The organism is Treponema sp. Marseille-Q4130 (assembly GCF_014334325.1).
GTDB lineage: Bacteria > Spirochaetota > Spirochaetia > Treponematales > Treponemataceae > Treponema_D.
In genome coordinates, this window is the sequence record NZ_JACSET010000003.1 from 57,672 (window position 1) to 288,357 (window position 230,686).

195 protein-coding genes, 2 pseudogenes and 1 CRISPR repeat array (2 of these 198 only partly in view) are annotated in these 230,686 nt (G+C 48.3%); of the genes and pseudogenes, 112 read left to right on the top strand and 85 right to left on the bottom strand.

All coding sequences use genetic code 11. The annotated features are described in order from the left end of the window. The 13 genes from H9I36_RS04020 to H9I36_RS04080 all read right to left on the bottom strand — a co-directional run. Nucleotides 1-270, bottom strand: partial view of a TlpA family protein disulfide reductase gene (locus H9I36_RS04020; protein WP_187384096.1) — the 5' portion only. It extends 228 nt beyond the left edge of the window; the window shows 270 of its 498 coding nt (coding positions 1-270); its start codon is at nucleotides 268-270; its stop codon lies beyond the left edge, outside the window. Between the two features lie 76 nt (nucleotides 271-346). Continuing rightward, nucleotides 347-1,003, bottom strand: coding sequence for a GntR family transcriptional regulator (locus H9I36_RS04025; RefSeq protein ID WP_187384097.1), 657 nt, complete (start codon nucleotides 1,001-1,003; stop codon nucleotides 347-349). Between the two features lie 11 nt (nucleotides 1,004-1,014). Then, entirely contained in the window at nucleotides 1,015-2,298 is a 1,284-nt protein-coding gene (locus H9I36_RS04030) for an L-cysteine desulfidase family protein (RefSeq protein WP_187384098.1), read from the bottom strand. Between the two features lie 5 nt (nucleotides 2,299-2,303). After that, a complete protein-coding gene (locus tag H9I36_RS04035; protein ID WP_187384099.1) occupies nucleotides 2,304-2,927 on the bottom strand; it encodes a dihydroxyacetone kinase subunit L in 624 nt (207 codons plus the stop codon). A 96-nt stretch (nucleotides 2,928-3,023) separates the two neighbouring features. After that, nucleotides 3,024-4,031 carry a dihydroxyacetone kinase subunit DhaK gene (locus H9I36_RS04040; RefSeq protein ID WP_187384100.1) on the bottom strand — a complete coding sequence of 336 codons (1,008 nt, stop codon included), beginning with the start codon at nucleotides 4,029-4,031 and terminating at the stop codon, nucleotides 3,024-3,026. 62 nt (nucleotides 4,032-4,093) lie between these two features. Continuing rightward, nucleotides 4,094-4,159, bottom strand: coding sequence for an ABC transporter ATP-binding protein C-terminal domain-containing protein (locus H9I36_RS13030; RefSeq protein WP_187384315.1), 66 nt, complete (start codon nucleotides 4,157-4,159; stop codon nucleotides 4,094-4,096). A gap of 192 nt (nucleotides 4,160-4,351) precedes the next feature. Beyond that, entirely contained in the window at nucleotides 4,352-4,663 is a 312-nt protein-coding gene (locus H9I36_RS04050) for a PG0541 family transporter-associated protein (RefSeq protein WP_187384101.1), read from the bottom strand. Nucleotides 4,664-4,683: 20 nt separating this feature from the next. Continuing rightward, nucleotides 4,684-7,839: an efflux RND transporter permease subunit gene (locus H9I36_RS04055; RefSeq protein ID WP_187384102.1), complete on the bottom strand. Its 3,156-nt coding sequence runs from the start codon at nucleotides 7,837-7,839 to the stop codon at nucleotides 4,684-4,686. A gap of 97 nt (nucleotides 7,840-7,936) precedes the next feature. Next, nucleotides 7,937-8,866: an efflux RND transporter periplasmic adaptor subunit gene (locus tag H9I36_RS04060; RefSeq protein WP_187384103.1), complete on the bottom strand. Its 930-nt coding sequence runs from the start codon at nucleotides 8,864-8,866 to the stop codon at nucleotides 7,937-7,939. After that, the gene (locus H9I36_RS04065; RefSeq protein WP_187384104.1) at nucleotides 8,863-10,269 is read right to left on the bottom strand and encodes a TolC family protein; all 1,407 of its coding nucleotides are present in this window, start codon (nucleotides 10,267-10,269) and stop codon (nucleotides 8,863-8,865) included. Before H9I36_RS04065 ends, H9I36_RS04060 begins: the two co-directional genes overlap by 4 nt. 66 nt (nucleotides 10,270-10,335) lie before the next feature. Further along, entirely contained in the window at nucleotides 10,336-11,565 is a 1,230-nt protein-coding gene (locus H9I36_RS04070) for a TetR/AcrR family transcriptional regulator (RefSeq protein ID WP_187384105.1), read from the bottom strand. A 147-nt stretch (nucleotides 11,566-11,712) separates the two neighbouring features. Then, the gene (locus H9I36_RS04075; RefSeq protein ID WP_187384106.1) at nucleotides 11,713-12,888 is read right to left on the bottom strand and encodes a MalY/PatB family protein; all 1,176 of its coding nucleotides are present in this window, start codon (nucleotides 12,886-12,888) and stop codon (nucleotides 11,713-11,715) included. A 162-nt stretch (nucleotides 12,889-13,050) separates the two neighbouring features. Next, nucleotides 13,051-13,953, bottom strand: a complete 903-nt coding sequence (locus tag H9I36_RS04080) for a M15 family metallopeptidase (protein WP_187384107.1) — start codon at nucleotides 13,951-13,953, stop codon at nucleotides 13,051-13,053. Between the two features lie 324 nt (nucleotides 13,954-14,277). On the opposite strand from H9I36_RS04080, the gene H9I36_RS04085 reads away from it, so the two are divergent. Both H9I36_RS04085 and H9I36_RS04090 read left to right on the top strand, forming a co-directional pair. Beyond that, nucleotides 14,278-15,645: an MATE family efflux transporter gene (locus tag H9I36_RS04085; RefSeq protein ID WP_187384108.1), complete on the top strand. Its 1,368-nt coding sequence runs from the start codon at nucleotides 14,278-14,280 to the stop codon at nucleotides 15,643-15,645. Between the two features lie 19 nt (nucleotides 15,646-15,664). Further along, complete coding sequence (locus H9I36_RS04090; protein WP_187384109.1) at nucleotides 15,665-16,165, top strand: GNAT family N-acetyltransferase; 501 nt, start codon at nucleotides 15,665-15,667, stop codon at nucleotides 16,163-16,165. Nucleotides 16,166-16,212: 47 nt separating this feature from the next. Here the strand turns inward: H9I36_RS04090 and pheT are convergent, their stop codons facing one another. From pheT to dnaA, 9 genes are all read right to left on the bottom strand, one after another. Continuing rightward, nucleotides 16,213-17,958: a phenylalanine--tRNA ligase subunit beta gene (gene pheT, locus H9I36_RS04095; protein ID WP_187384110.1), complete on the bottom strand. Its 1,746-nt coding sequence runs from the start codon at nucleotides 17,956-17,958 to the stop codon at nucleotides 16,213-16,215. A gap of 173 nt (nucleotides 17,959-18,131) precedes the next feature. Continuing rightward, nucleotides 18,132-18,683, bottom strand: coding sequence for a hypothetical protein (locus H9I36_RS04100; protein WP_187384111.1), 552 nt, complete (start codon nucleotides 18,681-18,683; stop codon nucleotides 18,132-18,134). Nucleotides 18,684-18,759: 76 nt separating this feature from the next. Continuing rightward, nucleotides 18,760-19,851 (bottom strand): dTDP-glucose 4,6-dehydratase, encoded by a 1,092-nt coding sequence (rfbB, locus tag H9I36_RS04105; RefSeq protein ID WP_187384112.1) that lies wholly within the window; start codon nucleotides 19,849-19,851, stop codon nucleotides 18,760-18,762. Further along, complete coding sequence (gene rfbC, locus H9I36_RS04110) at nucleotides 19,836-20,435, bottom strand: dTDP-4-dehydrorhamnose 3,5-epimerase (RefSeq protein WP_187384113.1); 600 nt, start codon at nucleotides 20,433-20,435, stop codon at nucleotides 19,836-19,838. The genes rfbB and rfbC overlap by 16 nt, the downstream gene beginning before the upstream one ends. Before the next feature lie 105 nt (nucleotides 20,436-20,540). Then, the gene (gene rfbA / locus H9I36_RS04115) at nucleotides 20,541-21,413 is read right to left on the bottom strand and encodes a glucose-1-phosphate thymidylyltransferase RfbA (RefSeq protein WP_187384114.1); all 873 of its coding nucleotides are present in this window, start codon (nucleotides 21,411-21,413) and stop codon (nucleotides 20,541-20,543) included. A gap of 134 nt (nucleotides 21,414-21,547) precedes the next feature. Further along, on the bottom strand, nucleotides 21,548-22,081 hold the full coding sequence (locus H9I36_RS04120) for a DciA family protein (RefSeq protein ID WP_187384115.1): 534 nt from the start codon (nucleotides 22,079-22,081) through the stop codon (nucleotides 21,548-21,550). A 27-nt stretch (nucleotides 22,082-22,108) separates the two neighbouring features. Beyond that, a complete protein-coding gene (recF, locus tag H9I36_RS04125) occupies nucleotides 22,109-23,272 on the bottom strand; it encodes a DNA replication/repair protein RecF (RefSeq protein ID WP_187384116.1) in 1,164 nt (387 codons plus the stop codon). Beyond that, the gene (dnaN, locus tag H9I36_RS04130; RefSeq protein WP_187384117.1) at nucleotides 23,272-24,375 is read right to left on the bottom strand and encodes a DNA polymerase III subunit beta; all 1,104 of its coding nucleotides are present in this window, start codon (nucleotides 24,373-24,375) and stop codon (nucleotides 23,272-23,274) included. Before dnaN ends, recF begins: the two co-directional genes overlap by 1 nt. Nucleotides 24,376-24,647: 272 nt before the next feature. After that, nucleotides 24,648-26,048 (bottom strand): chromosomal replication initiator protein DnaA, encoded by a 1,401-nt coding sequence (dnaA, locus tag H9I36_RS04135; protein ID WP_187384118.1) that lies wholly within the window; start codon nucleotides 26,046-26,048, stop codon nucleotides 24,648-24,650. Nucleotides 26,049-26,146: 98 nt separating this feature from the next. Between dnaA and msrB the strand changes: the two genes are divergently transcribed. The 6 genes from msrB to H9I36_RS04165 all read left to right on the top strand — a co-directional run bounded on the left by msrB (nucleotide 26,147) and on the right by H9I36_RS04165 (nucleotide 36,148). Next, entirely contained in the window at nucleotides 26,147-27,220 is a 1,074-nt protein-coding gene (msrB, locus tag H9I36_RS04140) for a peptide-methionine (R)-S-oxide reductase MsrB (protein WP_187384119.1), read from the top strand. Between the two features lie 885 nt (nucleotides 27,221-28,105). Next, a complete protein-coding gene (gene gyrB / locus H9I36_RS04145; RefSeq protein ID WP_187384120.1) occupies nucleotides 28,106-30,025 on the top strand; it encodes a DNA topoisomerase (ATP-hydrolyzing) subunit B in 1,920 nt (639 codons plus the stop codon). Between the two features lie 102 nt (nucleotides 30,026-30,127). After that, nucleotides 30,128-32,599 carry a DNA topoisomerase (ATP-hydrolyzing) subunit A gene (gene gyrA, locus H9I36_RS04150; protein WP_187384121.1) on the top strand — a complete coding sequence of 824 codons (2,472 nt, stop codon included), beginning with the start codon at nucleotides 30,128-30,130 and terminating at the stop codon, nucleotides 32,597-32,599. Between the two features lie 1,061 nt (nucleotides 32,600-33,660). After that, nucleotides 33,661-34,446, top strand: coding sequence for a DNA methyltransferase (locus H9I36_RS04155; protein ID WP_187384122.1), 786 nt, complete (start codon nucleotides 33,661-33,663; stop codon nucleotides 34,444-34,446). Continuing rightward, on the top strand, nucleotides 34,447-35,136 hold the full coding sequence (locus H9I36_RS04160; RefSeq protein WP_187384123.1) for a restriction endonuclease: 690 nt from the start codon (nucleotides 34,447-34,449) through the stop codon (nucleotides 35,134-35,136). Continuing rightward, nucleotides 35,114-36,148 carry a DNA adenine methylase gene (locus H9I36_RS04165; protein ID WP_255422656.1) on the top strand — a complete coding sequence of 345 codons (1,035 nt, stop codon included), beginning with the start codon at nucleotides 35,114-35,116 and terminating at the stop codon, nucleotides 36,146-36,148. The genes H9I36_RS04160 and H9I36_RS04165 overlap by 23 nt, the downstream gene beginning before the upstream one ends. Before the next feature lie 72 nt (nucleotides 36,149-36,220). Here H9I36_RS04165 and H9I36_RS04170 read toward each other — a convergent pair whose 3' ends face one another. The 6 genes from H9I36_RS04170 to H9I36_RS04195 form a co-directional block, all read right to left on the bottom strand. After that, complete coding sequence (locus H9I36_RS04170) at nucleotides 36,221-36,529, bottom strand: MGMT family protein (RefSeq protein ID WP_187384124.1); 309 nt, start codon at nucleotides 36,527-36,529, stop codon at nucleotides 36,221-36,223. Nucleotides 36,530-36,543: 14 nt separating this feature from the next. Then, nucleotides 36,544-36,954, bottom strand: coding sequence for a type II toxin-antitoxin system VapC family toxin (locus H9I36_RS04175; RefSeq protein ID WP_187384125.1), 411 nt, complete (start codon nucleotides 36,952-36,954; stop codon nucleotides 36,544-36,546). Next, entirely contained in the window at nucleotides 36,938-37,189 is a 252-nt protein-coding gene (locus H9I36_RS04180) for a hypothetical protein (RefSeq protein ID WP_187384126.1), read from the bottom strand. The genes H9I36_RS04175 and H9I36_RS04180 overlap by 17 nt, the downstream gene beginning before the upstream one ends. A gap of 82 nt (nucleotides 37,190-37,271) precedes the next feature. Then, the gene (locus H9I36_RS04185) at nucleotides 37,272-38,339 is read right to left on the bottom strand and encodes a threonine aldolase family protein (protein ID WP_187384127.1); all 1,068 of its coding nucleotides are present in this window, start codon (nucleotides 38,337-38,339) and stop codon (nucleotides 37,272-37,274) included. A 15-nt stretch (nucleotides 38,340-38,354) separates the two neighbouring features. Then, entirely contained in the window at nucleotides 38,355-38,882 is a 528-nt protein-coding gene (locus H9I36_RS04190; RefSeq protein WP_187384128.1) for a DUF1697 domain-containing protein, read from the bottom strand. A gap of 209 nt (nucleotides 38,883-39,091) precedes the next feature. Further along, nucleotides 39,092-39,523, bottom strand: coding sequence for an Hsp20/alpha crystallin family protein (locus H9I36_RS04195; protein WP_187384129.1), 432 nt, complete (start codon nucleotides 39,521-39,523; stop codon nucleotides 39,092-39,094). A gap of 867 nt (nucleotides 39,524-40,390) precedes the next feature. Between H9I36_RS04195 and H9I36_RS04200 the strand changes: the two genes are divergently transcribed. The 14 genes and pseudogenes from H9I36_RS04200 (at nucleotide 40,391) to H9I36_RS04270 (ending at nucleotide 55,238) form a co-directional block, all read left to right on the top strand. Continuing rightward, the gene (locus tag H9I36_RS04200) at nucleotides 40,391-41,407 is read left to right on the top strand and encodes a helix-turn-helix transcriptional regulator (protein ID WP_187384130.1); all 1,017 of its coding nucleotides are present in this window, start codon (nucleotides 40,391-40,393) and stop codon (nucleotides 41,405-41,407) included. 285 nt (nucleotides 41,408-41,692) lie between these two features. Next, complete coding sequence (locus H9I36_RS04205; protein ID WP_187384131.1) at nucleotides 41,693-42,028, top strand: hypothetical protein; 336 nt, start codon at nucleotides 41,693-41,695, stop codon at nucleotides 42,026-42,028. 76 nt (nucleotides 42,029-42,104) lie between these two features. After that, nucleotides 42,105-43,133 carry a hypothetical protein gene (locus tag H9I36_RS04210; RefSeq protein ID WP_187384132.1) on the top strand — a complete coding sequence of 343 codons (1,029 nt, stop codon included), beginning with the start codon at nucleotides 42,105-42,107 and terminating at the stop codon, nucleotides 43,131-43,133. A gap of 138 nt (nucleotides 43,134-43,271) precedes the next feature. Continuing rightward, the gene (locus tag H9I36_RS04215; RefSeq protein ID WP_187384133.1) at nucleotides 43,272-44,162 is read left to right on the top strand and encodes a CRISPR-associated endonuclease Cas3''; all 891 of its coding nucleotides are present in this window, start codon (nucleotides 43,272-43,274) and stop codon (nucleotides 44,160-44,162) included. 41 nt (nucleotides 44,163-44,203) lie between these two features. Beyond that, entirely contained in the window at nucleotides 44,204-45,748 is a 1,545-nt protein-coding gene (locus H9I36_RS04220) for a CRISPR-associated helicase/endonuclease Cas3 (RefSeq protein ID WP_187384134.1), read from the top strand. Between the two features lie 73 nt (nucleotides 45,749-45,821). After that, nucleotides 45,822-46,505 carry a type I-C CRISPR-associated protein Cas5c gene (cas5c, locus tag H9I36_RS04225; RefSeq protein ID WP_187384135.1) on the top strand — a complete coding sequence of 228 codons (684 nt, stop codon included), beginning with the start codon at nucleotides 45,822-45,824 and terminating at the stop codon, nucleotides 46,503-46,505. Next, nucleotides 46,502-48,370 (top strand): annotated as a pseudogene (gene cas8c / locus H9I36_RS04230) (type I-C CRISPR-associated protein Cas8c/Csd1). The gene cas5c and the pseudogene cas8c overlap by 4 nt, the downstream one beginning before the upstream one ends. A 5-nt stretch (nucleotides 48,371-48,375) precedes the next feature. Beyond that, entirely contained in the window at nucleotides 48,376-49,236 is an 861-nt protein-coding gene (gene cas7c / locus H9I36_RS04240; protein WP_187384137.1) for a type I-C CRISPR-associated protein Cas7/Csd2, read from the top strand. An 8-nt stretch (nucleotides 49,237-49,244) separates the two neighbouring features. After that, nucleotides 49,245-49,883 carry a CRISPR-associated protein Cas4 gene (gene cas4 / locus H9I36_RS04245; protein WP_187384138.1) on the top strand — a complete coding sequence of 213 codons (639 nt, stop codon included), beginning with the start codon at nucleotides 49,245-49,247 and terminating at the stop codon, nucleotides 49,881-49,883. A 14-nt stretch (nucleotides 49,884-49,897) separates the two neighbouring features. Continuing rightward, nucleotides 49,898-50,929 carry a type I-C CRISPR-associated endonuclease Cas1c gene (gene cas1c, locus H9I36_RS04250; protein WP_187384139.1) on the top strand — a complete coding sequence of 344 codons (1,032 nt, stop codon included), beginning with the start codon at nucleotides 49,898-49,900 and terminating at the stop codon, nucleotides 50,927-50,929. 15 nt (nucleotides 50,930-50,944) lie between these two features. Next, a complete protein-coding gene (gene cas2, locus H9I36_RS04255; RefSeq protein WP_180487405.1) occupies nucleotides 50,945-51,232 on the top strand; it encodes a CRISPR-associated endonuclease Cas2 in 288 nt (95 codons plus the stop codon). A 167-nt stretch (nucleotides 51,233-51,399) separates the two neighbouring features. Next, a CRISPR array of direct repeats spans nucleotides 51,400-52,333; the repeat unit is 31 nt; unit sequence GTCGCTCCCTTACAGGAGCGTGAATTGAAAC. A gap of 217 nt (nucleotides 52,334-52,550) precedes the next feature. After that, the gene (locus H9I36_RS04260) at nucleotides 52,551-52,943 is read left to right on the top strand and encodes an FMN-binding protein (RefSeq protein ID WP_187384140.1); all 393 of its coding nucleotides are present in this window, start codon (nucleotides 52,551-52,553) and stop codon (nucleotides 52,941-52,943) included. Then, nucleotides 52,940-54,247 carry an FAD-dependent oxidoreductase gene (locus H9I36_RS04265; protein ID WP_187384141.1) on the top strand — a complete coding sequence of 436 codons (1,308 nt, stop codon included), beginning with the start codon at nucleotides 52,940-52,942 and terminating at the stop codon, nucleotides 54,245-54,247. The genes H9I36_RS04260 and H9I36_RS04265 overlap by 4 nt, the downstream gene beginning before the upstream one ends. A gap of 295 nt (nucleotides 54,248-54,542) precedes the next feature. After that, nucleotides 54,543-55,238, top strand: coding sequence for a YARHG domain-containing protein (locus H9I36_RS04270; RefSeq protein WP_187384142.1), 696 nt, complete (start codon nucleotides 54,543-54,545; stop codon nucleotides 55,236-55,238). A 38-nt stretch (nucleotides 55,239-55,276) separates the two neighbouring features. On the opposite strand, the gene H9I36_RS04275 is transcribed toward H9I36_RS04270, so the two are convergent. The 3 genes from H9I36_RS04275 to H9I36_RS04285 form a co-directional block, all read right to left on the bottom strand. Further along, nucleotides 55,277-58,378, bottom strand: coding sequence for a TOTE conflict system archaeo-eukaryotic primase domain-containing protein (locus tag H9I36_RS04275; protein WP_187384143.1), 3,102 nt, complete (start codon nucleotides 58,376-58,378; stop codon nucleotides 55,277-55,279). Between the two features lie 725 nt (nucleotides 58,379-59,103). After that, complete coding sequence (locus H9I36_RS04280) at nucleotides 59,104-59,676, bottom strand: uracil-DNA glycosylase family protein (RefSeq protein ID WP_187384144.1); 573 nt, start codon at nucleotides 59,674-59,676, stop codon at nucleotides 59,104-59,106. A 101-nt stretch (nucleotides 59,677-59,777) separates the two neighbouring features. Continuing rightward, nucleotides 59,778-60,893: a DNA adenine methylase gene (locus H9I36_RS04285; protein ID WP_187384145.1), complete on the bottom strand. Its 1,116-nt coding sequence runs from the start codon at nucleotides 60,891-60,893 to the stop codon at nucleotides 59,778-59,780. A gap of 133 nt (nucleotides 60,894-61,026) precedes the next feature. Between H9I36_RS04285 and H9I36_RS04290 the strand changes: the two genes are divergently transcribed. The 7 genes from H9I36_RS04290 (at nucleotide 61,027) to H9I36_RS04320 (ending at nucleotide 69,631) form a co-directional block, all read left to right on the top strand. Continuing rightward, nucleotides 61,027-61,656, top strand: a complete 630-nt coding sequence (locus tag H9I36_RS04290; protein ID WP_187384146.1) for an ECF transporter S component — start codon at nucleotides 61,027-61,029, stop codon at nucleotides 61,654-61,656. Between the two features lie 97 nt (nucleotides 61,657-61,753). Further along, the gene (locus H9I36_RS04295) at nucleotides 61,754-63,199 is read left to right on the top strand and encodes an NAD-binding protein (protein ID WP_187384147.1); all 1,446 of its coding nucleotides are present in this window, start codon (nucleotides 61,754-61,756) and stop codon (nucleotides 63,197-63,199) included. 12 nt (nucleotides 63,200-63,211) lie between these two features. After that, complete coding sequence (locus H9I36_RS04300; protein ID WP_187384148.1) at nucleotides 63,212-64,657, top strand: TrkH family potassium uptake protein; 1,446 nt, start codon at nucleotides 63,212-63,214, stop codon at nucleotides 64,655-64,657. A gap of 152 nt (nucleotides 64,658-64,809) precedes the next feature. Then, a complete protein-coding gene (locus tag H9I36_RS04305) occupies nucleotides 64,810-66,486 on the top strand; it encodes a DUF4153 domain-containing protein (protein ID WP_187384149.1) in 1,677 nt (558 codons plus the stop codon). A 105-nt stretch (nucleotides 66,487-66,591) separates the two neighbouring features. Further along, nucleotides 66,592-67,425: a hypothetical protein gene (locus H9I36_RS04310; RefSeq protein ID WP_187384150.1), complete on the top strand. Its 834-nt coding sequence runs from the start codon at nucleotides 66,592-66,594 to the stop codon at nucleotides 67,423-67,425. Between the two features lie 8 nt (nucleotides 67,426-67,433). Next, nucleotides 67,434-68,912 carry a xylulokinase gene (xylB, locus tag H9I36_RS04315; RefSeq protein ID WP_187384151.1) on the top strand — a complete coding sequence of 493 codons (1,479 nt, stop codon included), beginning with the start codon at nucleotides 67,434-67,436 and terminating at the stop codon, nucleotides 68,910-68,912. Between the two features lie 41 nt (nucleotides 68,913-68,953). Continuing rightward, nucleotides 68,954-69,631, top strand: coding sequence for a fructose-6-phosphate aldolase (locus H9I36_RS04320; RefSeq protein ID WP_187384152.1), 678 nt, complete (start codon nucleotides 68,954-68,956; stop codon nucleotides 69,629-69,631). A gap of 201 nt (nucleotides 69,632-69,832) precedes the next feature. Here H9I36_RS04320 and H9I36_RS04325 read toward each other — a convergent pair whose 3' ends face one another. After that, a complete protein-coding gene (locus H9I36_RS04325) occupies nucleotides 69,833-69,997 on the bottom strand; it encodes a hypothetical protein (protein WP_187384153.1) in 165 nt (54 codons plus the stop codon). A gap of 533 nt (nucleotides 69,998-70,530) precedes the next feature. After that, nucleotides 70,531-71,004 (bottom strand): hypothetical protein, encoded by a 474-nt coding sequence (locus tag H9I36_RS04330; RefSeq protein ID WP_187384154.1) that lies wholly within the window; start codon nucleotides 71,002-71,004, stop codon nucleotides 70,531-70,533. 1,151 nt (nucleotides 71,005-72,155) lie between these two features. On the opposite strand from H9I36_RS04330, the gene H9I36_RS04335 reads away from it, so the two are divergent. Both H9I36_RS04335 and H9I36_RS04340 read left to right on the top strand, forming a co-directional pair. Continuing rightward, nucleotides 72,156-73,292, top strand: a complete 1,137-nt coding sequence (locus H9I36_RS04335; protein ID WP_187384155.1) for a Gx transporter family protein — start codon at nucleotides 72,156-72,158, stop codon at nucleotides 73,290-73,292. 97 nt (nucleotides 73,293-73,389) lie between these two features. Next, a complete protein-coding gene (locus H9I36_RS04340) occupies nucleotides 73,390-74,721 on the top strand; it encodes a DNA recombination protein RmuC (protein WP_187384156.1) in 1,332 nt (443 codons plus the stop codon). 12 nt (nucleotides 74,722-74,733) lie between these two features. Here H9I36_RS04340 and H9I36_RS04345 read toward each other — a convergent pair whose 3' ends face one another. Continuing rightward, nucleotides 74,734-75,132, bottom strand: a complete 399-nt coding sequence (locus H9I36_RS04345) for a VanZ family protein (RefSeq protein ID WP_187384157.1) — start codon at nucleotides 75,130-75,132, stop codon at nucleotides 74,734-74,736. 212 nt (nucleotides 75,133-75,344) lie between these two features. Between H9I36_RS04345 and H9I36_RS12800 the strand changes: the two genes are divergently transcribed. Continuing rightward, nucleotides 75,345-76,559: a pyridoxamine 5'-phosphate oxidase family protein gene (locus H9I36_RS12800; RefSeq protein WP_222864639.1), complete on the top strand. Its 1,215-nt coding sequence runs from the start codon at nucleotides 75,345-75,347 to the stop codon at nucleotides 76,557-76,559. Nucleotides 76,560-76,722: 163 nt separating this feature from the next. Next, nucleotides 76,723-77,163, top strand: coding sequence for a Dps family protein (locus H9I36_RS04360; RefSeq protein WP_187384158.1), 441 nt, complete (start codon nucleotides 76,723-76,725; stop codon nucleotides 77,161-77,163). A 148-nt stretch (nucleotides 77,164-77,311) separates the two neighbouring features. Here H9I36_RS04360 and H9I36_RS04365 read toward each other — a convergent pair whose 3' ends face one another. Then, entirely contained in the window at nucleotides 77,312-77,770 is a 459-nt protein-coding gene (locus H9I36_RS04365) for a YbhB/YbcL family Raf kinase inhibitor-like protein (RefSeq protein WP_187384159.1), read from the bottom strand. A 195-nt stretch (nucleotides 77,771-77,965) separates the two neighbouring features. Between H9I36_RS04365 and H9I36_RS04370 the strand changes: the two genes are divergently transcribed. The 4 genes from H9I36_RS04370 to H9I36_RS04385 all read left to right on the top strand — a co-directional run bounded on the left by H9I36_RS04370 (nucleotide 77,966) and on the right by H9I36_RS04385 (nucleotide 81,581). Further along, a complete protein-coding gene (locus tag H9I36_RS04370; protein WP_187384160.1) occupies nucleotides 77,966-78,565 on the top strand; it encodes a flavodoxin in 600 nt (199 codons plus the stop codon). Nucleotides 78,566-78,927: 362 nt separating this feature from the next. Further along, nucleotides 78,928-79,611, top strand: a complete 684-nt coding sequence (gene alsE, locus H9I36_RS04375) for a D-allulose 6-phosphate 3-epimerase (protein ID WP_187384161.1) — start codon at nucleotides 78,928-78,930, stop codon at nucleotides 79,609-79,611. Further along, the gene (alsK, locus tag H9I36_RS04380; RefSeq protein WP_187384162.1) at nucleotides 79,612-80,526 is read left to right on the top strand and encodes an allose kinase; all 915 of its coding nucleotides are present in this window, start codon (nucleotides 79,612-79,614) and stop codon (nucleotides 80,524-80,526) included. It abuts the gene before it with no gap. 8 nt (nucleotides 80,527-80,534) lie between these two features. Further along, nucleotides 80,535-81,581, top strand: coding sequence for a TIGR02757 family protein (locus H9I36_RS04385; protein ID WP_187384163.1), 1,047 nt, complete (start codon nucleotides 80,535-80,537; stop codon nucleotides 81,579-81,581). A gap of 170 nt (nucleotides 81,582-81,751) precedes the next feature. Here the strand turns inward: H9I36_RS04385 and H9I36_RS04390 are convergent, their stop codons facing one another. The 6 genes from H9I36_RS04390 to H9I36_RS04415 form a co-directional block, all read right to left on the bottom strand. Continuing rightward, a complete protein-coding gene (locus H9I36_RS04390) occupies nucleotides 81,752-82,966 on the bottom strand; it encodes an SH3 domain-containing protein (protein ID WP_187384164.1) in 1,215 nt (404 codons plus the stop codon). Between the two features lie 142 nt (nucleotides 82,967-83,108). Further along, nucleotides 83,109-83,450 (bottom strand): type II toxin-antitoxin system HicB family antitoxin, encoded by a 342-nt coding sequence (locus H9I36_RS04395; RefSeq protein ID WP_255422657.1) that lies wholly within the window; start codon nucleotides 83,448-83,450, stop codon nucleotides 83,109-83,111. Then, nucleotides 83,440-83,703: a type II toxin-antitoxin system HicA family toxin gene (locus H9I36_RS04400; protein ID WP_187384166.1), complete on the bottom strand. Its 264-nt coding sequence runs from the start codon at nucleotides 83,701-83,703 to the stop codon at nucleotides 83,440-83,442. Before H9I36_RS04400 ends, H9I36_RS04395 begins: the two co-directional genes overlap by 11 nt. Nucleotides 83,704-83,847: 144 nt before the next feature. After that, complete coding sequence (locus H9I36_RS04405; RefSeq protein ID WP_187384167.1) at nucleotides 83,848-84,912, bottom strand: M42 family metallopeptidase; 1,065 nt, start codon at nucleotides 84,910-84,912, stop codon at nucleotides 83,848-83,850. 73 nt (nucleotides 84,913-84,985) lie between these two features. Further along, nucleotides 84,986-86,323 (bottom strand): Na+/H+ antiporter NhaC family protein, encoded by a 1,338-nt coding sequence (locus tag H9I36_RS04410; protein ID WP_187384168.1) that lies wholly within the window; start codon nucleotides 86,321-86,323, stop codon nucleotides 84,986-84,988. A 242-nt stretch (nucleotides 86,324-86,565) separates the two neighbouring features. Continuing rightward, the gene (locus H9I36_RS04415) at nucleotides 86,566-87,525 is read right to left on the bottom strand and encodes a DMT family transporter (RefSeq protein ID WP_187384169.1); all 960 of its coding nucleotides are present in this window, start codon (nucleotides 87,523-87,525) and stop codon (nucleotides 86,566-86,568) included. A gap of 117 nt (nucleotides 87,526-87,642) precedes the next feature. Here H9I36_RS04415 and H9I36_RS04420 point away from each other — a divergent pair, with 117 nt between their 5' ends. Further along, nucleotides 87,643-88,488 carry a phosphohydrolase gene (locus H9I36_RS04420; RefSeq protein ID WP_187384170.1) on the top strand — a complete coding sequence of 282 codons (846 nt, stop codon included), beginning with the start codon at nucleotides 87,643-87,645 and terminating at the stop codon, nucleotides 88,486-88,488. A 371-nt stretch (nucleotides 88,489-88,859) separates the two neighbouring features. Here H9I36_RS04420 and H9I36_RS04425 read toward each other — a convergent pair whose 3' ends face one another. Beyond that, a complete protein-coding gene (locus H9I36_RS04425) occupies nucleotides 88,860-89,648 on the bottom strand; it encodes a formylglycine-generating enzyme family protein (protein ID WP_187384171.1) in 789 nt (262 codons plus the stop codon). Nucleotides 89,649-90,044: 396 nt separating this feature from the next. On the opposite strand from H9I36_RS04425, the gene H9I36_RS04430 reads away from it, so the two are divergent. From H9I36_RS04430 to H9I36_RS04445, 4 genes are all read left to right on the top strand, one after another. Continuing rightward, on the top strand, nucleotides 90,045-91,817 hold the full coding sequence (locus tag H9I36_RS04430) for an Hsp70 family protein (RefSeq protein ID WP_187384172.1): 1,773 nt from the start codon (nucleotides 90,045-90,047) through the stop codon (nucleotides 91,815-91,817). A 33-nt stretch (nucleotides 91,818-91,850) separates the two neighbouring features. After that, nucleotides 91,851-93,932, top strand: a complete 2,082-nt coding sequence (locus tag H9I36_RS04435; protein WP_187384173.1) for a flagellar assembly lytic transglycosylase — start codon at nucleotides 91,851-91,853, stop codon at nucleotides 93,930-93,932. A 105-nt stretch (nucleotides 93,933-94,037) separates the two neighbouring features. Next, nucleotides 94,038-94,280: a NifU family protein gene (locus H9I36_RS04440; RefSeq protein ID WP_021329614.1), complete on the top strand. Its 243-nt coding sequence runs from the start codon at nucleotides 94,038-94,040 to the stop codon at nucleotides 94,278-94,280. Nucleotides 94,281-94,290: 10 nt separating this feature from the next. Next, entirely contained in the window at nucleotides 94,291-94,809 is a 519-nt protein-coding gene (locus H9I36_RS04445; protein WP_187384174.1) for an FKBP-type peptidyl-prolyl cis-trans isomerase, read from the top strand. Nucleotides 94,810-94,836: 27 nt separating this feature from the next. On the opposite strand, the gene H9I36_RS04450 is transcribed toward H9I36_RS04445, so the two are convergent. Continuing rightward, complete coding sequence (locus H9I36_RS04450) at nucleotides 94,837-95,418, bottom strand: shikimate kinase (protein ID WP_187384175.1); 582 nt, start codon at nucleotides 95,416-95,418, stop codon at nucleotides 94,837-94,839. Between the two features lie 57 nt (nucleotides 95,419-95,475). On the opposite strand from H9I36_RS04450, the gene H9I36_RS04455 reads away from it, so the two are divergent. The 4 genes from H9I36_RS04455 (at nucleotide 95,476) to H9I36_RS04470 (ending at nucleotide 100,325) form a co-directional block, all read left to right on the top strand. Further along, nucleotides 95,476-96,246 (top strand): PrsW family glutamic-type intramembrane protease, encoded by a 771-nt coding sequence (locus H9I36_RS04455; RefSeq protein WP_187384176.1) that lies wholly within the window; start codon nucleotides 95,476-95,478, stop codon nucleotides 96,244-96,246. A gap of 52 nt (nucleotides 96,247-96,298) precedes the next feature. Beyond that, nucleotides 96,299-97,327, top strand: a complete 1,029-nt coding sequence (locus tag H9I36_RS04460; RefSeq protein ID WP_222864640.1) for an ABC transporter substrate-binding protein — start codon at nucleotides 96,299-96,301, stop codon at nucleotides 97,325-97,327. A 184-nt stretch (nucleotides 97,328-97,511) separates the two neighbouring features. Beyond that, nucleotides 97,512-99,212 (top strand): ABC transporter permease, encoded by a 1,701-nt coding sequence (locus H9I36_RS04465; protein WP_187384177.1) that lies wholly within the window; start codon nucleotides 97,512-97,514, stop codon nucleotides 99,210-99,212. Nucleotides 99,213-99,233: 21 nt separating this feature from the next. Continuing rightward, nucleotides 99,234-100,325, top strand: a complete 1,092-nt coding sequence (locus H9I36_RS04470; RefSeq protein WP_187384178.1) for an ABC transporter ATP-binding protein — start codon at nucleotides 99,234-99,236, stop codon at nucleotides 100,323-100,325. Between the two features lie 124 nt (nucleotides 100,326-100,449). On the opposite strand, the gene H9I36_RS04475 is transcribed toward H9I36_RS04470, so the two are convergent. From H9I36_RS04475 to H9I36_RS04500, 6 genes are all read right to left on the bottom strand, one after another. After that, a complete protein-coding gene (locus tag H9I36_RS04475; RefSeq protein WP_187384179.1) occupies nucleotides 100,450-101,199 on the bottom strand; it encodes a TetR/AcrR family transcriptional regulator in 750 nt (249 codons plus the stop codon). Between the two features lie 181 nt (nucleotides 101,200-101,380). Next, on the bottom strand, nucleotides 101,381-102,904 hold the full coding sequence (locus tag H9I36_RS04480) for an energy-coupling factor ABC transporter ATP-binding protein (protein WP_255422658.1): 1,524 nt from the start codon (nucleotides 102,902-102,904) through the stop codon (nucleotides 101,381-101,383). After that, entirely contained in the window at nucleotides 102,841-103,500 is a 660-nt protein-coding gene (locus H9I36_RS04485) for an energy-coupling factor transporter transmembrane component T family protein (RefSeq protein ID WP_187384180.1), read from the bottom strand. The genes H9I36_RS04480 and H9I36_RS04485 overlap by 64 nt, the downstream gene beginning before the upstream one ends. 2 nt (nucleotides 103,501-103,502) lie before the next feature. Continuing rightward, a complete protein-coding gene (locus H9I36_RS04490; RefSeq protein WP_187384181.1) occupies nucleotides 103,503-104,090 on the bottom strand; it encodes an MptD family putative ECF transporter S component in 588 nt (195 codons plus the stop codon). A 91-nt stretch (nucleotides 104,091-104,181) separates the two neighbouring features. Then, nucleotides 104,182-105,153: a helix-turn-helix domain-containing protein gene (locus H9I36_RS04495; RefSeq protein WP_187384182.1), complete on the bottom strand. Its 972-nt coding sequence runs from the start codon at nucleotides 105,151-105,153 to the stop codon at nucleotides 104,182-104,184. A 296-nt stretch (nucleotides 105,154-105,449) separates the two neighbouring features. Then, on the bottom strand, nucleotides 105,450-106,199 hold the full coding sequence (locus H9I36_RS04500; RefSeq protein WP_187384183.1) for a hypothetical protein: 750 nt from the start codon (nucleotides 106,197-106,199) through the stop codon (nucleotides 105,450-105,452). Between the two features lie 231 nt (nucleotides 106,200-106,430). Here H9I36_RS04500 and H9I36_RS04505 point away from each other — a divergent pair, with 231 nt between their 5' ends. The 8 genes from H9I36_RS04505 to H9I36_RS04540 all read left to right on the top strand — a co-directional run bounded on the left by H9I36_RS04505 (nucleotide 106,431) and on the right by H9I36_RS04540 (nucleotide 112,841). Continuing rightward, nucleotides 106,431-107,660 carry a dicarboxylate/amino acid:cation symporter gene (locus tag H9I36_RS04505; protein WP_187384184.1) on the top strand — a complete coding sequence of 410 codons (1,230 nt, stop codon included), beginning with the start codon at nucleotides 106,431-106,433 and terminating at the stop codon, nucleotides 107,658-107,660. Nucleotides 107,661-107,831: 171 nt separating this feature from the next. Continuing rightward, nucleotides 107,832-108,269, top strand: coding sequence for a Fur family transcriptional regulator (locus H9I36_RS04510; protein WP_187384185.1), 438 nt, complete (start codon nucleotides 107,832-107,834; stop codon nucleotides 108,267-108,269). A gap of 4 nt (nucleotides 108,270-108,273) precedes the next feature. Beyond that, nucleotides 108,274-108,597, top strand: coding sequence for a hypothetical protein (locus tag H9I36_RS04515; RefSeq protein ID WP_187384186.1), 324 nt, complete (start codon nucleotides 108,274-108,276; stop codon nucleotides 108,595-108,597). A 90-nt stretch (nucleotides 108,598-108,687) separates the two neighbouring features. Beyond that, complete coding sequence (locus tag H9I36_RS04520) at nucleotides 108,688-109,743, top strand: metal ABC transporter substrate-binding protein (RefSeq protein ID WP_187384187.1); 1,056 nt, start codon at nucleotides 108,688-108,690, stop codon at nucleotides 109,741-109,743. A gap of 82 nt (nucleotides 109,744-109,825) precedes the next feature. After that, entirely contained in the window at nucleotides 109,826-110,536 is a 711-nt protein-coding gene (locus tag H9I36_RS04525; RefSeq protein ID WP_187384188.1) for a metal ABC transporter ATP-binding protein, read from the top strand. Further along, on the top strand, nucleotides 110,533-111,384 hold the full coding sequence (locus H9I36_RS04530; RefSeq protein ID WP_187384189.1) for a metal ABC transporter permease: 852 nt from the start codon (nucleotides 110,533-110,535) through the stop codon (nucleotides 111,382-111,384). The genes H9I36_RS04525 and H9I36_RS04530 overlap by 4 nt, the downstream gene beginning before the upstream one ends. Further along, nucleotides 111,384-111,893: a hypothetical protein gene (locus H9I36_RS04535; protein ID WP_187384190.1), complete on the top strand. Its 510-nt coding sequence runs from the start codon at nucleotides 111,384-111,386 to the stop codon at nucleotides 111,891-111,893. Before H9I36_RS04530 ends, H9I36_RS04535 begins: the two co-directional genes overlap by 1 nt. Nucleotides 111,894-112,004: 111 nt before the next feature. Beyond that, nucleotides 112,005-112,841 (top strand): NYN domain-containing protein, encoded by an 837-nt coding sequence (locus H9I36_RS04540; protein WP_187384191.1) that lies wholly within the window; start codon nucleotides 112,005-112,007, stop codon nucleotides 112,839-112,841. A 38-nt stretch (nucleotides 112,842-112,879) separates the two neighbouring features. On the opposite strand, the gene H9I36_RS04545 is transcribed toward H9I36_RS04540, so the two are convergent. Both H9I36_RS04545 and H9I36_RS04550 read right to left on the bottom strand, forming a co-directional pair. Next, nucleotides 112,880-113,746 carry an Rpn family recombination-promoting nuclease/putative transposase gene (locus tag H9I36_RS04545; RefSeq protein WP_187384192.1) on the bottom strand — a complete coding sequence of 289 codons (867 nt, stop codon included), beginning with the start codon at nucleotides 113,744-113,746 and terminating at the stop codon, nucleotides 112,880-112,882. 198 nt (nucleotides 113,747-113,944) lie between these two features. Beyond that, entirely contained in the window at nucleotides 113,945-114,274 is a 330-nt protein-coding gene (locus H9I36_RS04550; RefSeq protein WP_187384193.1) for a YhbY family RNA-binding protein, read from the bottom strand. Nucleotides 114,275-114,530: 256 nt separating this feature from the next. On the opposite strand from H9I36_RS04550, the gene H9I36_RS04555 reads away from it, so the two are divergent. The 3 genes from H9I36_RS04555 to H9I36_RS04565 are packed head-to-tail and all read left to right on the top strand — an operon-like array spanning nucleotide 114,531 to nucleotide 120,181. After that, a complete protein-coding gene (locus H9I36_RS04555; protein ID WP_187384194.1) occupies nucleotides 114,531-115,802 on the top strand; it encodes a TolC family protein in 1,272 nt (423 codons plus the stop codon). A gap of 36 nt (nucleotides 115,803-115,838) precedes the next feature. Next, nucleotides 115,839-116,762, top strand: coding sequence for an efflux RND transporter periplasmic adaptor subunit (locus H9I36_RS04560; protein WP_187384195.1), 924 nt, complete (start codon nucleotides 115,839-115,841; stop codon nucleotides 116,760-116,762). Then, nucleotides 116,759-120,181, top strand: coding sequence for a PG0541 family transporter-associated protein (locus H9I36_RS04565; protein ID WP_187384196.1), 3,423 nt, complete (start codon nucleotides 116,759-116,761; stop codon nucleotides 120,179-120,181). Before H9I36_RS04560 ends, H9I36_RS04565 begins: the two co-directional genes overlap by 4 nt. Nucleotides 120,182-120,213: 32 nt before the next feature. Here the strand turns inward: H9I36_RS04565 and H9I36_RS04570 are convergent, their stop codons facing one another. Next, nucleotides 120,214-121,284: an MraY family glycosyltransferase gene (locus H9I36_RS04570; RefSeq protein ID WP_187384197.1), complete on the bottom strand. Its 1,071-nt coding sequence runs from the start codon at nucleotides 121,282-121,284 to the stop codon at nucleotides 120,214-120,216. Nucleotides 121,285-121,419: 135 nt separating this feature from the next. Further along, nucleotides 121,420-123,018: a hypothetical protein gene (locus H9I36_RS04575; protein ID WP_187384198.1), complete on the bottom strand. Its 1,599-nt coding sequence runs from the start codon at nucleotides 123,016-123,018 to the stop codon at nucleotides 121,420-121,422. 80 nt (nucleotides 123,019-123,098) lie between these two features. Here H9I36_RS04575 and aroA point away from each other — a divergent pair, with 80 nt between their 5' ends. Next, nucleotides 123,099-124,493: a 3-phosphoshikimate 1-carboxyvinyltransferase gene (aroA, locus tag H9I36_RS04580; RefSeq protein ID WP_187384199.1), complete on the top strand. Its 1,395-nt coding sequence runs from the start codon at nucleotides 123,099-123,101 to the stop codon at nucleotides 124,491-124,493. 196 nt (nucleotides 124,494-124,689) lie between these two features. Here the strand turns inward: aroA and H9I36_RS04585 are convergent, their stop codons facing one another. After that, a complete protein-coding gene (locus H9I36_RS04585; RefSeq protein WP_187384200.1) occupies nucleotides 124,690-124,998 on the bottom strand; it encodes a helix-turn-helix domain-containing protein in 309 nt (102 codons plus the stop codon). A 133-nt stretch (nucleotides 124,999-125,131) separates the two neighbouring features. Here H9I36_RS04585 and H9I36_RS04590 point away from each other — a divergent pair, with 133 nt between their 5' ends. The 4 genes from H9I36_RS04590 (at nucleotide 125,132) to H9I36_RS04605 (ending at nucleotide 131,558) form a co-directional block, all read left to right on the top strand. After that, nucleotides 125,132-127,162: a site-specific DNA-methyltransferase gene (locus H9I36_RS04590; protein WP_187384201.1), complete on the top strand. Its 2,031-nt coding sequence runs from the start codon at nucleotides 125,132-125,134 to the stop codon at nucleotides 127,160-127,162. 1 nt (nucleotide 127,163) lies between these two features. Then, nucleotides 127,164-130,175: a type III restriction-modification system endonuclease gene (locus tag H9I36_RS04595; RefSeq protein ID WP_187384202.1), complete on the top strand. Its 3,012-nt coding sequence runs from the start codon at nucleotides 127,164-127,166 to the stop codon at nucleotides 130,173-130,175. 94 nt (nucleotides 130,176-130,269) lie between these two features. Continuing rightward, entirely contained in the window at nucleotides 130,270-130,542 is a 273-nt protein-coding gene (locus tag H9I36_RS04600) for a hypothetical protein (protein ID WP_187384203.1), read from the top strand. Between the two features lie 167 nt (nucleotides 130,543-130,709). Then, a complete protein-coding gene (locus H9I36_RS04605) occupies nucleotides 130,710-131,558 on the top strand; it encodes a DUF3737 family protein (protein ID WP_187384204.1) in 849 nt (282 codons plus the stop codon). A gap of 45 nt (nucleotides 131,559-131,603) precedes the next feature. Here H9I36_RS04605 and H9I36_RS04610 read toward each other — a convergent pair whose 3' ends face one another. The 5 genes and pseudogenes from H9I36_RS04610 to H9I36_RS04630 form a co-directional block, all read right to left on the bottom strand. Next, the gene (locus H9I36_RS04610) at nucleotides 131,604-132,017 is read right to left on the bottom strand and encodes an EamA family transporter (protein WP_187384205.1); all 414 of its coding nucleotides are present in this window, start codon (nucleotides 132,015-132,017) and stop codon (nucleotides 131,604-131,606) included. Between the two features lie 90 nt (nucleotides 132,018-132,107). After that, nucleotides 132,108-133,487 (bottom strand): annotated as a pseudogene (locus H9I36_RS04615) (aminopeptidase); the annotation flags it as partial. 30 nt (nucleotides 133,488-133,517) lie between these two features. After that, nucleotides 133,518-133,979: a chemotaxis protein CheX gene (locus H9I36_RS04620; RefSeq protein ID WP_187384207.1), complete on the bottom strand. Its 462-nt coding sequence runs from the start codon at nucleotides 133,977-133,979 to the stop codon at nucleotides 133,518-133,520. 217 nt (nucleotides 133,980-134,196) lie between these two features. Beyond that, complete coding sequence (carB, locus tag H9I36_RS04625) at nucleotides 134,197-138,405, bottom strand: carbamoyl-phosphate synthase large subunit (protein WP_187384208.1); 4,209 nt, start codon at nucleotides 138,403-138,405, stop codon at nucleotides 134,197-134,199. Beyond that, nucleotides 138,380-138,577 carry a hypothetical protein gene (locus H9I36_RS04630; RefSeq protein WP_187384209.1) on the bottom strand — a complete coding sequence of 66 codons (198 nt, stop codon included), beginning with the start codon at nucleotides 138,575-138,577 and terminating at the stop codon, nucleotides 138,380-138,382. Before H9I36_RS04630 ends, carB begins: the two co-directional genes overlap by 26 nt. Nucleotides 138,578-138,839: 262 nt before the next feature. Between H9I36_RS04630 and H9I36_RS04635 the strand changes: the two genes are divergently transcribed. From H9I36_RS04635 to H9I36_RS04665, 7 genes are all read left to right on the top strand, one after another. Then, nucleotides 138,840-139,841, top strand: a complete 1,002-nt coding sequence (locus H9I36_RS04635; protein ID WP_187384210.1) for a cytidylate kinase-like family protein — start codon at nucleotides 138,840-138,842, stop codon at nucleotides 139,839-139,841. Between the two features lie 196 nt (nucleotides 139,842-140,037). Beyond that, on the top strand, nucleotides 140,038-140,205 hold the full coding sequence (locus tag H9I36_RS04640; RefSeq protein WP_187384211.1) for a hypothetical protein: 168 nt from the start codon (nucleotides 140,038-140,040) through the stop codon (nucleotides 140,203-140,205). A 93-nt stretch (nucleotides 140,206-140,298) separates the two neighbouring features. After that, nucleotides 140,299-140,841: a methylated-DNA--[protein]-cysteine S-methyltransferase gene (locus H9I36_RS04645; RefSeq protein WP_187384212.1), complete on the top strand. Its 543-nt coding sequence runs from the start codon at nucleotides 140,299-140,301 to the stop codon at nucleotides 140,839-140,841. Between the two features lie 233 nt (nucleotides 140,842-141,074). Further along, nucleotides 141,075-142,148, top strand: a complete 1,074-nt coding sequence (locus H9I36_RS04650; RefSeq protein ID WP_187384213.1) for an endo alpha-1,4 polygalactosaminidase — start codon at nucleotides 141,075-141,077, stop codon at nucleotides 142,146-142,148. 18 nt (nucleotides 142,149-142,166) lie between these two features. Continuing rightward, a complete protein-coding gene (locus tag H9I36_RS04655) occupies nucleotides 142,167-142,382 on the top strand; it encodes a SlyX family protein (protein ID WP_187384214.1) in 216 nt (71 codons plus the stop codon). Between the two features lie 9 nt (nucleotides 142,383-142,391). After that, complete coding sequence (locus H9I36_RS04660; protein WP_187384215.1) at nucleotides 142,392-143,348, top strand: RluA family pseudouridine synthase; 957 nt, start codon at nucleotides 142,392-142,394, stop codon at nucleotides 143,346-143,348. Continuing rightward, on the top strand, nucleotides 143,329-146,346 hold the full coding sequence (locus H9I36_RS04665; RefSeq protein ID WP_187384216.1) for a hypothetical protein: 3,018 nt from the start codon (nucleotides 143,329-143,331) through the stop codon (nucleotides 146,344-146,346). Before H9I36_RS04660 ends, H9I36_RS04665 begins: the two co-directional genes overlap by 20 nt. A 205-nt stretch (nucleotides 146,347-146,551) precedes the next feature. On the opposite strand, the gene H9I36_RS04670 is transcribed toward H9I36_RS04665, so the two are convergent. From H9I36_RS04670 to H9I36_RS04705, 8 genes are all read right to left on the bottom strand, one after another. Next, entirely contained in the window at nucleotides 146,552-147,820 is a 1,269-nt protein-coding gene (locus tag H9I36_RS04670; RefSeq protein ID WP_187384217.1) for a beta-ketoacyl-ACP synthase, read from the bottom strand. A 365-nt stretch (nucleotides 147,821-148,185) separates the two neighbouring features. Then, entirely contained in the window at nucleotides 148,186-148,926 is a 741-nt protein-coding gene (gene fabG, locus H9I36_RS04675; RefSeq protein WP_187384218.1) for a 3-oxoacyl-ACP reductase FabG, read from the bottom strand. 54 nt (nucleotides 148,927-148,980) lie between these two features. Continuing rightward, nucleotides 148,981-149,484, bottom strand: coding sequence for a hotdog family protein (locus H9I36_RS04680; protein WP_187384219.1), 504 nt, complete (start codon nucleotides 149,482-149,484; stop codon nucleotides 148,981-148,983). A 61-nt stretch (nucleotides 149,485-149,545) separates the two neighbouring features. After that, on the bottom strand, nucleotides 149,546-150,754 hold the full coding sequence (locus H9I36_RS04685) for a beta-ketoacyl synthase N-terminal-like domain-containing protein (RefSeq protein WP_187384220.1): 1,209 nt from the start codon (nucleotides 150,752-150,754) through the stop codon (nucleotides 149,546-149,548). Beyond that, entirely contained in the window at nucleotides 150,751-151,407 is a 657-nt protein-coding gene (locus tag H9I36_RS04690; RefSeq protein WP_187384221.1) for a DUF3261 domain-containing protein, read from the bottom strand. The genes H9I36_RS04685 and H9I36_RS04690 overlap by 4 nt, the downstream gene beginning before the upstream one ends. Nucleotides 151,408-151,538: 131 nt before the next feature. Next, the gene (locus tag H9I36_RS04695) at nucleotides 151,539-152,219 is read right to left on the bottom strand and encodes an ABC transporter ATP-binding protein (RefSeq protein ID WP_187384222.1); all 681 of its coding nucleotides are present in this window, start codon (nucleotides 152,217-152,219) and stop codon (nucleotides 151,539-151,541) included. Continuing rightward, the gene (locus tag H9I36_RS04700; RefSeq protein WP_187384223.1) at nucleotides 152,197-152,955 is read right to left on the bottom strand and encodes an ABC transporter permease; all 759 of its coding nucleotides are present in this window, start codon (nucleotides 152,953-152,955) and stop codon (nucleotides 152,197-152,199) included. The genes H9I36_RS04695 and H9I36_RS04700 overlap by 23 nt, the downstream gene beginning before the upstream one ends. Then, nucleotides 152,930-153,880, bottom strand: coding sequence for an ABC transporter substrate-binding protein (locus H9I36_RS04705; protein WP_187384224.1), 951 nt, complete (start codon nucleotides 153,878-153,880; stop codon nucleotides 152,930-152,932). Before H9I36_RS04705 ends, H9I36_RS04700 begins: the two co-directional genes overlap by 26 nt. An 88-nt stretch (nucleotides 153,881-153,968) precedes the next feature. Between H9I36_RS04705 and H9I36_RS04710 the strand changes: the two genes are divergently transcribed. The 6 genes from H9I36_RS04710 (at nucleotide 153,969) to H9I36_RS04735 (ending at nucleotide 159,586) form a co-directional block, all read left to right on the top strand. Next, nucleotides 153,969-154,631, top strand: a complete 663-nt coding sequence (locus H9I36_RS04710; protein ID WP_187384225.1) for a Crp/Fnr family transcriptional regulator — start codon at nucleotides 153,969-153,971, stop codon at nucleotides 154,629-154,631. A gap of 140 nt (nucleotides 154,632-154,771) precedes the next feature. Further along, entirely contained in the window at nucleotides 154,772-155,425 is a 654-nt protein-coding gene (locus tag H9I36_RS04715; protein WP_187384226.1) for a cupin domain-containing protein, read from the top strand. Nucleotides 155,426-155,544: 119 nt separating this feature from the next. Beyond that, the gene (locus H9I36_RS04720) at nucleotides 155,545-156,312 is read left to right on the top strand and encodes an SAM-dependent methyltransferase (RefSeq protein WP_187384227.1); all 768 of its coding nucleotides are present in this window, start codon (nucleotides 155,545-155,547) and stop codon (nucleotides 156,310-156,312) included. Between the two features lie 210 nt (nucleotides 156,313-156,522). Then, entirely contained in the window at nucleotides 156,523-158,913 is a 2,391-nt protein-coding gene (locus H9I36_RS04725) for an efflux RND transporter permease subunit (RefSeq protein WP_187384228.1), read from the top strand. A gap of 104 nt (nucleotides 158,914-159,017) precedes the next feature. Further along, complete coding sequence (locus H9I36_RS04730) at nucleotides 159,018-159,296, top strand: type II toxin-antitoxin system RelE/ParE family toxin (protein ID WP_187384229.1); 279 nt, start codon at nucleotides 159,018-159,020, stop codon at nucleotides 159,294-159,296. Nucleotides 159,297-159,304: 8 nt separating this feature from the next. Then, the gene (locus H9I36_RS04735) at nucleotides 159,305-159,586 is read left to right on the top strand and encodes a HigA family addiction module antitoxin (RefSeq protein WP_187384230.1); all 282 of its coding nucleotides are present in this window, start codon (nucleotides 159,305-159,307) and stop codon (nucleotides 159,584-159,586) included. Nucleotides 159,587-159,606: 20 nt separating this feature from the next. On the opposite strand, the gene H9I36_RS04740 is transcribed toward H9I36_RS04735, so the two are convergent. From H9I36_RS04740 to H9I36_RS04785, 10 genes are all read right to left on the bottom strand, one after another. Then, on the bottom strand, nucleotides 159,607-159,900 hold the full coding sequence (locus H9I36_RS04740) for an addiction module antidote protein (protein ID WP_187384231.1): 294 nt from the start codon (nucleotides 159,898-159,900) through the stop codon (nucleotides 159,607-159,609). A 177-nt stretch (nucleotides 159,901-160,077) separates the two neighbouring features. Continuing rightward, on the bottom strand, nucleotides 160,078-162,435 hold the full coding sequence (locus H9I36_RS04745; RefSeq protein ID WP_187384232.1) for an MMPL family transporter: 2,358 nt from the start codon (nucleotides 162,433-162,435) through the stop codon (nucleotides 160,078-160,080). Further along, nucleotides 162,407-163,036, bottom strand: a complete 630-nt coding sequence (locus H9I36_RS04750) for a LolA family protein (protein WP_187384233.1) — start codon at nucleotides 163,034-163,036, stop codon at nucleotides 162,407-162,409. Before H9I36_RS04750 ends, H9I36_RS04745 begins: the two co-directional genes overlap by 29 nt. 31 nt (nucleotides 163,037-163,067) lie before the next feature. Beyond that, nucleotides 163,068-163,493 (bottom strand): acyl-CoA thioesterase, encoded by a 426-nt coding sequence (locus H9I36_RS04755; protein ID WP_187384234.1) that lies wholly within the window; start codon nucleotides 163,491-163,493, stop codon nucleotides 163,068-163,070. 1 nt (nucleotide 163,494) lies between these two features. After that, a complete protein-coding gene (locus H9I36_RS04760; protein ID WP_187384235.1) occupies nucleotides 163,495-164,493 on the bottom strand; it encodes a lysophospholipid acyltransferase family protein in 999 nt (332 codons plus the stop codon). Further along, the gene (locus H9I36_RS04765; protein WP_187384236.1) at nucleotides 164,486-165,289 is read right to left on the bottom strand and encodes a glycosyltransferase family 2 protein; all 804 of its coding nucleotides are present in this window, start codon (nucleotides 165,287-165,289) and stop codon (nucleotides 164,486-164,488) included. The genes H9I36_RS04760 and H9I36_RS04765 overlap by 8 nt, the downstream gene beginning before the upstream one ends. A gap of 3 nt (nucleotides 165,290-165,292) precedes the next feature. Further along, nucleotides 165,293-165,658, bottom strand: coding sequence for an ApeI family dehydratase (locus H9I36_RS04770; protein WP_021495773.1), 366 nt, complete (start codon nucleotides 165,656-165,658; stop codon nucleotides 165,293-165,295). A gap of 75 nt (nucleotides 165,659-165,733) precedes the next feature. Then, nucleotides 165,734-167,761 carry an AMP-binding protein gene (locus H9I36_RS04775; protein WP_187384237.1) on the bottom strand — a complete coding sequence of 676 codons (2,028 nt, stop codon included), beginning with the start codon at nucleotides 167,759-167,761 and terminating at the stop codon, nucleotides 165,734-165,736. Nucleotides 167,762-167,828: 67 nt separating this feature from the next. After that, complete coding sequence (locus H9I36_RS04780; RefSeq protein WP_187384238.1) at nucleotides 167,829-168,077, bottom strand: acyl carrier protein; 249 nt, start codon at nucleotides 168,075-168,077, stop codon at nucleotides 167,829-167,831. 12 nt (nucleotides 168,078-168,089) lie between these two features. Beyond that, entirely contained in the window at nucleotides 168,090-168,347 is a 258-nt protein-coding gene (locus tag H9I36_RS04785) for a phosphopantetheine-binding protein (RefSeq protein ID WP_187384239.1), read from the bottom strand. A 129-nt stretch (nucleotides 168,348-168,476) separates the two neighbouring features. Here H9I36_RS04785 and H9I36_RS04790 point away from each other — a divergent pair, with 129 nt between their 5' ends. Beyond that, on the top strand, nucleotides 168,477-170,495 hold the full coding sequence (locus tag H9I36_RS04790) for a S1 family peptidase (protein ID WP_187384240.1): 2,019 nt from the start codon (nucleotides 168,477-168,479) through the stop codon (nucleotides 170,493-170,495). A gap of 223 nt (nucleotides 170,496-170,718) precedes the next feature. Here the strand turns inward: H9I36_RS04790 and H9I36_RS04795 are convergent, their stop codons facing one another. The 4 genes from H9I36_RS04795 to H9I36_RS04810 form a co-directional block, all read right to left on the bottom strand. After that, nucleotides 170,719-171,039 carry a hypothetical protein gene (locus tag H9I36_RS04795; protein WP_187384241.1) on the bottom strand — a complete coding sequence of 107 codons (321 nt, stop codon included), beginning with the start codon at nucleotides 171,037-171,039 and terminating at the stop codon, nucleotides 170,719-170,721. Further along, nucleotides 171,036-173,132 (bottom strand): heavy metal translocating P-type ATPase, encoded by a 2,097-nt coding sequence (locus H9I36_RS04800; protein WP_187384242.1) that lies wholly within the window; start codon nucleotides 173,130-173,132, stop codon nucleotides 171,036-171,038. Before H9I36_RS04800 ends, H9I36_RS04795 begins: the two co-directional genes overlap by 4 nt. 9 nt (nucleotides 173,133-173,141) lie before the next feature. After that, nucleotides 173,142-173,363, bottom strand: coding sequence for a hypothetical protein (locus tag H9I36_RS04805; protein ID WP_255422660.1), 222 nt, complete (start codon nucleotides 173,361-173,363; stop codon nucleotides 173,142-173,144). 552 nt (nucleotides 173,364-173,915) lie between these two features. Further along, on the bottom strand, nucleotides 173,916-174,173 hold the full coding sequence (locus tag H9I36_RS04810) for a SemiSWEET family transporter (protein WP_187384243.1): 258 nt from the start codon (nucleotides 174,171-174,173) through the stop codon (nucleotides 173,916-173,918). A 356-nt stretch (nucleotides 174,174-174,529) separates the two neighbouring features. Here H9I36_RS04810 and H9I36_RS04815 point away from each other — a divergent pair, with 356 nt between their 5' ends. The 4 genes from H9I36_RS04815 to H9I36_RS04830 all read left to right on the top strand — a co-directional run bounded on the left by H9I36_RS04815 (nucleotide 174,530) and on the right by H9I36_RS04830 (nucleotide 179,587). Next, nucleotides 174,530-175,561, top strand: coding sequence for an ABC transporter substrate-binding protein (locus H9I36_RS04815; RefSeq protein WP_187384244.1), 1,032 nt, complete (start codon nucleotides 174,530-174,532; stop codon nucleotides 175,559-175,561). Nucleotides 175,562-175,639: 78 nt separating this feature from the next. Continuing rightward, the gene (locus tag H9I36_RS04820) at nucleotides 175,640-176,749 is read left to right on the top strand and encodes an ABC transporter ATP-binding protein (protein WP_187384245.1); all 1,110 of its coding nucleotides are present in this window, start codon (nucleotides 175,640-175,642) and stop codon (nucleotides 176,747-176,749) included. Then, nucleotides 176,746-178,473, top strand: coding sequence for an ABC transporter permease (locus H9I36_RS04825; protein WP_187384246.1), 1,728 nt, complete (start codon nucleotides 176,746-176,748; stop codon nucleotides 178,471-178,473). Before H9I36_RS04820 ends, H9I36_RS04825 begins: the two co-directional genes overlap by 4 nt. A gap of 4 nt (nucleotides 178,474-178,477) precedes the next feature. Further along, nucleotides 178,478-179,587, top strand: a complete 1,110-nt coding sequence (locus H9I36_RS04830; RefSeq protein WP_021331606.1) for an ABC transporter ATP-binding protein — start codon at nucleotides 178,478-178,480, stop codon at nucleotides 179,585-179,587. Nucleotides 179,588-179,657: 70 nt separating this feature from the next. Here the strand turns inward: H9I36_RS04830 and H9I36_RS04835 are convergent, their stop codons facing one another. Next, on the bottom strand, nucleotides 179,658-180,434 hold the full coding sequence (locus H9I36_RS04835; protein ID WP_187384247.1) for an Rpn family recombination-promoting nuclease/putative transposase: 777 nt from the start codon (nucleotides 180,432-180,434) through the stop codon (nucleotides 179,658-179,660). Nucleotides 180,435-180,687: 253 nt separating this feature from the next. Here H9I36_RS04835 and H9I36_RS04840 point away from each other — a divergent pair, with 253 nt between their 5' ends. From H9I36_RS04840 to H9I36_RS04875, 8 genes are all read left to right on the top strand, one after another. Beyond that, nucleotides 180,688-182,955, top strand: a complete 2,268-nt coding sequence (locus tag H9I36_RS04840) for a helix-turn-helix transcriptional regulator (RefSeq protein ID WP_187384248.1) — start codon at nucleotides 180,688-180,690, stop codon at nucleotides 182,953-182,955. Continuing rightward, the gene (locus H9I36_RS04845) at nucleotides 182,942-185,110 is read left to right on the top strand and encodes an extracellular solute-binding protein (RefSeq protein ID WP_187384249.1); all 2,169 of its coding nucleotides are present in this window, start codon (nucleotides 182,942-182,944) and stop codon (nucleotides 185,108-185,110) included. The genes H9I36_RS04840 and H9I36_RS04845 overlap by 14 nt, the downstream gene beginning before the upstream one ends. A gap of 255 nt (nucleotides 185,111-185,365) precedes the next feature. Beyond that, on the top strand, nucleotides 185,366-186,688 hold the full coding sequence (locus H9I36_RS04850; RefSeq protein ID WP_187384250.1) for an ABC transporter substrate-binding protein: 1,323 nt from the start codon (nucleotides 185,366-185,368) through the stop codon (nucleotides 186,686-186,688). 86 nt (nucleotides 186,689-186,774) lie between these two features. Then, a complete protein-coding gene (locus H9I36_RS04855; RefSeq protein WP_187384251.1) occupies nucleotides 186,775-187,674 on the top strand; it encodes a carbohydrate ABC transporter permease in 900 nt (299 codons plus the stop codon). 17 nt (nucleotides 187,675-187,691) lie between these two features. Continuing rightward, on the top strand, nucleotides 187,692-188,510 hold the full coding sequence (locus tag H9I36_RS04860; RefSeq protein ID WP_187384252.1) for a carbohydrate ABC transporter permease: 819 nt from the start codon (nucleotides 187,692-187,694) through the stop codon (nucleotides 188,508-188,510). Next, nucleotides 188,510-189,211 carry an MBL fold metallo-hydrolase gene (locus H9I36_RS04865; RefSeq protein WP_187384253.1) on the top strand — a complete coding sequence of 234 codons (702 nt, stop codon included), beginning with the start codon at nucleotides 188,510-188,512 and terminating at the stop codon, nucleotides 189,209-189,211. Before H9I36_RS04860 ends, H9I36_RS04865 begins: the two co-directional genes overlap by 1 nt. A gap of 503 nt (nucleotides 189,212-189,714) precedes the next feature. After that, entirely contained in the window at nucleotides 189,715-190,431 is a 717-nt protein-coding gene (locus H9I36_RS04870; RefSeq protein ID WP_187384254.1) for an MmcQ/YjbR family DNA-binding protein, read from the top strand. A 17-nt stretch (nucleotides 190,432-190,448) separates the two neighbouring features. Further along, nucleotides 190,449-191,315: an NAD(P)/FAD-dependent oxidoreductase gene (locus tag H9I36_RS04875; protein WP_187384255.1), complete on the top strand. Its 867-nt coding sequence runs from the start codon at nucleotides 190,449-190,451 to the stop codon at nucleotides 191,313-191,315. A gap of 102 nt (nucleotides 191,316-191,417) precedes the next feature. On the opposite strand, the gene H9I36_RS04880 is transcribed toward H9I36_RS04875, so the two are convergent. Beyond that, nucleotides 191,418-192,428 carry a LacI family DNA-binding transcriptional regulator gene (locus H9I36_RS04880; protein ID WP_187384256.1) on the bottom strand — a complete coding sequence of 337 codons (1,011 nt, stop codon included), beginning with the start codon at nucleotides 192,426-192,428 and terminating at the stop codon, nucleotides 191,418-191,420. Between the two features lie 112 nt (nucleotides 192,429-192,540). Between H9I36_RS04880 and H9I36_RS04885 the strand changes: the two genes are divergently transcribed. The 5 genes from H9I36_RS04885 to H9I36_RS04905 all read left to right on the top strand — a co-directional run bounded on the left by H9I36_RS04885 (nucleotide 192,541) and on the right by H9I36_RS04905 (nucleotide 199,312). Beyond that, nucleotides 192,541-194,427, top strand: a complete 1,887-nt coding sequence (locus H9I36_RS04885; RefSeq protein WP_187384257.1) for a PfkB family carbohydrate kinase — start codon at nucleotides 192,541-192,543, stop codon at nucleotides 194,425-194,427. 138 nt (nucleotides 194,428-194,565) lie between these two features. Next, entirely contained in the window at nucleotides 194,566-195,672 is a 1,107-nt protein-coding gene (locus tag H9I36_RS04890) for a GSU2086 family protein (protein ID WP_255422661.1), read from the top strand. 127 nt (nucleotides 195,673-195,799) lie between these two features. Beyond that, nucleotides 195,800-197,332 carry a sugar ABC transporter ATP-binding protein gene (locus tag H9I36_RS04895; RefSeq protein WP_187384258.1) on the top strand — a complete coding sequence of 511 codons (1,533 nt, stop codon included), beginning with the start codon at nucleotides 195,800-195,802 and terminating at the stop codon, nucleotides 197,330-197,332. A gap of 5 nt (nucleotides 197,333-197,337) precedes the next feature. After that, on the top strand, nucleotides 197,338-198,348 hold the full coding sequence (locus H9I36_RS04900) for an ABC transporter permease (RefSeq protein WP_370586948.1): 1,011 nt from the start codon (nucleotides 197,338-197,340) through the stop codon (nucleotides 198,346-198,348). 58 nt (nucleotides 198,349-198,406) lie between these two features. After that, nucleotides 198,407-199,312 carry a substrate-binding domain-containing protein gene (locus tag H9I36_RS04905; protein ID WP_187384260.1) on the top strand — a complete coding sequence of 302 codons (906 nt, stop codon included), beginning with the start codon at nucleotides 198,407-198,409 and terminating at the stop codon, nucleotides 199,310-199,312. 439 nt (nucleotides 199,313-199,751) lie between these two features. On the opposite strand, the gene H9I36_RS04910 is transcribed toward H9I36_RS04905, so the two are convergent. Then, nucleotides 199,752-200,714, bottom strand: a complete 963-nt coding sequence (locus H9I36_RS04910) for an ROK family protein (RefSeq protein WP_187384261.1) — start codon at nucleotides 200,712-200,714, stop codon at nucleotides 199,752-199,754. A 419-nt stretch (nucleotides 200,715-201,133) separates the two neighbouring features. On the opposite strand from H9I36_RS04910, the gene H9I36_RS04915 reads away from it, so the two are divergent. The 18 genes from H9I36_RS04915 to H9I36_RS05000 all read left to right on the top strand — a co-directional run bounded on the left by H9I36_RS04915 (nucleotide 201,134) and on the right by H9I36_RS05000 (nucleotide 227,259). Continuing rightward, nucleotides 201,134-202,477: an APC family permease gene (locus H9I36_RS04915; RefSeq protein ID WP_187384262.1), complete on the top strand. Its 1,344-nt coding sequence runs from the start codon at nucleotides 201,134-201,136 to the stop codon at nucleotides 202,475-202,477. A gap of 161 nt (nucleotides 202,478-202,638) precedes the next feature. After that, nucleotides 202,639-204,222 carry a peptide ABC transporter substrate-binding protein gene (locus H9I36_RS04920; RefSeq protein WP_187384263.1) on the top strand — a complete coding sequence of 528 codons (1,584 nt, stop codon included), beginning with the start codon at nucleotides 202,639-202,641 and terminating at the stop codon, nucleotides 204,220-204,222. Between the two features lie 94 nt (nucleotides 204,223-204,316). Then, entirely contained in the window at nucleotides 204,317-205,246 is a 930-nt protein-coding gene (gene oppB / locus H9I36_RS04925) for an oligopeptide ABC transporter permease OppB (protein ID WP_187384264.1), read from the top strand. An 18-nt stretch (nucleotides 205,247-205,264) separates the two neighbouring features. Beyond that, on the top strand, nucleotides 205,265-206,314 hold the full coding sequence (locus tag H9I36_RS04930) for an ABC transporter permease (RefSeq protein WP_187384265.1): 1,050 nt from the start codon (nucleotides 205,265-205,267) through the stop codon (nucleotides 206,312-206,314). Between the two features lie 7 nt (nucleotides 206,315-206,321). Then, entirely contained in the window at nucleotides 206,322-207,338 is a 1,017-nt protein-coding gene (locus H9I36_RS04935) for an ABC transporter ATP-binding protein (protein ID WP_187384266.1), read from the top strand. Continuing rightward, nucleotides 207,335-208,336: an ABC transporter ATP-binding protein gene (locus tag H9I36_RS04940; protein ID WP_187384267.1), complete on the top strand. Its 1,002-nt coding sequence runs from the start codon at nucleotides 207,335-207,337 to the stop codon at nucleotides 208,334-208,336. The genes H9I36_RS04935 and H9I36_RS04940 overlap by 4 nt, the downstream gene beginning before the upstream one ends. Nucleotides 208,337-208,513: 177 nt before the next feature. After that, entirely contained in the window at nucleotides 208,514-209,644 is a 1,131-nt protein-coding gene (locus H9I36_RS04945) for an ABC transporter ATP-binding protein (RefSeq protein ID WP_187384268.1), read from the top strand. Continuing rightward, complete coding sequence (locus H9I36_RS04950; protein WP_187384269.1) at nucleotides 209,637-211,283, top strand: ABC transporter permease; 1,647 nt, start codon at nucleotides 209,637-209,639, stop codon at nucleotides 211,281-211,283. The genes H9I36_RS04945 and H9I36_RS04950 overlap by 8 nt, the downstream gene beginning before the upstream one ends. Nucleotides 211,284-211,444: 161 nt before the next feature. Beyond that, nucleotides 211,445-212,509: an extracellular solute-binding protein gene (locus tag H9I36_RS04955; RefSeq protein WP_187384270.1), complete on the top strand. Its 1,065-nt coding sequence runs from the start codon at nucleotides 211,445-211,447 to the stop codon at nucleotides 212,507-212,509. Between the two features lie 444 nt (nucleotides 212,510-212,953). Further along, nucleotides 212,954-214,546 (top strand): sensor histidine kinase, encoded by a 1,593-nt coding sequence (locus H9I36_RS04960; RefSeq protein WP_187384271.1) that lies wholly within the window; start codon nucleotides 212,954-212,956, stop codon nucleotides 214,544-214,546. 25 nt (nucleotides 214,547-214,571) lie between these two features. Continuing rightward, entirely contained in the window at nucleotides 214,572-216,050 is a 1,479-nt protein-coding gene (locus tag H9I36_RS04965; protein ID WP_187384272.1) for a response regulator transcription factor, read from the top strand. A gap of 193 nt (nucleotides 216,051-216,243) precedes the next feature. After that, nucleotides 216,244-217,536, top strand: coding sequence for an extracellular solute-binding protein (locus H9I36_RS04970; RefSeq protein ID WP_187384273.1), 1,293 nt, complete (start codon nucleotides 216,244-216,246; stop codon nucleotides 217,534-217,536). Nucleotides 217,537-217,620: 84 nt separating this feature from the next. Then, a complete protein-coding gene (locus tag H9I36_RS04975; RefSeq protein ID WP_187384274.1) occupies nucleotides 217,621-219,225 on the top strand; it encodes a glycoside hydrolase family 32 protein in 1,605 nt (534 codons plus the stop codon). Then, nucleotides 219,212-220,102, top strand: coding sequence for a carbohydrate ABC transporter permease (locus H9I36_RS04980; RefSeq protein ID WP_187384275.1), 891 nt, complete (start codon nucleotides 219,212-219,214; stop codon nucleotides 220,100-220,102). Before H9I36_RS04975 ends, H9I36_RS04980 begins: the two co-directional genes overlap by 14 nt. A gap of 37 nt (nucleotides 220,103-220,139) precedes the next feature. Then, on the top strand, nucleotides 220,140-220,949 hold the full coding sequence (locus tag H9I36_RS04985; RefSeq protein WP_255422662.1) for a carbohydrate ABC transporter permease: 810 nt from the start codon (nucleotides 220,140-220,142) through the stop codon (nucleotides 220,947-220,949). 75 nt (nucleotides 220,950-221,024) lie between these two features. After that, nucleotides 221,025-221,867 carry a Cof-type HAD-IIB family hydrolase gene (locus H9I36_RS04990; protein ID WP_187384277.1) on the top strand — a complete coding sequence of 281 codons (843 nt, stop codon included), beginning with the start codon at nucleotides 221,025-221,027 and terminating at the stop codon, nucleotides 221,865-221,867. A 150-nt stretch (nucleotides 221,868-222,017) separates the two neighbouring features. Beyond that, complete coding sequence (locus tag H9I36_RS04995; RefSeq protein WP_187384278.1) at nucleotides 222,018-222,422, top strand: hypothetical protein; 405 nt, start codon at nucleotides 222,018-222,020, stop codon at nucleotides 222,420-222,422. A 160-nt stretch (nucleotides 222,423-222,582) separates the two neighbouring features. Next, nucleotides 222,583-227,259, top strand: coding sequence for an Ig-like domain-containing protein (locus H9I36_RS05000; protein ID WP_187384279.1), 4,677 nt, complete (start codon nucleotides 222,583-222,585; stop codon nucleotides 227,257-227,259). 4 nt (nucleotides 227,260-227,263) lie between these two features. Here H9I36_RS05000 and H9I36_RS05005 read toward each other — a convergent pair whose 3' ends face one another. Beyond that, nucleotides 227,264-228,550, bottom strand: coding sequence for a hypothetical protein (locus H9I36_RS05005; RefSeq protein ID WP_187384280.1), 1,287 nt, complete (start codon nucleotides 228,548-228,550; stop codon nucleotides 227,264-227,266). 263 nt (nucleotides 228,551-228,813) lie between these two features. On the opposite strand from H9I36_RS05005, the gene H9I36_RS05010 reads away from it, so the two are divergent. Beyond that, nucleotides 228,814-230,686 carry the 5' portion of an Ig-like domain-containing protein gene (locus H9I36_RS05010; protein WP_187384281.1) on the top strand. It continues 7,727 nt past the right edge of the window, so 1,873 of the gene's 9,600 nt are visible here — the first part of the coding sequence; it begins with the start codon at nucleotides 228,814-228,816; its stop codon lies beyond the right edge, outside the window.

The following is a 230,686-nucleotide window of genomic DNA, read 5'->3' on the forward strand; positions in this document are numbered from 1 at the left end:
AAGGAATGCGATGCGCGAAGACGAGTCGAGTTTTGAAGCGAATGCGTTCATTTCAGGCAATTCGACGCGGCAGGGACCGCACCACGTCGCCCAAAAATGGAGAAGCACCGCTTTTCCTTTGTAGTCGGAGAGCTTTACCTGTTGTCCCGTCGAAAGCGTAATCGAAAAATCGGGAGCCGCTTTGCCTTCTTTGACGCTTTGCGCAAAGAGCGGAGATGCCGCGGCGATCGCAATCGCCGATGCGATTAAAAAAGATTTTAAATATTTCATGTATGAAAAGATAACAAATGTGGAACGGAAAATCAAGTTTAAAACGCCGCTTCCGCGCCCCTCTCCCGACGGCACTTTAATTTCCGGGTGTAAAAAATTCCACGATGTCTTTCTGCAAACACTCGACCGCCGCTTGCCTGTTTCCCTCCGTTAAATAATTGATAAGCTGTTTGTGATAATTTGCGCCGCTTTGCACCCGTGTAAGATGCAGTGTTTTCCAATACGAACGCACGTACGCGATACCCAGCGCACGCATGACGGCGGCAAGCTGTTGATATGAAAACGCGCTGTCGGAAAATGAAAAAAGCATCAGGTGAAACGTACAATTTTTTTCCCAGTGTTCGAGCGCCTCCCGCTGTTCCGGCTTACTGTAATCTTTATATACCAACTTCTCCAGCTGTGCGATCCGATCCTCGGTTATCGCATTCCAATTACGATCGAGATATCCGCATTCCAATACGACACGGTAATCGAGCATTTCCGAAACCGTCTTATCCGAAATCGCCGTCACTTCATAGCCGAAGCGCGGAATACTTTTTAATAATTTTTCATTACACAGCGAAATAAGCGCTTCGCGGATCGGCGATTTACTTACAGCGAATTCGTCAACAAGAGATTTTTCCGTAATGATGTCACCGGATTTGTATTCATCGCGGATGATGCGTTGAAGGATGATATCGTAATACACATCTTTCAACGTATTGCTGGAATACTTTTTTCGTGTCGCTGCCATGATCGGAAACCTTATTTTTCCAACATGATATGCAATATTTCGGTGTCGGTGGAACGCATGCCTTCGCGACCCATGCGTCCGAAACTTCGTATCGTGTCTTCCGCCGATTCTTTTACGAGACCTTCACCGCTTTTAAATGCGACGCCTTCGTGCGAGCCGAGTTCAAATCCCAATATGGCGGCGTCTACAGCCGATGCGATCTTTGCCGCACACGACGGTTTTGCTCCGTCACACACGATACCGCCTACATCGGCAAGCGTATTCGTAATTGTACGCGCAACGGCATCTTCATCACCTCCGTGCAAATACGTGATACCGCATCCCGCTCCGGTCGCAGCGCACACCGCCCCGCAAAACGCGCTCAAACTGCCGATATACCGCTTTTGCAAAAGCGCAATCAAATTTGCCAAAACGAGGGCGCGGATCAATTTGTCGTGCGGGACATTCCATTCTTTCGCATATTCGATTACCGGCAGCGATACCGTCATCCCCTGATTGCCGCTGCCGCTGTTTATGACGACGGGCAGCGGACATCCGCTCATACGCGCATCGCTTCCCGCCGCGGCGGCAGCCCGCGCGCGCACGCGTACGTCGTTTTTATCGTATAATTTTTCGAGCGTGCGTCCGACCTTCGCTCCGTATTCGCGTGCAAGCCCTTCTTTCGATATGGCGGTATTGTATTCGATCTGCCGTTCGATAACGGCGCGCACATCGTCGATGTTCACTTCGTCCGCAAAGCGGATGATATCCCGTACCGAAAGCAGCGATTTGTTCGCTTCATTTCCCGCATCGTTTTTTACACCGGTCGATTTCACATCGATCAGTACCTTTCCGTTTTTTTCGACGTATGCGATATTCGTATGCTTTTCCGAAACGACGACAACAGCCGTATCTTCTCCTCTCTTTGCCGTCACGCGGATATACAGATTGTCTTTGCCGTCGACGAGACTGCACGTACAAAAACCGGAATCGACAAGCTCTTTTGTTTTTTTAATCTGCTCTTCGGTGATTTTGGAAAGCACTTCCAAACCGATTTCAGCATCTCCGCCGACGGCGCCGAGCGTCGCCGCGACATCGATCCCTTTCAAACCGCCGGAGTTCGGAACGGTTACGCCCTGTACGTTTTTGACGATGTTGCCGCTCGCTTCGACCCGTATCGTTTCGGGAAAACTCCCGAGCACGTCGCGCGCTTTCGCCGCCGCAAACGCGATGGCGATCGGCTCGGTACAGCCCAGCGCAGGAACAAGTTCGGTTTTGAGAATCGCTACGTATGCATCGTATACCTTTTTGTCCATGATAATTATTTTCCCTGACAATACGTATTTATCGCTTCAAACAAGAGTTTGCCGACGACCGATCCGCCGTCGAGCACTCCGATACTTTTTTCCGCATAATAGGCCGCACGTCCGTGTACCGCTTTCATATTTTTCGTATTTTCCGAACCCTTTGCGGCGGCGGCGGCAGCAGCTTCGAACGCTTTTTTTTCACCGTCGGCGCTGTGCTTTTCAAGTTCATCGACTGCGGGAATAAAGGCGTCCATGATCGTTTTTTCTCCGGCTTTCGATCCGCATTTTTCACTGATCGCTTCGATCCCCGCTTTGAATGCGGCACTCGTTTCCGCCAAATCGATATCCGTTTTGCCGCGCATCGCTTTCGCCATACCCATAATGCCGATCGACGTAATCGTTCCGAGCGATGACGGCGCCTTTTCGTTAAACGTCATCCCCATCTTCATAAATAATTTTCCCAAGTCAGTTTCATCGGCGGTATCGAGAAAATCGCTCACCGCTTTATAACCTTCGCTCATGGAAATACCCAAATCACCGTCGCCGTTTTGCTGGTCGAGCTGAATGAGATAATCTTTGTTTTTCGTCATCACATCGCTTATAATTTTACATGCACCTTTTACATCCTGTGCGTTCATCGGCAGCCTCCGAAAATTAATAATTTTAAACGGGCTGCCCAAAAGCTGAAAGTTTCGGGCAGTTTCTACATCTTTTGTATATTTTTTCAATAATAATTATTTATTTTCATTCGTATAGAACGGAGTCGACGCCGGAGCGCGGAGCAATTCTTCAAGCTGCGAATCGAGTTTGAATACGGTAATCGACAAACCGGCCATCTCCATAGACGTCGCGAATTCTCCGATGTGCGGCATAAAAATGCTCACATTTTTTGCGGCAAGCATCTTTGCGATCGAACGATAAACGATGAGCTGCTCTTCAAGCGGCGTCGCGCCGAGTCCGTTTACCATAACGGAAACTTTATCGCCGGAAGCGAGCGGCATATCGGCAAGGATTTTGTCGAGGATAACCTTTGCGACTTCATCGGCCGTCATCATTTTACGCACTTCGATCCCGGGTTCGCCGTGGATGCCCATTCCTACTTCGATTTCATCGTCGTTGATGGAGAACGTCGGCTTTCCGACTTCCGGAACGATGCACGGAGAAAGCGCGACACCCATCGTTCTGATATTTGCAAGCGCCTTTTCCGCAACGGAAGCGACTTCGTCAAGCGACATCATTTTATCGGCGGCCGCACCGGCAACTTTAAACGCATATACCATACCCGCAACACCGCGGCGCTTTGCCGCCGTTTCTTTTGCACTGGAAGCGACGTCGTCGCACACGAGTACGGTTTTCGTTTTTATATCGTCCATATCGACCATTTCACAAGCCATGTCGAAATTCATTTTATCGCCGCCGTAGTTTCCGTAGAGGCACAAAACGCCGCTGCCGCGGTCGCACGCTTTAATCATATTCGCCATCTTCTGAGATGACGGAGAAGCGAACACATTGCCGATCGCGCAGCCGTCGAGCATACCGCTTCCGACATAGCCCAAAAACACCGGCAAGTGCCCGCTGCCTCCTGCCGTCACGATGCCGACTTTGCCGTCTTTTACGGGATAACCCGAAACGAGCACGCGGCAGTCGCCGTCGAGAAAATGCACTCTGTCGCCGTACGCAAGTTCGATGCCTTCCATCATTTCGTTTACAAAATCTTCCGGTTTGTTAATAATCTTTTTCATACGCACCTCCATATTGATATTGATTTAATAATTTATATTGCGGACAATCGATTATGACGCTGTCATCCGCCCAAATACGCTTTGATCACCTGCGGATCGGAAAGCAATTCTTTTCCGGTGCCTTCCATGATTACTTTGATGGGTTCGCGGCAATCTATAAGATATCAGTAATATCTCACGGATTATCTATCAGTAGTATAAGGCCACTTTTCAAATAACGCAAGTTTTTTTTACAATTTTTTTGGAGAATTTTTAGCGCTCGAGCAGTCCGTATCATAACAAAGGCTCTCCGCGTTACGCCGATAAAATCTCGCGCGGCGCTAAAACTCTTCCGCTTCGCTTATAAAACAGCCGACACATTCGGTCGGGTATTTTTCACGCAGCTTTTTAATAATCGATTTCAATTCAGCTTCTTCGTCGCGGTCGCAGTAGATGATGTACATCGCATTGAGCTGCGGCCACACCGAGTCTCCGAGCCGCGGATTACCGTAACCGGCGCCCATCACCGAAGGAATTTTCGTAAAGTGCAATCCGACTTTGCGTTCGGCAAATTCCTGCTGAAAATCTTCTTCGAGCGCCTGCGAAAATATGATCTCCATTCGAACGCGCCGTATTCCGTTTATTTCGTCCATAGAAACTCCTTTTAACTCCGTTACGCTTCGCGAGCGCGAAGCAGTTTTCGCTCAAGCTTCCGCTGCCGTCTCGAATTGACGATATAATACACGGTCGGCATTACAAAGAGCGTCATCAAAGAACCGAAGGTCATACCGCCGAACACCGTCAAACTTATCGGCTGCATACTTGCCGAGCCCTCGCCGGGGAAAAATGCCATCGGCATGAGCGAAATGACGGTCGTAAGCGTACTCATCAAAATGGGGCGCAGGCGGTTTCGCGCGGCTTCGATGCACGCGTCTTCGAGTGCAAGGCCGCGCTTACGCAGCAGATTCGTGTAGTCGACGAGGACGATACCGTTGTTGACGATCGTACCGACGAGAACGAGTACGCCCATAACGGTGACGACGCTTAAACGCGAACCGTTGAGCGCGTAGATCGCAATGACGCCGATAAAGGACAGCGGTATCGTAAACAAAACGATAAACGGATCCATAAACGATTCGAATTGACTCGCCATGACGATAAACACGAGGATCGATGCCATTATGATAATCAAACCGAAATTTCTAACGGCTTCCATCATATCTTCATAGTCGCCGGAAAATCCGATGCGCACGTTTTCGTCTTTCGGGATATTCTCGTTTATAAGTTTTTGTATTTTATCCTGCACTTTATCAAGCGAAAGCCCCGCCACGGGCTTAGCCGTGATGTGAATAACGCGCGCCTGATTTTCGCGTAAAATCGTCACGGGAGAAGTCGTCTCTTTATAGTGCGCGAAATTCGAAAGCGGGATGCGTTCTCCCGACGCGTTTACGATCGAAAGCAAATCCAAATCGGCAAGCTTCGTTTTATCTTTTTTCGAAAGCCGCACGATGACGTCGATGTCGTCGCCGTTGTCGGTATAACGGCTTGCAGTCGTACCGTTGATGAGCGCCGCCACTTCGCTTCCGACCGTATATACGTTTACTCCCAACTCGTACATACGCTCGCGTTCGAATACCAATTCTACCTGCGGCAGTCCGTCTTCCAAATCGCTTGAAACTTCGGTGACGACATCCTGCGCCTGCTCTCTTAAAAGCTCTTCAAGCTGAGCGCCGGTAGCGCGGAGTTTGTTCAGATCGTCGCATTTGACGTTGATGCTCATACCGCCGGTGGACATACCGTTTTGATTTTGCGCGAAGCTCACTTTGACACCGGGTATTTTATTAAAATATTTCCGAAGCTTCGCCTTTGCCGACTTTTCGTTGTCCCAGCCCTTTTCGCGCTCTTCTGCCGGATACAGCGTAAACGTCACGGTTCCGGTATTCGTTCCCGATGTCGATGAAAATATATCCGTTCCGCCGACCGTCGTCGATGAATATTTGACACCTTTTAATTCCTGCGTCGCCGTCGTTTCAAAGCCCCGAAGCGTATCGTCGGTAACTTCGAGCCGAGTTCCTTTCGGCAATTCGAATTTGACGGAAACGGTATTCGATGCGGGTTCCGGCATAAAAATAAAACCGATAAATTTGACGGCCGCTACGGACAACACCAACAAGCCTATGAGTGAAAAAATACACAGTTTACGACGGTGCAATACGAATTTCACGCCGCGTGCGTAGGCATCGTCGAGACGCGAAAAAAAGTGCGTAAACCGGCGGTTGATTTCGAACCGCACACCTTCTCCCCTGTCCGCAAGTTTATCGATGCGGAGATACTTCGAGCTCAGCACGGGTACGAGAACGATCGCGACGACGAGCGAACACAAAAGCGAAAAGATTATCGTCATTGCGAGATCGTTGAATATCTGTCCCATCATACCGAGCTGACCTTTGAACATGAGCATCGGAAGAAAAATACATACCGACGTAAACGTACTCGCGCTGATCGAAAGGATCATCTCCTGAGAACCGAGCACTGCGGCAACGCGCGGCTTCGCGTCTTTTTGCCGGTACGCGTAGATATTTTCGAGGACGACGATCGAGTTGTCGACGAGCATACCGATCCCGAGCAGCAAACCCGCCATAGAGATCATGTTGATCGAAATCTTCGTAAAGTACATGAGAAAGAGCGTGATGAAAACCGACACGGGGATCGCGAGTCCGATGATGACCGTACTCTTAATCGAACGCAAAAAGATAAACAGCACGATGACCGCGAGCAGTGCGCCTTGGATGACGGACTTTACGACTTCCGCAATCGTCTGCTCGATGATATCCGTATCGTTCGACGATTCGATGATATCGACGTCGGACGGCAATTCGACTTTTATAGCCTTGACCGCCTTGCGCACGGCGTGCGCCGCGTTTACGGAATTTTTTCCGCTCTGTTTTTGGATGTTCAGTATAACGCAGGGCGTTCCGTTCAAATAGGCAAGCGTGTTTTCGTCTTTGTAACCTTCGTACACGTCGGCGACGTCGCGCAGGCGGATCGTTGCAACGCGAGGCCTCGCCGAGCCCGGAGCGGCCGACGCTTTATACGAAATGACGGTATTTTTCAAATCTTCGACGCTCGTGTACTTACCGCTCGTTTTTATCGTGTAATTGATATCGCCGCTTGTGATCGTACCGCCGGAACTCTGTACGTTTTGCGAACCAATCATCTGCGCGACGGAAGTGATCGAAAGACCGTACGCTTCGAGCCGGTTGCGCGGTATGTCGACGTTGATCGATTTTTCACGACCGCCGACGATCTCGGCAGACGCGACGCCGTCGATCTGTTCGAGACGCGGCTGCACGATATCCTTCGCATATCGGCGGAGTTCTTCGGGCGTTCTGTTCCCCTGCAGCGCGAGCGCCATGATCGGCATGAGCGACGGATCGGCTCTGATCGTCGTAGGCGAAGATGCACCCGTCGGCAGATAACTCCGCACCAAATCGATTTTATCGCGTATTTCGGCGACGGCAGCATCGAGGTTCGTGTTAAAATTGAATTCCATAAAGATCAGGCTTAAACCGGACGACGACTGCGATTGCATTTTTTTCAAACCGGTCGCACCGGAAAGCCCGTTCTCCAATATGCGCGTCAAACTCTGCTCGACTTCTTCCGGGCCCGCATTTTTGTATTCGGTATAAACGAGCATATACGGCAGCTTCATATTGGGATACATATCGACAGGGAGCTGCGTCGTACAGTAAATACCGAGTCCGATGAGCGCGATAAACGTCAGCAATACGGTAACGGGCTTATTGACGGAGTATTCCGATAATGTCATTTACGACTTCCTTAATAATTAATAAATTGAATATCGATGCACAAAACGCTCGGAAAATTTCGAGTTTTAGAAAATTCGAAATTGACCTAATCTCACTTCAGTTTGCGGCACCGACTATATTTACCTTTGCGCCGTCGTTCAAGAGCGTCTGCCCTTTTACGACGATTTCATCGCCTGCCGAAAGCCCGCTCGTAATTTCCGTGCGGTTGTCGACGGAGATACCTTCCGTTACCGCCAGCATTTTTACGACGGCAGTTTTATCGTTTTGCGCCTGAGACGCAATTGCAAATATGTACGGCTTACCCGCCCGCGTGATGACAGCCCCCGACGGGACGACGATGGCGTTTTGTATACTGTCGGTGATAAGGCGGACGCTTCCGTACATACCGACTTTAATACGTTCATCGGGCGGAGAAAGATGCAGCTTTACCGCCATCGTCCGCGTCATCGTGTCGAGGACGGGAGACACTTCGACGACCTTTGCCGTAAAGTCGATGCCGGGATAAGCTGCAAACTGCGCGGTCGCCGACTGTCCGCGTTGAATGCGGCTCACAAAGCGTTCGGGAATATTGACGCGGATTTCCAAATCGTCCGTGCTGCCGATCTGCACGACGGGCATCGTCTGAGAAACCGTCGCACCGACCGACGGCATCGATGTGATGATCCTTCCGCTTACCGGAGCGCGCACGGGACTTTCGCTGTACGACATGCCGGGACGGCTCGCGTCGACGTATGCGATCACTTGATCTTTTGCAACCGTATCGCCGATGTTCGAAAGCACGCGCGAAATTTTTCCGCTCATGTCCGGCAGCACGTCGACCGCCGAAACCGATGCGACGTCTCCTCCGAATTCGAGATATTGATCGAGGTTGCCCTTTTCGATTTTATACGTATTGACGGCGTAAACGATATCGTCTCCTTCACCGCTGGCGGCAGCCGTATTTTTTTTGCAGCCCGCTATCGGAGCGATTATTAAAACGAGCGATAAGATGCGGGCGATTTGTATAAAGCGATTCGAATATTTCATCGAGTTCCTCCCTTTGTCGTTGCTGCAGTGCTCTTTACCGTCAAATCCGTATTCAAGGTTTCTTCGAGATTGAGCAATGCCGTAATATATTGATAGCGCTGATTCGCCAAACCGAGCCGCGCTTGATTGAGCTGACGTTCCGCATCGCGGAGGTCGAGCAGTTCGGTCGTACCGTTTTGATACGAACGCAGCGTCATCGCATACGAGCGCTGCGCGAGTTCGACGTTGCGCTGCATCGAAGCGATCTGGCGTTTTGCCTGATCGAGCGTATTGATCGCAGTGCGCACTTCGAGCTTTTGATTTTCAGTAAGCTGTTCACGCGAGATTTTAAGCTTTTCGAGATTCGCGCGAAGGTCTTTCGCTTTTTGGCGGTTCGAGGAAAACGGCAGCATATTCGTAATGTTCCACGCGAGCGTCGCACTGAACGCACCGTTATCGTTCCAATTATCCTTATCGAACCAATTCGAATCGAGGGCGTCGCGCAGCATCGGCTGATAATTCCAATTCAAAGACAGAGCCGGCGAAAAACTTGCAAAGTCGAGCGATGAAAGATTGTGCTCGAGCATTTCGATATTGTTGTCGAGGGAGCGCAGAGCGAGCGATGAGTTCCCGTACGTCGCAATCAAATCGTCGGCATCGACATCGATAAGAGCGGGATCGATCGAACCCGCAAGTTCGATCTTCGTGCCGGAAGGCATACCGAGCAAAAACACGAACATATCGAGCTGCTGCGCGAGAGAAGTTTCCGCCTGCTCCGTTTCGGGAATTTGATTTTCATACTGCACTTGCGCCTGCAAAAGCTGCAGTTCTGGGATCCTTCCGTTTCGATAATTCACCGCCGCCTGCACGCTCCGCCGCCGTGCGTTTTCGAGCGTTTCCCGCTGAATCGCGAGGTTGTCCCTCTGCAGCAAAAGACCGAAAAACAGCTTTTTAACATTGGTAATCGTTTTTCGCTCCGTTTGCTCCCGCGTTATTTTGCCGCCTTCGTAGCCCGCCTTTGCCGCACGTATTTGACCGATGTACGCAAGGCTCAAATTCAGTCCCGCGCTCAAGTTTCCGACAGCCGCCCAGTGCATACTTTCCGTTTCCGAAACGGGCGGTCGACCGAAAAATCGCAACAGAGTATTTTGCTGCTCGAGCGATGAACTGATATCCGTCGTACGGCTGAGCGTTCCCGTCGCCTGCACGTCGGGTAAAAATACGTTCCACGCATTGTCGGATGCTCGCTTGGCTATCTCCAAATCGATATCCGCACTTTTGAGCGCGCGGCTGTGGGCACGCGCATAGTCGACCGCTTCATCGATCGTCAACGTTACCGTCTCGCCGCTTTGAGCAAACGAGCGCAGCACGACGCTTAAAAAAATTAATAATATTGCTTTGTATTTTTTATTGCATATATTCATCTTAGCTCCTAAGTTCATACAAATTATTAAGTGCGCACGAAACACCGAACGGTATCACCGCGATCGTCAGCTTCCGCCCCTCTTACGAACGGCAGTGTTGCCGATCCCCGATTCCGTCATCGCGTATAATTTTTTCAATGCGGCAAACATACGCTTGTCCGAAAAACCGAGTCTGCGGCAATGGATAAACATCGTAACGACGATCGCGAAAAACCAGCCGAGAACGCGTTGAGAGGTCGGGGGTATACCGACATCGGGAAGCGAAGCGATAAAACGCTTCCAATAAACCGAATCGTATATCGTATCGACGAAATCCGGCGCTTCGGCACGATCGACAAAATCGTTGATGCCGATGAGACTCGAACAGATATCGACTGTCTCGGGATACTTTATAAAATACAGCAGTTCCGTTCGGAGGACGGCGTACGTACATTCTTCATCCGTCGTCAAACCGTCCATATTTTCGGCGATCATACCGTGCATTCGAATCACTTCGTTTTTTATAAGCGATTCGACCATTTCGTTTTTACTTTTATAGCGCGAATAGAGCGAGCTTTTAGCGAGGCGCAATTTTTTTGCCAAGCGTTCGATCGTAATGCCGGCCGCTCCGTATTCGGACACGACGGAAGCGAGTGCAAGAAGCTCGTCGGTAAGCGGCGCTTTCTTTTGCATTGCGGATTTAAAACGCGCATCGAGCTGTGCGAGCCGCTTTCTTTCGGGAATATTTTTTCCGATACCGTTTTCAATCAGGGCTGCAAGTTTATCCGCAAAGTCGGCGGAGTCCGCAATGTTCGGAGTATTCGTATCGAGCGCGTCGAAACGGATCAGCGTAAAAATAAAAATCGTCGTACCGACGTAGATGCTCGTCACATAAAGATCCGTATCTTTGATCGAACCGTCCTTTGCGAAAAGCGAATCGAATACCCGTATGCTGCGCTTCCGCAATTCCCGTACAAAGGCTCCTTCGTCTACTATACATTGCTGCGATTGAAAATACATGACGTATTCGCGGTGATTGACCAGAAAATCGACTGCCTCGGACATCGCTTCGATGCGCTTGCCGTTTTGATAGCATTCGAGCATCCGCCGCACGACTTCCGCGATGCCGTCGAACATGCGCACATTCATCGCTTGTCTGATCGAAGCTTTGCGCGGAAAATGCTTAAAGATAGCCGCTTTACTGATGCCGACTTTTTGCGCGATCTGCGACAGCGAAATATGCGTAAATACCGGCTTGCGGTAAAACGAAAATGCTGCGTCGATTATTTTGTCCCGCGTTGAAACGCCTTCCTTCATACAATTCCCAAACAGTTACGGATGAAAAAGGTTACCGATTGTTCGGTAACCTACGGAACTATAGCGAATTGTTAGAATTTTGTCCAGAGAGGGCTGTCTCAAAACTCGGTTATTTTTTCGACAGTCCCTGAGGGCGCACCGTTCGTATTATTTCCGCTTAGCGCAGTACGCGCGCACTCCCGCTTTCAACCGCGCAAGTCCGTCGCTCACCGTCGATCTCGGACAGGCGACGTTCATGCGGAGAAAAGAGCGACCGTTTCCGCCGTAAATCGCGCCTGCAGTAAGGTAAAGCCCCGTTTCGCTTCTGATAAAACGCGCAAGGTCGTTCGAGTCTTCGGTGATTTTCGAGCAGTCGAGCCACAAAAGATAAGTCGCGTTCGACGGAACGACAAAGATTTCGGGTATTTCATTTTTAACAAATTCACGCACCGATTTTTTATTTTCGAAGATGTATGCGCGAAGTTCGTCGAGCCACACCCCGCCTTTCGTAAATGCCGCAGCAGCAGCGATACATGCGAATACGTTCGGATCCGCGACTTCGTCGGTGTTGAGCTGCCGATCGATCTTCGCATGAAGCTTGGGATTTTTTGAAAATACGGCGGCAGTGTGCAGCCCTGCGATGTTGAACGCTTTCGAGGCTGCAACGCAGGAAACGCTGTTCATCGCGCAGGTTTCCGAAACCGATGCGAACGGAACGTAGGCGGCACCGGGATCGGTGAGATCACAGTGGATTTCGTCGCTTATGACGATAACGCCGTGCTTCGCACAGAGTTTTCCGATGCGTTCAAGCGTTTCAGCGTCCCAGATTTTTCCGACGGGATTGTGCGGGTTGCACAAAATAAAAAGAGACGTCTGCGGATCGGCGAGCTTTTTTTCGAAATCCGCAAAATCGATTTCGTACGCGCCGTCTTTATACGCAAGCGGGCTTTCGAGAATGCGCCTTCCGTTGTTGACGATCGAATTGAAAAAAACATTGTATACCGGCGTCAAAACAACGACGTATTCGGCAGGCGTCGAAAATTTCCGCACGGCGCTTGAAAGCGCGGGTACGACACCCGTACAAAACGAAAGCCATTCTTTTTCAATCGCAAAGTTATGCCGTGCTTTCCACCAGCCGATAAGGGCATCGTACCAATCCTCTTCGATGACCGGATAACCGAACACGCCGTGCTTTACGCGCTCCGAAATCGCATCGATTATTTCCGACGCGGCTTTAAAATCCATATCGGCGACCCACATCGGAAGTTCGCCGTCTTTTACATCCCATTTATACGATGCCGTATGTTTCCGATCGACGATCGTATCGAAATCATATACTGCCATTTTTATTGTCCTCCGTAAATAATTTTGCATTTTGCATATATGCAATTATATACGCTTTATTAATTTTTATACAAGTCGATTATTAATTTTGTGTATCCGGAAAGGGCGATTCCCGAAACGAAAGCCGTCGTTGAAATCGCTTTTTTCATATTTATTAATTTTTCAGCCGCTTCGATTGAACGCGATCAGTTCGGGATGATATTCGAAATGCATATTGTCCCAAATCGGCCACTTGCCGCCCCAGATAAATCCTTCCGATTCAAACGCTTCGATCACTCCGGCCGGCGGCATCCAGCGTTTTTCGAGCGGCAGCGTCATCCACCCGTCGGGATCGATATCGCGCCGCCATGCCCAGTAGATATTTTTTTGTCCCCAACCGCGCGGCAGGACATCGAGCGCGATGCCGTAGCTGTGAAACGAACGCGAAGCGCGGTCGCCGATTTCCCTCCAGTTGTAGCTGTCTACGCGCGCCAATTCGTCGATAAAGCGCTGCACGGCAACATCGGTTTTCGCGCGTTCGCGGATTTTGTTTTCGACGCGCGCAAGCGGTGCAAAAATCCGTTCGTGCGCATTTGTATATTTACCGAGAAACGACACGCGCTTTATGTGCGTTTCGGTCGATTGCCGTGTCGCGCAGTCGTAAACCGCATTGAAAAAATAGGGCGATGTGCCGGCTTGACGCGAACGGTTTTCCGCCGAAGAAAAATTGCGCAGGCGGCGTATGTCTTCTTCGGAAAACTTCGCAGGATCGGGAACTTCTTTTGCATAGGGATAAAGCAGCGGCCAATAAGATCCGCGCTCGGCAAGTTTGTCCGCAGGAAGCATTTTGCCGTCCGCCCAATATAATACCGCCGCTTTACGTCCCGATCTGCCGCTTTGCACGATATCGATTTTAAAATCGGCGAGCTCAGCGTCATAGACCGCGGTAAAAGAAATATCGGGGTAAGCATTGCGGAGAAGGCCGAGCTCTTTCGGCTCGGGCGGAGCGGCAAAAAGAGATACCGCAAAAAATACAAAGAGCGGCGATGAAAAAAAATATTTTAACCGGTGTTTCGCTATGTGCATCGACTACTCCAAAAAGGTGCCGAAAAAATGCCCTATAGGGAACCTCTAAAAACTGCAGTTTTTAGAGGTAACTTTGAAAATGCGATGTTGTAACTCGCGATAACACAGCGAGTTACAACTCGTCAGCATCTCGAAAAAATCGCTAAAGGTGAGTTTTTCGAGATGCCCTATATACGAAAAAAATATAAGAGCGGCAAGTTACGCGCCGAACATATTGTTTTGACAAACATTTTATTATATTGTAAAAAGACGTCGGGTTTCATTTGTCTTCGAATCGGATGCTAGACTTTATACGATGAGCGCGGTGAACGCGCGGGGTTGATTATGACTGCATTGCCGGGTTTTTACAGCACGCTTTTTACGATTGCCATTCCGATCGTCTTGCAGAATTTTTTGCAAACCTTCGTCAACATGCTCGACACGGTGATGGTCGGCAGGCTCGGCGCAACGGAAATTGCAGCGGTCGGTCTCGGCAATCAGATTTTTTTTATCCTCAATATGATGCTCTTCGGCATTTCAAGCGGCGGCGCCATCTTTGTCGCGCAGTATTGGGGTAAAAAAGATATCGCCGGGATCCACCGTACTCTCGGCATTACGCTTGCGCTTTCGTTCGTCCTTTCTCTTGCTTTTACCGCAGCGGCACTTTTTTTTCCTCACGAATTGATTTCGCTGTATTCTTCGGATGAGCGCGTCATCGCTCTCGGCGGCCGGTATCTGCGCTGCATCGCTCCGAGTTATCCGATGCTTGCGCTGAGCTTTGCGTTTCAGTTGGCTTTCCGCGCGACCGAACACGTACGGCTGCCGACGGTAAGCACGGCAATATCGTTTTTCGTAAACGCCGTTTTCAATTATCTTTTGATTTTCGGCGCCTCCGTTTCCGTTTTCGGAACCGCTCTAACCGTACCGGCGATGGGGGTACAAGGTGCCGCGATCGCGACGGTGATTTCCCGATTCGTGGAACTCGCGATCACGGTCGGTTGGTCGTATCGGAAAAAATACGAAGCGTGCGGTCGTTTTACCGAACTCTTTTCGTTCGATCGCGATTTCCTCGCGCGTTTTGTCAAAATCGCGCTTCCCGTCATCATAAACGAAACGCTGTGGGGCTTGGGGATCACGATGGAGCATTCGATTTTTTCGCACGCGAGTACCGACGCGCTTGCGGCGTTCAATATAACCGGAACGATTTCCCAGCTGACGTGGGTATTTTTTATCGGCGTCGGAAACGGCGCAGGGATCATCATCGGTAAAAAAATCGGCGAAGGTGCCGAAGCGGAAGCGCGCCGGTATGCAAACCGATTCGCATGGTTTATGCCCGCGATGGCCGTCCTTATCGGCTCTCTGCTCTTTCCGCTTTCGCTCGCGCTTCCCCTTCTGTTCAATGTCGGCCCGCATATCATCCGGCAGGCGCGGCTTATGCTGCGCGTCCTCATGTGCGTCTATCCGGTAAATGCGTTCAATATGTTTTTCATCGTCGGTATGTGCCGCTCAGGCGGCGACACGATTTACGCGGCAATCAACGACGGCGTATGGATGTGGTTCGTCGCGATCCCGATCGCATACATAGCCGCTTTTGTGCTGCACGCGGAACCCTACGTTATCTATGCGTGTTTGCAGATCGAACAAATTTTTAAATCCGGTGCGGGTCTGCTCCGTGTGCGCAACGGCAAATGGCTGCACAACGTTACGCACTAGATTAATAAATAGGGGCAATATGACGATTCGAAACGCTCTGCAAAAAGATTTCGACGATATCCTGCGTATCTATGCGCGCGCCCGCGAGTACATGAAGCGAAACGGAAATCCGACGCAGTGGGGAGAAAACTTTCCGCCGGAAGCGTTAATAAACGATGACATACGGGAAAAACGAAATTACGTCGTCGAAGCGGACGGCGGCATACACGGAGTGTTTGCATTTATCCTAGGCGACGATCCGACGTATGCGCGCATCGAAGGCGCGTGGAAAAGCGATGCACCCTACGGGACGATTCACCGTATCGCAAGCGACGGCGAAGTAAAAGGCGTTTTTGCCGCAGCGATCGCGTTTTGCAAAACACGCAATTCTCACCTCAGAATCGACACGCACGCCGACAACAAAACGATGCGATATGCGATCGAAAAAGCGGGTTTCAAAAAATGCGGTATCATCCGTGTAGCCGACGGTACTCCGCGCATCGCATACGAACTTATACCCGAGGAAGCGGAGTTTCGCTGATCTCGCGAGCAAACACCGAAAAAATCGCTGAAACCGGAAGCTCTCTTTCAGAGGCTTTCGAGCAAGGCTTCCAAATCGATTTCGCCCGCGACGCAGGGCACCGTCACTGCCCAGTTTTCGAGCACTTGCGGATCGACTTCGCCGAAGACACCGACTGCTTTGCCGCCTACGAGAACGGCGGCTTGTCGGCCGGCAATAAAGCGCGGATCGGCGCTCTCTTTTACTTCGTACGCATGGTCGAGAAAATACAGGAGAGCGGCGACTTCGCTTGCCCCGTCGTTGAAGTTCGCGTTTGTCGCCGCCGTTAAAAAGCCCAAGTGTTGGCGTGTACGCGTGCCGGTATTTTCTTCGTCGCAGAGATAGGCGACTTTGCCGATTTCGAAAATCTTGTGCGGGAACTGCGCGTTCGCCGATTTGCTTTCCGCGCGGAGCAGAGAAGATATCATCTCCGGTCTGATAAATTGATAATTTTCGCTCATCGGATTTGCGATTTCGATAACGCTCGATTCGTCGATGAGCATATTGTCGATATAATCGTGGCGGCTTCCGACGTAGTTGAAAATCATCTCCTGATAGCCGAGTCCGACCATAAGCGTTTTCGCTTTACGGCTGAACTGCGTTATCGGCAAAAGCCTGCCGATCGTAAAATCGCTCGGGCTTTGCGGCTCGAACGAAGCGATATCCCGCCCGATCATAACGTCTTCGATCACATCGACTTCGTGTAAAAAATCGTTGCGGTACGGCGGAGGAAAGAGCGTAAACTCTTCATCGTCTTTTCCGTCGATCGTCAATTTTTTTACCGTCGTTTCATCGCCCATACGATAGAGTGCGGCGCACACTTCGTCCGCCGTAAACGACGAGCCGAGCATTTTGTTGATATGCGAAAGATAGGCTTTTGTCGGAACTTGAAAATAATACGGACACACGACCGTTTTGCCGAATTTCGTTTCGTAAGGATAGTCGACGCGCATCGGAAGAATTTCGTAGCCGCTTTCGGCAAAATCGCATGCGACGATGTTCGCCGCGAGCATAAGGCTTTCCATATCGTCGCCGGTCAGTTCGACCATTAAGCCCGTGTCTCCGACTTGTACCGCACCGAGCGTCGCGCTGTTGATAATCGGCGCCATCGACATGATTTCGCCCTTGTCGTCGACGAGCAGCGGAAATTTATTAAAATCTTTTAAAATCCAACCGTATTCTTTTCCTTTCGGATGTTCGCTCAAAATTTGACGGCACGTCATGGGCTCTGTGCACTGCAGCGGCACAAAAGACGTTGCGTCGGGATCGACGGCTTTATAATGCACGGGAAATGCGATGTCCGAAACTCGGTACACGCCCATCGAAATCGTCTTCCGCTTGCGTCCGAAATTCCACGCAAGTTTTTCCTGCGTTTGAATGATATCTTTCAGCATCGCATCGTCGATCGCTTTTCCGGAAATCACGAAAGCGACGATGTACGGACGGATGTGCTGCAGTTCGGCGTCCACAGTGACGACGCGGTTTTCCGGATCTTTTACCGCATCGGGAGCAGACATGAATTTTTGATAATCGGCGTGCGCCGCTCCGTCGTGCAGGGAGAGCTGCCGCGCGATGCCGACCGTCGACCACAAGTCGGGGCGATTCGTGTCGTTAAGTTCGATTTTAATAACGCGCTCATCTTCAGGCTTGGACGCGTCGGGCTTTTCATCGAGTTCGGCTTTTGCGCACGGCAATTTTGTTTCAAGTGTATCGTAATTGTATTTTTTTCCGAGTAAAGTAAAAAAACTTTTTTCGTTGACTTCGATTTTGGGCATTTCTATCCTCTCAATTCTCGGCGATTATTATAAAACATCATATCGATTTGTTCAATTCGCGCATACAAAAAATGCAGGAGCGGCGTATATTCCGTACCGCTGCCGGAGTCTTCCGCATAAAAAATGAACGCATTCCGACAAAACGAAATCTCATTGTTTATGAATACGGAATCTTATCGTTTATGAATTTTAATACCGTCTTTTTGCAGTGCCGATTTTAAGGTTGCATCTTCTTCCAAATACCTATATCCGATGCCGCATACCCAATCCGGCAATTTTAAAATTTTTAATAATGATAAAAGAAAGTCATCTGCAAACGTGCATTCTTCGAATTTTTCCATACAGGTTTCCGTTTTCCAGCGGGTTTCGTCTATACCGAAAATCGAAGGAATATTTTCCTTTTCTTTTCGGATAAATTCTCCGTCGTTAAAATATTCTTCTTCGTTATCGATGACGAATATTTCTTTTCCGTTTTTGTATATGATAAAATACAAAACATCGCTGTCGTGTATCATATAAGAAATGACAGACTTGTCGGTTTTCGACGAAAGCTCTCTTGTAAACTTTTTGATTTCCGCCGGATTCTGCTCGTCCATCTTTTCTTCCGTAACGAGCCGATAGCCGTCATCCTTTGAGCAAAGATAAAAATTTTTCCCTTCCAATATATTTTTTACATCTTCCGTATTTTCTTTCGGATACAATGTTGCCGCGTAAAAACTTCCCATAAAACGCTTTTCCCTGCATAAAAAGTAAAATCGACAATACGAAAATATATCTTTTATTGAACAGTTTCACATTCCCTTATCGCTTCGCGTAATTTTCCGCGATCCACGTTTTGTATTCGCCGGAGAGGATGTGATCGATCCAATCCCGATGCGAAAGATACCACGATACCGTACGGCGAAGTCCTTCGTCGAACGAAATTTTACGCTGCCAGCCGAGTTCGGTTTTGATTTTCGTACAGTCGATCGCGTAGCGGAGATCGTGTCCGGGGCGGTCTTTTACATGGACGATCGTCTTTTCAACGTCGGCGACGTCTTTATGCAGTTCGCCTGCCGTAAGCTCGATGAGTTTTCGCAGCAGTTCGATATTTTGCAGTTCGTTTTCTCCGCCGATATTGTATTTTTGTCCGGCCTGGCCTTTTTGCAAAATGAGGTACACCGCGCGGTTGTGATCTTCGACGTAAATCCAATCGCGCACGTTCTTACCCTCGCCGTATACCGGAAGCTCCTTTCCGTCTCGGATATTTGCGATCATGAGGGGGATGAGTTTTTCGGGAAACTGATACGGCCCGTAATTGTTCGAACAGTTCGAAAGCGTAAGCGGCAAACCGTACGTGTGGCTGTATGCCGACGCGATGTGATCGCTCGACGCTTTACTCGCCGAATACGGAGAGCGCGGATCATAGGGCGTCGTTTCCGAAAAAGCCCCCGTCGCGCCGAGCGAACCGTACACTTCGTCGGTGCTTATGTGGTGAAAGAGCACGTCTTCGCGCATCGAACCGTCCGCTCTTTGCCAAAAATTGCGTGCGGCGTCGAGCAACGTAAAGGTTCCCATCACGTTCGTTTTGATAAAGGTTTCCGGCCCCAAAATAGAACGGTCGACGTGGCTTTCCGCCGCAAAGTGCACGATCGTATCGATGTCGTACTGTTTTAAAATGCGTTCGATTTCCGCCCTGTCGCAGATATCGGCTTTTTCAAAAAAATAGCGCGACGAACCGTAGTCGGCTTCGATGTCGGAAAGGCTTTCGAGATTGCCCGCATAGGTGAGGCAATCGACATTGACGACGCGCCCTGCAAAACCGCTTTCGTTCCCGAGCAAAAATCGAATGAAATTACAGCCGATAAAACCGGCGCCGCCGGTAACCATGATATTTGTTAATTTCCGAGCCATATACCGTCCTTTGAAAAATAGTGTGTATCTTTATCGAATGAGGGATGTTTTTTATCTTTTTCAGAAAGAAGCGGCATTATGCCGGGAGCCGCGCGTTCCCAATCGATTCCGATCGACACATCGTTCCACATGATGCCGCCTTCACCTGCGGGGTCGTAAAAGTCGGTGCACTTGTATGCAAAAACCGCTTCGTTGCTCAGCACATAAAATCCGTGTGCGAAGCCTTTCGGAATGTAAAATTGATTCTGCTTCTCTCCGTCGAGTACAACTCCGCAATATGTTCCGAAAGTCGGAGAATCGTTTCGTAAATCGACAGCGACATCATACACGCTGCCCGATATGACGCGCACGAGTTTTCCCTGCGGATGTTTCGTCTGAAAATGCAGCCCGCGCAAAACGCCTTTTGTCGAGCGCGACTGGTTGTCCTGCACAAAGCGCGCATCGATCCCTGCCGCGGCAAAGTCCCGCTCACTGTACGATTCGAAAAAATAACCGCGCGCATCTCCGAACACTTTCGGCACTATTTCAAACAGTCCCGCGATCGGGACTCCGTCAATCGAGCATTGATTAAACGTAAACGACACCGCATACTCCAAAATTAATAATTAATAATTCGTATCGCATGAGGCGCATGTCCTCAAAAAATGCGTATATATTTTTAATCTCCCGCACCGTTCGTAGAGACCTCATCACAAGCTTGCGATGTATTCGAGATACCGCCCGTAATCCGTTTTATAGCCGCCGGCAAGTTTTAATAAATCATCCCGCGAAATCCAACCGTTTCGATACGCAATCTCTTCGATGCACGACACGTACAAACCCTGTCGCTTTTCGATCGTCGCGATAAAGTTGCCCGCTTCGAGCAAATCGTTGTATGTGCCGGTGTCAAGCCACGCCATACCGCGTCCGAGCAGTTCGACCGATAAGGCAGAGCGTTCGAGATACGCATTGTTTACCGACGTAATTTCAATTTCCCCGCGCGCCGAAGGTTTTACATTCGACGCGATATCGACGACGTTGTTATCGTAAAAATACAAACCCGGCACCGCGTAATTGCTTTTCGGGTGAGCGGGCTTTTCTTCGATGCCGATCGCCTTACCGTCTTTATCGAATTCGACGACGCCGTACGCGCTCGGATCTTTTACATAGTAACCGAAAATGACAGCGCCTCCCTTTGTCTCGACGCGTTCAACCGCGTTTGAAAGGCTGCGCGAAAAACCCTGTCCGTAAAACACATTGTCGCCGAGTACCAGCGCAACCGTATCGTTTTTAATAAAATCCTTTCCGACGATAAACGCATCCGCGAGTCCGCGCGGTTTATCCTGCACCGCGTAGTCGAAGCACATACCGAGCCGCTCTCCGCTCCCGAACAGCTCTTCGAAAACCGGCAGATCGCGCGGCGTTGAAATTATTAAAACTTCGCGTATTTTCGAAAGCATGAGCGCCGACAGCGGGTAATAAATCATCGGTTTGTCATAAAGCGGTAAAATCTGTTTCGAAACCGCTTTCGTAATCGGATAGAGGCGCGTACCTGACCCGCCCGCAAGAATGATACCTTTCATAATAAAAATATATCACAAGAAAAGCAGATACGCAACGACGGTATTTTTGACTCGGCGGTATTTTTTGACAGTATCGATCGCGTGATAAATGAGCGAGTTTGCAATGCAAACGGTTTATGCGTTAAGTTTACGTGCTATGTTTGTGTTTTCGCGGCTTTTTCTATGCTCACCTTCAGCGCATCGAATTTTGCCTGCAATTCGGGAGAAAGAGGCTGACCTTTACGTGCGCCATTTTTATCCGGCTCGCCGTAATGCGTTTTATAACGCTTTTCCATTTTCCGCCGCTCTTCGGCAACCTGTTCGTCGTAGCTTTTACCGCAGAGTTCCGCGCCGCTCCCTTTCAATTTAAACGACAACGTCGTTATGCCGAGTTCCGGTACGGCGCGCTGTAAGCCGGTTAAAATAAATTTCGAATAGAGCTGTAAAATCTGAATCCAGCCCGGATGATCGGCTTCGACAAGTAAAACGCCTTTTTCAAACTGTACGGGATTCGTATGAGCGCAAAGCTGCTCGCCGTAATCGCGGCCGGAAGAACGCACTTTCGACACGACGCGCTTCCACGTGTCGATGAGTTTTCCGCTTTCTTCGAGCGTTTTTTTGTCGAGGTTCGAAAATACGCTCGTTATCATATCAGCTGCGGAAACGATATTTTGTTCACCGTTGTTCATATACGCTCCCGTATGCTCCCGCCGATTTTATTCGTGCGGCCGATTCGATACTTCATTGCTCTGCGGAGAGCTTGTTGATCCCTCTTCCCGCATCTCATGCCATTCCCCATTTTCGATACCGAAAATGTGCGTCTTCGAACGTTTATAGCGTTCGTACGGCTCGCCCGGCAAAAACGTACAAAAAAGCTGATCGTAATCTGGCAAAATTGCCGTCATTTTTTGCCGCTTGTCGGGATCGAGTTCGAGCATGACGTCGTCCATCAAAAAAACCGGCTTTATTCCGGTGACCCTCGTATAATAGACGGCTTGTGCTGCCCGAAGTAAAAGCGCCGTAAGCCGCTGCTGTCCCGTCGATGCCGTCGGTATAAATTGATTTCCTCCGCGCATAAAAAGAATTCGATCGCGGTGAGGTCCGCTCATCGTCGTTTCCATGATTTTGTCCCGATCGCGTTTTTCCGAAAGCCGCTCCCGTATTTCTTCCGGCAAGGGAAAACGCGTACCCGCTCCGTCCGGCATCTCTTTCCACGACGGCACGTAGACGATGTGTACACCGTCTATACCCGCGACGGCTTCGTATAATTTTTCGAAAATCTGATCGAATTGAAAGACCGCTGTTTTACGTTTTTTTTGTACTTCAAGTCCGCACTGTGCAAGCTGCATATCATAAACATCGAGCATTTCGTAGGAACGGTCTTTTAACAATTGATTGCGGTTTTTCAAAATCTTTTTATAATTTCGCAGATCGTCGATGTACAGCGTATCGAACATCGTCAGCGACTGATCGAGAAAAAAACGGCGATGCTCCGGGCCTCCGGTCGCAAAGCGCATATCGTCGTGACAAAAGAGCACGCACGGGATCGTGTTTATCAATTCCTTTCGATCCTGAACTCTCTTGCCGTTTTTTTCGATTCGTTTGATACCGTCCGCACAGCGTATATCGATCTTTTGAACATTGCCGCTTTCCTGTTTGTAGAGCGCGTGAAGCGCAAAGGCCTCTTCTCCCGTTTTTACGATTTGCGAATCGGTATACGTGCGGAACGAAGAACCGTACGCGGAATAGTACAGCGCTTCGAGGATATTCGTTTTCCCCTGCCCGTTCGTACCGACAAAATAGATTTCCTTTCCGGAAAAATCGATTCTGCCGTTTTTCAAATTGCGAAAATTGTCGACTGCGAGCGATAAAAACGGCATCAGTTGAGATTCATCGGCATGATGATGTGAAAATAATCGGATGCCGGTTCGGCTCTCATCGTGATCGCTTTCATCGGTTCGGTAAATTCGAAAACGATGTTTTCCGTGCCGATCGCTTTGATAGGCTCTGCAACATAGAGATAGTTGAGCGCAATCGTCACTTCTTCGCCGTCGTATCTGCACGGGATCTCTTCGACCGCCGTTCCCAAATCGGTTTCAGGTGAAATGAGCGTCAGCGTTCCCGGCGATACTTTGAACAAAAGGCGGCTCACCTTTTTATCGATGAGGATCGTCGTGCGCCTGAGAGCCGAATCCAAATCGGTTTTATTAACTTGGAAAGAAAACTTTTGTTTTTCGGGAATGACTTTTTGATAATTCGGAAACTGTCCTTCAAGAAGCGCAGAGGAAAATTCGTAATTACCGAACTTTACGTAAATCAATTTATCGACGACGGCGACGGAAACGTTTCCTTCATCGCTCGCATTTTTCAAAATACAGCTCAATATTTTTATCGGAACGATGGCCGACGGAAAATCTTTTATACCTTGTGCGATCGATTTTGCCGAATACGAAAGACGACGTCCGTCGGTCGAAACCATAACCAAATCGTCATCTTTTTTAGTAAAGAAAACGCCCGTCATAAAATAGCGATTCGCGTCTTCCGAAACGGCGAATATCGTCTGCGAAATCATCGCTTTCAAATCTTTTGCCGCGACGTCGAAAAAGGGCACGTCCTGTGCCTCATTGACCGAAGGAAATTTATCGCTTGCGATGCTCTTCAGTTGAAATTTTATTTTTTTGGCAACAGGCGTAATCGTTATTTTTACATCTTCCTGTTTGAACTCGATTTCACCCTGCGGAGAAGACGCGAGGATACTCATAAACTTATCGCAGTACACCGTCGTCGATCCTTCTTCCTGCACATCGACCGGAATTTTTGTTAAAAAACCGACCGACGAATCGGTCGCCTTTATCGTAAGTGTATTGTTTTCCGCGCTGAAAAAGATATTCGATAAAATCGAAATCGCGCTTTTATTCGTAATGATTTCCTGAGCGACGGCGATTTCTTTGATCATCGCATCTCTGTCAAAAGAAAATTTCATAGTAAGCTCCTGTATCGATTATCGCAAAATTATTTTTTTTTTTGCAATAAGTCGTTTTTATTAACACAATGTCGCTTCTTAAATTTATAATATATATATAAATTTAGTCATAATAATAGTAAGGTCGGGCAAATTGTGGAAATCTCACGTATTTAATTGTAGCATAGGGATTTACGTCGTATATAACTTGCTGCCCTCTGTCCACATGTTATACACTTTTCCACATTGTATACCTTTTTTTGTGTTTTTTCCACAACATTATAGCACATTATTCACTTTTTGTAATCTTTGATTTCCCTCATCAAAAGTTGAATTCTTGCTTCCAGTGACGAATCGATTTTTATCTCCGATGAAATTTTATCGTATGAATGCATGACCGTCGAATGATCACGCCCGCCGAATTCGCTGCCGACTTCCGTAAACGAATATTCGGTGAGCTCGCGTGCGATGTACATGGCTATTTGTCGCGGGATCACGTATTTTTGATCGCGCTTTTTGCTTTTCAAATCGGCAACCGAAATCGTATACAGATCGGCGACGACTTTTTGAATCGTTTCGATGGAAATCGTTCCGGCCGACGGACTCGAAAAGATATCGCGCAGCTGCTGTTGCGCCACTTCGATCGTAACCGGTTTTTGAATCAATTCCGCATAGCCCGTCATCTTCGTCAAAGCCGACTCCAAATCGCGCACGTTCGTTTCGATATTTTTTGCGATATAGTCGATGACGTCTTCGGGAATTTGCTTATCGAGCAATTTCAATTTATTTAATAAAATCGCACGCCGCGTTTCATACGACGGTAATTTCAAATCGATGCTGAATCCGTTCGACAAGCGGCTTTGCAGACGTTCGTTAAATACTTTCAGCTCTTTAACCGGACGGTCACATGTAAATACGAGCTGCGAATTTTTATCGCGAAGCGCATTGAACGTGTAAAACAATTCTTCCTGTACTTTTTCCTTTCCCTGCAAAAAGTGAATATCGTCTATGAGCAGCACGTCGAGGTTTCTGTATTTTGATTTGAATTTATCCATCGCTTTTGCTTTCAAGCTGATCGACCAGATGAATTCGTTCGCAAACGATTCCGCCGAAATATAGCAGATTTTCAATTTTTCATCTCGATGAAAAAGATAATTTCCGATTGACTGCATGAGATGCGTTTTTCCGAGCCCGACACCGCCGTAGAGCAAAAGCGGATTGAACTTTTTTCCCGGATATTTTGCCGCTGCAAGCGCCGCATTGTATGCAAAGCTGTTGTCTTCTCCGGGTATAAAGGTTTCAAATGTAAAAGCTTCGTTCAGCTGCGGGTGTTTTTTTTGAGAGGCCGGAAAAGCGGCTTTTTCGGCGTTCTTTTTTTGCGGAGCGGCGTTTTGTGCAGTTCCTTTTTCGGCAATATTTTCATTGCTTACGATATGCTGCAGCTTGATATTTTTTTGACCCGTCAGCGATTCTATTTTTTTTGCAATTTTATCGATATTGCCTTTTTTGAGCATCGTCTGCCACAAAAATTCGGACGGAACGGATACGGTTATCGTATTGTCCGTATCTTCAATATATTGCATATTGAACCAGAGCTTGAATTCCGTTTCCTGCTGAGGACCTGCATTTTTATATTCTTCGTGAATTTGATCCATCGCATAGAACCAAACTTCGCGATAGTTATTATTGGGCATAGAAATTAATTATAAACGAAAGTTCTCATATCTGTCAATTTTTAAAAAACGGTAATCGACTGTAACTATTATTCTATGTTATTATTTATAAAACAGATATGAAACGATTACAATATATTAAAACGGTTGTCGCGTTTTTATATGCCTTTGTATTGTGTGTGTCTTGTGCAAAATCGCAGGAACGAACTGTTTTGAAAAAAGCGCAAAATACTGTAAAATTGGGCGGAAAAATAATGGAAAAAGAAATCTACCTTGCAGGCGGTTGTTTTTGGGGCGTCGAAGCCTATTTCGAGCGTCTTCCCGGCGTCGCTCTCACCGAAACGGGATACGCAAACGGAAAAACCGACAAAACTTCGTACTACGAATTATCCGAAACCGATCACACGGAAACCGTCCGCATCGTCTACGATCCTACGACGATCACGACGGAAGAACTGCTTGCGCATTATTTCAGAATCATCGACCCTACTTCCGTCAATCGGCAGGGAAACGACAGAGGCCGTCAATATCGCACCGGCATTTACTATACCGATGCTGCGGACGAAAAAGACGTGCAGGCATTTTTGGATTTTATGCAAAAAAAATATTCCGAACCGCTCGCTGTTGAAACGGGTGCGTTAAAAAATTTTATCCGCGCCGAAGACTATCATCAAAAATACCTCGATAAAAATCCCGGCGGCTATTGCCACATCGATTTACGCCTCGCGGAAAAACCGCTGTACGATGAAAGCCGTTTTGCAGTACCGACAAAAGACGCGCTCAAAAAAAAGCTTTCTCCGCTGCAATACGACGTAACGCAGCGACAAGCGACCGAACGCCCCTATACGAGCGAATACGACGCTTTCGATGAAAAAGGCATCTACGTCGACGTCGTAACGGGAAAGCCGCTTTTTTCTTCAACCGACAAATACGACGCGGGCTGCGGCTGGCCGAGTTTTACGAAACCCATAACGACCGATGCCGTCGGCTACGAAAAAGACACGAGCATCGGCATGCTGCGCACCGAAGTGCATTCCCGAACGGGGGACTCTCATTTGGGACACGTGTTCGACGACGGGCCGGAAGATGCGGGCGGACTTCGTTACTGCATAAACGGAGCATCTCTCAAGTTTATCCCCTATGCCGACATGGAAAAAGAAGGCTACGGTGACTACATACCCTATGTAAAATAAAAACGCCGCAAGTTTTTAATCGGACGGAGCCGGTCGGAAGAACCCGCCCTTCGCGGCTCACTCACGCTCGGTCTCCTCGCTCGCTTGTGCTCGCTCCGGTGGCTGCCTACGGCACCGCTCCGGCCGGGCGTAGGCTTTTTGTGTATGCTCGGATTTGCCCGAATAAGTCTGGAGTCGAAAAACGCTCAACGCGTTTTTCTTTTATAGGAGACACACGAAAATCCTGCGCGGGAAATTTCGCACTTCGTGCTCGACGCACGGCACGGAGGTCGTGTCGTATTTTTGTAAAGCAGTCGCGTATTTTTGCTGCGCAAAGATACGGTAGTGAGCGGGCTGTCTCAAAAATCGGTTATTTTTTCGACAGCCTGTCGAGTTTAAAATTAAGTCTTTATATCACAATGACTTAATTTTAAACATCGCATTAAATCAAGGAAACTTTCCAAAAACTGAAGTTTTTGAAAACCGCGAACGACCACTGCTCGGATTTTCCTGTTCTTTATTTAGGTCAATCGTATCGGAAGTGTATACACGGTAAAGAAGCGTATAATAAAATAAAAAAGGCGGAACGCGAGGCAGCGGAACTGCCGCCGAGCCGCTCAGACCGATGGCAAGCAATCTTTTGCAAAAAAGATTGCTTAGTCCGATCCCAATTACGGTCTGCCGCGGCACTTGCAACGAGCGCGAAGCACGAAGTTCCCCGCGCAAACGGCAGGGCTGCTGCCGGGAGTGCAGCCGATTTTTTATATTACACGCTATTTTTTAGAGGATATAGCTTCCAGTACGGTTGATCTAGTTCCTTTACTTTTTTTCCTTTTTTTGCTATAGTAAAATATCAGTTTTTTCCATAATATATACAAACATATTGAAAATCATCAAAGGTAAAGCATGGGTCAATCACCGGAACAGTATTCAGCGGGCAGTATTCAGGTTTTAAAAGGTCTCGAAGCGGTACGCAAGCGGCCGGGTATGTATATCGGTTCGACCGGTCCGCAGGGGCTTCATCATCTCGTATATGAAGTCGTGGACAACAGTATCGATGAAGCGATGGCGGGATTTTGCGACCGTATCGTCGTTGCGCTCGAAAAAGACGATATCGTCCGCGTCGAAGACAACGGGCGCGGTATTCCCGTCGGTATGCATCCGACGGAGCACGTGAGCGCGCTGGAACTCGTTTTAACGCGCCTGCACGCCGGCGGCAAATTCGACAAAGGCGCGTACAAAGTTTCCGGCGGTCTGCACGGCGTCGGTGTCAGCTGCGTCAACGCGCTTTCTACATGGATGGAAGCGACGATCGATTCCGACGGCAAACGCTGGTTTCAGCGGTACGAAATCGGCGTACCCAAAACGAAAGTGCAGGAAATCGGACCGACCGATCGCCACGGCACGCAGATACGCTGGAAAGCCGACAAAACGATTTTTACCGAAACGACGACCTACGATTTCGATGTCCTCGCAAAGCGCCTACGCGAACTCGCGTTTTTGAACAGCGGCATTACGATCGTGTTCCGCGACGAGCGGCTCGAGACGCCGAAAGAGGTCGTCTTTAAATTCGACGGTGGCATCCGCCACTTCGTATCCTATCTCAACGAAGGGAAAAACGTCATTCCGGCGGAACCGGCGTTTATCGAAGGCGAAGACAACGGCGTTATGACCGAACTCGCGCTCCAATACAACGACGGCTATAACGAAACGGTTTACACTTATGTCAACGATATCAATACGGTCGAAGGCGGAACTCACCTCGACGGCTTTAAAATCGCGCTGACTTTCGTACTCAATAAATTTTTGGAAGCGAATCAAAAACTTTCTAAAAAAATGGACGAAAAGCTTACCGGCGAAGACGTCCGTGCCGGCATTACCGCCGTTTTATCGCTCAAAGTGCCTGAACCGCAGTTTGAAGGGCAGACGAAGACGAAGCTCGGCAACAGCGAAGTGCGCACGATCGTCGATTCCCTCATCAAAGAAAAATTGACGCTCTTTTTCGAACAGCATCCGCAGGATTTGGAAAAGATTCTCGAAAAAGCGGTCGGAGAAGCGAGTGCGCGGATCGCTGCTCGACGGGCAAAAGAAGCGACGAGGCGTAAAAGCGGTCTCGACAGTTTCGGTCTTCCGGGCAAACTTTCCGATTGTTCGTCGAAAGATCCCGCCGAATGCGAAGTGTACATCGTTGAGGGCGATTCCGCAGGCGGTTCGGCCAAAAAAGGCCGCGATTCGAAGAGGCAGGCCATCCTTCCGTTGTGGGGCAAAATGCTCAACGTCGAAAAGACGCGGATCGATAAAGTGATCAACAACGACAAACTCGAACCGGTTATCGCGTCTTTGGGCGCCGGGATCGGAAAAGATTTCGACATATCGAAGCTCCGCTATCACAAGATAATCATCATGGCCGATGCCGATGTCGACGGTTCGCACATCCGTACACTCCTGTTGACGTTCTTTTTCCGCTATATGCCGCAGATCATCGAAGACGGTTATGTGTATCTTGCGATGCCGCCGCTGTACAAAGTGAGCTGGAATAAAAAAGAGTGGTACGTATACGACGACAACGAAAAAGCCGAAGTTTTGAAGCAGCTCGGCGACAACGCGGCAAAAGCTTCCGTCCAGCGTTATAAAGGTCTCGGCGAAATGGACGGTACGCAGCTGTGGGAAACGACGATGGATCCCGCGAGACGTAAAATGAAGCGCGTAACGATTCCCGATGTCGTCGCCGCCGATAAAATGTTCAGCGTGTGCATGGGAGAAGCGGTTGAACCGCGCCGCAAGTTTATCGAAGAAAACGCCGTTTACGCCAATTTGGACGTTTGACGTTTTGCGCTTGTTATCCGCCGGCTCGATCGCTCGCAGCTCGTGTTTTCGGCGGCAAAACGCAAGCATAATGACCCGATAAAATCAATAAGGATTGCAATTATGGAAGAGATACAAACACCGGAAGGCGGTACGCTGATACCGATTCCTATCGATGCGGAAGTCAAACAGGCGTATATCGATTATTCGATGTCGGTCATCACGAGCCGCGCGCTCCCCGACGTCCGCGACGGATTAAAACCCGTTCACCGCCGCATATTGTACGCGATGGACGAACTCGGTCTTCGAAGCAGCGGTGCGACGAGAAAATGCGCGAAAATCGTCGGAGACGTGCTCGGTAAATTCCACCCGCACGGAGATGCTTCCGTCTACGATGCGATCGTTCACTTGGGTCAGGATTTTTATCTGCGCTATCCGGTGATCACGCCGCAGGGAAACTTCGGTACGATTGCCGGAGACCCCGCCGCCGCATACCGCTATACCGAAGCGAAGATGGCAAAGCTCGCCGAAGAGATGGTCGCCGACATCGATAAAGATACGGTCGATTTTGTTCCGAACTTCGACGAAACGGCAAAAGAGCCGACCGTGCTCCCGTCGAAACTGCCGTATCTGCTCGTAAACGGCGCGTCCGGCATTGCAGTCGGTATGGCAACGAATATGCCGCCGCACAATCTCCGTGAAATCGCGTCGGCCGTATCGGCCTATATCGACAATCCCGACATAACGATAGAAGAATTGAGCAAAATCGTGCGCGGCCCCGATTTTCCGACCGGCGGCATTATCTTCGGGAGAGGCGGCATCAAACAGGCGTACAAAACGGGTCGCGGCAAAATAATCGTGCGCGGCCGGTTCAATATCGAAACGGCGAAGGGCGGCCGAGAGTCGATTATCTTTACGGAAGTACCCTACGGTGTAAATACGAAAGTGCTGTGTGAACGCATCGGCGAACTTGCGCGCAACAAAGATATCGACGGTATAACCGGCATAAACGACGAAAGTTCCGACCGCACCGGTATGAGGATCGTTATCGATTTGAAGCGGGGCGCGATTACGAAAATCGTATTGAATCAGCTGTTTACGAAGACGGCGCTTCAATCGAATTTCGGCGTCATCAACCTCGCGCTCGTCGGCGGGCGGCCGCAGATACTCACGCTCAAACAGCTCGTACAGCACTTTGTCGAACACCGCGATCAGGTCGTCACGCGCCGTACGCAGTTCGAACTCAACAAAGCGCTCGCGCGCGAGCATATTTTGCAGGCGCTTATCGTTGCGATCAACAATATCGACGAAGTGATCAAAATAATCCGTGCGAGCCGCGATACCGAAGAAGCGAAAAACAATCTCAAAAAGCGTTTCGATTTCGATGACGTGCAGGCGCAGGCGATCGTCGATATGCAGTTGAAACGCCTTACACATCTCGAAATCGACGATTTGAAAAAAGAGCTTGCGGAACTTGAAGCGCTTATCGCTCACTTACGCGATCTCCTTGCGCATCACGAAAAGCTGCTCGCGCTTGTCAAAACCGAAACGAATGAACTTGCCGAAAAATACGGCGACGACCGCCGTACCGATATCGTTGCAGATGAAATCGAAGAGATCAACGTCGAAGACATGATCAAACAGGAAGACGTCGTTATCCTCGTTTCAAAGCTCGGCTATATCAAGCGGCTTGCCGCGACGCAGTACAAAAGTCAGGGGAGAGGCGGCAAGGGCAGCTTCAGCGCAAACCTCGTCGAAGACGATTACATCAATCAGATTTTTATCGCATCGACGCACGACTGCATCATGTTTATCACGAACGAGGGAAAAGCGTATTGGATAAAAGTCCATGAAATTCCCGAAGCGTCGAAGATGAGCCGCGGTTCGCACATCAAAAGCCTGCTCGCCGTTTCCGCCGATGAAGAGATTACGACGACGGTGACGGTAAAAGAATTTGCCGGAGATAATTACGTGCTTATGGCGACGACGAACGGCGTCGTCAAAAAAACAGCGCTCAGCGATTTTGCAAACGCAAAGACGAAGGGTGTTATTGCAATCAAACTCGACGGCGGCGACAAGCTCGTCAGCGCGATTTTGACCGCCGGCAAAAACGACGTATTTTTCGTTTCACGCAGAGGAAAAGCGCTCCGCATATCGGAAGACGACGTACGGCCGATGGGGCGGGCGAGCCGCGGAACGCGGGGTATGAAACTTGCTGAAGGAGACGAAATCGCGTCGGCCGTGCGGGCGGAAGCGGGTAAGAGCATCATGCTCGTCACCGAAAAAGGCTTCGGCAAGCGCATCAATCCGGAAGATTTCAAATCGCACGGACGGGGTACCGGCGGCCAGCGGTGCTACGGCAATACCGAAGAGCGCGGCGAAATAATCGGCGCCCTTGCCGTCGCCGACGGAGATGAAGTGCTGTGTATCACGAGCCAAGGGAAAACGCTCCGTGTTGCGGCGGGCGACATCAAAGAGCAGGGCACTGCTTCGACGGGGGTTTCCGTCGTCAAAGTCGATGCACCCGATTATTTGGTCGGCATCGACCGCGTAGCCGATGAAGAAGCGGATAAAGACGATACAAAAAACACGTAGTCGTATGTATTTTGTTATAATACAAAGAAATAGACGCTTTTGTCGGAATCGATTTTTTTAAGAAATTTCGTATTTTTTTTAAGAATATGCTGACAAAAACGCAACATTACCGTATAATGGGATAATACGGGACAACCGGTGTTGCGCATTTTATACGGTTGCGGGTGGTCATCAGGCAAGAGCCGGATCGCGGAAAGCGGTCCGGCTCTCTTTTTTTATCTAAGAGTTTTTGGTGTTACCGATACGGACGCCGCTTTCCGCGAATTTAAAACGCAGCGTAAACTTGTGAACTCGGAACGACTGTGATACTTGCGGGGTTTTCAACAATGGGCATAACTTGTGGAAAAACATTTCTTCCGCTTGATGTTTCACGTGAAACATTTTATATGTGCTTTATACAGGCAGCGGCAAGTGTGGCAATTGTTGCCGAATGTTTCACGTAAAACACTCGCTGCGCTCTGAGACTGCTGTGGGACGGGTAAAGCGCATTTGCAGTGATGCCTGTCGACCGTCGGAGATTCGAATCGGTATTCGGTCGATATGTTTCACGTGAAACAATTAAGAAAGTAAACGCGATAATACAAAGTTAGGGGTGAAAGTAAAGTCGAAGGTTAAAAAACACTGCGGGCGGAACAAAACTTTTGGCAGGTACAGGGCAGGGTAATTTTATAAAAAATATAGAAGAACTTTCAGTGTGCGGTAAAACTTTGCCGATGTTTTGATCGGGTGTGTCAAATGTTTCACGTGAAACAAAAAACTTATCCACAGCTTTTCAACAATGTGGATAACTAACGAACGGTTGTTTGTATGAAAGCTCCGAAAAACTTCAACTTTTGGAACCTTTTTTTAAAAATTCAACCGAGTATTTAGAAATGTCTGTATATCTCCAAACGATCGTTTGTTAGTTTCATTATCACCGATTTTGCGGAGTAAAGCGCAAGTCGGATAAATTTTTGACATAGATGCATTGTTTTTTTACTATTGTGACAATTAATACATGGGTATCGTTTCATATCGATTTTATACTATAAAAAAAATTAAATTAGCGATATAATATTGCTATGATAAATTCCGAAGAAAATTGGAAAACGACAGATTTGAATGTAGACAGTCTCTGGCTGATAGATAAACGCGATAACACAGGGAAACATGAAAACAATTATCATGGCAATTTTATTCCTCAAATTCCTAATCAATTAATTCGGCGATATACGAATAAAAATGATACGGTTTTGGAATTGTTTGCCGGCAGCGGAACAACGCTTTATGAATGTGAAAAATTGGGTCGAAACTATATCGGTTTTGATATAAATGAAAAAATGATTGATTATATAAATCAAAAAATGAAGGAAACGCAAAATATTTATTTTTTGGTAAAAGATTGTGATGTAACGGATACGGAGAAAATAAACGCCGTTATGAATCAAAATTACGAATGGTGTGAAACTCGGACTGTAGATTTTTTGATTGTACACCCGCCGTATATGGATATTATAAAATTTACTGAAAAAATGGCAGATTTATCTACTATTTCTGATCTGAAAATTTTTATCGAGAAATTTACACTCGCAATGAAAAATGGACTTAAGTATCTTAAAAAGAATAAATATTTTGCTGTTGTAATCGGAGATATTTATAAAAAAAGTGAAGTTATTCCATTGGGTTTTTATGTAATGGATGCTATAAAAAGAAATTTTAAAGTAAAAATGAAAGGCATAATTGTAAAAAATATCGAGGGTAATAGGGGGAAATTAGGTTCGCAAAGTATATGGAAATACAGAGCACTGAACAGTGATTACTTCCTGTTTAAGCATGAATATATTTTTGTTTTCAAAAAGGAATTTTAGATGACCAAAACAGAATTATTTTTAAAGCTTGCAAAACCGGATAAAAACGGAATTTCCCGTTGGGTGAAGACTGATGAATTTGTCGGTGAATATAAAGAACTTCAATTAGGAAACGGCGGAAGTTGGTGTCGTGTACGCTCTGCTTTAGCTAAAAAATATATTGTTGAATTTGATAAATCTATAACACATGGGAATTCTATCGATGCAATTCGTCTAAACGGTTTTAATACAAATAAAACATTTAGCCAAAATATTCGTTCCGATATAAAAGAATTTTATAAAAATCAAAATTGTGTAATGCTTGGGATTCAGGGAAATTCTGAAAACACAAAAATTGAAATAGACCATAAGGACGGTAGAAAAGACGATTGGAGAGTTTCTAATTCAAAAACCCAAAAAATTGAAGATTTCCAACCTCTATGCAAAGCGGCAAATGATGCCAAACGTCAGATTTGTAAACGTTGCAAGGAAACGAATAAACGGTGGAATGCCAAAAACCTTAAAGGAAATCCATATTCATTTTATGAGGGGAATGAAAATTATACAGAAGATCTGGGGTGTGTAGGTTGTTATCAATATGATCCGGTTGAATATCGGAAACGATCTGTGAAGAAGGTTGCAAAAGAGGCTTCGGAAAAAACGGCTGATTTTATAATGAAAAAGCTGTATGGAGAAGAAAAAAATAGGTAGACTATATAAAATGAATTATATCGGTTCTAAATTAAAACTTTGTCAAGATTTTCTACCTTCAACGATAAAATCCGTTTGCGGTGAAAATTTATCCCAAAAAATATTTTGTGATATTTTTGCGGGTACGGGGATTGTCGGGAGAACTTTTAAAGCATTGGTAAAGCAGGTTATCGCAAACGACATCGAATATTACAGTTATGTTTTAAACAAAAACTATATAGAAAATCATCGGGAGATTGTGCATAAAGAAGATTATATAGCGGAATTAAATTATCTTCCTCTTATTGAAGATGGATTTATTTATAAAAACTACTGTCGCGGCGGTAACGGTGAACGTCAATATTTTTCCGATAAAAACGGCAAGAAAATCGATACTTTTCGAACTAAAATCGAAGAATGGAAATATACCGGAATTATTTCGGAGAGTCTTTATTATTTTCTCTTATGCAGTCTTCTTGAATGTGCGGATAAAGTTGCAAATACGGCATCTGTTTACGGTGCCTATCTTAAAAGCTTAAAAAGAACTGCCCAAAAAGAAATGGTACTTGAACCTGCGGAATATGAATTAAATTTGAACGAACATAAAGTGTATAACAAAGATGCCAATACTCTTATTAAAGAAATTTCTGGAGATATTCTGTACCTTGATCCTCCGTATAATTCACGTCAATATGGCGCCAATTATCATATTTTAAATACAATTGCGGAATACAAACCTTTTGAGCCGAGCGGCAAAACAGGTTTAAGAAAATACACACGCTCAAAATATTGTTCGGCAAATTCCGTAAAAAAAGAATTTGAAAATTTAATAAAAAACGCTCAATTTAATTATATTTTTCTTTCATACAATAATGAAGGTTTGATGTCCGTAGAAGACGTAAAATCGATAATGTCAAAATACGGACGTTATGATTCAACGCAAATCGATTATCAAAGATTCAAGGCAGATTCAAATCGTTTTAATAAAGCGGATTCAACGGTAGAATATTTACATATTCTTGAGAAAAGATAAAAATATACGATTAATTTTTAAATCAGATCGGCGATTAAACTTTTTACTATAACAAACGTCCGTAAGCGTTTTTTATATTTCCCAGCGGTGTTTTTCCAGATCGACGCAGGTGTCGTTTTTGAACGCAACGCCTTCGGCAAGCAGGCGATCTTTTTGCTCCGGAAAATTCGGCGCAATGCGGCCGGAATGATTGACGACCCTATGGCAGGGATAGTCGCCGTAATCTTCGGCACGGCTCAGCACCTTTCCCACAAGACGCGCGTTTTTGTCCCTGCCGATGAGGCGTGCGATTTGCCCGTAGCTTGCGACCTTACCTTCGGGGATTTCTTCGATCGCCGAAAGAATTTCGTATACCAAATCTTCCGTTACGATTTTCCGCATGGCGAATGCTCCGTTTATATGATTTGCAAAAATTCAGCCGGCGTATAAACGGCAATTTTAGAAGCAAGAAAATCTTTTTTATTACGCGTAATAATAAAATCAACATTTTCTTCTAGGGCACACTGATATTGCAATGCGACTTCCAAGTCCGTAAATTCTTTATTTTCCAATGCACGCAGCACGGACCTTTTATCCGAACTGCCGATTTCAATTATTTGAAATAAATTATAGAGAATATCTTTTATTGTCTCAAACGAGATATGTTTTTTTAATAAATAAAATAAGGTGGAAACGGTATGAACGGCAACGATGCCGATCATTTCTTCGGTTTTACATTTGTCAATGATTTTTCGCGCGTCGTCAAAAAAAGCCGGTCGTTTTGCAAGAAAATCAACGATGATATTCGTATCAAGTAAGACTTTCATATTTTTTCAATATGGCGTTGCCGACCTCCCGTTTGTAATCGATATCGGCAGGCAAGCAACCCGTATAGTTTAATAATTTTTGAAATACATCGAATTTTGCTTTTTTAGAATACGGATCCGATACGCCGTTTTGAGATGTTTTTGCTTTGAAGAAAAGATATTCGACGTAATCCTGCACTTCTCTTTGCAGTTTTTTCGGAAGCGAATCGTATTGCTGTAAAAATACATCGTTCATGCATACCTCCTGCTACTTTCAATTATATCACAGCCTTTTGATTTTTATAAGGCTCTGTTTGCAAAACAGGCTGTAAATATTATTACGATTTTTCGCATGGCGAATGTTCCGAAAGCGCTTTCAATAATCGTTCGACCTGCTCGTCCGTCGTTGCCCAGCTTGTCGCAATGCGGACGACGGTATGCGCTTCGTCCGCTTTTTCCCAAAAAGAAAGACCGATTTTTTCAGAAAGCAGGACGTAATCTTCGTTTTTCAAAACGATAAAGATTTGATTTGTCGGGGAGGCGAAATATTGCCGGAAACCGTGGGTATCGAGGAATGAGCGAATTTTGTCTGCTGCGCGGATCGCGTTGCTCCCGATGCGGAAGTACAAATCGTCTTTAAAAAGCGTTTCAAATTGAATGCCCAAAAGTCTGCCTTTTGCAAGAAGTGCGCCGTGCTGTTTTATCGTCGTTATAAAATGAGGCAAACGGTTTTTATAGGGAATGACGATCGCTTCGCCGAAAAGAGCGCCGCACTTTGTCCCGCCTATGTAAAAAGCGTCCGAAACGGCCGCAAGGTCGGAAAGCGTTACGTCGTTTTTCGGAGATGAAAGCGCATAGGCAAGCCGCGCTCCGTCGATGTAAAACGCAAGCGCATATTCGCGGCATAGGGCGGCAATATCGGAAAGTTCCTTTTTCGAATAAAGCGTGCCGCATTCGGTCGGCAGGGAGATATAGACCATGCCGGGCTGAACCGCGTGCGCTCTATTTTCATCGGCATAAAAATCGTGCAGATACCGCTTGAGCGTTTCGGCCGAAAGCTTTCCCGCCTCTCCTGCGATCGTGAGCACTTTGTGGCCGCCCGATTCGATTGCGCCCGCTTCATGTACGGCGATGTGTCCCGTGTCAGCCGCGACGACTCCTTCGTACGGGCGCAAAAAAGCGTCGATGACCGCCGCGTTCGTCTGCGTTCCGCCGACAAAAAAATGAACGGCGGCATTCGGACAGTCTGCGGCCGTTCGAATAAGATTCCGTGCGCGTTCGCAGTGTTCGTCCGTTCCGTAGCCGGAAGTTTGCTCCGTATTCGTTTCCGCAAGGCGCTGCAAAATCGCCGGATGAGCACCTTCCAAATAGTCCGATGCGAAATTCGGTTTGTTTTCGGTTTGCATAGTGCGTGTATTATATCATAAAAACTTTGCAAGAGCGCGGGCGGTGTTGACGTTGCGTATCGTCATATCTTTGTACAGCTCACACGATATGATTTTATTAATTCGACTTTTGTTGTAATCTGCTCGTTTGAGGTTCCACATAATCGCGCCTTTTACGTAGCGTATGTCGATATATTCTTTTTTTATCGGAAGTTCGTCGATGATTTTCGCATCGTCGATTGCGTCGAGTAAATAGGCGATATCCGTTTTTTGTTCAGTATCATTTTTCCAGACGGAAGGAACGGCTGCCGCAATCGCATCGATTTCATCCTTTGTTTTAATCAATACTTTTATATCAGTGCCGGTCATTTTTAATAATTTTTTTTCGACGGTTTTACGGATAATAAGCCGATCGTCCGAGGACGTGAAAATCACGTTGCCGGAATTGATATAGGTCGATACGTTCGTGCAGCCCGTTTTTTCAAACAAAGCTTTGAGTTCTTTCATCGTAATGCGGACGGAATTTCCGACGTTGATACCGCGCAGGAGTGCAATGTAGTTCATAAAATCCCACCGTTAATTGCTTGTTTTCATACGACGATACGATATATCAGAATATCGAATGTATCAATACTATGCATCATATCATGCCGTCTGTCAATAAAACACCCGCCGCGCAACGCGCGGCGGGTGTTCTCCGAAAACTTTACTCGTGCGGCACGGTCTGTATACTCTGCGGTATGACCGTGCCGTATGCTTTTGTGCACCTTGCGTCAGTCGGCGGAGATCGCTATGCGTTTGGGTGCGGAAAGCGCTTTGCGCGGTATGGCTACCGTGAGCACTCCGTTTTTAAAAGATGCGGCAACCTGTTCGCCGTTGACATCGTCGGGGAGCGTAAAGCGGCGGCTGAACTCGCTGACGCGGCGTTCGCGGATGAGCCATTTGCTTTCATCCTTTTTCGCGTTTTTATTCTGCTCCTCTTTTTTCTCTTCGTGATGCGAAGAGATGGTCAAAACGTTGTGGTCGAGTTCGACGTTTACGTCCTTTTCGTTCATGCCGGGCAAATCCATTTCAAGTGTGTACGCGTCTTTCGTCTCTTTTACGTCGACTTTCGGCACGTTGAAAGAAGTACCGAAATTGAAATCGCCCATCGTGTCGTTCAGCGCATGATTAAAAAAGCTGTTGAAAAGTGCCAATTCGTTCATATCAAACCTCCATAAAAACTTTTGCAGAAAGTTGCAACTTTCGAAAAAGTTTTTAGCCGTGCGCAAATGCGCACACGTTCAATAATCGAGTTTGCAAATACGGTGTATTGTACTCGTACGATTTTTATCGGAACGATATATATACACGTCTTCTGCAAACATCCAGCAAACTCGAGATAAAAAGCGACGGCGATATTTCAGACGACGCTTTTTATCGTACCTCCAAATGTTTTTGTAATTCACGGAAGCCGCTTTGTAAAGCCGTTTCCGAGCGGGCTGCGATCCTTTCGATTTCGCAGCTCTCACCTATCTTTATAGCAATTTTTATGCCAACCATCTAAAAAAAAGTAAAAATACTGAAATTCGGCGATTTTGTCTCGGATGAGGCGGTAATAATCGATGAAAACGGCGTTTTTTTTGTCGGAAATTTCGCATCGAAACGGGCGCTTTACGTTTTGCGTGCGGTAAACGGCACCGATTTTTTTACGGATGAGGAAAAAATCTGTCAAAAATATACATATTGAATCGTTTTTGCGCACTTATATGTATCAAAAGTATACACTTCGATATGCCTGTTAGGAGCGATTGTGCGTATTCTTAATTGGCAATTTTCGTTTCCACTGCTGCGCGATACAGCCTACGCCGCCGTGGAGCCGTGCCGAAGGCAGCGACCGCAGCGGAGCGAGGACGCCGCGCGTGAGCAAGCGGCGGAAGGGCGGCCGGCAAAAAGGTTTCGTCCCGATAAAAAACAAAGAGCCGAAGGGGCACAGTAAAGCCTTGCTGCGGGAAAACTTAAAATACGGGAAAAACCGCCTGTGAAAAATATTTTCTGCGCGTTTTATAAAGCGGTGCTATACTGGTAATGTTATGGCAAAAAAGTTGAAAAAAGACCGTGAAGAAAAAGTAAAAGTTTTTCGCATTCTCAAAATCGACGAAATCATCCGTTGCGGGAAATTTCCGAATGCATCGTATCTGTGTAAAAAGTTTGAAGTGTCGCGCAGTACGATTATGCGCGATATCGATTTTTTGCGCGACCGGTACAACGCTCCGCTTGAATACGATGAGGCAAAGCGCGGTTATTATTATATCGATCCGACGTTTTTTATAAAGAGCGTCATGCTTTCCGAAGGCGATCTGTTTGCGGTGTCGGCGGTTATTCCGCTCTTGGAGCAATACCGAAATACGCCGCTCGAATCGTCCATGAAAAATATTTTCGATACGATTATAAATCTTATGCCCGAAGAAGTTTCCGTCGATTCGTTTTTTTTGTCGGGCGATTTAAGCTTTATAAGCGATCCGCTGCCGCAGATAGACAACGGCGTTTTTTATGCGGTTTTCGAAAGTCTGAAAATGCAGCGTACGCTCGAATTCGAATACAAATCGCTCGGAGATAAAACGTATTGCGTGCGGCTCGCCCAGCCCTATCACGTGATTTGCCAAAAAGGGAACTGGTATATGCTCGCTTATTGTTTGAAACACAAAAAGTGCAGGATATTCGCATTTTCGCGGATGAAAAATCCGAAAACGACGGAAGAGCATTTTGAGCGCCCGAAAGATTTTAATCCGAAAAAATATTTCGACAGCGAATTCGGCGTTTGGGATACTGCCGGCGCTCCGGTGAAGATAGAGCTTTTGTTCGATGAAAAGATAAACACGTATATTTTGGAACGCAGCTGGCACCCGACGCAGCGCCTTCGGCACAACAAAGACGGCAGCGTATATCTTTCATTTAAAACGAATCAACTGCCGGAAGCGCTTCATTGGGTTATGAGCTTCGGGAGCGCCGTTACCGTGCTCAATCCGCCTGAGCTTGTCGAAGCGGTAAAAGCGGAAGTTCGAAACATGGGTAAATTGTATTGGGCATCTCGAAAAACTCACCTTTAGCGACTTTTTCGAGATGCTGACGAGTTGTAACTCGCTGTATTATCGCGAGTTACAACATCGCATTTTCAAAGTTACCTCGAAAAACTGCAGTTTTTCGAGGTTCCCTATTGACGGAACGGAGCAAGTGCGTAAACGTGCCGCCCGCGATTTTTCAGTTTTTTACCGGTTTTGATCAAATCAAAAAAATAATAAAACGGCTCACCTGTATCACTTGTTGACACACCTCACATCGTATAATTTCTCCGTAAGATCGCTGCGGTAATAATTGCGCTATAGGAGGTTTGTATGACGGAACAGCAAATGAAAAATCGAAAGATGCTTCAGGACGGAGCGGCTTTCACGGCGCTGGAATGTCTGGATGAGTCGGGCGGAAATATGGACTATGCTTGGGAAAGTATTCAAGGCTATTGTCTTACTTATGCAGAAAACACGTATATCATTCACGAAGCGAAAAGAGCCTATAAACAGGTGCTTAGAATGCGGGAAGAGGAAGAACGGCTCAGAAGAGAAGCCGAAGCAGCTTCATGGGGAGGACTCATCGGTGAGTTGATTGCTTTGGGCAGTGTTATTCTGTTTTTTTCATGGGTTTGGAGATCTTGTACTTCCGCATTGGGCTTTTGAAAAGGCTGCGTATCATTGCCAACGGCAGGCGGAATCGAGTATTCATAGGGATTGTAATCAACGATCGGAGGTTTGTATGACGGAACTGAAAAATCGAAACGATGCGGATGTCATCGTTCTGGCGGCGGGAAAAACAGATCCCCTTTGTTGGGGCTTTAATCGGACGCGGACGGGGCAGCTTGATTTTTGCGGAAAACTTGAAGGCATAACGGAAGGATTGCTTGATGCGAGACAGATGCTCGACGGAAGCGCGTATTTTTCGAGTACCTGGTATACGTATGCGGACGAAGCGCTTTGCAGGGACATCCGCGTGTATCTTAAACCCGATTTTGAAATCGCGGATGCCGATACGTTTGCGTTTTTGACCCACATCGGCGCGCTTTTGCTTGCGGTCGAAAGCGGCGATTCTTTGCTTGTCGCGGAACTGCTTGCACGCCGGACGGCTTTGTTTATGAAGTTTCCGCAGCTTACGCTCTTTATCGTAAAACCTATTGCGGCGGAAGCGCTTTTTGCGTGGCTATACGGGCGCACGCACAGCGATACGGCCGCCTTTACCGCGCTGTACAAAACGAATGCGATGCCGGGTGCGGGTAAAACGGATACGGGGTTTTTGCTGTATTGCGCGGCAAAAGAGGTTTTAAAACCTGATACCGCAAACGAAACGCCCGAGCAGATGTTTATACGGTATTTTAAAAATCGCAATGCGGCGTTTACGATCGGCATTGTCGGGACGAACTTTTACGGTTGGAACGACGGATCGGATTTTCTCGATGATACGCTTTCCGAAAAAATCGGCGACGATATTTTAAACGGCACGCAAAAAGTACGCGACGCAAAGAAAAAGCTCTATGCTTCGCTCCGTGTGAGCGTTCAAGCCGAACCTTATAATCCGCACGATGCCAATGCGATTTCCGTTTCGGCGGAAGATGTTTGCGCGAAAGTCTTGGGCAATGCGGGTTTACAGCGTGCCGGGTACATCCGTGCGACCGGAGCCGCGATCCTTCGCGCCGCCAAGCCGAATACCTTTCGTTTTAACGCACGCCTTGCGCGCATCGGCGATACGCAAAACGGGCGCGGCGGTATCGTCGTGCGGGTGGAAGTGTGAGAGGGGATGGAAAAAACGAAGGAGCGGTAAAATCTGCCGCACATTCGTAATGCGGATACTTTTAAATAAGGGAGACGGTTGCATGATAAACATATTTTTCTTGCGTTTATATAAGAACGTATTATACCGGTGTTGTCTATGAATTTGCGGGCGCGATACCGTGAGTCGGACGGCGGCTATCAAAAATTATCCGACCATTTGCGGCAAACGGCGGAATTGTCAAAAAGTTTCGGAAAAAAAATCCATCTTGAATTCGCGACTCAGCTTGCAGGTTTGCTGCACGACTTGGGAAAAGCGTCTCCCGCTTGGCAGCTGTATTTGCAAAATTCGGTAGAGGGAAAAATCCGGCACAAAAAAGATCACGCTACGGCAGGCGCACAATATCTTGTGCATCGTTTGTCGGATGAGGTCGGGCTTGCGGAAACGGCGATTCAGGCAGCGGTTATGTTCCATCACGGTTCGGGGCTTCCCGATATGTTGGGCCTCGACGGAAGGTCGGAATTCCTTGAGCGGCTGAATAAAAAGGCAGACGATACCGACTTAAATGAAGCGGCGGCCGCGCTTCCGCAAGAGATCGAGCGGGAGATTGCCGAATGCATAAGTAAATTTGATTTGCAAGATGGCGGGAAAAAACAACTTGCGCTCCCGTGTAAGGCCGGCTGCACGGACGCCGACAAAAAAGTCGATCGAAAGAAATTCTTTTTTAACATGGGTTTGCATTTGCGGAACCTTTCCAGCTGCCTTATCGATGCCGACAGAACAAACAGTGCGGCTTTTGAAGAAAATAAAGCAATGTTACTTGATGATTGTAATGCAACTCCCGATTGGGGCGTTCTTTTACAAAAGATGGAACGGGAATTAAAAAAGTTTTCAAATACCGACGTGCTCGGCAAAATACGAAAAACCGTTTCCGATCGCTGCGCCGGATTGGGCGCGGGCGAAAAGGGTATATATACGTGTTCGGCTTTTACGGGAGCGGGTAAGACGCTTGCATCGCTGCGCTTCGCCCTCGTACAGGCTCAAAAATAGGGGCTGACCGTATTTTTATCGTTGCGCCGTACACTTCGATTTTGGACCAAAACGCCGATAAAATCAGAAGCATTCTTGAAGATGAGCGTACGAGGGGCGGCATCGTTTTGGAATGCCATTCAAACATATCTGCCGAGAAAAAACGAGATTTAAAAGAATCGGAAGACGAATATGATAAAGCGGAACAAACGTGGACTGCGCCCGTAGTCATTACGACTATGGTACAGTTTCTTGAAACGTTGTTCGGTTCGGGGACAAAGAAAATACGTAGAATGCATCGGCTGGCAAACAGTATTTTGGTATTTGATGAAGTACAAACGCTGCCTTTAAAAGCGACCTATCTTTTTAATTGGGGATTGGAATACCTTGTGAAATGCTGCGGATGCTCCGCTTTGCTTTGTACTGCAACGCAGCCGTGCTTGGATAAAATCGAAGAAAACCGATACAGGCTTCATATTGATGGCGAAGTAATAGTAGATTTAGCGGAACACTTTAACGCGCTTAAACGGGTACGCTTTATCGATAAAACCGCCGGCGGCACAAAAAAACACAGCGCAGGCGATATCGCCTCGTATATTCAACACGAAATGGAAACGCACAACAGTTTTCTTGCCGTTGTAAATACCAAACCGCAGGCAAAAGAATTGTTCGAACTTATTGACGAGTCCGGCTGTGCGGATTATGTGTATCACTTGAGTACGAATATGTGCCCTGCGCACAGAAAAAATATAATAAAAACCGTAACAGATAATCTTCCTTTACAAAAAAGAATTGTTTGCATAAGTACCCGTTTGATAGAAGCCGGTGTCGATGTAAGTTTTGAAAGTGCGCTCCGCTATATGGCGGGTTTGGATTCCGTTATTCAAACGGCGGGACGCTGTAACAGAAACAGCGAATTGCACGATACAAACGGAAACGCCGTATGCGGGAAACTCGCGCTATTTGCTCTCGAAGGAGAAAAGCTGCATTCGCTGGAGGAATTAAAAATAGGCCAAAAATGCATGGAACGGGTTTTGCGAGAATACGATTCGCGCGAATACGAGGCGTGTGAAAAAAATCTAGTACATCCGGAAATAATCGAACGGTTTTTTAAATACTATTACGCATCTTTTACCGAAAATATACTTCAATACAGTATAAAGGGTAAGGATTCAACTATCTTGGATATGCTTTCCGACAACAAGTCTGCTGTCAGCGAATACGAACGCATTCATAACGGAAAAACTTGGCAGCTGCCGTATATGCAGGCATTTAGAACCGCATGGGACAATTTTGAAGTAATTGCGGATGCAACGACCGGCGTTATCGTACCGTATAAAGACGGAGAGCGCTTAATCAATTCTTTGTGCGCGCTTGAAAAATCGGACAGCGATTACTATATGTCTTTAAAATCTCTATTAAACGAATGTCAGCAATACACGGTTAATATATATACGAATCAATTACAGCATTTGGGAAGCAAGGGCATGATATACGAGGTCATTCCCGAAACGGGTATCTACGCGCTGCATGCGGGATTTTACAGCGATGATTTAGGCATAACGGAAGAGATTACAAGCGATAATTTGTCGCCGTTAAATTATTAAAATAATACATGATAAAAAAATGCGATTACAATGGAGTTAAGCAATTTTATTAAATTATTAAAAGGAGGCTGCTTTGAAAGAAAACAGTATTGAATACCGGCTTACCGGGCGATATGCGCTTTTTACCGATCCGGTTACCAAAATCGGCGGGGAAAAAAGTACCTATCTTGTACCGACGTATGAAGCGTTAAAAGGGATAACACAAAGTATATATTGGAAGCCGACGATCGTTTGGGTTATCGATAAGGTACGGCTTATTAAAAAAATCGGTACGGAATCGAAAAATATAAAACCGCTGTGTTATAACGGCGGTAACGATTTATCAGTGTATACGTATTTAAGAGATATTGAATATCAAGTAAAGGCGCATTTCGAGTGGAATATGCAGCGCTCCGATTTGGAACAGGACCGAAATGAAAACAAACATTTCGATATGGCGCGCCGTTCCCTTGAAAAAGGCGGCAGAAGGGATATTTTCCTCGGCGCGCGCGAATGTCAAGGTTATGTCGAACCCTGTGAATTCGGCAGCGGGGAAAGTTTTTACGATGATGACGGATTGTTCGCTTTCGGTTTAATGTTTCACGGTTTTGATTATCCTTCGGAAGTCGATACGGATGTTCTTTCCGCGCGTTTTTGGCAGGCAAAGATGGATAAGGGAATAATAGAATTCCCTCGTCCGGAAATGTGCACGGTACGGCGTGAAATACGAAATTACAGCGTAAAGAATCCCAAAATTAAAGCGGAGGAAGATGCATGAGCTGGCTTACCGAATTGGAAAAAGTATATGACAATATGATAGATAAAAAAACGGACGATAAACCGGCTCCTATATATCATATTTCCAATAATGCCTCCGTGACGGTTGTTTTGGACGGAAAGGGCAACTTTATAAAAGCCGAACTTATTGACGTGAAATCGAAAGACCGGGTAACGGCGATGCCCTGTACCGATTCCTGTGCGTCGCGCTCCAGCGGTGCCGACGCGTACCCGCTGTGCGATAAATGGGAATACGTGTGCGACGACACTGAAAAACACGGTATGTATATAAATTTATTAAAAAGCTGGGCGTGTTCTGCATTTGCAAACGATAAAGTAAAAGCCGTATATGCATACGCTGCAAAAGGGACTTTGTCGGAAGATTTAAAACGTTCGGGTATAGCCTGCGATGACGTGTCCGATTTTATCCGCTGGAGCGTTGAGCTTCCCGGAGATACAAAACCGGAACTATGGAACGACGAAGCGACGCAAAACAGCTGGATACAATATTATAATTCCGATGCTTTTGATGAATATTGTAAAGTTCAGTTTACCGATAAAAAAGATCGGGAAAAGCGTATCAGAGAAACGGGATTAAACTATACGGACGGAAGCAGTACAAAAATTGCCGCATACCATCCGGCAAAAATACGGCACGGCGGAGATAAAGCAAAAATCATTTCGTCAAACGATACTCAAAATTATACATTCCGCGGCAGGTTTTTAACCGATAAGGAGGCGTGCCAAGTCGGAGCCGACGCGACGCAAAAAGCGCATTGTGCCTTACGTTGGCTAATAGGGCGGCAAGGGGAGAGCTTGGGAGACGGACTTTCCGTTGTAACGTGGAATGCGGCAGGCGATAAACTCCCGTCTATTGTCGAAGGAAGCGGAATCTTTGACTACAGTGTCGATTTTGCAGAAGAGGGTAAAACGCAAAAAAAAGAGTATAAGCCAGCGGAAGAATTCGCTTACGCGATGAATAAACGTCTGGTCGGGTACTACGGTGATATCGGTAATCCGCAAAATATTATGATACTGGTTATAAAAGAAGCGACACCGGGGCAGGGGCGTGTTTCAATCGCTTTGTATAGGGAGCTGCAAAATACCGATATCGTACGAGCTTTGAATAACTGGTATGACAGACTGTTGTGGTATAGAAGTTATTGGCAGTGGAACAAAGACAGTACCGTAAAAGATTATATTCATTCGATAGGGACGCCTTCTCCGAAAGAGATTGCCGAATGCGCATACGGGGAGCGGGTAAAGCCGAATCAAATTGAAAAAACCGTTCAACGGCTTTTACCCTGTATCCTTGACGGCAGCGCGATACCCTTTGATTTGGAACAGCAATGTGTGCTGTCGGCGTCAAAACTTTTAACGCTTGATACATCGTATAAGCGTGATTTTGTATTGGAAACAGCGTGCGCTGTTTATAAATATAATAGAAATAGAATAAAGGAGGAATATCAATTGGCTTTAGAAGAGAACAGAACAAGCCGCGATTATCTTTACGGCAGACTGTTAGCCGTCGCTCATCAAGAAGAAAGGGCTGCATTAAAAGAAATGGATCAAAATCGGGAAACGAATGCGCTTCGTTACATGCAGCAATTTGCTTTAAGGCCGGCTTCGACATAGAGACTTTTATATACAGACAAACTCAAACCTTATCGACGGCACCTTAAGCCGGGATTAGCGGAATGGTTTGAACAAAGATTGCAGGACATCAGTGCATTGTTTACTGCTGATGATTATAATAGCGACAGTCCGTTGTCCGGCGAATACTTACTCGGCTATATGTGCCAGTTAAAAGCGTTTAGAAAAACAACTGACGATACATCAAATACAAATAACAATACGGAGGAATAAACAGTATGGCGGCTTTAAAAAACAAAATCGATTTTGCGTTGGTGTTCAGCGTAAAAAATGCAAACCCGAATGGGGATCCCTTAAATGGAAATATCCCTCGGACAACCTTGGACGGATACGGTGAACTTTCAGACGTGTGTCTTAAAAGAAAAATCAGAAACCGTTTGCAGGATGCAGGCGAAAATATTTTTGTGCAGTCCGACGATTATCGAAAAGATGATTATCGTTCGCTGCGCAGCCGCGCGGAAGCGGTGCTCGGCAAAGCTATGAAAAACGAAGCGGAGCTTCAAGAACTTGCGAATAAAACATGGATCGATGTAAGGAGTTTCGGACAAGTATTTGCATTCAAAGGTGATAAAGATAAGGATAAGAAAAAAGGCGTTTCGGTCGGTATTCGCGGACCGGTAACCATCCAACCGGCATTCAGCATCGACCCGATCAACGTAACAAGTTTGCAGATTACAAAAAGCGTCAGCGGCGAAGGCGACGGAACTAAGCGCGGTTCGGATACGATGGGTATGAAACACAGTGTCGATTTCGGCATATATGCAACATACGGAAGTATCAATCCGCAGTTGGCCGAGCTCACGGGCTTCGATGATTCGGATGCCGATAAAATCAAACATGCGCTGCTTCACATATTCGACAACGATGCTTCATCCGCGCGCCCTGAAGGCAGTATGGAAGTGATAAAGCTTTTTTGGTGGAAGCACAATTCGAAAAGCGGTCAGTATTCCGCCGCTAAAGTTCACCGTACGTTAAAAATTACTAAAAAAGACGGTGTTTCACAAGCCAAATCGGCGGATGACTATACTATAACGACGGATAATTTACCGGACTTGACGCCGGAAGTTCTTTCGTTTTAGGCGCTCTAATGTACCCTGAATCCGACTACCTGGTGCTCAGCGGGCTTCAGCATTTACGCTTTTGTCCGCGGCAGTGCGCGCTTATACACATTGAACAGCAATGGAGCGAAAACTTTTTTACGGCGGCAGGCCGGGTTCAGCACGAAAAAGTTCACGGCAATACGGCGGAGTCGCGTAAAACCGTAAAGACCGAGCGCAATTTAAAAATCGCGTCAGCCCTTCTCGGCGTTACCGGCTGTACCGATGCTGTGGAATTTTATTCCGACGGAAAAATCATTCCGGTAGAATACAAGCACGGAAAACCGAAAGAAAACACAAGCGATGAGGTACAACTGTGCGCTCAAGTTATTTGCCTTGAAGAAATGCTCGACCGCACAATAGATGAAGGAGCGCTGTTTTATTTTAAAATCCGCCGGCGCATTCTTATACCCATCACCGATGAGCTGAGAAAAGAAACAATCGAGCTTGCCGAGCGCTTCCATCGTTTCGTTGCGGACGGAAAAACACCTGCGGCCGTCTATTCTAAAAAATGCGAAAGCTGTTCGTTTATCGACGAGTGCTTTCCCGAATCCGCCGGCAAAAACAAATCGGCAGTCGATTATATCAGGCGACGCTTGCGGCAGGATGTTGCTACGATTGACGAATAATATACGGAGGATGTATGCAGCGCTTTCTTAACACGCTTTATATTACCACGCAAAAAACATATCTGCATAAAAAAGGGGAAGCGGTGAAAGTCGTTGCTGACCGCAAGGTGCTCGCGCTGATTCCTTTTATAACGCTCGACAGTATTATTTGTTTCGGGAATATTTTCGTCAGTCCGTTTTTGTTGGGCGCTGCGCCGAAGTATAATATTACGATAAGTTTTTTAACGGAAACGGGAAAATTCCTTGCGCGCGTGCAAGGGCCTGTTGCGGGAAATGTTTTGCTTCGAAAGGAACAGTACAGAATTTCGGACGATAAAGGAAAGTCCGCTGCGCTTGCAAAATATTTTATTATCGGAAAACTGGCCAATCAAAAAACCGTGCTGCAGCGCTCACTGCGCGATCACGGTGAAAAAATCGATGCCAAGAGAATTCAAAATACAGTTGCGCTTTTGGATTCGAATATCGATAAGGCGGAAAAAGAATGCGACTTGGATGTCTTGCGAGGAATTGAGGGCGATGCGTCGAAAGCATATTTTTCCGTTTTCGATGAATTGATTATTTCTCAAAAAGACGGATTCAAATTTGAAGGACGTAACCGGCGGCCTCCGCTTGACGCGGTAAATGCAATGCTTTCGTATGTGTACACGCTTTTGTATCACGATATGATAAGCGCTCTGGAATGCGTCGGCCTTGACCCCGCCGTCGGCTTTATGCACCGCGACAGACCCGGCCGTTTAAGTCTTGCCCTTGATCTTGCTGAAGAGTTTCGTTCTTTTTTTGCCGACCGATTGGTTCTTTCGCTTATCAATCGAAATGAAGTTACACCCGAACAATTTGAAAAAACTGCAAGCGGCGCCGTCAGCATGGATGAAGCGGCTCGCAAAACCGTAATTACATCTTATCAAAAAAAGAAAGAAACCGTTATGCAGCACCCGTATGTGGAAAAAAGAATGCATCTTGCAATTTTGTTCCATACCCAAGCGCGGCTTTTGGCTCGGCACATACGCGGCGACATCGACGGCTATCCGGTATATCTTTGGAAATAAAAGAGGGCGCGCACGATGATGATGCTGGTAAGTTATGATGTGGCAAAAGATGAAAAAGGGGAAAAGCGGCTTCGGCATGTGGCGAAGATTCTTGAAAATTACGGGCAGCGCGTTCAGTATTCCGTCTTTGAATGCTTAGTCGACCCCGCGCAATGGGTTGCGCTGAAAAGTAAATTGCTCAATGAAATAAATCCGAATTACGACAGTATACGTTTTTACGCGCTCGGTGCAAATTGGGAGCGTAAGGTCGAACACGTAGGGCAAAAGAAACCCATCAATCCGCAAGGGATTTTGATTTTATAATCGGATTTCCTACCGCGAACGGGAAGCACACATTGGTTATTCATTCCGCTTGAATTTTATAACCTGTTATATTATAGTGAATTAGATATTGACACTGTAGTTTCGGAATGAAGTTCGCGGAAATTATAGTGTAAATATCGATATTACAAAAGAATAACTGCTATACTGTCGCTCCCTTACAGGAGCGTGAATTGAAACACGGTAAGGCACACGATCTTGCGGTCAGTCCGAGTCGCTCCCTTACAGGAGCGTGAATTGAAACGGTTTTTGCGCTGAAGCCGCAAGCGGAAATAACGTCGCTCCCTTACAGGAGCGTGAATTGAAACTGCCATGTATACACGGGCGTTATATTTGCTGTTTGTCGCTCCCTTACAGGAGCGTGAATTGAAACCCGATAACCGCGTCATCATCTACGCCAAAGGGAGTCGCTCCCTTACAGGAGCGTGAATTGAAACAAAGATAGTATAAAGGCTCTTGTAGACGGTAAGTTGTCGCTCCCTTACAGGAGCGTGAATTGAAACCATATCAGGCAAGAGGTCGACGGCAAGGAATCCGTCGCTCCCTTACAGGAGCGTGAATTGAAACGCAAGCTGATCAGTAACGCAGCAGATAAAGTTACGTCGCTCCCTTACAGGAGCGTGAATTGAAACTTACACGGATGCACGACTATCCTATAACAATAAGGTCGCTCCCTTACAGGAGCGTGAATTGAAACGACTTCAACCGCTTCTTTAAGCTCTGATAATACGTCGCTCCCTTACAGGAGCGTGAATTGAAACTTTCGGCAGTCGTGCGCACTTGCATCCGTGCGGTCGCTCCCTCACGGGAGCGTGAATTCAAACAAACAGTTTGATGCGTCCGATTTCATCCTTCCAACGTCGCTCCCTCACGGGAGCGTGAATTGAAACAACGAGCGTGTCGGCGGCGCCATCAAGATAGCGGGTCGCTCCCTCACGGGAGCGTGAATTGAAACCGTTTTGTACTTACGCGCGATCCGAAAAGTTACGTCGCTCCCTCACGGGAGCGTGAATTGAAACCGATCATAGCACGGAAAATCCCATTGAGTATACGTCGCTCCCTTACCGGAACGTGAATTGAAATACATTCGGCGTTTTCGAAAATTGATATTTTTTTGCAATATCATATTTTAATAAATCTTTTTTACGAAAATAAATCGTTAATAATTCCATAAGACATTACGAAAAATATAATCCGCTTTCGCTCTCCCGATCAATGAGACTATCGGCAGTATCATTGACGCGTCATCTCTTTTATCATATGGTGTTCTTAAGGAGACTTCACTTTTACGGAGGATTGCATGAAGATTACGTTGAAAAAAATACTTTTTACGGGCTATGCGGTTTTAGCGCTGTTGCTTGCCGTTTTTACGGCGGCAGGCTGTGCGGGAAAAAATGCCGTAAAAGACGGCGACTATGCGGTGAGCGTTACGGGGCACAACGGCCCGATCGAACTTACGGTGAGCTTTTCGACAAAAAAGATTTCCGCTGTAACGGTGACCAAAGAAAGCGAAACCGACGTGCTGTCGGATCCGGCGCTTGTCGATTTGCCGAAAAAGATAGTTGAAGCGAACAGCCTTGCCGTCGATTCGGTATCCGGCGCAACGGTTACATCAAGCGCCGTTAAATACGCGGTCAGACAGGCGATTGCACAAGCGGGCGGAAATCCTGCCGACTTTGAAAAACCGGCATGATCGGCGGCGCCCTCGTCGTCAGCGGCGGCAATCAGGTTGTTATGGGTTCCAAACTGCAAAAGGAAGCCGGTGTCGCAAACGATTCGGTGCAGAGCATGGTTTCGGACTTTATGAAAAACGGTGACCGCAAAAACAACGAAAGCGCCCTGACGCTTTTTGCGCGGAATGTCGGAGACGCGACCGATTGGCTCAACGAATACGCCGGCGTCCAGTTCGATATGAAAGGCGGTCTGCATAAACTCGCCGAATATTCGAACGACAGGGAATTGGCTTACTTCGGCGGCGGCAGCGCCTTTATGAAAAGTATTTTGCAAAAGCTTTCGTCGACGAACATCGACCTGCGCTTGAATACAAGGGCGACCGAATTAAAACGCGACGGAAGCACGGTCGTCGGTGTGATCGCCCAAGATTCTGACGGTAATACATACGATATAACGGCAAAGTCGGTCGTCATCGCGACGGGCGGCTACGGCGCAAACAAATCGCTTTTGTCCGAAGATCTGCAAAAATCGCTGTACTACGGCAGGTCGAATGCGACCGGCGACGGTTTACTGTTGAGCGATACTCTCGGTGCGCAGCGGCAGCTCATGCAATACGGCAAGCGCTATCCGAACGGCGTCGAAATTGCTCCCGGTATGGCGAAGTCGACGATCGCGGGAAACATTGTCGCGTTCAATTCGGGCAGCGCGATCCTTATCAATAAAGAAGGAAAGCGCGTCGTAAACGAAAAAGCGTCGAACCGCACGATCCTCGAAACCGAAGTCCGGCAAACCGACGGAATGCTCTTTTTATTCATGGATCAAAAGACTTTCGATATGTGGAAAGAGCGCCTCGCGCACGCGGGTATTTCTCAAGAAAATATCGACGCATGGCTTAAAAACAACGGTTCGCGCGCTCCGATTTTTATACGCGGAACGACGATCGAAGAGGCGGCCGGCGCTTTGAATATGGATGCGGCATCTCTTAAAGCTACGATCGATACGTACAATTCTTATGTCGCATCGGGAACCGATTCGGCTTTCGGACGTCCGGCAAACTTTATGAAAGCGAAAATCGAAGACGGTCCGTATTACCTTGTCGAACAAAAGCCGCGCTTTGCGACGACGATGGGCGGTTTGGTTTTGACAGATACTCTGCAGGTTGTCGGTACGGACGGCAAAGCGCTTTCCGGTCTTTATGCCGCAGGAGAAGTTGGCGGCGGCGTTATGGGCGACGATTCTCCTTCCGGTGCAAACAATGCATGGGCGATTACGTCGGGAAAACTTGCCGGCGAAAGCGCTGCAAAAAACGCATCGGAAAAATAGCGTTTGACGATTGACGCGGCGACAAACTGGCGATCAACGCGGCGAGCAATTAATGCGTGACGCGGCGGCGGACATTTTGCCGCCTGCCGCGGATACGCTGCCGCAAAACCGTACCGATTCGATAACCCCGCGGTCGTACGGTAAAGACAGGATAAAACCGATGAAAAAAACTATCATAATTTTTTTTGTATTGACTGTTATTTTTAACACTCAAACCGTTTTTTCGAGAGAATCTCGGCCATGGATTATGGGCATAAATTTTGAAAATGCGCCCGAACAGTATGATTTTAAGCCTATGACTGATTTACCCACTTCTCCGTATGCCGGAATACCCGGTTTTTATTACGAGGATAGGTACGTCAGAGAAAGCGACGGTATGTGGCTTTTAGACTGCTATTGGGGCCAGGATGAAGAGTTTTACGGCGACGACTATGTCGGTACCTATTACGACACTATTATAATAGGCTCGAAGCACTGGGAAGGCGATGAAGATTCGGGCGGCAAAAAAAACGCAGAGGATGCCTTTGAAAAATTGACCGTCCTGTTAAACGAGCAATACGGCCCGGAAACGGATGAGCCGACAGGTTCGATCAGCTCCGATCATCGTAAATATATAAAAGAGTGGAAAGTCAATGAAGAGTGGTCGTGTTCGCTTTCCTATGAATATGAAGAACGGGATAAAAATCGGAGATTTTATCAGACATTGGTCACATTCCGGAATATCCCTATAGGTATACTCGATTTTGATAAACTGAAAGATGAATTATCGGCCGAATACCTGCATACGCTGAATAAAACGCAGTTAAGGCTGCTTCGTAACGGGGTATATGCACAGCACGGGCGACCGTTCAAAGATAAAATTCTGCAAAAGTTTTTTTATAACAGTTATTATGCTTCTTATAAAGAAAATAAAAATTATTCGGATGCGATGCTTACGGAATTGGACAAAAGGAATATAGCGTTGATTAAAAACGAAAAACGTACGAGATAGGTTTTGCACGGTTGTACGTTGTGTACGGCGGCCTGCCGTCATTTAATAATTTCCGCTTCTACAGCCGACGCGATCTCCGCATTGCAGATACGGATGCTGCAGCTATCCGCTTCGGAATATCCGAGAAAGTCGATGCTGCCGTACCACAAAATTTTTTCATCGAAAACGGCAAGCCGCTGCGAAACATTTTCTTTCGCAAAAACGACAGCACCCGCAGCTTCGAGCATATCGATATACGGCTGCTGCTTTTTTTGCAGGTCTTTATCTTCATGCAACCTTGTCGTGATAAAGATTTTGCACCCGTTTGAAAGTATTTTCGGTTCAAGCGGTAAAAATTTTTGTACTTCGGTTTTGGAAAGATACGGCGAGCAAATGACGGCTGATTTTTTTGCACTCATGCAGTCTTTAATAAAATCGGTTTTACAGTTGTCGACGGAATACAGCCTTGACGGTACCGCTCCGTTTTGAGCCGAATAGGAATCGGGCTTTATCGTATAACCGAGCTGCTTATAGCCTTTGAGGCGATTCCGGTACATGTGATCGAAAACTTGAATACGGAAATCAACATAATCATAAATCAGCACTTCTTCTTTTCCTGCAAAATTTCTGTGCAGGCGTCCGCAGTATTGTGCAAGCGTGCCCTTCCAGCTGAACGGCATTGCAAGCATAAGCGTATCGAGCCGCGGATTATCAAAACCCTCTCCTGCGTATTTTCCCGTTGCAAGCACGACAAGCGATTCGGCTGCGGGAACTTTGTTGAGCGATTCCAGCTGCTCTTTCTTTTGCTTTTGCGTTCCGTTGCCTGTAATCACCATGACATTGTCCGCTGCGTCTTTGAGATAGTCTTTTAACAATTTCAAATGTTCGATCCTGTCGGAAAGGACGAGCGGTGTACGGCATTCTTTAACGGCGGATCGTACATCCGACACGATTAATAAATTTCTTGCCTCCGCTTGTACCATTTCGGAATAATAATTTTGAATTGAGGTTTTTGAATCTTTCGTGTTTTCAGAAGCGATATGAAAGTTCGTAAAACGCGGAATAAAATAATGCTCAAAGTTTTGTACACGGTTCATCTGTTTCGCAGTCGTCGCATAGAGGATCCGCCCGCACTGCATAAAGATAATCTTTTGCCTACCGTCGCGTCGTATCGGCGTTGCGGTCAATCCGTACACGTATTTTGCACGAAAGCTCTTTACGAGGTTTTCCGTCCCGAATGCCGACACGTGATGACACTCGTCGACGATGAGCATACCGTATGTATGCCGCCGCAGTTTTACCGCATCCGAATTTTTTTCCGTAAGCGATTTAATAATTGCGATGTCGATAATCCCCGACGACGTATCTTTGCCTGCGGCGATCGTTCCCGCTTCGTAATTTAAAAATCGCTTGACGGCCTTTTTCCACTGTTCCAAAAGTGCATGCGTCTGCACGAGGATCATCGTATTCGTTTTTCGTTCCGCAATGAGAGCGGCGGCGGTTACCGTTTTTCCGAAACCCGTTCCGGCGGATAAAATACCGATATCCGATTTAAGCATCGCCTGTAAAGCCGCTTTTTGTTCATCGTACGGTTTTCCGGTAAAATTGATTTCAATGCGTATTCCCTGTTCGCGTTTATCCGTGATTTCGTAAGGCGTATTGCAGTCTTTTAATAATTTTTCGATTTGAGCGAGGCTGCCGCGAGGCAAAAGCAAAGCGTTTTCCGTTTCACCGGAACAATCGATATAACGAGGGATATTATATAACGGAAGCCGCATGTGAAGGTTTTTAAAATATTCCGGATTTAAGAAAACCGCCGTCCGCCGAAAAACTCCCAGAGCTCGCTCTGATATTCCGGCTTTTGCAATTTCGATTTGGTTGGAGAATGTGATGTGCACAACTGAAGAAAAATCTTTTTGCGTAAGCTGCGGGCTTTTCGATGACGGAGCGTTTTGTGCCGGCTGATTGTTTGACTGCGCGTTCGGATCGCTTGAATAAACGTTCAATAATTTATTCCGCGCCGAATTATCGCTCGGCGAATTTTTAATAATTTTATATGCTCTTCCGAATTTAATAATATTGTCTGTTTTATCAATTTCGTCGGTATAGAGATCGTCCGGTTTATTGATACCGCCGATATCGAAATCGTTCGGCAAAAAATCGGACACGGTCTTTGCAATTTCGGTACAGCGCGCCTGCACGGCTTTTTCGGACAATTTTTTGACGGAATTTAAATATGCCCACTGGTCATCGAACGGAATAAAATCTTCGTCCACAAAAACCGAACACTTATTTTTTACCGCCTGTCCCTGCAGCGGCAGAGCGATCAAATTACCGTAGCCGCCCTTCGGTATCGCATCCTGATTGGGAAACATACGGTCGAATGATTCAAACGGAAGCGAATGCCGCTCGTTCATCGCAGCCTGTAAAATCAATGCCCCAAAATTACGAGCTCGTTTTGCGGCAACAGCGTCGCTGAAAAAAATCCAAAGGTGAGCGCCTTTTCCCGATCGCGATATTTCAAGTGAAACGGGAACCGAAAACGCAGCACAGATTTTACGTACGGCCGCCGCATCTTTTTTCCACGCATCGGAACTTCCCGTATGCGAGTCGAAGTCAAATGCGAGAAAGCGGCATACATCTCCTTCCATAAGCGGATATAAACCGACGACATCACGGAAAGCGGAATCTTTTCCCGCCAAGTGATTAAAAATATAGCCGTCGGAAAGCGGAACGGGGAGTTTAAACGGACAGGAGGCGCATGAATATTTTTTCATATCGCATTTTCCGCTTTGCCACTTGTTTTCGCAAACCGGCGAATAGCCGCTTTTGTTGGATCTTGCGTTGTACCAGCGCAGCGCAAAGACATCCTGTCGGCCGACAAAGAGCGATGTATATAAATCGATTTTTTGTTGCGGTGTACTGTTTCGAGTAACAAGGACTTGCGATGACGTTGTGGATATGTCCGCTGCCGGCAGTTCCGGTGGTGATTGTACGAATATATCGGCCGGTTCCGCTTTTGTGCTTACGGCGCCGGCTTTTTCTTCAAGGGTAAGCCGAATATCTTCATGTGTCGCGGCGAAATAATTTATTAATTCGATAAGTTTTTCGCGAGAAAGCGTTTCCAAATATGATAAAACGGCAGACGATATATCGGACATTGTGTACGAATTATGTATCGGTCGTATGATAGGAAAAGGTAAATAAAATATCGTTTGCTTTGTGTGGTATGACTTGAAAATCCTGTGCGCCGAAACGGGGAACACGAGGGAAATATATTGGTCGATCTTTCCAAACGCGCTCTTCGACCTATTACACGATCGGTTTGGTATGAAAGATGAGGTAATTTATCAATCCGCTTCTCTTTAAAGTTACGAGCAACAATCTCTTGTTCGTTTCATCGAGCCATACATAATTTGATCCGAACTGATCGACAAATTTATATGCACGATTTAACTCTTGTATCCATGAAACATTATCCGTAAACGGCAAAAACCCCATTGCACTGTTTGAGTGTATTTTAGCATAGCCGTACGGGAGTTTTAATAAAATACCGTCTGCGGCGAGAAAATCGTTTTTCGGAAGTACGCTTTTTAGAATATATACAGTACCGCTTGTGTCCTTCAGTAGTCCGTAATAATCGTGAGTATAAATCCACGATTCCGTAAAAATAAAAAATAATAAAATTATTGAAAACGAAATACCGATTGCGCAGGCGTATATAGTTTTTTTGTGTTTCAAGTTTTTATCGCCTCTTTTTTTTCGGAATATAACCGCTTTCTACCATAACTTCATTTTTATTATATCACCGGCTTGCGTTTCCGATTTAAACGATTCCGATGAATTATATATTTTATAAACTCCGCAATCAAGTTTCGCAAGTGTATCACATCGCTTTTTGTACGAGAGCTTGCAGCACCGGAATTACTTCTTTTTCGAACCACGAATTGCGCTTTCTCCAGCCGAAATTGAGAGGAGAGGGATGCACGATCGGAAAATACTCCGGCAGATAATTATTAAAATATTTTACCGTTTCGGTTAAGTTTCGCTTCGCCCGCATTCCCAAATAATATTTTTGCGCGTACGCTCCCACCAAAATCGTCAGGCGGACGTCCGGCATAAGCGCCGAAAGCTTCGGATGCCATGTTTTTGCAAATTCTTTCCGCGGAGGCAAATCTCCGTGCGCGCCTTTTCCCGGATAATAAAAATCCATAGGCATGATCGAAAACAGATCGGGGTTATAAAACTGTTCGTCCGTTACGCCGAGCCACTTTCGAAGCAGCCGTCCGCTTGCGTCGTTCCACGGTTTTCGCGTTTCCTGTGCGATCCGTCCGGGTGCCTGCCCGACAAGCACGATGCGCGACTTCGCCGATGCGGTGTAAACGGGAGCGAAACCTTTAGCGCGCAGGTGAGCGTTCATTTCATCGCGGTCTATTTTGTTGTAAAGAAGCGGAAGCATAAGCGTATAACTCCGATAATAAACAGCGCCGATTTTATGTTTTTTGGTTTATGTTGTTCAATGCGTTTTCGCAAACTGTCATGTCGGCGCATAACAATTCCTTATTTTTGTAAAATAAATAAATATTCACAAACGTGTATGTCTCTTTTTTTTAAATTTCTGCTTCCGCGAAAAACGTTGTATCGGATTTCCCGTGTTTTACATTTTCCGTATTTATGCAGCATATCTCGCATTTCATCAAAGGATATAAAACCTTCCGAATTATAAGAGATGATCACGAATTTGCTGTCCAAATTGACGATTATTTTTTCCAGTGCATTTAACGCGGCATGTCCTTTATTAAATACGGAGCGATTCCAACCCTGCGTTATACCGCTGACTTTACTGATTTCCGTATCAAGTTTATTTTTCAAAATGAGGTTCAGCATAAAATAATTCGATCCGTACGGATGTTGATTGTACGGCGGGTCGAGGTATGCTATATCCAAATCTTTCAACTCTTTGGAAATCTGCACCGCATCTTTTTGATAAACATGCAGCTTCGATGTATAATTACTGAAGACGGGCTCTTTCAATTCTATCTTTCCGAAAATTCTGGACAGGGCATTTTTACCGGCTCCGCCGAAGCAGCCGATCCCCGTATGTTTATCTTTGTAAAAGCCTTTGAAAACTCCGCTCGTGTTGACATGAACAGACGCTTCCGTGATCAAAGGCGCCAAAAAGAACTTTTTCAATCCGTCTTCTTCGACGATTTCGTCGATGAGTTTTCTGTACGTGTCGATCAACACGGCGTTCTCATGCGTATAAAAAACTCTTTCGCCCGGTAAAATATCATTATCGTTTTTCGGCGCATAATTTTGTGAAATGATGCCGCTGTATTTTTTGTGTATGCTTTGATTTTCGATTTCATTTCTGAGTGCGGAACATTTTTTTGCCGGATACTCTTTTTTATTTATTAAATAGCAGCTGTTTATTACGACGGAGTAATTTTCCAAATCATTTACGATCAATGTATCGGAATGTTTTTTCAGCATGCGCGCAACGATGCCCGATCCGGAAAAAATATCCGCGCAAATCATTTTTTCTTTTTGCAATTTTTGCGATATCGTATTTACTTCGTTTTCAATATTACTTATCAATAAACGTTTGTTTCCGAGATAGGTAATTATTTGCGTGGTGAGAAAATCGCTGTTTTCTTGATAATTTGCGCCGTTCACACAAACACCGTGTTTTTATCGTTCAGTATTATTACAACATAAATTTCAATGTTTTACAATCGAAATCGATGTTTTTTATATCGTGTTTCCGTTCTCGTTGCCAGACACATAATAATTCGCTATGATACAGCGTATGGAAAAAACGGTATCGCGAAACAGAAAAATCGCATTGACGGGCGCGCTCTGCGCGCTTGTCGTCGTCCTCGGTATGCCGCCGCTCCACCTCGGCATGATCCCGCTCGGCCCGAACGCATCGATTACGATCATGCACATCCCCGTTTTGCTCGCCGTCATGCTGTCGGGAGGCGCATCGGCTCTCGCTTCGGGGATCGCTGTCGGCACGGTGTTCGGTGTGTTCAGTTTGATCCTTGCGGCGATAACGCCGACCGGCGCACTCGATCCGCTTTTTATCAATCCCGCCGTTTCGGTTTTGCCTCGTGCGCTTCTTGCCGTAGCCGCTTGGCTTTTATGGCGGCTTTTGTCGCTCATTCCGCATTTGCCGAAAACGGTTTCCGCCGCGTTTGCCGCGTTTATTTCGACGCTTGTGCATACGTGTTTTGTCGTCGGCGCGCTGTATATCTTTACCGGCGGCAGGATGATGAGCGCGATGGGAGGCAAGGGCTTTATCGCCGTGCTGTTGTTGTTGCTGCCGAACGCGCTGCTCGAAGCTGCTGCCGCGGCGATCGTGTGTGCGGCGGTGATCGCATCGGCGACGATCGCTTCCGGGAAAAAATCGAAATTGTCTCAGGAAGATAAAGAGTAACAGGACGAATGGCAAGTTTTAGGAAATTCGAAGTTGAATCTAATACTATGAGTATTGTGATTAACAAAATTTCAAATTAATTAATAAGGAATATTTGATGCGGATCGTTATTATCGGTGCCGGTTTTACCGGCGTGCAGCTTGCAAAATTATTGATCAACGAAAAAAATACCGTCGCGATCATCGACAACGATGAAAACAACGTGCGTCACGTTTCGAATCAGCTCGACTGTACGGTGATGCTCGCCGACGGGAACGACTTGGAAACGCTCGAAGAAGCGGGTATCGCGAAAGCCGACGCGCTCGTATGCGTTACTGAAAACGACGAAGTGAATATGATAACCTGTTCGCTTGTCGATGCGGTTTATCCCGACATCGTGAAGATCGCGCGCGTACGCAACTACGCGTACTACGTCAACACGGCGGCCGCAAAAAAGAGTCACGCGGATTCGTTCGGCGGAAAACATCGGCCTCTGTACGGTATCGATTATATGATCCATCCCGACGTGGAAGCCGGCGAAGCTGTCGTCCAAGCGGTCGAAAGCGGTGCGGTGAGTGATGTGCAGGTTTTCGGAAACAATGCGTACGAGCTGACGCGTATGACGGTCGCAAAGGAAAGTAAGCTTGCGGGACAAAAGCTGCAGACCGTCCGCGCGCTTACCGACAAGCCCTTTCTCATCGCGTACGTGGAAGAAGAAGGCAAAACCTCTCTTCCGAGCGGCAATACGGTTCTCAATCCCGGCGACAGCATCGGCGTGATCGTCGCCAAAGAAGACGTTTCCGAACTGCTCGCGCTTTGCGGTTCCGAGCAAAAAGAATTGAAAAACATCGCGCTTATCGGAGCGGGAAGGATCGGCACGATCATCGCGGAACGATTGATTCAGCCGAAAGAAAAGCGCTCTCTTTTCAATTTGTTTTCGAAGCAGGTTATCAAACGGCCTCAAAAATTCGTCATCATCGACAGTGACGAAGAGCTGACGAAAACCGCATCCGAGCGCTTTCCGTCGGCAAAAGTTTTTTGCGCCGATGCGACGGACGAAGCTTTTTTGCAGGAAGAAGGGATCGCGTCGTTCGATTTGGCGATCTGCGCAACGCACAATCATGAAATGAATATGGTGCTTGCGGCCTACCTCGAATCGCTCGGTGTCGGCAAATCGATAAGCCTCGTTACGAGTTCGGCCTTTTCGTCGATTTCGCGGAAGCTCGGCGTCGACGTACCCGTTCCGATCCGCGATGCCGTCGTCGATTCGATTATGAGCCATCTGCGCGGAAAATCCGTTAAAGAAATTCACACCGTGACGACAGGCGATTTGGAAATCATCGAGTGCGTTCTTCCCGGCGATTCGAAGGCGGTTAATAAAACGCTCCGCGATATCGCAAATCCCGGCGTGTTTTTGATCCTCCTTGTCAAAAAATACGATTCGCAAGTTTACGAAATTCCCGTCGGCGATACGCGCCTCAACGCAGGCGATCACGTTATCCTTATCACCGTTGCGGAAGAAAACGGCAACGTCGTTTCATTTTTCGGCGGCAGCGTAAAATAGGGGAGCGGCGTCATGGCGGTTTTAACATTTTTAAAAATCATATCGATCATCGTCGCATTTATCGGTGTTTCGTTTTTAATTCCGATCGGCACGGCGCTCGCTCTCGGAGAGACTGCCGTCATCGCTTCGTTCGCCGTTCCGATGGTCGCAAGCTGGATCGCGGCGATCGTCATCTTTATCGCCGGGCGAAAAACGGAAATACGTCTTTCGACGCGCGGTACTTTCATCATCGTCGCGCTTGCGTGGATTTCCGGGAGCGTGTTCGGCGCGCTGCCGCTGTGGTGCAGTCGAGCGATCCCGCACTTTGCCGATGCGATCTTCGAAAGCGTCAGCGGCTTTTCGACTACGGGAGCGACGATTTTGAGCGAAGTCGAATCGCTGCCGCGAAGCATCAATCTGTGGCGGTGTGAAATGCACTGGCTCGGCGGTATGGGTATCGTCGCGCTCACCGTTGCGCTTTTGCCGCTGCTCGGCGTCGGCGGTTTTCAGCTCATCAAAGCGGAGACGACAGGTCCCGAAAAAGGCAAAGTGACACCGAAGATCACGACGACGGCAAAAATTTTGTGGATTTCCTATACCGCACTTACGGTCGTGCAAACGGTGCTGCTCTTGTTTGCCGGCATGGATTTTATCGATGCGCTTTCGCACGCGTTTGCGACGCTCGGCACAGGCGGCTTTTCGACGAAAAATTCAAGCGTCGGCACATACGGATCCGTTTCGATCGACGTCATCTGTACGGTGTTTATGTTTTTATCGGGGATCAACTTCAGTTTGTATTACTACGCCGTAACCGGAAAATTTTCGGAGATCCGCGATAACTCGGAATTAAAAGCGTATTTCGCCGTTTTTATTGCGGCTTCGCTCGGTATTGCGTTCGTTATCACAAAACAGTACGGTTCGTTTTTGCAGGCGCTCAGATACGGTTCGTTTCAAGTCGCTTCGATTTTGACGACGACGGGATTCGGCACCGCGGATTTTACAACGTGGGCGCCGACTGCACAATTATTAATTTTTATACTCTATTTTTTAGGCGGCTGTGCAGGCTCTACCGGAGGCGGCATAAAAGTCGTGCGCTGGGTCGTCCTTGCAAAACAGCTGCACAACGAAACCGAAAAAATGCTGCATCCCCACGGTATATTCAATATTCGATTAAACGGAAAAGTCGCCGGCAAAGATTTGGCGCCGAACGTCGCCGCTTTCGTTTCGCTGTATCTTTTGCTCGTGTTTATCACAACGGCGGTCGGCTGCCTTTTCGATTTGGATCTGTTCAGCGCTTTGACGGGTGCGCTGTCGATGGTCGGAAACGTCGGACCGGGCTTCGGAAAATTGGGGCCGGTGTGCAATTACGGCTTCCTTCCCGATGCGGTTAAATGGTGGTATTCGTTTGCAATGCTCGCCGGGCGGCTCGAACTTTATACGATGATTTTGTATTTCCTGCCCGCATTTTGGAAAAAATAAAACCGGAACGCAAAATCGCCGTTCGGCAGATCGTTTTCGTCTTCATGTCAGTCCAGAGTTTGCTTTGTAAACTCGCCGTGTAAATGCCGTGTTCTTCGCTTTTGTGTTCTTCGCTTTTTGACAAAAGTCGGGGCGGCGATTACAATAGCGTTATGAATATAAAAAATTATTTTCGCCGTCTTATAAATCAAACGCTTTCGGGCGTACGCCGCTTTCCGCTTCCGGCATTTTTCGGCTTTGCGGTTTTTGTAAGTTCGGCGATTTATTTGTTTGCGCCTCAACCGAAAAACGAAGCAGGAAAGGCCGTTTCCTCTTTGAACGATGCTGTGCTGCACGCAGCTTTCGCTTCGGCGTTCGCGTTTTTTACTTCTACGGCCGCAACACTTGCCGCGCTGCGCTTTTCGCTTTCGCGGAAAATCCGTGCCGCGCTCTATGTGTTTTCAGTCGCATTGTGGATTCCCGGTTTTTTTCTTGCCAAAAAAATGGATGAGTTCAATTATGCTTCGCTTGCGTATTGGGGCGGTATCTGTATTTGCATTCTCATTGTCTTGTATCTTTGCGTAACCGCTTTCAATGAAAAAACCGTTTTTTTGCACATACTCAAAGCTGTCGTTTTTGCCGAATGGATCGCCGGTATTGCTTCCGTCGGTCTTTGGATAAGCCTTTGGGCAGTCAACGAACTCATCGTCCCGATAAAAAATATCGATGAATATATGTTATTGATCTCCGTCTTTTCACAAGCCCTTATAACCGTAAACGTATTTTTATCGCAGCTGTCGTTTGAAAAAGCGGAATTCCCCGTTGCGCGCATGTATAAAGCGCTCGTATTCTATGCGGCTTTCCCCGTCTACGTGATTTACGTTGCCGTGCTGTACGTGTATTTGGCAAAAATCCTTGTTACGCGCAATATGCCGGGCGGGCAGATAAATATTTTTGTGTCGCTGGCAACGGCTTTTTATCTCTTTTTTTATTGTACGCTGAAAGCTTTTCCCGGCCGCGCGTCGGATATCTTTTATAAGATAGGAACCTTTGTGATGCTGCCCTGCATCGCAGCCCAGCTTATTGCGGTATGGATCCGCTTTGACGCGTACGGATTGACGGCGATGCGATGGGCGGGGTTATTGTACACCGTTTCGGTTTTGTATTTTATCGTCGTTGTATTGCTTAAAAAAAATGCGCCTCGCGCGTGGCTCCTTTTTGCCGCGTTTTTGTGCGCCGTATCGACCCTTACGCCTTTGAGCCTCACTCGTGTTCCTTCTTTAGAACAAAAAGCGCGGCTTGAAAAACTTTTGCACGAGTGCGGCTATTATACAGATGGGTATTTTGCGCTGCCCGCCGAATCCGTTATCTCTCAAATTCCGTATGAAAAACGCAGCGCGATGGTCAGTGCATACGACGAACTTTTGAGCGAACATAAGACCGCGTATGCCGGCGAAGATGCCCGTTCCGGCGATGAGGGTTTTCAGGATATTTTCGGATTTTCCATTAATGAAGAAGGTGCCTACATATACAAATACAAAGTATATACGCGGAGCCGTTCCAAACCCTTTGATATAGCCCCGTATGCGTTTTTGTTGCCGGTATCGGACTCCGGTTATAGAAACCGTGACAGCGGCAGGGTTTTTACAAGGATACCGCTGTCGGTGCAGAAAACCGAATACGATATTTTCGATGCGCTGCTTGCCCTGCCCGAACGCGGTGAAGATTTTACCGTTGCGCTCGACGATAAAACGACGCTGTTCATAACGAGCGCATCAAGTTATTATGATCGCGAACGAAAAGGTTTTACGCAGTATCAGTATGAAGGCTTTGTTCTCAAAAAACGCTAGGCCTTCTTTTTGCTTTTTGACAAAGGCCGCCGATTGCGTGTATAATAATTCGAAGTTTACATTGATAAAAAGCAATCTTAACGATTCGGTAATTACGGGGGCTGTATGAAAAAGATGTTCGCCGCGCTGATTGCGGCTGTCATGTGCGTTTCTGTGTTTGCATTCGATGTCATGGAGTATCTTCCGCTTAAGGGTACGGTAAAAAATTATACGCGTACCGATTACGGTATTACGTCGAAATTCGGCGAGTATTTCCGCACGCCGGAGATGAAAATCGTCCGTGCATTAGACAGGGCAGGACGGGAAATCGAATCGTCCGAGATGACGGGACGCGGAACCCTCGTCAATAAAATCAAAAATACCTACGACGCGTCGGGAAAACTTACCGCACAGGAAGGCTACAACGCGGACAACGGGCTTATCTGGAAAAGCGCCCTTACCTACGGCTCATCAGGAAATAAAGCCGACGAAACCGAATACGGAAAAGACGGCGGTTTAAAAAGCAAAACGATTTACACGTATACCGGTAATCTCCTTACCGACGAATCGTACTACGGCGCGGGCGGCGAGCTCGTATGGAAGATCGTATATGCGTACGACGATGCGGGCAGGCTTTCGGTCGAATGCCATTACTATGCGGACGGTTCGCTTGACGAAGAAATCGACTACGCGTATACGGACGGCGGCAAAATCGATGCGATTACGTTTATCGACGGGACGGGCGCGGTACAAAAACGCAGTTACTTCCGCTACGGCAGCGACGGCGTGCTCAACGAAATCACGACGAGCGATGCGGATAACAAAACGATTGCACGAGAAATCTACAAATACGATACCGCCGGCAATATCGCGCGGATTTCATCGTACGCGGTCGCAAAAAAATTCGGTACAACGGTTACCGAACTCGTCGGCATGTCGGAATTGACGTACGAGTATTAGGAGACTCGATGAGTTTTTACATCGGTGTCGACTGCGGTACGCAGGGTACAAAGGTAATCATTTACGATGCGGAAAAGAAACGGATCGTCGCCGTCGGCAACAGCGGTCATAAACTGATTTCGGACAACAGCGGACTTCGCGAACAGGATCCCCGGTGGTGGATCGATGCGTTGGACGCTGCGCTACGACAGGCGCTCGCTTCGTTTTCCGGAGACAGGCATGCAATCGCGGCGATCGGCGTTTCGGGGCAGCAGCACGGGCTTGTCGTTTTGGACAAAGATAAAAACGTTCTGTATAATGCGAAGCTGTGGAACGACACGGAAACGGCTGCCGACAACGATGACCTCGTCGAAAAAGCGGGCGGCACGGACGGCGTCATACAAAAAATCGGTACGGCGATTCCGGTCGGTTATACGGCGTCGAAGCTGGTGTGGCTTAAACGCTGCAAGCCCGATATCTTTTCAAAAATCGCATACGTCATAAATCCGAAAGACTATATCAATTATTACCTTACGGGCGTTATTTGTACGGACATCGGCAGCGCTTCCGGCCTCGGTTATTTCGATGTGCTGCATAAAGACTGGAATCGCGAAATGATCGATGCGATCGATTCTTCCGGTGTACTGTTATCGGCGCTCCCGCCTATCGTTTCTGACGATAAGGCTGTCGGAAGCCTCCTTTCCGATATCGCGGAAAAATACGGACTTTCGGCAGCGTGCAAAGTTGCCGTCGGAAGCGGCGATAATATGACGGCCGCCGTCGGCACGGGGATCGTCAAAAACGGTGTCGGTACGATCAATCTCGGAACGTCCGGCGTGCTGAGCGTATACACGGATGCGGTACCGTCACGCTATCCGTCGATCATTCAAATTCAAAATCTGATTTCGAATTCTTGGATCCCGACCGTGTGCACGATGAACGCGACATCGACGACGACGGCGATTCAAAATCTCTTTGCCCTCGACTTAAAAACCTTTGATGCAAAACTCGCTGCGTCGCAACCCGGCGCAGACGGGATAATAATGCTTCCGTTTTTTAACGGGGAACGCATGCCGCCGCTGCCGCACGCGAAAGGCTCGATCACGGGACTGACGATCGCAAATATCACGCAGGAAAATATCATACGCGCGGCTGCCGAATCGGTCGCATTCGGTTTGCGCTGGGGATACGATTTGTTAAAGGAAAAAGGAATACGATTGTATCAAATGGCTGTCGTCGGCGGCGGAAGCAACAGCGAGCCGTGGAGGCAGATCATCGCCGATGTTTTTCAAGTGGAACTCGTTTCGCCGGAAAATAAAGAAGCCGGTTCTTTGGGCGCCGTCATACTTGCGATGAGCGCGTGCGGCGAAGGCGATATACAATCGCTGTGTGAAGCGCACGTTTCTTTTTCCGATAAAAAAATCATTCCGAAAAAAGAAAACGCCGCGCGATACGAAGACGTTTACAATGCCTATCTTGCCGAGCTGAAGGCACACTACACGATATAATAAACCCGAGTTTCAACTACAGCGATGTATGGAGGTATGCAATGGAACTCATGCTCGACACGGCAAACATCGACGAAATTACGGAAGGGATCGGTTGGCTGCCGGTTTCGGGCATCACAACGAATCCGACGATCCTAAAACGCGAACGACCTGCGGATTTTTTTGCACATTTGAAAAAAATCAAAAGCGTATGCAAAAACATCTGTCCGCTGCATGTGCAGGTTTCCAGCGGTCGCTGCGACGAAATGCTCGACGACGCCGAAAGGATTATCCGCGAACTCGGTAGCGACACTTTCATTAAAATACCGGTTACGCAGGACGGACTCGCTGCGATAAAAGCGCTTTCGGCAACGGGACGGCACGTCACCGCGACGGCTGTGTATTCGACGGTGCAGGGCGCACTTGCAATGATGAGCGGCGCAAACTATATCGCGGTATACTACAACCGAATGATGAACATAGGCAGCGATCCCGATCGCGTCATCCGCGAACTTTCCGGTTTGACCGCGTCTTCGAACGGCGATTGTAAAATTCTCGGAGCAAGCTTTAAAAATACGGGACAGCTTGTCGCCGCGTTCGTAAACGGAGCTGAAAGCTGTACGGCAAGCTACGATATTTTAAAAGCAGGTGCGAACTTCGCTTCCGTCCGCGATGCCGTGGATGCGTTCAACGGGGATTGGAAATCCATGTACGGCGGCACGACGATCGCAAAATTATAAATTCGATTGAATAGTACAAAATCATTCTATGACAAATTTCTCTCTGTGTTGCTCGATTTTTGACTTTTTGTAAATCGCGATCCGGGTCTATATAGCGTACCGGGTTGTTTGCCCCGTAGGCATATAAATTGCAATATGGTTGCCGAACCTGCTTGTGTCGAGATGCCCCTATATAACAATCGCGATTTATAGTAAGCACTTTTATTTTGCCGGTTCCTCTGCTTGAATGACTATTCCGTTAGCGAAAAAATCTTTACTGCTGATTATCTGCGGTATATCCGAATATTTTATTGCATAAACAATATTTTTACCTTCAATATCGTCTGAGTGTATTACAAATTTATCAGTATCATTTTCATATTTCATCGCATAAGTATTGAAATCATTATCCCGAATGCTAATGGAACATATTTGCTCATTATTCGAAAGTATATTGTAATGATGATTTTTTATATCGGAAAAAGATAAGCCGCAAAGTTTGTTCCTATCATTATTAAAGATAAGAAAATTATCTTTTTCATTTTTTATCTCCCGTTTTAAATCGGCATACCCAAGAGTTCCGCTCCCGCTTGTAAAAATATTTACCGATCCCTAAAGAAGTAATTTGTACTCAATAATACTACAATTTCCGGAATAAATATAAATAAAAACATAAACGAAATTAAAGCATTGGCTTTATCTGGAAAATTTTTTATCAACCTATTCAATACATCCCTTAGAAAAGGAAACTTATAAAATAGAAAAATAAAAAGTATAGGATAAACCACAATTATCAAATTTCTTATAAATATTGCTTTTTTCATTGATCGTTTATCTCCGCTAGCACAGTAGGATACACTTTGTTCACCTACACTTATACTTGTATCTTTTCGGTGTTTTAAATCGAATAATTATTTATCCTATAGCGCTTTATTAAAACAAATATAAATAGATTCCTCTTCTGTTATTTTATCATATACAAATAATTTATTATTTATAATTCTGATAATAAAATAATTATTTTCGATATTACCGTCTTTATTTACCTCGTAAAAATACTCCCCTTCCACTCCAAGTAAGCTGCTATCAAATATATATTCCTCACTTCCGTCTAAATACGTTACACGCCACATAGTGTTGATTACAATAAATTTAAAACCGGAAAGAAATATAAATTCCTTATTTATTTCTATATTTGATTTAGTGTGTTCTAATTCGGTAAACGGATTTTCTTTAATCCAATAAGTTAAATCTAATGAATTTATATCATCAATTTTAATATCATTGACTTGGTATTTCTCAATAGGAAAAAACGAAAGACTTTGTATATTATCTGAGAACATTGGACAGAAAAATAATAATACGAAAAATAAAAAAATATTTCTTTTTATCATAATCCGTTTTCCTCCAAAATGTTATTTATGAAAATACATTTCGTTTACGGATACTTTATTATATCCGTATTCAATTTAAGCGAAGGTGCGTCAGTTGCGGTTTTGTTTTGTGAGACCGCATCAATTTTCCTGCAGCTCATGAAAAATATTGAGCTTATTGAAAGACACGATAAAAATATTTTTCGTAAAATTATAGAATCAATCATTTTCATTCTTTCTATCAGAATTTCTACCATAATTAAAGGTAGTCTTTGAATCAATAAAAAATATAGCATTTTTTGCCGTTATTTAAAACTCCTATAGTCGAATATCCAAGATGGAAATATCTTGCAGAAACTTCTTTCAAATCGTCTTATTATAATGTACCGATGTCGAGTTGTAAAATGTTTTTTGTGATTGTTACGGCGGTTATGATGTAATCCTAAAAAAAAGAAAGAATTTTTCGTTAGAACCGTATTATATTTATCGAAATCATTATAACATCATATCTTGTAGTAAACATTTTTCATCTCTATTTTTCTTTTGCTCAATAATCTACGGCTGTCCCGGAGAATACATATCATACAGATGTGAGATACCTGTACATTTGCTATATTTTACTCAAATAGAATTTTGTATTTTATTCCTTTGAACATATTCATCACCTTTTTTTTCATAAATTATAATAACAGCTTTCATTTTTTTATACCTTAAACCGAAAACGGACGCAGTACCCTTTTCATCAACGTCAATGAAAATCAATGATTTTCATAACGCCATTTAGCCTCATACGAGTTATAATAAAATTCAGAGAATACATCATATCTAAAAACGCATTATATTTTCCGGCATATAGTATTTTTTCATATTTTCCTCGTCTCACAAACTTTACTTTGGTTCGGTTGTTGTACACATACCGTTTCCTTCCTGTTATTATATCCGACCTTGTTTTACTGTCAACAAATTTTTCCCTTGAGTTAAATCGTGCTTTAAGCCCTATGATAAACTCGTATACTTTCTTTAAGAACGAAAAATCGTCCTCCGTCCTCTCGCTTTTCGCCTGCCTCGCACCATCCGCCGTCCTCTCGCGTCTCCTGCCCCATACCATCGGCTGTTCCTACATCCTCGTCCGCTCCGTTGTTGCTTTCCGCACGATACGCTATACTTGCGCTATGACGCATACAGACCGATCTTCGCGCGTTCCGTTTTTTGCGGCGCTCTGTCTTTTTCTTTCCGCAGTCGAATACGCGATCCCGAAACCGCTGCCGTTTATGCGGCTCGGACTGGCAAACCTTCCGATCCTCATTTCGCTCGCGATGATGTCCAAACGCGACGTCGCCTTTCTCATCGTGCTCAAAGTGCTCGGTCAGGCGCTCATCTCCGGCACGCTTTTTTCATACGTGTTCGTGTTTTCCGCAGCGGGTTCGTTCGCTTCCGGCTTTGCGATGCTCCTGCTCTACGCGCTCTTTCACAAAACGAAGCTCATGTCGAACATCGGCTTGAGTCTGGCAGGTGCGCTTGCGAACAATGCGGCACAGGTCGCCGTTGCCCGCATAATGATTTTCGGCACCCAAACGCGCTACATCGCCCCGCTTCTTTTTGTCACCGGACTCGTGACCGGACTCGTGCTCGGCGTTTTTGTCAATATTTTTTGCGCGAAGTCGTCGTGGTACAAGCGGCTGCTTTCCGAACAGCTTGATTCGAATACGGCAGGGGGGGAAGTCTCCCCCTCGCTCCAAAGTCCTCGCGCCGAAAGCGCTCCGGTCTTTTCCGCTGCCCCCTCTTCCGGCAGCCCGCTCGATGCCGACGCAAAAACTTCGCGCGTTCAGTTTATCGCCGCAATGATTTTGTTCCCGATCTTTTTACTGCACGGGCTGGTCGTTCCGAAAAGCGTATCCGGTATCGCGCGCGTGTGCATCGTGTGGATTTTCGCCGGAGCCTTTTTCACAATGGCCGCAATAAAAAAACGCGGCCGCATCAAAGTGCTGCCGTCAATTTTTATGACTATCGGCATTACGTTTTTTGCGCTCCTTGCGCCCTCGGGCAGAGTGCTCCTTTCGCTCGGTAAATTCCACATCACGCTCGACTCGCTCCTCGTCGGTCTGCATAAAAGCGGCATCCTCTCCGGCATGGTATTCCTTTCGCAATTTGCCATATCGCCGCACTTGCATTTGCCGGGCAAAGCGGGCGTATTTCTCGGACAGATGTTTACGACTTTCGACGCGCTTACGGCAAAGCGACTGCATTTTTCGCGCGGCCGCGTCATCGCCGCGCTCGACTCGCGCCTCAACGAATTATGGGAAGAGTGAGCGCTCAAGCATACCGATATACTGAAAAACAATAGACGCATCGACAGAGCCGCTTCGACGGATCGCAGAGCGAAGGGCGGCGAAGGAGTTTTCGATTATGGAATTGCAGTTTTTTATCGCGATCACGGGATTGCTTTTGCTTGCCGTCATTTTATTGATCGTGCTTATCATTAAAACCGGCGGAACCGATTCACGGACGATTATCAATCGGCTTGAAAATTACGAAAAAAATCTAAAAGACGAATTCGATCGGAGCAGAAAAGAAAATTCCGAAAGCGACAGAGAATCGCGAAAAGAAAACACCGAAACGCTCGTAAAATTCCAAGAATCGATAAACGGAAAACTTGATACGCTGACAAAAAACACGCACGAATCCCTGACTAATAATTTAACAAAATTTATGGCGCTCCTTTCTCAAAAGTTCGACAGCCTGTCGAGTGCGACGCAGGCAAACCTTTTTAAACAGCAGGAAACCATACAGGCCGGCCTTAAAAATATGCAGGACAACAACGAAAAAAAACTCGAACAGATGCGCATGACGGTAGACGAAAAACTGCAATCGACGCTTGAAAAGCGATTGTCGAGTTCGTTCGAAATCGTGAGCAAGCAGCTCGAAGCCGTGCAAAAAGGACTCGGCGAAATGCAAAATCTTGCAAGCGATGTCGGCGGGCTCAAACGCGCATTGACAAATGTAAAGTCCGCCGGAGGTATGGGCGAAGTGCAGCTCGAAGCCATCCTCAGCGATTTTTTGTCGGCCGAGCAATACGAAAAAAACGCACATCCGAATCCGTCCAATCCGAAAAAGGTCGTCGAGTTTGCCGTAAAGATTCCGTCGAAAAGCACGGAACGCGATTATATCTATCTGCCGCTCGATTCGAAATATCCCGTTGCGATTTGGGACAAGCTGACACTGGCGTATGAAAAAGCGGATAAGGTCGAAATCGAATCGCAAAAAAAAGCGCTTGTTTCCGAGATACGGAGCATGGCAAAAGATATTAAAGAAAAATATATCGAAGTTCCGTATACGACCGATTTCGGCATACTGTTCGTTCCGTACGAAAGTTTGTATGCGGAGCTGAACCGCATTCCGGGTTTTGTGCAGCAGCTGCAAAACGATTTTAAAGTTACGGTATCGGGACCGACGACGCTGACGGCGCTTTTGAACAGTTTGCAGATGGGTTTCCGCACGCTCGCGATCCAAAAAGAGACGAGCAAAGTGTGGGAATTGCTCGGTGCGGTAAAAACGGAATTCGGAAAATTCGGCACGGTTTTGGCAAAGACAAAAGAAAAGCTGCAGTCGGCAACGAATGAAATCGAAAAAGCGGAAACGCGCAGCCGCGCCATCGAAAGAAAATTGACGCGGGTCGAATCTCTTCCCCAATCGGATGGCGAAAAAATACTCATCGATACGGCTTTCGACGCGGAATGATTTTTCATATTGTCAAGCGGCTGCGTCCTTTTTTCGCCGTACGATTGTCGTGCGCAAAAGAGACGCGGCAAACGCGCCGGTACAGTCGGCAATCCAATCGTATACGGAAGCGTCACGGCCGGGAACGAATATTTGATGGATTTCATCGCTTGCCCCGTAACAGGCGGCGGCGATGCACACGATCAAAACGCATACGGCAAGCTTTGACTTCCACATATCTCTGCCGAGCCAATACGAAAAAGCGAACGCAAAGCACCCGAACGCGAGCGCATGCAAAACTTTATCCATGCCTGGAAACAATGCCGAATCGGGCAGCGGCAGTTTTGAGCGCGATGAAAGCATAAAAATAGCAAGTGCGACGACAATCGACATACAGCGCATACAATAAACGAAGCGTTTTTCGCTTGGCATTAGAGAACCTCCGTCGTACAACGGTTACAATAACCGCTGCGTTGTACGCGACAGTATAACGGAGGAAAGAGAATGATTACAATATGCCGTCTGAAGTTTAATAAAAGAGGCCGCTTTGCATATACTGCAAAACAGCCCTTGAGATGTTACATACATCGCTTGACGTAAATCGAACTTTGTTATACTAAAAAGCTGGGCGTACGGAGGTTCGCATGCGAAGAAAAGACAGAGAAGTGACCGATAGCCGGCAAATCGAAAGCATCATCGAAAAAGCGAAGGTCGTGCATGTCGGCATGATCGACGACGGCGTGCCCTACGTCGTACCGATGCAGTACGGTTATGTTTTTACCGACGGAGTGCTGATGCTCTATCTGCACAGCGCACAAGAGGGGCGCAAAATCGATTGTATTAAAAAAAATCCGAACGTTTTTATCGAACTCGAAACGGACATCGCTCTGATTTCCGGCGGAGACATTCCGTGCAAATACAGTTCCGCGTATGCGAGTGTTATGGGCGACGGTACGGCCGAAATCGTCGAAGATCCGAAGGAAAAAGTGTTCGGTTTGGAGTTGATTATGAAAACGCAAACCGGCAAAGCTTTTACCGTATCGGAGCGGATGGCGGCGGCGGTGAGCGTCATAAAGATTTCCGTTCCGCACGTGACGGCAAAGAGCCGGCCGAGCGAAGCGCCGAAAGACGTACGGCAGGAAACCGGTGCGATAAAAAGCGGCGATGCGAAAGCCCTCGTGTCCGGAAGCGGGGAAATCGAACGGGCTGCATCTGAAATCGAAAAGCCGGAAACGGAACGGCAAAACGACAAAAAGCCCGATCCGAAGCAAACGACGTATCTATTGGTTTTCAATCAAAACGGAAATGAAACGCCGTTCGCCCTGTTTGAAAACATCGACGAAGCGAAAAAGAGTCTTCGATCCGTTCCCGGTTATGCGATGACCGAAGAACGGGACGGCGATTTTTGCGACGTGCGCGAAACGCTGCGCCCCGAACTGCTTCCCGATTATACGGAAATCGAATACAACGGCAAGTGCATACCGCTCAGCCGTTTTATGTTTCCGGATACGGAAGATGTGGAAATCCTTTGGCGGGAAATTCCGAATATGGAAAAAGCAAATCGGGGACTTGCTGCCGGATATACGCGTGTGGACGCATACGTCATCGACAATGCGGAAGTGAAAGCGTATATCGAAAAGCGGGAGCGCGCATACGAACGCGCAAAAATTTTACTTGAACGGCAAGGCTGCGAAGTTGACAGGTCGTTTTTCGGTTCCGAAGACGGAGAGGCGATCGTGTATAAAAAAAAGGGAGAAAGCGATTGGCATTTTTTAATGCACATGGATCCCTCTTTCGTCGACGGCGCTCCCGACGATGAAAAGGATTTCGAACGCTGGCTGGAAGAAGATATGCAATAAACGGTACGGGATCGAAAGGTGCACGCGCTTGTATATCGTTTTTGAAATATCGGCACAACACTGTTGACGATTGCCGTTTTTTTTATTATTTTTAAATGAAGTTAGCGTAGTGCAATTTTTTGAAATTGCATAAAACTCAGACGCTTTCTAATACGAGGTTTATATGACAAAAGAATTGGAATCAAAATTAAATCTGTATCTTGCAAATCAGATGATTGATTATGTCAAAAAACATAATCTTCATTGGAACTTAAAGGGTACTCAGTTTTTTACCCTTCATGCAAAACTCGAAGAATTGTACGACGAAGCGAACGACATCCTCGATGAAGTTGCCGAACGCATTCTCGCACTCGGCGGCAATCCCGTTTCAAATATGAAAGAAGCGCTTGCAATGGCGACGATCAAAGAATTGGGCGACGGTCCGAAATCCGCCGACGAGACGATCCGCGCCCTCGTTTCCGACACCGACTATTGGATCAAAGATTCGAAAGAAATCGTCGAACTTGCGGAAAAAGAAGGCGACGGTGTGACGGCCGACATATTCAACGGTTTTACAAAAGGATATCAAAAATTGGCGTGGATGCTGAAAGCTTATAACAGCTGACAGCTTTCTCCGCTCCTATGCTGACAGTCATAAAAAAACGCGGCGTTTTGCTTTACCGAAAGCGATGCCGCGTTTTTTATTCGTACGGAGGATTTAATATCCCGTCGCTTTGCGTCGAAGTATGTCGATTCGTTCGCGCAAGATAACGTTATTTTTTGAAATTATCCAACGCGCCGAACATACCGGTGAGCGATGCGCTTTCGATTTCGTGTCCGGAGATCGCATCTTTGAGCGCTTTGACGTCGCTGCCCGGGCGAAGATCGATCGTCGCGTCAAGCGCATACAGGTAAAAGATATAACGATGCGTACCGAACGGCGGCTGCGGCCCGTTGTAGCCGCTCGTACCCCAGCTCGTCTTTCCTTCTACGGCGCCGCGAGGAACAGCTCCTTCCCCGATCTCCGTCGTCTCGGGCGGAATATTCCACAGCGTCCAATGATAAAATCCTCCCGCACACGGTGCATCGGGATCGTGCATGATAAGGGCAAGGCTTTTTGCTCCGTTCGGTACCCCTTTGATTTTCAGCGGCGGAATGCGGTTCGCACCCATTTTTGCAAATTCTTTCGGCAGTTTTTCGCCGTCGGCAAATGCCGTGCTTGTCAGTTTCATAATGAGATGCCTCCCGCTTCTCATTGTATCGCAAGAGCGCGGAAAGTCAACACGCGTACTGTGCTGCATTGCCGGATCGCATAAAGGACGCTGCCGAAAACGTACATGAAAATGCGCACGCTTGTATAAGGCGCCGATACGCGGTATCTTTTATACAACGGGTCGATGTATGTGCGTCGCATTCAGAGGTACGATATGAATAAAATAAAAATCATCACCGCTTTGGTTTTCGTTTTCGCGGCGGTCGGCGTACAAGCCAAGCCGAAAGAACGGAAATCGCTCGTCGTCTATTTTTCCCGCGCCGATGAAAATTCCAAAGTCGGTTATATCACCGAAGGCAATACCGCAATCGTCGCAAAGCTCATTGCGGAAAAGATGCACGCCGACATATTCGAGATCGTGCCGGAAAAACCGTACCCCGCCGATTACGAAAGCTGTGTTGCGTATGTGAAAGAAGAGCAGCGGAATAAAGCGCGTCCCGCATATACGGGCGATGTCGATATCGCGCCTTACGATACGATCTTTATCGGCTATCCGATTTGGTGGGGCGACTTGCCGCCGGTCGTGTATACGTTTATCGAAAAGCACGATATGGACGGCAAGACGATCATTCCGTTTTGCACGCACGAGGGGAGCGGTATGTCGGGAACCGCCCGCGTATTCCGCCGTATGTTCAAGCATGCGACGGTAAACACCGGCATTTCGGTGCTCGGCCATATCGCGCAAAACGACAGACATAAGGCGGATATCGCGGTGACGACGCAGCTCAAATTGATGCTGCGCTTTATTCAATAAATTGTTAATTTTTTATCTGCGGGGCGATTTAAAACCGGCAGCAGGCGCATCGCATTCCGTTAAGGTTTGTGCCGATACGGTACAGCAACTGACGAAACGATAACGGTACCTGTCGAACGGTATGCCGAATTCAAATTTGGAGGTATGATAAAAAGCGCCGTCTGAAATAGCGTCGTCGCTTTTTATTTCGAGTTTGCGCGGATGTTTGCGGAAGATATGTACGCATATCGTTTTTATGAATATCGAATGAATACGATACAGTAGATTTTCGCAAACTCGATTATTGAACGTGTGCGCTCGCGCGCACGGCTAAAAACTTTTCGGAAGTTGCAACTTCCTGCAAAGTTTTTATTGGAGGAAATATGAAAGTCTTATTCAATCCGTCGCTCATGTGTATGAATCTCATGGAATTGAAAGCGCAGCTTGAAATCATCAACGAAAAAGCTGATTTGGTTCATGTCGATATCATGGACGGACACTACGTAAAAAATATTACGCTCTCTCCCTTTTTCGTGGAATCGATCCGTGCAGCGTGCAAACTGCCGATCGACTGTCATCTCATGGTAACGAACCCCGAAGACTTCGTCGCCGCTCTTGCAAAAGCCGGAGCCGACTACATCGTGCCGCATGCGGAAACGATTAACGCTCAGGCGTTTCGAATCCTCGACATGATTCATTCGCATAAGTGCAAGGCGGGTGTTGCGATCAATCCCGCGACTCCCGTTTCCGTGCTGCTGCCCTACATTCACCGGCTCGATAAAATCACGGTGATGAGCGTCGATCCGGGATTTGCCGGACAGCCGTTTATTCCCGAAGTGCTTCCCAAAATAACGGAACTTAAAAATTTAAAAGCCGAAAAAGGATATTCGTATCTCATAGAAGTGGACGGTTCGTGCAATGCAAAAACTTTTAAACGGCTGTACGACGCGGGTGCGGAAGTGTACATCGTCGGCTCATCGGGGCTTTTCAACAACGATCCCGATTTGGCAAAAGCGTGGGATATCATGACGGATGCTTTTTATAAAGAGACGGGGTGCAAAGCGTAAATGGATACGGTCATCGGCATCGATATAGGCGGAACGAATTTACGGATCGGGTACGTCGATGAAGCGGGAACGATTTTCGGATTCGAAAAAAAATTCATCGGTGCGGTCGTAAAAGAAGATATCGTTTCCGATTTGGAACAAAAAATCGCCGCATATATACGGCAGCACGATTTGCAAAAAAGCTGCCGCGCCGTCGCGATCGGCGTACCGTCTTCGGTCAGCAAAAACAAAAGCTTTATCTATTCGACGCCGAATTTACCGGGCTTAAACAATATCGATTTGGGCGGGATTCTGCACGAGCGTTTACGGCTTCCCGTGTTTATCGACAGGGACGTAAATTACCTCTTGAACAACGACATCCGGGAATACAAGCTCGATGAAGCAAAAGAAAAAAATATTATCGGTATCTATGTCGGAACCGGCATCGGAAACGCGCTGTATATCAACGGCGGATTTTACACGGGGAAAAACGGCGTCGCGGGAGAATTGGGACATATTCCGATGCTCGGATCGCAGGCCGTTTGCGGCTGTGGAAATATCGGCTGTTCGGAAACGGTCGCGTCGGGACGATACCTTGAAAAAATGTGCAAAGAGAATTTTTCCGAAATCGATATAAAAGAAATTTTTGTTAAGAAGTGCGATCACCCTCTCGTGCAGGATTTTCTAAAAACACTTGCGTATGTCATCGCAACGGAAATCAATATCATCGATCCCGATTACGTGATCCTTTCGGGCGGTGTGCTTGCGATGCGGGGGTTTCCGACGGAAACGCTCATGACCTTTATGCGCCGGCACATACGCGCCCCGTATCCGCATGACAATATCGAATTTATTTACCCTGAGCATACGCAGGAAAGCGGCGTAAGAGGAGGCGCGCTGCTTGCGTTTGAAAAAATTGCGGAAAGAAAATTATAATCGCATCGATGGCTGACGTAAAAATCGTTCCTGAAGTAAAAAAACTTTTGTGCGAACTCGCGGACACATACGAAACCCGTGATTTTTCATCCGGCGATCCGAGCCTCATATTGCGGCGGTATCGTTCCGCGCGCGATACGGAAGTCGCCGCATTCATCACGGCGATGCTGTCGTTCGGAAAGCGCGAACAGTTTCTGCAAAAAGTGCAGACGATTTTCGCTTCGGCGGGAAAGCATCCCGCATCGTGGATACAAAGCGGGGTGTGGCAAAACGATTTTCCGCGCGGCAGTCGGAAATTTTATAGATTCTTTTCATACGATGATATGTGCGATCTCTTTGCCGCGCTGCAAAACATATTGGCGGAGCACGCGTCGTTCGGCGTTTACGTAAAAAAAGCATACAAAGCGGAATGTGCGGTATGGCGGGAAGTATACCGGTCGGAAGCTGTACCTGACGTGATCGCGGGCACAAAAGATATCGATCGCACAGAAAGCAAGCGTACCGTATTCGCTGTAGGCGGCATAAAAAGTGCAAATTGCACGGAAAGCGAACATAACGTATCCGCTGCCGGTATAAAACTTGCCTCTTGTAAACTTAACAAAAAAAGCGAAAGCGGTAAGCCGAGCGTTACCGGCATAAAAGCCGCAAATCGTAAAACCCGTCAAACCGAGTCCTTTGACGCGTCTTCCGCGATTTTGCACGTTATCGCGAGCGCGTTTCCGCAGTGCCGTGTCGTTCCGCAAAACGCGGGTTCGGCGAATAAGCGCATGAATATGTTTTTGCGCTGGATGGTGCGTACCGGCTCTCCCGTCGATATCGGTCTGTGGACGTGGTTTTCTCCTGCGGACTTAGTTATGCCGCTCGACACACACGTCCTCAAGCAAGCGAAAAAGCTCCGTCTCATATCCGAGCGAAGTGCGGGAACGGAAAAGACGGCGCGCGAACTGACCCGCGCGCTCAAGCAGATTTGGCCGGACGATCCGTGCCGCGGCGATTTTGCGCTGTTCGGACTCGGTGTTTTACCGGAATACGCGAGCACTACATTTTCCGAATAAGCGTCATTGCCTTTTTTATAAATTTCAATCGTGTTTCAAGTATGCCGGATATATCTTTGAACAATCACAGCAACCGCGCATCGTTCATGTTGCGAAGCGAGGCGGTCGGTTTTTATCTTCGGGATGCACGTTTATCGGGGAGCGATTTGCATTGAGGTGATTTCGTCTTTTTATGGTCTGAAAACGGAATATTCTTTTAACCCGACCAAAATAACATTATTCCCGTCAATCTTAAAAAACATTTCAATTTGTTCATACTCATTGAATAGATATTCAACCAAAACATTTGCATCTGTATATTCTTTTTCAAATTCTTCCGTTGTCGTTTCAACAAAGTCGTTTATCGTAGGTTGTATTGAGTCTATAACATTTGCGTGTGTTATTAAATCCGATTTCATAAAATCGAACGCCCTTTTTACATCTTCGGTTTCCGCCAGCAAGTTCTGATATGAAAAATTCGTATTTTCCATATAATCACCGATTTTTAAATTTACAGCGGATTTTTTATTTGCATATTTCGAATACGCTTTTACATCTCCGGTCGCAAGGGCTTTCAATATTTCATACGGAACGGTTTCGAGCTTTTCGGTAAGTTTTGAAACATCCCGTCTGTATTTAAAAACAGCGTCGTTATAATTTTTTATAAATTGCTTTAAAAATCGTTTATAGCAATCGGGGCCGGTAATTTTATAATACGGATTATTATTAATATATAAATATTCGCCGTCAATTTTCCAAGTCTGCGAGTAATAACGATTTTTCATCAAAAACACAGTCTTATCCGGAGATATCGATTCCAATTCAAATTCTTCCGCTTCTCCGTCTCCGCCGTGAATCCACGTTCCGTTTTCATATGAAACGGAATGACAACCCAAACCGAAACCGTAATCTTTTCCCCATGGAGTATCTATTTCTTTCGGTTCGGAAATTGTTTTATGCGGACTGCCTACAAAATAAAGCCCTGCTAATTTTTCCCATGCGGCGGCATCCGATTCATTTTTAAATTGAATCTTTTCAATCTTAAAATCTCGGTTGCTCGAATCGATATAATCAAACCTGCCGACATAATCGGACAAATAACCGCCGAAGCACCAACCTTTTGTCCCTTTTTTTATAACGTCTCCCGACTTTGATTTTCCGTTTAAAACTTCTATCTTCACCCAATTACTGCGAATTGAATCGATTATTTCTTCTTTTCCCAATTCCAGTATTTTTACTTTAGAGCCGACCCTCATAACGGCGACAACGGAACTTGCCGTTGATTCCTCCGAACGCAATCTAAGATTTTCTTTTACATACATTTCTTTATTTATTTGCATATTTGTTTCTGCAAATATAAATAGAGCGATAAAAAAGAATCCGGTGCTACAAAATATTTTTTTCATTTTTTCCTCCGGGAATCATATTGTCGGTGTGTGAGTATAGCAAATTTTCAGTCGCACGACATCGTCTTTGAACAATCACAGCAACCGCGCATCGTTCATGTTGCGAAGCGAAGCAGCAGGGTTTTATCTTCGAGCCGTGCGTTTATCGGGGGGCGATTTGCATTGCGGCAATTTCGTCTTTTAACGACTTCTCTACGAAGCTGTTAAGCGACATATCAAGCTTTTTTGCGGCGACGGCAACTTGACTGTGAAATAACGGCGTGAGGCGGACATTGAACTTACCGGAATAGGGTTTTTCGGGTTCGATACCGTCTTCTTTGCACCATTCAAGATAATCATCGACCGAAGCACGGAACTCTTTTTCGATCTCGTCCACTGTAGTACCTTGAAATGTAATAATCGTGCGGGTATTGATTACTTCTCCGGAAAAAATGTGTGCACTATCATCATATTCGACGGTACCTATAAAGCCTTTATAATTCATCATATTTTACTCCCGCATTATTTAAAAATTTCCGCATCGATTTTATGGCACCTTTGTCCGTAATTTTTTGCGGGTGCGGACGATGAAAAACAGCCCGTTCGCCGTTCAGCTCGATACGCACTCGTGAACCGTGTCCTTCCGATATTTTGGCTCCCAAAGCACGCAAAAGATTTTCTATTTCCCGCCATGCAATATCCGCCTGTACGGGATCCTTAAATATCGCGTCGTACAATTTTTTTTGCTTCGCGTTCACAGATAAACAGTACTATAAATCGGTACCATTGTAAATATGTGCGTTGTCCGTCCGCCGAATTTTAAATCCTGCCGAATATCGGGATGCGGCGACACGAATAAAAAAAACGGAAAAGCGAAAGCCTTTCCGTTTTCAATCACAGTTTCAGTCGATACTCTGTATGTATTTTAAGATAAGATCGACAGCACCTTCCAGGTCGTCGATATGCACCGTGCCGACGGCCGTATGCATATAGCGCTGCGGAACGGATATGATGCCGGTGAGCACGCCGCTTCCGCTCGTTGCGAGCGTCCATCCGTCGGTACCGCCGTTGATCAAAACTTCGCGCTGGAATTCGATGTTGTTTTTTTCGGCGACCGCTTCGAAAGCGCGCGTCATCTTTTTGGAAACGTTGTTTCCCATCGTGGAACCCATATCCCAATCGTAATATTTAATGGCAGGGCCTTTTCCGAGTTCGATGCAGCATTCGCTCAGTTCAAGTCCGGACGCTCCGCCTGCAATCGTTACGTCTACGACGATCGCGACATCGGGCTTGACCGAAAAACCCGCAACTCCCGCTCCGCGCGCGCCGACTTCTTCCTGCACCGTTCCGATGAGGGTCAATTCGTTTTTTATGCCGGCTTCTTTCGCGCGCCGCATCACTTCGCAGATGACCGTACAGCCTACACGGTTATCGACGGATTTGCCTGTATAGATTTTACCGCCGTTAATAAATTTTCCCGTTCTCTGATAGTGACCGTAATCGCCGATACGCACACCGAGCTTTTCGGTTTCCGCTCTCGTAAGCGTGCCGACATCGACATAGATACTGTCGAACGGGATCACTTTTTCTCCTTCATCGCCTTTGAGCATGTGCGCGGGTTTATAACCGGTGACGCCTTCGATCATGCCGTCTTTGGTTTTGATTTCGACGTCCTGATTTATGAGCATGCGGTCGTCGTGATATCCCACAGGCGCGATCAAAAGCTGACCGTTGTCGTCGATATAGCGTACGATAAAACCGATTTCATCCATGTGCGCGGCCAACGCAATTTTTTTATTGCCGCCCCGCGCGTTTTGCGTAAGGATAATATTGCCGAGCGCATCTTCTCTGCAGCTGTCGTAAAAACCTTCGAGTTCTTTTTTTATCTGCGCAGCAACCGCTTCTTCTTCACCCGAAACGCCGAACGTGTTGTCGAGCGCGCTCAATGTTTTTGCCAATCGTTCCATATATCATACTTCCTCAAACTGAATAAAATTATGATACCGCTAAAATTCCAATCGGATTTTTAGCGGTATCCCGTTATGCTATAAATCCGAATACCGTATATAAAATCGCCGACACGATTACGCCGATGATGCCGTAGGGGAGCGATGAAAAACTCGTTTCCGCAGGCGATATTTCACATGCGCCCGAATTGACGATAACCGCATCGCCGTACATACAGATTTGGCTTCCCCATGCGGAAGCGGAAAAGATCGCAGCCGAAACCAGATACGGGTTGGCTCCGATCTGCGTCGCAAGCGGAACGGCGATGGGAAGCATAACCGCAGCCATATCCCAAAACATTCCCGTAAAATATGCAAACGCCGTCGCCGTCAAAAACACGACGAGAGGGAGCATCTTACCGGACATAAACGGGCGAACCAAATCGATGATGTATTCCGCCAAACCGAGTTTTGTATTCGCATCGACGAGGACGAAAGCGATTGCCAAAATACACGCGATCGGCAGCATATTTTTCATGCCTTCCAATGCGATATCCATAAAATCTTTTATGTTTAATTTTTTCGTAACGGAATACAAAACGATCGCCGCAATGAGCGCACCGACGATCCCCTTCAAAACATCTATGCCGGTAATGATCGTCACCGCAATCAAAACCGCTACCGGTATGATAAAAAACCACACCGGCGAAGATGCGCCTTTATCGTCAGCCTGCGGGATATCCGTATCCGAAAAAACACCTTTTTCCGCGTTCGCTTCGTGTTTTTTCATCGGGCCGATGTTGGGTATGACCTGCAGCGCGACGAGCAGCGAAATAGTGATTGCAATCATCGGATAGAATTGAAACGGGATCGTTTTTATGTAGCCCGCCATCGCGTTTCCGTCGACCGAAAGATTTTGACTCGCGATAAGGCCGGAATAAAACACCGCCCACGTCGAAATCGGAATAAGCGATGAAAAGGTTCCTGCCGTCGAATTCGTAAGATAGGCGATTTTCGCGCGCGATATCTTGTGTTCGTCTCCGACTTTTTTCATCGATGCGCCGATGACCAAATTGTGCAGATAGTCGTCGATGAATATGGCGAGCGACGAAACCCACAACAGCAGCATTGCGCTTCGTTTCGTTTTTGCGTATCTGCCGATGGTTTTGCTGAAACCGCTGAGCGCTCCCGACTGTTCGATCAGTTGAAGCAAAATTCCGAAAAAGAGCGTTACCAGGATGACCCACAAAACGCTGTCGGTTTTCAAAACTTCGATCAGCGAATCCAGCCATGCGCCGATAAAATTCTGCTTTGCCAAAATGATAAATCCGATCAACGAACCTATCAAAAGCGAATCCAGCGTCTTTTTTGTCGTAATTGCGATAACAAATACGAATACAACGGGGATGAGCGCGATGATACCGTACTCCATACCAAATCCTCCTTGCGTTTAAAGATAAAAATCTTTAGTTGTTTTTGATGATCACATATCATTGTGTAGTACAAGACAGTTTCACCGATTTTACTTTTTTAATTTTGTTATATTAACACGAGTATTTTTATCTGTCAAATTTTTAGTTTTTAGTTTTTATTGTGTTTTGTTAATTTACACCGCAAGATGTTTATACATTTTTTCCGTCCGCGTGTCGTTTTCCGAAAAGCCTGCCGCGGCGCTTACATTTGACTGCGGGTTTTTTTATTTGACAGCATGAGTCCGCAGATCGTAAGCATAACGCCCGCTATACCGGGTACGGTGATCCGCTCTCCGAGTGCAAAATACGCGAAAACAATCGTCACGACGGGTATCAAATAGATGCCGACGGTCGCACGGACGGCGCCGAGCTTATCACATGCGGTGTTCCACGCGGCAAAGCAGAGCGCGGATGCGGCGACGCCGAGAAAAAGCAGGTTTACCCAGTTGAGCGGTTTTGCAAATCGAACCATGTTGACGGCCGTATCGAAGCTTACAAAAAAATTATTGTTGTTTTTTGCAAGCGGAGAGAATACGCCGAAGAGTACGAGCGGTGCCATAAAGATAAGCGCATAAAAAAATATGCGCCGTACCGCCGCCAATTTGTTGAGACGCAGCGCGTTGATCTTTGTGACGAAAAGCGTATAAAATCCCCACGAAACGGCCGAACCGAGCGCGAGCAGATCGCCTTTCGGTTTTAAGTGAAATTCCGCCGCACCGTTAAAGCTTACGAGCGCGACACCTGAAATCGCGATGATAAAACCTGTAATAAAAAAAGGTGTAACGTGTTTTTCATGTAAAAAAATCTGCGCGGTGATTGCGGCGAAAATCGGACAGATGGAAACGATGACGCTTACGTTGGATGCCGACGAAAACATGATCGCGATGTTTTCGAGAAATTGATATACGGCGACGCCGCTTAAACCGGCTGCTGCGAAAAGATATTCGTCTTTTTTGCGTTCGAGTCTGAGTCGATGCGGGCACAAAATCCACAGCATAGCGTATGCGAATAAAAATCGGATAATGAGAATTTCGAGCGCGGAAAAATCTTTTAAAAGCGATTTCGTGCACACAAAGGTTATGCCCCACACGAAGATCGAAAAAGCGGCAAAGAAAAAACCGGCAAACGATTTTGATTTTTGCCGCTGCGAATTTTCAAGCATGGCAAAAGTATAACACATTCGCCCGCTTTTTTCACGCGTATGTTTCCGTGCGCAGCCCGTGACGTTTTTACGCATTCCGTTTACAATAGAAGTCGCACTTATACATAGGAGCAAATCATGAAAACCGAACGATCGCCGAAAGAAATTTCGGTCGATAAAAAAATCATATCCGCGCTTGAAAAGCTCATTGCGCTTACTCCGGAAAAAGACGGCCTGCCGCTCTTCGTTGCAAAAGCGCTTATGCGCGATCAGGAAATCGAAGCGGTGCAAAATTACGCCAACAGCGTTTCCATCGTGCGGCTCGGCTACAACGATCACGGGCCGGTACACATGCGCACGGTGACGCACAACGCGATCAAAATGACGGAGATATTGTACAAAGCGGGCGTACAGTTGAGTCTGCAAAAAGAAAAAGCGGGCACCTTTGCCGACAGTTTGACCGCCGTCATATTCGCGTCGTTTTTGCACGACTTCGGCATGTCGATCGGCCGTCAGGATCACGAATTGTACAGCGTTTTTCTCGCGCTCCCCGTCATCGAACGGCTGCTCAACAAATTTATTCCCGGAGGCGAAAACCTCGTACGGCGCGTGACGATCCGCTCTCTTGCGATGGAAGGCATCGTCGGCCACATGGGTACGCGCAAAATCCATGCGCTCGAAGCGGGCATCATCCTCATCGCCGACGGCTGCGATATGACAAAGGGCAGAGCGCGCATTCCGCTCGGACTCGACAACGCTCCGTCAATTGGCGACATCCATAAATATTCGGCGAACTCGATCGAACGCGTCGAAATCGGAGCAGGCAGCGAAAAACCCCTGCGCATTCAAATATACATGTCGGGGGAAGTCGGCTTTTTCCAAATCGAAGAAGTGCTGCTGCAAAAAATCAACGCAAGCCCCGCAAAACCCTACATCGAACTGCTCGCCGGAGTCGAAGGCGAACCGATGAAACAATATTTATAGCAGTAAGATGTAATTTTATTAATTATTAACTTTCGTGGAGAAGAATCCGGGACGAACCCCTTTTTGCCATCCGCCCTTCCGCCGCTTGCTTTCGCGCGGCGTCCTCGCTCCGCTCCGGTCGCTGCCTCCGGCACGGCTCCACGGCGGCGTAGGCGGTATCGCAGTGCGAACGATTTGTTTGCAGGCGATGATGCCGATTAAGGGTTGTGTTTTTTCGATAAAGAAAATTTAAATTAATAAAACGGCATTCGCATAGTAAAATGTGTTAAGCGCAAATAAAATAATAAGTTACTTCTAAAAACTGCAGTTTTTAGAGGTTCCCAATTATTTGGTCGAATTTCGAGTTTTGGAAAATTCGATATTGAACCTATTTATTTTTTCGAGCGGACGACGCGCATACCGATAAAATTATAGCGGGAAGCGGGGCTGCCGCAGTTTCTGAAATACGGCGAGCAGTCGGACGCTTCGGCATTCCATGCGCCGCCGCGCCCCATGCGGTCGGTGTTATCGATCGTGCGGTCGGCGCCGCGCGGGTTTACGAATTCGCCGGGCATATAGCAATCGTACCAGTCCCAGCACCATTCCCACACATTTCCGAAAAGATCGTAAAAGCCGAGCACGGATGGCGATTTTAAGCACACGGCATGGGTCATGCAGTCGCTGTTGTTTTTGTTCCACGAGCGGTTTTCTTCGGCGTCTTTGGCGGCTTTTTTTTGTCCGTCGTGAATGCCGCCCCGCGCCGCATATTCCCATTCGGATTCTGTCGGCAGCCGGTAGCCGTTCGCATCCCAGCGGCATTCGGCGTTGTCCCATGCGTTGTTTTGTTCGTCGGGAACGGTGCCCCATTTTTTCGGATCGGACTCGCCTTTGATGATGTAGCACGGAGTCAATTTTTCAGCGATACTGCGTTTGTTGCAGTAGACAAATGCGTCGTATTGGCTGATGTGTTCGACGGGGCGCTTTGTCTGCGATTCGCCTTTTTTCGGACTGCTTGAAAAATATGCGGGATTTACGCCCATAATTTTTTTCCATTCGGCTTGGGTAACCAAGTGTTCGTCCATATAAAAATCGTCGACGGTGACGGTGTGTATCGGCCGTTCGTCAGCCATGCCGGTCGGAGAACCCATTTGAAATGTGCCGCCCTTAACTAAAATCATCATGTTTTAATATTATACCACACCTTTTGAAATTTATCAAAAAAAAGTGAGTTTTCGAAAAATTTCGCCTATCAGCTTGGATTTCAAGTTTTCTAAAATTCGAAATCTTCCTTACCATTTCGTTTACGAGGTGAAGGGCGAGTCCGGAAAGCACATCAATAACCCCGACGCAGAACATCGGGTATAGTGTTCAACGTTTCGCACTGCATGTTCTCGTAAGGCGGTTGATATTTTCCGAACTCGACTTTCCGCCTTTTATATTGCAACCGTTATGCCGACAATATAATAAGGTGAAATTTTATCGGCTTGAGAATTTCGGAAAGAATAACGGTACTCGGCGGACGCATTGCGTTATATTCGGTTTCACTGTATCATAACAGTGGCAGTTGAGGGTGTTTTATGAAAATGATCGGAATCAAACTTGCAGACGGTTCGTTTTATCCGCTGCTCGAAGAAGGCGTACCTGCAAAAAAAACGCTCGACTTGACAACGGCGCGCGACAATCAAACTTCCATTATGGTTGATTTATACCGCTCGGAAACCGATTCAATGGAAGATGCGGAGTATGCGGCGACCTTACGGATCGACAATCTCGTCGCGCATCCGAACGGAGAACCGGACATATCGTTTACCGTCGCTCTCGACGAACAGAATAAACTTTTTGCGGAAATCAACGACGGCGAATCGGGCGGACACAATACGGTTACGGTATCGCTTGTCGAAGGTACCGCGCAGGAGCATCCGAACGGCGACGGGTACGGGCCTGCAATCACGGCAGGAGCCGCGCTTGCCGCCGGGGGATTGATGCGCGCTGCGGCGGCGCAGCAGGATGCATCGATCGAACCGCCCGATTTCAGCGATCTCGATCTGCCGGAAGAATTGGATTTAACAAAACCGGTTTCCGAATCCGCTTCGAACGCTTCCGATACGGCAAACGATGCCGCCGATACTCCGCCGACAGACGATATATTTGCGCCGCCGGACGTTTATTCGACGAAAGCGCTTGATGAAAAAAAATCCGACACGGAATTTTTTGATAATGGAACGGGTGATGCGGACTCGGCTGACGATGTTCACTTTGATGATATCGATCTTTCGACCTTCGACGCTGCGCCGCAAGACGAGCATACGCTTGACGATATGACCGCGGAAAAGACCTCGCGCGAAAACGATCGTGATGCTTTTGCCACAACGGAAATTTCCTCAGCAGAGAAATCGCTTGCAGATACGGAATCATCCGCAGCCGACAGTATGGACGACTTCCATTTCGACGCGGCCGATCTTCCGTCGTTCGACGATACGCCGGCGGAAAAAACGCCGATCGAAAACGAAACGGCCGATTTTTCTACAGTCGATAATGCCGACGACTTCCATTTCGACGCGGCCGACCTTCCGTCGTTCGACGATACGCCGGCGGAAAAAACGTCGATCGAAAACGAAGCGACCGATTTTTCTACAGCCGATAATACCGACGACTTTCATTTCGATGAGGCGGATCTTCCGTCGTTCGACGAAGTCCCGCCTGTGCAAAGCGAAACTTCGGATATCGATAGGGCATCCGGCGACCATACCTTTTCGGATGATTTTTTTGACGATATCGATATGCCGTCAAACGAAACCGACACTGCGACGCGGAATATCGATTCGCTCGATGATCTGCAATTCGGCGAAACCGATGATACAAATATACAAGAGGGGACTACCGCTACGAAATACCAATCGAAAACCGTGATCAAAAAAAAGACGAAGGCGCCGGTACTCATTTGCCTGCTGTGCGCGTTAATCTGTGTTATCGCAACGATATTGATTTTGTTTGTGATACCGTCGAAATACAACGTACTCTTATCGCACGCTTCGCATACGGACGATACCGTCGTTCTGCCGCCGCGCGATACGGCCGCACCTTCACGCGAGGAGCCGGTTATGCCGGCAAAACCCGATGAAATCGTCGTTGCTCCGCGCGCGGAAACGGTTGCACCCGTGCGCCCTGCCGCCGCTTCGAAATCGACGGGAGACGTCGCATACCGCATCAAATGGGGCGACACGCTGTGGGATATAGCCGACGCGTATTATAAAAATCCGTGGCGCTATCCGCGGATCGCACGATATAACAATATCAAAAATCCCGATTACATCATTTCGGGAACGACGATACGCATCCCGGTAGAATGATCACCGTCTTGCCGAGCCGTGCGGAATTTACGTTTGTTAAAATTATTAATAAGTTTTGTTCTCTTCGCTTTTGCCGTCGGTTTTTCGGGATGCAACGAAAGCGGTTTTGATTCGCTTCGCAGACTGTACGGCGAAGATGCGAATTATTATATCGCGCTCAGAAAAAAGTCGGACGGTGACGAAAAAGCCGCACGGCAGCTTTTTTTGCGATGTGCGAAAAAAGGCTCGTATTATGCGGCCCGCCGAAGCGCGGAAGAGCTCGCCCGATTCGGCTCGGTGCAGGAGCGGCTTTCGGCGTGCGAAAAACTTTCAGCAAATTATACCGATGAAGACGCGTTTTTGATCGCATTGCACGAATACGAAAACGCCGGCGAATATTCGAAAATCCTTGTTTTGACGGAGCCGATCGATGTTACGTCGTGCGGCAGCGAAATCGCCCGTATTAAATTGAGCGCACTATTTAAAAGGAGCAGTCAGCGTTTTGAAGATGAAGCGTACAAGTGGTATACGTCGAGATCGATGACGCCTTCGATGTATCGACTGTATCAGGAAACGGTAACCGAAGGCTTTCAATCGGCGAAAAGTAAAATTATTAATTTCAGAATCGACGTCTACAACGCAAATTACAATTCCGCGTATGAGCGCTTTTCGGACATTGTCGATATCACGATAAAAAACAAGGCACTGCCGCTTACGGCGCAGATCGTTTCGGATATGGGAAAAGCCTGTCTCTACGGCAGTTCGAGCCGTATAAAAAACGCAAAGATTTTCAGCGACATTGCGGCAAACGAAAAAAACGATGCGGACATCGTCTACAACGCGTATTTTTATGCGGGCAGGCTCTACGATAAAGCCGATTCGGATTACGCGGTGACGGCGGATCGTTTTGCCCGTGCGATGGACTCTGCGCCGAGCGGAGCGCAATACGACAATGCACTGTGGTATCTCCTGAACGGCAGCCTGCGCGTTTCGATCGATACCGCGATAGACGTGTTTAAAACCCGCCGCGCAAAAATCGAGGATACTTCGTACTTCGACGATTTTTTCGAACTCTTTGCACCGCTGCTCCTTTCGCAATCGCGCTGGAACGATTTTAAAAAAGTATACGACGCTGTCGACGGCTATGCGTCGGATGTATCCGTCGGCCGTTTTGCGTATCTCTACGGGCGTCTCGTGCAGGAAGGTTTGGTCGCGTCCGAAGCTCCGAAAACGGAAGCCGAAAACGCATTCCGCCGCGTGCTTTCGCTCGATTGCGATCTTTACTATAAAGTGCTTGCTGCGGCAAAACTCGATCTCGACGTCGAAGAGGTGAAAGCCGCTCTGTATCGAACAAAAATTAATAAAAATTTTATAAAGGATGAAGCCGTCGAACGTCTGCTTGCAGGCTACGCACTTTTCGGATTGCCGGAAAAAATTTATCCGGAATGGCTTTCGTTTACCTCCGGAGGCAAGACGATAAGCGTCGAATGCGCCGCCGTCCTTTCGGATTTTTTAAATAAAGCGGCGTCGGGTACGGACGAATATTATACGCAGAGCCTCAGGATCATCGCAAAAGCCGCCGCGTACGGCGACGAAGCGCTCGGCGAGGATGCGTACCGGCTTTTATATCCGCGCAATTATGCGAAAGAAGTTTCTTCTTCGTGCGAAGCGTTCGGTATCGATGAAGCGATTTTGTACGCGCTTATCCGTACGGAAAGCTTTTTCAGCAATAACGTCATAAGCGCCGCCGGTGCGCGCGGTTTAACGCAGCTCATGGATTTGACCGCGGACGAAATCGCGATGCGTTTGAAACGAAGCGATTACGATCTGCTCGATCCTGCGACGAATATCGAATTCGGCGCGTATTATCTCGCGTACCTTACGAAGCGGCTCGGCGGTTCGCCGCTCACGGCATTTTTCGCATACAACGCCGGGATCGGGCGCGTACGCCGTTGGATAAACAATTCGCACTTGGAACTCGGCAGACATACCGCAAGCGATCTGTTTCTCGAAACGATCCCGTATTCGGAAACGCGCGATTACGGACGCAAACTCATCGCAGCTTCGGCGATGTACGGTATTTTGTACTACGATACGCCGCTTCAAACCGTTGTGAAAAAAATCACAAATCGATAAAATTACAGTATATTTATAGTATTAGGTTGAATGACGAAGTTTGAAAGTATCGGTTAATAAACTCATGCTTTCGGTGATAACCCGTCGGCACCGCTAGGAGATCGTATGGCAAACGAAAGACTTGAAGCTTCGATAAAAGAAGCGCTCGATATGTTCCGCCCGCAGCTGCAGGCTGACGGAGGCGATATGGAATATATTTCCTTGGATGAACAAAACCGCGTTCATTTAAAATTGGTAGGCGCATGCGGCAGCTGCCCCATGGCGATGATGACGCTTAAAATGGGTGTCGAACGCTATTTGAAAGATGCATGTCCCGAAGTGACGGAAGTCGTTCAGGATATGGATTGAGGAATCGAATATGTGCATTGCAAAAAACAGAATGGTAAAAATACACTATACGCTCAAAGATACCGACGGCGTGTTGATCGATTCGTCTTCGGGGCTTGCTCCCTTCGAATATCTGCACGGAAACGGCAATCTGATCCCGGGACTCGAAGCGGAACTTGAAGGCAAAAATCCCGGCGATGCGTTTACGGTAACCGTTTTGCCGAAAGACGGCTACGGCGAATACGATCCGAAGCTGCACATAGAAGTGCCGCGCGATCAGTTCGATACCGGCTCTCCGCTCGAAGTCGGCATGAAATTTCAAGCACAGACGGCAGGCGGTCCCATGACCGTAACGATCCGGAACATAACCGATAAAACCGTTATCGTCGACGGCAATCACGAATTGGCGGGAAAGACGCTCGTATTCGATATCAATGTCGTCGACGTGCGCGAAGCGACCGACGAAGAGCTCATGCCCGAGGTGTCCGGCTGCGGCGGAAGCTGCAACGGCGGATGCGGAGGCTGTAGCGGCGGGTGCGGCTGCAGTTGATCGCAGTGATCGGAGCGCGCGGCAGCGTTACACTATGCCGAGTGCGTTACACAACGTTTTAAAATTTTCTTCTTTGGAAACGTCTTCGAGCGGAACGATCGTATCGACAAAGGATCGATATCGTGCAGTCCGCTCGGTAAAGACGTCGTGAAAGACGGCTCTCACTTCTTCTTCGGTTTTCGGTTCTTTGCGAGCGATATATGCGGGTACATTTGCGACCGAGCCGTCGTCGTTGAACGTTATCTTTTCCAAAATCCTGTTGAATGCGATTTCTTCCGCAACTTCGAGAAAAACAAACATTCCCAAATCGCGCAAGCGCATCAGCGCAGGAGCGTTATCGCATATGCCGCCTCCGGTCGCGATGACGATTTTTTTGCCGGAGCATTTTTTTTCGAGCACGCGACAGATTTTCTCTTCCGCGCTCATAAATTTTTCCGGACCGTAATCGAAGTATATTTGACGCGGCGTAAAGCCCGTCTGCTTCGTGATGATTTCATCGATATCGACAAAGGGAAAGGAAATCTTTTTTGAAAGGAGACGGCCTTGCGTCGTTTTTCCCGAGTGTTTTATACCGAAGATAATGTATGCCGGATCAGGAGATACTGTCATACCGCCAGTATATTGCTTGTAATTGCAAAAGTCCATAACTTGCAGTATGCTTTTTGTATGAATATCTATGCGGCGCTCGCACTTTGCTTCGCCCCCCTCTTTATTATTTTTTTACCGATACGCCGCTTCGCTCATGTCGGAATCATCGCGATGCTGTATGCCGCACTGCTCGGTTTGCTGGCCGTAGCCCCGATTTCAATTTTACAATTTTACGTAGCCGATATTTCGTTTTTGCAATCGGATCATTGGATCACACAGCTTTTGCGCGCGATTTTATTTAACGGCCTCATCGAAGAAGGTGTTAAAATGGTCGTTATGCTGCTTTTGCCGTCAAAGCGGCTGTCGCTCGGAAAATTTTTTTTGTGCGCGTGTATCTGCGGCATGAGTTTGGGCTGTTTCGAATCGGCGATTTATTTTTTACAGCATCTCCAGCAGGCAAATACGATCGGTGCGCACCTCATATACGTCCAAATGTTTGAACGGATGTTTACAAGCGATGCGGTGCACGCTTTGTGCGCGGGATTGGGCGGTCTGTTTATCCGGTCGGTAAAGCGGATGCGGATCGACATCGCCGCACTTTTATTTACGCCGCTTTTGCACGGTCTGTACGATTTTTTCGCGCTTTACGACGACTTCAAACGATTTTCCGTCGCGGCGATTTTGTTTTTGGCTGTTCAGTGCAGAATCAGCTATAGAATGCAATCGGAGGAAAAAGAAAAAGCGGATATAAGACCGCAGTTGAAAAATACGGCGGAAAAAATATCGAAAAAACCGATAAAAGAAAGTGCCGAAAAAAAAACACAAAACAGAATACGAAAAAAAACTTGACAACTGCACAAAAATGCCTCACACTGAAATTATATCTTTCAGGAGGCTTATTTTGAATAAATTATTAAAAAAAGCGGCAATCGTATTTTTCGCCGTATGTATCGCATTCCCGATGTTCGCAAACGGTTCGTCGGACGGCAAAGCGGCTGAAACCGAACTCAACGCGTATTCCATCATGCCGGAAAAATACGCAACGCCGATTTTAGCGGAATTTACAAAAGATACCGGCATCAAAGTCAATTTCGTCCGCCTCTCTTCCGGCGAAGCGCTGTCGCGCATCATAGCTGAAAAAGGAAATCCGCAAGTGGACTGTCTGTGGGGCGGCCCGTCGGATACCTACGACGCGGGCGTTGCGGAAGGTGTTTTCGAACAGTATAAACCCGCTGAAGCCGATAAGATTCCCGCAAACTACCGTTCACCGGACAATTATTGGACGGGCATCGGCATCATTCCGCTGTGCTTCCTCACCAATACGAATTTTCTCAAAAAGAACAATCTTTCGGCTCCGACAAGCTGGTACGATTTATTGGATCCGGCATATAAAAACGGCTTGCAGATGGCGGATGCCCGTACGTCGGGAACCGCGACGGAGCGCATTTATTCGCTCGTAAAAGCGGTCGGTGAAAAAGAGGCGTTCGATTATCAAAAGAAGCTCAACGCGAACGTTCAGCTTTATACGAAAAGCGGCGCGGGCGGCGCGCTTCCGATCGCAAACGGTCAGGCGGCAAGCGGCGTATTCTATCTCGTCGATGCGCTCGATATCACACATCAGGGCTACCCGCTCGTCATCTCATTCCCGAAAGAAGGCATTACCTACGGCGTCGAAGGTTCGGGAATTCTCAAAGGATGCAAACATCCGAACGCTGCGCGGCGTCTTATGGATTGGGCATCGACAAAAAAACTCGGCGATTTTATGATGGCGAATAAAATCTGCTATATTCCGACGCGCCCCGATATAAAAGTTGACGATCCCGCACTCGATATGAAAAAGATGAATTTGATCAACGCGCCGTCTGCATGGAAAGGTGAAAATCGAAAAGCGTACGTCGAAAAGTGGATCAAGGAAGTTATCCAACAATAAAGCTTTCGTACGATGCGGCAATCGCTGCGCGTTCCTTGCAAAAAGACGTTCCTTTGCGTTTTTTAAGGTCGCGCACGATTCAGATAATTTCGTTCATACATAAAGCCGTACGGGGCACGCTTTCCGTGTCCCGTTGATATTTTAATCGCAAATTTTTATCAATTTTAATAACTAAAGGTCAGCCATGCAGAATAACAATCCGCTGCAAAACGGGCGGCGCGTACTTTTAATAAAAAAAGATCCCGCGCTTTTTTGTGCGCTCGTCGTCATCTGGACGTGTTTTGCGGTATTTATTTTTTATCCGGTCATAACGCTTTTATATACGGCGTTTTTTTCAAACGGACGCATTTCATCCGAACTGCTTAAAAAAAATTTCCTCAACGCATATACGCTGAAAGCGCTGTGGAACAGTCTTGCGCTCGCAGCGGCGGTAAGCGTATGCGGTACGTTTTTGGGTTATGTCTTTGCGCTTGTCGTAAACAGGACAAATCTGCCGAAAATTTTTAAAACACTCATCAGTGCAATAACGATTTTACCTCTCATCTCGCCGCCGTTTACGAGCAGCATATCGCTCACGCTTGCGCTCGGTCCGAACGGAACATTATTAAAATTATTCGGCATCCCCGATGCAAATATCTACGGATTTATAGGCACGTGGATTTCCGAAACGCTCACCTATTTTCCCGTAGCTTATATGGTCATCTCCGCGATTTTAAATACGATGAGTTCGAACCTCGACGACGCGGCGTCGAGCTTGGGCGCAAAAAGCGAACGGATATTCCGGACGATCACGGCTCCGCTTTCGATTCCCGCCGTTGCAAACTCCGTTCTTTTGCTTTTCGGCTCAAGCCTTGCGGACTTCGCGACGCCGCTCATTTTGGGCGGTCACAAATTTCCCATTCTGCCGACACAGGCATATCTGCAGATCACCGGTATGTTCGATTTGAACGGAGGTTCTTCCCTTTCGTTCTTATTAATAATTCCCGCGCTGCTCGTGTTCTTTTTCCAGCAAATGCTCGTCGGTCAAAAAAGCTATGTAACCGTTTCCGGAAAGAGCGCGGCGCAATCGAAATTCGTTCCGCTGCCGAAGTGGATGAAAGCGCTGTGCTGGTGTATCGCTTTTATCGTAATCGTTTTTGTCATCTATCTGTATTTCATCATCCTCGCAGGCTCATTCGTCAAAGTGTGGGGCATCGACAATACGCTGACGCTGCAAAACTATCGATATGTTTTTGCAAACGGGAAAAAAGCGGTTTCCGACACGCTGACGATCGCATTCGTTTCGACGCTGCTCGGCGCGCTTCTGTCGGTCGTCATCGGCTACATCATTCAACGGAAAGAATTCCCGGCAAAACGCCTGCTCGATTTTTCGTCGCTGCTCAATTACGCGCTGCCCGGCACGGTCGTCGGTATCGCATATATCGCGGCGTTCAACAAACGGCCGATTTTATTAACCGGTACGATGACGATCCTCGTAGCCGCGTATATTTTTCGTTATTATGCGACGGGCATCCGCTCCGTCATCGCATCGCTGCAGCAAATCGATCCGACACTCGAAGAAGCGTCCGCGAGTCTCGGCGCGGGAGCCGTACGCACATTTACGCACGTAACGATTCCGCTCATCATTCCGGCGATCCTTACGGGTATGCGGTATCTGTTCATCCACTGTATGACGGCTATCAGCGCAACGATATTCCTCGTTTCGGCACGGTGGACGCTTTTGACGACACGCATCCTCGAAAGCATGACGGAATTGCAGTTTCCGCAGGCATCCGCATTTTCGATCGTACTCATCATCATCGTCTTTGCCGCCGATGCGCTTATCGCGCTGTGCATGAAATTGTACTCGATGCAGTTTGCAAAAGAAGCAAAGCAAAAATCATAAACGGAATTTACGGAGAATACTATGGCAGATATATCACTTGTTTTAAAAGACGTTACAAAAACATTTCCCGAACGGAACGGCGGCATTTTCAATGCGGTCGACAAAGTCAACATCGAAGTGGCAAAGGGAGAGATGGTCACGTTTTTAGGACCGTCGGGCTGCGGCAAAACGACGACGCTCCGCATGATCGCGGGCTTTGTGATTCCGACGAGCGGCAGCATCACCATCGAAGGCAAAGATATGACGAGCGTGCCGGTAAACGAACGCGCCATCGGATTCGTGTTCCAAAACTACGCGCTTTTTCCGCACATGACGATTTACAAAAACGTCGGATACGGATTGAAAGCGCGCGGCGAAAAAGATGCGGACATCCACGATAAAATCATCAATGCGCTGAAACTCGTCGGATTGAGCGGAGATGAAAACCGATATCCGAATCAGCTGTCGGGAGGTGAACAGCAGCGCGTCGCCCTCGCGCGCGTTATCGTTATGGAACCGTCGCTCCTTTTGATGGACGAACCGCTTTCGAACCTCGACGCAAAGCTTCGGATCCACATGCGTACGGAGATCCGCAGAATTCAAAAAGCGCTCGGAACGACGTGCCTGTACGTCACGCACGATCAATCGGAAGCGCTCACCGTTTCCGACAGAATCGTTGTTATGAGTCGCGGTAAAGTCGAACAGATCGGCACTCCGCTTGAAATATACGGCAAACCCGCATCGACATTCGTCGCCGACTTTATCGGTCAAGCGAATATCGTTCCGGCAAAAGTACAAAAAATCGACGGCGATATGATTACCGCTTCTATCTCTTCCGTCAATGCGGTAACTGCGCGCCGGGGATTCACAGCAACTCCCGCAGTGAACGCAGATGTATTTTTTGTCGTACGCCCCGAAAATATTTCCGTGCATGATAAAGATTCAGGCGCCGTCAAAGCCGCGGTTCAGAGTTCCGTTTTCGTCGGCAGCCACGTCGAATACGATCTGCTGTTCAACGAAAAAACGGTCATCAAAGCGAGCGTCGATTTCAAGCCCGATATGAAGCTCTACAAAAGCGGAGACATCGTATCGCTCGATTTCGACGAAAAGACGACGCTCTTTTTGGATAAATAAATACGAGGAGAATCTCTAAGGGCAGAGATTTTTAGCGGTTTTCAAAAATTAAAAATCACTTCACAGAATTTAAACAACCGACGCTCAGCAAAGAGGCCGGTTGTTTTCTTTCAACGTGTTCTTATTATGTTTCGCACAGGATTTTACGCCAGCCGGCTTCGTAAAACTCGTCGAGCAGGGCGACGTACTTGAGCGCTTCTTCGTAGGGAACATCCAAGCGGACGGTTTCGAACAGGCAGCTCCAAAAGCTTTTGTCGATTGCCGAATACAGGCGCAGGTCTATGCCGGAGCGCAGTACGCCGCCGAACTCTTTGGGCGACGCCAAAACGCGCACGTCGGCTTTGTACGTATCTTCCATCATAAGTGAAAAAAAATCGGCATAGCGCGTACCGGCCGAACCGCACACGAGCAGCTTGACCGCGCGGTAATGTTCGTACACGAAGTCCACCGTTTTTTTGCGCCCTTCAAAACGGAAGGCGCGCCGCTTTTTTGTGTCCGGCGGCATATTGAAAAAGGTATCGTACATTGCGCGGTGGTTTGCTAAAAGAGAATCGTACACGTCTTTTACGAGCGCGTCGAAAAGCGCTTCCTTATTTTTAAAATGAAAATATAAAGAGCCGGTCGTAACGCCCGCAAGTTTTGCGACTTCGCGCATCGAACTTTTCGCCCAGCCGTTTTTCAAAAATTCGGAAGCGGCGCATTTCAGGATGCGCTCTTTGGAATTCGGCGATTTTGTTTTTGCGTGTTTTGCCGGGCGTTTTGATTGTACCGGTGATTTTGTCTTTGCTTGCTCCGATGATGGCTTCGATTGCGACGGGGATTTTGTATGCGCTTTCTTTTTTTCTCGTTCGGGTTTCGTATCGTTAGCTTTCATATCGATTGTAAGCAACGCTAATATGTTTTTATCGCTTTGTCAATGTTTTGCGTTTCAGCACGCAGACAATCGGCTTTCCATCATTCCGACCCATTCGCCGTCCGCTTTTATCAATCGGTTCTTTTTTAAATTTTCCTTTATAATCCATTTAATATGCTTGTTGTCATTTTGCTGCAAATCGTTATTCCTTTTGCAAAACATTCAGTATCTTTTCTTTATCGGTTGCAACGGTGTATTCCGTAAAGGATTTTCCTTTTAGGTGCAGCACGACACTGCAAACTTCCATTAAAAACTCATAGTCGTGAGAAATAACAATGACGATCCGGTCATGTTCTTGAAGTTCCCGCATTTTACCGGCTATAAGGCGCATATTCTTCCCGTCCAAACCGCTCGTCGGTTCGTCGAAAATATATACGTCTCTTTTTAATAATGAGGCGGCGGCAATCGCCAGCCGTTGCTTTTGTCCGCCGGAGAGGATTTGCGGATGTGTATTCGCAACGCTATCTAAGCAATAATCTTTTAAGATTTCGGCAGCGTCGGCGGCAGGATCGTTTAATCGCAGTTCTTCCGTAGCAGAGACTTCAAAAAGATTACTGTCAAGGTTATTTGACAAATAGTATATTGTTTTCCTCCGTGTACGGCAGTTGAGTTTTATGTCATTGCAGCTGTATTTTCCGCACGAAGAAATACTGCCGTGTTTTTCACGCAGCAGTCCGCTCAGTACTTTTGCGAAGGTGCTTTTACCTGCGCCGTTTCCGCCGATGATTCCGTATATTATACCGCTTGTAAAACAATAGTTTAAATTTTCCAGTAAAGACTGTCTGCTGTACGAAAAAGAGAGGTTGTCGATTTTTAAACACTGTGTTCCGGACATTGTTTTTCCGTGCGGTTCAATACGGTCAAGGGAACATAAGCGTAAGCCCTGTTGCCGAAAAAATTCAATCGGTGAATGTTCAAGCATTTCCTTTGTATAGCAGCGGATAATTTTTCCGTCTTCTATGTAATAATACCGATCGATGATATCTTTAAGATAGTAGATTCGATGTTCGGAAACGATAAGCGTTTTTCCTTTCTTTTTTAACAAAGCCATTAATCGTTTTAGCGCTTCCACACTCGCCATATCAAGATTTGCAGAAGGTTCATCAAATACATAGACCGGCGGATCAAGTGCATTGACCGACGCAATCGCGACTTTCTGTCTTTCGCCGCTTGAAAGCTGAAACAGATTTCTTGTTCGTAACGTTTCGCCGTTAATCATACGTAGAGAGTCGGTAATACGCTTGACAATTTCGGTACGTTCGAAGCCGTAATTCTCCAATCCGAATGCAATCTCATCTTCTACAACTTCTGCAAAAAACTGACTTTTTGGATTTTGAAAAATAGAACCGATCATCCGCCCTATTTCATGTAATTCCTTTTTGCTCGGGTCGATGCCGTTAATCGATATGCAGCCGTCCATTTTTCCCGAAAAAAATTTGTAGGCAAGTCCGTTGAGGATTCTCGTTATCGTTGTTTTTCCGCATCCGCTCAATCCGATTAAAGCAACGGCCTCTCCGTCTTGTATCTCCATCGTTATATCGTTAAGATTTTCTTTTGACGATTGCGGATATGCATAGCAGATATGATCTAATGTAATCATTTTTAATGAAGTTCCCAATAATATAATCCCGCGGATATAACAAGAGCGATCAGTGAGATAGCCCAATCGACGGCGGTAAATACGATTGCCCGCTTAGAGGTGTGTACTCCGGCAGCGGATATGCCTCGTACTTCCGCAGCGGCAGCCAATTCTTCCGCTGTCTTAGAAGCGGAAAACATCATCGGGATAAAGACATATTCCATGGTTTGCAGCGGTTTTATTAAGGTAAATAATCCGCGCAATTTTAAGGACTCGATAATCTCTTTAAATTCATTTCCGATAATCGGAAAAAAACGCATCATAAAAATAAAAGACAACGCAATATTTCTATTGATTTTCAATTTGTTTATAACAGCGGTCAGTTCTCCCGGCGGTGTTTTAATGATTGGAATAACCGATATAAGAACAGCTATCATTCGGGTGATAATAAATAAAAACATTTCCGGCAGCATTGTGCCTAACCCGTTGCCCTTTGAAATAATCTGTATTACTTCGACAATGAGCAAAACAAAAACGCAGCGGAATATACTGCGATAGTGCTTTTGCGAAATTCCATACGCGGTCAATAAACCGATTAAACAGAAAAATACGGTATTCTTGGAAATAACCGATACCAAAAATACCGTACAAAAGAATACTGTTAATTTAGTACGGAAATCCATACCTAATTTAACAACCCTGTTTTTATAAAATGTTTTTTTAGCATTTTATTGCCGATATAGCAACCGAGCATTGCAGCAATAACAGTAAGGATTAATGAGATTGCAACCCATTTAGGATCGGTATAGTATTGTGTTTGTATATCGATTTGTTCCTTCGAAACACCGGTCTTTACAAAAGCATTATAGAAAAACCAAATTTCGCTCATACCGTGTGTGGCTCGTGTAAGTGAAGTAATAATCCACGCTATGGTAATTCGCTTGCAGTTCCGGTAGCTGTCCTTACCCCACATAGAAAGTTCGCCGATAATTCCGCCGATAAAAAACCATGGGAACATAAACGGCCCCATAAAGACGGTTGTTAAAACGGCATGCAGCGTATTATAAATAAGAACTACGCCCGGCTTATTGACCTTCATTGCCATATACACAAAAAACGGTGCAAGTATAAACGCTGCAAACACGGCATTTAATACCATATTAAAAAATAAGGATACGCCGGTGATCATCGAGAATGCAATAAACACAACGATCATTATTGCCGAAAAAATGCCGATCGTTGCCAAATCCTTTACGGATAACCTATTTGACATAGTAGTACCTCCATGTAGGAAGATATTACCGTCGGTTTACATTATTATTCTTTCCGAATCGGACAAATTGTCCCGAATAAGGCGAACAGTTTTATTCGTGCCGGATTATTTTTTTATATTCGCTCGGACACAGATTATAGGCTTGCTTAAATGCTTCCGAAAATTTTGCGTGGCTTGAGTAGCCTATTTCCAAAGCGATTTCCGTAATACCGGCGGAAGAGTTTTTAAGCAGATCGATCGCTTTTTGAAGCCGCATTTGTTTGACCGTTTCATGGATGGTTGTTCCATACACCGATTTATAGCAGGTCTTCATCGTTGTCGTTTTAATGTGAAAGACGGCGGAAAGCTGCGCATAACTGTAGTTTTTATTTGAATTTTTTATGATAAATTGATGGAGGCGTTTGATAATTTCTTTATTGTTTTTTTGCGCATGTTCACGGTCGGCAAAATCGATGCCGTTTTTCAAGGTACTTAAATACAAAAACAATTCCTGTATTTTTACTTTTAAATACGGAACGGCAATTTCCTCCGGTACGTGATACATCTCGTGAAATATATGATCAAGTTCGGGTGTTGCTCTTTTTAAAAAAAGCGTCCCGTTTCCGCACAGGTGTTCTAAAATGTTTCCATAATCGATACAAAAATACTGCTGCAAGATGCGGGCTTCTTCTTCTAATTCCGACGGAATAATATAAACGGTAATACCGTGATAATGCCGTATCGGAAAATGCGAATGCTGCGAACAGTTTTCTAAAGGATTGATTGCAAAGTCGCCTGCAGCCATATTGACCTTTATACCGTCTTTTAATATCGATTCAAATGCGCCTTCTCTGCAATGGTTCAGTTCGTACTGTTTGATATTATTATTGGGTAGAGCCGATGTGACAGGTGAAGCCAATGTGTCGGTGTGGATATCGTTAAACATAACGTTTACACCGGGAAAGATACGGTACGATGTAACATAGCACATTCCGTTCGGCGTTTTGACGGTGTGCACTGTTCCGTGTTGTAATTTTTTTACGGCTTTTATGTCTCTGCCGTAGAGGTGGTTCAGATAATCCATAGCGTTCTATGTTCTTTGCTTACCTCTTTCGGAATAAGAGTTTCCTTTCCTCTATCGCCGATAATCATAATTTCAGTTCCTTGTACGTTTATTTTCCTGTTCGTCGCCATTTCATCCTCGCTTTCGTGTGTCCCGCATATTTATCCGCCCGGCTTTCACCGTTTTGATCAACAGACACATAAAGAAGACGGGTGTTTTATGGTTCCGACCGAAAACATATCCTACAAAGCGTTGAGCGCCGATAGGTCGTACCGGTATGACGGCTCGCGCATTTGTATGACAGAACTCCGCCTGCGTTATCGAAAGCGTGAAAGCAGATTTTGTCCCAGAGAACCCGGCGCCTTCGATCCGGCTTTTATCCAAGAAAGCGACTGTTTTGCACTGCGCTTTTTTATCCCGTCGAGGGAAGTGAGGTAATCGGCGAGCCACGATGCGAGAGAGCCGTCCTTTTCGGCCGTATCGTTTTGGGCGTCGCATGAAACGAGTATGACCGAAACGTTTTGCTTGTCTCCGGCATAAGCTGCGATATTTTCGGCAAAGGCGGTAAAGGCGGCTTCGGCGCCGGCGACAAAGGGGCCTGCGGCGGACGCGGTACTGCTTCGAAGCGCCGACGAGCGTATGACATCGGCCATGTTCGGATGATGACGCACGATATATATGAGTTTGCCGTTTGCTTTGCGCTGTTCGATGCGGTTTAAAATTTCCATCGTCACATAGCAATAGCCCGAAATCATCGTGTCGATCGCGCGCGTGCATTCTTCGGGTGAAAGCGCCGTAAACTGCTGCGCATACACGACGGCGTCGAAATAGAGCACCGTTTCGTCGATAACGGTAAATGCGTTTTCCGCCTGCAACACGAGGGAACGGGCGGACACGGACGAGGGTCTGTTCCATGACGCGATGACGATATCGCCTGCCGTGACGGAAGCGCTGTCGCTTTCGGGATTGCCCGTCACGACGACATTGTATCCTGCGAGCGCCATACCGTCGGCAAAGTCTCCGCCGTAGGGCAAATCTTTTCCCGCAATCAAAATTGTTTTTTCCATACACACTACTATAACATAGTCCCGTGCAAATAAAAAGTCGTCATTCGGGTTTCGGTTCGGACGGCACCGTTTTGCCATCCCGCCTTCCGCGCTTCGGTAACCCTCATTCCCGCCGCCGCTTCCGCTTGCGGCGGGAACGCTTCGCGGCGCTCCACGCGGGCGTAGGCCGGAACGAAACGTACGGCGTGCGTGCGATTGTACGAAGTGCGGGCGCTGTGCTATACTGGCACTATGAAACTTTGGCTCAAATATTTGATCGGAGCGCTGCTCGGCATCGCGCTTTCGTTTGCCGTGCCTGCGGCTTCGGAAGCCGCATCTTCCGCGCTCGCTTTTATTACGGAAGTGATCGTCCGCTTCGGCAGATATATCGTCGTACCGCTCGTTTTTTTTACCGCGATGACGGCAGTCAACAAACTGCGCGAATCGAAAATGATTTTAAAAACCGGCATGTGGACGGCCGGCGTAACGATCGCTTCGGTATTGCTTTTGACTTTTATCGGCCTCGTCGCGATTTTGGCGATCCGCCTACCGCGCATCCCCATCACTGCGGATAAAGCCGCCGCACCCGTTTCGCTCAACATAAACGATTTGATACGCGCGCTCTTTCCTTCATCCGCATTCGAAACGCTCATAAACGGTACGTTTTTATTTCCGGCTTTTTTATTCGCGTGTTTTTCAGGCGGGGCGTGTACCGGTGATCAGGCGGCGTTCCGTCCGATCATAACGATCACCGATGCACTTTCAAAACTCTGCTACAATATCGTAACCCTCTTTACCGAAATCCTTTCTATCGGCATGATAGCCGTCATGTGCAGCTGGGCGATACAATTCCGCACGATCGTCGCAGGCGGCACCTTCGTTCCGCTCATCCTCCTCCTGTTCGGCATATTCATACTCGTTGCGGGCGGCATCTACCCCGTGCTCTTGCATTATATTTGTCACGATCCGCATCCGTACCGCGTACTCTATGCAAGTCTGTGTTCGATCATCACCGCATTTTTCAGCGGCGATACGAACTTCGTGCTGCCGATCAATATGAGAGCGGGTAAAGAAAGCCTCGGCATCAGGCGCAGGATCAACGGCATCGCGTATCCGCTCTTTTCGATTTTTGCGCGCGGCGGAGCGGCGCTCATCGTGACGGTGGGCTTCGTTGTCATCTGGCGGTCGTACGCATATCAGAGAATTCCCGTAAGTAATATCCTGTGGATTTACTGCATGTCGATCGGCTTATCGTTTTTGCTCGGCGGGCTTCCTTCAGGCGGTCCCTTTATCGCGCTTACGGTGCTGTGTACGCTCTACGGACGCGGCTTTGAAACGGGCTATCTCCTTTTGCGCCCCGTTGCGCCGATTCTCTGTTCGTTTGCCGCAGCCTTCGACGTTTTGAGCGCGATGTTCGGAAGCTATATCGTCGGTGTAAAAACGCACATGATAGAGCACCATTCGGTACAGCATTTTATTTAACAAAATTTCGAGGCGGGTAAAAAATCTGTAGATTTAATTCGGCGATCATATCGCACTCCAATTTTTCATACGAAAATATCACGTGTCCCCGATAATTTTTTCCCGCTCCTTGACAGCATCTCGCGGAATTCGCTAAAATGAGAATCGTTCTCATTTTAGCGAATTCCGCGTATGAATACGAAAAGTCAGTACAAAACAAAACAACACGAAGAACTGCTCGCGTTTTTGGAATCGATGAAAGGTACGCACATTACGGTGCATGCGGTCTGTTCGTATTTCAAATCGCACGGCAAGGCGATCGGTACGGCGACGGTATACCGCCAGCTCGAACACATGGTAGCAGAAGGCATCGTCAACAAATACATCATCGACGCCAACAGTCCCGCCTGTTTCGAATATACCGGCGGCAAAAAAAAGCGCGGCACGGAACCGTATTTTCACTGCAAGTGTAAAGACTGCGGCAAACTCATCCATGTGCGCTGCTCGAAATTGTCGGCGATGCAAAGCCACCTGTTGAGCTCGCACGGATTTGAAATCGATTCGCACAGAACGGTGCTCTACGGAACCTGCGGCGAGTGTTCGGGGCGGAAGCGCGCGCGCTGCAGGTAAACGTATGCGAAAATCGAATTGTGTATATGCGCAGACTGCGGCGCAAAATAATCGGGCGGTATTCGCCTATGCGGTATTGTTTTTAATAACGATCGTTTCCGTCGGGTACATCGTTCACGAAAGCGTTCACGTTTGCAGCGGAGAGGATTGCCCCGTGTGCGCGTGTATCCGTTCGGTAAAAAACAATTTATTGCAGCTGAAAATTTATTTGGCCGAAACTGCATATGTCGCTGCTCCCTCGTATGAGCGGGTGGAAGCGGCAATATATTTTTATGTCTCGGCATTTTGTTTGACGCTCGTCTCGCAAAAGATTAAATTAAATAATTGACAAGGACTTTTAATCGATATGCCGCACTCGCTTGTCGATCGTGCGGTTTTGTAGAAAGAAAAACAATTTGAAAGAGGTTATAAAATTATTATGAAAAAAAATATTATTAAGATCGCGTCTGCATTGATTTTTGCGGCGCTCGTTGCAGGCGTCGCTGTTGGCGCGCCCGCTAAAAAAAATGCGTCGGACGGTACGGTAAAAATCGTTACCGATATTTTCCCCGTATACGATTGGGTCCGCGAAATAACGAAAAACAGCGCGGCGAAAATCGATCTCACACTGCTGCTCGACAACGGTGTCGATCTGCACAGCTATCAGCCGGCGGTTGCCGATGTCGCGAAGATCGCCGAATGCAATCTCTTCGTTTATGTCGGCGGCGAATCCGAAGGGTGGATGGATGATGCGTGCAAAGAGATCAAAAATAAAAACAGCGTCGTGCTGAAACTCCTCGATTCGCTCGGAGATGCGGCGAAGGAAGAGGAAGTGGTCGAAGGCATGGAAGGCGAACACGATCACGATCATGAAAGCGCGGGCGAGCATCATCACGAACACGAAAGTGCCGGCGAACACCATCACGAACACGGTGAACACGAAGATGAAGAGGGGCCGGAATACGACGAGCACATTTGGCTGTCCGTGAAAAATGCAAAAATTTTGTGCAATACGATAGCCGAAAAGATTGCGGAAATCGATCCGAAAAATGCGCAAACCTATCGTGCAAACGCCGCCGCTTACAATGCAAAACTTTCATCGCTCGATGCGCAGTATCAAAAGATCGTCGATGCGGCGTCGAAAAAAACGGTTCTCTTCGGCGACCGTTTTCCGTTCCGCTATCTCGTAGACGATTACGGTCTTTCGTATTATGCGGCCTTTGTCGGCTGTTCTGCGGAAACGGAAGCGAGTTTTAAAACGATTTTATTTCTCGCAAAAAAAGTCGATGAGCTGGGTATTCCCGCCGTGCTGACGATCGAAAAGTCGGACGGAAAAATTGCCAAGACGATTATTAAAAATACGAAAGCGAAAAATCAAAAGATTTTAACGCTCGATTCGATGCAGTCGACGACGTCGAATGATGTCAAAAAAGGCGTCACCTATCTTTCGATTATGACGAAAAACGCCGACGTGTTGAAATCGGCGCTGCAGTAAAGCGCTTCAGGCGGAATGCCCTGCGGGTGCGTTCCGTCTGCGGGGCGTTTTGCATTTGCAAACGCGCGTTTTTGGAGGCTGTATGGCATTGCTCGCTTGTCAAAACGTATCGCTGAAATACGATGCGAATGTGATCGTGCGCGATATCACTTTTTCCGTAAACTCAGGCGATTACCTCTGCGTTGTCGGGGAAAACGGTTCGGGCAAAACGACATTGATAAAAACGCTGCTCGGACTTCACGCTCCTTCAAGCGGTACGATTGTAACGGGCGACGGTTTGAAGCGAAATGAAATAGGCTACTTGCCGCAGCAGACGCTCGTGCAGCGGGACTTCCCCGCGTCCGTGTATGAGATCGTTCTTTCCGGCTGTCAGGGAAGGTGCGGTATGCGCCCGTTTTACAACAAAGCGGAAAAGCGCCTCGCATTAGAAAGTATGGAACGAATGGGCATCGCGCGTTTTGCAGGCCGCTCGTACCGCGATCTTTCGGGCGGGCAGCAGCAGCGCGTGTTGCTTGCGCGGGCATTTTGCGCTACCCAAAAACTTTTGCTTTTGGACGAACCGGTATCGGGACTCGATCCGAATGCGACGGAAGATATGTATCGATTGATACAGGAATTGCACGACGACGGCGTTACGATCATTATGATTTCGCATGATATCCCTTCTGCCTTGCGTTATGCGACGCATATCCTGCACATAGGGGGAGAGCGAGCGACGTTTCAAACGAAGGAAGCGTTCGTGCAAAACGGAGCGGGCGGTTTGCCGCCGGAATCAAGGAGCGAAATGCGATGAACGGCATCATAGAAGAGATTTCATTTTACGTAGGTTATCCTTTTGTACGCTATGCGTTTATCGTCGGCATTTTGATCGCACTGTGTTCGTCGCTGCTCGGCGTAACCCTCGTGCTCAAGCGCTTTTCGTTTATCGGAGACGGGCTTTCCCACGTCGCTTTCGGTGCGATGGCCGTTGCAACCGTTTTGCGCTTTTCAAATAATATGCTCCTTATGCTGCCGGTAACCGTCCTCTGCGCGATTCTTTTGCTGCGCACCGGACAAAACACGAAGATAAAAGGCGATGCCGCGATCGCTATGGTTTCCGTCGGCGCACTTGCGATCGGCTATCTCTTGATGAATATATTTTCGACGTCGGCAAATTTGACCGGCGACGTATGCAGCACGCTCTTCGGTTCGACATCGATTTTAACGCTGACAAAATCGGAAGTGATCGTATGCGTCGTGCTGTCGGTTATCGTCGTTGCGCTGTTCATGCTGTTTTATCAAAAGATTTTTGCCGTTACCTTCGACGAAAGTTTTGCGCGCGCGGTCGGCACTCGGGCGGGCGTATACAATTTGCTCATCGCAGTCGTTACCGCGATCGTTATCGTGCTCGCGATGAATCTCGTCGGTTCTTTGCTCATCTCCGCGCTCATCATCTTTCCCGCTCTGTCGGCTATGCGGGTTTTTAAAAGCTTTAAAGCCGTTACGATCTGTTCGGTGCTGCTGTCGGTCGGCTGTGCATTTTTCGGGCTTGCGATTTCGATCGTCGCCGGAACTCCCGTCGGCTCGACAATCGTCGCCGGTCACATTATAGTATTCATTGTTTTTTCCTGTATCGAAAATCTGAAGCGGAGATGTGCGTAATGAAAAAATTAATAAACAGACTCGCCGCGGTACGCCGGTATATTGAACCCTCCATACGAATAAAATTATGCGTTTTGCTTGCCGTCGGGATGCTCTCAGGCTGTGCAAAAGCTTTGCCGGCTCAGATTAAAAATGCGCTCTTTTCTCAAAAACGAAACACGGGAGTCGTCGATTTGACGCGCTTGAGCGCGACGATGGTGTATGCCGAAGTGTTCAATATGATGGTCGAGCCGGAAAATTACGTCGGCAAAACCGTAAAAATGAACGGTATGTTTTACGTGTATCCCGATGAAAAAAAAGGTACGTATACCTTTGCGTGTATCATTATGGATGCGACCGCGTGCTGCGCACAGGGAATCGAATTCCGATTGCGCGGAGAACATGCGTATCCCGCCGATTATCCCGAACCGAATACGAACATCACCGTGCAGGGGACATTTTACACGTATGAAGAAGACGGATTTACGCACACGCTTTTGATCGACGCCGATATGACCGTGCGGAAATAGGCCGAGTGCCGCAAACGAAGCGGCTGCAAAATACAGCTGTTTTTATCGTACATATTTTCCGTCAGCGCAGCCGTACTTACAATCGACGGAAAATATGCTATACTCGTTGTCATGGTAGATATAGACGAACAAAAAAAGATCGCAGTGCTCATAGACGCGGAAAATATTCCGCACAATAAATTGCCGGCCATCCTCGAAGAAATGGCGGTGCACGGACACGTCATCACCAAGCGCGCATACGGCGACTTTTCGAGCGACAAGCTGCGCGCCTGGAAAACCGTTTTAAATGAAAACGCCGTTTTGCCGATACAGCAGTTCAGCTATACGCAGGGAAAAAACTCGAGCGATTCGGCGATGATCATCGACGCGATGGATTTGCTTTATACCGAAAAATACGATACGTTTGTGCTCGTTTCCTCCGACAGCGATTTTACGAAACTCGCATCGCGCCTTCGTGAATCACAGGAGTATGTGTTCGGCGTCGGCGAAAAGAAAACGCCGGTGTCGTTCGTAAACGCGTGCGACGAATTTATCTATATAGAAAATTTGCACGGCGTCGAAGATTCGTCGCTGCCGGAAAAAGTCGATGCCGCACACAAGCGGCGTGCAAAAGTAAAGCGAGCGGCTCCCGCAGGGGGAACGGCTGCCGCCGGCGCTACGGTCGGCGTCAACGCGGACGGCGACACGATGACCGACAAGCAGTTTCGTCAGATTTACAAGCTGCTTACAAACGCGTACGAAAAGTACGCCGACGATACCGGCTGGGCGCCCGTCGCTGCGGCGGGTTCGCTGTTTAAGCGGCAAAACCCCGGTTTCGACACGCGCGATTTCGGATTTAAAAAGCTGTCGGATTTGATCGCTTACCTCGACGACGATTTTGAAATGAAAGGTTCTGGTTTAGGCGGCCGCGGCGGAAACAAAATATACCGCCCCGTCGAAAAAGAATAATTAATAAATCGAGCGGCGAGCTTGGAAAATAAATAATATTACAGTTTTTCGATTTCCGCTTCCGAGAGACCGGTCATAAGGAGAATCTCAGAGAGCGGGTACTTGCGTTCAGCCATCAGCTTTGCCGTTTCTCGTGCTTTTTGATACGACCCCGCGGCGATGCCGTCACGTCGACCTTGTAAAAGTCCGTCTCTTCTGCCTTTGCGTATTCCCCGTTCAAAACCGATCTTTTCACCCAGCTGTGAACCCTCTCTTAATAAATCATCTTTCCAAATATTCAACGACATATACCAGCTCCTGAACTTTTCGTTCCGTTTCGCTTTTTCGACAAGCGCATCGATGTGCTGCGTAAAACCGCTCGTCGCCCGCCTCTCGCAAAGATACTTCAATAAGGCGCTCAATTCAGGCTCATCTTCTTTACCGTAGGCACCCACATTATAAAACACTTTATACGATTTGTCATCAAGAAAAAGCGTGCCGTCGGCGGTACATACGTTGCGGAACTCGTAGACGGGTAAGCCTTTGCCGAAGGGATCCTGCGTACAGATAAAGATGACGTAGCTCTCTTTCAGTTCGGCATAGCTTTGTCCTCTCAAGAGGTTATCGACATCCATAAGGCTTTGGTAATAGCGAGTGCGTTTGGGAAGAGAAGGCGGGATCGATGTTTGTATTTCTATATCGAATACGCGCTCGGGATCTGAGACATAGACGTCGAGACGTATACCCTTACTTTCGTAAAAGGGAGCAATCGTTTTTTGTAGGGATGGATATTCGATTTTACCTACTTTGATATGCAGGAGCCGTTCGATGACGCCCTTACAAATCGCTTTGTTTTTCATGACCGTGCCGAACATAAAGTCGTCGGTAAAGGAGAGTTCGTCGACGGGTTTATGGGTATATTCCATAGCTGCACCTTCGGTTATTGAGATAGTGCGGCAAGGAAGCCGCTGATCTATATATCGCCGATAAAGTGATAAATTACGCGGTTTTTAAAGAAATGTATAAGAAATAGGCTCGTTTTTTTCGAAATTTTCCCGTCGTTTCGTATATCAACAGAATGATAAACCTTGAAAATGGGAGCGCCGTATCGCTTGACGATGTTTTCAGATGCTTTGCTTCGCTTTCGCTTTTTCGAGCGCTTTTTCGTATTTTCTTTCGTCCGCTTTTTCTGCAGGGCGGTACAAAATCGCTTTGTTGCCGATGACGCGCACGAGAACGGCGGAGCACGCTTTTGACAATGAAGCGGCGAGGTCCCGTTTTTCGTCTTTGAATTCGTTGAAGCTGATTTTAATAAGTTCGTGAGCGGCGAGCGCGGAGTCGGTCATTTTTTCGACCGCTTCGGTAACGCCGTTTTGTCCGACGATGACGACGCTTTGCAGGGGCTGTGCATATTTTTCAAGGATTTTTCTCTGCTTGCTTGAAAGTTCAATCATGTTTGAAATACTAGCGGTATTCGCCCGATTGCGCAACTGCATAAATACGATGTATAAACGCGATGCGGCTCTTATTAATTTTCAGTGAAAATCAACAACCCTGGCGCAGCCTCGCAGCGAAGCTTCAAGCGGCGTCGAGGTATTAAACCCTCCGCACGAATAACAATTTTTTATTTCAGAATAACGATTTGTTTTTGCAATCCGCTTGTAACCTTGTTATAGTTTAATTTATAATAAAGCTGTAGAGGATGGCGGTATGACTTTGAAAAAAACGGCAGCAGTGATTTTCTGTGCATCTCTTCTTGCCGGTGCTGTATCTGCCGAAGAGCTGACGGTGGACAGCGCGGTGCAATACGCGATCGAAAACAATATCTCCGTGAAAAAAGATAAAATCACGCTCGACGCACTCAAACGTGCAAAAAATCATTCGTGGAACGGCGTGAGTCCGAGCGCGTCCGTCAGCGCCAATATGCTTTTTCCCGCTGCGGGTGATGCGCGTCAATACGATTACAATTTATCGATTCAAGGCTCTCTCAACTTTGCGCTTTCCCCGTCCCTCTATTCGTCCGTAAAAACCGCCGCTCTCAATTACGAAAACGGACTGCTTACCTACGACGAAGCTCTGCGCTCGATCGAACTCAAAGTTCGCAGCGCGTTTTATCATCTCCTGTACGAGCTTGAATATATCGAACTGCAGAGGCGCAATCTCGAAACCGCCGGCCGGCAGTACGAGCAAAATATGAAAAAATACAAAAGCGGTCAGCTTTCGGAACTCGATATGCTGACGAGCCAAGTAAAATACGAACGGTTGAAGCCGGTACTCGAATCCGCCGAGATAACCTTTGCCAACGATTCGGCATCATTCAAACAGATGCTCGGTCTCGATCAGTCAGCCGAACTCGCGCTTTCCGGTTCTCTCGCCGCCGCTTGTTCTTTCGGCGATATAAGTGTCGAAGTCGATGCGGAAGATACGCCTGTGATTCGCACCGGAAAAAACAGCGTAAAGATTGCGCAAGCGGCATTGCTCGCGCGGAGATTTGCCGCGTGGGGGCCGACGCTGAGCGCGGGATGGACGTACGGCAAATCGAAGACGAATATCGCGGATGATTTTTCGACGACGAATGCGTTTTCGGTCGGCGTTTCGATTCCGCTCGACGGATACCTTCCGTGGTCGAAGGGAGCCGATTCCGTTGCTTCGGCAGCGGACAGTCTGAAGACGGCGGAACTTACACTCGAAAACAGCCGTACGACGCTTGCGGTGCAAATCGATAACAGCGTCAAACAGATACGGCAGATACAGTCGCAGATCGCATCGCTTCAGGCAAATGTCGGCTTGGCGCAAAAGTCGTACAATATGACGAAAGACGCATACACTCACGGTTCGCGAGATTTACTTACGCTGCAGACTGCGGCGGATTCGCTTTTGAACGCGCGTACGGATCTTGCGCAGCAGGAATATACGCTTATTACGAAGATGCTTGATCTGGAATACACGCTCGGCGTTCCGTTCGGCTCTTTGGGCAAATGATTAATAATTATTAATTATCGAAAGGAAAATGATGCTATGAAAAAATCGACGGTGATCGTAATCGTTGTACTTGCTGCGGCTTTGGGTGTCGGCGGCTATGCTTTCTACAGTACGCGGCATACGGCTGCGATGCGCGGCAGGGCGCCCTCTCAAACGGTTTTGACGGTACGTACGCAGGTTGCGGAAGTCGTAACGCTGCACGACTATATCAATACGAACGGCGACATAGAAGCGGTAAACTCGGTCACCGTGTATCCCGATATCGGCGGAAAAATCGTGAGCACGAACGTAACGCTCGGCTCTCCCGTCCGTCGCGGGGACGTGATTGCCCGAGTAGATCCGTCCGAGCCGGGCAGCAGTTATACGCTGAGTCCCGTGCTCGCTCCGATCAACGGCAGCATTATTAAAACGCCGCTCAAAGTCGGAACGAAGGTTACGACGTCGAGCGCAGTTACGACGATCGGCGATATTGCGAGTTTGCAGATCACCGCGAAGATCCCGGAGCGCTACGTCGCTTCTCTCCGCACGGGATTGAAAGCGGAGATATCGCTTGAAGCATATCCCGATGCCGTGTTCGCCGCAACCGTGACGCACGTGTCGCCGGTACTCGATGTCAACGCGCGCACGAAAGAGATCGTTTTGACATTCGACGAAAACGATATGCGGATCAACGCAGGCATGTTCGGCAAAGTGAAATTGTATACGCTCGACTACGAAGGAGCCGTCGCCCTGCCGTCGGATGCGGTCGTTACGAAAGGCGATAAGCCGTATCTCTACGTCGTCAAAAGCGACGATACCGTCGAACAGCGGGAAATAACGCTCGGACAATCGGTTGACGGCGTCGTGCAGGTTTTGTCGGGCATAGAAGAAGGAGAACGCGTCGTCGTCGAAGGCGGGCAAGTGCTTTCGAACGGTGTGAAAGTGCGCGACATATCGAGCGCGGTTCGAGGTAAAGAATGAGTTTATCGCGGAAAACGCTCGAACATCCCGTTCTCGTACTCATCGTATTTGTGCTGCTCGGCATCATCGGCATATCGAGTTTTAATAATATTGCAATCAGCCTCTTTCCCGATATCGACAGTCCCTATGTCATGGTGTTGACGACTTATTCGAACGCCGGCCCGGAGTCAGTGGAAAAATCGGTGACGAAAGTGCTCGAAAGCAGTCTCATCAGCGTCAACGGACTCAAAGAGCTCACGTCATCGTCATCGGAAGGTTCGAGCATGGTGTTTCTCGAATTCGATTACGGAACCGATTTGGAATCGGCTGTCAACGACGTGCGCGATAAACTCGACCGTGTCAAACGTTCATTGCCCGACGGTGCATCGACTCCGAGTATTTTTAAAATGGATGCGTCCGCCATGCCGATCATGCGTATTGCGATGCGGGGAAACCGTTCGACGGACGATCTTCGGCAGATAGCCGAAGACGACGTTATCGATATCCTCGAACAGACGGACGGCGTCGCCGAAGCGAGCGTTTCCGGCGGACGCGCGAAAATCGTCCGTGTCGAAATCTCAGAAAACAGGCTTGCCGCTTACGGTCTCAACATATCTGCCGTATCGTCCGCGCTCGCAAAGCAAAACTTCGAACTCGGCGGCGGAAAGATCACCGAAGGAAAAATGAATTACGTCGTGCGCACGACAGGCGAATATTCGTCCGTTGCTGAAATAGACGATACCGTTATCACAACGGTGAACGGATACGACGTAAAGCTCAGCGATATCGGAAACGCGTTTATGGGCTACGAAGACGCATCTTCGACGGTCTACATAAACGGGGAGCCGGGCGTTTACGTTTCGGTTACAAAGCAGTCCGGTACGAATTCGGTGACCGTTGCAAACGCGACGTATAAAAAAATCGAGCAAGTGCAGGCGCTCCTTCCGTCCGATATTACGCTTGAAATCATCTCGGACGATACGACTGCGATCCGCGATACGATCAGTACGCTCGTGACTTCCGCGTGGCAAGGCTTGCTGCTCGCGGTTATCATTCTGTTCTTTTTTTTGCAGAATTTTAAAAGCACGCTTATCATTTCCATATCGATTCCGCTTTCCCTTGTCATTACGATCATGTGTATGTCCTTTGCGGGGATCACGATCAATATCATGACGTTGACCGGTCTCATCCTCGGCGTCGGTATGATCGTCGATGCGTCCATCGTTATGATAGAAAACATCTATGCGTACCGATCGCGCGGTGCGAAGCCGAAAATCTCCGCGGCACTCGGTTCGCAGGAAATGCTCATGTCCGTCGTTTCCGGAAACCTCACGACGATCTGCGTATTCGTTCCGTTTTTGTTTTTTCTCAAAGACCTTGAAATGATGGGGCAGATGTTCAAGGGGATAATATTTACCGTTGTCATCGCGCTCGTGTCGAGCTTGTTCGTCGCGATTTTTCTCGTACCCGTACTGGCCGGCAAATTTTTACCGCTTTCAAATAGAGCGGAAAAGCCGGTACGAAACCGCGTTTTAAAAGCGATGTACGCTTCGTTTCAAAATGTCATAGATGCTCTTACGAAAGTGTACCGCAGGGGATTGAAGAGCGCTCTCGATCACCGGGCGGTGACGATCGTCGTGAGCGTGAGCGTTCTCTTTATGGCGCTCGCCCTTTTCCCGACGCTCAAAATCAATATTATGGGGCGCGGCGGCGGAGACGACAGCGTGACGCTCAACGTGACGATGCCGACAGGAACCTCGCTTGCGGAAACGACGAAAGTCGTGCAAGCCTTTGAAACGATCACAAAGAATGAAATACAGGGCTATACGACGCTGATCATGAGCGTCGGGACGGGCGGCAGACGGTCGAGCGCGTCGACGTATACGGGTTCGCTTTCGATCCGCCTTCCCGAAACGAGTAAACAGGTCGATACATCCGAAACGATTCAGAAAAAGCTTCGCGCGCACTTCGACGAATTTGCGGACGCGCAGCTTTCGTTCGGCGCGGGTTGGCGCGGTCAGATTTCGGGAAGCGATATCGTCATAAAGGTTCGTTCGGACGACCTTGAAACGGCGCTTTCGGTTTCCGACAAAATAAAAGACGTGATGGAAAAAATCGATGCCGTAGGGGAAGTGACGATCGACACGAAAAAAGGTTTGCCGCAAGTCGAAGTCGTCATCGATCGACAGCGGGCATACGCGTTCGGCGTCGACGTTACGACGGTTGCGCGCGAAATCAATTACGCGATGAACGGCGTTACATCGACGGTATACCGTTCGAACGGCAAAGAATACGATGTCGTTGTCATGTACCGGCCGGAAGACCGCGACAAAGTGTCCGACCTTGAATCGATTTATGTGAGAGGCACGAACGGCATGGTGAGCGTTGCGAATTTCGCTTCGCTTAAAAAAGGGCTCGGACCTGTCAGCATCAATCGGGAAAATCAAAGCCGCGTCATAGAAGTGTCGGCCGATATCATATCCGATGAAAATGCGAACGTCGTCGAAGATGAAATCAAGTCTCGTATCGCCGATACCTTTGTCATTCCCGAAAACGTCACCGTAAGCTACGAAGGTTCGTGGAGCGACGTGCAAAAACAGGGGCGCGTTTACGGTTTGATCGCTCTTATGGCGCTGCTTCTCGTGTTCGGCGTTATGGCCGCGACTTACGAATCGTTTAAAGCGCCGCTCATCAATATGATGACGATCCCGTTTTTAATAATCGGAGTCGTCTTTATCTACAAGCTTACCGGACAGACGCTGTTGATGACGTCGATGGTCGGCATCATCATGCTCGTAGGTATCGTCGTCAACAACGGTATCATCCTCGTCGACTATACGAACCTTCTCATCGACCGCGGCATGAAGATGAAAGAAGCGTGCCTCGAAGCGGGTGCGAGCAGGCTTCGTCCCGTGCTCATGACGACGCTTACGACGATCCTCGGTACGCTTCCGATGTGTTTCCAATTCGAAGGAACCGCTCAAATGGTACAGCCGATCGGCCTTTCGATCGTCGGCGGTTTGACGTCGAGCACTTTCGTCACGCTCTTTATCATTCCCGTGCTCTATTCTCTTGTCATGAAAGAAAAAAAATCGATCGATACCGGTGCCGCACAGGCTGTCACGGACTTCGTTCAAAGCGGAGAAGCTGTCGATATCGAAACCGATAACGTGCAGGCCGGCATCGTCGCAAATCAATCCGTCGAAGACGATATCGTCGAAACGCTCGAACAGCTTATACCGGATATCCGCTATACGATTATTCCGACGGTGAACGGTAGAGGCGGTGACAACTATAAGCTCGGAACTACGACGTGGCCCGAACAGAATTTTATGATGATCGCATATATGAAACGAAAAGATGTCGCGACGATTTCGGCGGCTGTTCGAATGCTGAAGAAAAAATTTCCGAAAGAGGGGATAAAGCTCTTTCTTATGTGATTGTCCGCGCGGATGTGCATGTATTCGAAGCGTCAGCGCACTTTGAAGAATATGCCGATCAGCGCTACCGTTATGAGCAGCTGCATGATGACGAATTTGATAAGCACTTGCGTCGGCGACCATCCGCGCTTTTTGCGCATTTCGTCGTGCAGCGGAAAACGGATGTCGTTGAATATGCGTATGTGAAAAAAACGGAGCAGCGCAACTTTTAATAATCCCATGCCGCCGTTTATAGACATGATCGTCGATGTCGCCAAAATCAAAAACGGATTGCCGCCGACCATAACGCATACGCCGATAAAAAAACCGAGCGCGCGGCTGCCGGCGTCTCCCATGAGCACTTTGCTCGGATACGCGTTGTGCCATAAGTAACCCATGAGGGAACCCGCGAGCGCAAAATTTATAACCGCCCAGTTTGCACCTTTCGGCAAATGCGGTACGAGCAGGTATTCGGCTATATCGACGTGTCCGAGCACAAAGTAAAAAATCGTTCCCATCGTGATGAGCGCGATGAGCACGAGCGTGCCCGAAAGCCCGTCCACTCCGTCGGTGCAGTTCGTCGTATTGATCGATGCCCACAGCATGACCGTACACACGATGATATATACGGCGACGTTTACCGCAACCGGATGCGTGACGAAGGGCAGCCAAAAATGGACGCACCCGTCGGGCGATACGCTTTTGAAACAATAAAAAAGCAAGAGCGCTTCGGCGAGGCTTACGATAAAGTCAAGCAGCGCTTTTCGGTATTCACCCCAGCTCGCCGTGCTTTTATCGTCGAAAAATCCCGTGAGCATCATGATCCACGTCAGCATAAGCGTGCCGCCCTGCAGGATCGTAAGCGGTGTACATAAAAATGCGATGACGATGAATACCGAAATAAAGACGATACCTGCACCCGTCGGCTTTCCTTTCGAAACTTCCGCGCTGAGCGTAAACTCTCTGCCTCTGTCGTGCGGCAAACGGTCGTAAAAACGCGGCAAAAGGCGCATCGAAGCGATAAAGCCCGTATAGAGCGCGAGCGTTATGAGCACCGTGTACGATTGGAGGAGCCTTGCCGGCCCGAAAAATTGCTGCAGGTATGCACCCAAATAATATATCATTTCAACCTCGATTTTATTAATTAATAAATCTACTCCCGAATTTTATGCGTGCGGAGGGTTTAATACCCCGACACCGCTTGAAACTTCGCTGCGAGACTGCGTCGGGGTTGTTGATTAAATTAAACCGCTTCACCGTCAACTGTCGATTTCAGCGCCCGTAAAAACCATCGCGATACCGTGTTCGTCGCAAAAGGCGATCGATTCGGCGTCGGTGTCGGTACCTCCGGGCTGCAGGATGAGGCGTATACCGCTCTTTGCGAAACGGTCGAAACCTCCGTCAAAGGGCAGCGCGCTGCCGCTTACCAAAATTTCGGCACGCCGAGAGCCGTTTGTTGACACGCTTTGCATATTGTTTGCCGCCCGATTGATTGCGGCAAAACACGCGTCCGCCGGTGCGAGCGCCGCGCAGCACATGCCGACCGTTGTCATGTTTCCGATGACGACCGCCGCATCGTGTTTTGCACCGAGCATGACGAGCTGCCCGAATGCCGCTTCGTCGGCTTGGATCTGTGTCGGGCGCGCCTTTGTGACGACGTTCCACGAGTCGAAGAGCGTAAGCTTGTCTTCTTCGACGATGAGGCCGCCGTTGAGCGAGCGGATAGTGTACGATATCGTCGCCGGAGTCGACATCGTGATCAGGCGGATATCTTTCCGTGCGGCCAGCAGCTCCTTTGCTCCCGCCGTAAAGTCCGGTGCGACGACCGCCGCCAAATTCGATTTTAATAATTCGTTTGCGGCGCTTTCGTCGACGACCGCGCTGAATCCTGCGACGGCGTTGTCGAAAAACGCTTTTCTGCAGCCGGACATCTTTTGAAAAGATTCGGCCGAGTTCGAGCCGAGGGCTGCGCTGATCGGAATGCCGTGCTTTGACGAACAGGTGAATACCGATTCTGCGGCGGGTGTAAAACGCATTTCCGTTTCGTTTCCGTTGTCACCGTGTTCGGTCACCGTCGGCGGCTTTTTTAACAACGCGGAAAAATTGCTGAGGCTTTCCCATACCGCATCGATGTTGACGTAGAGGCTGTACAAAAGTTCTCCGCCCTGATTTTTCCGCAAACTGTCGAGTGCGCCGCCGTGCAAAAGCGTATAAAGACATGCCGAACGGTGCGACTGCTCTTTGTTTATAAGCTCTTCGGATTTTTTATACGGCAGCATAAAATAGCGCGGATAGGATTTATCTCCCGCCTGTTGTAAAATCGCGTTTCCCGCTGCTGCGGTGCAGGCCGAAACCATATTGAACGCTTTTGCCGCAAGGTAGAGCCGGAACGCTTCGGAAATACTTTGTGTTTCTATTTTAACGATCGCTTCTTCATAATCGACGGGATCGGTAAGCACGATTATGTTTTTATAATTTTTGCACGCCGCCTGAACGAACGACAAGGCGCGCATATCGATTTTGTCCGCAACCGAATCGGATGCTTTATAATTTTTACGCGCATGGGATACGGGTTCCAAATTTATGCAGACCAAACGGATCGCGTCCGTTTCGTCGGAATGACCGTATTCGTTTTGCCGCCCGCTTGCGGCAAGCGATTGCAGCGTCGCCCCATAGTCGCCGAAAGTGCGGGGCGAATCGTCGAAAACGGATACCGCCGTGTACGCGATATCGGCGTCCGTGAGCAGCTTTCCGGTTTGTCCTGCCGACAGAATTTCCCAATCCCGTTTTACAAGGCATCGAGCAAGGGGCATGAGATTGTCGGTGTCGTCGGTATACAAAAGCGCCCGATTTTTCATATTCGAAATAATAACATAAAAAGTACCGGTGCACAACAACGGTATACAATTCGTCCGAACTTGTGTTAAAATAATAAACTATGGATATCGTATCGAGTAAACGAAATCTGCGCGGATCGATCACCGTTCCCGGTTCGAAAAGCCACACGATACGCGCGCTTTTGCTTGCAGCCCTTGCAGACGGTACGTCGCATATTTTCAATCCGCTTCCGAGTGCCGACTGCCTGTCGGCGAGCCGTGCGATTCCTCTTATCGGTGCGGATTTTCATTCTGCCGATTCGGTGTGGACGGTTTCCGGCGCGGGGTGCCGCGCTCATCTTCCCGACGATGTCGTCGATGTCGGGAACTCCGGATCGCTTTTGTATTTTTTATCGCCGATCGCGGCGACCTTTCCCGGCTGGAGCGTTTTTACCGGAGACGAGTCCATTCGGAAGCGCCCCGTTTCCCACGTTGTCGATGCGCTGCGGCAGCTCGGCTGCGAAGCCTACGTTTCGCGCCCCGATACCGATGCTCCTCCCCTTATCATCCGCGGCCCCCTTTCAAAGCGGAAGGTCATCACCGACGGAAGCCTTTCGCAGTATGTGAGCGGCATGATGATGGCGGCTTCTCGCCTCGAGGGTATGCTCGATATTACGCTTACAAATCCTAAAGAGACGCCCTATCTTTCGATGACGCGCTTGTGGCTCGAAGAGTTCGGTGTGGAAGTGAGCGTATCGGACGACTTCAAACGCATTTGCGTAAAGGGAGGCGTCACGCTTCCGCATTTCGACAAAACGATTCCGTCGGATTGGGAAGCGCTCGCATTTCCTCTCGTCGCTTCTCTCATATCCGACAGCGAAATAATAATTAACAATATAGACGATTCGGGCAGTCAGGGTGACGACGCGATCGTGGATGTGCTAGAATCCGTCGGTGCGGACATCGAACGCGACCGCATACGGCATACGCTTACCGTGCGCGGCGGAAAATGCGCGCGTTCCGTAAAAGGAGAAGTGCCCGGCAGGTTGTCGGCGGAAAAATTGCCGCGTGGAGAATTGCGCGTGAATATTTCCGGTTTTCCCGATGCGATCTGTGCGCTCGCCGTCGCCGCATCGTTTATCGAAGGGACGACGATTATAGAAGACGTCGGCGTGTGCCGTAAAAAAGAAACCGACCGAGTCGAAGTGATGAAAAGCGAATTGACGAAACTCGGCGTCGAAATCGAAGCCGAAGCTGATTGCCTCGTGATTCACGGACACGCACCGCTCAGCGCGTCCGGCGAAAAAAACGATGCGTTTGCGATTCACGGCGGTACGGTCGAAACATACGGCGATCACCGCGTTGCGATGGCGCTTTCGTGTTTCGGTTTCGGACTGCCCGAGGGCGAGGCGATTACCGTAAAAGACGCCGAGTGCTCGGCCGTTTCGTTCCCCGATTTTATCGATGCGATGAACGGCATCGGTGCGGGTTTCGGTATAAGCGCAGCTTCGTCATAGGCAAGGCGATTTTCCGCCGCGTCCGTTTTTTAATGTCCAAGTTGCGTAACGAACATTTTCTGCGGATGCAGGGTATTTGCAGAAAAAAATGTATTGAATCGCATGGAAGAAATTTGTACTGTGCAAAATTTTCTGAAAGATCGCATATTAAATCAAGAAGACTGTCCGAAAACGAAAGTTTTTGGGCAGGCGCTATTCAATCTGCAACAGGAAATTTATTTTCTATCATCTCTCGGACTTTAGGCAACAACTCTTCATCAAAGAATTTCCGCATATCTCTGCGGTTTTTGCTGGCGTTGCGTAGGAACAAGTCTGCCGGATGGATTTCAAGGGCCTCCGCCAGTCTGCGAATCAAGTCAAAAGAAGGTGTCGTTTTTCCCGCTTCAATTCCGCTTATTGTACTTTTGCCGCACTCGCAAATACCTGATAACTCCAACTGCGACAAAGAGTTCCGATTCCTATAGAAAATCAAATTTTCCGCAAATTCCGATTTTATGTTACTCACTGCTCGATAATAATCGACTTTTTATCTAAATAATTCTAAATAATAGACCGATTTTGTAATAAAGTCTAAAAAATAAACTTTATAGCATTAAAAGACGAAATTTTAGACTTTCAATTATAAAACGGAGTTTTCAATGCAGACCGACACACAAAAATACAACGAATCAATAAAACCGAACAGCAAAGAAATTGAAATCTTAAAAAAATATTTTCCGCAGTGTTTTTCAAAGCCGGCGACCGACGAAAACGGCACTGCCACAAAAGAACATTTTGACACGGAAAAACTTGCAGAACTTTTGAACAAAGACGAAGTAGATATAAAAAAAGAAGGTTTTACGCTGAACTTCCTCGGGAAAAGTTATGCCCGCTATCAGGCAAATCTTGACAGCGAAACGGTGATTGTGCCGGACGAACAGAATGCGCATATTCAAAGCGAAAATGTGTACATTGTCGGCGACAATCTGGACGCTCTGCAGCACCTTAAATATTCCTACGCCGAAAAAATTAAATGCATTTATATCGACCCTCCCTACAACACGGGCAAGGAAGATTTTGTTTACAACGACAAGTTCGGTTTTACGGCAAAAGACTTTGTCGAAAAGCTCGACGTAACGGAAGAGGAAGCGGAGCGTATCTGCAGCATGAACGGGAAATGCACCCATTCCGCATGGCTTACTTTTATGTATCCGCGCCTTGCCCTTGCACGTGAACTTTTGCGTGATGACGGCGTGATTTTTATCAGCATTGACGACAACGAGCAGGCGAACTTAAAGCGGCTTTGCGATGAAGTTTTCGGGGAAGGGAATTTTGTTGTTTGTTTTCCTAGAGTTACAAAGAAAGGTGGGAAGTCGTCTGATTCAACAGCAAAAAATCATGATTATGTTTTGATGTATGTAAAAAATTATCAAAAAGCTAATCTTGTCGGGGTTACACATACTGATGATAAATATTGTAATAAAGATGATTTTTTTGAAGAACGAGGTTTTTATAAATTAAACCAAACTTTAGATTATGATTCTTTAGGCTATGTTCAATCTCTTGATTATCCGATTGAAATTGCTGGAATGACATATTATGCAGGTGGAAGTGAAGACGAATACGAAAAAAGACAGAAAGGACTTCACGGACGTGCAGACTGGGGATGGAGATGGAGTAAGGACTTGTTTGAATTTGGATACAAAAATGGTTTCATTGTTAGTAAAAATAGCGGTGAACGCCCCAGAATATACACAAAAACTTATCAAGGTGTAAAAATTCAGAAAATTAACGGACAATATAAAGTTGTAAAAATTGAAAGAACAAAACCTCTTTCTACACTTGAATTGATAGAAAATGAATTTTCAAACGATAATGCTACAAAAGCTATTGTTGATGTAATAGGTAAAGGTGTCTTTGAATATACAAAACCTCCGGCATTAATTAAGAGGCTTCTTAATTTAGTTGGAAAAACAGATATTCCAGAAATATTATTAGAAAACTTAGCCTCATGTTCCACTTCCGACATCATCCTCGACTTTTTCTCCGGCAGTGCGACAACCGCCCACGCCGTAATGCAGCTCAATGCTCAAGACGGCGGTAGCCGCAAATTCATCATGGTTCAGCTTGATGAACACGTAAAAAAAGGCAGCGAGGCGGAAAAAGCCGGATACAAGACAATCGACGAAATCGGTCGCGCGCGTATCCGCCGCGCCGCTGAAAAAATCAAAGCGGAAAATCCGAAGACAAAAGCGGACTTAAGCTTTAAAACTTTCTACTTGAAATCAATGCCGCAAAACACGCTCGATAAAATCAAAACATTCAATCCGAACTCTCTTTTTACAAGCGACGGCGACATTGTAAAAACGCTCGGCGAAGATACGCTGTTTCAAACGTGGCAGATAAAAGACGGATTCGGTTTCAACTGTAACCGACAAAAAATCGATATTGCGGGCTGCGCCGCGTATGTTTCGGAAGATGAAAAAATCGGAAAATATCTGTATTTGCTTACGGGAATGGAAGAAGAATCCGTCAAAGAGCTTATTCGTAAAATCGAAAGTTTTGAACTGACCGTCGATAAAATTTTCGTCTACGGTTATTCTTTCGATTTTGACGCGCTTAATTCGCTTTCGACAAATCTAAAGACGCTCAAAAACCGCAACCCCATTGAGCCGATCATAAGGTACTGAAATGAAGCTTGAGCAAAACTTACCGCATCAGATAAACGCAATCAATGCCGTGCTCCGCGTCTTTGACAATATCGAGGGGCGGTTTTTCGCCGACCGCACAAAATGTCCTTTTATGACCGGCGATTTAGAAACAATAAAAACCAATATCGTGCAAATCCAAAAAGGTGAAAAGTTCGGCTGTTTTTCGGACGATTATTCCGTGCCGGAAACGCTCCGTCAAAATTACACGGATTCAAGTCCACACTATCTGAACATTGATATAAAAATGGAAACCGGAACCGGAAAAACCTACGTTTACACGCGGACGATGTTCGAGCTTCATCAAAAATACAGCGTAAACAAATTCATCGTGCTTGTGCCGACCGTTCCGATTAAGGAAGGCGCAAAATCTTTTTTGAAGTCCGCATATATGAAAAGCGATTTGCAGTCGCTCTACGGCGGAACGGAACTGCGCCTTCATGTGCTTGACGCTCAAAAGCAAAACACACGGGGACGCAAATCTTTTCCCGCCGCAATTCAGGCTTTTGCGGAAAACACCGATTTGAACGGCAACAAAATCGACGTGCTTTTGACGAACAGCGGAATGTTGAATTCCGCAAAAACGATGGATGCCGAATACGACCAGACCTTGCTCGGGACGTTTACCAATCCGTACAAGGTGTTGCGGAATATAAATCCGTTTGTGATTATCGACGAGCCGCACAAATTCAATCGCACAAAGGGAACGTTCAAAACGCTTGTTGAAAAAATTAAGCCGCAGGTGATTATCCGGTACGGTGCGACGTTTCCCGAAATGGGAAAAGATAAAATCGACTATGAAAATGTCGTGTATTCATTGAACTCATGCCGGGCGTTTAACGACAATCTTGTAAAAGGCGTGCAGGTTGAATACATCGCGGACGAGGACAAAATAAAAGACCGCGTAAAAATCAAAGTGCTTGAAATAAACGCTGCAAAAGGCGAAGCAAAATCCGTGCGTTTTCAAAACGAGCAGACAAAAAAGACGTTCGATTTACAGGAAAACGCTTCCCTTTCGGAAATCGATGCAAGTTTTCAGAATATTCACGTTGCCGCAATTTCAAAAGCGGAAGTGCAGCTGAGCAACGGTATGATTTTGCACAAAAGCGAATCTTTATATCCCGAAATTTTTTCCGACAGTTTTCAAACAACAATGCTGAACCTTGCCATTGATCGTCATTTTGAAAAAGAATACGACAACTTTTGCGGAGATGTAAAAAAAATAAAAACGCTTTCGCTTTTTTTCATTGATTCGATTCAATCTTTTAGGGATGACGGATTTTTACGGCAGGAGTTTGAGCGTCTTTTAAAGGAAAAACTGAACGCTCTAATTGAAAAATATCAAAAATCGGAACGACGGGAAGAAAGAGAATATGCGGATTATCTTTCATTTTCTCTTGCAAATTTAAAGAAAACGATTGCAGGTTATTTTTCCGAAGACAACAACACCGACAGCGACGAAGTTCGGGAAGAAGTTGATAAAGTCTTGCGGCAAAAAGATGAAGTTATCAAAATCAAAAAAGAAAACGGCGAATGGGAGCCGACGCGGTTTATTTTTTCAAAATGGACGCTCAAAGAAGGCTGGGACAATCCCAATATTTTTGTCATTGCAAAACTGCGTTCAAGCGGCAGCGAAACGAGCAAACTGCAGGAAGTCGGGCGAGGTTTGCGTCTGCCTGTTGACGAACTCGGCGAGCGACAGAGCGAAAGGCAATTTTATCTGCGGTATATAATCGACTATTCGGAAAAAGACTTTGCTGAAAAATTGCTTTCGGAAATCAACTTCGGAGCAGAGGTAGAATTTAAAATTACAAAATCATTCCTTGAAGAATACGCAAAGAAAAAGCAGATTGATATTAAGGCTTTTTTTAAGGATTTGATTGTAAAAGATTATATCGATCCGGAAACTCACGAGCCGATTTCGGACAATCTTTCCGCATTCAAGGAAAATTATCCTGATTTGTTCATCGCATTGAATGAAGGAAAAATCGTCAACGTAAATGCATCGGGCGGAAAATTCGGCGAAAAGGTGAAAATCCGCAAAGAAAACTACGACAAACTTGCCTCCCTTTGGCGCAGCATAAATCAAAAATTCTATCTTCATATAGATTCTACAAAAGAAGAAGACTTAAAAGCAATGCTCTTTGAGATGCTAAAAAAAGGAATCGACGCATCTTCAAATATTTCAACTTCAATACGACAAACGACAAAAAGCGATGACGGCAGCGTAAAGTTCACGAGCGAAATAGGTTCGGCATTTTCACTAAAAAAAGAGATGCCGTATTCGGATTTCTTAAAAAAAGCGCAAAACGAAACGAATATTCCGATCACGCTTTTGCATGAAGTTTTTTGTGAATATTTTAAGGAATATCCGCTGCCTGAAAAATTCTTCAGCAAGCAGACTTTGCGGTGTTTAATCGAAGGCTATCGAGACTGGTATATAAAGACCTTTGCCGAAAAATATTCTTATGAAAAAGTAAACGCGCCCGTAACGGATCTGCTGTGTGATGAAAATAATGCCGTAAAAGAATACGTTGTCCGCAATGACATAGGCGTTTTGAACTGCAAAGAAACTCCGCTTGAAAATTATCTTTATGATTCGTGCGTTTATGATTCCGATTTGGAACGAAGCAATATTACGCACGACATAAAATCAAATATTGCATCGGTTGAAGTGTACGGGAAGATTCCGCGCAGGACGGTACGAATTCCGACGTATGCGGACGGCACGTACAGTCCGGATTTTATGTACGTTATTAATAGGAAAAACGGCAAACAACAATTAAATCTTGTCGTTGAAACAAAGGATAAAACCAAAGATCATATTGATCCGGAAGAAAGACGAAAAATCACCGCGGCAAAAAAATTATTTGAAAAATTACATCAAGAAGTATCGGACGTATATTATCGCCCTCAAATTTCAAAACAGGACATGACGGAAATAATCGAAAGCGTTGTAAAAGGCGATGATATAAACAACGATTTGTATTTGTGAAAAAAGAAACTGGACACCCTTAAAAACATATTTGATTTCTTTTTTATACGTTGATATAATTTTCATACCGACATCAAAAAAGAAATACAAAAAAATGCGATTACGGGATCTGACGATATACGCAAAAGAAAAATATCACATTGTCGAACAGCGCGGATTTACGATCGTGCTCGCAAGCGATTTGCCGGCGGCACAGGCGGAATATCACGCATCGACGATTCCGTTTTCAAAGGCGTCTTCTTTGCAGCCCTCTTCAATGCCTAAAAAAATCTGCAAAAAGATGAAGCTCTACCAATACGGTGACGGTTCGTTCCGTCAAAAATGCCGAAATTTCTACTCGGCAAGCCGACGAGGGCAAACCGCATAATTCGGAAAATAAATAATCTTAATTTTTCGTTTTACAAACTCTAAATTCGGATAGGCTTATATTTTCGCTGTTCGATCTAAGAAGCATTTCCGTGCCGCAGTGATGTCGGGTTTGCTCTTTCATTTGTATTTCAGTATATTTTATACGTATTTACACAAGGAATTGGAATGAAAGAAATCAAGCAGGAGTTTTTGACTGGTGAACGCGCACTGTTCCAAGCGCAGGATATGAAAATCATCGATACGATTTTTGCCGACGGTGAATCGCCGCTGAAGCACGCGTCGGACATCGAACTTGACGGCTGTATGTTCAAATGGAAATATCCGCTGTGGTACAGTACAAACATTACAGTGAAAAACAGCACGTGGTTTGAAATGGGGCGCGCGGGTGTATGGTATACGGATAACGTCAGCGTCGAAAACAGCGTCATCGAAGCGCCGAAAAATTTCCGCAGGTGCCGGAACGTGCGCCTTGCAAACGTCGATATGCCGAACGCGGCCGAAACGTTTTGGTCGTGCGACGGCGCCGTATTTGAAAATGTCAGAGTAAGAGGCGACTACTTTGCGATGAACAGTCGAAACATGAAAATAAACAATTTTATTTTGGACGGCAACTATCCCTTCGACGGCGCGGAAAATATCGAAATCGATAATTCGAAACTCATTTCAAAAGACGCGTTATGGAATGCCGAAAATATAGTCGTTCGCAATTCGTTTATTTCGGGAGAATATCTCGGTTGGAATTCGAAAAATCTGACCTTTGAAAACTGCACGATCGAAAGTTTACAGGGTATGTGCTATATCGACAACCTCGTCATGAAAAATTGCAAGCTCATCAATACGACGCTCGCTTTCGAATATTCTTCAGTCGATGCCGACATAACGAACACGATAGACAGCGTGTTTAATCCTTCAAGCGGCACGATACGCGCCGAACGCATCGCAAAGCTCATCGTCGAAAAAGATAAAGTCGATCCCGCGAAAACGAAAATCGTGTGCAGGGATATTGTGAATTAAAAGCGTCGCTCAACCGGCGCGTCATTTTCGATCCCGCACACGATTTTACAGCACCATGACGAGAGTTCCCGCCGTGAGGAGGAGTGCGCCGACGAGCGATTTTACCGAAACCTTTTCGTGCAGGAAAATAAAAGCGAGAGCGAGCGTGATCACGACGCTCATCTTATCGACGGGAACGACCTTCGATGCGTCTCCCGTCTGCAGCGCGCGGTAATAGCAAAGCCACGATGCGCCGGTAGCGAGTCCCGACAGAATTAAAAAAATCCAGCTCTTTTTTGGAATCGCCGTGATGCCGCCCTGCTCGTGCGTAACGAAAACCATGAGCCACGCCATCGCGAGCACGACAAAGGTTCGGATTGCGGTTGCAAGATTCGAGTTCACTCCTTCGATTCCGATTTTCGCGAGGATCGAAGTGAGCGCGGCGAACACTGCGGAACAGACGGCAAAGGGCAGCCACATAGCACGCCTCCGTGCAACTATATTGATTGAACGGCGGGTTTTTAAAGCGGCTCGTGTTCCGCCGCTTAAAACTCGACATTCGACCTATTATTATTTTTCGAGCGATAAAAATATTTTATAGCAATTATACGCCGTACAGATGTCTTCTTTATTTGTCAATTCCCACGGCGCGTGCATGCTTAAAACCGAAACACCCGCGTCGAGTACGTCCATGCCGTACTTTGCCGCAAGATAGGCGATCGTACCGCCGCCGCCCTGATCGACTTTTCCGAGTTCGGCCATTTGAAACGGGATATTGTTTTTTTCCATAAGCGCGCGGACTTTTGCGATGAATTCGGGATTCGCGTCGCTTGCGGAATATTTGCCGCGGCTTCCGGTGTATTTATTAAAAACGATCCCACCGCCGAGGAACGACGAATTGTCTTTGTCGTAGAGATTGCCGTTCATCGGATCGAAAGCGGCGTTCACGTCGCTTGAAAGCATCGCGGAATTTGCAAGGCAGCGCCTGAGCGTCAGATCGCTGTAACCGCCGCTCATACGCGAAATGATTTCGGCGACCGCATTTTCGAGCAAGTGCGAGCCCATGCCCGTAGCTCCTACACTGCCGATCTCTTCTTTGTCGACGCAGAGGCAGCAGTTCGTGCGCGTCTTTGCCGTGCTGTCGAAGAGCGCCTGTACCGATGTGAATGCGCATGCGCGGTCGTCCTGTCCGTACGCGAGGATGAGCGATCGATCGATGCCGCAGTCGCGCGACAAGCCTGCCGGAACGATTTCAAGTTCGGCGGATGCGAAATCGTCTTCATCGATATCGTATTTCGATTTTAATAATTTTAAAACGGCTTTCTTATATTTTTCTTTATCCTTTGAAGATTTTTCATCGTCTTGTTTTTTTTGTTTGTCTTTTTTTTGCGGAATGCCGGAACTCAAAATGAGGTCGAGGTTTTCGCCGGGGATAAAGTCGGACGCTTTTTCTTTCATCTGCTCCTGCGCGAGGTGCGGCAAAATATCGGACACGCAAAATACCGGATCGTCTGCAGCTTCGCCGATCGTCACGTTGATAACGCTGCCGTCGGTTTTGCATACGACGCCGTGGATCGCAAGCGGCAGCGTTACCCACTGATATTTTTTTATACCGCCGTAATAGTGCGTATTCAAATATACGATACAGTCTTTTTCGTAAACGGGATTTTGCTTTACGTCGAGGCGCGGCGAATCGATATGCGCGCCGAGGATATTCATACCGTCTTCAAGACTGCCCGTTCCGATCTCGAACAGGGCGACGGTTTTGTGCATTTTTTGCACGTAAACCTTATCGCCCGCTTTCAGCGTTTTATATTTTGTGATATCTTTATAACCGCGCTTTTCCGCCGCTTGGATGATTTCGGCTGTACACTCGCGTTCGGTTTTTCCGGCGTCCAAAAATTTTTTGTAATCGTTAATAAATTTTTCGTTCATACTATGCTCCTCATTATATGCGTACTTATAAAAACCTGATCGATATTATTTAAAACATACGTCGACTTCAAAGGGACCGTATTGCGTCGCAAACGGAATACCGACGATCGGATAATTTTTCGGCCACGAAAGCGTGTGATCTTTCCCCGCTACGACAACGGGCGGCGATACTCGTATGTCTCTGTTTTTGATTTCCGAAATCGCGTTCCCGGCAATGATATTCGTAAATTCGCTTACGAGCTGCTTTGCGAGTTCTTCCCGCTCCGATGCCACAACGATCTCTATGCCCGAACGGTCGAGCATTTTATCCGCAAGGATTTTATGCAGACGAAACGCGACGACGCCGTTGCAGTCGCCGGTAAGACCGAGCAGCCCGGAAATTTCCCACGCATGGCCGGCATTCGGGTCGAGCAGGTACGGATCTTTATGCTGCGGCGGCATATCGAACATATTTTTAAATGCATTTTCACACGATACTAAAAACGGATTAATAATTTTTACGTCCATTTCGTATTCAGTATATCGCAATGTAAAATTTGGGGCAAGGCAAAAAAATCGATTGTAGAAATTCGTATCCGCGATAGTGTAGAGAACGTATGCTGCCTTTTCGAGAAAAATCCGTTGCAGAAAAAAAACCGCGAGGTTTAAACGCGCCGCGGTTTTTTATTGTGCGGCAATCACCTTTTTAGGACAACATATCCGATGCTTTTTTCAGGTATACCGATTAAATCTCGATTTCGCCTTCGTAAACCGTGTCGCTCTGTCCGGTCAAATAGACGGTATCGCCTGTGTACTTCACGATGAGCGTGCCGCCTTTCACTTGCACGGTGATGTTTTCATCCATCGGACAATAGCCGTTCAGCACGGCGGCTATCGCGGCCGCACATGCGCCGGTACCGCAGGCGGGCGTTTCTCCGTTGCCCCGCTCCCACGTCCGCATCTTCAATTCGTTCCGGCCGACAACGCGCACGAACTCCGTATTCGTCCGATTCGGAAAAGCGGCGTTGTTTTCAAAGAGCGGCCCGATTTTTTCGACATCGACTTTATCGACAAAGCCGCAAAATACGACGCAGTGCGGCGTGCCGACGGAAAGGCACGTAACATCGTATTTCGTACCGTCTACGGTAAGCGGCACATTGACGATCGCTTTTTGAGGAAGCCGAGCGGCAAGCGATTCGCTCGAAGTCGGAACGGGCGAAAGCGTCGTCGGAAGAGATGCTGCATCGAAAAGCGGGCGCCCCATGTCGACGGTAACGGAAGAAACTTTTCCGTCGAGTTTATACAGCACAAGCGACTTCGTACCGCTCGCCGTATCGATCGAAAGAGACGCAGTCGGAGATGCCGCATCTCCGCGGTCTTTTACGCCGTTGATATTGTTGTCGTACAGATATTTTGCGACGGCGCGGATCGCGTTTCCCGCCAAGCGTCCTTCGCTTCCGTCCTGATTGAAAAACTGCATATACGCGTCCGCTTTGTTCGAATCTTTGACGAGCACGAGCGAATCGGCGCCGATTTCCATGCGGCGGTTGCACAGGCGGACGGCAAGCCCCGCAGGATTCGATACCGCCTGCTTCCTCGCATCGATGAGGATAAAATCGTTTCCCGTACTCTGCATTTTACAAAAGCGCAGTTTTTCTTTCGATTCGCGCAGCGCATTGATATCGACGAGTTCGACGTTTTCCGCATTGTAATGGCTCATGAGACAGTTCGCGATCGCGTTCGCCGTATCGATCGCGGTAAGGCAGGGTATGTCGCGCTCTACGGCGTGCCGCCGCATACGTACGCTGTCGGCATGCGGATCGCGTCCCTTCGTGCTCGTCGAAATCACGTAGTCGATTTTACCGGTATCGAGGAGCGTCAAAAGATTGTCGTCGGGATTTTCGTGGATTTTGTTTACGACCGTCACTTCCATGCCGAAGTCTTTAATAACGCCCGCCGTACCTTCGGTCGCGTACAGCGTAAATCCCATATCGTAAAATTTCCGCGCGAGGTCGGGGATTTCAAACTGATCGGTTTTACGCACCGTAAACAAAACGCCGCCGCTTCTTTTCATACGGTAGCCCGCGCCGATGAGCCCCTTAAAAATCGCTTCTTCCATCGTCGAGGCAAGGCCGAGCACTTCACCGGTCGATTTCATTTCCGGTCCCAAATGCGTATCGACGTCCATGAGTTTTTCAAAACTGAACACCGGCACTTTTACGGCGAAGTACGGCGAAATACGGTAAAGCCCCGTACCGTAGCCGAAAGTTTTTACTTTTTCGCCGAGCATCGCTCGCACTGCAAGTTCGACCATCGGTACGCCCGTCACTTTGCTGATATAGGGCACCGTGCGGCTCGAACGCGGATTGACTTCAATCACATAGAGATCGTTGTTGTAGATGAGATATTGAATATTGACAAGCCCTTTCGTGCCGAGCGCAAGCGCGAGTTCGCGCGACTGCTTGATAATTTTTTGCCGGAGGATATCGTTGAGATTCCACGACGGGTACACGGCGATCGAATCGCCGGAATGAATGCCCGCACGTTCGATGTGCTCCATGATACCCGGAATCAAAATGTCTTTGCCGTCGCAGATCGCATCGACTTCAAGTTCGGTACCGCCCATGTATTTGTCGATGAGCACCGGATTTTCGATGCCCTGCGAAAGGATGATACCCATGTATTCGCGCACATCGGCGTCTCCCCACGCGATGATCATATTTTGTCCGCCGAGCACGTAAGAAGGCCTGAGCAAAATCGGATAGCCGATGCGCTGTGCGGACGCGATCGCTTCTTCCGTCGTCAAAACCGTTTCCCCTGCGGGTTTATTGATACCGAGTTTGACGCAAAGCGCTTCAAATTTTTCGCGGTCTTCCGCGATGTCGATCGATTCGGCGCTCGTGCCGAGAATTTTTATGCCCTGTTCATCGAGAAATTTTGTTAATTTTATCGCCGTCTGTCCTCCGAAAGCGACGACGACACCAATCGGTTTTTCCGTATTGATGACGCTCATCACGTCTTCCGGCGTAAGCGGTTCGAAGTACAGGCGGTCGGACGTATCGAAATCGGTTGAAACCGTTTCGGGATTGTTGTTGATCGTCACGACATCGTAGCCGAGTTTTTTCAGCGACCATACGCACTGCACCGACGCATAATCGAATTCGATTCCCTGACCGATGCGGATCGGACCCGAACCGAGCACGATGATCGTACCTTTTTTGCTTTTCGATTTTGCATGTTCGGCGAGAAAATCCGCCGCTTCGTTTTCCTCATAGTAGCCGCCGTAAAAATACGGCGTTTCCGCGCTGAACTCACCGGTGCAGGTATCGACCATTTTATACGTCGCGGGAATGTGCGCGAGCTTACCCTGCTTTACGAGCGCGGCGGCGTTTTTCGCTTCTTTAATAATTCCCGAGCCGCCCGGGATCGCAACTCCGCTCAACTCGGTGATCGTTTTATCGGGGAAGCCGTCTTTTTTCGCTTCAAGATACAAAAGAGGCGAAAGCTGTTGCTTGCCGGTTTTTATCGATGCGAGTTCGAGTTCACGGAACGCGATATGCTGCAGTTTTGCCAAAAACCATATATCGATTTTCGTAATTTTATTAATTTCGTCGATCGACATGATGCCGCGCACGAGCGCTTCGTAGATCGCAAAAATCCTGCGGTCGGTACATTCGCCGACGCGCTCTTTGATGCGTTCATCGCTTTCGTTCACAAACTGTTTTAAGCGCATCGAATCCGTTCCGATTTCAGCGCCGCGTACGGCTTTCATAATCGCTTCTTCAAACGTGCGCCCGATCGACATCACTTCGCCCGTCGCTTTCATCTGCGTGCCGAGCGTGCGCTTTGCGTATACGAATTTATCGAACGGAAATTTCGGCATCTTTACGACGACATAATCGACGACGGGTTCGAAATACGCCGACGTTTTTTTCGTCACGAAGTTCGGGATTTCGTCGAGGTTATAGCCGATCGCGATGAGCGTTGCGACGCGCGCAATCGGATAGCCCGTCGCTTTCGATGCGAGCGCCGACGAACGGGATACGCGCGGATTCACTTCGATGACCGCATATTCGGAAGTCGAAGGATGCAGAGCAAACTGGACGTTACAGCCGCCTTCCATGCCGAGCGAACCGACGATATTGAAAGAAGCCGAACGCAACATTTGATATTCTTTATCGGAAAGCGTCATCGTCGGAGCGACGACGATCGAGTCGCCGGTATGGATACCGACGGGATCGACGTTTTCCATAGAGCACACGGTGATCGCGTTACCGCTGTGATCGCGCACGACTTCGAATTCGATTTCCTTCCAGCCGGCGATACATTTTTCCACGAGGATCTGATGAATGGGCGAACGGTGCAGCCCGTTTTGCGCAATCTCTTCGAGCTCGCTCTTCGTTTCCGCAATGCCGCCGCCCGTGCCGCCGAGCGTAAATGCGGGGCGCACGATGACGGGATATCCGATTTCATGTTCGGCAAAATCGACGGCGTCCTCAAGCGTCGTTACGACTTTTGACGGAATGCACGGCTCGCCGATGGACAGCATCGTGTCTTTGAAAATCTGCCGGTCTTCCGCTTTATCGATCGTATCCGGCCGCGCACCTAAAAGCTGCACTCCGTGACTTTTCAAAAAGCCCGATTTGGCAAGCTCCATGCTCAGCGTGAGGCCTGTTTGCCCGCCGAGTGTCGAAAGCAAACTGTCGGGCTTTTCCTTTTCGATAATCCGCCGGATCGTTTCGGGAATAAGCGGTTCTATATACACCGCGTCCGCCATGGAGCGGTCGGTCATGAGAGTTGCGGGATTCGAATTGACGAGGACGACGCTCAAGCCCTGCTCTTTGAGCGCTTTGCACGCTTGCGTGCCCGCGTAATCGAATTCGGCGGCCTGCCCGATGACGATCGGCCCCGAACCGATAACCATAACTTTACGAATCGATGTATTTAACGGCATAGGGCATCCTCCCGATCATCGGCACATCTTCGTGCACTTTGAAATACTGCCTGAGAGGCACCGGTGATTTTAAATGATTTGATTTTTTGTAGGAACGCCGTTTTTGCACGGCCGTCTTTGAGCGCTTTTCGAACAGCGTCAGCGGTAGCCGCATCGCCTGAAAAGAATGCATCGTTATTCATCTTAAAATGTAATTATATATTTTTATAAAAAAAATGCATACCCCCCCCCGATGGATGGACGTGTGAACGTGATTGACAGCGATGAACTTAATGAACATGAATCAAAAGAACCGGTTGAAGAAACTGCGAATGATGAAACCGCTGTAGATGAGCCGAAGAATTTTCCCGTTATTTTTTCCGTACACAAAGCCGTCGAAATATGGTATACTGGTTTTACGGATCACATCCGTAATATTAAAGGGGCGTTGCAATATGGATATAAAAATCATCACTGTCAGCAGGCAGTTCGGTTCGGGCGGTCGCATCATCGCAAAAGATGTCGCGGATAAACTCGGCTGGAAATTTTACGATCGGGAAATCATAGAAAAGATTGCGGAAAAAAGCGGGCTCGCAAAGGAATTTATCGAAGAGCGCGGCGAATACGCGTCTGCAGGACAAAACCTCGTGTACAGCGCACCGGCGGGTTTCGGCGGATTTTCTACGGGGCAGTCGGTGTTCGATAAACTGTATGTGATGCAGTACAATATCATCCGTGAAATTTCGGAAGAAGGACCGTGTGTCATTGTCGGGCGTTGCGCCGATTACGTGCTGCGGGACAGAACGGACTGCTTCCATGTCTTCATCTACGCGGATATGGATTTTCGCATCGCGCGCGCAGGGGGCATCTATAAAGTCGATGCGCCGAATGTGGAACGCTATCTGCTCGACCGTGACAAAAAGCGGAAACTTTATTACAAATACAATACCGACCGCGTTTGGGGCGAAGTAAAGAATTACGACTTGTGTCTCAAAAGCAGTGCGATCGGACTGGACACGTGCGCTGCGATGATCTGTGATGCGGCGCAGCACAAAACCGTCGGCCCCGTGCGAAAGTCGATTGCGTCTGCGGAAAAGGCGATGACGGCAGCTGCAAAAAAAATCGCAACGGGTTTGAAAAAATCGCCGGCGGCAACCGCCACCAAAAATATCGCGGACGATATAAAAGCGGCGGCTCCGAAGGCGGCAAAAAAAATCGCGGAAGAAGTCAAAAAGACCGCTCCTGAAGCCGTGCATAAAATCACTGCGGAAGTAAAAAAATCGTCGGCGGTTGCCGGAAAGACGGTTGCCGCCGCTGCAAAAAAGATTGCGGCAAACGTAAAAAAATCCGCGCCGAAAGCGGAAAAAGAGGCAGCCGAAGCTGCGAAAAAAATCGCGTCGGGTGTAAAAAAAGCGGTATCGTCACGCACGGCAAAGGCGAAAAAAAAGACCGACTGAAAGCGCCGCTTGAACAGCGCAAGAATGCTGCAAACAATGCAGCAATATGAAAACGAGGAAATACCGCGGTGAACGAAAAAGGCGATGCGTTGCAAAAATTCGACGTTCCGAAATATATAAGATATTTGAGCGTGATTTACTTTTCGTTTTATATATCATCGGGCTTCCGAGCGGGATGCGCTCATATACGGCATATATGGGATCGGCACGCGGCACAACCGTATCGCCCGTGTTGTGTTTTATAGCGCACTTCATGGGCACTTTCCAATATTTTGTTAAACTGTTTGTCGTTACGCTGATCGCTTTTTTTATTTTTAATAATTTTAAAATCGTGTACGGAGCCGTAAAAAAGCTGTTGAGATAATCAACAACCCCGACGTGGTATGTGAGATAACCGTCCGCACGAATAACGAGGGCGGCAAAGGTACAATGTATTTTTCTCAAGTTTAGGAGCATTATGATATACACGGCATTTTATTCGTCGCCGCTCGGCGATATGCTCTTGGCGCAAAAGGACGGAGCGCTCGTCGGACTGTGGTTCGAAGGGCAAAAATATTACGGCGCGGCGATTTCGGAGGCGGTGCCGAAAGACGATGATAAAACATCGGTCAAAGTAAAACGTTGGCTCGATCGGTATTTTGCGGGGCAAAAACCGGATGCGGCGGAACTCGCGCTCGCTCCGGCAGGAAGCGATTTTCGGCAGGCGGTGTGGGCCGTTCTCCGAGAGATTCCGTACGGTAAAACCATTTCCTACGGCGACATCGCCCGAACGCTTGCAAAACGCAAAGGGTTTGAACAGGTATCGGCGCGCGCGGTCGGAGGAGCGGTTGCGCATAATCCCGTTTCCGTAATCATTCCGTGTCACAGAGTCGTCGGATCGGACGGAAAGCTGACCGGTTATGCCGGCGGTATCGATAAAAAAATAAAACTTCTTGAGCTGGAAGGTGTCGATATGGCGATGTTTAAAGATGTCCGACGCGCTTCCAAGGGAGCAGTATGAAACAAAGCGACAGAAGACGATATGCGTTTTTAAGAGGATCAATTTCGAGTTTTCTAAAACTCGAAATTTTCCATCCGTTTCGTTCACCTACTGAGTGGCGAGTTTTGAAGATAAATAAAATGATGCAGAGGCGAGGTTCCGGCCGTGTGCCGTTTCGAGCGTTAAGCTTACGGAAGCCAGCCTTAAAAGCTCGACCGCGGCTAAGCGGACGGGTTCTCGCCGAAAGCAGACCTTTGTTTCGACAGTATTTTCAAAACCCGACATTCGTTTTAATAATTATTAATTTCATGTTTGCCGCGGCCGCTTTTTGCAGCGACAATTCGCCCTGTACCGCACACGATGTGCCGCCGCGTTACCGCGAAGAAATGCGCGCGTTTATAAAAAAAATATCCGCCTATGCAAAGGCGCAGAACCCGCACTTTGTCGTCATTCCGCAAAACGGGCAGACGGTCGCGTGGGACAGCGATGTCCCAACCGACGAAAACGGCGTGCCGCTTACGGAAGCCGATACTTCGTACATGGATGCGATCGACGGATGCGGCCGCGAAGATACGTTTTACGGCGAAAGGGGAGCGGGCAAAGCGACATCTTCGAGGGCGTCCGCATATTTTGTCGGTACGTGCAAAAAATTTTCGGAAAAAGGTAAGACCGTCTTTTCGATCGATTACTGTTCTTCCCGAGCCGCGATCGCCGACTCGTACGCGAAAAACGCCGCGGCGGGCTTTATCGGTTTTGCCGCGCCCGACAGAAATCTCGCCCTTATCCCGGAACAAAGCGGATACGGGCGAGAGTATTATCCGTACCGTAAAAATCGAAACGACGTGACGAAACTTTCCGACGCGAAAAATTTTTTATTTTTGCTCGGCATGTCTTCAGGCGACGCGGACGGAAGTGCGCTCATCGAAAAAATACGGGCGACGGATTACGACGCCGTGATCATGGACGCCTTTGTAGACGGCGGCGATGTGCCGTTTTCCCGTGCGGCTGTCGAATCGATTAAGAAAAAAGCTTCCGGAGGAGCGCGCTTTGTCATCGCATATATGAGTATCGGCGAAGCGGAAGACTATCGCCGGTATTGGGATGAGCGCTGGGTACGTGGAAAAAAATTGACAAAAAATGCGCCCGCGTGGCTCGATAAATTGAATCCCGATTGGAAAGGAAATTATAAAGTGCGATACTGGAATGAAGATTGGCAAAATATCATCTGCGGCGGCAAGGATTCGTATATTCAAAAAATTATCGATGCGGGATTCGACGGCGTTTACCTCGACATCGTCGATGCATACGAATATTTCGAAGAGCGGTAAACCGCATCTTACAAGGAGTTGTCTACGGATATCGAAACCGAAAAGCGCATCGTTGCGCTCGAAACGAAACTTGCCTATCTCGAAGATTTTGTAAATCAGCTGCAGGGCGTTTCCGTCGTTCACACGAAATCGATCGACGGGATTACGGCGCAGTGCAAAGCGATGTCGGAAAAACTGCGCGAATTGGCCGATGCGGCGGAAGAAATTCCCAACCGCATACCGCCGCATTATTAATTAATAATTATGGAAAAGCCGAGCACACAATACAAGCGCAAACATAAAATCGATTTCGGACGCGAGAGAATCGATGTCCTCTATGAAGACGCGTACATCGCTGTCATACATAAACCGTCGGGCATGCTTTCCGTTCCGTATCCGGGCAGCAAAGCTCGGACGGCGCTCGACGTGCTCTGCCGCATCATGAGGAGCAGGGGCACGTATTCGCAGCGGCATCGTCCCTTCGTCGTACACCGCCTCGACCGCGACACGTCCGGCGTCATGCTCTTTGCGCTGAGCGAGCAGGTACAGCGCTCGCTTATGCGTTCTTGGCAAAAAGTCGTCAGTAAGCGGATATATCGCGCCGTTGCCGAAAATCCGAAAGGGCATGCGCTTCCCGATTTCGGCGTCATTGACGCGCCTCTTGCGTACAACGCGTACAATATCGGCTTCGTTCCGAAAGCGGACGATAAGCCTTCCGACAAAGCGTACCGGATAAAACGATTCGATAAAAATAAAACGACTTATACGAAGCATTTGGATTTTTCCGGCGGAAAGGCGAAGTTTAAAACGGTCGAAGCGCGTACACGCTATCGCATCGTAGAGCGAGGGCAAACGCATACGCTTTTCGAGCTCGACCTCGATACCGGCAAAAAAAATCAAATACGCGCGCACCTCGCGTCGAAAGGCTATCCGATTGCGGGAGATGAAACGCACCGCGCTCGTACCGATCCGTTTTGCCGCCTTGCGCTTCACGCGCGTACTATCGAATTCATCCATCCCGCAACGCACAAAACCGTACGCTTCGAAGTTCTCGAACCCGAAGCTTGGCTCGAATATGTCCGGCGCGGCGATAAAAAGCCTGAGCTTCCGGTATGGCGAAAGGAAAGAGAAATGCGCGGCAGACCGGCTCTGCCGCGCGATTTTGCCGCTTCGCAAGACGGCGGCAGGGGCGGTGCAGTACATGAAAAAAATAATAATTAATTTTTTTATCGTCTCGATTTTCGTATCGCTTTCGCTCAGCGCCGCAGACGGTGTCATGTGGGGCGAAAAAGATATCCGCGTCGTAAAGACGCAGTGGTTCGATATCATCTATGCTCCGGATTCCGCTGAAAGCGCCGAACATCTCGCGCGTCATGCGGATGCGATATACGAAGACGTGTGCGCGTATCTTGAAACCGAGCAATGGAAGCGCTTTCCCGTCGTCATAACGCCTGCGCAGGACGAATTCAACGCATACTATTCGCCTGCGTGCTACGATACGATCGTTATGTACGATACGCCGGTGACGAAAAAGATCGCCGTCGCATCGGACGATTTTTTGTCGACGTTCCGACACGAGCTCACGCACGCCGTTTCGTACAATATGAAAAATGCGTTTTGGCGCGGAGTCGGCGCGGTCTTCGGCGACATCGTGAATCCTGCATACCTGTTTATCACGCGGTCGCGGACTGAAGGCGTTGCCGTCGCATCGGAAAGTGCCGGCGGTGAAGGACGCTTGAACGACCCGTACAGCGCGCAAACGGTGCGGCAGGCAAAGATCGAAGGCTCTTTTCCGTCGCATGCCGATATCTACGGTTCGCGCGATATCTATCCGTACGATACGAATTATCATTTCGGTGCAGCGTTTGAAAATTGGATTCAAAAAACGTACGGTATGAAAAACTACGCGCGGTTTTTATATAAGTGCGTCAACTTTCAAACGGTACACGCATCCGCCGCGTTCAAATCGGTGTACGGAATTTCCGTCAAAGAAGCGTGGAAACATTTTTACGATTCGGTTGCCGTGCCCGCTTCCGCTGCGCAATATCCCGACCCGCTTGTCAAAGGCTCATGCAAGGATTATTTTTCCGGTACCGATAAACGCTCGAAAGAAAACGCGCGCGCCTCACGATATGCGTCGTTCGTTTCGTGCAGCTCAGGCTTCGGCTTTACCGACGACGCAACCGGAAGTTTTTATTTTTCAAAATGGGATGCCGAACGGAAAGGCTACGATCGCGCAAAAAAAATATGTACCGTTAAAAACCTGCGTCACACATCTCTTTCGACTGACGGCGAATATGCGGCCTTCAGCGTGATGGGCGAAAGGCATGCCGTTCCGAAAAGCGAAGTGCATATCTTTAACATGAAAAACCGCTCGCGCTATACGATAAGCGAAACGGGTCTGCGCGATGCAGCCGTCGTTTTATGGAACGGCGCATATTATCTCGCGGCGGTAAAAACGAAGTCGCAGCAAAGCACGCTCACTGTCTACAAACTCGACAAAAGCGCGGACGGCAAAGTGCGCGGCGCTTCGCTTATCGCATCCCGTCCCCTCGCTCGGGGAGATGTCGCATTTACGCCGAAGGACGCAGGCGGCGGTGAGATCGTATACGTATGCAAAAGCGGTATGAAATGGTCGATTCGATTGTATTCGATTGCGGACGGTACGGAAAAGGTATACGATGCGCCGTACGATCGCATGGTTATCGGCGACGTCTCGCTTGCAAACACGGGTAACGCTGAAAAAGTATTTACGTTTTCGTGGGCTGCCGAAGATACGATGCCGCGCTTCGGAAAATTAATAATTAATAATTTTGATGATGGCCGAGCGGATTCCGCCGTAATGCTTTTGCAGACGGACGATGTATCCGGCGGCGTATACGATCCCGTCATGCTGCAAAACGGCAGTATCGCATATACGGGGCATTTTTTTCGTGACAATCGCCTCTTGACTGCGGAAAACGACAGTATGGCAATGCGGGAAATCGCGCTCGACACAAAACGCGAAAGGATTGAAAAGTCCGATACAGACAAAGCGCGATCGGCGGAAGCTGCCGACAATGTGCGAAGCGGAGAGGAGGCGGCCGGCAATCGAGACGTGCAAGCGATTTTTACCCGCTCGAAAAAATACAATCCGTTTGATTGTTATAAACGCGGCATCTTTTTGCCGGTCGGCATCGCATCGACATACGCGCAGAACACCGGCGGCAATATCACCGGCAGAATTTTGCCGCTGGGTTTCACTTACGCGTCCAATAATCCGTGGTCGTCGAAAATCGCAATCGCGAGCGGCGGCTACAGTATTCTTTCAAACAGCGGATCGATCGAAACGCGCTTCCAAAGCGGAACGGCGACTTCGCTTTTCAAATATTCGTTCAGCAATCAAATCGAATTCGACCGTCGCGGATTTAAGCAGACGGCTCACACGGTGAATCTTTCGTCGACGATCCCCGTCGGAAACCTATCTCGCCTCACTTTCGAAAACGCTGCAAATATATTGTTCGGAAGGCAAAACCGCACGGAATTTCCGAAAGGTTTCACATCGCTTTTCGGCGCGCTCGAAGATGACGACGCTTTACCGATGTTTATCGCAATTAATAAATTATCCGTCGGCTATTCGAATATTCATAAAACCGGTGCGGGCGTATACGAGAAAGCGGGCTTTGCCGCAGGCGCATCATATATTGCCGAATACGAATCCGAGCAGGGAACACCTTTTTCGCAGGATAACGTATATCAAAACATTTCCGTCAATGCCGCTCTGCGTTCGCCGCGTCTTTTGCCGTATGCGTGCCGCTGTGATTATACGTATAATTTTCCGTTTGCGCTCGGCACACAGCTTTTTCCGAGCAGATCGACTTTTATTAAAAATAGTGTCGAGTTTATTTTGTTTGCAGGCGAAGTACAAAAAGCGATCCCGCTTTTCTACGTAAACCGCTGGGCACTGCGTGCATCGTATACCGGTCGTTTCGATTATACGGGCGGCACATCGTGGGATTTTTTTGATACGCCGCATCTTGTACGAAATCTTTTTTCGGGCGAAATGCGCTATTGCGATTCGGCCGTGCTGTCCGCGTCGCTGACCTTTACACCGAACTTCGGCGCCGCAGCAACGCCGCTTTTGACATCGACCCTGCGCGCGGGTTTGCGTTATGTCATCCGTGAAACTAAAAAGCAAAATTATTTTGCATTCGAATTCGGCTGGAATCTTGCTTATTAAACGAATAAGGGCGCGGGGAAAAGAAACCGTCGGTGTCGTTTCCCCGCAAACCTCTGCATGTTCTTTTATTGTCCATAAAATTCAACAGTCGAACAAAATATCAATTTTGGAGACTGTTGAATTAGTGCGCGCAAGCGCACATGTATATCCGCGAGTTTTCCGAAGGGAAACTCGAAGTTAAATTGAACGGCGCTATTTCAGACGTTCAATTTAAACCTTCGATCTTTTTAAACACGAGCGATGTGTTGACGCCGCCGAACGCGAAGTTGTTCGACATAACACAGTCGCACGAGATTTCACGCCCCGCACCTTTGATATAGTCGAGAGGCGCACATTCTGGATCGTCGTTTGTAAGATTGCAGTTCGGATGGAACCAGCCTTCGTTCATCATATTGATCGTAAGCCACGCTTCAACGCAGCCGCACGCGCCGAGCGTATGACCGATAAAGCTCTTCGTCGAAGAGATCGGCACCGCGCGTTTGAACACCGAATACACAGCCTGCGATTCCGATATGTCGCCGTGGCTCGTCGCCGTGCCGTGCGCGTTGATATAAGCGATTTTGCTTTCGTCGATACCCGCGTCTTCAAGCGCCATCGAAAGCGCAAGCGCCTGCGTCGCAGCGTTCGGGCTTGTGATGTGCGTGCCGTCCGCGTTCGTCGCAAAGCCCGCGACTTCCGCATACATTTTCGCACCGCGCTTTACGGCGTGTTCCATATCTTCCAAAATCAGCGTACCCGCTCCTTCGCCGATAACAAGGCCGTCTCTGTCTTTGTCAAAGGGCTTCGGAGTCGCTTCGGGAGTTTTATTGAGGATGCTCGTAGCGCCGAGCGTATCGAAAATCGCAGCGTCGGGAGGAGAAAGCTCTTCCGCACCGCCCGCGATCATGATTTCCGCCCTGCCGTCTTCGATCGCTTCGTACGCATAGCCGATCGCCTGACTTCCCGACGTACACGCGGTATCGGTTACGATGATGCGTCCGCGTATTTGATAATAGACGCTCAAATTGCACGCGTTCGTCTGCGGCATCGCTTTGATATAGGTTTGCGAATCGAGCTTCGACGTGTCGCCCGTTTCCATCATGTCGGCGATATCCATAATCGCGTCCATGCTTCCCATGCACGTGCCGTATGAAATGCCGGTGCGGCCGCTCTTCAATTCGTCGATGACGTCTCCGTCGTCTTTTAACAATCCCGCCATTTTAAGCGCGTCTTCGGTCGATACGAGCGACAAGAGCGCGACGCGTCCCATGCCGCGAATCTTTTTCCGCGGAAACGACGGAAGCGCTTCTTCATACGGGCACGCAAGGCGCGTGTTCATCTTTTCGTAGCGTTCCCAATCGCTCATATATTTGATGCAGTTTTTGCCGGACTGCAGTTTTGCAAAAGCCGTCTGCCAGTCGCGGCCGAGAGCGGTCAGCATACCGCCACCCGTTACGACGACCCGCCGCTTTCCGTTCGGTTTTGTATACGTCATAGTTAACCTCGCTTGTAATTTTAGCATAAATACGTACGCGTATCAACGAAAAGTCAGGGCAGGGCAACCGCACCGGACGCCATATTCTCTAAAAAACAGCACGTACCGCAAAAAAAGCGGCTGCACTCCCGGCAACAGCCCTGCCGTTCGCCGCGGCAGACCGTAATCGGAATCGGACTGCGCGAATTTTTTCCAAAAAAATTCGCTTGCCATCGGTCTGAGCGGCTCGGCGGCAGTTCCGCTGCCTCGCGTTCCGCCTTTTTATTTACTTATACGTTCTTTTTCCGTACATACATTTCCGGTACGGTTGTCCTGCAAAAGCTGCACACGCAACAATTATACGACACTGAATTATTAATTAATAATTAATGGATGCCGCCGTCGACGGCGATCACTTGCCGCGTGATATACGATGCGCTCTCCGACAGCAAAAACACCGCGAGAGAGGCGACTTCTTCGGGCTTTCCCGCCCTCGCCATCGGAATGGTCTGCATGATGATCTTTTTCGCTTCTTCGTTGATCGCGGCCGTCATATCCGTTTCGATAACGCCGGGAGCGATCGTGTTTACGGTGATGTGACGGCTCGCAAGTTCGACCGCAAGCGCTTTTGCCGCTCCGATGATCCCCGCCTTCGACGCGCTGTAATTCGTCTGTCCGCGGTTTCCCATGATGCCGCTCACCGACGACACGGCGATGATACGTCCTTTCTTTTTGCGCGCCATCGGCATGACAAGGGGCTGGATCACATTGAAAAAGCTGTCGAGATTCGTGCGGATAACCGCGTCCCAATCCTCTCCGGTCAATCCGACGAAAGTGTTGTCCCTCGTGATACCCGCATTGCTCACCACACCCCACAGCGCTCCGTGTTTTTCAGTGAGCGTGTCGAGCTTCGCCTTGCAGTCCGCTCTGTCGGCGACGTTGAACTGTACGAGCTCGCCTTCTCCGCCGGAAGCCGTAATCAGCGAAAGGGTTTCTTCAGCTTTTTCTTTTCCGTGATTGTAGTGGCAAATAACATAGTAGTCGGCTTTCGCCGCTTCAACTGCGATCGCGCGCCCGATCCCGCCCGACGCTCCGGTAACGATTATTTTTTTCGCTTCATCCGCCATAAAAAACTCCTGATTCGATTTTTACCGCACCGCTTGCGGCAAATCGTTTATCGGTTATTCGTCTTTAAATAAATTCATAATATCTTCCGTTTCCATAACGGTTATCGTCGATGAAACGGCAGGTGCCCCGTCCGATGCCGATGCAAAAAGTTCGCAGTTATAGCTGTACGTCATTTCGGCGCGGTAGTCTTCTTTTATCTTCATCACGATAGTCGTGCCGCTTTTCAGATACGGAACGGCCGCTTTGAATTTGCTGACGCTTAAAATAAAACCGGGACGAGGATAACGGCCGAGCGCTTTATTCGTGATGCCCGTCAGCGCCGAAATGCCCTGCGCCATAAATTCGAAGCCCGCCCATGTCGGCACGCCGTCGGATGCGGCTTCGTAAAAGATGCACTCCGGCGTAATATCGTATTCGCTCGTAATCGTATGCGCTTCCGTGTCGTGCTGCGTTACGCGGCTGAGCAAAAACATCTTTCCCTTGTGCGGCAAGAGATCGATCAGCACGTCGCGCTCGATGCGCTGCGGCAAATTTTCACGTATCGTTTCGCTTTCCATAGTTCTCCTGTTTTTCTATCCGTACACGCTGCACTGTGCGATCGCGGTTCACCGGACACAATCACGTCAAACCCAGCACCAGGCTCGCATTCGCACCGCCGAACGCAAAGGAATTCGACATACAGATTTTTACACGCCCGGTCCGCTTTGCACCGACGGCACCCGCAATATTCAAAGGCGGCAGATCCGGATCGTACTCGCCGTCCCATACGTGTTTTGGCAGTGCGATATCGTTTCCGGTTTTTTCCGCGTTTTGAACCAATGCAGTATAGCATATTGCAGCTTCCAATGCACCCGCCGCACCGAGCGTATGCCCCGTAAGCGGTTTCGTAGAACCGACGGGAACGGTATGATCGGCAAACACTTCGGCGACGGCTTTCGCTTCCATCGCGTCGTTGAATTTCGTACCCGTTCCGTGCAGATTGATATAATCGATTTGATCGGGCATGAGTTTCGCACGGGCAAGCGCCGCTTTCATTGCACGCGCGGCTCCCGCACCGGAAGGATCGGGGGACGTCATGTGATAGGCGTCCGCGCTTTCTCCCCAGCCGAAAAGCCGCACAAGTGCGCCGTATTTCGGAGCATCCCTCGTCATAACGAAAAACGCCGCCCCTTCTCCAAGCGTGATGCCTTTCCGGTTTGCGCTGAGCGGATTCGTTATCTCCGGCGAAACGGCTTCGAGCGAATCGAAACCGAGAAGCACCGTATCGGATGCGACATCGACACCGCCTGCGATCACCGCGTCCGCAAGTCCGCTTTTTAACAATTCCGCAGCTTTGATAATCGCACCGGCGCTCGACGAACACGCAGTGCTGAAAGCAAGCGAGGGTCCGCGTATGCCGTACTTTTCCGCCACGTAAGTCGCCGCATAATCGGCGCCCTGCACTTCAAGCGTATACCCTGCGGGAAAGACTCCGTCCGCGATAAAAGCCGCGTGAGCGGGAAGCGAAAGTTCCGTACCGTTGTCGCACGAACCGACACAAACGGCAACACGGGAGGGACCGTACGCCGAAAGCGCGCCCAAGATTTCCCTCTCGATTTGAACGAGCGCCGCATCTTCGAGACGGATACATCGCATATCGAAGCGTGCCGCCGTTTTGCGCAAGACCCCGTCGTCCGCCCGACCGACAAAAAATTCTTTGCCGGAAAGAGCGCGTAGTTTTTTTATGCCCGATCGATCGCCTGCAACACACGAGCGCCACAATTCATCGACCGAAGAACCCGCCGCACACACGACGCCGGGCTTTGAAAGATACACCGGATCCGTCACAACGCCTCCGTGAGATGATATTCATAGCCGCGGAGATGGTTGATGATGCTCACCGAAGAAGATGTAATCGATATCTCTTCGATGCATTTTTTGCCGCTCATAATCCTGCGCAATTCCATGCCGTCGTCCTTCGTAACGGTAAGATCAAGCCCCGCACGGTGCAGCGACCCTGCGACCGCATCCGCATCGTAATAGGCGAATTGAATATCCGCGACGATATACTGCGCTTTGAGAGAGGCCGGCAGCACCGCCGACGCAAGCGAAAGTTCATTGCCCGTATACGTGAGCGTACCCATATCCGAACCGAAATCATTCAGCAGATTAATAAAAATACCGCCTTCGTTCGCCTGTATAAACGCCTGCATATAAAAGGACGAAGTGCCGAAACTGCCGGTAAACATATACAGAGCATCGATCGGCGAGACCATATCTTCGGGCGGAAGCAGATCGACGACGCGCGTATTCGTAACGTGCACCGGATAACGCATAGAACGCCCTTTTACCGCAGCGCAGGAAGCGAAGATCGCAAGCAGCAATAGCGCAGACACGAGGCGCAGCGCATTTTTGAAAATGGGCGCATGCCTACACGATCGTCCGGCAGCGAGCACATCGAAACGCGATGTTTCGGCCGTGCGCATTTTTTGCGTAATCATGCGCTCATTGTAAATTGTATGGCGCGCTTTGTCAAACTCGCAGGAGGGAAGCTGAGGAAGGAAGCAAGGCGCAGCGGCGGGGCGGAAGATAGGGCACAGTCAAAAGGCGGGGAAAATTATCGCCGTCAGCTTCACGCCGTTATTATTCTTAAAATCCCGTCTTTTAATTCCTGCTTTTTTGCGGGCGTAAGTCCGCTTTTGTCGTGCAAGTCGAGCGTGTCGGCAAGGCGCATCGGATTTTTTTTGCACACGAAAATAACGTCGGCAACCGAAAGCGCTTCTTCGATGTCGTGCGTAACGAATAAAATCGTATTGTTTTCTTTTTGATGGATCGCAAGCAAATCGGCAATCATCTTATGCCTGATGCCGTAGTCGAGCGACTTGAACGGTTCGTCCATAAGCAAAAGCTCACTGCCGTAATAAAGAGCGCGCGCAATCGAACAGCGCTGCTTCATACCGCCGCTCAGTTCGTCAGGGTAATAGCGCTCGAATCCGGTAAGGCCCGCCATATCGATAAAGCGCTGCACTTCTTTATCATCGCCTTCGGGATTTACCGATTTGATATTTTGCGCGACGGTCAGCCAAGGAAGAATCCTGTCTTCCTGAAACACATAGCCGATTTTTTTCCCGCCCGTTTGCAACGAGCCTTCAAAATTCGTATCGAGACCCGCGACGATATTGAGCAGCGTCGACTTTCCACAGCCGGAAGGCCCGACGATAACTGCGATGTCGCCGCCGCGCACAAAAAAAGAAAGACGGTCGATAACCGTTTTGCCGTTGTAGATTTTTTTAAGATTGTTTACGCTGAGCATATTTTTGTTCCTTCGGCACAAACAGCAGGGCGACGGCGGCTTCCAGCACATAGTACATGCACACCGACACGACCGTCCACGCGATAATTGTTTCCGGTTCGATGTTCAAACGCGCGTTCACAATTTGCCCGCCGATGCCGGAAGACGTCGTCAGCACTTCGCCCATGACGACCGTTTTGGACGCCGTACCCAAGGCGATCCGCAAGCCCGAATAAAACTGCGGCTTTACGGACGGCCACGTGATTAAAAAAAAGCGCTGCTTTTTCGTATATTTGAACACGGTTCCCATCTCAAGCAGCTTTCGGTCTACGTGCAAAACCGCATCCTGCACCGAAATCGCGATGATCGGAAAAATCGCAACCGCGACGATAAGGACGGCGGGCTTTCCGTTAAAACCGAACCAGATGATCGCAAGCACGAGCAGCGCAACGGGCGGCACAACCTGCAGCACGCCGAGAACCGGTTTGCACAGTTCCCGGCACGTTTTGCACACGCCGCACACATAGCCGACGAGGCAGCCCGCCGCAACGCCGAAAAAAAGCCCAGCGGCAAGCCTGCCCAAAGTTTTTGCCGCTTCGTGCAAAAGATCGGGAGCGGACAAAATGCGCGCAAGTATTTTACCGACGGCCGGAATCGGCGGCACTACAAGCGGCGGGTACGCCAAAGAGAGTACCCGCCACAGTGCAAGCATGGCGAGCGCCGCTATGCAGTTATTTTTTATAGAGGATTTTTTCATCGGGAACTTTTCCGCCGATCGTCGCCGGATCAAAATCGACTAAAAGCTGCCAAAACTGCTGCAAGTCGGCTTTCGCATCGTATGCGTTTTTATAGATAAGTCCCATGCGCGGAATCGCTTTTTGCACAACCTGCGCTTTCATGCCGAGCTTGGAATCGGCAAGAGCTGCCGCCTTGTCGGGATTTTGCAGCACCCAGTTCAGCGCCTTTTCGTATTCCGCTTCAAAGCGTGCGACAAGTTCGGCATTGTCTTTTATGAATTTCGATTTTGCGCCGAAGCCCGCATTCGGAATAATCGTGTTGTCGTCGGTAACTTTTTTCCATTCTTCTTCGAACGAAAACGCGACACGCGCATTTTTATTCTGCATTAAAATCGCCGTAACCTGCGGCTCGATCATCGTCGCATATTGAATTTTTCCGGCGGCCATCATCTGCGCAATTTCCGGACGCGAAGAGTAGATAATCGTTACGTCTTTTTTCGGCGTAAGTCCGGCTTTTTTCATAAAAAACTGCGTGATAACGTCGGGCGGAGAAGACTGCAGCGGGACATACACGGTCTTCCCTTTTAAATCCGACCAGTTTTTAAGCGCGGGATCGGTCGTCAAAAAATACGAAACGCCCCACGTGTCCACGTTCGTCAGCGTTACGGGAACGCCCTTGTTGTACAGCTTTGCGATGACCGTCAGCGGAAACGCAAACATATCGAAATCGCCGCTCTGCACCATCGCGATAAGTTTTTCCGGCGCATCCCAAATCGTATATTCGATTTTGACGTTTTCGCCGAGCGCATTCGATTCGATCATGCGCAAAACGGGCAAAGCGGGCGGCGCTTTCGGCATGCCGATGCGGATCACCTGTTCCTTTGCAAAGGCGGCACAGTTCAGCGCAATAAACAGCGCGGCCGCGACAGACAGTATTTTTTTCATCTCTGATACCTCCGGATGATTGACACTGTCTAAAAGTTAGCATAAACTAATAAAAAATTCCGTTGCCGCTGCAACAAACGGGGAAAAAATGCTGAATTTTTATACGTCGTTTTTGGCGCGAACGGCGGTATTCAAAGGGATTCCCGCCAAAGACATAGACAAAGCGATCGCCTGCCTGCGCGGATTTTACCGTTCCTTCGAGTGCGGGCAGGAAATATACCGTTCCGGCGACATCGTCTCTCATGCGGGAATCGTCGTCGACGGGTGCGTTCACGCCGAACAAATCGGTGTAGACGGAAAAACCGTGCTGCTCAAAGAAATCGGACGAGGAGAATCTTTCGGAGAAGCGCTGTGCTGCCTCAGACAGGTGAACCCGTTTTTGCGCATTATCAGCGCGGAAAAGACGAAGGTTCTGTTCATTCAGCTTCCCTCGGAAGACGGTACAAATCGGTGCGGCTGTCCCTACCGCATAATCGTGCTCGAAAATCTGTTGCGCGAAATGGCACTCAATATTCAGCATCTCAACATGAAGATTCAGCTTTTGGCGCAGCCGACGCTCCGCGACAAACTTTTGTTTTATCTGCGTCTTACGCAAAACACGCTGCACCGCAATTCATTTACGCTGCCGTTTACGCGCGAAAAACTCGCACAGTTCATATCGGCGGACAGGAGCGCCGTCTCTCGCGAATTGAGCCGCATGAAGGACGAAGGAATTATTCAAATTGAAGGGAAAACGATAACGCTGAAGTAAGCTTACCGCATCGTCGGAAATCGCTTTATCGACCGACATACGAAACGGATGAAAAAAAATTCCGTAATTTTGTTGCCGGAGCAACGGATTCCGTATCGGATTTACAGTATGTTAGTTACAGGTAATTTACGGAGGCCGATATGCTGAAAAGCAAACATATATTTTCCATCGCAAAAGACAATGCACCGGTAGAAGGGTGTACGGTTTCGGAAAAGGTGCTGGAAGGCAATGCGTGCAGCATGAGCGTTTTTTCGATTGCTGCGGGCACAAACATCAGCCCCGAAAGCTACGACTATCCGAAAATTTGGAAGATCGAAGAAGGCGGCGCCGAAGTGCTGTATTTGACGGCGGAAAAGCCGCAACTTAGGCGCGGCGATATTTTTATCGTACCGCAAAACATTCCCGTCGGCATACGAAGCAAAACGGGATGCATATATTCGGAAATACTTTTTGATAAGGAGTGTATTATGAACGACATTTTAAAGAGCGCGAAAGTTTTCGCATTAAAAGAGCTTCTCCCTTATAAAGACGGGAAGATCGTAAACATGGACCTCGTCGACAGCGACAAAACCAAATTCGTGATTATGGCTTTCGACGCGGGAACGGGATTGTCCGAACATTCCGCCCCCGGAGATGCGATCATATTCTGTCTCGACGGCGAAGGCATTATCGGATATGAAGGAAAAGAGTACCGCATTCACGAAGGCGAAAATTTCAAGTTCGATAAAAACGGCAAGCACTACGTCAAAGCGGAAGGCAAATTCAAAATGGCTTTGCTGCTCGTCCGCGACTAATTGCAGTTTACACCCCAGAGATGTATAGCGTACAGCTGACTTACTTTTAAACTCGGCGATCTGTCAAAAAAAACCGATTGCTCTTGCGGCAGCTGTACGCGCAGAAAAAAGGAGGCAGTATGTACGGTGAAGCGGGGCATATATTTTTGGCAAGGCTGGGCAAAACGACGCTGCGTCCCGGAGGAATCGATGCGACCGCATGGCTCATCGAACAGGCAAATATAAAAAGCGATACGAAAATTCTTGAAGTCGCGTGTAATATGGGAAGGACGATGATTCAGCTGTCGAAAAAATTCGGCTGCAAAATCACCGGCGTGGATCTCGATAAAGACGCGCTTAAAAAAGCGGAAGCAAACATTAAGAAAAATCATCTTGAGGATAAGCTGACGCTGATTCACGGAGATGCGCTCGCATTGCCGTTCGACGATGCAAGTTTCGACATCGTTGTCAACGAAGCGATGCTGACGATGCTTGTCGGCGATAAAAAAGACAAAGCGCTCAAAGAATATTTCCGCGTACTCAAGCCCGGCGGACTGCTTTTGACGCATGACGTTGCCTTCAGAACATCCGATCCCGCCGTACAAAGAGAGCTTCGTACCGGATTGAGCAAAGCGATAAACGTCAGCGTCGAACCGCTCGATGCCGCCGGCTGGGAAGCGCTCTTTTGCAAAAACGGATTTTCCGTTATGCAAAAATGCGGAGATATGACGTTGATGAGCCCGCGCGGCATGATCCATGACGAAGGCTTTACGAACGCGCTTCGAATTGTGCGAAACGCGATGAAAAAAGAAAACAAAGCGATGTTCAAACAAATGTTCCGCTTTTTCAACGGACACAAAAAAGAACTCGCCTACATTTGCAGTGTCGGGATAAAGCCGAACGATTAAATCCGAAAGAGTGGAAACAGCGGCAAACATTCCCGATTTTACTCCGCCCTTGCTCCATCGACAATTTCACTTATTATTGACACGCCTTGTAAATTAGCGTAAGCTAACACCCGTATATATCGTACGATTTTACGATCCGATATACCGCGCACATGTATTAAACCGATTTGAAATTCGCAGATTTGCGTACGGTTTAATCGAGGAGCATATATGAAAGTTCTGGAAATAAACAAAGCGTTCCGAAAATTCGGAGAAATCCAAGTAAAATTTCGATGGCTTTTTTTACTCGCAATGTTCGTCATTACCGCGGTCGGGCTTTCTGGTTTGCGAAAATTCGTCGCTGAAGATCTGCAGGAAGACTGGTTCGGCGACAAAGAAAAAATCAAACTCGCAACCGATCGCTTTGAAGAAACCTTCGGCAACGAAGACGTCATCACGGTTTTGGTGCAAACGAAGGACGTATTCGATTCCGACGTGCTCAACATGATCGACCGGCTCGGAAACGAAATGATGGAAACGATTCCCTACGCGCGCGATGTTATGTCCGTCGTCGAAGTTTCGGTCGCGAAAGGTACCGACGACGGTATGCAGGTTGTCACACCGTTCGAAGACGGCATACCCGACACGCACACTGCCGAAGGCAAAGCGGAAATGGAATCGATCAAAAAATTTCTACTCTCGCGCGAAGCGATTGCAAACAAACTCGTCTCCGAAGATGCGACCGAAACTTGGGTCATCCTCTATCTGTACGGTTACGGCGAAGAAGACAATAAAGCGCGCACCGGCATGTATAAAGCGGGACGAGCCGCACACAAACTGCTCGAAGACCCGAAGTGGCAAAGCGACAAATGGAATCTTATCTGTGCGGGCACTCCGTACACGGAGTGCGAAGAATCCGACGTCATGCGAAAAGAAATGTCGCGCAACCTTATAAGCGGCTTTATCGCGATGATCATCTGTTTGATTTTATTCGTGCGCTCGCTGCGCGGTCTCATCGTCCCGCTTTTTTCGACGGTGGGCGGCATCGGCGTCGTGTTCGGTTTTATGTCATACTTCGGCATCGTAGCCGATCAAAATATGATGACGATTCCGATCTTGCTCGGCATGGCGCTGTCGGTCGGCTATTCGATCCACTACATCAATTCGTTTAAACTGCATTTCAGACAGACGGGTATTCGAAAAGAATCGGTTATCATGTCGGTCGAAGAAACCGGCTGGCCGCTTTTCTTTACCGCGCTCACGACGATCGCATCCCTCATCTCTTTCGCCCTCGTCGACATCGGTCCGCTCAAATGGCTCGGCTTGACATCGTCGGCAACCGTTTTGGTCGTATTCCTCTACGCGATCATCCTGATCCCCGTACTGCTTTCGTTCGGCAAAGACAAAAAAAAGGAAGAAAGCGCAACGGTGCAAAAAATGACGAAAGCCGACCTCGCGTTCGAATCGTTCGGAAAACGCGTGTTGAAACACAGCAAAGCCGTCCTCATCGTCGGCTTCGCGATGATCGTCGTCTTTATTCCGGGAATTTTTAAAATCCGCGTAACGCTCGACTATATCGAAATGCTCGGATTAAAGATCCCGTACATCGCTCGCTTGGCAAAACTGCAGGACACGCAGCTCGGCTCGGTGTATTCGTATAAAATATTAATCGAATATCCCGACGTCGATGAATTCAAAAAACCGGAACGCATGTTCGCACTCGAAAAGCTCGAAAACACGCTCGGCAATTTAAGTTTGACGAGAAAATCGAACGGGAAGCCGCGCGTCAAATCGGTACTCGATATCGTAAAAGAAACGAACCGCATGCTGAACGGCGACGATCCGGCGTATTATTCGATCCCCGACGACGAAGACCTTTTGACACAGGAACTCTTCCTGTACGAAATAACCGGCGGCTCTCGGCTCTACGATTGGCTCAACGCCGATTACAACATGGCATACGTCAATGTCAACCTCGCGACATACGACAGCAGTCAAATCGCGTCGAACATCGCGGATGCGGAAAAAGCCGCCGAAGAACTTTTTCCCGGAGCCGAAGTTTCCGCCATCGGAGCGGTCGCCGAGTTTGCCGAAATGAACGGAAAAATCGTACGCGGAGAATTGAAATCGTTTGCAGGTTCATTCATCATGATCGCCGCAATGCTCATCCTCGTGTTTATGAGCATTCGGACGGGACTCATCGGAATGATCCCGAACATCACACCGGTCATCATCCTTGCCGGCATCATGGGCTATTTCCGCTTCCAGCTCGATATGATGACGATGACGATCATGCCGATGATACTCGGCATCGCCGTCGACGATACGATCCACTTTATCAATCACGTCAAATATTATTACGAAGTGCACGGAAATTACAAAGATGCGATTTTGCGCACATATCTTGAAATCGGAAAGACGATGTGTATGACAACGGTAATCATCTGCGCCATGTTCCTCATCTACGCGTTCAGCCCGATGAACACGATGCATCGCATAGGAATGCTTTCGATCATCGGTTTGACGACGGCTTTGGCTGCGGACTACCTTATGACGCCTGTGCTCATCTACGTGACGAAGCCGTTCGGAAAAGAGTTCGACGGGATCGAGCGAAAGCGCTGATCGACAATCGACGCAAACGCCCCGCAGTTTTGCGGAGCGTTTGTATACAGCGGAAAACCATTGGTATAACTTGATACGTTACGCGTTATTAAATATAATCAATTATGATTAAATCATGGCGGCATAAGGGTCTTAAAGATTTTTTCGAAACCGGGAATAAAGCGGGAATTATTCCTGAACATGCTTCCAAACTGGGACGAATTTTAGACCGTCTGGATTCAAGTATAAATCCGCAGGATATGAACTTACCGGGATATAGACTTCATCAATTACAAGGGCGGAAAAAAGGAATGTGGTCGGTAACAGTAAACGGAAACTGGCGCGTTACTTTTTATTTTGAGGGACAAGATGCATTTCTTGTCGATTATCAGGATTACCATTAAGGATAACTATGGCTAGAAAACCGACTCATCCGGGCGAAGTATTCTTAAAAGATGTTCTTGAACCGTTGGGAATAACCATCACCGATGCGGCAGAAATGCTTGGGGTTACAAGAAAAACTCTCTCGGAATTTGTAAATGAAAAATCCGCGTTAAGTCCGGAAATGGCAATTAGGATTGCTAAAGCAACGGCTACAACACCGGAAAGCTGGATGGCAATGCAAATGAAACTTACGTTATGGCTTGCGATGCAAAACGCGCCGAAAAATGTAAAAGTCGCCTGCTTCGGGTAGAGGACTAATATTCCGATTCGTTACATCGTTTTTGCTATCGGTGTAGGCGTGAGTGTATAGCCGATAGCATGAAGAATGTTAAACACCGTTGAAAAAGCGGGGTTCGCTTCGGGGGCAAGTGCCTTGTAAAGCCCGTCTCTTGTAATGCCCGCTTCCTTTGCCGTCTCTGTCATCCCTCTTGCCCTTGCCACCGCGTTTATTGCACGGAGCAATTCCTCTTGTGTGCCGTCCTTTGCAACAAGTTCAAGATAGCCTTTTTGTAATTCTTCGGTATCAAGATATTCTGCCATATCAAATTCAGTCAATTTTTCCATAATCGATACCCCCGGCCATTTTCTTGGCGGTCTTTATATCCTCATCTTGTGTTGATTTATCACCACCCACAAGAAGAAATAATCAATGAGATTGCCTCTATCCTTTATAACGGCAATTAGAATTTTAGCGGTACCCGAATTCGGTGTACGATACCGACGCGCTTCATAAATCGCCCCCTACAACACCGTACACAAAAACGCCGTCGTCAATCCTAAAAAGATCGAAAGACCGAGCATGTGTACCGGCACGAAGGAACTGAGCGCGAGTGCACCGAAGGAAACGGCGGTCGTCAAAAACGACAGCAAAATCGCAAAAGGTTCGAGGCGAGCGTTCACCGTCGTATCGCTGCGCTTTTCATTTTCGACCATATAGATCACGTAGTCGAGACCGAGACCGAACACCAAAATCATACCGGTGATCGAAAAAAATTCGAGCGCTATGCCGCGCGCCGAAAATATCGATGCGATGACGAGCACGATGAGCAGCGGGATAGATGCGATCTTCAGCGTGTGCCGCCAATTATAAAAAATCTTCAGCACGATGACGATGACGACGTATGCGATTGCAAACAGCGTCAAAATCGTCTTTGTCAAACGATCCAAATCGCGTCCGATGTCTTTGATTTTATTTTCAAAATAGACGTTCGGATTTTCCGCCGCGATCCGTATATACGCCGCTTCGTCGGTGATCGAAATGGGAAGCACGATGGAATAGTACCGCCCGTCAATTTCGCCGAGCCATGCGGACGATATCGCTTTTTTGAGGTACGACGGGATATCGCCGTCGGGAGTGATGTACTTTGCTGCGTCCGCGTCGTACGATGCCTGCAGCTCCGACGCAAGCGACGCATTATAGCCGAGCATTTCGTATTGGACGGGTGCGAGCGGTAAAAGATTTCCCGCCGTTTCGTACGATTTTTTTTGCTTTGCAAGGGATGGGATATACTGCGACGTTGCGATAAAACCGCCGAGCGCTTTACCTTCGTTGACTTCCGACAGACGCTTGCAGAGCGCTTCTTCTTCTTCGAGCGTTTTTTCAACCGTGTCTCCGGCTATGATAAACCAGCCGGTCGGATTGTAGTTGAGCACTTTATACGAAATGACCGCATCTTCGCGGACACGTCCGGTCGCTTCGTATAAGGTGTTGACGTCGTTTTTTATTTTAATATTTTTACGGTTGACGAAAAGCGTCGTAAGCGTTACGGCAAAAATCGAAACTACTGCAATTCTGCCGATTTTCTTTTTGTCATACCACTTAGGCGCGGCAAGCGCATCGATGAGCGGGATCGCGCGCTTGGTATCTGCCGGCATCGCAAGCAGAGGATACACGCTTACGACGGTTAAAAACGCGCTGAAAATGCCGGTAAGCGAAAATACCGCCATCTGCTTGAGCAATCCGAACGGCGCAAATACGAGAATAAAATAGCAGAGTTCGGTGGAGATGAGCGACAGTAAAAGACCGGTCATCAAATGACGGCGGATCTCCGCACCGCTTGCGAGCATCCTGTTCGCTTTCCAGTGGATGAAAAAGTGCAGACTGTAATCGATACACGAGCCGATGAGCGATGTGCCGAACACGAGCGTCAGTATGTGGATCTGACCGAAGCATGTATACGTCATCGCAAATGCCGCCGCGATCGAAAGTAAAATCGATGCGATGGACAAAACGAGCGGCAGCGGATTTTTAAACACGATCAGCAGTAAAATAATAATGCCGAGCAGCGTTACGGTCGAAATGATCGAAATCTCTCTGCTCGCCGACGTCGAACTTTTGTGACTGTGAAAGGGAGTACCCGAATACACAAAACGCACGCCGTCTTTTTCGAGCGGTTCGCACACGTCGTAAATCTGCACGACGGCGTTCGACTTGCTTGCAAGCGCCGCCCCTTCTTTGCTTAAAATGCCCTGAACCATCACATACCAGCTGCCGTCGTATTGGGCAGCGAGCACACCGTCTTTCGGCGACATGGACGTACCGGAATTTTGCAGCGATGCGAGGTAGTACTGCAATACGTATTCGTCGAGCATAAACGGATCGTCTTCCAGTTTGTCGAGCGAAGAAAAGGTAAAGGCGCCGTAGGCTTTTGCAAGCGCATTTTCCGCAAAGCTTTCCGCGCCGCCCGGAGATGAAAGCGTTTCGACAGCTTCATCGTCGAGCAGATTCCAGCGATACCGGTGCACAAAGTCCATCACGCTTTGGAGCATCGCTTCATCGGAATACAGCGACACCGATTTAAAACGCGGACTGTCTTTCAATTCACTGTAGACGGTTTCCGCGACGGACTTCGCCGTATCGAAATCTTTATGCGACACGAGGATAAATACGTTTTGCCCCGTCATTTCGGTAAGGCGTTCGTCGGCGACACCCATCGCTTTGCCGATGTCCGGCTTCGGCAGCATATTAAAAAGATCGGCGTCGAGGTTTACCGTACCCGCGCGTGCAATGATAAAAAGACAAGGGACGAGGACGAGCGCGTGGAAAACAAGCCATGCAAATGCAAATGTTTTATTTTGCGGTAAAGACGGCTTTTTCATCTGCTGAAAGCTCCTTCGGATACTTTTGATTCGAAAACGTATAGGTGACGGTATCGCCGCCCGCTTCGGTCATAACGATCGTATCGAATTCGGCACCGCCGGACGCGCCCGTTCCGCCGAGTGCGAGCGTTTTCATCACGGCGGCGACGGTCTTATCTTTCGGAGTAAGAACGGCATTCCATCTGTTTCCGTCGGAAGAAAAAGCGACCGAAAAATTTTCGTACAGTTTTTTCACATTGCCGGAAAAAATCGAAGAGAGCGTCGTCGAAATGCTCGTAAAGATTTGATTGTTCGACGCGTCGATGACGGTCTTCTTGCCGTCGGGCGTCGTCTGAATGACGCTCGTCAATCCCACGACGAGCGACGACGGAAAGGGTTTCAGCGTTTTCCACATAATGCCGTCGAGGCTGAATATAAAGGTCCCGCTCGACGTGAGCGATCGGTTTACTTTTGAAATCGTGCGCACCTGCGTAAAATTCCCGGTCGTATTCGGATGGCGCGCGAGGTCGGCGCACACGGCATCGAATGTCGCATCCGCCGCAAAGAGCGGCATCGCCGCAAAAGCAAGAACACATATAAAATTAACAATTATCTTTTTCATGCAATACCTCCGCAAGCGCCATTCGACGCCGTTATTTTTTTAACAATTTTTCAACGCGGGTTATCAATTTTTCGGGACACACGAAACACGTTTCGCCCGTTTGCAACTTTACCGCCATCTGCGTGCTTTCCGCCTTTGTCGCAAGGACGCCGGTCTTCGCGTCGTAAATCTCGTAACGTATTTTAAGACGATTTTCGTATTCAATCAATGATGCTTTGATTCTCGCCTCGTCTCCGAAAGCAAGAGAACGCACGTATTTTATCTTCAGCTCCGCGACTGGAAACGCGTAGCCGTCTTCGACCATCTGCAGATAGCCGTAGCCGATTTTATCGAGCAGCGCGCATCTGCCGCGTTCGATGAATTTTACGTAATTTCCGTGCCACGCGACGCGCATCGAATCGACGTCGTAAAATTCGACTTTAAATGTCATCTCTTCCGAAACGAGCGAACCGTTCATATCATGCTTCCTTGCGATTTTCGTTTTCCGTCCAAAAATTAAAAAAATTATACCACTGCAAAGGATACATTATGCAATACTGTTCCAAGAGAGCGACGTATTCGCGGCACAAGCGCCTGATCCGCGCCTCCCGTTCGGCGCGCGGACAATCGAATGCTATGCCCGTTTTATGTACGTGCATCGAATAGCGCGGAGTGAGCATGAGCGTCTTTTCGCGGAGCGCAAAGACGAAATACGTCGGCGCTTTTAAAAGCGCTGCAAGCAAAAAAGCGCCGTACGAAAACCGCGCAGGCTTCCCGAGAAAGTTTTCGATTATCGCCCTGTCCGCAGTATTGAACGACGTGCGGTCTGCGGCGATGACGACGAGGCCGCCTTCGTCGATTCTGTCCATCAACAGCGAAATCGTTCCCGCGTTGATTTCATCGGCGTTTATTATATTGAGCTGCACGTGCGGATTGATCGATTTTATCGTATTGTTGAATTTTTTCGTCGTATTCAAATTCAAAATCGCCGTAACGGGAACATAGTGCGACACGCCCGTACGTCCGTATTCTGCAAGGCTCCTGAGCATTTCGATGTTGCCCAAATGCGAACCGATGAGCAGCGCGCCTCTTTTTCGATCGAGCTGATCGATCAGCGATTTAACGTCGTCTTTTTGGAGCGCGATTTTATTAAAATCGATTTTACCGCACCATCCTTCGATCTTTTCGATGATGCACAGCGCAAACGAAACGATGTGCCTATAGACGTAGGGCCGCTTTATGCAATCACCCCTGTCCGCAGTATATCGCAGCAACCGGTTTTGATATGCGCGCGATTCGTCTCGGGCGCGCTTCGAACACGCAAAATAAAAAAACGAAATGGGAAAAGCGAGCAAACCGATAAACCACAAAGGCAGGTGCGAAATGAGCCACACGGTAAATTCGATCGGGCGGCTGCTCGACACTTCTTCCCGTTTTTGTGTCCAGTGCTTATCCGCGCTTTCCGCAGGTTCAGCCATAAGCCCTTCTTCTGCAAATAGCGCGGAACGTCAGAACCGGCAAGCGCACGATCATACCCAAAAACAATTTCGTAAACGACAGCGATATGCGGATATTGTCGCGCACCATGCGGAAATTCGAAATGCCGTCTGCGGGGTAAGTCACGCGCACCGGATAGGATTTTATATGCACGCCGCTCCATACGAAGTGTACGAGGATGTCCGCGTCGTATCCCATGCGCGCATCGACGCACGCGCGGTGAGTGAGCAGGCGGCAATACGGCGCTACCGGATAGATTCGAAACCCGCACATGGCGTCGACGATTTCATCGCTCAGAGACACAAAGCGTGCCCAGCGGTTTGAAATCTCTCTGCCTTTTTTGCGCGAGGCCGGCACCGACTCGTCGAATACGGGTGTACCGCAGATAAGGCAAGAGGGATTTTCTTCCGCCGCTTCGATAAAAAAAGAAGCGCGCGACGCGTCATGCTGTCCGTCCGAATCGATTTGAAAGACGTGCGTCAAACCGAGCTCGTGCGCTTTTAAAACGCCGCTCGTCATCGCTTTGCCTTTGCCGCCGTTTTTTTTCCGTTCGACAAGTACGGCAAGCGGGCACGAATCGACCGCCGCGCGGATCTGCATTTTATTCGCCGCATCGTTGCCGTCGTCCACGACGATGATCGGCCGTCCGTATACGGCAAGAGAGCGGATAACGGAGCCGACCGTCGAACCGTGATTATACACGGGGATGACAAAACCGAGCTCTATCGGAGCTTTTTGCGCCTTATCGTTTTGCGCAGCGTTTTGCATCGCACCCATAGACTACACCGCAGCGACGAAGATTCCCGACGAATACGCTTTATCGGATTTTTTTGCATCCCGGAGCAAAAACGACATCGATTTTTTTTCGCGATTGAAATCAAGCTTTAAGCGGACGAGCGTGTCGGGTCTGATCGGCGCGGAAAATTTAATGCGTTTGATTTCCGGCACATAGCGCTGCGTACCGAAATATTTTTTTGAAAACCGCGTTATAATTTCGAACTGTGCGACGGCCGGGAGCAGTTTAAACTCCGGAAAATGCCCGTCGAAAAAATCGCTCGAAGCAGGAATAAAAAATTCGATCTCTGCGGAATCTCCGCTCTGCGAAAGAACCTTTTCATCGACGATATCGTGCAGATTTTCACTCATGGTTATCATGCCCCCTTTTCATATACGCCGCCGCGCCGTATTCCGCCCGCACGGCATCACGCCTCCGTACCGTTTTTATCGTACGGCCGCATCCGACGCATCGCGCGTTGCAAACAAAGCTGCGATATCTTCCTTGTGCTTTTTACCCTGCACGTCGCACGGAAGAGAGGCGACATAGCGCCAGCGTTTCGGAATAACGACGTTTTCAAAATAATTCATAAGATAGTCGTGAAAGAATTTATTAATCGTCAATTTTTTTTCGTTTTGAAATTTCCGTTTGCCGTCAGCATTGAGTACGAGCGCGGCCGCAAGATACTGGCGCACGTCTTCGAGCGCGACGACTTTTACGTCGGAAACGAAGCCGCTCTGCAAAAGCCTGTTTTCGACTTCCGTCATCGAAATGCGTTTTTCCTCTATCTTTACGATCGAGTCGGCCCTGCCTTTCATGACGAATCTGCCGTCGGGGAGAAGATCCGCCAAATCGGCGGTCGCAAAGCCTTTCGGGTCTTTGATATACGGAGAGACGATGACAAGACAGCCGTCTTCCCCTTTCCAAATCTTCGCGTTGTCGAACGGCGTCCACGCAAGTCCGTCCTTCGTCTGCTGCCGATACGCGATGCCGCTCGTCTCCGTCGAACCGTACACTTCAAGCGGACAAAAACCGAATACGGCTTCCGTCTTTTCGGCAAGCTCTTTCGAAACGGCTCCCCCGCTTGTAAAGATAAAGCAATCGTCGAGCGGCAGTTTCCGCTCCGTTTCAACGGTGCGCTTTAAAAACGCGGGCGTCGCGATGATCATGTAGGATTCGTCGGACAGCGTTTCGAATTCTTCGGGATATTCGATGCGCGTACGGCGGAAGGGAACGCCGTAGCCGAAGGGGAGCGCGATGCCGAACAAAAAACCGTAGATGTGGTGCTGGCTCACCGTCGTAACGAGTTTTCGCTTTGCGAATTCCGCGCCCCACTTCGAAAAGACGAACGCGTTGTCGAGTTCGAATTCGGTCATGCGCTGGCGGACGCCTTTGGGCTTTCCGGTACTGCCCGATGTGTAGAGCAAAATATCCGTATCGTCCGCGACGATTTTCGGAAGCGAACGCATATCGCTTTCGGACGGAAAAGCAGCCTTTTCGACGACATCGGGAATAAAAATCGAATCGGCAATATCGCGGTCGGTTAAAAATTCGACGCCGTCCGTTTTGATTTCCGCGATGAATTCGCGCGTAACGTTTTGCGTCAAAAGTACCGTTTTTTTGCACTGCAAAAGCGCAATGAACGCGCACAGAAAATACCAATAATCTTCGCAGTGGAGAATATATTTTTGTGCGGATTTTTCGGAAATGAATTTTCGAAGCTTTGCCGAATCGGAAAGAAAATCACGCCACGTTTTATACACGCCGTCCGACCACTTCCGTTCGTAACAGACGATAAAATCGTCAGGGCGGGAACCCGCCGTAAATGTGCTGATCGTATGTGCTTTCGGCATTTTTTTTTGTACCCGCCTTCTGATAATAAATTCAACGGCAAACATACAGCCCATGAGCACGTATGAAATGCCGCCGTTGTATATCGACCACACCGTATCGGAGCAAAAAAACGCCGTAAATGCCGACACACTTCCGTTGCAGATAAAAAAGACGCACCACGCGACGGTCACTTTGCGGCAGTACCGCTCTATCGAGCTTTCCGCTGCAGAGCCGCGTATCGTTTTATCCTGCAGACACGCAAACCTGAAAATGATGTTCGGCGGCAAAAAAAGCGTGCTGCCGAAAACGGCGAGTAGCGTTGCGCTGATCGTTACCGAATACAATTTTAAAAATACGGTCCGATTCGTAAAAAAACAAAAAAGACCTGCTGCAAGAAAAAGCACGGACTGCGCAAGCGGCTTCCAATCGAAAGACCGCTTTACGCTTTTTACCGTTTCATTTTCTTTTACGTTCGTCCTCTGCGACCGCCCCGTCGCGCTCAAAAAAAACGCGAAGGCGAGGGCGACGATACACAGCGATAAAATCCTGACCGGAAGTTTTAATACGACAAGGAACGCAAAGACGAGGACGGGATAAAGCGCCGCAACCGCATAAAAAAAAACCTTAACAAATTTTTTCATCAATCGGAAACGACATCGATAAAAAAAAGAAGCGGCCGGCTGCACGAGCTGCCGCGTTCATTTTTTATTAAGCCTGCTGCGTATACGGATACAATGCGTCGACGACATCCTGCATCGTCTTTACCGTTTTGAAAATCGCAGGGTCGACTTTTCCGGGAATAAAATCCTTCATCTTTACGATCAAGTCGATCGAATCGATGGAGTCAAGTTCAAGGTCATCGGCAAGCTTTGCCGTGGGAGTGATTTTATCCTCTTCGATTTCAAATTCTTTTGAAAGAATCGCTTTCAGTTTGTCGAAAATCTCTTCTTTAGTCATATACAATTCCTCTTACGCCTTTTCGGCTGCAATATATTCAGCTAATGCATCGACCGATGCAAAGTGCTTTTTATTATCAGCGCTTTCGGCTGAAAGCTTTACGCCGAATTTTTTCTTCAACGCCACACCCAATTCAAGAGCATCGATTGAATCAAGCCCCAAGCCCGTTCCGAAAAGCGGTTCGGCGTCGACGATGTCTTCCGGCTTTACGTCTTCCAGCTGCAACGACGATACAATCACTTCTTTGATCTGTCGCTTTAAACCATCCATACGGCTTTTTAAACCCCGTCCTTACAATATAATATATCGAATAATTATAAACAAATGTATAAAAAAAGCAATATGTGCATTTGACTGTGCACGCTGGAAATATTCGGGGAAGCGTGTTACAATCGCCTTATGAAAAACACACGAAAACTCTGTTTTGCCCTTGTCGTTTGGGCGTGCGCGTTTGTTTCGGTTTACGCGCAGACTATTTTGGAAAGCACCGTTTTGCAAAAAGTGCAGGCGGCGGTATTTGAAGTTGTCGTCGAAAAACCGGCGGAGGGAAATCTCACATACGAAAAAAAACTTCCGCTTGAGCGCATTCCTTTTGCGATCCGCAACGATGCGTACTTGCCGATCGGTACGGCGTTTTTGATGAACGACGGAAAATTTTATTCTGCGGCGCACGTATTTTCGCTGTACAAAGAAACGCTGTACACGAATTATTTTTTGCGCGGCAAAGACGGTAAAACATGGAAGATTTCGTCGGTTACGAAATTTGCGACCGACCGCGATTTTATCTGTTTCGATGTAGAAAATTTTACTGCGGATAAAAGCAAGGGACTTTCCGTCGCGCCCGATGCGGCGTTGAACTCGACCGTGTTTTCTGTGGGCAACGCGCTCGGCGAGGGTATCGTCATCAGAAACGGTGTGCTCACGAGCCGTACGCCCGAACAGGAAAACGGCGCATGGCAGTGGCTCCGCTTTTCGGCGGCCGCAAGCCCGGGAAATTCCGGCGGACCGCTTATCACGGAAAAAGGCGACGTCCTCGGTATTATCGCAATGAAAAGCCAAAACGAAAATTTAAACTACGCGCTGCCCTTTGCGGAAACGAAAAACGTCGCCGACAACACGGGTATCGTACACATTCCGTTTTACTATCGGCTGCCGACGATTTTGACGGAACGCTTTTATCATGTTTTCGATGAAAAGCTTTCGTTGCCGCAAAATCTCGGATCGCTCCGCGCGGAGATCACGTCGCGCAACAGAAACAATACCGACAAGCTCGTACACGACTTGGGCGAACGCTTTGCGCCCGACGCGAACGAAGGCTTTGCCCGAGCTGCCGGGGCCGCGGAAATGCTTTCGAATTCGTATATGGTCGGCTTTCCGTACACGATTTATCTGTCGGATGCGGGCAAGTGGGATTACGCGAAGCCGAAAGAAATTTCGACGCATCAGCTGGGTGACAACGGTTTTGTCAACTTCGGCGCCATGCTCGGTTATACGTTCGCTTATGTCGTAAAGCCCGAATCGGTCGCGCTGAAAGACCTCATCGCCTCTCCGAAAACGTACGTCGACTACATTCTCTCGGCGAGTAAAATCACGCGGAACGTTGCCGGCGAAAATATCGCGATCACATCCCTCGGCGATCCGTGTAAATCCGACAAGCACATCGATCGCTTCGGACGCACGTGGCTTATCAATTATTGGGAACTCCCCTTCGTCGATTATATGGCGATCGCGTACGCGCTTCCGATGCCGGACGGCGTGTACGTTATGCTTAAATTCGATTCGTATGGCGACGTTTTAAACGGGCACCGGCAGGATATGGCCTTTATCGCCGACTACGCGTATCCGTCGTATTCGGCGGAATTGAAACAGTGGAAAGAATATCTTGCGCTCTCCGAAGCGGAAGTCGGAAAACGCGATCCCGTTATCGCTTCCGTTTCGCTCGATTATTCCAAAAAACACATCGCCCTGAAAACCGGCGCCTATTCCGTCGATCTGCCGTCTTCGATTTTGTCGTCGGCGGACGATACGACGTTCGGTCTTTCGATCGGCTATGCGTTCAAAGACGGTAAACTCGTGCAGGAAGAAAGGGCGTTGAGCCTTGATACGAATAAGCGCGCGGAAAATTACCGCTTTTTGTTTATTTCCAAACAGCCCAAGCCGGATGCAAGCGCGCTCAAAAATACGGCGGAAAGCTGGGGACAAAAATGCGACGGTATTGCACCTTATGACGGAAAGCCGTACGACAGTGAACAATACACGATGATCGATAAAATTATCTACCCGGACGGCATCAGCTACAAAACCCGCAGCGATGCCGACTGCATCTATATTCTCGGCGGAGGATTAAGCGGTCAGGGAAAAAAGAACGAAGCGCTGCGCTTTATCGCGGCTGCGGAAAAGGCTGTCCGAGTACGGTAAGAGTTTTAACAACGTGCAGATTATTCCGGGAACGGATCGATCTGCACGTTTCAGCCGGGATACCTAAAACTCGAAATTGAGGCTATTTAGAAATTAAGTCTATTCAATCGATACAACAATCCCGCCGCTTTATGTGAGATAATTCTTCGCACGAATACAATTGAGAACCTTTAAATAGCAGTTTTTAGAAGCAACTTTGAAAAGGCGATTCTGCGGCGGATATTTATGCGCTCCCGCTCCACGAATCGACAATCGATTTGATCTGCGCTATATCGGATAGGATATCGCCGCGATTTTTTTCGGAATAAGAGGCGAGTTTTTGCCGGAGCTTTTTTAAAACGGGAACCAGCGTTTGCAGGCGTTCGAGCGGCACACCCTCAGGATCGTATGTGATAAGCATGCTGCCCGTTTTTTCGTTGTACTTCGGATCGGCTGCGGGGCAAATCGAGTGTAATACGGCGAGGGCGGCCGACCGTATCGCTTCGTCGCGGAGAGCGGGATCGCGCAAACGCAGCCTGCCCGGAAAATAATTGATCTGCATCATTCTTTTTTCAATAACGGCTGCATCGCCCGCACGGCAAATGCGATCGTCGACGAATTGTGCAAAACGGCTGCGAGGGACGGCGAAATAAAGCCGAACAAACCCGCGGCTATCAAGGCGGAATTAACAATTATTATATTTTTATTGTTGCCGTCGATTTTTTTCATCAAACGTTGTCCCATAATACGCGTTTTCAGCAGCGCCGCAAGTCCGTCGCCCGACGGCAGCACGATGTCCGCCGTCTCTCCGGTGATTTCCGCGCAGTCGCCCATGGCAACTCCGGTATTCGCAGCGGCGAGTGCAGGGGCATCGTTTATACCGTCGCCGATCATGATGACGGTGTGCCCTTCCCGCTTTTGTTTTTCGATGTATGCGACTTTGTCTTCCGGCAGCGCGTGCGCAATATAGTGATCGATGCCCGTAAGCTCCGCGGCAGTCTTCGCCGCACCCGCATCGTCGCCCGTTATCATCGTACAGTTGACGATGCCCGTACCGTGCAGGCGGCGGACGATCTCTTTCGCGTCGGCTCTCACGGGATCGGTGATCGCAAAAGCGGCGAGCAGCCCTTTTCCTTCGGCGAGGTACAAAAGCGATTCGCCCCGATCGAGCGCGTCTTTGGCGATCGCATCGAGATGTTCCGGACGCAGTACCTTTTCGTCTTCAAAGATAAAATGCCTGCTGCCGATTGAAAGGCGTTTACCGTTCAGTGTCGTTACGATGCCGTGTGCGACGATGTATTCGACTTTTGCGTGGCGTTCGGGATGCTTGAGTCCTTTATCAACGGCAGCCTGTACGATCGCATGCGCGACGGGATGCGTAAAATGTTCTTCCAAACAGGCGGCCGTCGCAAGCATCTCATCTTCGCTCTCTTTACCGAATACGATGATGCGTGAAAGCTTCGGTTCGGCTGCCGTAAGAGTGCCGGTTTTGTCGAACACGACGGTGTCGGCGCGGGATGCGTCTTCGAGAAATTTTCCGCCTTTGACAAGGATGCCGTGCTCGGCCGCTTCTTTCATCGCGCTCAATACCGCAAGAGGAGCTGCGAGCTTCATCGCGCACGAGTAATCGACCATAAGCGTCGACAGCACCTTTGTCATATTTCCGGTAAAAATAAAAGTCAAAAGCGAAAGCAAAAAATTATATTTGACAAGCTGATCGGCAAGGTGCTCCGAACGTACTTGCGACGAAACTTTCAGCTGCTGCGACGAATCGATCATTGCGAGGATATTCTGCACTTTCGTCTGACTGCCCGTCGCGCGTACGAGCACGAACAGCTCTCCTTCCTGCACGATCGTTCCGGCAAACACGCTGTGTCCTTTTCGCTTTTCGACGGCGAGCGGCTCTCCGGTGATCGACGCCTGATTGACAAGCGCTTCGCCTTTGACGACTTCGCCGTCCGCCGGAATGAGCGAACCCGTGCGCACCGCGACGATGTCGCCTTTTTTCAGCGTATACAGAGGAACCTTGCGTTCGGTATCCCCTTCGACGAGCTGCACTTGATCGTTTTCGGAAAACAGCGTCGACGCCAGATCTTCATAGGATTTCTTTTTCGTGTATTCTTCGATCGTTTCGCCGATATCGAGCAAAAAATTGATATTCGACGCGGTCGTCATATCGCCCGTCACGGCGGCTGCCGTAATGGCCGTCGCATCGAGAATGTCGGCGCAGAACACTCGCCCGGAAAAAATCCGTTTGCCGCCTTTTAAAACCCGCGGCGCAATCGAAGTGAACTGCAAGATCAATCGTAGCGGCGGAGGTAAAAGTCGTTTTGCATAGTGCCATGCCGCCATCGAGATGAGCGATCCCAAGAGGCTCGTCTGTTTCGTGGGGAGTGCAACGGAGGCAAGCATATCGTCGTCGTTGAGATATTTGTCGGAAAGAGCGGCAAACAGCGCTTTGATGCTTTGTTCGGATTGTTTCGTTTCGTCGTAACGGATAAGGAATGAACCCGTGATGTGATTGACCGTTACCTGGTTCATCCCTTCTTGAACGGACAACAAATTCTGCGCCAGAACAGCCTGACGCAGATTCACTTCAGATTTGTCGTACCGTATTCGGATGCGCCCCGGAAGAGAATGTTTTATATAAAAATTCATAAAGTATGATTATGCTTTTGCAGCGGTCTCTTTTTTGTGTTTCGCTTCGGCATCCGCATCTTCGGCGTCTTCTTTTACCGATTCAAAAAAAGCGGAAGCGTCATCTTTGAGCTGCAAGCCGGCGACCATCAGTTTGGAACAGCCTTTGCGGAAAGCATCCGTTTTGATAAGCGACACCGCTGCCGCACCGACAATCGCACCCAGTAAAAATTTTTTCATCCCGTCTGACATCGTATTCTCCTGCCGAAACCCGCCGGCTTTCATTTGTATTGAGTTTTATAATGTATGTATATGATACCGCTACGAGTGGGAAAATGCAAGAGTAAATAATTCCGAGCAGTGCGCAGGAATTATTTACGTCTCCTATAAAAGAAAAACGGCTCGGCCGTTTTTCAACTCACGACTTCCTCGAGTGATTCCGAGCAGTGCGGAGGATTTTTTCGCGTCTCCTATAAAAGAAAAACGTGTTGAGCGTTTTTCGCCTCTCGACTTCCTCGAGGGATTCCGAGCACGGAGATCAATTTTTAATGGGTAATGGGTGTTTTCTAATGGGTAATTGTTAATGTGTAATGGATAATTTCGGTAATGAAGCGGTATTGATTTTTCCATTTCAATAAGGACGCGAGGCGGCATCCGTGCCGTACATTGAGCGAAGTTCCCCGCGCAACTTGCAACGAGCACGAAGTGCGAAGTTCCCCGCGCGACTTGCAACGAGCACGGAGTGCGAAGTTCCCCGCGCAGGAATCGCTTTCAGACTTACAGACCTATCCCCTGCCGGTTTGATTAAAAGGCAGCAATTGTTGCAATTAGTCCGAAGATAACGCCGGGCAAATTTGCCGCCGATAAAGGATAGTCGCGTTTCTCTTTTAAAAGTCCGTAAGCTGTCCATATAGTGCAGTTGACCGCGGCAGCTAAAGGTTGTATAAACGGCGTTTTGTGTCCGTGAACGTCGCCCCATATTTGGGGAATGTATGATACATACATAAACACTGAAAGTACCGTTCCGATCCAGCCCAAAATTTTCAATTTTTTTTCGCTCATCTTGTTCCCCTTGCGGATCCTGAGCCCGCATATATGCGCCACTATATCGTAATTGTAAAAAAGGCACAATCAACAACCCCGACGCAGAGTGACGGGGTATGAAATCTTCCGCACGAATAAATCGCGTTATCGTTTCGATTCGCACAGGTCGTACTCCGGCAGCGGTCCTGCCGTTTGCCGCGGGACCTTTATCATTTGCTGAATTCGCGGTTTAAAAAACGGTTTTTTCAGCCGATTCCCGGAATTTACACTGGCAAAATCTACGATATGATTTATACTATACGCACAATCAAAAAAACTGTCCGAAAATCGAAGCTTTTGGACAGCCACATCGATTGTATTAGAAGGAGAATGATATGCACAAGCGAATCGCAGCCGTATCGGCGGCAATCCTATTGATCGCGGGAATAATCTCGTGTTCGAAAAAAAGCGCGGAATCCTCCGGGAAAGCGACATCTTCGTCGCAGTCCGGATCGGTCATGTTGTATTCGTCGCTGAAAGAAGCGCAGCTCATCGCGGTAAAAGAAGGGTTTACAAAAAAATACCCGAATATCGTTATGGATTATTATGCTGCGGGAACGAGCAAAGTCGCGACGAAGATGGCTGCCGAAAAGCAGTCGGGGCAAATCGCCTGCGATTTGGTATGGGTCGGCGATCCGTCGAACTATATTACATTCAAAGAGCAGGGCATCCTCGAAGCCTATGCGTCTCCCGAAGCCGCTCACGTCGACGCGTTGTATAAAGATCCCGAAAATTATTATTGCGGCGGACGCATGGTCGTCATGGGTTTCGCATACAATACGAATACGGTAAAACCGGAACAGGCGCCGAAAACGTGGAACGATCTGCTCGATCCGTTTTATAAAAATCAAATCGTTATGACCGATCCCGGCGAATCGGGAACGACGTTTTACGCGGTCGCGGGTTTGCTCGCCGACGCGAAATACGGCGAAGCTTATTTTAAAAAATTAAAAGCGGCGGGCACCGAACTTGAAAGCGGTACGACGTCGACGCATACGAAAGTCGCTGCGAGCGCATATAAAGTGTGTATCGCCGTCGACTACGTTACGCAGACGCTCGAAAGCGACGGTTCTCCGATCAAATTCGTGTATCCCGAAACCGATCTCGTCGCCATTTCAAGTCCGATCGCGCTCATTAAAAATTCCGCGAATCAGGAAAACGGCAAACTTTTGTACGATTACATCCTGTCGGAAGAAGGTCAGAAGATTTTGAGCGAACACGGCTGTGCGTCGATCAGAGACGACGTTCAAAAAGAGGGCAGTCTCTCTCCGTCGGAAATCGCCAAGCGCGCTATGAAAATCGACGACGCGGAAATTGCAAAGCACAGCGGCGATGTTCTCGCCGTCTTCGATAAAATCTTCAAATAAAAATTGCACGGCGGCGTTGCTCGTTATCGCGGCCGCCGCCGTATGCTGCGGTTTTCCATAAACCGATTCGGTACGTATATGGCTCAGATAAAATTCGATTCCGTTACATTCAGATACGGAGGGCACACGATATTCGAGGATTTTTCGCTCACGGTGGACGAAAGTCAAATCCTCGGCGTCGTCGGTCCGTCCGGCTGCGGCAAAACGACGCTCATCCGCTGTCTCTGCGGATTTATTAAACCTGAAAAGGGCGAAATCTATATCGGCGACACATGTGTGTTCAGCGCAAAAAAGCGCATCAACGTTGCGCCCGAAAAACGCAATATCGGCGTCGTCTTTCAGGATTACGCGGTGTGGCCGCATATGACGGTGTGGGAAAACGTCGTCTATCCGATGAAAAAGAAAAAGATGCCGAAAGACGAAATACAAAAAAAAGCGGAGTTCGCGCTTTCTCAAGTACGGATGGAAAAATATAAAAATCACTTGCCGTCTCAGCTGTCGGGCGGGCAGCAGCAGCGCGTTGCGATCGCGCGTTCTCTCGTGTCGTCGGACGACGTTATCGTACTCGACGAGCCGATCACGAACCTCGACGCAAAGCTCCGCGAAGAGATGCTCGTCGAAATACGGCAGATCCAGCGGACGGTCGGTACGACGATTTTATATATAACGCACGATCAGCAGGCGGCTTTGCAGCTCTGCGATAAAATCGCGGTGATGGATCCCTCCGGTGCTTTAAGCCAAATCGGCACCGACGAAGAGATCCTGCTCACCCCCGCCGATAAATTCGTCTTTACGTTTATCGGCGTATCGAATTTTATTCCGGTAAAGAAAAAATCAGACGGTATGTATTTCGATCTGAACGGCAAAGAGATACGCTACGCCGATGTCCCCGAATCCGCTTTGCCGTCCGATGTGACGAACGGCGAATACGATATGGGCATCCGTCCGTCCGACATCGTTTTCGACGACGCTTCTCCCGTGCGCGGCACCGTAAAGAGTTCGAGTTTTCTCGGAAGCGAAAGCACCTACTTCGTCGATTTCGAAGGCAAGGAAATACGCGTCGAACAGGGTACGCTCGACATGCTCAATTCCCGCGAATATGTGCCCGGCGACGTTGCGGGGCTGAAGTTCATCAATCCGAAATACTATGCGCGGGAAAAAACCGCCCGGGCGGCGGAGGCTGTATGATGTTTAAAAACCGCAATACCGATTTGGCAAAGCTCGACGGCAAACGTTTTGCCTTGAATCTCGACGGTGTCATGACGGCGCTCAGCTTTGTGATTTTGTTTATCGTTGTCATCATTCCGATCTTTATGATCATCTACAACGCGTTTTTTTACGAACACCGATTCGACTTGGGTTTGTTTGCACGCGTCATCGGCAACAAAGACAATATCGGCGCCATGTGGAATACGATCGTCATCGCGTTTTGGGTGACGGTGCTCGGTACGATCGTGGGGCTTTTTTACGCGTGGCTGCTCGGCAGAAGCGACATCCCGCTCAAAGGCCTCATGCGCAGCCTCTTTACGATCCCGTATATGTTTCCGCCGTTTTTCGGAGCGATGGCGTGGGACTTGATGCTTTCCGCTCGCGGCGGCTATATCAACAATTGGATCATGGCGACTTTCCATTTGCAAAAGGCGCCCGTCAACATCAATTCGGTGTGGGGTATCATATTCGTCGAAGTGTCGTATTATTTTCCGTTCGTGTTTATGCAGGTCGTCAGCGCGCTTGAACGCATGGATCCGACGCTTGAAGAATCCGCGCGCATCGCCGGTGCAAAGCAGGGCTACGTTATCAGAAGGATTACGCTTCCGCTCGTGCTGCCTGCCATATCGTCGGGTGCGCTGCTCATCCTCATTTCATCGCTCGCGCATTTCGGCGTTCCGTCGATTCTCGGATTTTCGCAAAATATCTATACGCTGCCGACGAAGATTTATCAATTGATAAACCGTGCGGCCGGCGATTTCAACGGCATCCGCGAAGGGGCGGCTCTTTCGGTTTTGCTCGTCATCGTCGTGTCGATCGCTCTCGTTATTCAAAAGCTCGTGCTGCGCTCGGGCAGTTACGATATCATCAAAGGAAAGAGCATGCGCCCGACGCTGATCAAATTGCGCCACGGAAAATATCCGCTGCTGGTTATCGCATTTTTGTCACTCATCGTCATCGTGCTCGTACCGCTCGTCATGATTTTCCTCGTCGGATTTTTGAAAGCGTACGGACTGCCGCTTACGTTTGCAAACTTTACGTTTAAAAATTATGCGAACATATTGTTCGGCAATAAAATGGTAACGGATTCGATCCGCAATTCGCTGTTTCTTTCCGTTTCCGCCGGCGTGTTGAGTATGTTCCTCGGCGTTATGATCGCGTACGTTGTCAACAAAATCAAACCGAAGGGCAAGGGCATTTTGGAAATCGTTTCGGTACTTCCGTATTCGATTCCGGGAACGGTACTCGCCATCGGCGTTATCCTCGCGTGGTCGGGCGTCATCTTCCATATCAATTTATACAATACGATTTGGATCATCCTCATCGCGTACATCGCGCGTTATCTGTCGTTTTCGATGAAGTCCGCGTCCGCGTCTCTGCAGCAAGTGCATCCGTCTCTCGAAGATGCCGCGCGTTCGTGCGGGGCGTCTCACAGCGAAGCGCTCAAAGACATAACGCTGCCTCTTATCCGGCCGGCGATGGTGTCGGGATTTTTCCTGATCTTTTTGCCCGCCATGCGCGAACTCACCACATCGGTGCTGCTCTACGGTCCGTATACGCGGACGCTCGGGGTGGCGATTTACTCGCTGCGCAGCGACGGTTATATCCAGAGAGCTTCCGCGCTCGCTTCGGTAGCCATCATATTGATCATCGTGTGCAATACGATCGTCACGCAGATCACAAAAGAGAGAAAAGGAAGGTAGAGCCGTGGCTCAAGTCGTATTAAAACACGTTACGAAAAAATTCGAAGAAAAATCGATAGAGTCGGTTGTCGCGGTAGACGACTTCAATCTCGAAATTGAAGAGGGCGAATGCTTTTCGTTTCTCGGCCCGTCGGGCTGCGGTAAAACGACGACGCTCCGCATGATCGCGGGCTTCGAAGATTTAACCGAAGGCGAAATTCATTTATGCGGGCGGCCGGTGTCGGTCAAAAGCAAAAACTTGTACGTGCCGCCGGAAGAACGCGGATTGGGTATGGTGTTTCAAGCGTTCGCGGTGTGGCCGCACATGAACATTTTCGAAAACGTCGCGCTGCCGCTCAAAGTGCAAAAAGTCGCACGGAACGAAATCAAAGAGCGGGTTGCCGCAGCTCTTTCGTATACGAATTTGGACGGATTGGAATCGCTCTATCCGGGAAATCTTTCCGGCGGACAGCAGCAGCGCATCGCTCTTGCGCGCGCGATCGTGACGAATCCGAAAGTCATGCTGCTCGACGAACCGCTTTCGAATCTCGATCCGAAACTTCGCGAGTCGATGCGTTTCGAAATCAAAGAACTGCAGAAAAAATTCAATTTTACGATCATCTTCGTCACGCACGATCAGTCCGAAGCGATGGCACTGTCCGACCGCATGATGGTCATGGACATGGGAAAGATCGTCCAAATCGATACGCCGCGCAATCTTTACAACAAACCGGTGAACAGATTCGTGCACAGCTTTTTGGGAAAATCGACCTTTGTCAAAGTCGAAATCAAAGACGGCAAAGCGTATCCCGACGGCGATTATTCGCAGGCCATTCCGTGCCGGCTTCCCGACGACGCGTCGAACGGGGAAAAGCGTTTTATGGCGGCGCGCCCGAATGCGATCAATCTGAATAAATCGGTCGGATATAAAACGAAAATCGAAAAGCGCGTGTTCCTCACCGATTGCACCGAATACTACGTAAAAGTCGGCGGACAGATGCTCCTCGTGCAGACGCCGCACCGCGTCGTATTCAGACAGGGAGAGGAGTGCCGCGTCGATTTGGTCGGCGTCATGTGGTATAAAGACGACGATAAAAACTCCGAAGAAGAGCGCGCCCGTCGCCAACTCGTCTAATTGCGCGGAGTGCTTGCGTAAAGCTTATGCGCAAAGCGCTTCCGACGGCACAGTGCATTTGCATCCAAGTTTACAGCTTTTCCACTTCCGCTTCGCTGAGGCCGGTCATTGCGCAAATTTCCGCCACTTGATAATTGTGAGCGCGCATCAACTTTGCCGTTTCAATGGCTTTTTGATATGAACCTTCGGCAAAGCCTTTATCCCGGGCATCCATTTCAAACCCCGACATAAAGCGGTATTCCTGCCGTGCCTGTTCACTTTTTTTTACAGTTTGTATCATCGTTTCTATCCTCCCTGTATATTCCGTATTTGCGGCTCCTGTCTTGAGATATTCCAAAAAACCTTTGAGCTCCGCATCCTTGGTTTTATTAAAAGCTTCCGCGTTTATTATAATCTTTTTTGTACCGTCTTGTAAGGGCGTTTGCCGGTTTTCAATGCAGATGTTTTCAAAGGTGTAAAGCGGCCGGCCTTTGCCGAGTGCATCGAAAAGGCAGACGAAAATAATGTAGCAGTCGTTTAAGGCTTTGTAATGCGTTCCCTTGTCCAAGAATGCTATGTCAATCGCTGCTTGATAGTATCGCATACGTTTCGGGATATTGTGTTCGTTCGATACCTGCATTTCGATATCGTAAGATTTGCCCGCTTCGTCTTTTACAAGTAAGTCGAGGCGTACCGACTTTGCTGCAACGCCGGTCGCTACGGTGTTTTGTGGCGACAGGTAGGCAATCTTCCCGATCTCATTTGCCAAGACCATTTCGAGGAATTCTTTACAAATACCTTCATCCTGCATGATTTTACAGAACATAAAATCGTCGGCGATAGTCAGATCGTCAAAACTTTTGTGCATAAATGACCTCCGTTATATATATCGCGAAGATATTGCGATTTCGGAGTTTTTTGTAAAATGTAAGTTTCCTGTGCCGTACGCTCGTTGCAAGCTGCGCGCCCGTCGCCAATTCGTATAATTGCGCGGAGTGCTTGCGTAAAGTTTATGCGCAAAGCGCTCCCGACGGCACAGTGCCGGATGCGGGACTCGAGTGCTGAAAAAGCGGCGCATTTGTGCTATACTTATTAAAAGCAGGTTTTTGCTTTCGATGAGTATGAAAAGTTCTACTTCGTATTACGCGGCATTTACGTGGCTGTTTCACTTTCTCACTGCAGCTCTGTCCTTTGTCGTCGTCGTCGCGATTTTGAGCGCGGCGCACGAAAAAATGGTACTGCGCGCCATTTCCAATATGACCGGCGAACTCGTGCAGTATGCCGACAGCACGGCAAAACAAGTGCACACGATGCTGACCGCCTGCACATATCAGAACTTTTACAATCCCCAAGTAACGAAACTGCGCACACAGGCCGACGTTTCCAATTTTGACGCGATACTCGCGATCAGGGTATTGAATTCGTTTACGAGCTCGAACGGCTTTATCGATTCGGTGTACGTGTACAACGCTCGCCGCGCATACGTCTATTCGACAAAGGAAACGGGTTCCGATACGTGCGGCGATTTTCCCGACAGGGGGGCCGTCGAATTGCTGACCTCAAAGGACGCGAGTTATCCGTATTTGATTTGGAGGGGCGATGTGTATTCGCTTATCATTTCGGAAACGGACGCCCGTGGCGTATGCACGAATGCGATGATGGTCAATTTCGACGCAAAAGAATTTAATAAATTGTATTTTCAATTTCCGTACGACAACTGCGTGCTCTACCGCCTCGATACCGATGAAATCGTGTTTCCCGATGTCGTTTCCGAAAATACGGCTTCCTGCGATTTTTCGGCGATACGGAACGCTTCGGCACTTTCGGGCTACATAACGGTAAAACCGCGCGCATCGGGGTATGCGGCGGGAAAGAAGGTGAGAGACACATCGTTTATCTATTCGTATCTTGCAGACCCGCAGCTCTACTATATACGCTGCATCGACGCCGACAGGCTTTCGTACGAACTCGAAAGTTTTCGGACGACCGCCGTACAGGTTGCCGCGATTATCCTCATAAGCTGGCTTTTCGTTTCGCTGCTCATATTGATACGCTTTTACGTTCCGCTCAAAAAAGTTGTTAATTTTTTTGCCGTACAAACAGGGCAGAACGTTTCCGGTGAAGATGCGGTTTTTAATAATATCGATCAGTATCTTCAAAAAGAGCTCGTAAGCAAAGAAGCATCCGCTTCCATATTAAAGCGGGAATATCTGAAACAGCTGCTTACCTCTCCCGCTCCGGACGATGTCGATTTGCAAACGGCTTTCGGCGGCTGTGAAACCGAGCTCGATACATCGCATCCGCTGTACATCGTTTTAACCGCGTCCGAACTTTTGCCGGGTGTCGAACGAACGGCAGCGCAACCGGCATCGGCGGCGGCAGAAAAATCCGCCGCCGAATCTGTAAAATGTGCGCCGGCGGAAACCGCGCGGCAAGGGGATGCTCCGTGTGCGGCGGAACGCGTTGCCGTCGACGATCTCTTTGCGTTTATCGTTCAGTTTTCGAGCGAAGAAAAAGCGTCCGCATATTTTGAGCGCATCGCGGGGAACAAAAAAGCCTTTGCGGTTATTTCCGAAAAAATCTGCGGCGCGTGCGATATGTACCGTTCTTTTACACGACTTCGGGAATTGTATGCGGCGCGCATCTTTTACCGCGAAAAAGGGGCGGCGTATGAGCGTTATATCGATACGCGGAAAAGCGGCATGCGCTATCCGGAAGCGATCGAAGCGAAATTGATGCAGGCGCTCCGGGCCGGTAACCGTGCGGCGGCGGAAGCCTCTTACGGCGATACGGTACGCGAACTCTGCGAATACCGATACGCCGCGATCGTGTTTAATTTGAAGCGCCTTTATGTAAACCTTACGGCCGCGTTGGACGGTACGCCCTCCGCCGAAAAAGAGGAACGGTTGTACGACAGCGCCGACCGCATCGCGCTCGTCATCGAACAGGCGAAAGATATTTCGGACATAGATGCGGAGTATTATGCGCTTATGGAAAAGATCTGTGCGCAGAGCGAAGAGCAGCATAAGCAAAAGCAAAAGAAAACGGCCGAACGGATCAAACGGATCGTCGACGAGCAATTGTACGATGCACAGCTTTCTTCAAAGGCGATCGCGGACAGTCTCGGCTTGTCCGATACCTATGTTTCGAAATTGTTTAAAGCGTCGGAAAATATTTCGATCGCAAATTATATCAATGAAGCGCGGATGGCGCATGCAAAGCGGCTTTTGCTGGAAACCGATTTGACGATAAAAGAGATCGCCGAGCGGATCGGCATATCGAACAGTCAATATTTTTACGTGCTGTTTCGAAAATATTTCGGCGCGTCTCCCGCGCAGTTCAGGATGCGGCCGGAGCAGCTGACGGAAAAAGCCTATGGCGACGATTAAAGACATTGCAAATCTTGCAGGTGTTTCTCACGGAACCGTTTCGAACGTGCTCAATAAAAAAGGAAACGTCAGCGTACAAAAAATCAATCTCGTCGAAAATGCCGTACGGCAGCTGGGGTTTAAACCCAATGCGCAGGCGAAGCAGCTGAAACAGGGAAAGACGAACAGAGTCGCAATCATCGTACCGAAGCTGCATATAAAACGATACGGAGATCTGTATGCGGGCGTCGCCTTTGTACTGAACGATTCCGATTACGATCTTACGATTTACAGTACCGACGATTCCGGCGAAAAGGAAACGAGGCTCGTCGATACGATATGCGCGGAAAATCCGAGCGCGCTCATCGTCATAAGCGCTTCCCTGCAGCGTATTGCACGGTATAAAGATTCGATGCTTTTTTATGTGGAACGCCGCGTGTCCGATCCCGACGCGTTTTTTTACGCTTTCGATTTTGAGCGTGCGGGTACGGAGCTTGCCGAAAGCGCCGTAAAAAACGGACGGCGGAAGGTTGCCGTGTTTTGCGGCCCGGCACGATACAGCTGCAACGAAGACTTCGTCCGCGGCTGTATTTCGGTTTTAAAAAATGCCGGCTGCCGCTGTTCGGTTTTTTATTCGGAAGAGTCGATGTGCGCGAATACGGCGTTTGCGATCGTATCGGATGATGCCGCGTTCGATGCCGTACTTGTTTTCGGACATGAAAACGAAGAATATGTGAAAACCGCTCATGCGTATTACAATCCCGCTTCTCCTTTGCAAATTTTTACCGTAACAAATAAATCGATGATGCACGGATTCGGGGCAGTATTGTATGAATTGAATTATAAATATCTCGGCTGCCGAATCGCACAGCGCATTTTGCATAAAACATCGGAGACGGAAAAAGAATGTATCTTTCCCGCCGACGGCTTTTTGAATTCGAGCGAACCGACCCGCCGCATCGCAAAGCGCGAGCAGATCAATTTGCTTACGTTGAACAGTCCTACGGCCTATGCGCTGAAAGCTCTCGCTCCGTCTTTTGCCGCGAAAACGGGTATCGCGCTGAAAATCATCACAATGCCGTACGACGAATTGTACAAAGCGGCAGCGGAGAGCAAAGACAGCAAAGCGTACGATTTGATACGGCTCGATATGATGTGGCTGACCGAAATCGGCGGAGCGATTTTTTTGCCGATCGATCTCGAAACCGATCCCTATAAAACGATCTCCGAATCTTTTTCGACGAAAATTCCGCGCGATTATTATTATTCGGAAAATAAAATCGTCGCCTTACCCTTCGATATAAGCGTGCAGATGCTGTATTATCGGAAAGATCTCTTTGAAGACAGCCTCATACGCCGCTCTTTTTTTGAAGCGACGAAGCGGCAGCTCACCCTTCCGAAAACCTATGCCGAATACGATGAGATCGCGTCGTTTTTTACGAAAACGCGGAATGAAAAATCTCCCACCGATTACGGCACGTCGTTAGTGATCGGTTCGTCGGCAACTGCGGCTTGCGAATTTTTGCCGCGCTACCGTTCATACGGCGGCCGCTTTTACGACGATGCGGGCCGCATAAACGTTACCGATCCGCTTTTCCGTAAAGCGTTGATCGAGCACATAAAAAGCGCTGAGTGCATTCCGAAGCATACGCTGAACTGGTGGTCGGAAGCGATGAGCGAATTCGCGTCGGGAAGCACGGCTATGACCGTCGTCTTTTGCAATTATGCGTCCGCAATCATGCACTATAAAAATTCCGAATTTGTCAATAAAATCGGTTTTTCGCAAGTACCCGGCGGCTTTCCGCTTTTGGGCGGAGGCAGCATCGGCATTTCCAAAAATACCGCGAAGCTCGACGCTGTCCGCGAATTTTTTTTATGGCTGTACTCCGATCACACTGCTTCGATGATTTCGTATCTCGGCGGCTATATCAACAATAAAAAATTATTGTCCGATATCGATATTTTGAGTTTGTATCCGTGGATAGCGGGGGTCGACGCGGCGATGGCCGACGGACGGCGCCACGACGAAGTGCCGAACGCCGCATTTAACGAATATCGATTTGAAAAGATACTCGGCTCGTCCATCCGTTCGGCGCTGTTCGGTATTTTGGACGTCGATTCCGCGATCGCCGAAGCGCAAAAAAATCTCGATGCCGCATTTAATCGACCGAAATAGCAAAAATGTCAGCTGATATTTTCCAAGCTCGGCATTCGAGCAAAAATTGAGATATTTTGGCTGCGGTCATGGCAAAAATTCTAGAAATACTATACAAATGTATTAAAATCTAAAAAAAACAAGGATTTTGTAAAAAAAATAATTTGACACGTACCAATTCATGGTATATACTTTATATAATACGGCATTGCAGAAAATGCAGGTTTTCGAAGCTGCCGTATCGGTGCGCGTATCGCACTATCTGCAGGAGGACGTATGAAAAAATTGTTGGCAGCCGCTTTGGCTGTATTCTGTCTGGTCGGCTCGATGTCGTTCGCACTCGGGACCGGCGATTCGGCCGAGGGAAAAAATATCGAGATGACCTTTTTCTTTCCGGTCAATGTCGGCGGAGCCGTTACGAAATTCGTCGATAAAATTTGCAACGATTGGAACGAACTGCATCCCGAAGCGATCGTAAAACCCGTCTATACCGGCAACTACGACGATACCGTCGTGAAAATTCAAACTGCTGTGCAGGGCAAAAATCCTCCCGATCTGTTTATCAGCCTTGCAACGCAGCGCTATTCTATGTGGGTACAAAATGCCGTTATCGCTCTCGACGATTTGATCGCTGCCGACGGAGCGGCGGGCAAAGCGTATATTGACGATTTCCTTTCCGGATTTATGGAAGACTCCTACGTCGAAGGAAAAATCGTGAGTATCCCGTTTCAGCGGAGTACCGAAATCATGTTCTACAACAAGGATGCATTTAAAGAAGTCGGACTCGATCCTGAAAAGCCGCCGAAGACGTGGACGGAACTGGCGAACTATGCGCAAAAATTAACAAAAGTCGGAAGCGACGGACAGGTTGCACGCTACGGAGTCGGCATTGCGCTCAACAGCGGCAGCGCACAGTGGCAATTTACGGGATTCTGTTTGCAGAATTCGAAAGACGGAGCAAACCTCATGAGCGCAGACGGTAAACACGCTCTGTTCGATACTCCGGAAAATGTCGAAGCGCTGCAGTTCTGGTGCGATCTGCAAAATAAATATAAATGCATGCAGTCTGGTATTGTTCAGTGGACGGATTTGCCGGGACAATTTTTGAGCGGCAAAGTCGCGATGATTTATCATACGACGGGAAATCTCGGAAACATCAGCAAAAATGCGACGTTCAATTACGGAGTTTGCTTCCTTCCGGGTAACAAGCGTCAAGCAGCTCCTACGGGCGGCGGAAATTTTTATATTTCAAAGGGTATTTCAAAAGAGCGCCAAAAAGCCGCATGGGAATTTATTAAATTCGCAACGGCTCCCGAACGCGCGGCTCAGTGGAGCGTCGACACGGGATATGTCGTAACGAGAAAATCTGCGCTCAATACGCAGCAGATAAAAGATTACTATGCGAAACTTCCGCAAGCGCGCGTTGCATACGATCAGATTCCCATCAGTAAACCGGAACTGACTACATATAACTCGACGAAATCGTGGAGAATTCTTAACGATGCGATTCAAAGCGCAATCACCGGAGAAAAGACGCCGGCAAAAGCGCTCGCCGATGCGCAGAAAGACGCCGATGCCGATCTGAAGCGGTTTTGGTAAACGGCTGGAATTATAAAATGTGCGGGGCTGTCCTTGCTGAAGTTTTGAATAACTCTCGGGACAGCCCCTTGTTGTAGGGAATAACTATGGAATTGCAAAAAAGAAAATACAGACGGATGAACGATGCGGTAAAAGGCTGGCTCATGCTTGCTCCGACGTTGTTCTTTATGTTTATATTTACCGTCTGGCCCATACTGAAAAGCGCCTATCTCGGATTGACGGCGTTCGAAATCGGTATGCCGAAGCCGCAGTTTATCGGACTGCATAATTATATCGAATTCGCGAAGAGCGAACTGTTTTGGAAAGTCATGCGCAATACGCTGTACTTTTCCGTGTTGACCGTTGTGCCGGCTTTTATCATCGGACTTATGCTTGCCATGCTTGTCAATAAAAAGAATATGAAATTTATCGGCTTTTTTCGTACGTCGTTTTTTTATCCCGTCGTTATGCCGATGATAGCGATTGCGAGTATTTGGCTTTTCATCTATATGCCCGAAACGGGAATGTTCGATCAACTGCTTACCGGAATCGGTTTGAAACCGCTCGGCGTTCTCTCCGATAAAAAAACGGTACTGCCGGCAATGGCTTTTATGTACGTATGGCGTGAAGCCGGGTATCTGATGATATTTTTTCTTTCCGGTTTGCAAAATCTCGATAAAGAATTATATGAAGCGGCGATACTTGACGGTTCGCCTGCATTCTATACGTTCAGAAAGATTACGCTGCCGCTGCTTGCACCGACAACCTTGTTTGTCACGATCACCGCGTTGACCGACAGTTTGAAGCTCGTCGATCACGTTGTTATTATGACGGAAGGCGCGCCGAACAATGCGAGTACATTGCTGCTCTATTATATTTATCAGCAAGGATTTATTTTCTTCGACCAGGCAAAAGCGTCCGCGCTTACCGTCATCATGCTGGTGATAATGCTGATTATATCTATGGGACAATTTGTTAACAGCGACAAACGCATTTATTATAATTGAAAAGGTTTGAGGAATATATGCATAACGAAGAAAAAGTAAAAACCGTTTATTATGTTATTTGCGCCGTTATGGCCGTCTTTTTTCTCGTTCCGTTCGTGTGGATGGTGCTGACCGCTTTTACGAAAGCGACATTCGTAATGAAAATTTTTCCGCACAGCGATTGGACGCTTGCAAACATTGCATACGTATGGAAGCAAGTACCGTTCCCGACGTATTATAAAAATACGATAACGATTGTTGTCTGCACATACCTCATTCAATTTATTACGATCACATTTGCAGCGTATGCGCTTGCGTGCTTAAAATTTAAAGGTAAAAGATTCGTTTTTCTTATTATCTTTATTCAAATGATTATCCCGAACGATATTTTGATCATGCCGAACTTTATGACCGTTTCGGATTTGCATTTGGGCGATACGAAACTCGCAATCATGATTCCCTTTCTCGGAAGCGCGATGGGAACGTTTTTACTTCGTCAGCATTTTAAAACGATACCTTCGGCGTTGAGCGACGCTGCGACGATCGACGGATGCAATACGCTGCAGATAATCCGGCACGTTTATATTCCGAATGCGCGGACGGCGTATATTTCGTTCGGACTGATTTCGGTCAGTTATCATTGGAATAATTTTTTGTGGCCGCTCATCGTTACGAATTCGGTCGAAAACAGAACGCTTACCGTCGGGCTCGCGCTGTTCGCAAAAAGTAAAGAAGCTGTATTGCAGTGGACAAACGTATGCGCCGCGACGTTTATCATAAGCATACCGCTCGTAGTTTTGTTCTTTGTTTTCCAGAAAAAATTTATTGAAAGCTTCGTTGCTTCGGGAATAAAATAATGGCAAAAAGAAACGTACTTCATTTTACAGGCATCGGTTCGGCATTCAATGCGTCGTTCGGAAACACAAATGCTTATTTTATAGACGGTACGACGCTTTTCATGTTCGACTGCGGCGAAAGCGTATACGCCCGTATGCTGAAGCTTTTGCAATCAAAGCGTATTCGACGGGTGATAATAATAATTACGCATCTTCACAGCGATCATATCGGGAGCTTGGGAACGATCCTTTCGTTTTGCAGTCACGTGGTGCCGAAGCCGGTGGACATATTTTATCCGACGCGGGCGATAGAGCGATTTTTAAAATGTATCGGCATAAGCGGCGATAAGTATACGCATCATCTTTCGGTACCGGAAGATTGGAACTTGTCCATCACCCCTTACCGCGTCGTTCATTCCGATATGATTGCGTGCTTCGGTTACGAAGTTTCGTTTAAAGGCGCGAGCTTTTATTACAGCGGTGACGCGCACGATATTCCCGATCCCGTGCTCAAAAAATTTCTCGATAATAAAATCGATCTTTTGTTTCACGAAGCGACGATCGATACCGCCGCGGCGGGGCATTGCAGCTATACGACGCTCGAACGGAAAATCCCCGTGTCGGAACGGAAACGCGTGTATTGTATGCATCTCGGAAGCGAAAAGCTTGCCGCGCTTTTGATAAAAAAGGGCTTTCAAATTCCGAAAATCGAAGTGCCGTAATTTACGGAAACGTTCCTTAAAATTGCACAGCGAGTAAATCTTCGGATTTAGGAGCCGTGCAATTCGTGCGCGCAAGCGCACACGTACATCCGCGAGTTTTCGAAAGAAAACTCGAAATTAAATTGAACGGCGCCATTTCACAAGTTCAATTTAAACCGTTCCTTAAAATTCAACAGTCGAACAAAATATCAATTTTGGAGAATGTTGAATTCGTGCGCGGAAGCGCACACGTACATCCGCGAGTTTTCGGAAGAAAACTCGAAATTAAATTGAACGGCGCTATCTCAGACGTTCAATTTAAACCTTCCTTAAAATTATACAGCGAGTAAATCTTCGGATTTAGGAGCTGGGCAATTCGTGCGCGAGAGCGCACCGTTTGTCCGATTTTCTCTCTCGGTATAAAAAAAGTAAAAACGGCGGTAACTTTCAGCTATAGCGGATTGTATCGCTAGCTGTCGCCGGGCGTTGACGCGCGCCGGAGGAGAGGCGTATACTGACTTTGCATGACGATCGAAGAAGAAATCTTTGCGCGCTCGATACCCGATTTTTCAAAACTTGTGAAATTCGGTTTTATTAAAAACGGCTCGAAGTATTCGTTTTCCGGAAAATTTTTAAACGGCGATTTTACGGCCGACGTCGTTGTCACAGGCGGCGGGGATGTCAGCGCTTCGGTATTCGACGTACAGGCGGGCGAACGCTATCTTCCGCTCAGGGCGAAAAGCCGGCAAAGTGCGTTCGTAAACGAAGTGCGCGAAAGTTACCGAGCGTTTTTGAGGGAAATTAAAAACGCGTGCTTTATGCCGCAGCCGTTTTTGACGGATCAGGCGAACCGGATCGCGCGCGAAGCGGAAAAGCTTTTCGGTGATAAAATCGATTTTCCGTTTTCGACCGCTCCCGACTACGGCGTATTCAGAAATCCCGAAAACCGCAAATGGTACGGAATCATTATGAATATACCGAAAAGCAAAATCGAAAAGTCGGGGCGCGCTGCCTCTCTTTCGGCAGACGCTGCGATCGTCGAAATAATCAACGTAAAAATCGATCCTGAAAAAAGTATCGAGCTGAAAAAGCGGCGCGGTTTTTACGATGCGTATCACATGAGCAAAAAAAATTGGATAACGATTGCGCTCGCCGGCAGCGTTTCCGACGGCCTTATCTTCGATTTATTAAAAAAGAGCCGTGCGCTCGTGTCGCCCCGCCCTTGTCGTACGCGCTCATAAATACGTATATTTAAAGCATGGAACGATACGACATCGCGATAATCGGGACGGGGCCGGCAGGTTTGTCCGCCGCGCTCACCGCAAAAATTCGCAATAAAAATTTCGTACTTTTGGGCAGCAAGCGTTTAAGCGAAAAAATCGAAAAAGCGCATACGGTACAAAATTATCTCGGTTTGCCGAATATTACCGGAAGCGATATGCAAAAGGCGTTTTATGCCCATCTCGATGCGATGGGGATCGAGATTACGGAAGCTCGCGTGCAGGCGGTATATCCGATGGGCACTTATTTCGGCTTACAGACGTCGATCGGTATGCTCGAAGCGGATGCCCTTATTTTGGCGACGGGCGTCGTCGCAGCAAAACCCTATCCGGGAGAGGAGCGCTTTCTCGGCAAAGGCGTAAGCTACTGTGCCACCTGCGATGCGCCGCTGTATAAAAATAAAACAGTTGCCGTCATCGCGTTCGGCACGAATGAAGAGAGCGAAGCGAATTTCCTCGCCGACCTTGCGGCGAAAACGTATTATGTTCCGATGTACAAAGGAGATGTGCGCGTGTCGGATAAAATCGAAATCGTGCGCGAAGTGCCGAAATCGATTGAAGGCGATACCTCCGTGCAAGCGTTGGTAACCGACGCGGGAAAGATCCGCACGGACGGCGTCTTTATTTTGCGCGAAGCGATTTCTCCGAGCCGGCTCGTATCGGGCATCGAAGTCGACAACAACCACGTGCGCGTAAACCGCCGCATGGAAACGAGCGTCGCCGACTGCTTTGCGTGCGGCGATCTTGTCGGTCCGCCGTATCAGTACAGCAAGTCGGCGGGCGAGGGGACGATCGCAGCTCTTTCTGCGGTAAGCTATCTCGATGCGAAAAAAAGGGGCGCGTAAATCGTACTGTTTTTCGACGCGGATTTCGATATATATCGGCTGTTCGGGAAAATGAAATTAAAAAATATTTTTAATTACAGAGAGGCGATATGACCTCTGCGACTATTCGGTACGGGACGTGAACGGGGACGATATTCCGCTCGATTCCCGCACGATCATCGACGGTGCGTACACGGTGCCCGTTTGCACATCTTTTTTCGAGATGATGTCGAGGAGTTTTTCCGCAGCGGTTTCTCCGATCCGGGATGCGTTTTGCGAAACTGTCGTCAACGCGACTTTGCACAGTTTTGCGAGCTTTATGTCGTCGTAACCGATGACGGAAACCTGTTCGGGGATCCGTATGCCGCTTTCGATCAGTTTGTGCAGCGCTCCGATCGCAACGTTGTCGTTCGTGATAAAGAGCGCGGTTTTTACCGTATCGATGCGATTCTTTTTTATTAAAATCGGAACGAGATTTTCTCCGTTTTCAAATGTACTTATGTGTTCATAACGGACGGCGCGCTTCGATTTCAGCGCGGCAAGGCAGCCGTTTACTCTGTCCGTAATCGTTTGGTGTTCGAAGCCCGATACGACGATGTACTGCTTTACGCCGAGTGTGTTCATGTATTCGCCTGCGAGTGCGCCTCCTGCAAAATTGTCGGATGCGACGTAGGGGCATCGGTGCGAATCCGGGATGCAGTTGAATACGACGAGCGGTATCTTCGCTTTTAACAGCATATTGATGCTTTTGCTCGAACTCGAAAGCGGGGCGAGCAGCACGCCGTCCGCACGTTTGCTTATGAGCGAGCGTATCTGCGCGCTCTCTTTTTCGGCGATCCATTGTGACGAATGGATTTCGAGCGAATATCCGTGTGCGGAAAGTACGCGGTCGACTCCTTCGAGAATTTCGACGAAAAAGAAATTCGCCATTTCGTTGATGACGATGCCCACGGTTTTTGTCGGCGTACCGCTGAGGTTTTGTGCGATCGTACTCGGCACGTAATTTTTTTTGCGGATGACGCGCTGTACTTTTTCTCTCGTTTCCGCTTTGACGATCGACGGATTCGTCATAACGCGGGAAACGGTCGATTTCGATACGCCGGCTATGTGTGCAACATCGTTGATGGTGATCATAGAATTATTATCACCCGTATTTTGCCGTTTTGCAACTTAAAATTTTTTATTGACAGACGGCCGGACATGCCCTATGATTTAATGAAACCGGTTTCATTAAAAAGGTGAAAATATGACCCTTTCGTTTTTGGATCAATTCGATGAAGCGGCTTTGGCGTCCGCATCCGTTGCCGTTATCGGCGATATCTGTATCGATCATTATTATTTTACCGATTCGGCGGTATCCGAAATTTCCGTAGAAACGGGGCTCGAAACGGTATCGGTTAAATCGAGCGAGTATTATCTCGGAGGCGCGGGCAATGTTGCCGAAACGCTTCGGACGCTCGGCGTCGGCAAAGTCGATCTCTACGGCGTTTCGGGCTCGGATGCCGAAGGCGCGATTTTGGAAGCGCTGTGCAAAGAACGCGGAATTTCGACTTCCGGCATCATCGTACAAAAAACGGACTGGCAGACGAACATGTACCACAAAATTATTAAAGACGGAAAAGAGCTGCCCCGTTTCGATTTGGGAAATTTCAATGTCGTTTCCGAAGCGACGCAAAACGAACTGCTCGAAAAACTCGATGCGTCGCTTTCCGAATACCGTTGCATCATCGTAAACGAACAGCTGCTTTCCGGTTTGACGACCGACCGTTTTATACGCGAACTCAATAAACGTATCGCTTCGACTTCGGGAAAAATCATGTGGCTCGTCGATACGCGGCACCGCATCGGAAGTTATGAAAACGTCGTCTACAAGATGAACGAGCGTGAAGCGCTCGCGTATTATAACGGAAAAGCCGGAAGCGAACGCTCGGTCGAAAAAGCCGCCGCCTCTCTTTCGGCGCGCTGGATGCAGCCGATCGCCGTAACGCTCGGCAAAGAAGGCGCGCTCGCAGTGCAGGACGGCAAAAGCCGCCGTGCACTCGGCATAGATTTTACGCAGCCGATCGATACGGTCGGAGCGGGAGATGCGTTTATTGCTTCGATGGCCGCGGCCCTCGTTTCGGGGCTTTCGTTTTTCGATGCCGTCGATGCCGCAAACCTCGGCGCATCGGCAAGCGTTTTGACGATGTATCGGACGGGGCATCCTTCGCTTTCCGATATGCGTTCCGTCGCGCACAATGCGATGTTTCGCTATCATCCGGAAATTGCGAGTTATACGGAAAAGCCGCGGACGCTTCCCGATTCGTACATCGAAATTATCGACGAAGCGGCATTCGAAAATCGCCGTGTCTATCCGCAGGTTGCGATCTTCGATCACGACGGAACGATCAGCGTACTGCGGCAGGGCTGGGAAAGTGTCATGGAAGCCGTCATGGTCGAAGCGGTGACGCAGGATGCGAGCGCGGATGAAGGTATGCGGAAGCGCATCACGGCGGACGTCAAAGAGCTTATCGATAAAACGACCGGTATTCAGACGATCATTCAAATGCAACTGCTCATCCCGATCATAGAAAAATACGGGCTCGCAAAGACAGTCCGTTCTGCGGAGGAGTATAAAGCGATATTCGTCCGGCGCTTAAAACAATCGATGCAGGAAAAAGTCGGTGCGCTGCGTCGCGGTGAATTGAATGCCGACGACGTAACGATAAAAGGAGCTCGGGATTTTTTGCAAACGCTTTTTGAAGCGGGGACGAAATTGTATTTGGCGAGCGGCAGCGATCACGACGACGTCGTGCGCGAAGCGGAACTGCTCGGCTATGCGCATCTGTTTACCGGAGGCATCTTCGGTTCGGTCGGCGATCCTGAAAACGATCCGAAAAAAATCGTCATTCAAAAAATTATTAAAGAGCTTGCAGGGCGGGGTATCCGTCCGGAAGGCTGCGCGGTTTTCGGTGACGGGCCGGTCGAAATGCGCGAAGCGCACGAAAACGGATTTTTTGCAGTCGGCGTTTTGTCCGACGAAAAACAGCGCTTCGGCGTCAATCGGGCAAAGAGAGCGCGCCTCGTGCTTGCGGGGGCGGACGTATTGATTCCCGATTTTTCGCAGATACGCCGCATTTACGGCGGGGCGTAATCGGTGCGCGATTTTCGCTATCCGTTTCGTACATCGATTGAATAGCATGGTTTGAAAATAAATAAAATTATGCGGAGACAGCGTTGTATCGATTGGGATGATATTTTTATCGGTTAATAATTTTTGATAAGGAATGCCATGAGTGCGATGAAATTGTTCGACAGGTCGGAGATGCGCTATTTCCCGCTGTCGGAAAGGAAAAACAAAGTTTTCATCGAACGCGATTACGTCGATGAAAAAACGTATAAAAGCAACGCATCTCCCGAATTGCGCCTTCGCGCCGAATGCATTGCGGACGAATTGCGGAAAGCGAAAGAGGCGGGCGCTTCCCGTATGTGCGCATTCGGCGCGCACGCGATCAAAAACGGGCTCGGTCCGCTGCTTTCGAAATTCGTTGCGGAAGGATGGTTTACGCACCTTGCAACGAACGGCGCCGGCGTCATCCACGATTGGGAATTTGCGTTTCAGGGACAAAGCAGCGAAGACGTCCGCGCGAACGTCGTGCTGGGACAGTTCGGCACGTGGCAGGAGACGGGCTTTTCGATCAACGCGGCGATCGCCGCAGGCGCATACGAAGGGCTCGGTTACGGAGAAGCCGTCGGCAAAATGATTTCGAAAGGCGGCATCGATATTCCGTCGTCCGAAGTGCTTGAAAAGGTCGTCTGCGATAAAAACGCTCCGCTTTCAAAACGTGCGGCGGCCGCCGATTTTCTCGATGAGATACGTTCCCTCGATCTGCCGGAAGGGCGCTTTTTGGCGATAGCGCATCCGTATAAGCGTTTCAGCGTACAGGCTGCCTGCTATGAAAACGGCGTGCCGTTTACCGATCATCCGATGTTCGGCCACGATATCATCTATACGCACAAAGCGAATAAGGGAGCTGCGATCGGGAGGACGGCGGAAGTCGATTTTTTACGCTATGTTGCATCGGTGAGCGGTTTGCAAAACGGCGTGTATTTGTCGATCGGATCGGCGGTGATGAGTCCGATGATTTTTGAAAAAGCGCTGTCGATGGCGAGGAACGTTGCGATTCAAAACGGGCAAGAGATCCGGGACGCCGCGATCCACGTATTCGATTTGCAGCGCGAAACATGGGATTGGGGAAAGGGCGAGCCGCCTGCGGATAATCCCGCGTATTACCTGCGCTTTATGAAAACGTTCAGCAGGATGGGCTGCCCCGTCGATTACACGTCGGCCGATAATCGCGACGTATTGGTCGAGTTGTACAGGGCGCTGCACCGGTAGCCGGCGATTTGTTTTCCGGCCGCCGATTCGATGTAAAAAAATTCTTTGACTTTTCGAAAATGAAGCCGTATAATTTATGGGAACGGTTTCATAAATCGGAGACTGTTTCAGAGAACGAGGGGCTCTTATGAATCAAAAAGTAATTGTGGATATGCAACATATCTACAAATCGTTTTTCGGCGTGCATGCACTCGACGATGTGTCGTTCGAATTGCGAGAAGGCGAAGTGATGGCGCTGCTCGGCGAAAACGGAGCAGGAAAATCGACACTTGTCAAAATCATCTCCGGTGTCTACACGCGCGACGAAGGCAGCATGAAGCTTTTCGGCAAAGACACCGAAATAAATCTTTCGCCGAAAAAAGCGCAGGAACTCGGCGTTACGATCATCCATCAGGAACTAAATATGTGCGGGCATCTGACAGTCGCGCAGAATATTTTTTTGGGACGGGAACTGTGTAGAGGTTCCGTGCTCAACGAACGGGAGATGAAAAAGCGCACGCAGGAAGTGCTCGACGAATTGCAGATGGACGACATCACGCCGGATACGGTTGTCGGCAATCTTCAAGTGTCGAAGCAGCAGATGGTCGAAATCGCAAAAGCGTTTCACACGAATGCGAAGATTTTGATCATGGACGAACCGACGTCCGCGTTGACGAGCAAAGAGATCGATCGGCTGTTCGGTATTATTAAATCGCTGAAAGAAAAGGGTGTCGGCATCATCTATATATCGCACCGCCTCGAAGAACTGCAGGATATCGCCGACCGCGTGACGATCATGCGTGACGGAAAATTTATCACACGCGGTAATTTTAAAGATATGCGCATGGACGAAATTATTAAAAATATGGTCGGCCGCGAAATCAAAGAAAAGTTTCCGCGCATATCGACGCCGAAGGGCAAAAAAATATTTTCAATTAAAAATCTTTCGTCGGGTAAAATGGTGCGCGACGTATCGTTCGACGTATACGAAGGCGAGATTCTCGGCATTGCGGGGCTTATGGGAGCGGGACGGACGGAGTCGACGCGCGCGCTGTTCGGAGTCGACGCGAAAGACGGCGGCACTATCGAACTCGACGGCAAAGAGATCTTCGTCAACTGTCCGACCGATGCGATCAGGCAGGGCGTCGTGCTTGCTCCCGAAGATAGAAAAAAAGACGGACTGTGTACGAAGCTTTCGATCAAAGAAAACATCGCGCTGCCGAATCTCGATATTTTGTGCAACCGCTTCGGCATCATCGACCGGAAAAAAGAAGCGGCGATGCTCAACAATGCGGTAAAGCGGCTGTCGCTGAAGATGGCAGGCGGCGATAAAGACGCGGCATCCCTTTCCGGCGGCAACCAGCAAAAGCTCGTTGTCGCGAAGTGGCTGTTGCGGGAAAGCCGCGTTATCATATTCGACGAGCCGACGCGCGGTATAGACGTTGCGGCAAAAGTCGAAATATACAATCTTATGAACAAGCTCAAGCAGGAAGGAAAGGGCGTCGTGTTCGTGTCGAGCGAACTTCCCGAAATTTTAGGCGTGGCGGACAGAATCGTCGTTCTGTGCGAGGGACGTGTGACGGGAGAGATGCCCGCATCGGAAGCGACACAGGAAAAAATATTATATCTTGCGACGCGTTTTCTTAATAAAAAAAGCGAAAAAGAGGAAAAAGCAGTATGAGTGAAATGCAAAAAGAAAATCCCGTAAAGCGTCTTTTTGAAATTCGCGGCATGGGACAAGTGCTCACCGTCACGGCGGGGCTTATCGTGCTGAGTATCGCGTTCGGCATCGTAAACCCCGTATTTTTCAGCAGCCGCAACGTCGGAAACCTTTTGCGCCAAATCGCACCGATACTGCTCATCGGTATAGGGCAGTCGTACGTACTCATTACCGGCAACATCGATTTGTCGATAGGCTCGCTTATCGGCATGAGCTGTATGATCAGCGCGACGCTTATGACCAAAGGTGTGAACCCGTGGGCGGCTGTCGTGATCACGCTCGTGTGCTGCCTCGCCATAGGTGCCGCAAACGGATTGCTCGTCGCGCTGTGCAAGCTGCCTCCGTTTATCGCGACACTCGGTACGATGACGATCGCGCGCGGCATTGCGCAGATCGCGAACGGCAACTACAATACCGATTCGATCGGAGAAGCGGCGGAAGGCTTCCGCAATTTTTTCTATTACGGAAAAACGCTCGGCTTTTACAATACGATTTGGATAGCGATCGTACTGTGGTTCGCTTTTAATTTTATATTGACGCGGACGCGGACGGGCCGCCATATCTACGCGATCGGATCGAATGTCGAAGCGGCGCGGCTTTCGGGCGTCAACATCGTGTCGACGACGCTGAAAGCGTATCTCGTGTCGTCGTTCGTTTCGTGTGTAGTCGGCCTTATCACGTGTGCGACAAGCGGCATGGGTACGATGGACAGCGGAAACGCGTACGAATTGTATGCGGTCGCGGCGTCCGTTATCGGCGGCGTATCGACGCTCGGAGGACAAGGACTTTTGTTCGGTACGGTTATCGGCGCGTCGATTTGGGGCGTGCTGCAAAACGGATTACAGTTTGCGGGTGCACCGGTCGCGATCAGAAATATCGTTATCGGCATTATCGTTATCCTTTCGGTATTGCTCGATATCATCGTGCGTACCGGTCGTCACGTCGGCAAAAAATCGGCAAAGAATTCCGCTGCATAAAATGCAGAGAATATATTATTAATTATTATTAATAATAATAGACAATCAGGAGGAAATTATGAAAAAAGGTATTACCTTTATCATCGCAGCGCTTCTTTTGGCGGGATCCGTATTTGCAAACGGCAAACAGGATGCGGGTTCGAAAAAAGTTTATTTGATCACGATGGATCAAATGGACCAGCACTGGGTCAACGTCAATCAGGGTTGCGAAAAGGCGGTAAAAGAAATCGGCGGCATCACGTACAAGTGGCTTGCTCCCGATGTAAAAGACGACAACAAACAGATCGAGTGCATCAACAATGCGGTCGCCGACGGTGCGAATGTTATCCTGCTTGCGGCAAACGGTCCGACGGCGGTGCAGTCCGCGTTGAAAGAAGCGGTCGCGGCGGGCGTTAAGCTCATTTATGTCGACAGCCCTGCGAATTTTCCCGGAGAGCAGACGCTCGCGACGGACAATAAAGCAGCAGGCGTAACGGCGGGCAAAGAGCTTATCAAAGCGCTTTCGGCAAAGGGTATTACGTCTGGCTCGATCGGCATCATCAACACGAATGCAGCAACGACGTCAACGCTCGACCGCGAAAACGGATTCCGCAGCGCGTTTGTCGGAACGCAGTTCAAAATCCTTGCAACGCAGTACTGCGAAGGCGACGCAGCGCGTTCGAAAGATGCCGCGTCGAATTTTATCGCGCAGGGTTGTGTCGGTCTTTTCGGTGCGAACGAAGGTTCGACGGTCGGTGTGGGAAGCGCGATCGCCGAGTCGAACGGCGCTGCAGTCGGCGTCGGTTTCGATAAATCCGATATGATCATGAATTTGATCCAGCGAGGTTCTCTCATTGCGACGATGGCGCAGAACCCCGACGTGATGGGATACGAAGGTATGAAGAGCGCTGCAAAAGTACTCAACGGTGAAAAGGTCAGCCCCGCCTACTATGATACGGGCGTTTCCGTTTTGACGAAAAAATAAACGTGCCGAATGAGCGTGTGAGAATTTAAAAATATCGTAATGTAATCGATCAGCCCCGGCGCTCTGCGCCGGGGCATTGTATTTTAAACGCTTGCACGAATATGCGTTTGACAAGTGCCGGTTATTGTATTCCTGTTGCAAAGTGTGAACCGCTGCTCTCATCAACAGCTGCGCCCGCAAAATTGCGACAGTCGCTTCCAAAGCGCGGTATTCAAATACGCGGAGTTTTCTTCTCGATCCTACGCCGGATGCGGAGGGCGCACTCGCAGATCTGCTGCGAGTGCGGTGCGGTAGCACGGAAACCCCGAAGCAAGCCGGTTCTTCCGAAAGTCCCGTCCTAAAAAAATTTTTATTCGTGCGGCGACACATCCGTATCCGATCGCGTCAGTCCGCACCCGTTCGATCGGGTTGTATATGCTCCCGAACCCGAACAATTCGCTTATCCGTTTTTGCAAGCGGCGGCTATCGCGGCATAATCGCCGATGGCGTTTCCGAGCGCGGCGGGTACGATGCGGCAGCTTTTTCGCGGAACTTCGAGCGCTTCTCTTTCTACGGTGAGTTCCATCGAAGCGCGCAAAAGATTTTCCGAGCGTGCGAAAATGCTTCCGATGACGATGCATTCGGGATTTAATAAATCGATCAAAAGGGCGAGTCCCCGTCCGAGGTATTCTCCGGATCGCGCGTAGATGCGCCGTGCGAGCTCGTCTCCGGAATCGGCCGCCTCCGCGATCGTTTTTGCGGTGATCGCTTCGTCCGGTACGGCAAACAATACCGATCGTTCGCCCGATTTTTTTGCATCCGACACCATCGATCGACCGAGCCGCGCGATGCCGCCTCCGGAACAGAATCCCTCAAACGATCCGCGCTTTCCGTAACCGAGCGGTCCTTCTTCCGCAAGTCTGATGTGTCCCGCTTCTCCTGCGAGTCCGTTCGTACCTTCATAGAGCCTGCCGTCGAGGATGAGTCCCGCTCCGAGTCCCGTACCGAAGGTCAAAAATATGAGATTGCGCGTACCCTTTCCCGCACCGAATTTCCACTCGGCGACGGTGCATGCGTTCGCATCGTTTTGCAAAAATGCGGGAACGGAAAGCCGCGTTGAAATATAGTCTGTAATGGGGACTGCATCCCAGCCGGGAAGATTCGGCGGCGACATGACAAGCCCCGCCTTTTCATCGAGCGGACCGCCGCAGCTGATACCTGCCGCCGCCGGATGCAGCGAGTGTTCGGCGATGATGTGTTTTGCCGCAGCGATAAGCGCATCGAGCGTTTTTTGCCACGGTACGCGGCCTGTGGCGATCTGCTCCCGTGCGATAATCGTACACGCATCGTTCGCCCAATCCGCACGTGCGGCGACGACCGCGCATTTCGTTCCGCCGATATCGAATCCGATGTAATCGTTCATAGGTAGAATATAACGTAAAAAGAAAAATCGTTATATAGCCCGTACTTGCCGTATAAACGCACAAAGACGATAAGACGGTTTGCAGTGAGGCTTGCCGCTTTTGTCCGATGCCTGGTGAGAGCGTAAAGGAAGTATAGAGAATAAAATACAGCCGGTATTTTAACGACTGTCAAAATCCGGCTTGACTTCTGCAACGGAGGGTCGTATTATTCAGGAAAAGGTAAGCGAAGGTAGAAGTCAATATAGGAGCGGACATAGGGTCTTCGGACATGCTACAGGCAGTGCGGTTCAACTCCCACCGCCTTTGCTTACCTTATTTTTTTAGCTTTATAATCTCATTGAATTTATTAATTTCTTTAGTGGACATAATATGATTCCTATATTGTAATTCAAAATCGCAATGGTTTCGGACAACTTGTATGAATACGGTATCGGCGAAAAAAGGCTTGTCAAAATTCGACGTCCTCAATCTCGTAATCGGATCGATCATCGGATGGGGTTCGTTTATTTTGCCGGGTACTTTTTTTCTGCCGAAAGCGGGCGTGGTGAGCACGGCAATCGGTCTTATCATCGGCGGATTTTTTATCGCGATCATTCAAAAAGCATATCAAGTGATGCTTTCGTGTCACGTCGGCGAAGGCGGTGAATTTTCGTATGCGCTTTCGAATCTCGGAAAGGTTCACGGCTTTGTCGTCGGCTGGTCGCTGAGTCTGTGCTATTTGAGTATGATACCGCTCAACGCGACTGCCTACGTTCTGATTTTGCGCAAAATTTTCGGCAGCGCGGTGCTGTGGGGGCACCTGTATACGATCGGCGGGACGGACGTGTACGCCTCGGACATCGTTATCGCTTCAATACCCATCATCGTTTTTACGCTTGTCAATTTGCGCGGCCTGTCGCTGAGTGCCTGCATTCAAAACGTCATGAGCACATCCCTCGTCGTCATTGTCATTGCTCTCTTTTTTATCATCCTCACTAAAAGCGATTTGGAAAATTTTTCACACAATTATTTCGGGGCATCGCAGATCTCGCCCGCAAAAATCGCTCCGGTCGTCGCCATCGTTCCGTTTTTGTTCGTCGGTTTCGATGTCATCCCGCAAGTGTCGAACGATCTCCGTTTTTCGCCTGCAAAAGCGCATGCGACGGCAGTCGTCGGGATCGTGTTCGGTGTCGTCATCTACGCGCTTTTGAATATGATCGCAGGCTTGAGCTACGACCCCGAAAAAGCGTCGAAGCTTGAATGGGCGGTTGCATCTTCGGTGACGGAAAAAACGGGGACGGTCGGTTTTGTGTTTATGTTGATCGCGCTTTTTTCGGCGGTTACCGGCGGCATAAACGGCTTTATGATCGGCAGCAGCAAACTGCTCGGCGCCATCGCAAACGAAAAATTGAGTCCCGCGTTTTTGGGAGAAAAAAACGCAAAGGGTTTGTATCCGAAGGCGATTTTATTTATCGCAGCCGTCAGCTTGATCGGACCGTGGATCGGCAGAGAAGTGATCATCCTTATCGTCGATATGGCCTCCGTACTCGCGGCGTTATCGTACGGATACGTCGGTTTCGTCGGCATAAAAAAAAGCGTTTCCGCTTTCGATAAAGTATCGAGCGCTCTTGCGTGCGGCATCGGTTTGCTGTTTATCGCACTGCTCCTCTGGCCGACTTCTCCCGCACGGCTGAAAAACGGCTCGATCGTCTTTTTGATCGCATGGACTGTATTGGGGATATTGTTTTACCGTTTCGGTGCGAGCCGGAGATCGAAGGCATAGCGTAAAAATATCGGCCACTCATCGTGCCTTTCGGCGGGTATTTTTGCCGTGTCGAACGGCGGAGCCGGCGGATTTTCTTTTTTACAACAGCGGACATTTTTTTCTCGACATTTAATCAAATACTTTGTACAATATATCCGTAAAAGTTTTATGGAGGTTATATGAAAAAGCTATCGGTATGGGCTCTTGCGCTCTGTGCCGCCGTGCTGTGTTTTTCGGCGTGCGGCAAAAAGACCGCTTCAGGCGCCGAGTTTATTATCAGCAACGGTGCCGAGCCGCAGTCGATCGATCCGACGCAGATCGAAGGTGTGCCCGAACATCGCATTTTTTTGGCGCTGTTCGAAGGTCTTGTCGGCTATGACGTAAAAACATGCGAAGCCGTTCCGGGCGTTGCGGAAAGCTGGGAGCGCAGCGCGGACAACACTGTTGTGACGTTCCATCTGCGCAAAACGACATGGAGCGACGGTACGCCGATTACGGCGAAAACCTTTGTCGATTCGTGGCTCTATTATATGTCGCCGAAAACGGCTGCAGTCTACGGCTATATGCCGGCTTTGGTTATCAAGGGTGCAAAAGAATACAACGAAGGAAAGGCTCCTGCGAGTTCCGTGGGCATCCGCGCCGTCGACGATTATACGTTTGAAGTGACGCTCGTCGGTCCCGTTCCCTATGCGGTCGATATGATGGCGCACTATGCATTCTCGCCGCTTCCGATGCATGCGATAGAAAAATACGGTTCCGAATGGATTAAAAAAGAAAACTTCGTCGGCAACGGTCCTTTCGTACTCGAATCGTGGGTGCCGCAGGATAAGCTTACCGTCGTTCCGAACGATAAGTATTGGAACAAAGAAAATATATTTTTGTCGCGCATCACGTTTTTGCCGATCGAAGACAGCGTTACCTCGTACAACAAATACAAAAACGGCGAAATCGATTGGAACTCGTCGAGCGCTCATATCCCCCCGGATTTAATCGATGAAGTGGTGCTCCGCGACGATTATCAGTGCGCACCGTATCTCGGTTCGTATTATGCGTTTTTCAACGTAAACAATAAAACGCTCAAAGATGTCCGCGTGCGCAAAGCGCTCATCCTCGCTCTCGATACGAAAGAACTCGTCGAAAAAGTAACGAAGGGCGGAGAGCTTGCGACCGGTGCTTTCGTTCCCGAAATGGCAGGCTATACGCCGCCGAAGGGTTTTTCGTTCGACCCCGATGAAGCGAAAAAGCTGCTTGCCGAAGCCGGCTATCCCGACGGTAAGGGCTTCCCCGTGCTTACATATATTTTCAATACGAACGAAAAGCACAAAAAAATCGCCGAATGGGTGCAGCAGCAGTGGAAGAAAAATCTCGGCATCAACGTCGAATTGCAGAATATGGAATGGAATTCGTTCCTGACAAAGCGGCAGGCGAACGACTTCGAAATCGCGCGCGCGGGCTGGATCGGCGACTATAAAGATCCGTCGAACTTCCTCGAACTGTTGACGACGGGCAGCGGAAACAACGACGGACGCTACAACGTTCCCGAATTCGATAAGCTCGTCAGCGATGCCGCCCGTATGCCGGCGGGGCCTGAACGTATGAAAGTGCTTGAAAAGGCCGAATCGATTGCGATCGGACGGGACGCTGCGGTCATCCCGATGTACATCTACGTTTCGCAGTGCCTTATCGATTTGAATAAATGGGACGGCTGGTATTCGAATGTCCTCGATATTCACTCGTATGTGGGCTTAAAACCGAAAAAATAAAAAAAATAAATTGCAGAAAATGTAATTTTCTGGTACAATAGACGGAACGGTCTAAAACGGCTGTTCCGTTTTTTTTTATACCGGAGTACTGTATATGGGAAAATTTATTATAAAACGTTTACTCGGTCTCATTCCGACGCTTTTCGTTATCATTACACTGAGTTTTTTTATCACTCGGCTCGCACCGGGCGGCCCCTTTGCAAGTGAAAAAAAAGTTCCTCCGGAAATCCTCGCAAATCTCGAAAAGCAGTATCACATGGACGAACCGCTGCTTAAGCAATATATCCGTTATGTTGTCAGTGTCCTCCACGGCGATTTGGGACCGTCGTTCAAAAACAAGGATTTTACGGTCAATCAGCTTATCGGCTCAAGTATGCCGAACTCTCTTCTGCTCGGCGTCATCGCGCTTGCCCTCGCTATGCTCTTCGGTATTACGTTCGGACTCATTTCCGCAGTAAAACAAAACACGTGGGTCGATTACACGACGATGTCCTTTGCGAGCGTAGGTCTTTCGGTGCCGCTTTTCGTCGTGGGGCCGGTCGCGGTGTTTGTCTTTGCGCTTACGCTCAAATGGCTTCCGACCTCGGGCTGGATCACGGGGCGCTACGGATGGAAAACGCTCATCATGCCGGCTTTTACACTCGCTCTTCCCCGCTTTGCGTCGATTGCCCGGCTCACGCGCGCGAGCGTGCTTGAAACACTGCGCTCCGATTATGTGCGTACCGCTCGTGCAAAGGGTTTGAAAAATTCGGTTGTCATGGTAAAGCACGTACTCAAAGGCGCGCTGCTTCCGGTCGTGAGCTACCTCGGTCCCGCCTTTGCCGGTATCGTTACTGGTTCGGTCGTTATCGAACAGGTGTTTCTCGTGCCGGGTATCGGAAACTTTTTCGTCAAATCGGCGCTCAACCGCGATTATACGCTCATCATCGGTACGGTCATCGTGTATTCGGGTATCCTCATCGTTATGAACCTTATCGTCGATATTTTGTACGGATTCCTCGATCCGAGAATCTCTTATAAATAACGGGAATATTAAAACGCTATGATTAAAAAACAAAAAAAAGCGACAAACGAATTCAATCAGGAAATGAAATCGGTGTCGCTGACGGCGGATGCGTGGAACCGCCTGCGAAAAAATAGAATGGCGTATGTGAGTTTTTGGATAGTCGTCGTCTATGCGCTCGTTGCACTTTTTGCGCCTGTGCTGCCGTTTTATCCGTATGCGCAGCAAAATCTCAATCATACGAATCTTCCGCCGTCGTTTCAAAAAGCGGGAGCCGTCGAACTCGTAACGCGCAAAGCGTATTTTGCAAAAGTGATGGCAAAGGAAAAGCGCAGCGAATACAACGCTGAAGAACGGGCGGCGATCGCTGCGATTGAAGAGCGCAATAAAACCGATCCCGAACAGAACCGTCGCTATATTTTGGGTACCGATTCTCTTGGCCGCGATATGCTGTCGCGCACGGTGTACGGGGGACGCATCTCCATGATGGTCGGTCTTATCGGTACGGTGACTGCGCTTCTCATCGGCATCGTCATCGGTGCGATCGCGGGCTACGCCGGCGGAAAAATCGATTCGTTTCTCATGCGCTTTGTCGATGTCATGTACGGACTGCCGTATATGCTCGTCGTCATCATTATGATGGCGATTGTCGGGCGAAACGTCGCCATCCTCTTTATCGCGATCGCGCTCGTGTCGTGGCTCACGATCGGCCGCGTCGTGCGCGGACAGGTGATGAGTTTGAAAAACATGGAGTTCGTCCTTGCCGCCCGTTCGATGGGAGCCCGTCCGTGGCACATCATCATGCATCATCTTATTCCGAATACGGTCGGCATCATCATCGTGTATACGGCGCTGTCGCTTCCGTCTTTTATCATGAGCGAAAGTTTTTTGTCTTTTCTCGGACTCGGCATTTCTGCACCGCTTGCGTCGTGGGGTTCGCTCATTGCGGACGGCGTGCAGGGTATGGCGCTCTATCCGTGGTGTCTGCTTGTGCCGGCAGTCGTCATGACGGTGTTTTTGTTTGCGATGAATTTTTTGGGCGACGGCGCACGCGATGCATTCGATCCGCAGTCGAAAAACAGGGTGTGAGGCATATATGACGGACGAAGTGATTCTACAGGTAAAAGACCTCCGCACCTATTTTTACACCGACGCGGGAGTCGTAAAAGCCGTCGACGGTTTGACTTTCGACCTGCACAAAGGCGAAACGCTCGGACTTGTCGGCGAGTCGGGTTCGGGAAAGAGCGTTACGAATCTTTCCATTATCAATTTGATTCAGACGCCGCCGGGAAAAATCGAAGGCGGGGAAGTGCTGTTTAACGGCGAAGATTTGTTAAAGATGAGCGATGCGCGCTTGAGGGAAATACGAGGCGACAGGATCGCGATGATCTTTCAGGATCCGATGTCATCTCTCAATCCGTATCTCCGGATTTCGACGCAGATGATCGAAACGATATGCCTGCATCAGGGGTTGAACAAAAAGGCTGCAAAAGAAAAAGCGATCGAAATGCTGAAGCTTACCGGCATCCCTGCGGCGGAAAAACGTATCGACGGATACCCGCATCAGTTTTCAGGCGGTATGCGTCAGCGCGTCATGATCGCAATGGGGCTGTCGTGCAATCCCGACATACTCATCGCGGACGAACCGACGAGCGCACTCGATGTGACGATCCAGGCGCAGATACTCGATTTGATGCAGGATTTGACCCACCGTCTCGGAACCGCCGTCATTTTGATAACGCATTCGCTCGGCGTCGTTGCCGGAGTGTGCGACACGATCGTCGTCATGTACGCCGGCCGCATCGTCGAACGCGGTACGACCGAAGACATCTTTTACGACACGAAACATCCGTATACGCAGGGGCTTATCAAATCGGTGCCTCGTCTTGACCGCGACGACGAAGGCAGGCTCTTTTCGATCGACGGGCAGCCGCCGAACGTCGTCGATTTGCCCGACTGTTGTCCGTTTTATCCGCGCTGCCATAAGGCATTGCCCGTGTGCAAAAACCGCTATCCGCCCGTAGTGGACTTTTCCGGTACGCACCATGCGGCGTGTTGGCTCTATGCGCAAAAAGACGGCGGAACGTTTACCGCAGAGGACACGACCAAATGAGCGACAATATCCTTGAAGTACATGATTTGAAAATGCATTTTTCCGACGGGAGCGAAGGACTTTTCGGCGGCAAAAAAAAATATATCTACGCGATCGACGGCATCAGTTTTGACATAGCGAAGGGCGAAACGCTCGGACTTGTCGGCGAATCGGGCTGCGGAAAATCGACCGTCGTGCGGACGGTCGCGCATCTGTACAAGCCGACTGCGGGAAAAGTAATGCTCGACGGAAAAGATTTGACGAAGATGAAAAAGTCGGAAATGATCGCAGTCCGGCGCGATATGCAGCTCGTGTTTCAGGATCCCTATTCGTCGCTCGATCCGCGCATGACGACGTCGGAAATCATCGCCGAACCGATGCGCATTTACAAAAAATACGGACTGCTCGATATAGCCGAAGCCGACATAACGTCCCGCGTCGAACACCTCATGGAACTCGTAGGTCTTTCGAAATTTTTCAAAAACAGATTTCCTCATGAATTTTCAGGCGGTCAGCGGCAGCGCATCGGTATCGCACGCGCGCTTGCGCTGAAACCGCGTCTCATACTCGCCGACGAACCCGTTTCCGCACTCGACGTTTCGATCCAAGCGCAAGTGTTGAACCTTTTTAAAGACATTCAAAAAGAGATGGAGCTGTCGTATCTGTTTATCGCGCACGATTTGGCGGTCATCAAATATATTTCCGACAGGATCGCCGTCATGTATCTCGGCAAGATCGTCGAAACGGGCGGCTATAAAGACCTCTATGCGAATCCGCTCCATCCGTACACGAAAGCGCTGCTTTCCGCCGTTCCGATCCCCGATCCGAAAGTCGAACGGCAGCGCCAGCGCATCATATTGAAAGGCGACGTGCCTTCTCCCGACACGCAGCGTCCGGGCTGTTATTTTTACGACCGCTGCCCGAACCGCATGGAAAAATGCAAACAATGCCAGCCGAAATTCGTAAAACCCGCACAAGCGGCGTCCGGGCACTCCGTTGCGTGCTTTTTGTACGAGTGAGAAGACGGGAACACCCGCTTTTTGCGCGGCGGCTGTTCCGGTTTTGCCGGAAGCGATGTCCGTCCGCATGTTAAAAGCGGGCAGAAAACGCTGCTGTTTTTTACGACGATGTGCATCGGTATGCTTTGCGACACGATTGATAGTTTTTAATAATTAATAATTTTTCGGAGGACTGTAATGAGTGTAGCGATTACGGTAGAGCATGCGCTGAAAAAGTTTGAAGACGGTAGCGTCGTCATCCCCGATCTTTCGATCAAAGTCCGTAACGGAGAATTGTTTACGCTGCTCGGTCCGTCGGGCTGCGGCAAAACGACGCTTTTGAGGATGATTGCCGGTTTCAACAGCATTGAAGGCGGCAAAATTTATTTTGACGATCGGGAGATAAACGATGTCGATCCCGGCAAGCGCAATATCGGTATGGTGTTTCAAAACTATGCGATTTTTCCGAATATGACGGTGCGTAAAAACGTTGCATTCGGACTGCGCACTCGGAAGCTTCCGCCCGAGCAAATCAAAAAAGAAACCGATAAGTTTTTAAAACTCGTGCACGTCGATCAATACGCCGATCGAATGCCTGACAGATTGTCGGGCGGACAACAGCAGCGTGTCGCACTTGCCCGGGCTCTTGTCATACAGCCCGATGTTCTGCTTATGGATGAGCCCTTATCGAATCTCGATGCGAAGCTGCGGGTTGAAATGCGTTCCGTTATAAAAGAAATACAAAAAAATGTCGGTATAACAACGGTTTATGTAACCCACGACCAGGAAGAAGCTATGGCTATTTCCGACAGAATTGCCGTTATGAAAAGCGGTGTCATACATCAGTGCGGCCGTCCGCAGGATATCTATATGCGTCCTGCAGATACTTTTGTTGCGGGTTTTATCGGAAAGTCGAATATGATGGAAGCTTCGCTGAGCTGGAGCGGAGAAGACGCGCGGCTGGAATTTGCCGGCGGTTACGCCGTTTCCGTTAAAACGATCGATCCCGCGAAAAAGCTGAAGGGCAAAGTTCTCGTTTCCTGCCGCCCTGAAGAGCTGATCATCAATCAGAATAAAGACGACAGCGGCATACCGGCGGAAATCGTCGACAGCGTATTTCTCGGATTGAACACGCATTATTTCGTGCAGTTTGCGACGGGAGAGCGTACCGAAATCATCCGCGAATCCGATGTCAATAAAATGATTCCGGTCGGAACGAAAATATCGCTGAAAATCAATACCGAAAAAATCAATATTTTCGATGCGGATTCCAAAGAAAGCATTATGCAAGGCGTAAAACGAATAGACGAAGGAGATATGCATGCATAGACGGAAAGTGTTCGAGTTTTGGAATATTATTGCGGTCGTCATATTTTTCCTTTTTGTTTTATTTCTTATCTATCCGATCGGAGGATTGCTTCGTGAAGCGGCTTACGTAGACGGCAGCCTTTCGTTCGATGCGTTTGCCCGTTTTTTTGCCAAAAATTATTATTATTCGACCGTATTCAACAGCTGTAAAATTGCTGCGGTAGTCATGCTGTGCTGCCTTTTGCTCGGCATACCCTTCGCGTACTTTTATACGTTTTTCAATTTACGCGGCAGGAAATTTCTCTTTGTGATGAGCCTGCTCTGTACGATGTCCGCGCCTTTTATCGGCGCATACGCATGGATTTTGCTTATGGGCAATAACGGACTCGTAACGCGCATACTGCAATCCTTCGGCATTCCGCACGTTACGATTTACGGTTTCGGCGGCATCGTGTTCGTACAGACTTTGAAGCTTTTTCCGCTCGTGATGATTTATATGAACGGCGCTTTCCGCGATATAGATCGCTCGCTTATGGAAGCTGCGGAAAGCATGGGCTGCAAAGGAGTCGATCGCTTTTTCCACGTACTCATGACGCTGACCATGCCGACTATTTTGGCGGCGGCGCTCATCGTGTTTATGCGCTCTTTTGCGGACTTCGGCACTCCGCTTCTTATCGGGCGGGGATATACGACTTGTCCCGTTTTGATTTACAACGCGTACCTCGGCGAAAACGGTGCGGACAATCACTTTGCTGCGGCGATCAGCGTTCTCGTCGTGCTTATAACGGCGGTCATTTTTCTCATTCAAAAACTTGCGACGAATAAATTTAAATTCACGATCAGCGCGATGCACCCGATCGAAGTGAAAAATTGCCGCGGCGTCAAAGGCGTGCTCATGCATATCTATTGTTACGTGCTCGTTGCGATCGCCATGCTGCCTCAGTTTTACATCATCTACATATCGTTCAGAAATTACAACAACAGCATTCAGCTGCCGGGTTATTCGCTTATTAATTATCAAAAAGCGTTCCAAAAAAATTTGTTCCGCGCGACCGGCAACACGCTGGTAGTCGGTTTTTTTACACTCGCGATCATAATACTTATTGCGGTGTTGATTGCGTATCTTGTGGTGAGACGCAGCAATATCATGAGTCACACGCTTGATACGATTTCGATGCTGCCGTATATCATGCCGGGTTCCGTAATCGGTATTGCGCTTGTCATTGTGTTTTCCAAGCCTCCGTTTGCCATTGCCGGTACGCTCGGCATTATGATTGCGGCTTTGGCTATACGAAGGCTGCCCTTTACGAGCCGATCCGCCGCCGCCGCCATGATGAAGATAACGCCGAGTATCGAAGAGGCGGCGCTGAGTCTCGGAGCGACTAAAGTAAAAACATTTGCGGGAATTACCGTGCCCATGATGTCGAGCGGCATCATTTCCGGTGCGGTTTTAAGCTGGGTATCGATTATTACCGAAATGTCGAGCGGCGTCATTTTGTACAATAACAGAACGATGACGCTTACGATCGGGACCTATGTACAGATCAATAACGGCGTTTACGGAGTGGCTGCCGTGTTTGCGTCCGTTACTACGATTTTAACAATTATTTGTTTGGCGGTATATTTGCGTTTTACGAAACTCGAAGACGTGCAGGTGTAATATACCGCGATTTGTTTTTTGTTAATCGATCGGAAGTTTTCCGATTTATTATAATAAACGGATGTTGATTCGAAGTCCGCGAAAGCGGACATGTAGAATCGGTTCTTTACAGAACGAGCCGCAGGCTCTAACATCCTGCAAAAGTTTTTATAGGAGGTTTTATGAAAAAAACATTGTTCGCTTTTATGCTGCTTGCAGCGGGAATGTGCGTGTATGCACTGGGTTCGAACGATTCGAAGGCGGCGGAAAGTGCAGGGCCTCGCCCCGCATGGGCAAAGAGCGCCGACGAAGTCACCGGTGTCGTAACGATCTATACGACCTTTGAAGAAACGCAGCAGCAGATCATTCTCGATCTCTGGAACAAACTCTATCCGAAATGCAAAGTCGAAATCGTAGCCGATTCCGTCGGTACGCTTGTAACGAAGATACGCGCGGATGCGTCGAGCAAGGCGGACTGCATCGTCGGCGGTATGTTCGCCGCGGACGGAACGAAGTATCACGATGTGCTTCAGCCCTATACATCGACCGTCGAAAACGAACAGCTCTTTCATGACAAGTCCGGCTACTATACGTATTGGGACGTTCAGCTCATGTGCCTCGTCGTGAATCCGAAGATCTTAAAAAATTTGGGTGTTACGGTAAAAGGTTATCAGGATTGTCTCAATCCGAAGCTCAAGGGTAAAATCATCCTGGCAGACCCCGCCGCCGCTTCATCCGGCTGGCGGCAGCTTCAGACCATGCTTGCGTGTATGGGAGATACTTTTGACGATGCGAAAGGCTGGGCCTATGTCGAAAAAATTATGGGGCAAAGCTTTAAAACCAATTCTTCAAAGGACGTGTTCAATCTTGTAAACGAAGGCGAATATGCGGTAGGACTTTCCTACGAATCGACGCCGGCGGGTATCATTTCGCTCGGCGGCGCGGTTATGGAAATCGTCTATCCCGTCGAAGGAAATACGGCGATGGCGTCCGGCGGTGCCGTGTGCAAAAATTCTCCGAACCTTACGGCCGCAAAAGCCATGATCGATTTGTGCGCATCGAAAGAATTCCAAGATGAACGTGCAAAGATCTTCGGCCGCCCGACCAACAGCAGGTGCAAGCCGACGAATATGCCCCCGACGGACAGCTTTAAGCTTATCGAACTCGATCATGCTTACTTGAGTAAAAACAAAGATAAAATGCTCGAGCACTGGAACGATTTGTGGGCAAAGGTAAAAGGCCGTTAATTACATACTGCCGCCTCCGATAGATTTTCGGAGGCGGCGCATAAAATCGGTATCCTGGACAAATTCACTTTTGAAAAGTGAATTTGTCCGCCCTGTCCGAACCTTTATAGTTGCGTCTTTGAGAATGTGTGCGGGCATCAAAGGATAATGCGACCGTACCCGGCTGTGTGATCTGCCGGGTCTGTCGATTGACACGAGTTCGCTTCGCCGATACCATTCGTTCATGATGCACGAAAAACTGCCGCGGAAAAAACTTGACGTATCGGATTTAAACAATGCGAACGGCATCCTCCCCGATTTTTTCGACGTTATATGAGCGGGCTGATACTGCGTAAATTTTATCGGCTGCGCGTATACGCGCAGGAATTCACTGTCTTTTTGTTACTGTCGATCCTGCCTATTATTATCATTACCTGTTTGATTTACGGATTATTTTATCGCAAAATGCAGGAACAAATTGTACGCGATGCTTCCAACAGTGTTTCTCAGGCATCGAACAGTATAGATATGATAACCGAGCGGATAGAGGCGCTATCGACTACAGTGATCTATACGGAACGGGTACAAAATTATCTGCATAACGTATATGCGGGGATAAAAAATTCAAGGGCCGAGCTTTTTGCCCTCGAACAGGGGCTTGCCGTATTTTACGACAATGCATTGATGCGCTCTATGACGCTCTACGATACCGCCGGTAATTATACGCATTATCCTATCGGAAGTGAAAACAATTTTTACGGTGATATCAGGAATGCAGCAGATTTCGGATATCATGCGAAGTGGATCGGCGATACCGATACTCATCTCATGCACCTTATCAGACCCATAGAAAGTTCGCGGAATTTCGATCGGTTGGGTTTTTTCGATATCGTACTGTATGCTGACGTATTTGCGCAGCCGCTGAAAGAGCTCGATTTCGGACGGGACGGCATGTTTGCCGTTTTTGACGAAAACATGCAGTGCATAACCGGAAATGCGAATATGATTTCACCGTTGCTTATCGATGATATTGCAGCACGGCGGAATAATTCGGTTATTAAAATCAAAGGACGCGATTATTTTGTCTTTTATCGAACGTCCGATTCGACACGCTGGACTACGGTCGGATGTATTTCGCGAAGCGTGATTTATGACGGTATTCAAAAAATCATGCTTATAGTTTTCTTGCTGGTATTCGCCATCATCGTTGCAGCGATGTGGATATCGTTTTTGTTTTCGCAGTATTCGGTACGGCGTATCAATCGTTTGATATCTGCAATGCATGCCTTTTCAAACGGAGATCTCTCGGTACGTATTATGCCCGATGAAAATCCCGAGTTTAAAGAATTGGGCAGTTGCTTTAATGATATGGTAAAACGGATCGAAAGCCTGATCGATTCGGAGTATCGTGTAAAGCTTTTAAAAAACCAGGCCGAATTGAGGATGCTTGAGGCGCAGATCAATCCGCACTTTTTATACAATACGCTGAACGTGCTGTATTGGAAAGCGCAGATGACCGGTCAGGACGATATTGCGCAGATAACCGTTTCGCTGGCAAATCTCTTCCATGCCAGTATCGATCGCGCGATCGATTTTATTACCCTGGGTGAGGAACTTAACAATATCGACGATTACATATATATACAAAAAATGCGGTTTCGGGATAAAGTGCAGGTACGTATCGCCGTTTCGGATGTGCTGAAATCCTATCTTGTGCCGAAACTCGTGTTGCAGCCGATCGTCGAAAATGCTTTTATTCACGGTATGGAACCGAAAGCGGGCAACGGAATTATCAGTATTGCGTTTGAAGACAGGGGATGCGATGTGGTCGTTACCGTTTCCGATGACGGTGTCGGAATGGATGCCGAAACTGCGGGGCGTGTGCTTACCGAACGGCAAGGGAAAAAGTTTCAGGGTTTGCTCAATGTTCATAAACGCTTGCAGTTATATTACGGACAGGATTACGGATTATCCGTCGTATCGACAGCCGGCGTCGGAACGGTCGTAACGATGCGGCTTCGGAAGGAAAACGAACATGTACCGCGTAATGATAATTGACGACGAACCGATTGTCTTGGAGGGTATGCGGATGTTTCCGTGGGAGAACGAAAACTGCACCCTTGTCGGAGAAGCCCCTGACGGAGCGGACGGGCTGGCTTTAGCGAAAAAATTAATGCCCGATATCGTTTTTACCGACATCAGAATGCCCGGCATGAACGGTTTGGAATTCGCCGATGCGTTTCGCGAGATACACAGTAATGCCCTGATCATCGTATTTACCGGTTATTCCGAATTTTCGTATGCACAAAAAGCGCTGCGTATCGGCGTATTCGATTTTTTGGTAAAGCCGGTGAGCGTCGGTGCGCTGCGTGCGGTTTTAAAGAAGGCGGCGAAATTTTTGGATGTGCGGTGCATGGAAGGACGGCGAACACGGGAGCTTACCGATACCGTAAAGCGTATGAAATTCGCGGTACAAGAACAGCTTCTGTCCGACGCTTTGCGGGGAGTTTTTAAATTTGATAAAAATACCGTTTCGGCCGACGATTTGAACGTCGGTCATTTTGTCGTCGCCGCCGTTTCGGGAGACGGCGAAAAAAAATTGGAAACCTATGTGCTTCGGGACAGCTTGTTAAAGGTTGTCAAAAAAGCGAACGAATGCAATCTTTTGCGATTCGAATTTGAACGATATGTGTTACTGTTTTGTTTTCCCCGTGAAATCGAAGCCGAGCGGTGCCGGAAATACGTCCTGCAAACATTGGAAGAAGCACAGCTTTCGGTATGGAAGCGATTTAATTTCTCTTTTTCCGCAGGCATCAGTCTTGCGGACGATGATATTTTCAGTCTGCCGCAACTGAAGCGACAGGCATTGCATGTATTACGGAACAATTTGCTGCACGGAAAAAACAGTGTTTCCCGTTTTGAGCGGAAAGATACGGCGCCGATCGTTTTCGCCGATTTTGAAACGCAAAAGATACAAATCCTTTCTGCAATCCAGGCAAGAGATCGCGTTCTGCTGGTGAGTGAATTCGAAAAATTGGTTATGACGCTTACAACGAATACCGGCAACAGTGAGCAGATATGTGAAAATATCCGTGATGTATTGGTTGAAGTAGCGTTTTTAACCAACAGCGATATGCCTATCGGTGATTATGTCGGCAAAAAAGCTGCGGATTACGTTTGCGAAGTGAAAGATGAGCTGTTGCGTATCTTCCATCGTCTGCAAGTGCAGGACGGTGAAATGAAACGGGATATTGCAACTATCGTTGAAAATTATATCAAAGAGCACTATGCCGAAAATATTTCTTTGACAACGCTTTCCGAGCGGTTGTGTTACAATACAGCATACCTTTCTAAATTGATACGTAAAAATTGTAAACGAAATTTTATGGACATGCTTATACGTACCAGAATGGAAAAAGCAAAAGAACTGCTGCGTACCACGGAAGAAACGATCGCGCGAATTGCGGCAAAAGTCGGCTATAATGATGAAGGTTATTTTATTACCGCTTTTAAAAAAGAGACCGGCTGCAGTCCCGCCGATTTCCGCTTACGGCGGTTTTAAAAAAATTGTCATTTTTTTTGTAAAGAAGACAAAAAATTAAAATACCAATATATAAGAATATCCCGTAAAATAATAGCGATAAAAGCGCATGGCATCGTGTTGTATTTTACTTGTCGAGCTTTACCGATACGCGGTCTGCTTTGCGCTTTTATCGCATTACAATTCTTTGTCGGATTTTTCTATAGGAGGCATTATGAAAAAAATGTTGTGTTTGTGCACAGCGCTGTCCGTTACCGCGATGATGCTGTTTGCAATGGGAACGAAAGAAGATTCGCCTTCAAGCGGAAGTACCGGTATACAAGAAATTACCATGTGGTACCAGGAAAACAAATCGATGATTCCCGCATTTGATAAGCGTGTCGCCGATTTTAATGAAGCTTATAAAGATAAGTATCATCTGACGATCCAGTATATTCCGCGCGGTTCGTCGTATGCGTACGAAGATAAAGTCAATTCGGCTGCTTTTACGAATCAACTTCCCGATCTCTTGGCGCTTGACGGACCGAATGTCGCGAATTATGCGGCAAACGGTATTATTATTCCGATCGACGATTACGTTTCGGCGGAAAGCAAAGCCGATTTGATGCCGTCGATCATCATACAGGGAACGTATAATAACCGCCTCTATGCCGTCGGGTTAAACGAATCGTCGTGCGCGCTGTTTTATAACAAAGAAATCTTTGCCGCCAACGGTTTTCGAATTCCGAAAAGTATCGAAGACGCTTACACGTGGGACGAAGTGTATGCCATGGCAAAAAAGATTTCCACTCCGAGCTGTGTCGGCATCAAATTGATCATGAATAAGGGTGAAGGCATCCCGTATGTTTTGTCGCCGTTTTGGGATATGAATAATTCCGCTTTTACAAGTCCCGACGGCAGCAAATGCAGCGGTTGGATCAACAATAAAGGCGGTGTCGAAGCGGCTGCATATCTGCAGCGATTTTTCAAAGAAGGGCTCGCAAATATCGATCCGTCGCCGACTGAATTTCAAGACGGAAAAAGCGCGATGTGGATTACCAATTCCGGACAGCTGCGCGGTATCTTAAAAAATTATCCGAATTTTCCGATCGGCGTAACGTATTATCCGGTCACAAACAATAAATCTTCCGCATCTCCGTGCGGCAGCTGGGCGTTGGGCATCTCCAAAAACGCAAAGGATAAAACCGCCGCCGCCGTCGCGCTTGAGTTTATGACAAACAGCGATTCAACGCTGGCGTACAGCACGGAAGGCGGATATCCTCCGTCGCGACGTTCCAATTATACGAATAATAAGATGTGGAATACGATGCCGTTCAAAGTGTTTTCGGAAGAATTGTTTGCGTGTGCGGTACCGCGTCCGAGAACGCCGGTCTATACCGTTTTGTCGCCGAAGTTTTCCGAGATTTTCCTCGATATCTGTTCCGGTTCCGATCCGAAAAAGAGCCTGGATGAATTGGCGTCCTTTGTCGATGCGGAGTATTCTCGTTTTAAAAGCTCGCATCGGTAATTAAAAATATATTTGCCTTACGGAACGAAGATCCGTTCCGTAAGGTTTTGTAATTTTAATAATTGTTAATTAATAAAGGAAAAGATGAATTCCATAAAGTTCGATTCAAACGGATATGCCGGTATCTCCGTATTCGGGCATAAAACCGTATCTCACGGTAATATGACGGTGCTGCTGAAAAACGGTGAAATGCCGCAATCGTCTGCGGAGATTGCGACGGAAACGTTTGTGCTGCATTTTTCTCTGCGCTGCAATACGGCGTATCGTCTGGTTTTGGACGGCGGCGATTTCGATCTCGTATACTTGGATACGGGAGAAAATACATTGCATGACGGTATCCGTTTTTTAACGGATGTCCGCTATGATCAAGCCTATCGTAATCGATGTCATTTTTCTCCTCCCGTCGGATGGATGAACGATCCGAACGGCTTGTGCGTATACAAGGGTTATATTCATCTGTTTTATCAATTCAATCCGTTCGCTCAGGTATGGGGAAATATGCATTGGGGGCATGCGGTCAGCACCGATTTGATGCATTGGAAACACATGCCTGTCGTATTTTTTCCGCAGAGAGAATTGCAAGATCGCCGCGATTTGCGAGGCGGCGCTTTTTCCGGAAGTGCGCTTGTCAAAGACGATGCGATGCACGTATTTTTTACACGGCATTACGGAGCCCATGATCGTTCATGGGCGAAGGAGCGGCAAGTAAAAGCGTCGAGTGTTGACGGTGTGGAATTTGCCGGCGAACACGACGTTTTAGATGACGATGCGGGCAATTCTCGCCGCAATTTCCGCGATCCGAAGATATTTGAATTTAATAATTATTATTTTATGGTTATCGGCGGCGATCGAAACGCCGTTCCGACGGTATTTTTATACCGTTCGAAAGATACCGAACATTGGGAATTCGTTTCGGATATGTATACGGAGTCCGATAAAAAATACGCCGTCGCCGAATGTCCAGATCTTTTTTTTCTTGACGGAAAGTGGGTTTTGATTATCGGTTTTATCAACAGTGATCCGGTATCCGATATTCAACGCGACGTAAAATACATGATTGGGACATTCGACGGAGAAAAATTTATTCCCGAATCTTCAGGTCTCCTCGATTACGGTAAAGATTTTTATGCCGTACAGACTTTTTTATATCGATCAAGGCGAATCTGTTTCGGCTGGAACAGCGATCAGTTGAAATCGTATCGACCGAAGCGAGGGAGTGCAAACGGTACCTTATCGTTTCCGCGGGAACTCCATGTGGCGGACGGCACTCTCGTACAAACACCTGTCGAAGAGTTGTATTCATTGGAAACCGAAGGAGATGCGCTGCCGGTACGCGTACCGTTTTTAATAAAAATGGAATCTGACGGACAGCGTGAATTTGTTATCGATTTGGTTTCTTCGCCCGAAGGAAATCTTTCCCTCGTATATCGAAACGGTGTGCTTTCGGTAACGGTTGCAGGGATCATTAAGTGTACAAAGCCGATCGCGTATCTCAAAGATATGGAAGTTATCGTCGATGCATCGCTTGTCGAGCTCTTTGTAAACGGGGGAAGCGCCGTGATGACGGCGCGGTATTATCTGGAAGGCGATCAAACGGCGATGCCCGGAATGGAAACGAGTCAAATAAAAGAATTTATTAAATTATATCGTTTGAATGGCATTTGGGAGAATTACGATGAACGAAAATAAAAAAACGTTGAAAAAAACGCCGACAGGCTATGTTGCATTTTTTATCGTGCCGGCGATTGCTTTGTTGTGCTGTTTTTTGCTCGTGCCGGTATTATTATCGTTCGGCTTCAGTTTTATGAATTTCAACATGCTGCAGCCGGAAGCGGCATTTTTTTCTGGTCTTGAAAACTATAAACGGCTGTTTACCGATCCGACATTTTATAAGACGTTGCGGAATACGGTTTACTTTACGCTCGTCGTCGTCGTGTATCAGGACTCGCTCGCATTTGCGTTGGCGCTGCTCGTCAGAAAAAATATTAAAGGCGTCGGTATTTTCCGCGCGATGTATTTCACTCCGCTGGTAACTTCGATCACCGTCGTTTCCATTTTGTGGACGTTTATCTACAATCCGAATCCGACGCAGGGTCTGCTCAACGCGCTGCGCGTTAAAGCCGGTTTCCAACCGAGTATGTTTTTACATGATCCCGCGACTGCAATGAATTCGATTATTTTTATGTCGGGCTGGCATTCGGCCGGCTATCACATGATGATTTTGCTTGCGGGGCTGCAGGCGATTCCCGAAGAATTGTACGAAGCGGCGGAGATTGACGGTGCAGGTCCGGTTCAGCAATTTTTTCACGTTACACTGCCCGGAGTGAAGAACGTACTGATATTCGTCGTGCAGGTGACGATGATATCGGCTATGAAATTATTTACGCAGCCTTATGTGATGACACAGGGCGGTCCGAAAGAATCGACAAAAACGCTGACGTATTATATTTATCAACAGGGATTTCAATTCAGAAATATCGGTTATGCGTCGGCGATTTCCGTTTTGTTTTTTATCATCGTCGTAACGCTTTCGCTTACGCTGAAACGAATCATCAGACAAAAATAAAGGAATTATTATGATACGCAAACAAAAAACTACGACAATGATTTATACCGTTAATACGATTTTAGGATTGCTGTATGTGGCGCCGCTTCTGTGGATGATCGTTTCATCGTTTAAACCGGAAAGCCGTATCTTTGCCGATATGAATCACGTTCTCCGTGCGTTTATTCCGTTGGATTTTACACTCGAAAATTACCGTGAAGTTTTCGTGCGCAGCAATTTGATCCGCTATATCGGTAACAGTTTGTTTTACGTAAGTGTGCTTGTTTTTTTGAGTATGCTTATCAATTCTATGTGCGGATATGCGCTTGCAAAATTTCGCTTTAAAGGAAAAAATATCATCTTTACAATCGTCATTGCGCTTTTCGTACTGCCGCTTGAGAGTATTATTTTAGCGCTCTATTGGGTCGTCAATCAGATCGGATGGAACGATTCGTACCGTGCGCTTATCATTCCGTTTGCGGCGAAGTGTTTCGATATTTATCTTTTTCGGCAATTTTTTCTCGATGTTCCCGATGATTTTATCGAAGCGGCGGCTATCGACGGCGCGGATCCCATCAAAACGTTTTTCGCTTTGATAGTTCCGATCTCCGGACCCGTGTTCGCGACGGTTTTAATTCTCGACTACGTTGCCTATTGGTCTGATTTTATGTGGCCGCTTCTTGTGACGCTGTCTCCCGGAAAGCGTACCGTACAGTTGGGCTTGCAGGCATTCTTTACCGAGCCGCCGATCTATTATGGACCGATCATGGCTGCCCTCGTGGTTTCCGTTATCCCGATGGTAGTGATGTTCGTGTTTTTCCAAAAGTATTACGTGCAGGGTATTGCTGCGACGGGCATCAAAGGATAATGCGGCCGTGCCCGGCTGTGTGATCTGCCGGGCATATTGATTGACAGAAGCCCGCATCGCCGCTACCATTTGCGCATGGTGCACGAAAAACTGCCGCACGGGAAACTTGTCGTCAAACTCATCGCACTCGATTTGGACGATACGCTTTTAAACCGCGATTTGACGATTTCGCCGCGCACGGTTTCTGCGCTGCGCGCCGCCGCTGCACGGGGCATCTTTGTTGTCATCTGTTCCGGACGCGCGGAAAGCGGCATCCTTCCCTTTGTCAGACGGCTCGACATCGCGGGCTTACAGACGGGCAGATATGTCATCGCGCTCAACGGAGCTGTCGTATTCGATTTGCACACGCGAGAGCCGCTCTTTTCAAAAAAGCTTGACGGCAACGTACTCTTGGAAATATTTCGCGAAGCGGAAAAACGCGGACTTTGTGCGCAAGTGTACAGTGCTTCTACGATCTATGCTTCCGTCGATACAAAATGGTCTCACCTCGATTCGGACATTTCGGGACTTCCGCTGAAAGTCGTCGACGATTTTCCGTCGTTTTTAAAGCGCGGATATGCAAAGATGCTGATTTCCGCGGATCCGAAAGACATCGATGACTTAATTCCCTTCCTGCGCGAAAAATTTCGCGGCAAAGCCGACTTCTTTATCAGTAAGCCGTTTTTTCTCGAAGTGATGCCGCCGGACTGCGGCAAGGGCGAAGCCGTGCTCTACCTTGCGCAAAAGCTCAGCATAGAGCGAAGCGAAACGATGGCGTTCGGCGACAGCATGAACGACGAATCGATGCTTCGCATGACGGCGCACGGAGTCGCGATGTCGAACGGTCTTCCGCAGATTCGGGAAGCGGCCGTGTACGTGACGCGCAAAAGCAACGACGAAGACGGCATCGCCGATTTTCTCGAAGCCTTTGTATTGTAGCAGGTTTCTCCGTGATCGCTGTAGCTCGGCGAAAATCGACAAACGCGCCGCAGAGTGCCGGAATAATTTACCGCTCCGCGCGAATAAATCGAAGCGGGTATCTAAAAGCCGAGCTGTTATCCTTTGTTCAAAACGTGCTATACTTTCCGTATGCTCGATTATGTTTTGATCGGATGCGCGGCGCTTATTATTATCTTTGCGCTGCAGTATTTTATTAAATTGACGGAACGCGATAAGCGTAAAACGACCGGTACGCGACAAAAGATGTATTCGTTTGCGAATTGTCCGCTTTGCGCTTCGCCGTTATACAAAGAAGATTTGTATTCGCGCGTGTTCCGGCCGATGACGGTAAGCGATCAGCGCTGCATCATCCTCGGCTGTCCGCACTGCTATCCGAAAACCGAACCGGGTGTAAAACGGCTATGTCCCGTATGTCATAAAGAAGTTCCGCCGGAGGGACACCTCGTCGCACGGCTTTTTAATAAAACGAAGGACGGCAAAAAACACGTCATCGTTACCGGCTGCTCTGTGTGCTGCAAATACGAACGGTCGTGAAGCGGATGCATTGTCCTTGATAACGCAGTGTCCCGAGCTAAAGCTTTCAAAACGATATACCGATAATGAAGGGAATAGATGGCTTTGTCGGTCAATATTGTTTAAAAACCGTCGTTTTAAAATCGTTTATCGGTTATAATTAAATATATAAGGGAGTTTTATGAAAAAAATTATATTCGCCGCCTGCTTTTACTGCGTATTAGTAGGTGTATACGCAGCCGGCTCCAGAGATATAACGAAAACCGAATTTAGCGCTCCGGAAAGCTGGCAGGAAACGGTCGATATTTCGGCGAAAAAAAAGGGAAAATACAATATCCTCGTGACGGCTCGCGATATTGCCGGAAATGTCGGCTATGCGGGGCCTTTTAATATGTATATAGATCCCGCTTCGGATTTACCCGTAACGTCGATCGCGTTTCCGAGTTCGGGCGCGGCCGTAAACGGCAATGTGGATATCGTCGGAACCTGCTATGATGACGATAAGGTTTCGCAGGTTTCGCTGCGTATCGACGGCGGCGAACAAACGTATACGGCAAAGGGCACCGAATTTTGGTCGTACTCTCTCGATACGGCGTCTTTAGACGAAGGTCTGCATATCGTCGAAGTATGGGGTGTCGATGTAAACGGTGTTCAGGGGAAAAGCGTAAAGACTTCGTTTAATTTGGACAGGCGGCAGCCCGTCACAAATGTTACGAATACCGGAGCAGGTTCTTTGGTATCGGGTACCGTACAGCTGGAAGGAACGGTTGAAGACGGCAACGGTATAGAGCGCCTTTTTTATTCGTTCGACAACGGGAACAAATTTGAAGAAGTGCGCCTTTCATACAATAAAAAACTGAACCGCTCAAATTTCAAACTTCCCATAAAAACGACATTGCTTTCCGACGGACCCAACGTATGTTGGTTTAAAGCGATCGATAAACAGGGTTCGACGGGAATTTATACCTTTTTGTTTTTCGTAGACAATGTTGCGCCGACACTTTCGTTTATCTATCCGGACGATGAAAACGAAACCTTTCCGAGCGTTTTTTCCGTTGCGGGAAAGGTCGCCGACAGTACGGAACTCGAGTCTCTTTCGTGGGTATGCGGCAAAGCGAGCGGTGACATTCCCGTAACGCCGGGCAACGTTTATTGGGTTAAAGAATTCGATTTCAGCGGCACGAATACAAAATCGGTTCTCATCGAATTCGTTGCAAAAGACGTTGCGGGAAACGTCGTGCGCGCGAAAAAGAAGATCGCAATCGATAAAGCGAAAGACAAGCCCGGTTTGGAAATCGTCAGTCCGAAAGCGGGCGAAAAGATAGACGGTGCTCTTTTTGTCGCCGGTTTGGGATACGCAAACGCATCGGAAATCCGTTATCGAATCGATAAGGGTGAAGAAAAAACCGCTGCTGTCTCCGGATCGTCGGGTACATTCACCGCAACCGAAGACGAACTTCCGGCCGGAAACCATACGCTTGTCGCATACGCCGTACGTGCCGACGGAACGGTGGGAAATGTGCATACCGTTCAATTCTCTTCAATAGGAAAAGCTCCCGTCATCTCGTTTGAATCGGGCGGCTCCGTTATCCCCCTGTACGGCGCGCAAAATAAAGTATCGACAAGCGTCCGCATCAAAGCGGAAGCGGGGTTGCACGAAGTACTTGTCGGTTTTAACGGCGAAGAAGAAAAAGCGCTTAGCGTTAAACAAGGTCAAACCGAATTTACCGTGCGCCCGCCCGTAAACGAAAAAATGCCCGGGGGAATATATTCGATATCCGTCAGCGCAACCGATACGGCAGGCCGCGCCGTCCGCCAAAAACTGCTCATAGGCATTGCCGGTAACGCCGCTTCAAGCGATTCCGCCGCGTTTGTGTGGGCGGGAAGGAGAATCGGAAATGCTGCCGTTCTTGAAGCGGGCGAGTCTTTGACCGGTTTGTATTATTCGAACGAAGGCGCCCGGATCGAAAGCGCCGAATTGACCGGCTCTGCGGAGCTTAGTTGCGAAGCTGAAGGCAACGTCGTAAAAATCAGTGCGGCGAAAGACGGCACCTATAACGGCATACGCTTAACGATACGTACAAGCGACGGTAAAGAAATGACGAGCGAAAGCATCGATGTGCTGGTCGATACGGCTTTTCCGAGTATAACGCTCGAACGAGCCGCGTCATCGTCATATGTAAAGGATTCGATCGTGTTTTCAGGAAGCGTGAGCGGTACCCTGCTCCCGCCCGAATATCGCCTGTCGTCCGCATCTTCGGATGAAGTCTTAACGGGAACGCTCGAAAGCCGTTTCGAAAAAACGCTCGACGTAAAAGGCTTTCCCGACGGAGCGCTCCTGCTCACCGTCGTCGCCGTGGACAGCGTCGGTAAAAGAACTGCAGAGCACGGAATTTTTATAAAAGACACCGAAGCGCCGGACGTGCGTATGGTGATGCCCGCATCGGGCGATAAGGTAAACGGTTCGGTAACGGCGGCTTTTAAAGTCGATGAAAAATTCGGCGGCGTAAAAGCCGAATATAAATCCGACGATAAAAATTCCGCGTGGAAAGAATTTCCGTATGCATCGCTTTCGAACGTCGTTATCGGCACGGCATCGGAACCGATAAGCAAAAACATGCAGTTCCGCTTTACCGACGATGCGGGAAACGCGAGGCTCATCGATACATACGACTTCGATATCGATACGGCTGCGGATGCGCCCGTCGTCGAAATACATTTGCCGTTTGAAAATGAGATTATTGTCAAAGATTTCGAGATTTCGGGTATCGTATACGACGACGACGCTCCGGCGAAAATTTATTATAAAATCGATAATGCGCCGTATACGGCGATCGACGTTACGCATACATTTTCGATCCCTGTCGCCCTTTCGTCTTTAACCGATAACGAGCACACGATCAGTATATACGGCGAAGACATTTACGGCGTAAAAGGTACGCCGGTCGAACGCAAAATCAGAGTGTCGCTCGAAAAGCCGTCGGCGCAGATGGCTTCGCCCGATATAAGCGAAACGGTAAAGGGTCTCATAACGATACGCGGTACGGCTTCCGATGCGAACGGCATCAGTGAAGTGTACATTTCGGTGAATAACGGAAACAGTTTTTTGCTTGCCGAAGGCGCGGAAAAATGGAACTACTCGCTCAACACTCAGGTTATCGGCGACGGTACCCACGTCGTGCTTATCAGGGCGATCGACAAATACGCTCAGGAATCGGTAGCGTCGACTCTCATCAATATCGACAACACTCCGCCGTCATTGGAAATCGAATATCCTTTGGCGGGTTCCGCGCTCGATAAAGATTTATTTATATCGGGGCAGGCATGGGACAATATTTCACTTGAAGGCGTAACGTTGAAAATAAAGAGCCTTTCGAATACGACCGTTCCCGCATCTCTTGCACAGATAAAATTGAAGACGGAATTGCTTATCGCCGAAAGCATCGATATCGCTTCGCTGCCTGAAGGGCGCTACAATTTGGAGATATCCGGCATCGACAAAGCGGGCAATACGAACGAAGCCGCCGTAAACTTCGACGTGTCACGAAAAGCCGATAAAAATAAAATCGAACTGCTGTACCCTCTGAACGGACAAACGCTCTGCGGCGAGTTCAACGTGTACGGTCGCGTAGACCCTGCGTCGAACATACAACAGATATCGCTGTTTATAGACGGGAAACAGATAGCGACGACCGATGTGTCCCCGACGTATTATTCGTCGTTCCGGCTGAATCCCGAACTCATAAGCGACGGCACGCACACGATTGAAATAAAGGGAATTCTTCCGGCAAGTCAAACCGTTATTTCAAGCGGCGTTTCCGTGCAGTACAATGAAAACGGACCGTGGATCACGATCGACAATCTCGGCATGGGAGACTTTGCGGTAGACCGTCCGTATCTGAAAGGCAGTGTCGGCTATTCCGTTTCGCAAGAGGAAAAAGATGCCGTCTTTGCAAAGGGCGCATCCGCCGATGCGAAACGAATTTTTGCGGGAAAGCGTCTCAAATCGGTTGAAGTGAGTTTCAATAACGGACGAACCTTTGCACCGGCGAAACTCAAGAAAAAAGGCTGGCAGTACCGTATCGAAACGGAAGATATGATCGAAGGCAATCATTTTTTACTCGTCCGTGCCGTCATGGAAAATAAAGAAGTCGCGATATGCAGGACGATCGTAAAAATCGATAAAACAGTCCCGAATATAACGCTTATCTCTCCGGGTGCAGGCGGCCGCTATAACGGGGCTATAACCTTTACCGGTTTAACGTCGGACAATATCGCAGTGCAGGGTGCAGAGGCCGCGCTGCGCAAAGGCGACAAAGCGACCTACGGAGTGCCGAAGTTCATACAGGGGCTGCATTTCGAAGCGGGCTTTTGGGGCGCGACGCTGTGGAACGTCGGCGTCGGTTTAAGCTTTTTCGACGACAACGTAAAACTCCAGCTGCATTACGGGCAGTTTACGCAAAATCAATTCGACGAGTTTTATAAAACGCAGGATCGTTCGCTGCGGCAAATCCGTTACGGCGGACACGTCGGGTCTATAAAACTTTTGGCGAACGTATTCGAACTGCCCTTCGGTTATTATTTCGGCCCCGATTGGCATTGGCTGTATTTGAACATAGCTGTCGGCGCACAGTTTTCGCTGTTCAGCGCAACCCAGAGCGGAAGACCGCAAGTGCTTTCCGCCGGTTTGGTGCAGCTCGAATTCCCGCGCGTAAAACTGTACAAGCGGAAATACCTCGGTTCGTTTTCGTTCTTTACCGAAGGTCAGCTGTGGTTTATTTCGACCGACATTGAAGGACCGGCGATCAAATCCGTTCTGCCGCATATATCAGGCGGTGTACGCGTGAATGTATTTTAACGTTTTAATCCGCGCTCATATACGCGCGGATTTCTTCGGCGAAAGCGGCGATTTTCGCCTGTGATGCGAATGCCGCCTGCCCCAATTCCGTTACCGGGCCGTCCGTGCACGATGCCGCCCAAAACCGCACGTCATCCGCCTGTAGGTCGTGGGCTTCCGCCCTGCCGGACGTCGGCGCAAGCTTTGTTTGCAGGGAAAGAAATGTCTGCACATCCGTGTGCGCAAGACTTTCGAGTATGGAAATCTGCGACGCATTGTTGCGGAACGCCATACCGACAAGGGCAGGAGCTATGAGCGTGTGCCGTGTGCCGTCTCCTTTCGGAAACTGTACGGCATCGTAATATTTGATAAGGATGAGCGGTTTTTGCCGATGTTCCGACAGCGGCATAAAAATCGCACCGAGACGATGTTCTTCCATATAGTTTTCGATATCTTTTTCCGTAACATTGTACCAGTGCGGATGGATAAGTCTATCGCGCTGCCATCGCTTGATCGTTCCGAGAACGGAAGAAAGCGAGATACCGTTTCCGAGCGGCACATCAAGCAGATCGGATAAACCGTTTGCGTTCGCCGCCGCTTTGACGAGAGCGGCATATCCTTCGCTTCCTGCAAGCGATTCCGTAAGAGCGCTCACAAAAGCGGTCAGCGTTGCATCCGTTTTTCCGGCGCAAATCAGCGGATAATCGGCATAGCTTTTGACGATTTGCAAATAGGATTCAAAGTCGGCAAAAGTTTCCGGCAGCGCAAGCGCCGCATTGTTTCGATACGTGCGGTAACAGGCGAGCTCGTAATGGTTGAGCAGCAGCGGAAGCATTTTGTATGCGCTGTCGACTTTTCCCGCATTTCTGACGGACACCGGAAAAAGATTGTACACGTTTTCCGGAATCGAAATCGCTTTTCCTGCCGCATCCGTAGCAAGTATGCCGTTCCACATAAAGAGCAGATCATATGTTTTTGCGATACGCTTTGCATTCCGTATATCCTTTTCCGTGAGCTGCACAGTCCGTACCCGCGAATAGTTTTTTTGCAGCATTGCGTTATCGGGATTTTCGAACGTTTCCCCGATCGCCTTTACAATGTTTTCGGAAATTCCGTAATACGCAACGTCGAGTCTGCGGTCGTCCTTATAGCGTGCTATGCCGAAAACGCCTGCAGCAGCGGCAAAGAGCGCAAATATGACGACGATAAGCGACCGCCGCTTTTCGGACAATCGCTTCGGTTTTGCCTGTTGCCGTTTTGCTTGCGGCCGATTTTTGCCGCCTCTCGATTTTTTCGATATATTTCCACCCATAAAAGTACTATACCATCTTGTCAAATTCATTCCAAGCGGATGTAAAGCGGATGTTCATTTCCGGCGGATCCTTTCAAGCGGATAGTCCGGAAGGAAACGCCGCTGCTTTTTTTTAGGAATTTTTGTTTTTTTATATTATAATATATATTGGGAAAATTGGATATTTTAGAAATATGATCTATACGGGATCATATCAAGTTGATAACGAATTCTGCCGATACTCTTACGGTGGAACTGTGTTTAAAAGGCAGGCGGAGACGAATATGAGTTTTTTAAAGACAAAAAAAACAATTTCAAAAGACTATGGACTATTGACTGCAGCTTTTATTGCAATGGCGATATATATGCTGACGGTGCTCTCATGCGAAGTGAGCCTCGGCGGGTCGGTGGATGCGGCACCTCCGTCGAACACTATTACGTACCCGCCGAAAAATGCCGTGGTGCGCAGTACCTTTGTGATTGCAGGAACATGCAGCGACGACACGAGCGTTGCATCCGTTACGCTGAGCATCACAAATACCGGTACGCAGACATCATACGGTCCCTTTCAAGCGGATTTGGCGGACGATAAAAAATCGTGGTCGATCAGGCTCAACAAAGAAAAACGCAACGTACCGAATCATCCGTACGCGGGATGGGATTTTCCCGACGGAAAATACAGCGTTACCGCGTATGCGACCGACGCTTCGGGCAGAAACTCCGATACTACGGCAAATGCGTTTACGATAGACAATACGCCTCCCGTTCTCATTTTGACGTCCCCTTCATCATCCGGCACGCTTGAACCCGATAAATCGGGACGGACGATTTCGTTTACGGGCACGTATGCGGAAGATACCGACAATCAAATTGCCGAAATGAAAGTGCTCCTTTTTAAAAAAGCGGACGCATCGAAAATAGGCGAGATAACATTTAATAACATCGATCACATGGCGGAAAACAACAAATACGTCATTGCGCAGTATTTTTCAACAAGCCCTTCAAACCCTGATGATCAGAGACTCTTCGACAATTATAAAGCGATATTCGGTGAAACTAATGTTAATAACTATACAAACAATATCGGTACGACAGTAGATTTACCCGTGTACATGACGCTGCTCCTTTCCGACGGAGCGCGAGTGTACGACGACCCGTCGAATCCTGCGGGAAGCGGCCCCGGCAACCGAACGACGCACTACTACCGAAATACCGACGGCATCATCGATAACTTTACAAAGGAAAATGCCGCTTATCCGATGAGCATTTTGGAAATCAAAGATTTTCTCAACGGTACGTCGATAAAATACACCGACGATACGGCCGTTACGACGATCATAACTGCTTTGAATGGAGCCAAGTCCGCCGAATACAATGCTGCGGACACGACACTTGCCGCCGCCGATAGACCGAATGCGACGACGCTGTCGGTAAATCCCAAAGCGAATCCGACCTTTATCGTCTCCGGTTATGCGAAAGATACATCGGGAATAACTTCGTCAAGTTACGATTCGCACGGATTTTATTACTATACGAACGGTGCCCCCTTCAGCATCGTTATTTCATCGGGTGCCGACAACGTGCCGGTAAAGTATACGGACAACAATGTTACGATTTATGCCGTCCCTGCTCAGACTAACGGTGAATTTACTAATCCGCTGCCGACCGATTGGTCGTCGACTCTGCCGAATCCGGTTCCGTCCGGATGGGTTGAAGTAGAAAGAATAGAAAATCAAGGAAATAAAACATCGCATACGATAAATAAAGCGCTTTCCGGTTTGGTTCCAAATCTGCGCTATCGGTTCGCCGTATGGGGTAAAGACGTAAACGGAATGCAGATCGAACAGGATAAAAACGGCCCCTACGTGTTCGTCGTACAGTCGAGCGGCAATAAGCCGGTAATTTCGATCGGAGCTCAGGATATAAGCGGCGGAAAAAATACGAACCTCGAAGAAGGAAGTATCGCATCGGGAGCCATTCTTGCCTCTTCATACACTCCTGCAAATAAATTGATCTTCAAGGGTACGGCAACTCCTGCCGGTTCGCCGATTGCATCGGTAACGGCGGCTGTCGAGTCGATCGAAAATGTAGACACATCGGCAACGGTGCCGTCAAATTCGCTTTCGGTATCGGTTCCTTCCGTTGCGACGCTGCCCA

Excerpts from the sequence above, each read along its gene's own strand:
- H9I36_RS04025 (WP_187384097.1), bottom strand. The coding sequence starts at position 1,003 with ATGGCAGCGACACGAAAAAAGTATTCCAGCAATACGTTGAAAGATGTG.
- H9I36_RS04030 (WP_187384098.1), bottom strand. The coding sequence starts at position 2,298 with ATGGACAAAAAGGTATACGATGCATACGTAGCGATTCTCAAAACCGAA.
- H9I36_RS04035 (WP_187384099.1), bottom strand. The coding sequence starts at position 2,927 with ATGAACGCACAGGATGTAAAAGGTGCATGTAAAATTATAAGCGATGTG.
- H9I36_RS04040 (WP_187384100.1), bottom strand. The coding sequence starts at position 4,031 with ATGAAAAAGATTATTAACAAACCGGAAGATTTTGTAAACGAAATGATG.
- H9I36_RS04050 (WP_187384101.1), bottom strand. The coding sequence starts at position 4,663 with ATGGACGAAATAAACGGAATACGGCGCGTTCGAATGGAGATCATATTT.
- H9I36_RS04055 (WP_187384102.1), bottom strand. The coding sequence starts at position 7,839 with ATGACATTATCGGAATACTCCGTCAATAAGCCCGTTACCGTATTGCTG.
- H9I36_RS04060 (WP_187384103.1), bottom strand. The coding sequence starts at position 8,866 with ATGAAATATTCGAATCGCTTTATACAAATCGCCCGCATCTTATCGCTC.
- H9I36_RS04065 (WP_187384104.1), bottom strand. The coding sequence starts at position 10,269 with ATGAATATATGCAATAAAAAATACAAAGCAATATTATTAATTTTTTTA.
- H9I36_RS04070 (WP_187384105.1), bottom strand. The coding sequence starts at position 11,565 with ATGAAGGAAGGCGTTTCAACGCGGGACAAAATAATCGACGCAGCATTT.
- H9I36_RS04075 (WP_187384106.1), bottom strand. The coding sequence starts at position 12,888 with ATGGCAGTATATGATTTCGATACGATCGTCGATCGGAAACATACGGCA.
- H9I36_RS04080 (WP_187384107.1), bottom strand. The coding sequence starts at position 13,953 with ATGCACATAGCGAAACACCGGTTAAAATATTTTTTTTCATCGCCGCTC.
- H9I36_RS04085 (WP_187384108.1), top strand. The coding sequence starts at position 14,278 with ATGACTGCATTGCCGGGTTTTTACAGCACGCTTTTTACGATTGCCATT.
- H9I36_RS04090 (WP_187384109.1), top strand. The coding sequence starts at position 15,665 with ATGACGATTCGAAACGCTCTGCAAAAAGATTTCGACGATATCCTGCGT.
- pheT (WP_187384110.1), bottom strand. The coding sequence starts at position 17,958 with ATGCCCAAAATCGAAGTCAACGAAAAAAGTTTTTTTACTTTACTCGGA.
- H9I36_RS04100 (WP_187384111.1), bottom strand. The coding sequence starts at position 18,683 with ATGGGAAGTTTTTACGCGGCAACATTGTATCCGAAAGAAAATACGGAA.
- rfbB (WP_187384112.1), bottom strand. The coding sequence starts at position 19,851 with ATGGCTCGGAAATTAACAAATATCATGGTTACCGGCGGCGCCGGTTTT.
- rfbA (WP_187384114.1), bottom strand. The coding sequence starts at position 21,413 with ATGAAAGGTATCATTCTTGCGGGCGGGTCAGGTACGCGCCTCTATCCG.
- H9I36_RS04120 (WP_187384115.1), bottom strand. The coding sequence starts at position 22,081 with ATGAACAACGGTGAACAAAATATCGTTTCCGCAGCTGATATGATAACG.
- recF (WP_187384116.1), bottom strand. The coding sequence starts at position 23,272 with ATGCCGTTTTTATCGCTCGCAGTCGACAATTTTCGCAATTTGAAAAAC.
- dnaN (WP_187384117.1), bottom strand. The coding sequence starts at position 24,375 with ATGAAATTTTCTTTTGACAGAGATGCGATGATCAAAGAAATCGCCGTC.
- dnaA (WP_187384118.1), bottom strand. The coding sequence starts at position 26,048 with ATGCCCAATAATAACTATCGCGAAGTTTGGTTCTATGCGATGGATCAA.
- msrB (WP_187384119.1), top strand. The coding sequence starts at position 26,147 with ATGAAACGATTACAATATATTAAAACGGTTGTCGCGTTTTTATATGCC.
- gyrB (WP_187384120.1), top strand. The coding sequence starts at position 28,106 with ATGGGTCAATCACCGGAACAGTATTCAGCGGGCAGTATTCAGGTTTTA.
- gyrA (WP_187384121.1), top strand. The coding sequence starts at position 30,128 with ATGGAAGAGATACAAACACCGGAAGGCGGTACGCTGATACCGATTCCT.
- H9I36_RS04155 (WP_187384122.1), top strand. The coding sequence starts at position 33,661 with ATGATAAATTCCGAAGAAAATTGGAAAACGACAGATTTGAATGTAGAC.
- H9I36_RS04160 (WP_187384123.1), top strand. The coding sequence starts at position 34,447 with ATGACCAAAACAGAATTATTTTTAAAGCTTGCAAAACCGGATAAAAAC.
- H9I36_RS04165 (WP_255422656.1), top strand. The coding sequence starts at position 35,114 with ATGGAGAAGAAAAAAATAGGTAGACTATATAAAATGAATTATATCGGT.
- H9I36_RS04170 (WP_187384124.1), bottom strand. The coding sequence starts at position 36,529 with ATGCGGAAAATCGTAACGGAAGATTTGGTATACGAAATTCTTTCGGCG.
- H9I36_RS04175 (WP_187384125.1), bottom strand. The coding sequence starts at position 36,954 with ATGAAAGTCTTACTTGATACGAATATCATCGTTGATTTTCTTGCAAAA.
- H9I36_RS04180 (WP_187384126.1), bottom strand. The coding sequence starts at position 37,189 with ATGAACGATGTATTTTTACAGCAATACGATTCGCTTCCGAAAAAACTG.
- H9I36_RS04185 (WP_187384127.1), bottom strand. The coding sequence starts at position 38,339 with ATGCAAACCGAAAACAAACCGAATTTCGCATCGGACTATTTGGAAGGT.
- H9I36_RS04190 (WP_187384128.1), bottom strand. The coding sequence starts at position 38,882 with ATGAACTACATTGCACTCCTGCGCGGTATCAACGTCGGAAATTCCGTC.
- H9I36_RS04195 (WP_187384129.1), bottom strand. The coding sequence starts at position 39,523 with ATGAACGAATTGGCACTTTTCAACAGCTTTTTTAATCATGCGCTGAAC.
- H9I36_RS04200 (WP_187384130.1), top strand. The coding sequence starts at position 40,391 with ATGGCAAAAAAGTTGAAAAAAGACCGTGAAGAAAAAGTAAAAGTTTTT.
- H9I36_RS04205 (WP_187384131.1), top strand. The coding sequence starts at position 41,693 with ATGACGGAACAGCAAATGAAAAATCGAAAGATGCTTCAGGACGGAGCG.
- H9I36_RS04210 (WP_187384132.1), top strand. The coding sequence starts at position 42,105 with ATGACGGAACTGAAAAATCGAAACGATGCGGATGTCATCGTTCTGGCG.
- H9I36_RS04215 (WP_187384133.1), top strand. The coding sequence starts at position 43,272 with ATGAATTTGCGGGCGCGATACCGTGAGTCGGACGGCGGCTATCAAAAA.
- cas7c (WP_187384137.1), top strand. The coding sequence starts at position 48,376 with ATGGCGGCTTTAAAAAACAAAATCGATTTTGCGTTGGTGTTCAGCGTA.
- cas4 (WP_187384138.1), top strand. The coding sequence starts at position 49,245 with ATGTACCCTGAATCCGACTACCTGGTGCTCAGCGGGCTTCAGCATTTA.
- cas1c (WP_187384139.1), top strand. The coding sequence starts at position 49,898 with ATGCAGCGCTTTCTTAACACGCTTTATATTACCACGCAAAAAACATAT.
- cas2 (WP_180487405.1), top strand. The coding sequence starts at position 50,945 with ATGATGATGCTGGTAAGTTATGATGTGGCAAAAGATGAAAAAGGGGAA.
- H9I36_RS04260 (WP_187384140.1), top strand. The coding sequence starts at position 52,551 with ATGAAGATTACGTTGAAAAAAATACTTTTTACGGGCTATGCGGTTTTA.
- H9I36_RS04265 (WP_187384141.1), top strand. The coding sequence starts at position 52,940 with ATGATCGGCGGCGCCCTCGTCGTCAGCGGCGGCAATCAGGTTGTTATG.
- H9I36_RS04270 (WP_187384142.1), top strand. The coding sequence starts at position 54,543 with ATGACTGATTTACCCACTTCTCCGTATGCCGGAATACCCGGTTTTTAT.
- H9I36_RS04275 (WP_187384143.1), bottom strand. The coding sequence starts at position 58,378 with ATGTCCGATATATCGTCTGCCGTTTTATCATATTTGGAAACGCTTTCT.
- H9I36_RS04280 (WP_187384144.1), bottom strand. The coding sequence starts at position 59,676 with ATGCTTCCGCTTCTTTACAACAAAATAGACCGCGATGAAATGAACGCT.
- H9I36_RS04290 (WP_187384146.1), top strand. The coding sequence starts at position 61,027 with ATGGAAAAAACGGTATCGCGAAACAGAAAAATCGCATTGACGGGCGCG.
- H9I36_RS04295 (WP_187384147.1), top strand. The coding sequence starts at position 61,754 with ATGCGGATCGTTATTATCGGTGCCGGTTTTACCGGCGTGCAGCTTGCA.
- H9I36_RS04300 (WP_187384148.1), top strand. The coding sequence starts at position 63,212 with ATGGCGGTTTTAACATTTTTAAAAATCATATCGATCATCGTCGCATTT.
- H9I36_RS04305 (WP_187384149.1), top strand. The coding sequence starts at position 64,810 with ATGAATATAAAAAATTATTTTCGCCGTCTTATAAATCAAACGCTTTCG.
- H9I36_RS04310 (WP_187384150.1), top strand. The coding sequence starts at position 66,592 with ATGAAAAAGATGTTCGCCGCGCTGATTGCGGCTGTCATGTGCGTTTCT.
- xylB (WP_187384151.1), top strand. The coding sequence starts at position 67,434 with ATGAGTTTTTACATCGGTGTCGACTGCGGTACGCAGGGTACAAAGGTA.
- H9I36_RS04320 (WP_187384152.1), top strand. The coding sequence starts at position 68,954 with ATGGAACTCATGCTCGACACGGCAAACATCGACGAAATTACGGAAGGG.
- H9I36_RS04325 (WP_187384153.1), bottom strand. The coding sequence starts at position 69,997 with ATGAAATATGAAAATGATACTGATAAATTTGTAATACACTCAGACGAT.
- H9I36_RS04330 (WP_187384154.1), bottom strand. The coding sequence starts at position 71,004 with ATGATAAAAAGAAATATTTTTTTATTTTTCGTATTATTATTTTTCTGT.
- H9I36_RS04335 (WP_187384155.1), top strand. The coding sequence starts at position 72,156 with ATGACGCATACAGACCGATCTTCGCGCGTTCCGTTTTTTGCGGCGCTC.
- H9I36_RS04340 (WP_187384156.1), top strand. The coding sequence starts at position 73,390 with ATGGAATTGCAGTTTTTTATCGCGATCACGGGATTGCTTTTGCTTGCC.
- H9I36_RS04345 (WP_187384157.1), bottom strand. The coding sequence starts at position 75,132 with ATGCCAAGCGAAAAACGCTTCGTTTATTGTATGCGCTGTATGTCGATT.
- H9I36_RS12800 (WP_222864639.1), top strand. The coding sequence starts at position 75,345 with ATGCGAAGAAAAGACAGAGAAGTGACCGATAGCCGGCAAATCGAAAGC.
- H9I36_RS04360 (WP_187384158.1), top strand. The coding sequence starts at position 76,723 with ATGACAAAAGAATTGGAATCAAAATTAAATCTGTATCTTGCAAATCAG.
- H9I36_RS04365 (WP_187384159.1), bottom strand. The coding sequence starts at position 77,770 with ATGAAACTGACAAGCACGGCATTTGCCGACGGCGAAAAACTGCCGAAA.
- H9I36_RS04370 (WP_187384160.1), top strand. The coding sequence starts at position 77,966 with ATGAATAAAATAAAAATCATCACCGCTTTGGTTTTCGTTTTCGCGGCG.
- alsE (WP_187384161.1), top strand. The coding sequence starts at position 78,928 with ATGAAAGTCTTATTCAATCCGTCGCTCATGTGTATGAATCTCATGGAA.
- alsK (WP_187384162.1), top strand. The coding sequence starts at position 79,612 with ATGGATACGGTCATCGGCATCGATATAGGCGGAACGAATTTACGGATC.
- H9I36_RS04385 (WP_187384163.1), top strand. The coding sequence starts at position 80,535 with ATGGCTGACGTAAAAATCGTTCCTGAAGTAAAAAAACTTTTGTGCGAA.
- H9I36_RS04390 (WP_187384164.1), bottom strand. The coding sequence starts at position 82,966 with ATGAAAAAAATATTTTGTAGCACCGGATTCTTTTTTATCGCTCTATTT.
- H9I36_RS04395 (WP_255422657.1), bottom strand. The coding sequence starts at position 83,450 with ATGAATTATAAAGGCTTTATAGGTACCGTCGAATATGATGATAGTGCA.
- H9I36_RS04405 (WP_187384167.1), bottom strand. The coding sequence starts at position 84,912 with ATGGAACGATTGGCAAAAACATTGAGCGCGCTCGACAACACGTTCGGC.
- H9I36_RS04410 (WP_187384168.1), bottom strand. The coding sequence starts at position 86,323 with ATGGAGTACGGTATCATCGCGCTCATCCCCGTTGTATTCGTATTTGTT.
- H9I36_RS04415 (WP_187384169.1), bottom strand. The coding sequence starts at position 87,525 with ATGCTTGAAAATTCGCAGCGGCAAAAATCAAAATCGTTTGCCGGTTTT.
- H9I36_RS04420 (WP_187384170.1), top strand. The coding sequence starts at position 87,643 with ATGAAAACCGAACGATCGCCGAAAGAAATTTCGGTCGATAAAAAAATC.
- H9I36_RS04425 (WP_187384171.1), bottom strand. The coding sequence starts at position 89,648 with ATGATGATTTTAGTTAAGGGCGGCACATTTCAAATGGGTTCTCCGACC.
- H9I36_RS04430 (WP_187384172.1), top strand. The coding sequence starts at position 90,045 with ATGAAAATGATCGGAATCAAACTTGCAGACGGTTCGTTTTATCCGCTG.
- H9I36_RS04440 (WP_021329614.1), top strand. The coding sequence starts at position 94,038 with ATGGCAAACGAAAGACTTGAAGCTTCGATAAAAGAAGCGCTCGATATG.
- H9I36_RS04445 (WP_187384174.1), top strand. The coding sequence starts at position 94,291 with ATGTGCATTGCAAAAAACAGAATGGTAAAAATACACTATACGCTCAAA.
- H9I36_RS04450 (WP_187384175.1), bottom strand. The coding sequence starts at position 95,418 with ATGACAGTATCTCCTGATCCGGCATACATTATCTTCGGTATAAAACAC.
- H9I36_RS04455 (WP_187384176.1), top strand. The coding sequence starts at position 95,476 with ATGAATATCTATGCGGCGCTCGCACTTTGCTTCGCCCCCCTCTTTATT.
- H9I36_RS04465 (WP_187384177.1), top strand. The coding sequence starts at position 97,512 with ATGCAGAATAACAATCCGCTGCAAAACGGGCGGCGCGTACTTTTAATA.
- H9I36_RS04470 (WP_187384178.1), top strand. The coding sequence starts at position 99,234 with ATGGCAGATATATCACTTGTTTTAAAAGACGTTACAAAAACATTTCCC.
- H9I36_RS04475 (WP_187384179.1), bottom strand. The coding sequence starts at position 101,199 with ATGAAAGCTAACGATACGAAACCCGAACGAGAAAAAAAGAAAGCGCAT.
- H9I36_RS04485 (WP_187384180.1), bottom strand. The coding sequence starts at position 103,500 with ATGGATTTCCGTACTAAATTAACAGTATTCTTTTGTACGGTATTTTTG.
- H9I36_RS04490 (WP_187384181.1), bottom strand. The coding sequence starts at position 104,090 with ATGTCAAATAGGTTATCCGTAAAGGATTTGGCAACGATCGGCATTTTT.
- H9I36_RS04495 (WP_187384182.1), bottom strand. The coding sequence starts at position 105,153 with ATGGATTATCTGAACCACCTCTACGGCAGAGACATAAAAGCCGTAAAA.
- H9I36_RS04500 (WP_187384183.1), bottom strand. The coding sequence starts at position 106,199 with ATGGAAAAAACAATTTTGATTGCGGGAAAAGATTTGCCCTACGGCGGA.
- H9I36_RS04505 (WP_187384184.1), top strand. The coding sequence starts at position 106,431 with ATGAAACTTTGGCTCAAATATTTGATCGGAGCGCTGCTCGGCATCGCG.
- H9I36_RS04510 (WP_187384185.1), top strand. The coding sequence starts at position 107,832 with ATGAATACGAAAAGTCAGTACAAAACAAAACAACACGAAGAACTGCTC.
- H9I36_RS04515 (WP_187384186.1), top strand. The coding sequence starts at position 108,274 with ATGCGAAAATCGAATTGTGTATATGCGCAGACTGCGGCGCAAAATAAT.
- H9I36_RS04520 (WP_187384187.1), top strand. The coding sequence starts at position 108,688 with ATGAAAAAAAATATTATTAAGATCGCGTCTGCATTGATTTTTGCGGCG.
- H9I36_RS04525 (WP_187384188.1), top strand. The coding sequence starts at position 109,826 with ATGGCATTGCTCGCTTGTCAAAACGTATCGCTGAAATACGATGCGAAT.
- H9I36_RS04530 (WP_187384189.1), top strand. The coding sequence starts at position 110,533 with ATGAACGGCATCATAGAAGAGATTTCATTTTACGTAGGTTATCCTTTT.
- H9I36_RS04535 (WP_187384190.1), top strand. The coding sequence starts at position 111,384 with ATGAAAAAATTAATAAACAGACTCGCCGCGGTACGCCGGTATATTGAA.
- H9I36_RS04540 (WP_187384191.1), top strand. The coding sequence starts at position 112,005 with ATGGTAGATATAGACGAACAAAAAAAGATCGCAGTGCTCATAGACGCG.
- H9I36_RS04545 (WP_187384192.1), bottom strand. The coding sequence starts at position 113,746 with ATGGAATATACCCATAAACCCGTCGACGAACTCTCCTTTACCGACGAC.
- H9I36_RS04550 (WP_187384193.1), bottom strand. The coding sequence starts at position 114,274 with ATGATTGAACTTTCAAGCAAGCAGAGAAAAATCCTTGAAAAATATGCA.
- H9I36_RS04555 (WP_187384194.1), top strand. The coding sequence starts at position 114,531 with ATGACTTTGAAAAAAACGGCAGCAGTGATTTTCTGTGCATCTCTTCTT.
- H9I36_RS04560 (WP_187384195.1), top strand. The coding sequence starts at position 115,839 with ATGAAAAAATCGACGGTGATCGTAATCGTTGTACTTGCTGCGGCTTTG.
- H9I36_RS04565 (WP_187384196.1), top strand. The coding sequence starts at position 116,759 with ATGAGTTTATCGCGGAAAACGCTCGAACATCCCGTTCTCGTACTCATC.
- H9I36_RS04570 (WP_187384197.1), bottom strand. The coding sequence starts at position 121,284 with ATGATATATTATTTGGGTGCATACCTGCAGCAATTTTTCGGGCCGGCA.
- H9I36_RS04575 (WP_187384198.1), bottom strand. The coding sequence starts at position 123,018 with ATGAAAAATCGGGCGCTTTTGTATACCGACGACACCGACAATCTCATG.
- aroA (WP_187384199.1), top strand. The coding sequence starts at position 123,099 with ATGGATATCGTATCGAGTAAACGAAATCTGCGCGGATCGATCACCGTT.
- H9I36_RS04590 (WP_187384201.1), top strand. The coding sequence starts at position 125,132 with ATGCAGACCGACACACAAAAATACAACGAATCAATAAAACCGAACAGC.
- H9I36_RS04595 (WP_187384202.1), top strand. The coding sequence starts at position 127,164 with ATGAAGCTTGAGCAAAACTTACCGCATCAGATAAACGCAATCAATGCC.
- H9I36_RS04600 (WP_187384203.1), top strand. The coding sequence starts at position 130,270 with ATGCGATTACGGGATCTGACGATATACGCAAAAGAAAAATATCACATT.
- H9I36_RS04605 (WP_187384204.1), top strand. The coding sequence starts at position 130,710 with ATGAAAGAAATCAAGCAGGAGTTTTTGACTGGTGAACGCGCACTGTTC.
- H9I36_RS04610 (WP_187384205.1), bottom strand. The coding sequence starts at position 132,017 with ATGTGGCTGCCCTTTGCCGTCTGTTCCGCAGTGTTCGCCGCGCTCACT.
- H9I36_RS04620 (WP_187384207.1), bottom strand. The coding sequence starts at position 133,979 with ATGGACGTAAAAATTATTAATCCGTTTTTAGTATCGTGTGAAAATGCA.
- carB (WP_187384208.1), bottom strand. The coding sequence starts at position 138,405 with ATGCCGTTAAATACATCGATTCGTAAAGTTATGGTTATCGGTTCGGGG.
- H9I36_RS04630 (WP_187384209.1), bottom strand. The coding sequence starts at position 138,577 with ATGCATTCTTTTCAGGCGATGCGGCTACCGCTGACGCTGTTCGAAAAG.
- H9I36_RS04635 (WP_187384210.1), top strand. The coding sequence starts at position 138,840 with ATGGATATAAAAATCATCACTGTCAGCAGGCAGTTCGGTTCGGGCGGT.
- H9I36_RS04640 (WP_187384211.1), top strand. The coding sequence starts at position 140,038 with ATGGGATCGGCACGCGGCACAACCGTATCGCCCGTGTTGTGTTTTATA.
- H9I36_RS04645 (WP_187384212.1), top strand. The coding sequence starts at position 140,299 with ATGATATACACGGCATTTTATTCGTCGCCGCTCGGCGATATGCTCTTG.
- H9I36_RS04660 (WP_187384215.1), top strand. The coding sequence starts at position 142,392 with ATGGAAAAGCCGAGCACACAATACAAGCGCAAACATAAAATCGATTTC.
- H9I36_RS04665 (WP_187384216.1), top strand. The coding sequence starts at position 143,329 with ATGAAAAAAATAATAATTAATTTTTTTATCGTCTCGATTTTCGTATCG.
- H9I36_RS04670 (WP_187384217.1), bottom strand. The coding sequence starts at position 147,820 with ATGACGTATACAAAACCGAACGGAAAGCGGCGGGTCGTCGTAACGGGT.
- fabG (WP_187384218.1), bottom strand. The coding sequence starts at position 148,926 with ATGGCGGATGAAGCGAAAAAAATAATCGTTACCGGAGCGTCGGGCGGG.
- H9I36_RS04680 (WP_187384219.1), bottom strand. The coding sequence starts at position 149,484 with ATGGAAAGCGAAACGATACGTGAAAATTTGCCGCAGCGCATCGAGCGC.
- H9I36_RS04690 (WP_187384221.1), bottom strand. The coding sequence starts at position 151,407 with ATGATTACGCAAAAAATGCGCACGGCCGAAACATCGCGTTTCGATGTG.
- H9I36_RS04695 (WP_187384222.1), bottom strand. The coding sequence starts at position 152,219 with ATGCTCAGCGTAAACAATCTTAAAAAAATCTACAACGGCAAAACGGTT.
- H9I36_RS04700 (WP_187384223.1), bottom strand. The coding sequence starts at position 152,955 with ATGAAAAAATCCTCTATAAAAAATAACTGCATAGCGGCGCTCGCCATG.
- H9I36_RS04705 (WP_187384224.1), bottom strand. The coding sequence starts at position 153,880 with ATGAAAAAAATACTGTCTGTCGCGGCCGCGCTGTTTATTGCGCTGAAC.
- H9I36_RS04710 (WP_187384225.1), top strand. The coding sequence starts at position 153,969 with ATGCTGAATTTTTATACGTCGTTTTTGGCGCGAACGGCGGTATTCAAA.
- H9I36_RS04715 (WP_187384226.1), top strand. The coding sequence starts at position 154,772 with ATGCTGAAAAGCAAACATATATTTTCCATCGCAAAAGACAATGCACCG.
- H9I36_RS04720 (WP_187384227.1), top strand. The coding sequence starts at position 155,545 with ATGTACGGTGAAGCGGGGCATATATTTTTGGCAAGGCTGGGCAAAACG.
- H9I36_RS04725 (WP_187384228.1), top strand. The coding sequence starts at position 156,523 with ATGAAAGTTCTGGAAATAAACAAAGCGTTCCGAAAATTCGGAGAAATC.
- H9I36_RS04730 (WP_187384229.1), top strand. The coding sequence starts at position 159,018 with ATGATTAAATCATGGCGGCATAAGGGTCTTAAAGATTTTTTCGAAACC.
- H9I36_RS04735 (WP_187384230.1), top strand. The coding sequence starts at position 159,305 with ATGGCTAGAAAACCGACTCATCCGGGCGAAGTATTCTTAAAAGATGTT.
- H9I36_RS04740 (WP_187384231.1), bottom strand. The coding sequence starts at position 159,900 with ATGGAAAAATTGACTGAATTTGATATGGCAGAATATCTTGATACCGAA.
- H9I36_RS04745 (WP_187384232.1), bottom strand. The coding sequence starts at position 162,435 with ATGAAAAAGCCGTCTTTACCGCAAAATAAAACATTTGCATTTGCATGG.
- H9I36_RS04750 (WP_187384233.1), bottom strand. The coding sequence starts at position 163,036 with ATGAAAAAGATAATTGTTAATTTTATATGTGTTCTTGCTTTTGCGGCG.
- H9I36_RS04755 (WP_187384234.1), bottom strand. The coding sequence starts at position 163,493 with ATGAACGGTTCGCTCGTTTCGGAAGAGATGACATTTAAAGTCGAATTT.
- H9I36_RS04760 (WP_187384235.1), bottom strand. The coding sequence starts at position 164,493 with ATGGCTGAACCTGCGGAAAGCGCGGATAAGCACTGGACACAAAAACGG.
- H9I36_RS04765 (WP_187384236.1), bottom strand. The coding sequence starts at position 165,289 with ATGGGTGCGATGCAAAACGCTGCGCAAAACGATAAGGCGCAAAAAGCT.
- H9I36_RS04770 (WP_021495773.1), bottom strand. The coding sequence starts at position 165,658 with ATGAGTGAAAATCTGCACGATATCGTCGATGAAAAGGTTCTTTCGCAG.
- H9I36_RS04775 (WP_187384237.1), bottom strand. The coding sequence starts at position 167,761 with ATGAAAAAATTTGTTAAGGTTTTTTTTTATGCGGTTGCGGCGCTTTAT.
- H9I36_RS04780 (WP_187384238.1), bottom strand. The coding sequence starts at position 168,077 with ATGACTAAAGAAGAGATTTTCGACAAACTGAAAGCGATTCTTTCAAAA.
- H9I36_RS04785 (WP_187384239.1), bottom strand. The coding sequence starts at position 168,347 with ATGGATGGTTTAAAGCGACAGATCAAAGAAGTGATTGTATCGTCGTTG.
- H9I36_RS04790 (WP_187384240.1), top strand. The coding sequence starts at position 168,477 with ATGAAAAACACACGAAAACTCTGTTTTGCCCTTGTCGTTTGGGCGTGC.
- H9I36_RS04795 (WP_187384241.1), bottom strand. The coding sequence starts at position 171,039 with ATGATGCAGATCAATTATTTTCCGGGCAGGCTGCGTTTGCGCGATCCC.
- H9I36_RS04800 (WP_187384242.1), bottom strand. The coding sequence starts at position 173,132 with ATGAATTTTTATATAAAACATTCTCTTCCGGGGCGCATCCGAATACGG.
- H9I36_RS04805 (WP_255422660.1), bottom strand. The coding sequence starts at position 173,363 with ATGTCAGACGGGATGAAAAAATTTTTACTGGGTGCGATTGTCGGTGCG.
- H9I36_RS04810 (WP_187384243.1), bottom strand. The coding sequence starts at position 174,173 with ATGAGCGAAAAAAAATTGAAAATTTTGGGCTGGATCGGAACGGTACTT.
- H9I36_RS04815 (WP_187384244.1), top strand. The coding sequence starts at position 174,530 with ATGCACAAGCGAATCGCAGCCGTATCGGCGGCAATCCTATTGATCGCG.
- H9I36_RS04820 (WP_187384245.1), top strand. The coding sequence starts at position 175,640 with ATGGCTCAGATAAAATTCGATTCCGTTACATTCAGATACGGAGGGCAC.
- H9I36_RS04825 (WP_187384246.1), top strand. The coding sequence starts at position 176,746 with ATGATGTTTAAAAACCGCAATACCGATTTGGCAAAGCTCGACGGCAAA.
- H9I36_RS04835 (WP_187384247.1), bottom strand. The coding sequence starts at position 180,434 with ATGCACAAAAGTTTTGACGATCTGACTATCGCCGACGATTTTATGTTC.
- H9I36_RS04840 (WP_187384248.1), top strand. The coding sequence starts at position 180,688 with ATGAAAAGTTCTACTTCGTATTACGCGGCATTTACGTGGCTGTTTCAC.
- H9I36_RS04845 (WP_187384249.1), top strand. The coding sequence starts at position 182,942 with ATGGCGACGATTAAAGACATTGCAAATCTTGCAGGTGTTTCTCACGGA.
- H9I36_RS04850 (WP_187384250.1), top strand. The coding sequence starts at position 185,366 with ATGAAAAAATTGTTGGCAGCCGCTTTGGCTGTATTCTGTCTGGTCGGC.
- H9I36_RS04855 (WP_187384251.1), top strand. The coding sequence starts at position 186,775 with ATGGAATTGCAAAAAAGAAAATACAGACGGATGAACGATGCGGTAAAA.
- H9I36_RS04860 (WP_187384252.1), top strand. The coding sequence starts at position 187,692 with ATGCATAACGAAGAAAAAGTAAAAACCGTTTATTATGTTATTTGCGCC.
- H9I36_RS04865 (WP_187384253.1), top strand. The coding sequence starts at position 188,510 with ATGGCAAAAAGAAACGTACTTCATTTTACAGGCATCGGTTCGGCATTC.
- H9I36_RS04870 (WP_187384254.1), top strand. The coding sequence starts at position 189,715 with ATGACGATCGAAGAAGAAATCTTTGCGCGCTCGATACCCGATTTTTCA.
- H9I36_RS04875 (WP_187384255.1), top strand. The coding sequence starts at position 190,449 with ATGGAACGATACGACATCGCGATAATCGGGACGGGGCCGGCAGGTTTG.
- H9I36_RS04880 (WP_187384256.1), bottom strand. The coding sequence starts at position 192,428 with ATGATCACCATCAACGATGTTGCACACATAGCCGGCGTATCGAAATCG.
- H9I36_RS04885 (WP_187384257.1), top strand. The coding sequence starts at position 192,541 with ATGACCCTTTCGTTTTTGGATCAATTCGATGAAGCGGCTTTGGCGTCC.
- H9I36_RS04890 (WP_255422661.1), top strand. The coding sequence starts at position 194,566 with ATGAGTGCGATGAAATTGTTCGACAGGTCGGAGATGCGCTATTTCCCG.
- H9I36_RS04895 (WP_187384258.1), top strand. The coding sequence starts at position 195,800 with ATGAATCAAAAAGTAATTGTGGATATGCAACATATCTACAAATCGTTT.
- H9I36_RS04900 (WP_370586948.1), top strand. The coding sequence starts at position 197,338 with ATGCAAAAAGAAAATCCCGTAAAGCGTCTTTTTGAAATTCGCGGCATG.
- H9I36_RS04905 (WP_187384260.1), top strand. The coding sequence starts at position 198,407 with ATGAAAAAAGGTATTACCTTTATCATCGCAGCGCTTCTTTTGGCGGGA.
- H9I36_RS04910 (WP_187384261.1), bottom strand. The coding sequence starts at position 200,714 with ATGAACGATTACATCGGATTCGATATCGGCGGAACGAAATGCGCGGTC.
- H9I36_RS04915 (WP_187384262.1), top strand. The coding sequence starts at position 201,134 with ATGAATACGGTATCGGCGAAAAAAGGCTTGTCAAAATTCGACGTCCTC.
- H9I36_RS04920 (WP_187384263.1), top strand. The coding sequence starts at position 202,639 with ATGAAAAAGCTATCGGTATGGGCTCTTGCGCTCTGTGCCGCCGTGCTG.
- oppB (WP_187384264.1), top strand. The coding sequence starts at position 204,317 with ATGGGAAAATTTATTATAAAACGTTTACTCGGTCTCATTCCGACGCTT.
- H9I36_RS04930 (WP_187384265.1), top strand. The coding sequence starts at position 205,265 with ATGATTAAAAAACAAAAAAAAGCGACAAACGAATTCAATCAGGAAATG.
- H9I36_RS04935 (WP_187384266.1), top strand. The coding sequence starts at position 206,322 with ATGACGGACGAAGTGATTCTACAGGTAAAAGACCTCCGCACCTATTTT.
- H9I36_RS04940 (WP_187384267.1), top strand. The coding sequence starts at position 207,335 with ATGAGCGACAATATCCTTGAAGTACATGATTTGAAAATGCATTTTTCC.
- H9I36_RS04945 (WP_187384268.1), top strand. The coding sequence starts at position 208,514 with ATGAGTGTAGCGATTACGGTAGAGCATGCGCTGAAAAAGTTTGAAGAC.
- H9I36_RS04950 (WP_187384269.1), top strand. The coding sequence starts at position 209,637 with ATGCATAGACGGAAAGTGTTCGAGTTTTGGAATATTATTGCGGTCGTC.
- H9I36_RS04955 (WP_187384270.1), top strand. The coding sequence starts at position 211,445 with ATGAAAAAAACATTGTTCGCTTTTATGCTGCTTGCAGCGGGAATGTGC.
- H9I36_RS04960 (WP_187384271.1), top strand. The coding sequence starts at position 212,954 with ATGCAGGAACAAATTGTACGCGATGCTTCCAACAGTGTTTCTCAGGCA.
- H9I36_RS04965 (WP_187384272.1), top strand. The coding sequence starts at position 214,572 with ATGCGGATGTTTCCGTGGGAGAACGAAAACTGCACCCTTGTCGGAGAA.
- H9I36_RS04970 (WP_187384273.1), top strand. The coding sequence starts at position 216,244 with ATGAAAAAAATGTTGTGTTTGTGCACAGCGCTGTCCGTTACCGCGATG.
- H9I36_RS04975 (WP_187384274.1), top strand. The coding sequence starts at position 217,621 with ATGAATTCCATAAAGTTCGATTCAAACGGATATGCCGGTATCTCCGTA.
- H9I36_RS04980 (WP_187384275.1), top strand. The coding sequence starts at position 219,212 with ATGAACGAAAATAAAAAAACGTTGAAAAAAACGCCGACAGGCTATGTT.
- H9I36_RS04985 (WP_255422662.1), top strand. The coding sequence starts at position 220,140 with ATGATTTATACCGTTAATACGATTTTAGGATTGCTGTATGTGGCGCCG.
- H9I36_RS04990 (WP_187384277.1), top strand. The coding sequence starts at position 221,025 with ATGGTGCACGAAAAACTGCCGCACGGGAAACTTGTCGTCAAACTCATC.
- H9I36_RS04995 (WP_187384278.1), top strand. The coding sequence starts at position 222,018 with ATGCTCGATTATGTTTTGATCGGATGCGCGGCGCTTATTATTATCTTT.
- H9I36_RS05000 (WP_187384279.1), top strand. The coding sequence starts at position 222,583 with ATGAAAAAAATTATATTCGCCGCCTGCTTTTACTGCGTATTAGTAGGT.
- H9I36_RS05005 (WP_187384280.1), bottom strand. The coding sequence starts at position 228,550 with ATGGGTGGAAATATATCGAAAAAATCGAGAGGCGGCAAAAATCGGCCG.